This is a genomic window from Streptomyces sp. NPDC093071 (assembly GCF_044754545.1).
In the GTDB taxonomy this organism is placed as follows: Bacteria; Actinomycetota; Actinomycetes; order Streptomycetales; family Streptomycetaceae; genus Streptomyces.
In genome coordinates this window covers 339829-564007 of sequence record NZ_JBIVPH010000004.1, presented here as the reverse complement: position 1 = coordinate 564007, position 224179 = coordinate 339829, and the positions used below count along the sequence as shown (strand labels likewise).

The window sequence follows — 224179 nt, the reverse complement described above, 5'->3', positions numbered from 1 at the left end:
CGCCCTGCGCCTCTTCGACGTACCGGAAGGGGTGCGGCTCGACACGGGGTACGCCTCCGGGGACGCGATCGGCGTCCACTACGACCCGATGATCGCCAAGCTGACCGTCCACGCCGCCACCCGCGCAGAGGCCGTCCGCAAGCTCGCCCGCGCCCTGGAACGGGCCCGGATCCACGGCCCGGTCACCAACCGGGGCCTGCTGGTCGCGTCCCTGCGCCACCCCGAGTACACGGCCGTGGAGGCCCTCGACACCGGCTTCTACGACCGGAACCTGCCCGCCCTCACCATCGCCCCCGGCGGCGGGGACCTCGCGGCCGTCGCCGCCGCCCTCGCCGCCGCCTCCGCCCGCCGGGGCCGCTTCGGCGGCGGCTGGCGGAACCTGCGCTCGCAGGACGAGACGCGGACGTACGGGGACCCCTACGGGAACCACCAGGAGGACCACGAGGTCCGCTACCGGCCGACGCGGGACGGCGGTTACGAGGTCACCGCGCCGGAAGGGGTACGGGTCGTGGCGGCGGCCCCGGACCGGGTGAGCCTCGAAACGGCCGGGGTCGTACGCCATTTCGACGTGACGGCCTACGAGGACGGCACGGTCCACGTGGGAGGCCACCGCCTCGCCGCCCGCCCCCGCTTCACCGACCCCCGCGAGCAGACCGCGCCCGGCTCCCTGCTCGCCCCCATGCCCGGCACCGTCGTCCGGGTCGCGGACGGCCTCGCCGTCGGCGACCGGGTCGCCGCCGGGCAGCCGCTCCTCTGGCTGGAGGCCATGAAGATGGAGCACCGCGTCACCGCTCCGGCCTCCGGCACGCTCACCGCGCTCCACGCCGCCCCCGGCCGCCAGGTCGAGGTCGGCGCCCTGCTCGCCGTCGTACACGCACAGGCATCCGTACCGACCGATGCACAGGAGGACCCGTCCGCATGAGCACCATGATCGAGACCGAAGAACTCACCGCGCTCCGCGCCGCCGTCTCCGCGCTCGGCCATCGCCACGGCCCCGGCTTCGACCGGGCCGAGCTGTGGGCCGAGGCCGGGAAGCTCGGCTACCTGGGCGTGAACCTGCCCGAGGAGTACGGCGGCGGGGGCGGCGGCATGGCCGAGCTGTCGATCGTCCTGGAGGAGGCGGGCGCGGCCGGCGCGCCGCTCCTGATGATGGTGGTGTCGCCCGCGATCTGCGGCACGGTCATCGCCCGCTTCGGCACGGAGGAGCAGAAGCGGGCGTGGCTGCCGGGGCTCGCGGACGGGACGAGGACGATGGCGTTCGGGATCACCGAGCCCGACGCCGGGTCGAACTCGCACCGCATCACGACCACGGCGACCCGCACGGAGGACGGCTGGGTCCTCAACGGCCGGAAGGTCTTCGTCTCGGGCGTGGACATCGCGGACGCGACCCTGATCGTGGGCCGCACGTCGGACGCCCGCACGGGCAGCCTGAAGCCCTGTCTCTTCATCGTGCCGCGCGACGCGCCGGGCTTCGGGCGCCGGCACATCGAGATGGAACTCGACGCGGACGAGAAGCAGTTCGAGCTGACGCTCGACGACGTGCGGCTGCCCGAGGACGCGCTCGTGGGCGACGAGGACGCGGGCCTGCTCCAGCTCTTCGCGGGGCTCAACCCGGAGCGGATCATGACGGCGGCGTTCGCGATCGGCATGGGCCGGTACGCGCTCGCGCAGGCGGTGACGTACGCGAAGGAGCGCCAGGTCTGGAAGGCCCCGATCGGCGCCCACCAGGCCGTCGCGCACCCCCTGGCCCAGGCGCACATCGAACTGGAGCTGGCCCGCCTGATGATGGCGAAGGCGGCGCGGCTCTACGACGCGGGCGACGACCTCGGCGCGGGCGAGGCCGCGAACATGGCCAAGTACGCGGCGGCCGAGGCCTGCGTGAAGGCCGTCGACCAGGCCGTCCACACCCTCGGCGGCAACGGCCTCACCAAGGAGTTCGGCCTCGCCCGCCTGATCACGGCGGCCCGGGTGGCCCGGATCGCCCCCGTCAGCCGCGAGATGATCCTCAATTACGTGTCCCACCAGACGCTGGGGCTGCCGAAGTCGTACTGACGGCCCCGCCGTCCGCCCGCCGGACCTCCCCGGCGACGAGGACGAACAGGGCCACAGCGGCGAGCGCCGTACCCGGGATCGCCGTCATGCCGCGCTGATCGTCCTCCCGCACCGCCTCGTACTCCCGCCGGTCGACCTCCACGGTGCCGCGCCGGCCGTACGCCGTCTCGAAGACGACGTACCGGCCGTCGCGGACCTCGGCGTTCTGCCGGTCCCCCGAGGCGGCGGCGTCCACCGCGCACAGCACGACGCCGGCCCCGATCAGGGCGACGAGCGCGAGCCGCACCCGGCCGGGCAGGCAGCGGAAGGCGGCCCACTGGAGGTCGCGGTCGAAACCGCCGAAGAAGAGGCCCCGGAAGAGGGCCCAGCCCAGGAGCGGGAAGAGGGTGACACCGGCGAGGACCGCCAGGAACCTCGGGGAAGGCAGCGGAAGGACTCCCGGCACCAGGGTCAGCCCGGCCACCAGGAGCATCAGCGCGCTCGTCCCACTCGCGAGGACGGCGTGCACCTTGAAGCTCGTTCGCATGTCCCCACCCTCCCGTCCCGGCCGGTCCGCGCGCACTGCCCGCTCCCGGCAGTCTCGGCGGCCCTTCCCGTCCGGGACGGGACCGGGACGGAGCCCGAGCCCACGCAGGAAGCCGTCGAAGAGGACGTCTACTACCGCAACTGCACGGCCGTCCGCGCGGCCGGAGCCGCACCCGTCCACCGGGGCGAACCCGGCTACGCCCGCCACCTGGACCGCGACGGCGACGGCGTGGGCTGCGAGAACTGACGCCGGACACCCCCTGGACGAGGCGTCGCCGGGAGAACGTGGCCGCCTCCCCGCCACCCGCGGTCAAGCGTGGACGTGAAGCCCGAAACCCGTACGGCCCGCGGTTTCCCTTCCCTCCTTCAGGCGCAGGGAAGGGATCTCGTAGTCGCCGAAGTTCTGCCGCCGGAACGGAATCGGTTCGGTCGACTCCAGGGTGAGCAGGCGCTGCTTCCAGGCCTCGGCGACGGCCGGGTACTCCTCGGCGGTCAGCCGGTCGGCGCCGTACAGCACGAACGGCGGCAGCACGTCGAGGCCCGGGTAGTAGAGGACGCCGTGCTGGATCGGGAACAGCAGGTCGTCGATGGGGCCGTTGATCCCGCGGGCGGCGTAGTGCGACCGGGGGCCGCCCACGGTCACCGACAGCAGGGCCCGTTTGCCCGCGAGGGTGCCTTCGCCGAAGCGCTCGCCGTACTTGGTGTCGCTGTGCTCGCCGACGCCGTACGCGAAGTGGTAGGTGAAGACCCGGTCCACCCAGCCCTTGAGGATCGCGGGCATCGTGTACCACCACAGCGGGAACTGGAAGACGACCGTGTCGGCCCACAGCAGCTTCTCCTGCTCGGCGCGGACGTCCTCGGTGAGCGTCCCGGCGTCGAAGGCCCGGCCCGAGTCCGCGGCGACCTTCAGCGGACTCGACGCCTGGGAACCGTAGTCCGCGCCGTCCACGACGGCCTTCCAGCCCATCGCGTACAGATCACTCACCCGCACCTCGTGTCCGGCCTCCTCCAGGGTGGACACCGCGAGGTCCTTCAGCGAGCCGTTGAGCGACTTCGGCTCCGGGTGGGCGTGGACGATCAGCGTCTTCATCGGCGTTCTCCTTCGGATCGGATGCCTTCGATCCTGGACGCCGGGGCGTCCGGTGTTCAGGGGCGCCCCGACCACCGGACCGGTCTTCCTGGTACTGGCGGGACCCCCCTCGCCGCCGGGCGCCGCGCCCATACTGAGGGGCATGGACGATCTCGCAGGTTTCCTGAAGACCAGGCGCTCCCGGGTCGACCCGGCGGCCGTCGGCATCCCCGTCGACAACCGCCGCAGGGTCGAAGGACTGCGTCGCGAAGAGGTCGCGCACCTGTCCGGCGTCAGCGTCGACTACTACGTACGTCTGGAGCAGGGCCGCGCCACCCAGCCCTCCGAGCAGGTCCTCGACGCCCTCGCCCGGGTCCTCGGCCTCGACGAGGTCGAGCGCGGACACCTCCACCGGCTCACACGGCAGCCCCGCCCCCGGGCGAAGGCACCCGGTGGGCGCGTGCGGCCGGAGCTGTTGCGCGTCCTGGACCTGGTCCCCCACGCAGCCGCGCTGATCGTGAACCACCGGCTGGACGTGCTCGCCGCGAACCGCCTCGCCGGACTCCTCTACGGCCGGCCGATACCGGGCCTGAACACCGCTCGGCACATCTTCCTCGAAGAAGCCGAACGCGGCCTGTACGCGGACTGGGAGACGTGCACCCTCGACGTGGTCGGGCACCTGCGCCTGGCCGCGGGCAAACACCCCGAGGACCCCGGCCTGGCCTCGCTCATCGGCGAGCTGGCCATGGGCAGCGAACGCTTTCGCCGGCTGTGGGCCCGCGCGGACGTCCGCGCCCGCACCCACGGACGCAAGGCGTACCGGCACCCGCTGGTCGGACCGATCGAACTGCACCAGGAGAACTTCGCGCTGCCCGACGAATCCGGCATGGAACTCCTCGTGCTGTCCGCGCCCGCCGACAGCCCCGCCGAGGACGGCCTGCGTCTCCTCGCGAGCCTGGGCGCGGACGGCGGCGCCGAGCGTCCGACCATGAACGCCCGGCTCCCCGAGTGACCCACCACGACCGCACGGACCCGCGGGAGCCCACCGTCCCGAGGGGGTTCACCTGAGGCCGGACCGGCGGAGAGGGGGCACGGGCCGGAGCGCATCCGGGCGGCGTGTCCTCCGGCGGGGTGCGGGTCAGTGCGGAATCGCCCGGATGATCTCCAGGGCTCCGTCCCTGATCAGGGTGGCGGCCACGGAGGTGCCCAAGGCCTGGGGGTGACGACCCCATGCGTGGGCGTCCACGACGTCCTTGCCGTCCGGCGAGAAGACCCGTGCCCGCAGGCCGATCCGGCCGTCCGGCTCGGTCCGGGCGAACGCGGCGACGGGGGAGTTGCAGTGCCCCTGGAGGCGGTGCGGTCCGCCGCCCCGATGCGCTCCAGACCGCACACGGCGAGGAGGGACGCGTCGTACTCGCCCGAATCCGGCTTGGCGAGACGGGTGTTGGTGTTCCCCCGGGTCGGCCTGGTCGCCAGACGGGGGTGCGTACGGGCGAGCTGGGCGATCCGCCGCACCGACGACGTGCCGACGACGTGCCGACGACGGAGCCCGGGGGAAGCCGGTCGAGCGTGCGCCCGCCCGGCTCCACCAGGGCGTCGTGGAGGCTGTCGCGCCGCAGGTGCGCCGCGAACACCGTCCCCCGGGCGACGGGCGCGTCCTTCACGCAATGCACCGCCAGGCCGACGGCCCCGCCCACGGGTGAACGCCCCCTTGCCGCCGAGCTGCGACAGGGCGCCGGACCACCGGTCGCCGGACGGGGTGAAGCCGACGACCTTGGTCCGCATGTCTGGACAGAGGGAAGCCAACTCGGCTCCAAATAGGGCTACTTGGGCCAGTGCATCGGTGAGGAACGGCTGCCGACGCGAAGGGCTTCCAGCGGCATGGGGGAACCGTGGCGTCACGCGAGGTAGGGAGGATCACCGAGACGCGCCGCGACGACGAGCCCGGAGGCCCAGTCCATCAGGGTCCAGCGCATCCGGTCGTGCCGGTGCAGCTCGCGGACGAACCGGTCGACGCGGCTCTGATGGTCGTCGGGCCAGGTCGGCTGCGGCTTGAGGTCGTCCCCGTGCTCCGGTGCGGGGCCGTACCCGTTTCCCCGCGGACCCCGCACAGGCACCCCACCAAAATCATGCAGGCGTGCTTGATTGTTCTACGGGGTACTGACAAGGTCTCCCCAAGTCGCCGCCCCACCCGCGATCCTGGCGCTCACCTTCCACCTCTCCAGGGGGTCATCCATGGTGTTCCACAGCGCGTACGAGGACGTCCCGGCCGTTTCCCTCCCCATCCACGACGCGGTCCTCGGCCGCGCCGCCGAGTACGGCGACACCCCGGCCCTCGTCGACGGCTCCGGCGCGGAGGGTGCGCTCACCCTCACGTACGCCCAGGTCGACGCCTTCCACCGGCTCGTCGCCGCCGGGCTCGCCGAAGCCGGGGTCCGCAAGGGGGACGTGCTCGCCCTGCACAGCCCCAACACCGTGCTCTTCCCCGTGGCCTTCTACGCCGCCACCCGCGCCGGCGCCGCCGTCACCACCGTCCATCCGCTCGCCACCCCCGAGGAGTTCGCCAAGCAGCTCCGCGACTCCTCCGCCCGCTGGATCGTCACCGTCTCGCCCCTGCTCCCCGCCGCCCGCGCCGCCGCCGAACTCGCGGGCGGGATCGAGGAGATCTTCCTCTGCGACCAGCCCCCGGCGGGAGAGACCGTCCGCTCGCTCCAGGCCTTCCTCGGCTCCACCGGACCCGTCCCCGAGATCGCGGTCGACCCCGACGAGGACGTCGCCGCCCTCCCGTATTCGTCCGGCACGACCGGGGTACCCAAGGGGGTGATGCTCACGCACACCTCGATCGCGACCAACCTCGCCCAGCTGGAGCCGTTCATCCCGATGGGACCGGGCGACCGGATCCTCGCCGTCCTGCCCTTCTTCCACATCTACGGCCTCACCGCCCTCATGAACGCCCCCCTCCGCCAGGGCGCCACCGTCGTCGTCCAGCCCCGCTTCGAGCTCGACGCCTTCCTGCGCGCCGTCCAGGAGCACCGCATCAACGGCCTGTACGTGGCCCCGCCGATCGTCCTCGCCCTCGCCAAGCACCCGGCCGTCGCCGACTACGACCTGTCCTCCCTGGAGTACATCGTCAGCGCCGCCGCCCCGCTCGACGCCGCCCTCGCCGAGGCCTGCTCGAAGCGGCTCGGGCTCCCGCCGGTCCGGCAGGCGTACGGCATGACCGAACTGTCCCCCGGCACCCACGTCGTCCCGCTCGACGCCGAGACGCCCCCGCCCGGCACCGTCGGCCGGCTCCTGCCCTCCACCGAGATGCGGATCCTCTCCCTCGACGACCCCGCGAAGGACGCCGCGCCCGGCGAGGAGGGCGAGATCGCCATCCGGGGACCCCAGGTCATGAAGGGCTACCTCGGCCGCCCCGACGCCACCGCCGCCATGATCGACGCCGAAGGATGGGTCCACACCGGGGACGTCGGGCGCGTCGACGAGGACGGCTGGCTCTTCGTCGTCGACCGCGTCAAGGAACTCATCAAGTACAAGGGCTTCCAGGTCGCCCCCGCCGAACTGGAGGCGCTGCTCCTCACCCACGAGGGCATCGCCGACGCCGCCGTCATCGGCGTCACCGACGCCGAGGGCACCGAGATCCCCAAGGCCTTCGTCGTCCGCCAGCCCTCCGCGCCCGGCCTCACCGCCGAGGAGGTCGTCGCGCACGTCGCCGCGCGCGTCTCCCCGTACAAGAAGGTCCGCGACGTGGAGTTCGTCGAGACCGTCCCCCGGGCCGCATCCGGGAAGATCCTCCGAAGGGAACTGAGGGAACGCGCATGACCACACTCGTCACCACGTCCGAGGAACGGGGCGTCACCACCCTCACGCTGAACTCCCCCGCCACCCGCAACGCCCTCTCCGCCGCCCTCGTCACCGAGCTCGCCGACGCGCTCGCCGCGTGCGGCAAGGACCCGGGCGTACGGGCCGTGGTCCTCGACCACGCCGGCACCACCTTCAGCGCGGGCGCCGACCTGAAGGCGCCCCCGAGCCCGTACGACTTCGTGGCCCTGCTCCGGCAGATCGTCGAGCTGCCGAAGCCCGTCGTCGCCCGGGTCACCGGGCACGCGCGCGCGGGCGGCCTCGGCCTGCTCGGCGCGTGCGACCTCGTGGTGGCGGGGGAGGGGGCGGACTTCGCCCTCACGGAGGTACGGATCGGGGTCGCGCCCGCGGTCATCTCGCTGACCCTCCTCCCGAGGCTGGAACCGCGCGCGGCGACCCGCTACTACCTGACGGGCGAGCGCTTCGGGGTCCCGGAGGCCCTCGCCATGGGCCTGGTCACGGCCGGGGACGACGCGCTTCCCGGCATCCTCGACGCCCTGCGCGCCGCCTCGCCGCAGGGCCTGCGGGAATCGAAACGGCTGGTCACCGCTAAAGTCCTGGAGACCTTCGAACGCGACGCGGAGGACCTGGTGCAGAGGTCGGCCACGCTCTTCGCCTCCGCCGAGGCGCGCGAAGGGATGACGGCCTTCCTCGAACGACGGGACCCCGCATGGCGGCTGTGACCGCACCCAAGCAGGACCGGAGCCGCGCCACCCGGCAGCGGCTCCTGGAGGCCGCCGTGTCCTGCCTGGCCGAACACGGCTGGGCGGGCTCGACGGTCTCCGCGGTGGCGGAACGGGCCGGCGTCTCCCGGGGCGCCGCCCAGCACCACTTCCCCACCCGCGAGGACCTCTTCACGGCCGCCGTCGAGTACGTCGCGGAGGAGCGCTCCCAGGCGCTGCGGGCGCTGCCCTCCGACGACCGGGAGGCGGCCGTCGCGGCCCTCGTCGACCTCTACACCGGCCCCCTCTTCCGGGCCGCCCTCCACCTCTGGGTCGCCGCCACCGGCGAGGACCAGCTCCGCGCCCGCGTCACCGAACTGGAGGCCCGCGTCGGCCGCGAGTCCCACCGCATCGCCGTCGAGGTCCTCGGCGCCGACGAGACCCGCCCCGGCGTCCGCGAAACCGTCCAGGGCCTCCTCGACATGGCCCGAGGCCTCGGCCTCGCCACCCTCCTCACCGACGACCGCACCCGCCGCGAACGGGTGGTGTCCCAGTGGGCACGGCTGGTGAACGAGGCGCTGAAGTGACGACGGCCCCGAACCACGACCGCCGGAGCGGCCGGACCCGGCCGGGAGCCCGCAGCGGCGGTAGCGGTACGGCCGGGATCCCCGAGCCCGCGAACAGCGGTACGGCCCGGAGTACCGGAGCAGCAGTACGCCCCTGAGTGCCGCGCCCGAAGCACCGGCACGCCCACCGCAGCCCGCACACCCCCACCCCGCCCGCGCAGCGCCACGCCCCCGATCAGGAACGACGTCCCGTTCCGTGACCCGCGCCACACCCCTCCCGGGCGCCCCGCAGTACTCTGTTCCCATGCCTCCGCTCGTACGCCGTCGCCACGTGGACTTCGTCCGCGTCACGAGCATGAGCTGTCGACGCTCCGTCTGACCCTCGCGGCCTTCCGGGCCACCGGCCTCCCGCGCCGCAGGGCTCCCCGAGCCCCCGGCGCCCCAGGCCACCAGGCCCTTCCGGCCACCCGGCCCCGGGTCCTCCGGACCCGCACGGCCTTTCCGACCTTCCGGGGTACCACTCCACCCACCCCTCCTGGTCCCGTCACAGAGCCCCAGCAGACCGGCACCCGCGGCGCCCGCCCCACCCCCGGCGGCCGTCCCGGGCACCCGTAGACCCCGCGGACACCTCATGACCAGCAGCTCGTACTCCTCGCAGCTCCCCATCGTGGACCTCTCGGCCGCCGACCGCGGCCCGCAGGCCCGGAGGCTGCTCCACGCCCAGCTCCACTCGGCCGCCCACGACGTGGGGTTCTTCCAGCTCGTCGGGCACGGGGTGACCGAGGCCGAGACCGAGGCCCTCACCTCCGCCATGCGCGCCTTCTTCGCGCTGCCCGAGGCCGACCGGCTCGCCCTCGACAACGTGAACTCGCCGCACTTCCGCGGCTACACCCGCATCGGCGACGAACGGACGCAGGGCGCTCGCGACTGGCGCGACCAGCTGGACATCGGCGCCGAGCGCCCCGCGCACGCCCCCGCGCCCTGGGAAGCCCCGTACTGGTGGCTCGAAGGCCCCAACCAGTGGCCCGAGGCCCTGCCCGAGCTGCGCACCGCCGCCCTGCACTGGATCGACCGGCTCAGCGGCGTCGCCGAGCGCCTGCTGCACGAGCTGCTCGCCTCCATCGGCGCGCCCGAGGACTTCTACGACGACATCTTCGGCCCGCACGCCCACCCGCAGCTCAAGCTGGTGCGCTACCCGGGCAGCAGCGGCGAGGGCGACGACCAGGGCGTGGGCGCCCACAAGGACTACGGGCTCCTCACCCTGCTGCTCCAGGACCAGGTCGGCGGGCTCCAGGTCCAGCGCGAGGACGGGAACTTCCACGACGTGCCGCCGCTGCCCGGCGCGTTCGTCGTCAACCTGGGCGAGCTGCTCGAAGTGGCGACCAACGGCTACCTGATCGCCACCAACCACCGGGTGGTCTCCCCGCCCGGCGCGACGGAACGTTTCTCCGTCCCGTTCTTCTACAACCCGCGACTCGACGCCCGGATCGCCCCGCTGGACTTCCCGCACGCCTCCGCGGCCCCCGGCATCACCACCGACCCGTCGAACCCGCTGTTCGCCGAGTACGGCCGCAACGCCCTGAAGGGGAAGCTCCGCGCCCACCCGTCGGTGGCGGCCCGCCACCACGCGGAGCTCCTGCTGCACCCGGAGGGTCAGCCGGCGATGTCGGCGTAACCCTCGATGTCGCGCGGGTCCCGCCGGCCGGGGCCCGTGTAGCGGGCCGAGGGGCGGACCAGGCGGCCGGTGCGCTTCTGCTCCAGGATGTGCGCCGACCAGCCGGCCGTGCGCGCACAGGAGAACATCGAGGTGAACATGTGCGCCGGGACCTCGGCGAAGTCCAGGACGATGGCCGCCCAGAACTCCACGTTCGTCGCCAGGACGCGGTCGGGGCGCCGGTTGTGCAGCTCCTCCAGGGCGGCCTTCTCCAGGGCCTCCGCGACCTCGAAGCGCGGCGCGGCCAGCTCCTTCGCGGTGCGGCGGAGCACGCGCGCGCGGGGGTCCTCGGCGCGGTAGACGCGGTGGCCGAAGCCCATCAGCCGCTCGCCCTTGTCGAGGGCCTGCTTCACGTACGCGGTGGCGTCGCCGGTCCGCTCGATCTCCTCGATCATGCCGAGGACGCGGGAGGGCGCGCCGCCGTGCAGCGGGCCGGACATGGCGCCGACGGCGCCGGAGAGCGCGGCGGCCACGTCGGCGCCGGTGGAGGCGATGACGCGGGCGGTGAACGTGGAGGCGTTCATGCCGTGCTCGGCGGCCGAGGTCCAGTACGCGTCGACGGCCTTCACGTGCTTCGGGTCGGGCTCGCCGCGCCAGCGGATCATGAACCGCTCGACGATGGACTGCGCCTTGTCGATCTCGCTCTGCGGGACCATCGGCAGGCCCTGGCCGCGCGCGGACTGCGCGACGTACGAGAGGGCCATGACGGCGGCGCGGGCGAGGTCGTCGCGGGCCTGCTCGGGCGAGATGTCCAGGAGCGGTTTGAGGCCCCAGACGGGCGCGAGCATCGCGAGCGCGGACTGCACGTCGACCCGGATGTCACCGGAGTGGACCGGGATCGGGAACGGCTCGGCGGCGGGCAGGCCGGGGTTGAAGGCGCCGTCGACGAGGAGGCCCCAGACGTTGCCGAACGAGACGTGGCCGACGAGGTCCTCGATGTCGACGCCGCGGTAGCGGAGGGCGCCGCCCTCCTTGTCGGGTTCGGCGATCTCGGTCTCGAACGCGACGACTCCCTCAAGTCCGGGTACGAAGTCGGACATCAGGCGGCTCCTCTATCGATGATCGATCAACGGGGTTGGTCGATGGCGGGAATCAACAGTCATCCAGCCGAAGAGTCTGTACGGTTCCGATGATGCGGGGAAGCGTGACATCCGGCACACTCCGCCGATCCGGCGGGAGAGGGTTAACCGCCTCCGGTGCCGGGCAGACTGGCCCGCTGCCGCAGAATGGCCCCGTGACCGATTCCGTGAACGATTCAGCGAGCGACGATCCCACGCGCTGTCCGGCGGCCCGCCCGGAGGCCTTTCCGGCGGCCCTTCCGGCGGCCGGCGGGGTCCCGGACCCCGCCGACATGCGCGAGCAGTACCGCACCACGGAGCTGTCCCCGGCCGACCTCGCGCCCGAGCCGGTCGCGCAGTTCACCCGCTGGTTCAAGGAGGCCGCCGCGGACCCGGCGATCCACGAGCCGAACGCGATGGTGGTCTCCACCGCGACCCCCGACGGCCGCCCGTCCTCCCGGACGGTCCTGCTCAAGCACTACGACGGGGCCGGATTCGTCTTCTTCACCAACTACGACTCCCGCAAGGGCCGGGAGCTGGCGGACAATCCGTACGCCTCGCTGCTCTTCCCCTGGCACCCGGCGGCCCGCCAGGTCGTCGTCACGGGCCGCGCCGAGCGCGTCGGGCGCGACGAGACGGTCGCGTACTTCCGCACCCGCCCCCACGGCTCCCGGCTCGGCGCCTGGGCGAGCCCCCAGTCCTCGGTGATCGGCTCCCGCGCGGAACTCCTCGCCCGCTACGACGAACTGGCCGCCCGCTACCCCGAGGACGCCCAGGTCCCGGTCCCCCCGCACTGGGGCGGCATCCGCGTCGTCCCGGACACGGTCGAGTTCTGGCAGGGCCACGAGAACCGCCTCCACGACCGCCTGCGCTACGTCCGCGAGGACGACGGCGACACGTGGCGGGTGGAACGCCTGGCCCCCTGACCGGGAGCGGAAACGCAGACGACCCGTGAGCCTTGGTCCCGCCCGCCCAGGCGCCTGGGTCGAACGGGAGCCGGCCGGACTTACCGGCGGCTCACGGGTCGGGTGACTGCGTTGGTCTTCGGCAGACTGGCCTGCCGAGGTGCACAGAGTGCGACGGCAGGCCTCAGCCCGCAGTCACCTCGCTGGTCCGGTAAGAAATCACTTCCGGATCACCTCCTTTCATGCGTGACTCCTACGGTACGAACTCCGCCCGGGACGCTCAACCGATTTATCCGGCGACTTCCCGGGACCCTCCGGGCGGCCGCCGCTCAGGCGTCCCGGCGGCGCATCGCCCACCACCCCGCGAGGAGCGCCGCCGCCGTCCACAGCGCCGCGATCCCGAGGCCTTCCCAGGGGCCGACCTGCCCGACCGGGTCCTGGTAGAGGATCTGCCGCCCGGCGCGGTCCGGCAGGTACTCGGCGGCGCCCGCCGCCACGTCCCCGAGCACGAACGGCAGCATCAGCAGCGCCGGGGTCAGGATGCTCAGCGTCGCGACCGCGCTGCGCAGCAGGAACGTCAGCCCGAAGGCGAGCAGGGCCATCAGGGCGAGGTAGATCCCGGCGCCGAAGCAGCCCCGCAGCGCCCCCGGCTCCCCGATGCCGATGGCGTACTCGCCCGCGAACGCCTGCCCCGCGAAGAAGGTGGTGAACGAGGTCACCAGGCCCACGACGAGGGCCGCGCCCCCGGTGACCGCCGCCTTGGCCGCGTAGAGCAGCCCCCGGCGCGGCACGGCGGCCAGCGAGTTGCGCAGCGCGCCGTTCAGGTACTCGGACGACACGGCGGTCGCGCCGAAGGAGACCGCGGCGAGCTGCGCGAAGTTGGTCTGGAAGAGGGCGCGGAAGACGGGGTCCCCGGCACCGTCCGGCTCCGGGCCGCCCACGCTGACGTACAGGGCCAGGTTGAGGGCGAGGGCGACGACGAAGACCGCGAGGAGCGATCCCGAACTGGCCCGGACGGAACTGATCTTGATCCACTCGGAGCGGACGACTGCGGTGAACGGCACGGTCAGGCCTCCAGGGACGAGGAGCGGGGACGGGGAGCGGCGGCGGAGTGCTCCGCCTCCTCCGAGGTGAGCGCGAGGTAGGCCTGCTCCAGGGAGGCGCGCTCGTCGGCCAGCTCGAAGACGGGGATGCCCTCGCGGGCCGTGACCGCCCCGATCTCCTCGGCCGAGGCGCCCTCGACCACCCACCGGCCGGTCTCGTCGACGGCCTCCCCGACCGCCCACCCCTTGGCCAGGAGCGTGGCCCGCAGACGTACGGGATCGCCGGTGCGCACCCGTACGCGCGCGTGGCTGTGGGCGTCGATGAACTCCCGCATCGGCACGTCCGCGAGGAGCCGGCCCCGGCCGAGGACGACGAGGTGGTCGGCGAAGAGGGCCGTCTCGTTCATCAGGTGGCTGGAGACGAGGACCGTACGGCCCTCGGCGGCGAGCCCGCGCAGCAGTTCGCGGATCCACACGATGCCTTCGGGGTCGAGCCCGTTCGCCGGCTCGTCGAGCAGGAGCACGGCCGGATCGCCGAGCAGCGCGGCGGCGATGCCGAGCCGCTGGCGCATACCGAGCGAGAAGGTGCGGACCCGGCGGCGGGCGGCGCCCGCGAGACCGGTCTCGGCCAGGACCTCGTCCACGCGCCGGTCCGGGATGCGGTGGGACGCGGCGAGGGCCCGCAGGTGGTTCCGGGCGGTCCGGGAGCCGTGGGCCGCCTGCGCGTCCAGGAGGGCGCCGACGGTGCGGAGCGGTTCGTCCAGCGCCGTGTACGGGCGGCCGCCGACAGTGGCGGTGCCCGAGGTCGGCCGGTCGAGGCCGAGGACGAGCCGCATGGTGGTGGACTTCCCGGCCCCGTTCGGGCCGAGGAAGCCGGTCACGCGGCCCGGTTCGACGGAGAAGGTCAGCCCGTCGACGGCCCGCTTCGGCGGCCTGCCGGCGTACTCCTTCGTGAGGTTCCTGACGTCGATGCTGGTCATGCCCCGATCCTCGGCGCCCGCCGCCCCCGGGCCATCCCCCGCCCGGGGAGGCCGTCTCCCCCGCACGGGGGAGCCGCGGGCGGCGGCCGTCCTGCCAGGATGACGGGATGCCCGGACCCTTCCGCCGGCCGACGCGCACCACTCCGCGCGCCCCTCGCCGCCGCCCGCTCACGAGTGCGGTCACGCACGGCGCCCGCCGGTTCCGGCTGCTCGCGAGCGCGACCACCCACCGCGCCCGCCGCCTCCGCCCACTCGCGAGCGCCGCCGCGCACCGCGCCCGCCGCCTCCGGCCGCTCGCGAGCGCCGCCGCCCGCCGCCTTCGTCCGCTCGCCCGTGCCGTCACGTACACCCGCTGGCTCCACCTCCTCGTGGGTGCGATCGTGCCGCTCGCCGGCGGCCTGATCCACCCCGGCCTCTCGCACCCGTACCCGTCGGACTGGCTGGTGGTGGCGGTGCTCCCGGTGCCGCTGGTCGCGGCCGTCGCCCTCGTGCCGGCGGCCCGCCGCGCCGAGGGCCTCCAGGCGCGCCTGATGCTCTTCCCGGGCAAGCACGCGCGCGCGTGGAGGACGCCGGAGGGCGCGGACGTCTCCGCGTCCCCGTCGGCCTCGTGGACGGACCGGGGCAGGACGGCCCTGTGGCTGGTGTTCCGGATGGAGGCGGGGCTCGCCGTCTGGCTGCTGTCGGTCGGACTGGCCCAGTGCGCGCTGACGCTGGCCGGGGTGCACGTCGAGGAGCCGGTCGTGGCCGGCCTCGCCCTCCCCTTCGGCGACGGCCGGTGGTCGGCGTTCCTTGCCCCGCTCCCGGTGCTCGTGCTCCTGGCGCTGGTCGTCGCGGGCGGCGCACTGTCCGCGCGGGTGGCCCGTACCCTCCTCGGCCCCTCGGTGAAGGAGCGCATGGCCGCCCTGGAGGGCCGCACCGAGCGGCTCCTCGAACGCAACCGGATCGCGCGGGAGCTGCACGACTCGCTCGGCCACGCGCTGACCCTGGCCGTGGTGCAGGCCGGGGCCGCGCGCGCCGCCGCCGACCCGGAGTTCACCGACCGGGCCCTGGAGGCGATCGAGGAGACGGGGCGGGCCGCCCTGGAGGACCTGGAGCGCGTCCTGCTCCTGCTGCGCGAGACGGGCCGCCCGGCGGCCGCGAGCCCCGGCCTCGACGAGGCGGCCCGGCTGCTCGACTCGGCGCGCTCCTCGGGCGCGCGGGTCGAGGCCGAGGTCACCGGGCCGCTGGAGGAGGTGCCGGGCCCGGTCTCCCGCGAGGCGTACCGGATGCTCCAGGAGTGCCTCACCAACGTGCTGCGGCACGCGGGCCCGGTCCCGGTCGCCGCCCGGGTGGCGGTGGAGGGCGCCGTGCTCCGCCTGGAGGTCCGCAACCCGCTGGCCCCGGGGCGGGAGGAGCGCACCGGCTCGGGCAGCGGTCTGCGCGGGATACGCGAGCGGGCCGCGCTCCTGGGCGGTTCGGCCCGGACGGGCCGGGACGGCGACGCGTGGCTGGTCCGCGTGGACCTGCCGCTGCGCTGAACGGCACCGCCCGCGAGTCGCGGGGACCGTCGCCGTCGAGGACCGGGCCGCCCGCACGCCGTCGTACGCGAGTCGCGGGGACCGCCACCGCCGGGAACCGGGCCGCCCGTACGCGCCCGTCCGGCTGATCTACCCTGGCCGAATGCCGATCACCGTCCTCCTCGTCGACGACGAACCGCTGGTCCGGGCCGGTCTGCGCGCCGTCCTCGAAGCGCAGCCCGACATCGAGGTGGTGGGCGAGGCGGCCGACGGGGCCGCCGTCATCCCCCTCGTGCGCCAACGGCGCCCCGACGTCGTCGCGATGGACGTCCGGATGCCGCTGATGGACGGCATCGAGGCGACCCGCGCGGTCTTGCGCACGGTGCGGGAGCCGCCGAAGATCCTGGTCGTCACCACCTTCGAGAACGACGAGTACGTGTACGGGGCGCTGCGCGCGGGCGCCGACGGCTTCCTGCTCAAGCGGGCCCGCCCGGCGGAGATCGTGCACGCGGTGCGCCTCGTGGCGGAGGGCGACTCGCTCCTCTTCCCGGCGGCGGTACGGCAGTTGGCCGCCTCGTACGGGCGGGAGCGGGACGGGTCGGAGGCCCGGGAGGCGCTGGAACGGGCCGGTCTCACCGAGCGCGAGGCGGACGTGCTGCGGCTCGTGGCGCGCGGCCTGTCGAACGCGGAGATCGCCGCGCGCCTGGTGGTGGGCACGGAGACGGTGAAGTCCCACGTCAGCTCCGTACTGGCGAAGCTCGGCGCCCGCGACCGCACCCAGGCGGTCATCGCCGCCTACGAGTCGGGCTTCGTCTCGCCGGGCTGAACCGGGCCCGGAACCGTCCCGGTGGGGCGTGTCCGCCCATCGTTTTCGGCGAAGGTGATGTGCTCTGCGTCACGTTCCAGTTGAATGGTCCACAGCATGGGGGGTGTCGGGTGAGTGCTTTCGCGGAGTCCACGAGTGAGACCGCCGTTCCCGGGGCGGGGGCCGATCTGCTGGCCGCGCTGCTCGACGGGATGGACGCGGCGCTCTGTGCCTTCGACGCCGACGGGACGGTCACGCACTGGAACCGGGAGGCCGAGCGGATCCTCGGCTGGACCGCCGGGGAGGCCGTCGGGCGGCGCGGGTTCGAGGGGTGGGCGGCGCGGAGCGCGGACGCCGAGGAGACCCTGGGGCGCCTGATGGGGGCCATGAAGGGGCCCGGCCGACAGGTCCACGAGTTCGTGCTGCTCCGCAAGGACGGCGGGCGGGTGCTCGTGCGCAGCCAGGCGGCCGGGGTGCGCGGCGCGGACGGCGCGCCCGCCGGGGTGTACTGCGCGTTCAGCGAGGTCCACGTCCAGCTCGACCTGGAGCGGTCGGTCGCCCTCAGCGAGGCCCTGTTCGACGACGCCTCCTGGGGCGTCGTCCTGGTCGACGCCGACCTGCGCCCCGCCATGGTCAACGCCCACGCGGCCCGCGCCTTCGGAGCCGGTCGTACGACCCTGCTCGGGCGCCCGCTCGGCGACGTCGTCGTGCACGGCGTCGAGGAGCTGGAGGCCGCCTTCCAGCACGTCCTGGCGGAGGGCACCCCGCCCGCCCCCGCCGAGGTGTGGGTGACGCTGCGGACGGCCTCGGGGGAGCGGCGCCGGTGCTGGCGCAGCGGCTTCCTGCGCCTGGGGTCCCCGATGACGGAGGCGGCGGTGCCGCTGGGCGTCGCCTGGCTGTTCCAGGACGTGACCGAGGAGCGGCTCGCGCTGCGGGAGGCGGACCGGCTGCGGTTCCGGTGGAGCCAGCTGCACCGGGCGGGCGCGGCGGCGGCCGAGTGCGAGGACCCGGCGGAGGCGGCGGCGGTCCTCCTGGAGTTCGCCCTGGCCGGGTTCGCGGACCACGCCCTGGTGGACCGGGTGGCGGGCGACCGGCGCCTGACGCGGGCCCTGGCCGTCCCGGCCGCCGTCCCCGGCCCGTCCTCCCCGCCCGTGGGCGGAGGCATCCCGCTGCGGTACGGGCCGAGGCATCCGGCGCTCCAGGCCTGGGACCGGGTCGGCGCGGTCCGGGCGAGCGCGGGCCGTACCGCCGAGGTGTGGGCGGAGGCCCACCAGTGGCCCGGTGACGCGGCGCACTCCCTGTGCGCGGTGCTGCGCTCCCGGGGCCGGACGCTGGGCGTCCTCACCTTCCTGCGGGCCGCCTGCCGCCCGGCCTTCGAGCGCGAGGACGTGGTCTTCGCGGAGTCGGTGGCGACGGGGGTGGCGTCGTTCCTGGCGTTGGGGGACGGGCACGGGGACGGGCCCCCGGCGTACTGACCGGGGGCCCGTGTGCGCGGTCTCCGCGCCCGTCACTCCGGGTCGCGCCGGAAGGCGGCCGTCGACCAGCGGTAGCCGAGCGCGGTGAGGGCCAGGGACCAGGCGACGGCGAGCCAGCCGTTGTGGCCGATCTCGGTGCCGAGCAGCAGGCCGCGCAGGGTCTCGATGGCCGGGGTGAAGGGCTGGTACTCCGCGATGGGCCGGAACCAGCCGGGCATCGAGTCCAGCGGCACGAAGGCGCTGGAGATCAGGGGCAGCAGAATCAGGGGCGTGGCGCTGTTGCTGGCGCCCTCGGCGTTGGGGCTGGCCATGCCCATGCCGACCGCGATCCAGGTGAGCGCGAGGGCGAAGAGCGCGATCAGGCCGAGGGCGGCCAGCCATTCCAGGACGGTGGCGTCGGTGGAGCGGAAGCCGATGGCGAGGCCGACGGCGCCGACGAGGAGGACGCTGGCGAGCGACTGCATCACGCTGCCGACCACGTGCCCGACGAGGACGGAGCCGCGGTGGATGGCCATGGTGCGGAAGCGGGCGATGATCCCCTCGTTCTTGTCCATGGCCACGGACACGGCGGCGCCGACGACGGTGGAGCCGATGGTCATGAGCAGGATGCCCGGGACGACGTAGGCGATGTAGGCGTCGCGGCCTCCGCCGCCGGCCAGGCCCGCGCTCATCGCGTCGCCGAAGACGTAGACGAACAGCAGCAGGAGCATCACCGGGGTGAGCAGCAGGTTCAGGGTGAGGGAGGGGTAGCGGCGGACGTGCAGGAGGTTGCGGCGCAGCATCGTGGACGAGTCGCGCACGGCGAGGGCGAAGGTGCTCATCGGACGGTCTCCTCGGTGGGGGAGGGCTGGGCGGGGACTCCGGCGGTGCCGGTGAGGGCGAAGAAGACGTCGTCGAGGTCCGGGGTGTGCACGGTCAGTTCGTCGGCCTCGACGCCGGCCGTGTCCAGTCGGTCCAGGACGGCGCGCAGGGCGCGCTGGCTCCCGTCGCCGGGGACCTGGAGCGTGAGCGCCTCGTCGTCCGGGGCGGCTCCGGGCAGGTGGGCGGCGGCGGAGCGGTAGGCGGCGGGGTCGGAGAAGCGCAGCAGCACGTGGCCTCCGGGTACCAGCCGCTTGAGCTCCTCGGCGGTGCCCTCGGCGGCGATCCTTCCGTCGTGGAGGACGGCGATGCGGTCGGCGAGCTGGTCGGCCTCCTCCAGGTACTGGGTGGTGAGGAAGACGGTGGTGCCGCCGGCGACCAGTTCGCGGACGATCCGCCACATGGTGTGCCGCGAGCGGGGGTCCAGGCCGGTGGTGGGCTCGTCGAGGAAGATGATCCGGGGGTCGCCGACCAGGGTCATGGCGATGTCCAGGCGGCGCTTCATGCCGCCGGAGTAGCCGGCGGCGGGCTTCTTCGCCGCCTCGACCAGGTCGAAGCGCTCCAGGAGTTCGGCGGTCACCCGGCGGCCCTCCCGCTTGGACAGGTGGTGCAGGTCGGCCATCAGGAGCATGTTCTCCTCGCCGGTGATCAGGCCGTCGACGGCGGAGAACTGCCCGGTGACGCCGATCGCGGCCCGTACCGCCTGCGGGGCGGTGGCCAGGTCGTGGCCGCCGACCCGCAGGTCACCGGCGTCGGCGGTGACGAGCGTGGAGAGGATCTTGACGGCGGTGGTCTTGCCGGCGCCGTTCGGGCCGAGCAGGGAGAAGACCGTTCCTTCGGGGACGGCGAGGTCGACGCCGTCGAGCACGACCTTGTCCCCGTAGGACTTGCGCAGCCCGGTCGCCGCGATGGCCAGGTCGGTCATGGTGATGCTCCTTCGGGAGTGGCGCGGGGTGGGGTTCGGAGGTGGCGCGGGGTGGGGACGGGGCCGGGGCAGAGGCGGGGCTCAGAGGCTGCGGGCGGTGATGTCGCCCCGGGTGGTGGTCGCGTGGACGGCGAGCACGGCGGTGCCGTCGTTCTTCAGGTCGTTGACGACGCGGCCGAGGGTGGTGCCGGCGTCCAGGGAGGCGGAGACCCCGGCGGCGGCGCCGACCGAGATGTCGCCGTCCTGGGTGCGGAGGACGACCTCGCCGCGCACGGCCTCGGTGATCCGGACGGCGCCCCGCTGGGTGCTGATCTCGGCGGGGCCGTTCAGCCGGCCGACCTCGACGTCGCCGTCGGTCGCGGTGAGGCGCACGCTCGCGGCCTCGTCGATCTTGATCCGCCGGTACGCGCCGTCGAAGACGACGTCGCCGAGCCGGCCCACGGCCCGGAACTCGGTGGCGGCCGCCGTCGCCTCGACGCGGGAGCCGACGGGCACCCGGACCGTCACCTCGACGGACCCGGAGGGGCCGAAGTTCCCCTTCTTGGCGGGGACTTCGATCCTCAGGACGCCGTCGGCGTACGCGACGCCGGTCTGCTCGGCGGCCTTCACGTCGCGGCCCTTCGAGGCGTTCGCGGGGAGGACCTCGACCACGGTGTCGGCGCGGTCGGCGGCGATGATCTGGACCCGCCCGGCGGGGATGTCGAGGACGGCGGAGATCGGGGCGGGGGTGGCGAAGGTCTGCATGGTGTTCTCCTCGTTTCGCGTTGTTTCCGATGTTGGAAAAGCTACGTTGCGTTCGAGGAGTTGGCAACGAGGAAGTTGCACCGAAAATGTATTCATGCAGCTCAAGTGCATAAAATCGTTGCACTGGAAGTGAATTTAACGCAACGTCAGGCGCTCATTGCGTTGCAATGGATTGAAGGTGAACGCTATGCTGGCATCCCAGGGGTCAGGGATTCATGGACAACGGAGGAGGCCGCGATGCCCGGAGGCAGGCTCACGCAGCAGGACCGTCAGCAGATCGCGCTGGGGCTGGCCGAAGGCCTCGCCTACGCGGAGATCGCCAGGGGCCTGGACCGTCCGACCTCGACGGTCACGCGCGAGGTGATGCGCAACGGCGGCCCCGCCGGATACCGCGCGGACCTCGCGCACCGCGCCACGGAGCAGCGCGCCCACCGGCGCAAGCCCGCCGCCCCGCCCCGGGGCGCCGCCGAGCCGGCCCCCCAGCCGCACGGACGCGACCCCGAGGCCGTGCGCGCGTACGAGGAGCTGTTCACCACCGTCATGATGCGGTCGGGCCTGTCCAAGATGATGGCCCGGGTGATGGTCGCCCTCCTCCTGACCGACACCGGCAGCCTGACGGCGTCCGAGCTCGCCCAGAGCCTCCAGGTCAGCCCGGCGACCGTCTCCAAGTCGATCGCGTTCCTGGAGAGCCAGACCCTCGTCCGCAGGGAGCGCGACGAGCGCCGCCGCGAGCGGTACGTCATCGACGCCGACGTCTGGTACCAGTCGATGGTCGCCAGCACCCGGGCCCTCACCGAGCAGGTCGACATCGCCCGGCAGGGCGTCGGCGTCCTCGGCCCCGGCACTCCGGCCGGCGCCCGCCTGGAGAACGTCGCCCGCTTCCTCGACTTCGTCGCCGAGAGCCTCGCCCGCGCCGCCGAACAGGCCCGCGAGGTCCTGTACACGAAGCCGGATACGACGCCGGACGGCGGCGCCTGAGAAGGAGGTTCGGGGGCCACACCCACTTTTTTGTGGGTACTTGTCGCCGTCCGGCGCCCGGGAGAACCTGGTGGCGGGCCCGGACGGAGAGGGGAGCGACAGGGCCTCAGGAAGCGGTCCGCGCTTCCACGAGCCGGTCGAGACGCCGGTGGCCCCAGTCCGACAAGGGGCCGAGCAGCTCGGACAGTTCGCGTCCGGGCTCCGTCAGCGAGTAGACGGTCTTCGGCGGCAGGACGTCGTGCGCCTCGCGGTGGACGAGGCCGTCCTCCGTCATCTCCCGCAGCGCCTGTGTCAGCACCTTCTCGCTGATCCCGGGGAGTCTGCGGCGCAGTTCGCCGGGCCGGTGCGGGCCGGACTCCAGCAGCCACAGCACCGACGTCTTCCACTTGCCGTCGATCACGGAGATCGCGGCCGTGACCCCGCAGACGTTCGTGTCCTGGGTCCGGCGGCGTGTCATGCGTGCCCCTCTCCTCGCGCGGTCGTCCACGTGTTCACCTCGGTAGTACGTAAGGAAGTACACCCATGCCTTCTTCCCCCGCACAGCACCCCGCCCAGAACCCCGACCCCGCCCCCGCCTCCGCCCCCGCCCGGCCCTCCGTCACGGTCCTCGGGCTCGGGCCGATGGGCCGGGCGCTGGCCGGCGCGTTCCTGGACGCCGGCGTACGGACCACCGTGTGGAACAGGACCCCGGGCCGGGAGGGGGACCTGGCCGAGCGGGGCGCGGTGCTCGCGGCGAGCGCCGGGGAGGCGGTCGCCGCGAGCGGGCTCACGGTGGTCTGCCTGGTCAACTACGACGCCACCGACGCCGTACTGCGGCGGCCGGAGGTCACGGACGCGCTCAAGGGGCGGACGGTGGCGAACCTGAGCGCCGACGTCCCGGAGCGGGCGCGCGACACCGCCCGCTGGGCGGCGGAGCACGGCGTCGCGTACCTCGACGGCGCTGTCATGACCACGACCCCGACCATCGGGACGCCCGAGGGGGTGTTCCTGTACAGCGGCCCCGAGGCGCTCTACCGCGAGCACCGGCCGGTGCTCGACGCGCTGGACGGCGTCCACACGCACCTGGGCGAGGACATCGGCCGGGCGGCCGCGTACGACGTCGCGCTGCTCGACATCTTCTGGACGTCGATGACGGGTTACGTGCACGCCCTCGCGCTCGCCCGCGCGGAGGGGGTCACGGCCCGGGAGCTGGCGCCGTTCGCGCAGGGCATCGGGGCGATCCTGCCGCCGCTGTTCCAGGAGTGGGCCGAGGACGTGGACGCCCGTACGTACTCGGGCGAGGGCAATCCGCTGACCTCGGGCCTGTCGACCATGGAGCACGTGGTGCACGCCGCCGAGGGCCACGGGCTCGACGCGAGCGTCATGCGCGCGGCGGCGGCCCTGACCCGCCGTGCCGTGGACGGGGGTCACGGCACGGACGGCTTCACCCGGGTGACGGAGCTGCTGGACCTGCGCTGACGGGGTCCGGCCCGATGTGCGGAGGCGCCGAACGGCCGAGCCCCTGATGCCGTCCGGCGGCTCCTCGATCAGGCTGGGCGGCAGGGGGCCGCCTCCGGGAGCACCGTCAGGGCTCCCGTCTGATCAGGGAGACCGTGCCATGGCCATGCTCGACAAGGCCTACATCGAGAACCACATGTCGACCGTGCACAACTACCAGTCCTTCGGGCGGAACGTGGTCGAAAGCGGCCTCCGTGAGGCGCTCACGCGGGTCGAAGGGACGCCCAAGGGCAAGGTGGAGCTCGACGCGAAGGTGATTGTCACGCCCGTTGAGATCGACGAGGGCGGTCCCGAGCCGCGCATGTGCATCCGCGTACGGATGATCGTCGGCGGCGTCGAGGTGTGGGTCCACATCTACACGGGCGAGCAGTAGCCCCATCTCCCCGGTCCCCGGCCCCCGACGAACAAGGAGCAGTGCGATGGTCATGCTGGACAAGACGTACATCGAGAGCCACATGGCGGATGTGCAGAACTACGAGTCCTTCGGTCGCAACCTGGCCGAGGCGATCCTTCTGGAGGCGCTGAAGCGGGTTGAGCACTCGCCGCAGGAGGAGGTCGAGTTCATGACGAAGATCAAGATCGAGCCGGCCGAGATCGAAGGCCCCATGCCGAGGCTGTGCATCTGGTTCACCGTGCACCTCGGAGCGGTCCCGGTGTGGGTGCACGTCAGCGCGGAGGCCTAGGGGGCGTCCGGCGGCTCCTGCCGCGCCTCCGTGCCGGTGGAAGCCCCCCCTGCGGAAGCCCTCCCGTCAGCGCCGGTAGAAGATCCGGTCGCCGTACTCCGTCATCACGCGCCCGTTCCACTCGTGCCCGCCGTCCACGTTCCCCGAGCGCAGCAGCGGCGGCTCGATGCCGCGCCGGACGAGTTCCTCGGCGGCGGCGGCCAGGGTGGCCTGCATGAGGGCGCTGGTGACGACGGTGGAGGCGGGCGCGAAGGGGGCCTCGATGCCCTCGTGCGTCAGCTCCGCGTCCCCGACGGCGATCCGGGAGTCGAGGACGACGTCGCAGTGGTCCTTGAGGTACGTCCCCGAGACGTGCCGGGACTTCGTCTCCGTCGCGTACGCCACCGAGGTGACGCCGATGACGGTGAGGCCCAGCGCGCGGGCGTTCATGGCCATCTCGACGGGCAGGGCGTTGCGCCCGGAGAGGGAGATGATGATCAGGACGTCCCCGGCCTTGACGGGCGAGGAGTCGAGGACCGCGCCCGCGAGGCCGTCGACCCGCTCCAGGGCGGAGCCGAGCGTGGCGGGCATGACGTCGACGCCGACGACGCCGGGGACGGCGAGCAGGTTCATGAGGGCCAGGCCGCCGGCCCGGTAGACGACGTCCTGCGCGGCGAGGGAGGAGTGGCCCGCGCCGAACGCGAAGAGCCGGTTGCCGTTCGCGACGGCCTCGGCGATGGCCTCTCCGGCGGCGGCGATCTCGGCGGAGTCCCCGTCGCGCACCTCCTGGAGCAGGCCGATCGCGGCGTCGAAGAACTGTCCGGCCAGCTTGCTCTCGCCCATCGCGGCGGCTCCTTCTCGTCGTGGTCGCCGATCACGGTGCGGTCTGGACCATTGCTCTGTCAATACCGCCTCGGGTACCGCGTCACCCCGGCGAGGTCCGGTTGTCCGTCCGATGCGTCAGAATTGGTGCAGGGCCAGCGCACGACTCATCGAGGGGCACGTATGTCCGGACTGATCGACACAACGGAGATGTATCTCCGCACCATCCTCGAGCTCGAAGAGGAAGGTGTGGTCCCCATGCGTGCCCGAATCGCCGAGCGGCTCGACCAGAGCGGCCCCACGGTGAGCCAGACGGTGGCCCGGATGGAGCGCGACGGCCTGGTGGCCGTGGCGAGCGACCGCCACCTGGAGCTGACCGACGAGGGCCGCCGCCTCGCCACCCGCGTGATGCGCAAGCACCGTCTCGCGGAGTGTCTGCTCGTCGACGTGATCGGCCTGGAGTGGGAGCAGGTGCACGCCGAGGCCTGCCGCTGGGAGCACGTCATGAGCGAGGCCGTGGAGCGGCGGGTCCTGGAGCTGCTGCGGCACCCGACGGAGTCGCCGTACGGGAACCCGATCCCGGGTCTGGAGGAGCTGGGCGAGAAGGCGGAGGCCGAGGCCTTCCTGGACGACTCGATGGTCTCCCTCGCGGACCTGGACGCGAGCGGCGGCAAGACGGTGGTCGTGCGCCGGATCGGCGAGCCGATCCAGACGGACGCCCAGCTGATGTACACCCTGCGGCGCGCGGGCGTGCAGCCCGGCTCCGTGGTCTCCGTCTCGGAGTCCGCGGGCGGCGTCCTGGTGGGCAGCAGCGGCGAGGCCGCCGAGCTGGACGCGGAGGTCGCGGCGCACGTCTTCGTCGCGAAGCGCTGACGCCACACCGCCGACCGGGGCCGCCCCGCCTTTGAAGGCCCGGGGCGGCTCTTTCGCGTACGCGCCCGGGTCCCGCCCCCGGACGGTCCTTCCCGGGGGAGTACGACTCCGAGGGTGACCCTTTCGCGCCCGCGCGGGCGCCACGGCTCAAGGCCCGACCCACCCACGTGCGCGGAGACCGCACGACTCCGGGACGGCCCGTCCCCGCGCGTACGCGGCTCCGGGGGCCGTCCCCGCGTACGGACGCCGCCCTTCCCGGGTACGGGGCGTACGGGCGTACGGAAAGGCCCGGGCGTGCGACTCGCGTCGGCGCCCCGGTTTACGGCGGAATGGCCACGCCCGCCCCTTCGGCGTGCCACGCTGGTGGGAGTGGGGCGCGGAGGGGGTGGGGCCATGAGGGCGGCGGACGACGTCACCGGAAACAGAGGACCCCGGCGCCCTGGGGCGCCGGGGCCTGTCCTCCCCGGTTCTGACCTGGAGCCCCGAGCTCTCAAGGTCATTCCCTTCGGACCGTTTTTCCCCGAGCGGTCCGCCTCCCGCTCAAGATCTCCCCTCGGCCGCGGGCGTCAATCCTTGAGGGCTGTCACTCGAACGAGGGGTGTTGAGTGGCAGGAGAGCATTTTCGAATGCGAGTTCGATACTCTGGCGAGGTTCGACGGAAAAGAGGGGGTGCCGGAGACATGGCGCGACGACTCGACGTCACCGGGGCCGACGGCGTCCGGCTGACGGCCTGGGACTACACGCCCGGGCCCACGGGCGACGGCACCACGGGCCGGGACGCCCCCGGCCGGAGCGTCACCGCTCAAGCGCCCGGAGGCGGCGGCACCACCGCCCTCCCCGGCATCGTCCCGCAGCCCGGCCCCGCCCAGGGCGCCGTCCCGCGCCCGGCCGGCCGCCCCGCGCCGGAGGCCCGCCGGGCCCCCGCCCCCGGCGTGTTACTCCTCCACGGACTGATGGGCCACGCCGGTCACTGGGCCCGCGCCGCGAGCCGGCTCACCGGCGGGCACAGGCTCGTCGCCCTCGACCAGCGGGGCCACGGCGGCAGCGAGAAACCCGCCGCCGGACCGTTCACGCGCGAGGCGTACGTCGCGGACGCGGCCGCCGTCGTCGAGCAGCTCGGCCTCGGCCCCGTCACCCTCGTCGGCCACTCCATGGGCGCCCTGACGGCCTGGCAGCTCGCCGCCGAGCGCCCGGACCTCGTCCGCGCCCTCGTCATCTGCGACATGCGCGCCTCCGCCCTCGGCGCGGCCTCGCAGCGGGCCTGGCAGGACTGGTTCCGGGGCTGGCCGGCGCCGTTCCCGTCCCTGGAGGCCGTCCACCGCTGGTTCGGCGACGAGGACCCCTGGGTGGAGACCCCGAATCCGGCCAGGGGCGCCTTCTTCGCCGAGGTGATGGCCGAGCACGCGGACGGCTGGCGCCCGGTGTTCGACCCGGAGCAGATGCTGACCTCCCGCGAGACCTGGGTCCACGACGCCCACTGGGACTCGCTCGCCCAGGTCCGCTGCCCGACCCTCGTCGTCCGGGGCCTGGACGGCGAACTGGGCCGCGCGGAGGCCCAGGAGATGGTCCGGGTCCTCCCCCACGGGGAGTACGCGGAGATCCCCGACGCCGGGCACCTCCTCCACTACGAGCACCCGGACGCCTGGCGCGAGGCCGTGGAGCCCTTCCTGAACGGCGTCCTCACCCCGTAGACCCGGCTCCGGCCGGAGGAAGGGCTCAGTACGCGCGGGCCAGTCGCTCCCGCGCCTTCGCCACCGCGTCCCCGAACCACGCGTCCTCCTCGTCGGCCGCCAGCCGGGCGACCGACTCGGGGGAGAGGTCGCGCCCGAAGGCGTAGGGGAACAGGCAGTCCTCGAAGCAGGAGTTCACCAGCGGGTCGTAGCCCTCCTCCTCGCAGTGGTCGAGGAAGCCCTCCGAGATCCACCAGGTCTCCCCGTCGCACCAGAAGACGCTGCTGGCCAGGTGGAGGGTCGCGCCGCTCTCCTCGTCGACGACGGTCGAGCGCGCCTCGCCGTCGTCGCGCACGAGGGCGACGAGGTCCTCGGGCACGTCCCGGTAGAACGCCTCCATGGTGGCGTAGTCGTTCCAGGCGGGGGTGGTGTCCGCGATCCCCTCGTAGGTGAGCAGCAGGGCCCGCCGGTCGGGGGTGAAGTACCAGACCGCCCACTGGCCGATGCCCTGGTCGAACGCGTAGCGCCGCGCCCCGCGCACCTCCCGGACGCAGCCGGGCCCGAGCGTCTCGCTGACGGCCGCCACGCGCCGCCGCACCTCACCGATCGGAGTGCCGCGCAGGGCCTCCCAGATGTCGTCCGCCACGGCGCAAGCCTACGAGGGCCGGTCCGTCCGGCTCACCAGGTGGGGCGGACCGGTCCCGGCGGGGTGAACCGGGCTAGGTCGGCGACGAGTTCACCGAAGCGCTCCTCGCCGAGGGCCTCCCGCCAGGGTGCGACGGCCTCCCGGGCCGCCCGGTCGGCGGCCCGCGTGGCGGCGAGCCCGGTCCCGGTCAGCGCCAGGAGCCTGGCGCGGGCGTCGCGGGGGTGCGGGCGCCGCTCCACGTACCCCTTGCGGACCAGCTCCTCGACGAGCTGGGCGGCGGCCTGCTTGGTCACCCCCAGGTGCACGGCCAGGTCGGCCGTGGTGGCGTCCCCCCGCGAGATCCGGGCGAAGGCGAAGCCGTGCGCGGGCCGCAGGTCCTCGAACCCCTCCCGGGCCACGCGGGTGTGGATCTCCTGCACCAGGTGGCCGGAGAGGGCCAGCACGAGCGAGGAGAAGGCCAGGGCGTCGTCCATGCCCTTGACTATAACTCGACAAGTTGCTTGTCTTAATAGGCAAGTAACTTGTCTACTGGAGTCCGCCATGCCCTTCATCCCCGCCGAAGACGCCGTCACCCACGAGATCCACGGCGTCCGCTTCGTCTCCTACGTCCGTACGGACACGGGCGCCCGCGACCTGGCCGCCTGGCGCGGCGAGGTCCCCGCCGGAACGACCGGCCCGGCCCATGTGATCAGCCACGAGGAGGCGTTCTACGTCCTGTCCGGCCGCCTGCGCCTCACCATCGACGGCGAAACCGCCGAACTCACCGCCGGCGACGCGGCCCTGGCCCCACCCGGCTCCGAACTGTCCGTCACCAACCCGACCGACCGCCCCGCCCACATGTGGGTCACCACCCGCCTGGGTCTCACCGCCGAACTCCCCGACGGCACGACCTTGACCCCGCCCTGGGCCCACTAGGGCGCGCCCCGTCGCCGACGCCGTCGTCACCCTCTCCGACGGCCTGGCCCTGGACCCGGCGCCCCGCGCTTGACCTCAAGTTTGGTCGAGCTTCTACGTTCACGGTCATCGGCAACCACTGACGCGAGGAGGTGGCCCCATGGCCACGCCCACCATCCCCGAGAACTACCGCACCGCCGTCGTCGCCCACATCATGCTCGACGCCGCCGCCGACGCGATCGACTTCTATAAGCGGGCGTTCGGCGCGGAGGAGCTGTTCCGCATCGACGGCGAGGACGGCGGCGTCCTGCACGCCGAGATCTCCGTCCAGGGCTCCACGCTCATGCTGGGCGACGCCGACGGCGGGCTCTTCGGCGCGCCGAAGGCCCTCGGCGGCACCACGGTGGCCCTGCACGTCTTCGTCCACGACGTGGACGCGCTCACCCGGCGGGCCGTCGAGGCCGGCGCGGAACTCGTCCGGCCCCCGGCCGACCAGTTCCACGGCGACCGCACGTCGATCGTGAAGGACCCCTTCGGCCACGTGTGGGTCCTCCTCACCCACCTGGAGGACCTGTCCCTGGACGAGCTCACCCGCCGGGTTCGGGAGCACGGCGCCGAGCGGTGAACCGCCCGGCATGACGGAGGGCCCCGCCCCGGAAGGAGCGGGGCCTTCCGTGCGCCGTCACACGCCCGAGACGAACGCGGTCCAGGCGGCCGGGGAGACCGTGAAGGAGGGGATGCCGGTGTCCTTGGAGTCGCGCACGTGCACGGTGTGCACGCAGGTGGCGACCTCGACGCAGTCGCCGCCTTGGCCGCTGCTGTAGGAGGACTTGACCTAGGTAGCGGCGACCTCGACGCAGTTGCCGCCCTGCTCGCTGCTGTAGGAGGACTTGATCCAGTGGAGGTCGGTGCTCATAGCTCTCGTGCCACCTGTTCGATGAGTTTGTAGGACTCTCCCGGGCTCAGGGCCTGCGCGCGCAGGGTTCCGAATCGCGCGAACGCATCGCCCAGCTCGGGCTGTTCAGTCAGAAAGTACCGGCCGCTCAGCCCTTCCACGTAGACCAGCTGACTTTTTCGCTCGGCCGTCTCCAGCAGGATGAACGGGCCGCTGAGCCTGGCGTGGGTCTCGCAGTCCTCCGGCATGACCTGGATTTCGACGTTGCGCAGTTGGCTGACCTCCAGGATGTGCAGGAGGTTCCTCTTGAGACACGGGCGTCCCCCGATGGGGCGTTTGAGCGCGCTCTTCTCCAGGACGAACCTGATCAGAGGGAGCGGCCTGCGGTGGAACACCTCGTGTCTGTTCATCCGTGCCGCGACCATGGCGTCCACCTCCTCGTCCTCCCAGGGAGGACTGGCGCACCCGAAGACCGCTCGCGCGTACTCCGGGGTCTGCAGCAGCCCGGGAACGAGCTGGTTCTCGTACGCCTGGATGCTGGCGGCCTTCGCCTCCTCCGCCAGGTAGTCCTCGAACCATGCGGCCATCGCACTGATCGTCACCTCCTCCGCGACGGCCAGGAGTGCACCCTGTGCACCCAGTAACCCGTCCGCGATCTCGACGAAGTCCCCTCTCGCCCGCCGCTCTCCGCGCTCGATCATGGCCACCTGGGACTTGGAGTAACCGGTCTTCAGCCCCAACGCCTCCTGCGGGATGGCCGCCCGCTCGCGGTAGAAGCGCAGGAGCGTGCCGAAGGCCTTCGCGGCCCCTGCGGTCTTCTTCTTCTCTTTGTTCACACCGGACCTCCCGAGTGCACAGTCCTGCACAACCCGACTGTGTCGCTGGTCACAGGAGACCACGGCCGGGAAGCTGGCCGCATGAATCTGCGCAAGCCGCTTGACAGCGCGCCCACTTGGGTCCCCGCGACCGGACACGCCCTCCGCCACGCGGGCGTGCACTTCGACGCCGTACGGATCGGCGGGTTCCTCGGGGAGGACGTGGCGTACCGCCTCATGGCGTTCACGGACTTCCAGGCGGGCCCGATCGTCCGGGAGGCGACGGGGGAGCGGAACCTGTACTTCCTGCTGCCGCCCCGCGCCGCCGCCGCGTACGCGTGGCCGGCGCCGACGCGGGCGCTGAGCGGCAACGGCAGGAGCGAGGCGTACGTGGGGGTCCCGGCGCTGCGCGGGACGACGTGGCCGCTGGATTGGAGGTCACGTCCGACGATCGAAGATCCGTTCGTGGAGCCGGAGTTGTTGCATCAGTTCGTTAAATCTGCTGTACGGTAAGCACATCGTCACGCTCTGTGAAAAGAGCGGCCCCCGAGGGTGCGCCAACACTCCCCGGGGGCCTTCACCTCTGGCCTCTTGAAGGAAACCACCAGAAATGTTTCGTCATGTTATCGCTCCTGTCCGTTCCTACACCAAGGCTGCGAACGAAGTCGTACGCCATCGGGGTCTGAACAGCGACGCCAAGCTCCTCCTCCTCTACGTGCAGGGCCTCCCCGAGTCCGAGGCCGACAAGCCGCTCGGGGAGCACGCGGACGAACTGGGCCTGCGGCCCCGGGAGTACCAGCGGGCGAAGAAGGCGCTGACGGCGGGCGGATTCCTGTACGAGTGGAAGGTGCAGAGGCGGGACGGTCGTTGGAGCACCCACCAGGTCCTCTCCAACGTCACCCTCACGCGTGAGGAGGCGTCGGCGGTCCGGAACGGCGCGCCGGTGCGGAAGGCGAAGGACGCGGAGGAGCCGGGTGGTGCGAAGCCGACGGCCGGTTCCGCGAGGCCCCGGGCAGTCGGTTCTCACCTTCCGGTAGAAGAAGACTGTGGGAAGACCTCTTCCCACCCACCCACCGAAGAGCCCGCCGCCGAAGAGCCCGCCGTCGAAGAGCCCGTCGCCGAAGGGACCGTCGCCGCTCCCGAAGTGGAGACGGCCGAGCGCCTGCTGCTCTCCCTCCGGCACCAGAGCCGGGACCTGCTGCTCGGCGTCCGGGAGGCCCGGGGCCTCGCCGAGATGGCGGCGGAGTGGCTGCGGCGCGGGGTGTCGGTCGGGGAGCTGCGGCACGCCCTGACGTCCCATCTGCCCGGTGACGGCGTCCGTTCGGCGGTCGGGTTCCTCCGGCACCGCCTGACGGAGAAACTCCCGCAGCGGCCGCCGGAGGCCGGGGACTCCCCGGTCGCGGGCGGGATCGTGATCTGCGAGGGGCCGGGCCGGGAGCACACCTTCCGGCAGGTGGGCGACGAGACCCGCTGCGGCTCCTGCCGCCGGGAACGGGCCCGTACGCGGACCCAACCGGTCGGCGGGCCCGTGTCCTGGCGGGACCACTTCGACAAGGTCGCCCAGGGGCTCATCGCCTGAGCCGTACCGGCGGTGCGGAAAAATTTCGAAGAAAGTCGTCGCCGGATGTAGAAGGCTCGTGTCCGGCTCCGACTGAGGGGTGACAGCGCGCCGACGGGGCGCGCGGGACCGAGGGGACACCCGGGATGAAGTACGTCGCGATGATCTACGGCAACCAGGCCAAGTGGGACTCCTTCCCGGCCGAGGCGTGGCCGGAGGCGATCGCCAGGCAGGAGGCGTTCAACAGGAAGTACCGCGAGAGCGGTGAACTCCTCGGCGCCTACGGCCTGGCCGACGCGGCCAACGCCCAGCTCGTGCGCCGCGAGGACGGCGTTCCGGCGGTCACCGACGGGCCGTACCTGGAGGCCAAGGAGTACATCGCCAGCTTCTACATGCTCGACTGCGACAGCCTGGAGCGTGCGCAGGCGATCGCCGCGGACATGCCGTTCGCGGACGTGGAGCCGGTGGAGCTGTGGCCCGTGCTGCACGAGTCCGCGGCGGACGCGTGACCTCCGTGCGCCACGCCGCCGAGGACCTGCTGCGCGAGCTGGCGCCGCAGGTCCTCGGCGCGCTCGTGCGCCGCTACGGCGTCTTCGACACGTGCGAGGACGCGGTGCAGGAGGCCCTGCTGGCCGCCGCCCTGCAGTGGCCGGAGAACGGTGTCCCGGACAATCCCCGGAGCTGGCTGGTCACCGTCGCCTCCCGCAAGTTGGTCGACCAGGTCCGCGCCGACAGCGCCCGGCGCCGACGCGAGGACGCCCTCGCGTCGGCCACTCCGCAGGCCGCGCTGCTCGGGCACGCGGCCGACGCCGTGCCCGACGCGGACCGGGACGACTCGCTGGCCCTGCTCTTCCTGTGCTGCCACCCCGCGCTGTCCCCGGCCGGCCGGATCGCGCTGACCCTGCGCGCGGTCGGCGGCCTGACCACCGCGCAGATCGCCGCGGCCTTCCTGGTGCCCGAGGCGACCATGGCCCAGCGCGTCAGCCGCGCCAAGCAGACGGTCAAGGCGTCCGGGACCTCCCTGGCCGTGCCGGAGGGGGCCGACCTCGCGGAACGGTCGGCCGAGGTGCGGCACGTGCTCTACCTGGTCTTCAACGAGGGGTACACCTCCACGGGAGGCGCCGACCTGACCGCGCCGGAGCTGTCCACCGAGGCGGTCCGGCTCACCCGGATGCTGCACCGTCTGACGCCCGACGACACCGAGACCGCCGGCCTCCTCGCGCTGATGCTGCTGACCGAGGCGCGCCGCCCCGCCCGCACCACCCCGACCGGGGAGCCGGTGCCACTGGCCGAACAGGACCGCGGCCGCTGGGACCGGCGACTCGTCGCCGAAGGGGTCGACCTGATCAGCCGGACGCTGCCGCGCGGCCGGGTCGGCCCGTACCAGCTGCAGGCCGCCGTCGCGGCCGTGCACGACGAGGCCGGGGACGCCGGCGCCACCGACTGGCCCCAGATCCTCGCCCTGTACGACCTCCTGGAGCGGTTCGGGCCGAACCCGGTGGTCACCCTCAACCGCGCGGTCGCCGTCGCCATGGTCCACGGCCCGGCGGCCGGACTCGACCTGCTCGCCGCGCTGGAGGGCGACAAGCGCATGGCCCGCCACCACCGCCTGCACGCCACCCGCGCCCACCTCCTGGAACTCCTCGGCGAACACGGGGCCGCGGCGGCCTCCTACCGCGAGGCCGCCCGCCGCACCACCAGCGCCCCCGAGCGCCGCCACCTCACCGCCCGCGCCCACCGCCTGGAGGCCCCGGCATGACGGAAGACCACCGCGAACCGGCCCTGACCGTGGGGGCCGAGGACGCCGAGCTCGGCACGTACCTGGGCGAGCGGCTCGACGCGTACAACCTCGAAGCCACCGGCACCACCCCCGACGACCTGGGCGAACTGTCCGTGAAGGTGGTGGACGCGGAAGGCGCGCTCGTGGGCGGGCTCACGGCCTCGACCTGGGGCGGGCTGCTCTCCGTGGACATGCTGTGGGTACGGGAGGACAGCCGCCACGACGGCTGGGGCAGCAGGCTCCTGCGCGCCGCCGAGACCGAGGCCCGCAGGCGCGGCTGCGACCGCGCCTGCGTCTCCTCGTACACCTTCCAGGCCCCGGCCTTCTACGAGCGGCACGGCTACGTGGAGAAGGGCCGCGTGCCCGGGGTCCCGGGCGGCGCGGAGGACGTGTACCTGTACAAGACGCTGTGACGGACCGGAGGCCGCCGGACCCCCTCCGGATTCCCGTACAACCATTCGGCCTTTCGCGAGTCTCCTCCGGGGAAAGGGGAACACATGCGCAAGACGATGAAGCGAGGACTGGCCTCCCTGCTGGGCCTCGCGACCCTGGGCGCCGTCGCCGTCACCACGGCCGCACCCGCCCAGGCCGCCGTGGGCGACTGTCCCAAGGGCTACTTCTGTGCCTGGACGCAGGAGGACGCCAGGGGCACGATGTTCAAGACGAAGACGAACATGCCCGCGCCGGGTCCGGCGGGCAGCAAGTTCCTCTCGCACATCAACCGCACGTCCCTGTACGCCTGCCTCTACGGGTCCCGGGACTACAAGGCGTACGACGGCTACTCGATCGAATCCCCCTCGAGCAACGGCTCCTGGACCACGTGGTCGCCCACCACCATCGCGTCGATCAAGTTCAGCCGGACCGAGCGGGAGTGCTCCCAGCCCTCCTACCCCTCGTGGTACGCGCAGACGGCCCCCAGGGCGGCCGGCTTCGGCGACCTGAACGGCGACCGCAGGGCCGACGTCCTCTCGCGGGACCTGGTAGGGCGGCTCTGGTTCCTGCCCGGCGACGGCTCGGGCCGGATGGTGGGTTCCGGCGGCTGGAACGCCATGGACGCCTTCGTGCGCCACGGGGACTTCAGCCGCGACGGCAGGGAGGACCTCGTCGTCCGCGAGCGCTCGACCGGCAGGCTGTGGCTGTACCCCGGCACGGGGACGGGCGCGCTCGGTGCGCGCAAACTGATCGGTTCCGGGGGCTGGAACGCGATGAACTCCCTCGTCGGAGTCGGCGACCTCACCCGCGACGGCCGTGCCGACCTGCTGGCCGTCGAGAAGTCCACCGGCAAGCTCTGGCTCTACCCCGGTACCGCCTCCGGCGGCCTCGGTGCGCGCAAGCTGATCGGCTCCGGTGGCTGGAACGCGATGAACGCCCTCGTCGGTCCCGGCGACACGAACGGCGACGGCCGCGTCGACCTGATCGCCCGGGAGAAGTCCACGGGCAGGCTCTGGTCCTACCCGGGCGCCGCCTCCGGCGGCCTCGGCGCGCGCAAGCTGATCGGCTCCGGCGGCTGGAACGCCATGGACACCTTCCTCGCGGTCGGTGACACCACCGGCGACGGCCGTCCCGACCTCTCGACCGTCACCAACGAGCGGTACGCCATCGACGGTTACCAGGGGCACCTGGGCTGGCTCGTCCGCTACCGGGGGCTCGGCACCGGCGCCTTCGCGGCCGGCGAGCGGACCGACGGCGAGTGGTGGGGCCTCAACGGCGCCTTCTGAGCCGCGGACCGAGAACGGGCCGCCCGGTGCGTACGGACGCACCGGGCGGCCCGCCCGTTCCACGGGGACCCGTCACCCCTTGCTGACCGCCGCCAGGATCTCCGGCAGCCGGTCCGCCGTGCGCGGGGCCGCCACCCTGAGGCCCGCCCACACGAGGAGCGCGCCGTAGAGGGCGCCCGCGGGGAGGAGGAGCCAGAGGAGGGAGTGGTGGTCGGTGACGTGGAGGTAGACCGCCGCGCCGATCAGCGGGGCGCACAGGACCGCCGCCGCCACCATGCCGCCGAAGATCGAGATCCAGGCCAGGCCCGCCTGCCCCGGGACCACGTTCTTGTAGCCGCTGTCCTGCGGGATCGAGTACGGGTAGGCGGCCGAGGCCACCGCGCCCGTCGCCAGCATCGCGCCGAGCAGGCCGAACGCCAGGCCGAGCCCCTCCGCGAGGCGCCCCCAGTCGCCCAGGACGGCGGCCGTCAGGACCGTCACCAGGACCGTGAACGGCAGGGTCACGGCGAGCAGCGCGAGCATCCGCGCCCGGAGCTCCGCGTACGCGTCGGCCGGCGTCGAGATGGTCTGCGCGACCATCCAGAACGCCGAGGTGTCCTGCCCGAACTGGTTGTACATCAGCATCCCGAGCATCCCCGAGGCGAAGCACGCCCAGTAGATCGAGCCCGCGCCCTGGAGCGCGTTGAACACCGGCACGATCAGGCCGAGGGCCAGCGAGGTCACCCACGCCGCCTTCGTCTTCGGGTCCCGCCACACGTACCGCAGGCTGCGCTCCATGACCGCGCCCGTCCGGCCGCCCGGCAGCACCCGGCCGAGGAGGCCCGTGCCGCCGTCCCTCCCCCGGGCGCCCGCCTCCGGGGACGCGCCGATCGTGGAGCCGTCCGGCTCGACCATCAGCCGCACCAGGCTCCGCCGCCACCAGTACAGGAGCCCGGCGAGCCCCGCCGCCGTGATCAGCAGCCGTACCGCCGCCACCGCGTGGTCGCCACCGCTCGCCGCGTCCACCGCGGCGATCGCGGCGGCGGGCGGCAGCCAGCCGAGGACGGACGCCGCCGGCTCGATCGCGCCCAGCCCGCCGGGCTCGCTGAGCCGTTGCGCCGCGAAGTTCACGACCTGGATGCCGACCGCGATGACCAGACCGCTCAGGAGCGCCAGGTCCCGTCCCTTGCGGGAGGTGAGGAGACGGATGTTGGCCGCGGCCACGGCCCGCGACAGCGCCACGCACGTGACCGTCGTCAGCGGTACGGCGAGCACGGCGACGACCGTCCCGGCGGCGCCGTGCGCCACGGACAGCGCCGCGCCGAACGCCAGGAACAGCGTCAGTACGGGGCCGATGCCCACGAGCGAGGCCACCAGCAGCGCCCGGACCAGCGGGCGGGGGAGCAGCGGCAGCATCACCAGCCGCGACGGGTCGAGGGTCTCGTCGCCGCCCGGCATGAACAGCGGCATCACCGCCCACGACAGCGCGACCATCCCGGTGAGGAGGACCGCGACCGTACCGGCGTCGGCATTGCCCCGCAGGAGGACGAAGGACAGCACCGTCCCGGCCGCGAAGAGGGCGCCGAAGACGGCGGAGACGACGTACGCGGCGGTCCGCCCGCCCGACTGCCGCAGGCCGTTGCGCAGCAGCGACAGCTTGAGCCGTACGAACACGGAGGTGAGGGAGGGGGCGTCGGTGGTGGCGGTGCTCATCACTGCGCCTCGCCCGTGGAGCCCGTACCCGCGCCCGTGCCCGCGTTCGTACCCGTACCCGTACCGCCCAGCCAGTCCAGCGAGTGCCCCGCCGCCCCGCCCTCGTTCGCGCCCACCAGTTCCAGGAACGCCGCCTGGAGCGAGGGCGCGTCGCCGCGGACCTCGGCCAGCGGGCCCTGGGCCCGGATCCGGCCCGCCGCCATGACGGCGACCCAGTCGCAGAGCGACTCGACCAGCTCCATGACGTGGCTGGAGAAGACGACGGTCGCGCCGGACGCGGTGTACCGCTCCAGGACGCCCCGGATGGTCTGCGCGGAGACCGGGTCGACGCCCTCGAACGGCTCGTCGAGGAAGAGGACCTCGGGGTTGTGCAGCAGCGCCGCCGCCAGACCGATCTTCTTCCGCATCCCGGTCGAGTAGTCCACGACCAGCTTGTGCTGCGCGCCCGTCAGGCCGAGGACGTCGAGGAGCTGCGCGGCGCGCTTGTCGACCTCGGCGCCCGACAGGCCCCGCAGCCGGCCGGTGTACGCGAGGAGTTCGCGGCCCGAGAGGCGCTCGAAGAGCCGCAGGCCCTCGGGCAGGACGCCGATCCGGGCCTTGACCCGGGCGACCGACTCGGGGTCGGCCCACACGTCGTTCCCGGCGACCAGGATCCGCCCCTGGTCCGGCCGCAGCAGCCCGGTGATCATGGAGAGCGTGGTGGTCTTGCCCGCTCCGTTCGGCCCCACGAGCCCGATGAACCTGCCCGCGGGGAGGACCAGGTCGATCCCGTGCACCGCGATCTGCTGCCCGAAGCGCTTCCACAGCCCCTCGACCCGCACGGCGGGCACGGCCCCGCCCTCCGGCACGCCCTCCGCCTTCTCGAACGCTCCCCCGAATGCCTGGTCGGGCATGATCCGTCAACCCCTAGGTCGTCCCCGTGATTACCCTCATCACCCTAAGCGCCTGTTCCGAGGGGGGACATGACCGTACGCCGGACGGCCCGCCGCCCGGGGGATCCACGGGGCGAGCGGGCCGTCAGGCGGGCGAAGGTCAGGAGGCGCAGAGGTCAGGAGGCCCGGATGTCAGGGGGCCCGGGTGTCAGGGAACCCTGAGGGTCAGGAGGCCCTGGACGTGCGCGCGTCCGCCGCCTCCCGCCCGCACGCGTACGCGAGGGCGCTGATCAGTTCCTCCGCGTCGGGGAGCCAGCGGTTCGCCGGGGTGGGGCGGCGGGCCCACTGCACGGCGCCCCGGCCGCCGATCCGGGTCGGCGGGGCCGCCACGTAGTACCCCTCGCCGCGCGTGACGAGGTCGAGGGAGGACGGGATCCAGCCCAGCTTGCGGACCAGGTCCGTGACCTTGGCGGCGGCGCCCGGCAGGACGAAGAAGTACATCCGGCGGTCCGGGGAGCAGGTCACCGGGCCGAGCGTCAGCTCCATCCGCTCCATGCGGGCGAGCGCGAGGAAGCCGGCCGACTCGGAGACCTCGATCGCGTCGAAGGTGCGGCCGGTCGGCAGCAGGATCGAGGACCTCGGCTGCTTCGACCACATCCGGCGGGCGCCGACCCCGCTGCCGGTCGCCTGCGTCGACCAGTCGGGCCGGGACGCGTGGGCGCCCGGCAGCGCGCAGTCGTCCGCGCCGCAGGAGCAGCGCTCCCGGCCCTCGGCGGCTTCCAGCCAGGTCCCGGGAAACACGTCCCAGTGCCGCTCTTCCGCGTACCGCACGGCGCTGTCCAGCAGCTGCTCGTTCCGCTGCTCGGGGACCCGCGCGGCCTCCGTGACTCCGATGGTCTCTTCCACGGTGAGCACAACTCCCGGCGTCACCCGGGGTTACGGGCGGGGCGGAGAAGGGGGGTGACGCAACGATTCCGCACGCGGGGCGCACCGGTGCACGGGCGGGGGCGCGCGGAGGGCCGGGGCGCGGGGGCGGGTACGCACAGGTGGGGGCGCCGGCGGGGCTCGCGGCCGACGTGTCCGGTTTCGCGTGTTCGCATCGGCATTGACCGGATATTCGCCGGGCAGTGATCCCTTCCCAGTGATCACCCGCACGGCTTCAGGGGGTACTTCATGGCAGCCAGGCCACTCGTTCCGCGTCAGGTCAACGAACGGCTCCAGGCGCTCATCCAGGAGGCGGCCTGTTCCAACGCCGGCCTCGCCCGCAGGGTCAACACGGTCGGCGCGGAGCGCGGCCTCGACCTGCGCTACGACAAGACGTCCGTGGCGCGCTGGCTGCGCGGGCAGCAGCCGCGCGGCCGGGCGCCCGGGATCATCGCGGAGGCGCTGAGCCGCAAGCTGGGCCGCACGGTCACGATCGACGAGGTCGGCATGGCCAACGGCCGGAACCTCGCGGCCGGGGTCGGCCTCCAGTTCGCGCCGACCGTCCCCGGGGCGATCGAGCAGGTCTGCGAGCTGTGGCGCAGCGACGTGGGCCGCCGGGAGTTCCTGTCGGGCTCCACGGTGGCGGCCTCCGCCCTCGTCGAGCCCAGCCGGGACTGGCTGATCACGGTGCCGGACGCGCACGTGGCCCGGATGGCGGGGGCCCGCGTCGGGGTCGCGGACGTGGCGGCCGTACGGGAGATGACGGCCGCGCTCGTCGACCTCGACCGGCGGTTCGGCAGCGGGCACGTGCGCCCGGTGGTGGTGCACTACCTGGACAGCGTGGTGGCGGGGATGCTGTCCGGGTCGTACCGGGAGGCGGTCGGCAGACAGCTCTTCGCGGCGGCCGCCCGGCTGACCGAGCTCGCCGGGTACATGGCGGTGGACACCGGCGAACCGGGCCTGGCCCAGCGGTACTACATCCAGGCGCTGCGGCTCGCGCAGGCGGCCGGGGACCGGGGCTACGGCGGCTACGTCCTCGCCGCCTCGATGAGCCACCTGGCCGCGCAGCTCGGAAACCCCCGGGAGATCGCCCAGTTGGCGCGGGCGGCGCAGGAGGGCACGCGCGGGAAGGTGCCGCCGAGGGCGGAGTCGATGTTCCTCGCGGCCGAGGCGCGCGGGCACGCCCTGATGGGCGACGTCCGCGCCTTCGAGGAGGCGGCGGGCGGCGCCGTGCGGGCCCTGGAGGGGGCGGACCCGGAGGCGGGCGACGAGCCCGTGTGGATCACCCACTTCGACCACGCGTACCTCGCGGACGAACTGGCCCACTGCTACCGGGACCTGGGCCGCGCGGAGGCGGCGGCGCGGGCGGCGGAGGAGTCGCTCACCGGACACCCGGAGACGCGCGCGCGGCGCCGGGCGATCGGCCTGGCCCTGCTCGCGGCGGCCCGGATCCAGCAGCGGGAGGTCGAGCAGGCCTGCCGCACGGGGACGGAGGCGCTCGAACTCCTGGGCACCCTGCGGTCGTCGCGCGGCATGGAGTACCTGGAGGACCTGAGGGACCGCCTGGAGCCGTTCTCGGGGGAGCCCGCGGTACGGGAGTTCGCGGTGCGGATGGAGTTGTACGCGGCCTGAAGCGGCCGGTGGGAGACCGGTGGGGACCGGTGGCGGTCCGGGTTCCGTGAACCAGTTCTGTAACCGGCCTCACACGTGTGTGCGGAGCCCCGGGCCCACCCGGTAGCGTGAACCGACGATTCCGTAGGTCCATCAGTAGGAGTCCCGGTGACGCAGAACGGACAGGGTCCGGAGCCGCAGTACCCGGCGGTGCCCCCCGCGCACGACGGTGCCCACGGGGGAGCGCGGTCGTGGGACGGCGGCTGGGCCCCCGCCGGCGGTCAGCCGGGCGGACAGCCGCTGCCGCCCGCGCAGCCGCTGCCCCCGGAGGCGGCACCGGGCGCCGCCGACATGCAGTCCACGCAGTACCTGGCGCCGATACCCCCGCAGCCCGGGTACGGCTACCCGGGCCCGGGGCCCGCCGCCGACATGCAGGCCACGCAGCACATCGCCCCGGTGCCGGGCGCGATGCCGCCCGTCCAGGCGCAGCGGCCGGGCTACGGATACCCGCCGCCGGCCCAGGCCCAGCAGCCGGGCTACGGCTACCCGCCGCCCCAGGCGCAGTCCCCGCAGCCGGGGTACGGCTACCCGCACCCGGCCGCCCCCGCCTCCGACCTGCAGGCCACGCAGCACATCGCGCCGGTGCCGCCGCAGCAGGGCGGCGGGGACTCGACCCAGTTCCTGGGCACGGGACCGCTGCCGCACCAGGGCCAGGGACAGGGCCGGGGGCAGGCCGGGGCCTCCGACGCCACCCAGTACATCGCCCCCGTGCCCCCGGCCGCGCCCGGCGAGCGCCAGCCGCCCGCCGAGTTCGACAGCCTCTTCCGTACGGAGGCTCCCCGCGCGCCCCAGCAGCCGCAGCAGCCTCAGGGCTACCGGCCGCCGCCCCCGGCCCCCGCCCCGTACCAGCAGCACCAGCAGCACCAGCCGCCGCAGCCTCCCCAGGGGTACGGCCACCAGGACGCCTACTACGACGACGACGAGCCCGCACCGCGCCGCAAGTCGCCGGTCGCCCTGATCGCCGCCGTCGTCGTCGGCTGCGCGGTCGTCGGCCTCGGCGCCGGAGCCCTGCTCAGCGGTGGCGACGACGAGAAGGAGCCGGAGAAGAGCGGCTCGACCGTGGCGGCGACCTCCTCCGCGCCCCCCGCCGAGCAGCCGGCGGAGAAGCCCGCCGACCCGGCGGAGCCGCAGGCGCAGGAGCTGAGCAAGCTCCTCGCGACCAGCAGCGACAGCCGGGACACCGTGATCAGCTCGGTCGAGTCCATCAAGCAGTGCAAGAACCTGGACAAGGCGGCCTCCGACCTGCGGGGCGCCGCCGAGCAGCGCCGGGGCCTGATCACCAGGCTCCAGTCGCTGTCGGTCGACAAGGTCCCGAACGACGACCGGCTGACCGCCGCGCTCACCGAGGCCTGGAAGGCCTCCGCGTCCGCCGACGACCACTACGCCGCCTGGGCCGACCAGGTGAAGGCGAAGAACGGCTGCAAGGACGGCAAGGCCCGCTCGACGAACCACCTGGCCGCGGCCAACAAGGAGAGCGGAACCGCCACCAAGGCCAAGAAGAGGGCGGCCGGGCTGTGGAACCCGACCGCCGAGAAGTACGGACTGGAGAAGCGCGCCTACACCCAGCTCTGAGCCTTCCACCCGGCTCCGAGGCCTCCACCCGGCCCGAGGCCTCCACCCGGCTCCGAGCCCTCCTCCACCCGGCTCCGAGGCCTCCACCCCGGCCCCGAGCCCTCAGGAGACGCTCAGGAGCGTCTTGCCGACGTCGACGAAGCCCGGCTTCTGCGCCACGAGGCGGCCCTGCCGGACCACCTGGAACGTCACTTGGTGGTTGACGATCCGGGGGAAGCCGGAGGCGCCGAGCAGGTCGGTGTACTTCCAGCGCAGGCCGGGGGTGAGGCCCCCGGTGTCGATCCGCTCGCCCCGGTCGAGGGCGTGGGCGATCTGCGTGGCCGTGATCCGGTCCCGGTCCAGGGCCTCCACGACCTCCTTGAGGACCGTGTAGGCGATCCAGGTGGTCTGGACGCCCGTGTCGGCCGGGTCGACCCGGTTGTCGGCGAACGCGTACTCCTGGATGACCTCGCGCATCGGCGCCCAGCTCTTGTCGCCCGCCTCCGGGTACCAGCCGGTGACGAACGCCCCCTCGAAGGGGCTGCGGGCGCCGCCGGTGCGGTCGATCACCGGCTGGTCGACGCTGCCGAGGACCGAGGAGATGCGGACGCCGCCGCCCTCGCCGTCCCCGCTCCGGCCGTTCCGCCCCCGCTCCTCCGGCAGGCGCCGGAAGGAGTCGAAGAAGGTCTGGGTGCGCTCGCCGAGCACGGCGGTCACGCAGCCCTCCCCGCCCTTCGCCCCGGACCGGGCCCGGTCGGCCTGCCGGGTGTACTCGGCGGCGTCCTCGGCGGCCGGGATGTCGACGGCGCCGCCGTGCTCCGCCCCGCGCAGGCCGGAGTCGAGGAGGGCGGGCAGCCGGTCCCCGCCGACGGTGTCGGGCCGGACGAGCGCGACCTTCTCGCAGACGCCGGCGAGCTGCATCCCGTGCCCGGCGACGAGCGAGGCCTGTCCGCCGTTGACGGGGTACGAGAGCGGGCTGGTGAACTCGTCCTCCGTGACGCCGTAGCCGCCGATGTACGGGATGCCGGCCGCTTCGAGGGAGTTCATGAAGACGCGCCCGTGCTGGCTGTACGAGCCGACGACGGCGACCGCCTTCTCGTCGATCGCCCGGCGGGCGCAGTCGGCGGCGCCCTCGGAGGTGTTGCGCTCGTTGCAGGTGAGGACGCGCAGTTCGTGCCCGTCGATGCCGCCCCGGGAGTTGACCCAGCGGGCGAAGGCCTGCGCCATGGCGGGCATCCCGGGCATGTTGGTCGCCCTGGTCCGGTCGGGTGCCCAGGTCATCACGGTGAGGGGTTCCCTGGAGCCCCCCGTGGCCCCGGGGATCGCACCGCATCCGGTGAGCAGCGACGCCCCGGCCGCCGTGGCCGTGACGTACGCGAGGAGTGAGGTCAGTCGCCTGCCGGTCATGGACACGCACATTTCCTCCCCGGGGGTAACGCGGGAGTGAGCGCGGGTCGACGGTGGGTGACGGGAGGGTGAATTGCGGGGGCCGGCCGGGGGCGGGTCCGCCCGCCCGCGAGGGGAACGTACGATCGAAACGTGTCCAGTCCCGCCATCGACCCCGCCACCGGCCCCGGCCCGGCCCCCGCCCCCGGTTCGCCCGCCGGCCGGACCCCCGGCCCGGCCGCCGATCCGTTCACCGGTCCGGTCTCCGCTTCCGGGAACCCTTCCCGTCGCGGCCGTCGCTCCTCCACCATGGGCGACATGCCGCTCAACGACATGCCGTGGTGGCGCTGGCGCAGCAACGTGCGCTCGGCGCTGCACATGCTCTCCGACCCCGCGTTCCACGAGACGACCTGGCTGGCCGGCCGGGAGGGGTACGGCGACGTCACCGACGCCGTCTACCGCCTGGTCGAGGACACCTGGCTCGACAGCTGGTCCGCCGAGAAGTACGTCGGCGCGATCTTCCGGGACTCCGGCGAGGCCGCCCTCGTCGACGTCGCCGTCCTGCGGGTGCTGCGCATCCTGCACCAGGTCGGACCCGACGCGCCCGTCTCCGCCTACCTGGAGCACCAGGGCTGGCCGGAGGCCGTACGGGCCGCCCGCGAGGCCCACGTGCGGCTCGCGCTCGCCGACGGCGAGGACCCCGACGCGCCCCCGCGCTCCCTCGACCTGCTCCGTATCATGACGCGGTCCTGAACCGGTCCGCCTGACGGACGGTGCGTCTCGCCCCCGGCCGGGTGTGGCAGGCTGACGGGATGACCGACCAGTACGTCCTCACCCTTTCGTGCCCCGACAAGCAGGGCATCGTGCACGCCGTGTCGAGCTACCTCTTCATCACGGGATGCAACATCGAGGACAGCCAGCAGTTCGGGGACCGGGACACCGGGCTCTTCTTCATGCGGGTCCACTTCTCGGCCGAGGCGCCCGTGCACGTGGAGAAGCTGCGGGCGAGCTTCGCGGCGGTCGGCGACGCCTTCGGCATGGAGTGGCGGATCGACCGGGCCGACCAGCGGATGCGGGTCGTGCTCATGGTCTCGAAGTTCGGTCACTGCCTGAACGACCTGCTGTTCCGCTCCAGCATCGGGGCGCTCCCGGTGGAGATCGTGGCCGTGGTCTCCAACCACACGGACTTCCAGGAGCTCGTCGGCTCGTACGGGCTGCCGTTCCGGCACATCCCCGTCACCAAGGACACCAAGGCCGAGGCCGAGGGCAAGCTGCTCGACCTCGTCCGCGAGGAGGACGTCGAGCTGGTCGTCCTCGCCCGCTACATGCAGGTCCTCTCCGACGACCTCTGCAAGCAGCTCTCCGGCCGGATCATCAACATCCACCACTCCTTCCTCCCGAGCTTCAAGGGCGCCAAGCCCTACCACCAGGCGCACGCCCGGGGCGTGAAGCTGATCGGCGCGACCGCCCACTACGTGACGGCGGACCTCGACGAGGGCCCGATCATCGAGCAGGAGGTCGAGCGCGTCGGCCACGAGGTGACCCCGGACCAGCTCGTCGCGATCGGCCGCGACGTCGAGTGCCAGGCCCTCGCCCGCGCGGTCAAGTGGCACGCCGAGCACCGCATCCTGCTCAACGGCAGCCGTACGGTCGTCTTCGCGTAACCGCCCTACAGGCGGCTGAGCGACGCCGCCGCGGCCAGGACGTCCCGGATCGCCTCGCGGTCCCCGTCCTGGCCCGCCGCCGCTTCCTCCGGCGAGACGCGGCCCGCCACCAGCTGGCAGAACTCGACGCCCTCCATCGCGACCTGCGCCACCGCCCGGTCCGGGTCCCCGACCGCGGCCGGGGAGTCCAGGGCGATGTACCAGTGGCCGCCGCCCGCGCCCTCGACCTCCAGGTGCAGCGAGCGGCCCGGCGCGCCCGCCGCGACGAGCTCCCGGGCGGGCGAGGCGAGACCGGTGCGGCGCCGGCCGGCCAGGGCCGCCGGGAGCAGCCGCGTCGCCAGGTCGATCATCTCGTGCAGATGCGCCCCGCAGGGCGGTTCGTACGGGTACGCCACCGCGTGCGCGATGTCGTCCGCGTGCAGCCAGCACTCGAAGGCCCGCTCCAGGAGCGAGTCCCGCAGCGGCAGCGCGAAGTCCTTGTAGGTGACGGTGAGGTCGGCCACCCCGCGCCCGGCGAAGGAGACCGTGCGGATCAGGGTGTGGCTCTGGTCCCGCCAGGGCTCCCGCAGCGCCCGGCCCGGCGGCCGCTCCAGGGCCGACCAGAACGCCTCGGTCCGCTCGGACGGCGACAGCTCGGGCGTCCCGGCGCCCAGCGGGTCGTCGAGCCCGAGGGCGCCCGCCACCAGGCCGTCCACGGCGAAGAGATGGCCGATGACCCCGGCGACGGTGGCCTTGCGGCGGACCGGCCGGTCCTTCTCGTACCACTTGAGCCGCACCGGCGCGTGCCACTCGGACTCGCCGATGTCCCGGAGCAGCGCGTCGAGCCGGGCGGTCTCCGCGTCGTACGGCGTGACCCAGTCGGGGACCGGGATGCGGGCGGGGCGGCGGCCCAGACAGTTCTCCAGGACCCGCGAGCGCAGCAGCGGATCGAGGTCCAGGTCGCGGTCCCGGTGGAGCAGGGCGACGGCGTCGCGCAGCCGCAGCGCCTCGTCGGCGCACGGGCCGCACTCGGTGAGGTGCGCCTCGACGGCCGCGGTCTCCCCGGCCGAACACGCGGAGAGCGCCCAGGCCCCGAGCAGGGACTTGAGCACTCCGTGGGTGAGGACGGGCACGTCCGGCTCCGCCACCGGTTCCGCCTCCTCCCCGTCCGGTTCCGGCCTTTCCGTCAGATCCGCGTGGTCGTCCGCCGACCGGCGGGGCCCGGGTATCCGGGGGGCGCGCGCGACGCCGTCCGCGCCGTCCTCCGCCGGGGTCACAGGGCCCGTCCGTAGCCGGGCGGCGAGGTCCCTCCGAGCGGGCGGGTGTGCGCCGTGGAGAGCAGCTGGAGGCCGAGCCGGAGGCGCCGGCGCGCCTCGTCCTCGGTGACCCCGAGGTCGGCGGCGGTCTGCCGGTAGTCCCGCCGCTGGAAGTAGGCGAGTTCGAGCGCGGCCCGCAGCGGCGCGGGCATCGACGTCACGATGTAGTCGGCGCGGGCCGCGATCGAGGCCCGGCGGACCTTCTGCTCCAGCTCCTCGGCGGAGCCGACGCCCGTCTCCGCGTACGCCGTGACCTCGGCCTGCCGCAGCCGGTGCACGGCCTGCCGCTGGGTGAGCCGGGCCACCCACGCGCGCATGTTCCCCTGCCGGGGGTCGTACGCGTCGGGGTTCTCCCAGATGTAGCCGAAGACCTCGCGGGTGATCTGGTCGGCCGCCGCGTCGTCGTCGAGGACCCGGTGGGCCAGGCTGTGCACCAGCGAGGCGAACCGGTCGTAGAGCTCCCCGAGCGCGGCGGCCTCGCCGCGCGCCAGCCGCTGCTGCATCCTGCGGTCCCAGCGCGGTGGTGTGTCCTTCGCCATCCGACCCTCCCCGCGTGCCGACCCTCCGCTTGCCCTCCAACGTAGTGCGCCGTGCCGAGAGCGCACCCCCGTTTGCCGCAAGTGCGCCCTTGACGCGCCTCCGGATGGTAAGGAAAGCGTCATCCCCGTCTCCGGTGGTTTCACCGGCCGGCGGTGGGGAATGCGGCGTTCCGTGGCGACGATCGAGGTCGACGAGGACGAGCACGGCCCCTGGACGGTGTTCCGCGTCCAGGGGGAACTGGACCTGGTCACCTCCCCCCGGATACGCCGCCGCGTCCACGCGGCGGTCGCGGGCGGCCGCCACGACCTGGTGATGGACCTGTCCGGCGTGCGGTTCTGCGACTCCAGCGGCGTCGGCGTCCTCGTCGCGTCCCGCCGGCTGCTCCGCTCCTGCGGCGGCCGGCTCCGCCTGATCCTCCCGGACGCCGGGGACGGCCACGTGGCCAAGGTGCTCGCCGCGCTCGGCGTCCGGCGCCTCTTCGAGGTGTACGAGGACGTGGACGGCGCGCTCGCCGGCCCCGCGCGCTGAGCCCGTCGCGCGTCACGGAACGTCGAGACCGGGTCGTGTCCTTCCGAGGGGCCGTCACGGCCCGGAGTCGGCCTCCGGCTCCGGTACGCTCCGTGGGATGCGAGTGCACGTTGACCCGGATCGTCCCGGTGTCGCCCCTGCGGTGACTCCGTGCCCCGGAATGCGCCCCGCTCGCGCCCCCGCAGGGCGCCCCGCGCGCTCCTGTTCGACTCCCCGCGGCGCGCGTCGCACAGTATGGACCACGCGTACTCCTTCGCGCTGGAATATGCCCGAAGCGCTTGTTGCGGTGACTGTACGTCAACCATGCTGTCTCGCAAGGGAATCACGTTCCGTAAGGGCGTCGATGGCTGTGAGGCGCGAGGCGATGTGTCCGCCGGTTCGGATGGTGTGAACGGTGCAGGTGCTTCAGGTTCAGTTGGAGGTCGGGCCGGACCCGGCGGAGGTGGGGCGGGCCCGGAGGTGGGCGCGGTCGCGGCTCGCCGGTTCGGGCATAGGGGCGGACGAGCCGCTGGCGGAGACGCTGGTGCTGATCATCTCCGAGCTCGTGACCAACGCCGTGGTGCACACGGGCTGCCCGGCCGTGCTGCGGATGCTGTTCGCGGCGGAGGGCGGGGTGCGGGTCGAGGTGGCCGACATCAGCGACTGCCCGCCGAGGCCCCGGCGCGCGGAGGGCGACGACACCAACGGGCGCGGCCTGGAGCTGGTGGACGGCCTCGCGGACCGGTGGGGCTGGCAGCCCGAGGGCGTCGGCAAGAGCATCTGGTGCGAGGTGGACCGGGCCCCGGTCGTGCCCGCGCCGGTGGTGGCGCCGGGGACCCCGGTGTCGCCCGGCCGGGTGCCCTGTTGACGGTTCGTGCCGTTTTGCCCACCCTGGGGTGAGCGATTCGCGGCGAGGGGAGCCGAGGGCCGCGCGCCCGGGACCCGTGGGTCCCGGGGTGCCGCGGGGCCCTCGGCATGTGCGGGTCGCGGCCGGGTGGCGGCGGGTCCGTGCCGTGCTCGGGGCGCGCGCGAGCGCGCCGCCGCCCGGACGTCGGGCCCTGCGGAGGCCGGGCGTTCAGCCCCGTGCCGTGAGCCGCGCGGCTTGCGCGACCTCTGTTTCCTGCGTGCCTCGCGCGTCCTGCGCGCCCGTGACGCGGAACGTGCGCCGGTACGAGGTGGGGGTCACCCCGATCGCGCTCATCAGGTGCGTCCGCATCGACTGGGCCGTGCCGAAGCCGGCGTCCCGCGCGACCCGGTCGACGGGGAGGTCGGTGGACTCCAGGAGGTGCCGGGCGCGTTCGACGCGCTGCCGGACGAGCCACTGACCGGGGCTGACGCCGACCTCGTCGCGGAACCGGCGGGTGAACGTCCGCACGCTCATCGCCTCCTTCTCCGCCAGGTCCCGCAGCTGGAGCGGCTCGTGGAGGTGGGCGAGCGCCCAGGCGCGGGCCGCGGTCGTAGTGTGCGTCCCGTCCTGCGGCAGCGGCCGCGCGACGTACTGGGCCTGGCCGCCGTCCCGGTGCGGCGGCACGACCGTCCTGCGGGCCACCTCGTTGGCGACGGCCGTCCCGTGGTCGCGGCGCACCAGGTGCAGGCACAGGTCGATCCCGGCGGCCACGCCCGCCGAGGTCAGGACGTCGCCGTCGTCGACGAAGAGGACGTCCGCGTCGACCCGCACCTTCGGGAAGAGCCGCTGGAAGTGCTCGGCGGAGGACCAGTGGGTGGTGGCCGGGCGCCCGTCGAGGAAGCCCGCGGCGGCGAGCACGTACCCGCCGGTGCAGATGGAGACCATCCGGGTGCCGGGCCGGATGTGCGCCAGGGCGGCGGCGAGGTCGGCGGGCAGCCTGCCCTCCTCGTAGACCGGGCCGAGCTCGTACGAGGCGGGGACCACGACCGTGTCGGCGGTGGCGAGGGCCTCCGGGCCGTGCTCGACCTGGACGGCGAAGTCGGCGTCGGTGCGGACCGGGCCCGCGGCCGTCGCGCAGGTGACGAGCTCGTACAGGCGCCGCCCCGCGGAGTCCCGGGCGAGGCCGAAGATGCGGTGCGGGATGCCCAGTTCGAAGGGGAGGAGACCGGGCAGGGCGAGGACGGCGACGCGGTGCGGCGACGACACGGGTGGTGCTCCCTCCGAAGCGGCGGTGAAAATCGGTGGTGGTCCAGACCAGTTTCCGGTAGCTGTTCTGGACCGTGACGGACAACGCGTACAAGACCCAAGCCCTCGAACGGATTCCCGTCCCGGACCGGCCGCCCGCCCTCTGGAACCGTAACTTCCGGCTCTTCTTCGTCGCCCGGGGGGCCGCCGTCTTCGGCGAGGGCATGGTCCCCGTCGCCTACGCCGCCGGGCTCCTCGGCGCGGGCCACCCCGGCTCGGCCGTCGGCTACGCGCTCGGGAGCTGGACCGCCGCCTTCGCGCTCTTCGTGCTCTTCGGCGGCGTCCTGGCCGACCGGTTCACCGCCCGGCGCATGATGATCCTCGCGGACCTGCTGCGGCTGCCCGGCGCCGCCGTCCTCGCCGTCACCTTCGCGCTCGGCAGTCCACCCCTGTGGGTGGTGTACGTCCTCTCCGTCACCGGCGGCGTCGGCGCCGCCCTCTTCCAGCCGGGCGTCGCCTCCACGATCCCGCGCATCGCCCCCGACGTGCAGCGCGCCAACGCCGTCCTGCGGGTCGTCGAGGCCCTGACGACCATGGCGGGACCGGCCGCCGCCGGTCTCCTCGTCGCCGTCTGGAACGCGGGCGCGGCCTTCGCCGTCAACGGCGCCACCTTCGCGGTCAGCGCCCTCTGCCTCGCCCTGATGCGGCTCGCCCCGCTGCCCTCCGACACGATGGAGCGCGACTCCCTGCGCGCCGAACTGGTCGGCGGCTGGCGCGAGTTCCGCTCCCGCAGCTGGCTCTGGGGGGTCATCTCCATCTGGACGGTGTACGGCCTGACGGTCGCCGGGCCCATGGTGCCGCTCACCGCGAGCCTGGTCACCGGGGACCACGGACCGGCCGCGTACGGCGTGCTCATGGCCGTCAACGGGGCGGGGAGCGCGGCCGGCGGGCTGCTCGCCCTCCGGCTGCGCCCCGGCCGCCCCCTCGCGTGGGGCGCGGTCGCCCTGCTCGGCCTTCCCGTGAACCTTGCGCTCCTCGGCCTGGGCGCGCCCGTGGAGCTGCTCGGCGCGGGCCAGTTCATCGGCGGGGCGGCCTTCGCGTACTGGCTGGTGATGTGGTCCACCGCCGTCCAGACGCACGTGCCGCAGGAGGCGCTGAACCGGATGCACGCGTACGACGTGGCCGGATCGCTCCTCATGATGGGCGTCGGCCGCACCCTGTCGGGCCCGGTCGCGGCGGCGGTCGGCACCGAACACGTCCTGCTCGCGGGCGCGGGCATCGCCGTCCTCGTGGTGGCCGCGCTCCTCGCCGTGCGCCCGATCAGGACGCTGCCGAGGGCGTGAGGCGGGCGGGGGCGGCGGCCGCGAGGAGCGCGGCGAACAGGAGGGACGCGACCGCCTGGTAGCCGGTCCAGAGCTCGCCCCCGGCGGTGCCGCCCCGCGCCGCCACCAGGACGCCGACGAGGGTCGCGAGCGCCCAGCCGGCGTCGTAACCGACCATCAGGCGGACGTAGGCGCGGGCCGGGCGCACGCGCGCGTAGGCGAGTTCGGCCCCGCCGCAGGCGAGGACCGCCGCGCCGGAGACGACGAGCAGCCAGAGCGGTGCGCCGAGCGAGCGGGAGAGCGGGGCGGCCCCGAGGGCGAGGGCGGCGCCGAGCAGCACCTTGAAGCCGCCGTCGGCGACGATGCCGACGGCGGTGGCTCCGGTGGCCGGGGCGTGGCGGTCCATGGGGTTCCTCCTCGTGCGGACATCCTCTTTCGCGTAACTCGATTACTGTAATAATGAAGTTATGCGAATGACGAGGGCCGAGACGAAGGAACGCAACCGGCGGGCCCTGCTGGACGCGGCCTTCCACGTGGTCTCCCGGGACGGGCACCGGGCCGCGCTGGCCGAGATCACCGAGCGGGCCGGGCTGACCACCGGCGCCGTCTACTCGCTCTTCGGCAGCAAGAACGGCCTGGTCGTCGCGGTGCTGACCGACCGTCTGGAGCCGCACTACGAGGAGATCGCACAGGCGGTGCCCGCCGGAGCGGACCTGCTCGGAGCGGTCGACGCGCTCGCCCGCCACCAGCGGCGCGACTGCGACGGCCCCGGCGCCCGCGCCGCCGTCGCGCTCCAGATCACCCTCCTCGACATGGCCCTGCGCGACCCGGAGCTGGGCGAGCGGTTCGCCGCGTCCGTCCGGGCGGGGGAGGAGCGCCTGGTCGCGCTGCTCGCCGGGCGGTCCCACCGGGGCGGCACGGTCGGACCGGAGCGGGCCCGGCGCCTCGCCGTCGCGCTCCGGGCCCTGTTCGTCGGCCTCGGCCAGGGCGTCGCCCTCGGCCTCGCGGCGGACGCGGACGAGGAGCACTGGGCGGAGGCGGCGCGGGCGCTGGCGGACGGCACGCACGACTGAGCCCCCCTTTCGGCCGGGGGTGGCCCGATCCGTTGGAAAGCTGTCATCCGGGCCAATGGCAGGGGGACGGGGGCGACCGGGATGCTCGGTGGCATGGCTCAGACAACCGAGACCCCCGCCCGTACGCCCGGGAACGGACCGGTCCGCACGCCCCGCGTCCACCGCGCCTGGTTCGTCGCGGCGGTCACCTTCGTCACGATCATCGGGTCGGCGGCCTTCGCCTCCCTGCCCGGCCTCCTGATCGAGCCGCTCCACGCCGAACTGCACTGGTCGCGCGGCACGATCGGCTTCGCGGTCTCGGTGAACCTCGCGCTCTACGGCCTGACCGCCCCCTTCGCCGCCGCGCTCATGGACCGCTTCGGCATCCGCCGGGTCGTCGCCGTCGCCCTCTCCGTCATCGCGCTCGGCTCGCTCCTCACCGTGTGGATGACCGCCGCCTGGCAGCTCGTCCTCTACTGGGGGATCCTCGTCGGCCTCGGCAGCGGCTCGATGGCCCTCGCCTTCGCCGCGACCGTCACCAACCGCTGGTTCGTCGCCCGCCGGGGCCTGGTGACCGGCCTCCTCACCGCCGCCGGGGCCTCGGGCCAGCTCGTCTTCCTGCCGCTGCTGTCCTGGCTGGTCGAGCGGCACGGCTGGCGGCCCGCCTCCGTGACCGTGGCCCTCGCCGCGCTCGCCGTCGTCCCGTTCGTCTGGCTGCTGCTCCGCGACCACCCGGCGGACGTCCGGCTCGCCCCGTACGGCGGGGAGTACGTGGAGAAGCCCGCCCCGGTCACGGGCGCCGCCCGCCGGGCCGTCACCGTCCTGCTCAAGGCGGCCCGCACCGGCCCCTTCTGGCTGCTCGCCGGCTCCTTCGCGATCTGCGGCGCCTCCACCAACGGCCTGATCCGCACCCACTTCGTGCCCGCCGCCCACGACCACGGGATGCCGATCACGGCGGCGGCCGGACTCCTCGCCGTCATCGGCGTCTTCGACGTCGTCGGGACGGTCGCCTCCGGCTGGTTCACCGACCGCTTCTCCGCCCGCCGCCTCCTCGCGGTCTACTACGCGCTGCGCGGGATCTCGCTCTGCTTCCTGCCGATCCTGCTCGCGCCGTCCGTGCACCCGCCGATGCTGTTCTTCATCGTCTTCTACGGCCTGGACTGGGTGGCCACCGTCCCGCCCACGATGGCCCTGTGCCGCGAGCACTTCGGCGCGGACTCCGCGATCGTCTTCGGCTGGGTCCTCGCCTCCCACCAGGTCGGCGCGGCCGTCGTCGCCTTCGCGGGCGGCCTGGCCCGCGACCTCTTCGGCACCTACGACGTCGTCTGGTACGCCTCGGGCGCGCTGTGCGCGGCGGCGGCCCTGATGGCCCTGGTCATCCGCGGGCCCCGGCCGGAGGCGGTGCTTCCGGCGGGAGCATGATGTCCCCGGGGCCTACGTGCCCGACGTCGTACGAGCTCCCGCCCCCGCCCGAGCCCTCTTCGCCTTCGCCTTCTCCGCCTCCGTCCGCGCGGCCCGGCGCGCGATCGCCCGCGCGATCTTCTCCGCGTCGAGGGCCAGCTCCCGGAACATGCCGCTGATCGGGTTCGTGAAGCCCGTGAAGTACAGGCCCGGAGCCTCGCGGGGGCAGCGGGCCCCGTGGACCACCGGGCGGCCCCGCTCGTCGAGGACGCCCAGGTCGCCCACGAGGGGCTCCAGGGCACGGCGGTAGCCGGTCGCGGCGATGACCGCGTCCGGGGTGATCCGGGTGCCGTCCGCGAGGAGCACCTCGCCGCCCGCGAAGCCCTCGACGGCCGCGACGACCTCGACCTTCCCGGCCCGCACGGCCGCGACCAGGCCCACGTCCTGCACCGGGATCGCGCCCTGCCGCTGGCGGGTGGCGAGACCGGTGTCCGGCCGGGGCAGCCCGTGCGCCGTGAGGTCGGGCGCGGCGAGGCGGGCCATGACCGCGCCCAGCCGGTCGACCACGGGCACCGGCAGCCGCCGCACCAGGATGCCGGTGCGCTGGGCCGGCCATCCGGCCGTCGTGCGCCGCACGATGTGCGGGACCGTCCGCACCGCGAGCCGCACCCGCTTCGCGCCGCCGTCGGCGAGGTCGGCCGCGATCTCGGCGCCGGTGTTCCCGGCGCCGACGACCAGGACGTCCTTCCCGGCGTACGGCTCCGGGTTGCGGTACGCGCGCGCGTGGCTCAGCTCGCCCTCGTACGCGTCCAGGCCCGGCCAGTCGGGCAGGCTCGGGGTGTGGTTGAAGCCGGTGGCCACGACGACCGCGCTGCCGACGAGCCGCCGCCCGCCGGTCGCGTGCAGGACCCACTCCTCGCCGGAGCGCTCGACGCCGAAGACCTCGACGCCCGTGACGACCTCCAGCTCGTGCTTCTCCGCGTACTTCTCCAGGTAGCGGACCACGTCGGCGCGGGCGACCCAGCGGCCGAACGAGCGGGGCATCTTCAGGCCCGGGAGCGCGGAGAGCCGCCGGGTGGTGTGCAGCCGCAGCCGGTCGTAGTGGGCGCGCCAGGAGGCGCCGACGGCGTCGGACTTCTCCAGGACGACCGCCCGGACGCCCCGCCCGCGCAGGGCGGCGGCGACCGCGAGCCCGCCGGGGCCGCCGCCTATGACGTAGACGGGGTGGGCGGGGTGAACGGGCGGTTCATGGGGGGTGGTGACCATGAATGCTGAGCGTAATGACGTGTACACGTAGTGGGTCTCGACCGGGCGGGGTTTCGGTTGCGAATCGGTATACACGGGTGCCCTGCGGGGCTCACAGGGCCCCGATGTTCCGCCAGACCTGGCCGCTCTGGTTCGCCCCGCAGCCGTAGGTCATCGCGAACGCCCCCGTCGTCAGGCACTTCCCGTCGCTCATGTTCTTGAGGAGCCGCCCGGAGGAGGTCGAGGAGAAGACCTTCCAGGACTGGGCGGAGGAGCCGTTGCAGGCGGCGGTGGTGACGCTGGTGTTGCCCGCCGGCTGGAGGCAGCGGTTGCTCGTCCGGTTGACCAGCTGGAAGGTGCCGTTCGCCCCGGCTCGGTAGGTCCAGGAGTACCAGTAGGGGGTGCCGTTGGGGTTCTTGGAGCCGCAGGCGACGGACGTGACGAGGTTGCCGAAGCCCGGATTGTGCTCCGCCAGGCAGTTGCCGCTCGTCCCGTTCTCCAGGGAGTACGTCCCCGAGGGCGCCGAACCGCCGGTCGACGGGGGAGGGGCGGGCTTCTGGGTCGTCGGCCGGGGGGCCGGGCGGGTCGTCTTCGTGCCGCCGGAGCCGGAGCCGGAGCCGGACCCGGAGGGAGAGGTGGGATCCGCCCCGCCACCACCGGAGCCGGACCCACCGGACCCGGACCCACCCGGCAGCGCACCCCCACCCCCGCCCCCACTCCCGCCCCCGCCCCCGCCGGCCGGCGGAACGGCGGACCCCGGCGGCGGTGGCTGCTGCGGGGAGGACGGCGCCCCGGCCGGGGGCGCGGACGCGGACTTCGAGGACGAGGGCCCGGGAGACGCAGACCCCGAGGCCGACGGGGACGCGGACGACGGCCCGCCCGCCGAGGGCACGGCCGCCGGCTGCGAGGCCACGGCGGTCGGGGAGGCGGAGTCCTGCGGGGCCGCGCCGAGGCGCCCGACCTCGTACGGCCCGAGGGCGACGGTCAGGGTGGTGCCGGTGGCCACGACGACGGGCACGGCGAGCATGACGAACCGGTTCCGCCGCCGCTGCGGCTTCCCGGCCCCCTCGGCGGCGGTCACGGCGAGCACGTCCGGCGAGGCCGTCGCGGGCTCCTTCCCGGCCTGCGGGGTGAGGGAGGCCGTCGGCACGTCCCGGGCGGGCTCGGCCGCCTCCAGCTCCGCGAGCTGCCCGGCCGTGGGCGCCCCGGCCGCGAAGGCCGCCCGCTCCCCGATCCGCGCGGCGACGGCCTCCGGCCAGACGGCCCCCGCCGCCCGCTCCTCGGTGAGTTCCACCAGCTCGGCGGCGGTCGGCCGGTCCGCCGGATCCTTGGAGAGACACTTCTTTACGAGCTCCGCGAGCGAGGGATCGGCCTCGGCGAGGCCCCCGAAGCCGGGCTCGCCGTGCACGACCCGGTACAGCAGGTCGGGGCCGGAACCGTCACCGAACGGCGGCCGCCCGTTCGCCGCGTACAGCAGGAGGCTGCCGAGCGCGAAGACGTCGGCGGCGCCGGTCAGGACCTTCTCCGCGACGGCCTGTTCGGGGGCCATGTAGGCGGGGGTGCCGATGACCATGCCGGTCCGGGTCAGCCGGCTCTGGTCGGCGGCGCGGGCGACGCCGAAGTCGATGAGGGAGAGCCCGTCCCCGGTCAGCATCACGTTGGACGGCTTGAGGTCCCGGTGCACCATGTCGGCGCCGTGCACGACCCGGAGCCCGGCCGCCGCGTCCCGCAGGAGCCGCCAGAGGGCCCCGCCGGACAGCGGGCCGCCGTTGAGCCGGATCGCCTCGTTGAGGGTGATGCCGGGGATGAACTCGGTCGCGAACCACGGCGGCTTCGCCGTGCGGTCGCTCGCGAGCAGCTTGGTGTTGGCGCCGCCGGGCAGCCGGGCCAGGTTGTCCAGCTCGTGCCCGAAGTGGCTCAGGAAGTCGGCGTCCTCCGCGAGGATCGGCAGCACGCGCTTCACGGCGGCGAACTTCCCCGGCACGGCCCCGAGATAGACCCGCCCCATGCCGCCGGACCCGAGCACCCCGAGCAGCCTGAACGCCCCGATGCTCCGGGGATCCTCCGCGTCCAGCGGCATGGCCCCGCTGCCGGTCAGACTGTCCGCACTGGAATTGTTGTTCGGTTCCCCCTGCATGGGCGACACCCTAGCCGAGCGCCCCGCCACCCGGCCTTCCACCAACTGCTCGCCTCTGAAAGGCCGTTGAAGAAACGATGCAAGACCGGTGAAGACCCTGGTGGGAGCCGTGCGGAACCGGCGCGCGTGCGCCCGGCCGGTGCGGGAAAAGGTGTCGGCGACCGCCCGTCATGAGACGGACCCCGCTCCGAGCGCCGCCAGGATGTGCGGGGCCGCCTCCGCCAGGGTCGGGAAGTGGCGGTGGGCGTCCGGGTGCGGGGCCGGGACGTTGACCGTCCAGACCGTCATCCCGGCGTCGAGCCCCGCCCGCACCCCCGAGGGCGCGTCCTCGATCACCAGGCAGTCCGCCGGGTCCGCGCCCAGCTTCTCGGCGGCGGTGAGGTACGGCACGGGCGACGGCTTCCCCTCCGCCACCGAGGCCGCGTCGACGATCAGCCCCGGCAGCGGGAGCCCGGTCCGCCCGAACCGGCCCCGCACCCGGTGCTCGTAGTTCGACGTCACCAGCGCCCACCGGTCCGCCGGAAGCGCGGTCAGCAGCCCGGCGGCGCCGTCGAAGGCCGTGTACGTGCCCGTATGGACGTCCTCGTCCTCCAGCGCGTGCAGGAGGGCGAGGCACGCGTCCGGGTCCTCGGCCGGTACGACCGCCGCGAACGTCTCCACGGGCCGCGTCCGCAGCGCGACGGCGTACACCTCGTCCCCGTCCAGCCCGTACCGCCCGGCCCACTCGTGCCAGACGCGGCGCTGGTTGGCGACGGCGTCCATGAGGGTGCCGTCGACGTCGAAGAGGACGACCTTCTTCCCGGTCATACGGCCGACGCGAAGGCCGCCCAGGCGGCGGGGGCCACGGCGAGCTGGGGGCCGTGCGGGACCTTGGAGTCGCGGACGTGGACGGTGGTGGGGTGAGCGGCCACCTCGACGCACTCGCCGCCTTCACCACTGCTGTAGCTGGACTTGCGCCAGTCGTACGCGAGCTCGACGCAGTTGCCGCCCTCGCCGCTGCTGTAGCTGCTCTTGAACCAGGCCAGATGTGCGGTGCTCATAGCTCTCCCAGCAATTTTTCGATGAACTCCAGGGACTCCCGGGGGGTGAGCGCCTGTGCGCGCATGATCCCATACCGCTCGGTGTACATCCGGACCTCTTCGGGGTCGGTGATGATGCGGGCGTGCTGGTAGCTCTCGATGTACGCCACCTCCCGCCGCCCCTTCAGCGTCAGCAGGGTGAACTCACCTCCCAGGGCCGGGTGTTCCTCGCGGTCGGTCGGCATGATCTGAAGGTGCACGTTCCGGAATTTGAAGACCTCGATGAGGTGCTTGAGCTGCTCCCGGAAGGCGTCCCGGCCTCCCAGGGGGCGGCGGAGCACGTCCTCCTCGATGACGAAGCTCATCGTCGGAGCGGGCTGCTTCTCGAAGATGACCTGGCGGGCGAGCCGGTCGGCCAGCCGCTTCTCGATGGTCGCCTCGTCGTAGAGCGGGCGGCGGTGCCGGAAGACCGCGTCCGCGTATCCGGGCACCTGGAGGATGCCCGGCATGACCTGGGGCGCGTAATAGTGCAACGCGACCGCCCTCGCCTCCTCGTGCGCGAAGTCCCGGAACCAGTCCGGGTGTCGTACCCGCGCCCGCGCCAGCGCCTCCCGTACGTCGTCCGCCGCCGCCGCGAGCACCCCGCCCGCGTTGACCAGCGGATCCACCCGTACCAGGAAGTCCGGCTGCGGAGTCCGTACGCCCCGTTCCATCGAGGAGATCAGGTCCTCGCTGCAATGGGCCAGGCCGGACAGCTCCGCCTGGCTCAGCCCGGCGTTGTGGCGCAGGACTTTCAGGATCTTCCCCAGCGCTAGGAAAAGGTGCGCCGTACCGTCCACTTCGGAGGGCCGTTCCGGCCGCTCCTCCTCGTTCCCCGACATCCGTACCGCCTTCTTGGCGTGCCCGTACCGTTACGCAGCGTCGTCGCGTCGCTGCTGGTCAGCGTAGGGGCGACGGACCACGCTCGGGGCATGAAGTCAGAAACCACCACCCCCACCGGTGAGTTCGTGCTCCGTCTCTCCGCCACGCGCCGGGGCGCGCGCCTGGCGCGTCTGCTGGGCGCGCAGCAGCTCCGGGAATGGGAGGTCACCGGGGCCGGGGCCGAGGCCGCCGAGCTGGTCCTCGCCGAGCTGGCCAGCAACGCGGCCCTGCACGGGCGCGTGTCCGGGAGGGATTTCGAGGTGCGGATGGAGCGGGGGGACGGCCACGTGCGGATCGAGCTGTCCGACGCGCGCGGCGAGCGGCGGCCGTTACCGTCCGCGACGCCCGACGAGGGCGGCTACGGGCTGGTGCTCGTCGCCGCCCTCGCCACGGCGTGGGGCGTGAAGGAGCGGGAGGTCGGCAAGACGGTCTGGGCGACCGTCCCGCTGACTCCCCGCTGACCCTCTCCCGAGGTTTCGTCAGAAGAGGTGGGGACCCCCGGTCATCAGGGCGGCGTTGGCGATCGTGGCGCGCCCCTCGAACGGGGCGCGCCAGTCGCCGGTTCCCTTGTAGAGGTAGGCCTGGCCCTGGGCGTCGTACGCCACCGCGTCGGCGCGGCCGTCCGCGTCGGCGTCGCCGAGGCCGACGACGGCCGTGTACGCGTTCCAGCCGCCGCCGATCTTCGTGCGGGCGGCGAAGGTGCCGTCGCCCTTGCCGAGGTAGAGCCAGAGGACGCCGTCCTTGTCGCGGGCGACGAGGTCTCCGGCGGCCGCTCCCGCGATGTTGCCGACGGCCGTGATCTGGTTGTAGATCCCCCAGCCGAAGCCGATCTTCGTACGGGCCGCGAACGGCGCCGAGGTGTTGCCCGTGCCCTTGTACAGCCACAGGTCACCGGCCTTGTCGGTGGCGACGAGGTCTGGGCGGCCGTCGCCGTTCAGGTCGCTGCCGCCCGCGAGCCGGTCGTAGACCTGCCAGCCGCCGCCGACCCTGACGCGGGGCGCGAGGGCGCGGCCGGCGCCCTGGTGCAGCCAGAGCACGCCGCTCCGGTCGCGGGCGACGAGGTCGGCGTGCGGGGAGCCGCCGAGGTTCCCGGGCGCCAGGACCCGGTCGTAGTCGCTCCCGTCGTAGGAGAGGCGGGTCGTGTCCAGGGTGACCGGCGCCCTGCCCCGCAGGACCTGGTTGCCGTCGTAGACGCGTACGCCCTCGTCGTCCCCGACGAGCAGGTCGGGGGTGCCGTTGTCGTTGAAGTCGTGCGCGGTGGGCGTGCGGGCGACCTCGAAGGTGCCGGACCGGGTCACGGCGGGGCCGATGCCGTTGAGCGGGCGGGCGGTGAACTCCCAGGCGTACCGGCCGTTGTAGGCGGTGACGTCGTTGGGGAAGATCCCGTTCCAGTCCAGTCCGTGGCCGTTGCCCGCGAGGGACGACAGGCTGGGCCGCAGCACCTTCCCGGAGGCGGTGTGGGTCAGCTTGAGGGACGCGTCCGCCCGGCGGCTGAGGGTCCAGCTCATCCGGAACGGTCCCGTGGCGGGGTCGAAGACGGCCTTCTCGGGGACGTCCTGGGCCACGAGCGTCAGCGCGGTCGGCTCGCCGGTGGAGGCGACGAGCGCGGCGGCCGGGGTGCCGTCGGGGCCGGGGGCGATCCGGTAGAGGCCCTCGCCCCCGTCGAGGGTGCCGCCGCGCAGCACCGGGGCGCCGCCGGGCCCGGTGACCCCTTCGGCCACGTGGTCCAGGAGCTTCACCGTCCCGCCGGTCGTCAGCGAGCGGGCGGTCAGCGGGTGGAGGGCGTGCGGGACGGTGGTCCCGGCGCCGCCCGGGAGCGCGTACGTCACCCAGTCGCCGACGAGGCCGATCAGGAGGCGGTCCGCGTGGGGGAGCGGGAAGCGCTCGGTCGCGCCGGTGTCCCGGCGGGTGACGGCCAGGACCGTCGTGCCGGCGGTGGGGTGCTCGACCACGGCGAGGTGCGCCGGCGACAGGGCGGTGTCGGAGAGCGGCCCGGTCCCGGAGGCCCCGTACCGCTCGACGACCACGCCGGAGGCGACGTCCACGACGGCCGCGCGCTCCTGCCGGGCGCCGCCCTCGGCGCTCCCGTACAGGACGACGAAGGCCGTGGGGGAGTCCACGTCCACGCGCGTGACGTCGGCGTCCTCGGGCAGACCGGTGACCTCGCGCTCGACGGGGCCGTCCGGCCCCGCCCCGACGAGCCGGACCCCGGTGCCGCCGGCCGCGTTCGCCGCCGTCATGACGAGGGTGGTCCCGGCGATCCCCCGGAGGGAACGGCCGGGCAGGGCGGCGGTGTCGAACCGCAGGGGAGCGGCGCCGGTGGCCAGGTCGTACAGCTCGACGACATCCCCCTCGCGCTTCGCGACGAGGTCCGTCCCCATGACGCCCGCGTACGGCTTCCCGGCCAGCTCGGTCGTCACGCCGTCCGCGTACCGCGTCCAGCGGTAGGGCCCCCTCTCCGCGCCCGTGTTCCCGGCGCTGAGGAATCCGGTGGGGCCGCTTCCCATGACGATCGAGTCCCGGGGGAACGGGACGGTGGTCTGTGACTGCGTCTGCGCCTGCGTCTGTGCCGTCGGGGGAGCGGGTGTGGGGGCGGCCGACGCGGCCGGGGCCGTCAGGGCGCCGCCGGTGACGGCGAGGACGGCGACGACGGCCGCGGTGAGGCGGCGCCGGGACGCACGGGTGGGGAACAAGGTGGTCGTGCCTTCCTGAGGGGAGAGAAAGGGTGAGGAGACGGATCCGTCAGAACAGCTGGGTGTACCACCCGGAGACGGGCAGCAGCATGGAGGCCCGGGCGCGCGGGGCGAAGGGGGCCCTCCAGCCGCCGGTGCCCCGGTAGAGGGCGAGGCGGCTGTCGACGTGGCCCGTGCGTCCGTTGGCGATGAGGTCGGGGCGGCCGTCCCGGTCGGTGTCGCCGATGGCGACGATCTCGTTGTAGGCGTTCCAGCCGGCGCCGATCCTCGCGCGGGGCGCGAAGGTGCCGTCGCCCTTGCCGAGGTAGAGCCAGAGGACGCCGTTCCTGTCGCGGGCGACGAGGTCACCGGCGGCGGCACCGCCGAGGTTCCCGGTGGCGACGAGCTTGTCGTAGATGCCCCAGCCGTAACCGGTCTTCCTGCGGGGCGCGAAGGGCGCGGCGACGTTCCCCGTGCCCTTGTAGAACCAGAGGCCGCCGGCCTTGTCCGCGGCGACCAGGTCGGGACGGCCGTCGCCGTCGAGGTCGCTGCCGCCGGTGACCTCGGCGTAGACCTGCCAGCCGCCGCCGACCCTGACGCGCTGCGCGAAGGGGGAGGCGGCGGTGCCCGTGCCCGGGTAGACCCAGAGCGTGCCGGTCTTGTCCCGGGCGACCAGGTCGGAGAACCGCTCGCCGCCGACGTCGCCGGGGGCGACGATCCGGTCGTAGGCGTCCCAGCCGGGCCCGGCGTTCGTTCCGACCGGCGCGCCCGTGTGGCCGAACTCGAGCGCCTTGCGGCCGTCGAACACGTACAGGAAGCCCTCCGCCCGGACCAGGAAGTCGGGGGAGCCGCTGTCCGAGAAGCCGTGCGGCGCCCGCCCGCTGTCGACCTCGAACGTGCCCGTCCGCTCTGTCGACGGGCCGGTGGTGCCGCGGGGCGCCGCGGTCAGCCGCCAGGTGTACCCGCCGTTGTACGCGGCCGTGAAATCGTCGAAGACACCGATCCACCGCATGACGGCACGCCCGTCGTCCGGGGTGTGGACGGTGTCCGTCTTCCGCTTCCCGGAGGCGGTGTGGGTCAGCTCGATCTCCACCGACGCGGGGGCGTCGAAGCGCCACACCAGTTCCACGGCGGCGTCCTTCCCCCCGAAGCCCACGGTGCCGGGGATCGACTGCTCCACGAGCCGGGGCCCGGCGGGGTCGGCGCTCACGACGGCCGGGGCGGGGCCGGAGGGGGCGGCCGACGCGGCCGGGGCCGCCGGACCGCCGCCGGTGACGGCGAGGAGGGCGACGACGACAGCGGCGAGACGGCGCCGGGGCGTACGAACGTGGCTCAAAGGGTTCCCTTCTCGGGGAGCTCCGGGAACTCCGGAAGCTTCGGTGCGGCGGTGCCGCGCCGTCGTGGGTGAGACCCGTGGGAAGTGCGCATGGTTGTACGGGTGTTGCCCGCCCCGCCACCTGTCCCTCCTCCCCGCCCCGCCCCCGTCCCTCCGCCCTCCCGGCGGGCGGGACGGCATCATCCCTTCTCAGGACACGTGGGTGACGTCCGCCCCCGTGGTGCCGGTGACCAGGACGTCGGTGGGGACGCGCGTCTGGAAGGGGGTCTTCCAACTGCCGGTGCCCCGGTAGACGTACGAGGTGTTGTCCGGACCGAAGGCGTACAGGTCGGCGCGGCCGTCCATGGTGGCGTCACCGATTCCGACGAGGTGGGTGTACTGGTTCCAGCCGGCGCCGATCCTGGTGCGGGCGGCGTAGGTGCCGTCGCCCTTGCCGAGGTAGAGCCAGAGGACGCCGTCCTTGTCGCGGGCGACGAGGTCTCCGGCGGCGGCGCCCGCGATGTTCCCGACGGCGGTGAGCTGGTTGTAGATCCCCCAGCCGAAGCCGATCTTCTTGCGGGGCGCGAAGGGAGCGGCGGTGCTTCCCGTGCCCTTGTAGAGGTACAGGTCGCCCGCCTTGTCGACGGCGACCAGGTCGGCGCGGCCGTCGCCGGTCAGGTCGCTGCCGCCCGCGAGCCGGTCGTAGACCTGCCAGCCGCCGCCGATCCTCACCCGGGCGCCGAGCGTGTTCCGCTCCTCTCCCGTGCCGGGGTGCAGCCACAGCACGCCGCCGGAGTCGACGCCGATCACGTCGGGCGCGGTCGTCCCGGCGACGTCACCGACGGACTCGATCTGCCGGTACCCCTGCCAGCCGGCGCCGACGTACTCGGGGCTGTCCGGCGGCACGACCCTGCTCTTCCACGCGTCGTAGACGGTGTCGACGCGGCGCAGGTTCCCCGACCTGTCGCGGAAGAGGAGGTCGGGCGAGCCGTTGTCGTTGAAGTCGTGGAGCTTGGGCGTGCGGACGGCCTCGAAGTCCCCGGTGACGCGCAGATCCGGCCCGATGCCGTTGTGCGGCTTCGCGGTCAGCTCCCAGGTGTAGTCGCCGTTGTACGCGGCCCTGCCCGGCTCGCCCTCCGCGTACGCGAAGTTCCCGCGCCAGAGGAAGTCGAAGCGGCTGGAGCCCTGGTCCTCGAACGTGTAGCGGTACCGCTGCCGGCTCTGCTTGTGGATCAGCTCCACGGTGTACGCGAAGTGGCCGTGCGACAGCTCCCAGCCCAGGCGGGCCCGGTTGTTCATGAGGTCGAGGTCGACGACGGACCCGACGCCCGTCCCCGTGAACGTCAGCGCGGTCGACTCGCCGGTGGAGGCGACGAGCTCGGCGGCCGGGACGCCGTCCGGGCCGGGGGCCACCCGGTAGACGCCCTCGCCCTTCCCGACCGTCCCGCCCCGGACCAGGAGGGTGCCGTCCGGACCGTTCACCACGCTCGACGCGCGGTCGAGCAGCGTGACCGTACGCCCGTCGGCGAGCGAGCGGACGGTGAGCGGCAGCAGCGCGTCGCCGGCCGTGCCCCCGCCGGTGGCGGTGGCCCTGCCGTAGGCCACCCAGTCCCCGAACAGGCCGAGCAGCCTGCCGTGTCCGCCCACGGAGGTCGTGACGTCCCTGCCGGTGGCCCGGTCGGTCACGACGAGGTCCGGGCCCTGCCAGCGGACGAGCCGCTCGGCGGAGGCGGCGACGGGCTGGTCGCCGGTCAGGGGCGCGTCGGCGCGGGTCACCGCGCCCGACGCCAGGTCGATCACGACCAGGGCGGTCCTGTCCCAGGAGGATCCGACCGGGTTGTGGGTGACGAGGGCGGTGCCGGGCGTGCCCTTCGCCTCGACCACCCTGCCGAGGTCGGCGGGAACGCCGGTGACCTTCACGTCGGAGAGCCCGGCGCCGTTCTTCGAGACCAGGTGGAGTTCCTTCGGGCCGTTCACGGGCCCCGCCTCGACGAGGAGCGTGGAGCCGTACGCGCCCACGAACCTGTGGCCGGGTCCCAGCGTGCGCAGGTCGATGACGACCGGGGCCGTACCGGCGGGCGCGGACATGTCGTGCAGCCGGATCACCTGGTAGTCGTACGTGTCGGCCGTGGGCACGATGTCGGAGACGAGGGCGTTGGGCAGCGCGGGCCCCGCCGCGTACGCCTCGGAGAGCAGGGTCGAGGTGCCGTCCGGCCGGTACCAGCGGTACTCGTAGCCGTACATGCCCTCGGAGTCGTAGTGCTCGGTCGAGCCGAGGAAACCGCTCGGGCCCGAACCGATGACCTCGGTCTTCACGGGCACACGGGAGGCGGCCGGGGCCCGGGACCCCTCCGGTCCCCGTGCAGGGGCCGCCGCCGGTGCCGCCGTGGCGGTGGCGGTGAGGGCGACGGCGAGGGCCGTGGTGATCGCGGCGACGAGCGCGCGCCGGACAGGGGCAGCGGACATGTTCTTCCCTCCGGAAGACGGAGCGGCACGCGTGCGCGTGCGTGCCGCCCTCTCAGACGTCCGAACCCGGGAAGGGGTTGTACGCGCGGGGCCGCCGCCCCTCACCGCCCCCGTTCCACCACCCCCCGCACGTACGCCGCCTGTCCCGCGTGCTGGAGGTCGTCCGCGATCACCGAGACCAGGCGGACGCCGAGGGTGACCGGGGGGTCCCAGGCGGTGTCGACGACCCGGTCCAGGTCCGCGTCCGTCACCGCCCCGACCAGCTCCGCCGTCCGGTCGTGCACGGCGTCGTGGTAGCCGAGGAGGAGGTCCGCCGGGGCCCGGACCCGGCCCGACCGGGCGCTGGTCTGGCCGTACCCGGTCGCCTCCTCCGGGAAGGGGAGGCCGAAGCGGTCCGCCCAGCCCCCGGCGGTCCACAGCTGCTCCGTGCCGAAGGCGTCCGCCAGGTGGTCGTCCTGGATGCGGGTGAGGTGCCAGACGAGCCAGGCGATCGAGTTCGCCTCCGGATCGATCCGGGCGGCCAGCTCGTCCTCCGAGAGGCCCTCCACGGCCCCGTGGACGGCCTCGCGCACCCGGCCGAACGAGTCGACCAGCAGACCGGCGCCGTTCATGCGGAATCCTTCCCACGAGGGGCCGGGATCAGGAACGCCCCGCCCGCCACCGCTCCACCATCGCCTCCACGTCGAACGGCCGCAGGTTCAGCGGCGGCCCGGCCGGCGGCCGCAGCAGGGCCTCGGCGATCTTCGTGTTGACCTCGCCGAGGGTCCGCCGCACCCGGCTCTCCGAGACGGCCTCCGCCACCGCCGCCTCCGCGTCCTCGGCCTCCTTGCGCAGGGCCAGCGAGGGCGGCAGCACGGACGCGCCCTCGCGGTGCATCTTGCCCTTGATCCACCACAGCTCGTCGTACGGCGCCGAGTCGTCGGGGAGCGGCTTCCCGAAGCCCGGCAGGCTCCGGAACTCACCCCGCTCCGCGGCCTCGCGGATCTGCTTGTCCACGAACGACTCGAAACTCACACCGGGAGGCTTGCGTTCGGTCATGTGTCCAGACTACGTAACCGGCCCGCTCCGGGTGTGGTGTTCGCGGTCTACTGCGTCGCGCGGTCTTCCGGCACGCTGTGGTCCGTTCAACGCGCGTCGACCCCTGTCCCACCGATCCCCACCCCCCGTACCGGAGGACACATGCGTGCACGGATCACCCCCCTCGGCACCCTCCTCGCGCTCGTCGCGGGCCTGCTCACCGCGCTCGTCACCACGACCCCCGCCCAGGCCGCGCCGCTCTTCAAGGCCCCCTTCGCCTGCGGCCAGAAGTGGACCTACAGCCACCACTCGGCCGAGGTCCGCCAGGCCCTCGACTTCGTCCGCTCCGACGGCGGCGGCACCGCCGGGGCCCCGGTCCTCGCCTCGGCGTCCGGCACCGCCTACCGCTACTCCCAGCCGTCCGGCGCCGGGAACTACGTCGTGATCGAGCACGGCGGCGGCTGGAAGACGTACTACTTCCACCTCAACGCCTACTCGGTCGCCCACGGCGCCGCCGTCTCCCAGGGCCAGCAGATCGGCACCACCGGCTCCACCGGCAACAGCTCCGGCGCCCACATCCACTACGAGCAGCTCTACAACGGCGTCGGCCAGCCCATCACGATCAACGGCGCCTCTCTCGCGCCCTACCCCGGCTCCTACGGCTCCAGGCACCTGACCAGCGACAACGGCTGCTCCGGCGGGGGCGGCAAGTACTGGGTCGACACCTTCGCCCACGCCACCGGCTACGCCCAGGCCAACACGGGCGACGCCCAGGGCGTGCTGAACGCCGGCACGAACTACGTCTACTGCAAGGTCTGGGGCCAGGAGATCCGCGACGCCTCCGGCAACTACAACCACTGGTGGCTGCGGACCGACCTCGACACCGTGTACGCGGGGAAGAGCGGGCGGAACGCCCATGTCTCCGCCTACTACCTGTCCCGCTGGGGCAACGACGAGGCCCGTGACAACAACGGGACCGTGATCCCCACCTGCTGAAAGGCAGGAGCCCCGCTCGTGCCGCGAGGCACGGAGCGGGGCTCCTTGGGTACTGCTCTAGTGGTAGGCGATCGCCGACCCGGGCACCTTAGGCCGGGGAGACGTTCTCCGCCTGCGGGCCCTTCGGGCCCTGCGTGACGTCGAAGGTCACGACCTGGTTCTCCTCGAGCGAACGGAAGCCGTTCGCGTTGATCGCGGAGTAGTGGACGAAGACATCCGGGCCGCCGCCGTCCTGGGCGATGAAGCCGAAGCCCTTTTCAGCGTTGAACCACTTGACGGTTCCGGTAGCCATAAGCCCTCCTTGGGCCAAAGGGTTGCCCTGCTCCAGAACCTGCAAACAAGTCTGAAAACTACAAAAGCCTGCGGGTCACATGCTCCGCAGGCTCTGTACTGCAAGGGAAACCAAACTGCAACTTGCGTTGAGCGTAGCACGCAGAACGCTCGTGAGGGTAGAGGGAAAGATCACGTCACCCGAGTGTTTGAACGTCCCTCCCGCGCTGACGCGCGTGCCCCGGCGATGCCCGCTCCGTGAGACGGGTCTAGCCTCACGATGTGGACAAAGCAACCGACGAGCACCGCAGCCGGCCCCGCGTCGGACACATCCAGTTCCTGAACTGCCTCCCCCTCTACTGGGGCCTGGCGCGCACCGGGACGCTCCTGGACCTGGAGCTCACCAAGGACACCCCGGAGAAGCTCAGCGAGCGGCTCGTCCGGGGCGACCTGGACATCGGCCCCGTCACCCTCGTCGAGTACCTCCGCAACGCGGACGACCTGGTCGCCCTCCCGGACATCGCCGTCGGCTGCGACGGACCCGTGATGTCCTGCGTGATCGTGTCCCAGCGGCCCCTGGAGGAGCTCGACGGCGCCCGCGTGGCGCTCGGCTCCACCTCCCGCACCTCCGTCCGCCTCGCCCAGCTGCTCCTGGCCGAGCGGTACGGCGTGTCGCCCGACTACTACACCTGCCCGCCGGACCTCGGCCTGATGATGCAGGAGGCCGAGGCGGCCGTCCTCATCGGCGACGCCGCGCTCCGGGCCTCGCTGCACGACGCGCCCCGGCTCGGCCTCCAGGTCCACGACCTGGGGCTGATGTGGAAGGAGTGGACGGGCCTCCCGTTCGTCTTCGCCGTGTGGGCGGCCCGCAAGGACTACCTGGCGCGCGAGCCGGAGACCGTCCACGAGGTCCACCAGGCCTTCCTCGCCTCCCGCGACCTCTCCCTGGAAGAGGTCACCAAGGTCGCCGAGCAGGCGGCCCGCTGGGAGGCCTTCGACGCCGAACTCCTGGAGCGGTACTTCCGCACCCTCGACTTCCGCTTCGGACCCGAACAGCTCGCGGGCGCCCGCGAGTTCGCCCGCCGCACCGGCCCCACGACCGGTTTTCCCGCGGACGTCGCGGTCGAACTCCTGGCACCCCCGCGCGGCTGACCGCACGGTCCCGGAACGGGCGCCCGGAAATTCACACGAACGTAATTCCGGGGCGTCCCCGGGCCCATTCCGGAGACGCCCGCGAACGGCCGGACGGAATGTGGACGCCCGAAAGGGGAGGACGGTTTCCCGCGCGTTCACCGACCGGGACGCCGGAGAACCGCGCCGGGATCCCCGATGCCGGAAATTCACCGGAATAGGGCGGCGACCGCGCGGCCGCTCCCCGACGGAGGCGGCCGGGGCCCCTGGCGTACGCTGGTTCGGTCTGTCAGTACCCCTCCGAAAGGGACGAACCCGGTGACCGAGAAGGCCGAACTGCAGTCCGTTCTGGACCGCGCCGCCGCGGGCGGCCGGATCACCCCCGAGGAGGCGCTCGACCTCTACCGCTCGGCGCCCCTGCACGCGCTGGGCGCCGCCGCCGACGCCGTGCGCCGCCGCCGGTACGCGGGGACCGAGCACATCGCGACGTACATCATCGAGCGGAACATCAACTACACGAACGTCTGCGTGACGGCGTGCCGGTTCTGCGCCTTCTACGCCGCCCCGAAGGACACCAAGAAGGGCTGGACCCGGGACCTCGACGACATCCTGCGCCGCTGCGCGGAGACCGTGGAGCTCGGCGGCACCCAGATCATGTTCCAGGGCGGCCACCACCCGGACTACGGCGTCGAGTACTACGAGAAGCACTTCGCCGCGATCAAGGCCGCGTTCCCGCAGCTGGTCATCCACTCCCTGGGCGCCTCCGAGATCGAGCACATGGCCCGCATCTCCGGCGTCTCCGTCGAGGAGGCCATCGGCCGCATCCACGCCGCCGGCCTCGACTCCTTCGCCGGCGCGGGCGCCGAGCTGCTGCCCGAGCGCCCCCGCAAGGCCATCGCGCCCCTGAAGGAGTCCGGCGAGCGCTGGCTGGAGATCATGGAGATCGCCCACGGCCTCGGCGTGGAGTCCACCTCCACCATGCTCATGGGCACCGGCGAGACCAACGCCGAGCGCATCGAGCACCTGCGCATGATCCGCGACACGCAGGACCGGTCGGGCGGCTTCCGGGCCTTCATCCCGTACACGTACCAGCCCGAGAACAACCACCTCAAGGGCCGCACGCAGGCCACGCTCTTCGAGTACCTGCGCATGATCGCCATCGCCCGGCTGTTCCTCGACAACGTCGCGCACATCCAGGGCTCCTGGCTGACCACCGGCAAGGAGGTCGGCCAGCTCTCCCTGCACTACGGCGCCGACGACCTCGGCTCGATCATGCTGGAGGAGAACGTCGTCTCCTCCGCCGGTGCCAAGCACCGCTCCAACCGCCTGGAGATCATCGACCTGATCCGCAAGGCGGGCCGGGTCCCGGCGCAGCGCGCCACCACGTACGAGCACCTGGTCGTCCACGACGACCCGGCGAACGACCCCGTCGACGAGCGCGTCGCCTCGCACATCTCGTCCGTCGCGATCGAGGGCGGCACGGCCCACCCGGAGCTGAAGCTCCTCGACGCGAACTGAGGGGGACGGTGCTGACGATCCACGTCGCCGAGGCGACGCCCGAGAGCGCCGTCCTGGTCGACGGAGCCCTCGTCGCCGCGGTCGGGCCGTACGAGGACCTGGTCGCCGTCCGCCCCGGGGCGCGGGTGCGGCGCTGGCCCGGCATCCTCACCCCGGGCCTGCTCAACCCGTACGGGCCCGAGCTGCTCGAAGGCATGTACCACCCGGACCCCCGGGAGGCCGAGGGGTTCGGCACCGAGCCGATCACCGGGGAGCGGGCGCAGCGGATCTTCCGGGCCGACCCCGCGCGGCGCGGCGCCTCCGCGCGCCGGGGCGTGCAGCGGCTCCTGGCCCACGGGACGGTCGCGGTCGCGGGCGAGCTGCGCGGCCGGGCGGCCGCGGACGCCGTGCGCCGGGCCGGGCTCGCCGTCGGCCGCCGCCCGGAGCGGCTCCCCGGGCCCCCGTCGTTCTCGCCGGTCCCGCTGGTGCTGCTGCCCGCGCCGGTCCCGGGCGGCCCGGCCCGCTTCGCCGTCTTCGACGTCCCCGACCGGGCGGCCCTGGTCCGCCTCGGCGCGTCGACCTGCGTCGCCACCGTGCTCGGCGGGCGGCTGGTCCACCGGGCCCGCTGAGCGCCCGGCGCGCCCGGCGCCGTCGAGCGCGCCCTGCCGACCGGGGCGGGAGGGGCCCTGAGACAATGGGACCGCCCGCCCGTCGCCGATTCTGCGAGGCCGAACGCCCGTGACCCGCGCCACCCTGGACAAGCAGCCGCACGAAGTCGCGTCGATGTTCGACGACGTGGCGGCCAACTACGACCTCACCAACGACGTGCTCTCGCTGGGCCAGGACCGCCGCTGGCGCAAGGAGGTCGCGAAGGCGGTCGACGCCCGCCCGGCGCAGAAGATCCTCGACCTGGCCGCCGGCACGGCCACCTCCTCGCAGCCCTTCGCGCGGGCGGGCGCGTACGTCGTCCCGTGCGACTTCTCCCTCGGGATGCTGCGGGTCGGCAAGAAGAACCACCCGTGGATGCCGTTCACGGCGGGCGACGGGACGGCACTTCCCTTCCGCGACGACGTGTTCGACGCCGTCACGATCTCCTTCGGGCTGCGGAACATCCAGGACACCGAGCAGGCGCTGCGCGAGCTGTACCGGGTGACGAAGCCCGGCGGCCGGGTCGTCATCTGCGAGTTCTCGCACCCGACCTGGAAGCCGTTCCGCACGGTGTACGAGGAGTACCTGATGCGCGCGCTGCCGCCGGTGGCCCGCGCGGTCTCCTCCAACCCCGACGCGTACGTGTACCTGGCCGAGTCCATCCAGTCCTGGCCGGACCAGCCGACCCTGGCGGGCCTGCTCCGGAAGGCCGGCTGGTCGAAGGTCGCCTGGCGGAACCTGTCGGGCGGCATCGTGGCCCTGCACCGGGGCTTCAAGCCGTAACCCCCGCCGCCCTTCCACCCCGCGCCTAGACTTCCCCCCATCCTTCCCTCGACCCCTTAGGGAGACCCGCCGTGACCGAGCAGCCCCTCTCCGAGCACAGCGCAGATGTGATCGTCGTCGGAGCGGGCCCGGCCGGCTCGACCACCGCCTACTACCTGGCGAAGGCGGGCCTGGACGTCCTCCTCCTGGAGAAGACCGCGTTCCCGCGCGAGAAGGTCTGCGGCGACGGCCTCACCCCCCGCGCCACCAAGCAGCTCGTCGCCATGGGCATCGACATCTCCGAAGAGGCCGGCTGGCTGCGGAACAAGGGCCTGCGGATCATCGGCGGCGGCGTCCGCCTGGAGCTGGACTGGCCGGAGCTGGCCTCGTACCCGGACTACGGACTCGTCCGCAAGCGCGACGACTTCGACGAGCAGCTGGCCCGGCAGGCGCAGAAGGCCGGCGCCCGCCTGTACGAGCGCTGCAACGTGGGCGCCCCGATCCTCGACGACCGCACGGGCCGGATCACCGGCGTCCACGCCAAGCTGGGGGAGGAGAAGCGCGAGGTCACCTTCCACGCCCCGCTGGTCGTCGCCGCCGACGGCAACTCCAGCCGGATCTCCCTCGCGATGGGCCTGCACCGGCGCGACGACCGGCCGATGGGCGTCGCGGTCCGCACGTACTTCACCACCCCCCGGCACGAGGACGACTACCTGGAGTCCTGGCTGGAGCTGTGGGACCGGCGCGGCCCGCAGGACCGGCTGCTGCCGGGCTACGGCTGGATCTTCGGCATGGGCGACGGCACCTCGAACGTCGGCCTCGGCATCCTCGACTCCTCCTCCGCGTTCAAGGAGCTGGACTGGCGCGAGGTGCTCAAGGCCTGGTGCGCCTCGATGCCGGAGGACTGGGGCTTCGTCCCGGAGAACATGACGACCACCATCCGGGGTGCCGCCCTGCCGATGGCCTTCAACCGCCAGCCGCACTACACCAAGGGCCTGCTGCTGGTCGGCGACGCGGGCGGCCTGGTCAACCCGTTCAACGGCGAGGGCATCGCGTACGCCATGGAGTCCGGCCAGATCGCGGCCGACGTCATCGTCCAGGCGCACGCCCGCGCGACCCCGGCCCAGCGCGAACTGGCCCTGCGGAACTACCCGCAGGTCCTCAAGGACACCTACGGCGGCTACTACACGCTCGGCCGCGCCTTCGTGAAGCTCATCGGCAACCCGAAGGTCATGAAGATCGCGACCCAGCGCGGTCTGACCCACCCGCTCCTGATGAAGTTCACCCTGAAGATGCTGGCGAACCTCACCGACCCGACGGGCGGCGACGCGATGGACCGCATCATCAACGGCCTGTCGAAGGTGGCCCCGAAGGCCTGACCGGCGACCGGCACCCGCGCACGGCGAAGGGCCGTCACTCCCCCGAGGAGTGACGGCCCTTCGCGCGTGTGAGCGTCCGCGCGGGAGTGCTCAGAGGATGCGCACGGCGCCCGACGGCGGGTCCCAGTCCAGGGAGCGCTCGACGACGCCGGTGGAGGAGTTCTGCGCGCCGACGTACTTGCCGCCGCCGACATAGATGGCGACGTGGTACGAGCCGCTGCGGCTGCCCCAGTACAGGATGTCGCCCGGCTGGAGGTCGCCCAGGGAGACGGAGCTGCCCATGCTCGACTGCTGGTACGAGATGCGGGGCAGGTCGATGCCGGCCGCGCGGTAGGCGGCCTGGACGAGGCCGGAGCAGTCCCACGAGTTGGGGCCGGTGCCGCCGCTGACGTAGGCGTCGCCGACCTGGGCGCGGGCGAAGGCCACGATCGAGGCGGCGGAGCCGGTGGGGGCCTGCGTCCGGCTGCCGCTGTCCGAGGCGGAGGAGCCGCTGTCGGAGGACGACGAGGAAGAGGACGAGGACGAGCCGCCGTCGTTCGACGAGGAGTTCGTGGCGAGCTGGGTGCGCGTGCTGGTGCGGGAGGCGCGCTCGGCGGCCTCCTCGGCCTCCTCGCGCTCCTTCTCGGCCTTCAGGCGGGCCTTCTCGGCGCGCTCGGCCGCAGCCTTGCGGTCTGCCTCGGCCTTGGCCTTCTTGGCGTCCTGGGAGGCCTTCTTGAGGGCGGCCTGCTCCAGGGTCTGGAGGCTCTGGTCGAGGGCCTCCTGCTGGGACGCCTCGGCGGAGGCGGCGACCGCGCTCGCGAGGTTCGACCCGGCGGCGAGCGAGCCCAGGGTGGGCATTTCGATGGTCTCGGTCACCGGCTCGGCATTCGCCGGCCCGGCAGCACCGGCCACCGCGATGGTGCCGAGGACGCCACCGGCAACTCCGGCCCGGAGCGCGAGCTTCGAAGCGCTGCGGCGGGGCTTCCGGTGGCTGGGTATGTGAGCGGTGTGGGACATGGGAACAACCGCTATCAGGGCTTGACGGTTCCGTTCAAGAAACGTGGGTTGCGCCACAGTTACGTTCGGAACCTGTGAATCCGCTTCCATGGCACCTTTATTGACGCCGTAACGGGCAAATCGGGCATGGGTCATCCGGGCCTTGATCACTGGTTTTCATTGAAACGCCCGAATTGCCCGACGCTTACCACCTCTTGACACCCTTGGCCAAGCCCTCTTCTTTCCGCCCCTTCGCCATGTGACGCAGCTCACAGGGGAGTTCGTGAAAACGCGCACGTGTCCACCTCCGTACGCGCGACCCCCCGACCGGGCGACGGGCGGGTCCTTTATCACCCTCCTCGCATCCACCGCCAATTTGCCTGTAGGTGCCAACACTTGATAGTGCGACACCCCCTCCGAGCAGCGATTTCCGGTACGGATGTCACATCTGGTGATCACCTGGGCGCTTCGCGCAACAAGATCACCGCTCATCCGACTTCATGATCCTTCGTCAGGTGGTGGAGATCACAAACTACGTGCTGCACCCCGTGTCGCAGATCACAGAGGGGCAGGCATAAGATGCGGGGCAGCCGGGCTTGTGAACTGCCTCACATGGGGGCGATCTTTCACGGCGCGGCGGTGCGGTCCAACGGTCAAGGACGACTGGAAGGAGCGAGGAGCGTGAATGCGTACGCGCCCGTCCTCGTGCTCGGTGCCCTGGGTGCGGGGTTTGCGATCTTCTCCGTGGTCATGGCCACGCTCATCGGGCCAAAGCGGTACAACAGGGCGAAACTCGAGGCGTACGAGTGCGGCATCGAGCCGACACCCACGCCCGCCGGAGGCGGCCGCTTCCCGATCAAGTACTACCTGACGGCGATGCTCTTCATCGTCTTCGACATCGAGATCGTCTTCCTCTACCCCTGGGCCGTCACCTTCGACGCCCTGGGGCTTTTCGGGCTCGTGGAGATGCTGCTCTTCGTGCTCACCGTCTTCGTCGCCTACGCCTACGTGTGGCGGCGCGGCGGCCTGGAATGGGACTGAGGGGCTGAGAGGCACACTCATGGGACTCGAAGAGAAACTCCCGAGCGGCTTTCTGCTGACGACGGTCGAACAGGCCGCGGGCTGGGTGCGCAAGGCGTCCGTCTTCCCCGCGACCTTCGGCCTCGCCTGCTGCGCCATCGAGATGATGACCACCGGAGCCGGCCGGTACGACCTGGCCCGCTTCGGCATGGAGGTCTTCCGCGGCTCGCCGCGCCAGGCCGACCTGATGATCGTGGCCGGCCGGGTCAGCCAGAAGATGGCGCCCGTCCTGCGGCAGGTCTACGACCAGATGCCCAACCCCAAGTGGGTCATCTCCATGGGCGTCTGCGCCTCCTCGGGCGGCATGTTCAACAACTACGCGATCGTCCAGGGCGTCGACCACATCGTCCCGGTCGACATCTACCTGCCCGGCTGCCCGCCGCGCCCGGAGATGCTGATCGACGCGATCCTCAAGCTCCACCAGAAGATCCAGACCTCCAAGCTCGGCGTGAACGCCGAGGAGGCGGCGCGCGAGGCGGAGGAGGCGGCGCTCAAGGCACTGCCGACCATCGAATTGAAGGGCCTGCTCCGGTGAGTGACGAGACACCCAACCCCGAGAAGGAGCTGAGCGCGCAGAACCTGCCGGGCCAGCGCGGGGACCACGGGGAGGAGGTCCGCGTCCAGCGCGGCATGTTCGGCGCCCAGAGCGGCGCCGACACCTCCGGCTACGGCGGCCTCGTCCGCTCGGTCCGGCTCCCCGGCCCGGCCGCCCGCCCCTACGGCGGCTGGTTCGACGAGGTCGCCGACGAACTGGAGGGCGCCCTGGAGGAGCAGGGCCTCCTCCCCTCGAACGCCATCGAGAAGACGGTCGTCGACCGCGACGAGCTCACCTTCCACATCGAGCGCGAGCACCTCGTCCGCGTGGCCCGCACCCTGCGCGACGACCCGGCGCTCCGCTTCGAGCTCTGTACCGGCGTCTCCGGCGTCCACTACCCGCACGACAAGGGTCGCGAGCTGCACGCCGTCTACCACCTGCGCTCGCTGACCCACGGCCGGATGATCCGCCTGGAGGTCTCGGCCCCGGACACCGACCGCAGGATCCCCTCCCTCGTCGCCGTCTACCCGACGAACGACTGGCACGAGCGCGAGACGTACGACTTCTTCGGCATCGTCTTCGACGGCCACCCCGCCCTCACCCGGATCATGATGCCGGACGACTGGCAGGGCCACCCGCAGCGCAAGGACTACCCCCTCGGCGGCATCGCCGTCGAGTACAAGGGCGCCCAGATCCCGGCTCCGGACCAGCGGAGGTCGTACTCGTGACCACTCCCCACGCGTCTCCCCGCGAGACGACCGAAGGCTCCGTCTACACGGTGACCGGCGGCGACTGGGACGAGGTCGTCCGGTCCGCCGCCAAGGCCGACGACGAGCGGATCGTCGTCAACATGGGCCCCCAGCACCCGTCCACCCACGGAGTGCTCCGCCTCATCCTGGAGATCGACGGCGAGACCGTCACCGAGGCCCGCTGCGGCATCGGCTACCTCCACACCGGCATCGAGAAGAACCTCGAATACCGGACCTGGACGCAGGGCACCACCTTCGTCACGCGCATGGACTACCTCACCTCGTTCTACAACGAGACGGCGTACTGCCTCGGCGTGGAGAAGCTCCTCGGCATCACCGACCAGATCCCGGACCGCGCCAGCGTCGTCCGCGTCCTGCTCATGGAGCTCAACCGGCTCTCCTCGCACCTGGTCTGCATCGCCACCGGCGGCATGGAGCTCGGCGCCACCACGATCATGATCTACGGCTTCCGGGACCGCGAGATGATCCTGGACCTGTACGAGCTGATCACCGGCCTGCGCATGAACCACGCGTACATCCGCCCCGGCGGCCTCGCCCAGGACCTCCCGCCCGGCGCCGTCGACGCCGTCCGCGAGTTCGTGAAGACCATGAAGAAGAACCTGCCGGAGTACGACAAGCTCGCCACCGGCAACCCCATCTTCAAGGCCCGGATGCAGGACGTCGGCTACCTCGACCTCACCGGCTGCATGGCGCTCGGCGCCACCGGACCGATCCTGCGCTCGGCGGGCCTCCCGCACGACCTGCGCAAGACCGACCCGTACTGCGGCTACGAGAACTACGACTTCGAGGTCCCCACCGCCGACACCTGCGACTCCTACGGGCGGTTCCTGATCCGCCTGGAGGAGATGCGCCAGTCCCTGCGGATCGTCGAGCAGTGCCTCGACCGCCTGGAGCCCGGCGAGGTGATGGTCGCCGACAAGAAGATCGCCTGGCCCGCGCAGCTCGCCCTCGGCACCGACGGCCTCGGCAACTCCCTCGAACACATCAAGAAGATCATGGGCACCTCCATGGAGGCCCTGATCCACCACTTCAAGCTGGTCACCGAGGGCTTCCGGGTCCCGCCCGGCCAGGCCTACGCGGCCGTCGAGTCCCCCAAGGGCGAGCTCGGCGCGCACGTCGTCTCCGACGGCGGCACCCGCCCCTACCGGGTCCACTTCCGCGACCCGTCCTTCACCAATCTCCAGGCCATGGCGGCGATGTGCGAGGGCGGCCAGGTCGCCGACGTCATCGTCGCCGTCGCCTCCATCGACCCCGTGATGGGAGGCGTCGACCGATGACCGAGCAGATCAGCCTGGGTATGCCCCAGCTCCCCGCCCCCGGCTACCCGGCGGACGTCCGCGCCCGCCTGGAGGAGGACGCGCGGGCCATCGTCGCCCGCTACCCGGACTCCCGCTCCGCGCTCCTGCCGATGCTGCACCTCGTGCAGTCGGAGGAGGGCCACGTCACCCGCACCGGCATGGCGTTCTGCGCCGACGTCCTCGGGCTCACCACCGCCGAGGTCACCGCCGTCGCCACCTTCTACACCATGTACCGGCGCAAGCCCTCCGGCGACTACCAGGTCGGCGTCTGCACCAACACCCTCTGCGCGGTCATGGGCGGCGACGCCATCTTCGACGAGCTCAAGGAACACCTCGGCGTCGGGAACAACGAGACCACCGAGGACGGCAAGGTCACCCTCGAACACATCGAGTGCAACGCGGCCTGCGACTTCGCCCCCGTCGTGATGGTCAACTGGGAGTTCTTCGACAACCAGACCCCCGAGTCCGCCAAGAAGATGGTGGACGACCTGCGGGCCGGCCGGACCGTCGAACCCACCCGCGGCGCCCCGCTCTGCACCTTCAAGGAGACCGCCCGCATCCTCGCCGGCTTCCCCGACGAGCGCCCCGGCGCCGTCGAGGCCACCGGCGGCGCGGGCCCCGCCTCCCTCGTCGGCCTGCGCCTGGCCAAGGGCGAGCAGCCGCACCACCGCATCGTCCACCCGCGCGGCGAGTCCCCCGGCCAGAACCCCCCGGGCCGGAGCTCCTCCGGGCAGGTCGAGGACGCCGGACGGGACGAGACCTCCGGACAGGAGGGGAAGTGATGACCTTGGCAGCCGAGATCAACAACAGCAGCCCCGAGAAGCTCCTCGCCCCCGTCCTCTCGGCCTTCTGGGACCAGCCCGACTCCTGGACCCTGGAGACCTACGAGCGCCACGAGGGCTACCGGGGCCTCCGCAAGGCCCTCGCGATGAGCCCCGACGACCTCATCGCGTACGTCAAGGAGTCCGGCCTCCGCGGCCGCGGCGGCGCCGGCTTCCCCACCGGCATGAAGTGGCAGTTCATCCCGCAGGGCGACGGCAAGCCGCACTACCTCGTCGTCAACGCCGACGAGTCCGAGCCCGGCACCTGCAAGGACATCCCGCTCCTCTTCGCCAACCCGCACTCGCTCATCGAGGGCATCGTGATCGCCTGTTACGCGATCCGCTCCAGCCACGCCTTCATCTACCTGCGCGGCGAGGTCGTCCCCGTCCTGCGCCGCCTCCACGAGGCCGTCCGCGAGGCCTACGCCGCCGGCTACCTCGGCCGGAACGTCCTCGGCAGCGGACTGGACCTCGAACTCACCGTGCACGCCGGTGCCGGCGCGTACATCTGCGGCGAGGAGACCGCGCTCCTCGACTCGCTCGAAGGCCGCCGCGGCCAGCCCCGGCTGCGGCCCCCCTTCCCCGCCGTCGCCGGTCTGTACGCCTGCCCCACCGTGGTGAACAACGTCGAGTCCATCGCGTCCGTTCCCGCGATCCTCAACAAGGGCAAGGACTGGTTCACCTCCATGGGCAGCGAGAAGTCCCCGGGCTTCACGCTGTACTCGCTCTCCGGGCACGTCGCCACGCCCGGCCAGTACGAGGCCCCGCTCGGCATCACCCTGCGCCAGCTCCTCGACATGAGCGGCGGGATGCGCCCCGGCCACCGCCTCAAGTTCTGGACCCCCGGCGGCTCCTCCACCCCGATGTTCACCGACGAGCACCTCGACGTGCCCCTCGACTACGAGGGCGTCGGCGCCGCCGGCTCCATGCTCGGCACCAAGGCGCTCCAGTGCTTCGACGAGACCACCTGCGTGGTCCGGGCCGTCACCCGCTGGACCGAGTTCTACGCCCACGAGTCCTGCGGCAAGTGCACCCCCTGCCGCGAGGGCACGTACTGGCTCGTCCAGCTCCTGCGCGACATCGAGGCCGGCAAGGGGCAGCCGTCCGACCTCGACAAGCTCAACGACATCGCCGACAACATCAACGGCAAGTCGTTCTGCGCCCTCGGCGACGGCGCCGCCTCGCCGATCTTCTCCTCCCTGAAGTACTTCCGCGAGGAGTACGAGCAGCACATCACGGGCAAGGGCTGCCCCTTCGACCCGGCCAAGTCGACCGCCTGGGCGGACAACCACAAGGAGGTGACCGCATGACCGTCACCGAGTCGGGTCCGGCGGGCGGCGGCGGCCCGGCCGTGCCGCCGGAGGACCTCGTCACGCTGACCATCGACGGCATCGAGGTCTCCGTCCCCAAGGGGACCCTGGTCATCCGCGCCGCCGAACAGCTCGGCATCGAGATCCCGCGCTTCTGCGACCACCCGCTCCTCGACCCCGCCGGCGCCTGCCGCCAGTGCATCGTCGAGGTCGAGGGCCAGCGCAAGCCCATGGCCTCCTGCACCATCACGTGCACCGACGGCATGGTGGTGAAGTCGCAGCTCACCAGCCCCGTCGCCGAGAAGGCCCAGCACGGCGTGATGGAGCTGCTGCTCGTCAACCACCCGCTGGACTGCCCCGTCTGCGACAAGGGCGGCGAGTGCCCCCTGCAGAACCAGGCCATGTCCCACGGACAGGCCGAGTCCCGCTTCGAAGGCGTCAAGCGCACCTACGAGAAGCCGATCCCGATCTCCACGCAGGTCCTCCTCGACCGCGAGCGCTGCGTGCTCTGCGCCCGCTGCACCCGCTTCTCCAACCAGGTCGCGGGCGACCCGATGATCGAGCTGATCGAGCGCGGCGCGCTCCAGCAGGTCGGCACCGGCGAGGGCGACCCCTTCGAGTCGTACTTCTCCGGCAACACCATCCAGATCTGCCCGGTCGGCGCCCTCACCTCCGCCGCCTACCGCTTCCGCTCCCGCCCCTTCGACCTGGTCTCCTCGCCGTCGGTGTGCGAGCAGTGCTCCGGCGGCTGCGCCACCCGCACCGACCACCGGCGCGGCAAGGTCATGCGGCGGCTCGCCGCCGAGGACCCGGAGGTCAACGAGGAGTGGATCTGCGACAAGGGCCGCTTCGGCTTCCGGTACGCGCAAGCGCGCGACCGGCTCACCACCCCGCTGGTGCGGAACGCCGCGACCGGTGAGCTGGAGCCCGCCTCCTGGCCCGAGGCCCTGGAGGCCGCCGCCCGCGGCCTCGTCCGCGGCCGCACCGGCGTCCTGGCCGGAGGCAGGCTGACCGTCGAGGACTCCTACGCGTACGCCAAGTTCGCCCGGGTCGCCCTCGACACCAACGACGTCGACTTCCGGGCCCGGGTCCACTCCGGCGAGGAGGCCGACTTCCTGGCCTCCGCCGTCGCCGGACGCGGCCGCGACCTGGACGGGTCGGGCGTCACGTACACCTCGCTCGAAGCCGCCCCGGCCGTGCTCCTCGTCGGCCTGGAGTCCGAGGAGGAGGCCCCCGGCGTCTTCCTGCGGCTGCGCAAGGCCTGGCGCAAGCACGGCCAGCGGACCTACGCCGTCGCCGCGTTCGCCACCCGGGGCCTGGAGAAGGCCGGCGGCACCCTGCTGCCCGCCGCCCCCGGCACCGAGACCGAGTGGCTCGACGCCCTCACCTCCCGGGTCGGCCTCACCGGCGACGGGCTCGCCGCCGCCGAGGCCCTCCGCCAGGAGGGCGCCGTCCTCGCCGTCGGCGAGCGCCTCGCGGGCGTGCCCGGCGCGCTCACCGCCGCCCTGCGCGCCGCCACCGCCACCGGCGCCCGGCTCGTCTGGATCCCGCGCCGCTCCGGCGAACGCGGCGCCGTCGAGGCGGGCGCCCTCCCGGGGCTCCTGCCCGGCGGCCGGCCCGCGACCCACCCCCGCGCGCGTGAGGAGGTCGCCGCCGCCTGGGGCGTCCGCGAACTCCCCGCCCGCTACGGCCGCGACACCGGCCAGATCGTCGAGGCCGCCGCCACCGGCGAACTCGCCGCCCTGCTCGTCGGCGGCGTCGAGGTCGCCGACCTGCCGGACCCGGCACGCGCGCGCGAGGCGCTCGACGCGGCCTTCGTGGTCTCCCTGGAGCTGCGGCCCGGCGAGGTCACCGACCGCGCCGACGTCGTCCTGCCGGTCGCGGCCGTCGCCGAGAAGTCCGGCACCTTCCTCAACTGGGAGGGCAGGGCCCGGATGTTCGAGGCCGCGCTCAAGCCGGAGCAGATGACCCGGCCGCTCGCCCCGACCGACACCCGCGTCCTGCACATGCTGGCCGACGCCCTCGACGTCCACCTGGCCCTGCCCGACCTCGTGTCCGTACGGCGGGAGCTGGACCGGCTCGGCGGCTGGACCCACGAGCGGGCCACCGAGCCCACCGAGCCCGGCCGGCCCGCCCCCCGCACCGGCGACGGCGAGGCCGTCCTCGCCGGGCACCGGCTGCTGCTCGACCTCGGACGCCTCCAGGAGGGCGACACGGCCCTCGCCGGCACCCGGCACGCGGCCGTCGCCCGGCTCTCCGCCGCCACCGCCGCCGACACCGGCGTCAAGGACGGCGACGTCCTGGAGGTCACCGGGCCGGCCGGCTCTGTCGCCCTCCCGCTCCTGGTCACCGAGATGCCCGACCGCGTCGTCTGGCTCCCGCTGAACTCGACCGGGCGCGGCGTCCTCTCCGACACCGGCGCCCGCCCGGGCGACCTGGTCCGCATCGGCCCGGTGGCCCCGCGCCCCGCCGACGTCACGGAGGTGCAGGCATGAGCGTGCCGCTCGCCGCTGAAGACCTGTCCATGTTCGGCACGGACCCCTGGTGGCTCGTCGCGGTCAAGGCCGTCTTCTGCTTCGCCTTCCTGATGGTGACGGTGCTCTTCTCCATCGTGTGGGAGCGCAAGGTCGTCGCCTGGATGCAGCTGCGCGTCGGCCCCAACCGGCACGGCCCCTGGGGCCTCCTCCAGTCCCTCGCGGACGGCGTCAAGCTGATGCTCAAGGAGGACGTGATCGTCAAGAAGGCCGACAAGGTCGTCTACGTCCTCGCCCCGATCGTCGCCGCGATCCCCGCCTTCATGGCGATCGCCGTGATCCCCTTCGGCCCGGCGGGCAACGAGGTCTCGATCTTCGGCCACCGCACCACGATGCAGCTCACCGACCTGCCGATCGCGATGCTGTACGTCCTCGCGGTCGCCTCCGTCGGCATCTACGGCATCGTCCTCGCCGGCTGGTCCTCCGGCTCCACGTACCCGCTCCTGGGCGGCCTGCGCTCCTGCGCGCAGATGATCTCCTACGAGATCGCCATGGGCGCGGCCTTCGCCTCCGTCTTCCTCTACTCCGGGTCGATGTCGACGTCGGCGATCGTCGAGGCGCAGGCGGACCGCTGGTTCGTGATCCTGCTGCCGGTCTCGTTCATCATCTACGTGATCACGATGGTCGGCGAGACCAACCGGGCCCCCTTCGACATGCCGGAGTCCGAGGGCGACCTCGTCGGCGGCTTCAACACCGAGTACTCGTCCATCAAGTTCGCGCTGTTCATGCTCGCCGAGTACGTGAACATGGTGACGGTCTCGGCCGTGACGGTGACCCTCTTCCTGGGCGGCTGGCGGGCCCCGTACCCGGTCTCCACCTTCTGGGAGGGCGCGAACCACGGCTGGTGGCCGATGCTCTGGTTCGTGATCAAGGTGCAGCTGCTGCTGTTCTTCTTCATCTGGCTGCGCGGCACCCTGCCCCGCGTCCGCTACGACCAGCTGATGAAGCTCGGCTGGAAGGTCCTCATCCCGGTCTCCGTGGTCTGGCTGATGCTGGTCGCCACCGTCCGGGCGCTGCGCAACGAGAACATCGCGTTCACCAACATCGTCCTGTACGTGGCCGGGGCCGTGCTCGCCCTGCTCCTGCTCTCCTTCGTGGTCGACCTCTTCCGCGACCGGAGGGCGAAGGCGGCGGCGCCCGCGCCCGAGGAGGACCGGGACTTCGACCCGATGGCCGGAGGCTTCCCCGTACCGCCCAAGCCCGGACAGTCCCTGCCGCCCGTGCCCCGGCGCAGGTCCCGGCACGACCGGGACCTCGTTGTCAGTGGCGCCCCCGATACTGCTACTGCGAGTGATGGAAAGGAGACGGACGGTGTCTGACTTCCAGAATCCGGTGGCCGGCTTCGGCGTGACCTTCAAGGCCATGTTCAAGAAGCGGCTGACCGAGCAGTACCCGGAGCAGCAGAAGACGACGGCGCCCCGCTTCCACGGCCGGCACCAGCTCAACCGTCACCCCGACGGCCTGGAGAAGTGCGTCGGCTGCGAGCTGTGCGCCTGGGCCTGTCCGGCCGACGCCATCTACGTGGAGGGCGCGGACAACACGGACGAGGAGCGCTACTCGCCCGGCGAGCGCTACGGCCGCGTCTACCAGATCAACTACGCCCGCTGCATCCTGTGCGGGCTGTGCATCGAGGCCTGCCCCACGCGCGCGCTGACGATGACCAACGAGTTCGAGCTGGCCGACTCCTCCCGCGCGAACCTGATCTACACCAAGGAGCAGCTCCTCGCGGGCCTGGAGGAGGAGATGGTCGACACCCCGCACGCGATCTTCCCGGGCATGACCGAGCAGGACTACTACCGGGGCCTCGTCACCGCGGCGGCCCCCGGCACGGTCCGTCAGGCAGCCGTGTCCAAGGGGGAGAAGGACGACGCCGAGGACGGCGCCGACGAGGAGGTGGACGCGTGAGCGCGCACCTCGCGGCGTACGCGACCTCCACCGGCGAGGCCGTCCAGTTCTGGGTGCTCGGCACCGTCGCCGTCGTCGGCGCGCTGTGCACGATCCTGATGCGCAGGGCCGTCCACTCGGCGCTCTGCCTCGCCGGAACCATGATCGTCCTGGCGGTCTTCTACCTGGCCAACGGCGCGTACTTCCTCGGCGTCGTCCAGATCGTCGTCTACACCGGCGCGATCATGATGCTCTTCCTCTTCGTGGTCATGCTGGTCGGCGTCACGGCCGCGGACTCCCTGAAGGAGACCCTCAAGGGCCAGCGCTGGTGGGCCGCCGCCTGCGGCCTCGGCTTCGGCGTCCTGCTCTGCGCCGGCATCGGGAACGCCTCGATCACCGAGTTCGCCGGCCTCGGCGCCGCCAACGCCGCGCGCGGCGGAAACGTCGAGGGCCTCGCCGCCCTCATCTTCACCAAGTACGTCTTCGCCTTCGAGATCACCGGCGCGCTCCTCATCACCGCCTCCGTCGGCGCGATGGTCCTCACCCACCGCGAGCGCACCGAACGCGCCCGCACCCAGCGCGAGCTCGCCGAGCAGCGCGTCCGGGAGGGGAAGCACGTGCCGCCGCTGCCCGCGCCCGGCGTCTACGCCCGGCACAACGCCGTGGACGTCGCGGGCCTGCTGCCCGACGGCACCCCGGCGGAGCTCACCGTCATGGGGACCCTGCGCAAGCGGGGCCAGATCCGGGACGTGTCCACCGAGGCCATGGCCGACCTCAAGGCCCTGGAGCAGCGCTCTGAGGAGAGGCTCGGCCGGGACCGGGACGCGCGCGACCGCGCCGCGTTCGGCCGGGGCCGGGACGAAGAGGAGGCCAACCGGTGAATCCCGTCAACTACCTGTACCTGTCCGCCCTGCTGTTCACCATCGGCGCGGCCGGGGTGCTGATCCGGCGCAACGCGATCGTGGTCTTCATGTGCGTGGAGCTGATGCTCAACGCCTGCAACCTCGCGTTCGTCACCTTCTCCCGGATGCACGGCAACCTCGACGGGCAGATCGTCGCCTTCTTCACGATGGTCGTCGCCGCCGCGGAGGTCGTCGTCGGGCTCGCGATCATCGTGTCCGTCTTCCGTGCCCGCCACTCGGCCTCGGTCGACGACGCAAGCCTGATGAAGCTGTGAGGGGCTGACCGTGGAAAATCTCATCGCTCTGCTCGTCGGGGCGCCCCTGCTCGGCGCGACCGTGCTGCTCTGCGGCGGCCGCCGGCTCGACCGGGTCGGCCACTGGATCGGCACGCTCCTCGCGGCCGTCTCCTTCGCGATCGGCCTGGCGCTCTTCGCCGACATGCTCGGCAAGGGGGCCGAGGAGCGGGCCCTGCACCAGCGGCTCTTCACCTGGATCCCCGTCGAGGGCTTCCAGGCGGACATCGCCTTCCAGCTCGACCAGCTCTCCATGACGTTCGTCCTGCTGATCAGCGGGGTCGGCACCCTCATCCACGTGTACTCCATCGGATACATGGAGCACGACGAGCGGCGCCGCCGGTTCTTCGGCTATCTGAACCTGTTCGTCGCGGCGATGCTGCTGCTGGTCCTCGCCGACAACTACCTGCTCCTGTACTTCGGCTGGGAGGGCGTCGGCCTCGCCTCGTACCTCCTCATCGGGTTCTGGCAGCACAAGCCCAGCGCGGCCACCGCCGCGAAGAAGGCGTTCCTGGTCAACCGGGTCGGTGACATCGGCCTCTCGATCGCCATCATGATCATGTTCACCACCTTCGGGACCTTCGCCTTCGGGCCGGTCCTGGAGGCGACCGGGCAGACCTCGCAGGGGACGCTGACCGCGATCGGCCTGATGCTGCTCCTCGCGGCCTGCGGCAAGTCGGCCCAGGTGCCGCTGCAGTCCTGGCTCGGGGACGCGATGGAGGGCCCGACCCCGGTCTCGGCCCTCATCCACGCGGCCACGATGGTGACCGCCGGTGTCTATCTGATCGTCCGCTCCGCCGACATCTTCAACGCGGCCCCGGACGCGCAGCTCGTCGTCACGATCGTCGGCGCGGTCACGCTCCTCTTCGGTGCGATCGTCGGTTGCGCCAAGGACGACATCAAGAAGGCGCTGGCCGGTTCGACGATGTCGCAGATCGGCTACATGATCCTGGCGGCGGGCCTCGGCCCGATCGGCTACGTCTTCGCGATCATGCACCTGGTGACGCACGGCTTCTTCAAGGCCGGGCTCTTCCTCGGCGCCGGTTCGGTCATGCACGGCATGAACGACGAGGTCGACATGAGGAAGTACGGCGGCCTGCGGAAGTACATGCCGGTCACCTTCGTCACCTTCGGCCTCGGCTACCTGGCGATCATCGGCTTCCCCGGTCTGTCCGGCTTCTTCTCCAAGGACAAGATCATCGAGGCGGCCTTCGCGAAGGGCGGCGCGGAGGGCTGGATCCTCGGCGCGGTCACCCTGCTCGGCGCGGCCATCACCGCGTACTACATGACCCGCGTGATGCTGATGACCTTCTTCGGCGAGAAGCGCTGGCAGCCCGACGAGAACGGCAACCCGCCGCACCCGCACGAGTCGCCGAAGTCCATGGTGATCCCGATGGTGCTGCTGGCCGTCGGATCGGTCGCCGGGGGCGCGGTCTTCGAGTTCGCCGGGTTCGTCGAGTGGCTGGAGCCGGTCACCGGCTACGAGCACGGCCACCCGCCGATCGGCGCCGCGGCCGTCACCGCCTGCACCGTCGCCGTCATGGTGATCGGCGTCGGCCTGGCCTACCTCCAGTACGGGCGCCGGCCCGTCCCGGTGGTCGCCCCGCGCGGCTCGCTGCTCACCCGGGCGGCCCGCCGCGACCTGCTCCAGGACGACTTCAACCACGCCGTCTTCGTCACGGGCGGCACGCACCTCACCCGCTCGCTCGTCTACGTCGACCACTCCCTGGTGGACGGCGTGGTCAACGGCACCGCGGCGAGCGTCGGCGGGCTCTCCGGCCGGCTGCGCAAGCTCCAGAACGGCTACGCCCGCTCGTACGCGGTCTCCATGTTCGGAGGTACGGCGGTGCTGATCGCCGCGACCCTGCTGATGAGGGCGGTGTAACTCCCATGTCTTTCCCGCTCCTTACGGTGACGGCAGCGGTGCCGGCGGTCGGTGCGATCCTGACCGCCGCCGTGCCCGCCGCCCGCCGCACCGCCGCCAAGTGGCTGGCGCTGCTCGTCTCGCTCGCCACGCTCGTCCTCGCCGGGATCGTCTTCGTACGCTTCGAGCCCGGCGGCGAGCGGTACCAGCTAACCGAGTCGTACGCCTGGATCAAGGACTTCGGGGTCCGGTACGAGCTGGGCGTGGACGGCATCGGGGTGGCGCTGATCGCGCTCACCGCGCTGCTGATCCCGTTCGTCATCCTGGCCGGCTGGCACGACGCCGACCCGCTGGAGACCTCGTCGAAGCGGTGGCGGCCGACGCAGGGCTTCTTCGCCCTGATCCTCATGGTCGAGGCGATGGTGATCCTCTCCTTCGAGGCCACCGACGTCTTCCTCTTCTACATCCTCTTCGAAGCCATGCTCATCCCGATGTACTTCCTCATCGGCGGCTTCGGCGACCGGGCCCACGCGGGCTCCGACGAGAACGCGGCGGCCCAGCGCTCCTACGCGGCCGTCAAGTTCCTCCTCTACAACCTGGTCGGCGGCCTCATCATGCTGGCCGCCGTCATCGGCCTGTACGTGGTCGCGGGGAACTTCTCGCTCACCGAGATCGCCGGGGCCCGGGCCAACGGCTCCCTGGAGATCGCGACCAGCACCGAGCGCTGGCTGTTCCTCGGCTTCTTCTTCGCCTTCGCGGTGAAGGCACCGCTGTGGCCGCTGCACACCTGGCTGCCGAACGCGATGGGGGAGGCGACCGCCCCGGTCGCCGTCCTCATCACCGCCGTCGTCGACAAGGTCGGCACCTTCGCGATGCTCCGCTTCTGCCTCGGGCTCTTCCCCGAGGCCTCGAAGTGGGCCACGCCCGCGATCGTCGTCCTCGCCCTGATCAGCATCGTCTACGGGGCGCTCGTCGCCGTCGGCCAGCGGGACATCAAGCGGCTGGTCGCCTACGCGTCCATCTCGCACTTCGGCTTCATCATCCTGGGCATCTTCGCGATGACCAGCCAGGGCCAGTCCGGCGCCACGCTCTACATGGTGAACCACGGCATCTCGACGGCCGCCCTGATGCTGGTCGCCGGGTTCCTGATCTCCCGGCGCGGCTCGCGGCTCATCGCCGACTACGGCGGTGTGCAGAAGGTCGCCCCGGTGCTCGCCGGCACCTTCCTGATCGGCGGCCTCGCGACCCTGTCGCTGCCCGGACTCGCGCCGTTCGTCAGCGAGTTCCTGGTCCTGGTCGGCACCTACGCCCGCTACCCGGTGGCCGGCGTCATCGCCACCACCGGCATCGTCCTCGCCGCGCTCTACACCCTCGTCCTCTACCAGCGGACGATGACCGGGCCGGTGAAGGAGGAGGTCCGGAAGCTGCCGGACCTGCGGCCGCGCGAGCTGGCCGTGGTCGTCCCGCTGATCGCCGTCCTGATCTTCCTCGGGGTCTTCCCGAAGCCGCTGACGGACGTCGTCAACCCGGCGGTGCGGCACACCATGTCCGACGTCCAGCAGAAGGACCCCCAGCCAGAAGTGGAGGCGGCCAAGTGAGTGCTCCCGCTGTCGCATCCTCCGTCCACAGCCTGTGGGCGACCGCCGCCGTCGAGCCGCTGGAGAAGATCCCGGCGCCCCACATCGAGTACACGCAGCTCGCGCCCGTGCTCATCGTGGTCGGCGCCGCCGTCCTCAGCGTCCTCGTCGAGGCCTTCGTGCCCCGCAAGGGCCGCTACACCGCCCAGGTCTTCCTGAGCGTCCTCGCGCTCGCCGCCTCCTTCGCCGCCGTCGTCGGCCTGGCGGCCGGCGGCTACGGCTCCACCAAGGCCCACATCGCGGCCATGGGCGCCATCGCGGTCGACGGACCCGCCCTCTTCCTCCAGGGCACGATCCTGCTCGCCTCGATCGTGGCGGTCTTCACCTTCGCCGAGCGCAGGCTCGACCCGGCCGACCACGGCCACCGGGTCGACTCCTTCGCCGCCGAGGCCGCCGCCGTGCCCGGCAGCGACCACGAGAAGGCGGCGGTCAAGGCCGGGTTCACCACCACCGAGGTGTTCCCCTTCGCCCTCTTCGCCGTCGCGGGCATGTTGGTCTTCCCCGCGGCCAACGACCTCCTGACGCTCTTCATCGCCCTGGAGGTCTTCTCCCTTCCGCTGTACCTGCTGTGCGCCGTCGCCCGCCGCAAGCGGCTGATGTCGCAGGAGGCGGCCGTCAAGTACTTCCTGCTCGGCGCCTTCTCCTCGGCCTTCCTGCTCTTCGGGATCGCCCTGCTCTACGGCTACTCGGGCTCCGTCTCGTACGCCACGATCGCCGACGTCGTCGACGGGACGGTCACCTCGGTGAACCCGGCGCTCGCCGACACCATGGGGAACGACGCGCTGCTCCTCATCGGCTTCGCCATGGTCCTCATGGGGCTCCTCTTCAAGGTCGGCGCCGTGCCGTTCCACATGTGGACCCCGGACGTCTACCAGGGCGCCCCGACCCCGGTCACCGGCTTCATGGCCGCCGCGACCAAGGTCGCCGCCTTCGGCGCGCTGCTCCGCCTGCTCTACGTGGTGCTCCCGGGCCTCACCTGGGACTGGCGGCCGGTCATGTGGGGCGTCGCGATCCTCACCATGCTGGGCGGCGCGATCGTCGCCATCACCCAGACCGACATCAAGCGGCTCCTGGCGTACTCGTCCATCGCGCACGCCGGCTTCCTGCTCGCGGGCGTCATCGCCGCCACCCCCGACGGCATCTCCTCCGTCCTCTTCTACCTGGGCGCCTACTCCTTCGTGACGATCGGCGCCTTCGCCGTCGTCACCCTGGTCCGCGACGCGGGCGGCGAGGCCACCCACCTCTCCAAGTGGGCCGGTCTGGGCCGCCGTTCGCCGCTGGTCGCGGCGGTCTTCGCGGTCTTCCTGCTCGCCTTCGCCGGCATCCCGCTGACCTCCGGCTTCTCCGGGAAGTTCGCGGTCTTCAAGGCGGCGGCCGAGGGCGGCGCGGGCGCCCTGGTGGTGGTCGGCGTGCTCTCCTCGGCGATCGCGGCCTTCTTCTACATCCGGGTCATCGTGCTCATGTTCTTCAGCGAGCCCCGGGCGGACGGCCCCACGGTCGCCGTCCCCTCGGCCTTCACCACGATCGCCATCACGGCGGGCGTGGCGGTCACCCTGGTCCTCGGCCTCGCGCCGCAGTACTTCCTGGACCTGGCGAACCAGGCGAGCGTGTTCGTGCGGTAGCCCCGTACGGACGCGCGCGAAGGGCCCGGCTCCCCAGGAGCCGGGCCCTTCGGCGCACTTCACCCCCGCCGGACGCCGTGTCATCGTGGAAGCCGCACCCAATGGTCTGTACCAGTCCTGGAGGGATGGTCCCATGCGCGGCACCACGGTCTTACCCGGAGCGCCCTGCGCCGCCCCGAGGGACGGCGACCCGCCCGTGCACCGGCTCGAACTGCGCCTGCCCGACCAGGTGCCCTTCGCCGCCGGGGGGTTCGACGCGATGGGGCCGATGTCGCGGGCCGCGTACCCGCACCGGCACACCTTCTACGAGATCGTGCACGTCACGGAGGGCAGCGGCGTCCACGTGCTCGACCTGGAGCGGTACGAGGTGCGGCCGCCGCAGCTCGGGGTGATCCTGCCCGGCCAGGTGCACCACTGGGAGGGCGTGCGCGGGCTCGAGGGGTCGCTCGTCCTCTTCACGCCCGAGTTCCTGGTCGGCGGTCCCGACGACGAGGAGCTGCTGCGGCGGCTCGGGGAGCGGCCCTGGGTCGACCTCGACGCCGCCGCCCACGAGCGCACGAGCCGGCTCCTCGGCGACCTGGCCGAGGAGTACCGGCACGGGGCCGACGGATTCGCCGGGGTGCTGCGGTCCCTGCTGCACGTCCTCCTCGTGCGGGCCGCCCGGCTGCCCGGCGGGGGAGGGGGCGCACCGCCGCCGCCCGGCCTGGCCGACGACTTCCTGCGGCTCGCCCGCACCGCCGGGACCGCCGGGCTCTCCGTGCGGGAGTGCGCCGAGCGGATCGGGGTGACCCCCGGGCACCTCACCGAGGTCGTGCGGGCGGCCACCGGCCGCACCCCCGCCGCGCTGCTCCGCCAGGAGCGGGTGCGGGAGGCGCAGCGGCTGCTCGTCGCCACCGGACTGCCCGTGCGGCAGGTGGCCGCCCGGGTCGGGTTCGAGGACGCCGCCTACTTCTGCCGGTTCTTCCGCAGGGAGGTCGGCCGCAGCCCGGGGCGCTTCCGAAAAGACCACGACCGCCGCGTTCCGTCCATCGAACCCGGTGCCGCCGGCCCCTAGGTTCGTGCCGATCCCAGCCCCCCACCCGAGGAGCCAGGCACATGGACCACGAGACCAGCACCGGGCACGTCAGCCGCAAGACCGTCCTGCGGGCCGCGCTCGCGGCCGGCATGGCGGCGCCCGCCGTGCTCATGGGCGTCCCCGCGCTCGCCCGGACCCTGACGGAGAGCGGGCAGGCACCCGCGCTCACCCCCACGTGCGACGACGGCGACGACCCCACCCCGGCGCAGATGGAGGGGCCGTACTTCAAGCCCAACTCCCCGCTGCGCAGCAGCCTGCTGGAGGGGAACACCCCCGGCGTCCGGCTCACCGTCAGCGGCTACGTCTTCGGGCTCGCCTGCCGGCCGATATCCGGGGTCCTGCTCGACTTCTGGCAGGCCGACACCAACGGCGCCTACGACAACACCGGATTCCGCTTCCGCGGCCACCAGTTCACCGGCGCCGACGGCTCCTTCAAGCTCACCACGATCGTGCCCGGCCTCTACCCGGGCCGCACCCGCCACATCCACGTCAAGGCGCAGGCCCCCGGCCGCCCGGTCCTCACCACGCAGCTGTACTTCCCGAACGAGCCCCGCAACAACACCGACAGCCTCTTCGACCCCCGGCTGCTGATGACCGTGCGGGACGCGGGCGGGGCGCGCGAGGCCGCCTTCGACTTCGTCCTCAACGTGCCCCAGAACCCCGGCCCGACGCCGACGCCCACCCCGACCACCCAGCCGCCGGGGGGCAGCTGGGCGGTCGGCACCGCCTACAAGGCGGGCGACGTCGTCACCTACGGCGGGACGGGGTACGCGTGCCTCCAGGCGCACACCGCCCAGCCGGGCTGGCAGCCGCCGAACGTCCCCGCCCTCTGGCGGGCCGTCTGACGGGCCGTCCGGCGGGCTGTCCGGCGGTCAGGCGGCGGGCACGATCCGGCCCCGGACCTCGCCCAGGCCGACCCGGGTGCCGTCCGGGCCCGGCGCCCACGCGGTGAGGACGACCTCATCGCCGTCCTCCAGGAACGTCCGCTTGCCGCCGGACAGTTCGAGCGCGTCCCGCCCGTTCCAGGTCAGCTCCAGGAGCGAACCGCGCTGGTTCACCTCCGGCCCGGAGACCGTCCCGGAGCCGTACAGGTCGCCCGTGCGCAGGGACGCGCCGTTCACCGTCATGTGGGCGAGCTGCTGGGCCGCCGTCCAGTACATCGAGGAGAACGGCGGCTCGGCCACCACCTCGCCGTTGATCTCGACGGTGATCCGCACGTCGAAGCCGCCCGGCTCCTCCTCGTCCGCGTCGTCCAGGTACGGCAGGAGAGGGAAGTCCCGCGCGGGCGGGGCGGTGCGGGCCGCGTCCAGGGCCTCCAGGGGCGTCACCCACGCCGACACCGACGTCTGGAACGACTTGCCGAGGAACGGGCCGAGCGGCACGTACTCCCAGGCCTGCACGTCCCGCGCCGACCAGTCGTTGAGCAGCGTCAGACCGAAGACGTGCTCGCGGAAGCCGGAGAGCGGGACCGGCCGGCCCAGCTCCGAGGGGGTGCCGACCAGGAAGCCGACCTCCGCCTCGATGTCCAGCTTCACCGACGGCCCGAAGACCGGGGCCGGGTCGGCGGGCGCCTTGCGCTGCCCGGAGGGGCGCACGACGTCGGTGCCGGAGACCACGACCGTGCCCGCGCGCCCGTGGTAACCGATCGGCAGGTGCTTCCAGTTGGGGGTCAGCGCGTCGCCGTCGGGGCGGAAGATCCGGCCCACGTTGGTCGCGTGGTGCTCGCTCGCGTAGAAGTCGACGTAGTCCGCGACCTCGTACGGCAGGTGCAGCGTCACCGCGTCCAGCGGGTGCAGGAGCGGCTCGACGTCCGCCCGGTGCGCCGGGACCGTCACCCAGGCGGTGAGCGCCCGGCGGACGTCGCGCCAGGCGGTCCGCCCGGCCGCGAGCAGCGGGTTCAGGCTCGGCTGCGCGAGGAGCGACGCGTAGGGGGAGCCGAGCGCGTGCGCCGCGGCCCCCGCGTCCAGCACGTACCCGCCGATCCGGACGCCGAGCCGGCGCCGGTCGGGCTCCTCGGCGGTGGAGAAGACGCCGTACGGGAGGTTGTGCGGGCCGAAGGGGTCGCCCTCGGCCAGGTCGAGCGGGCTGTGCTCGGACATCGGTACCTGCCTCGCTTTCCACGGGTGTGGGGGACACGTTACGGGTCGGGCCGCCGGGCGCTGATGACATGGATCACACGGAAAGTGCGGCCTCCGTGGGCAACTGTCCGCGTTCGTTCCCTTTGGGTGCCCGCGGCTCTCCCCCACCGGATCCGAGCTGCGGGAACGGGCCTCCCGCCGGGGCTTTCCCGGCCCTACGATCACGGTGGTATCGCGCCGCGTGAAGCAGCCCGCAGGTGCGCGCCCGCCTTTCCTTCATCTTTCCCTGACCAGGAAAAAGGTCCCGCACTGTGAAGATCCGTCGCATTCTCGCGACCGCCGTGGCCGCCGCCGTGACCACCCCGGTCGTCCTCCTCTCCGCCGCGCCGGCGTTCGCCGACACCAAGCCGTCGCCCTCGGCGACGCAGAAGCCCGCCCAGAACGAGGACGACGAGCCGCCGACGCTCGACGAGCTCAAGGCCGCGGTCGCGCTGGCGCAGAAGGAGTACGACGACGCCGTCGTCGCCCTCGCCGGGGCCAAGGCCGCCGTCGACGCCCTGGAGAAGGCCGACCACCTCCTCAGGGCCGCCGTCACCGCGGCCCAGAAGAAGGCCGAGGAGGCCGCCGCCGCCAAGACCGCCGCCGACACGGCGCTCACCGAGGCGGAGCAGACGCAGAAGGACCTTCCCGTCGACGCCACCCCCGAGCAGAAGCAGGCCGCCGCCGACGCCGTCGAGGCCGCGAAGGGGAAGGCCGAGGAGGCCGCCGCCGCCAAGACCACCGCCGACACGGCGCTGAGCGCGGCCTCGAAGGACCTGGCCGACGCCTCGGTCGCCGCCTCGCAGGCCCTCCACCGCGCCGAGGTGGCGAAGGAGGAGGCCTCCCAGAACCTCGACGACGCCAAGGAGGACCTGGCGTCCTACGAGGACATGGAGGGGGCCTGCGAGTCGGACGACGCCGTACGGATCGACCTGAGCGGCCCGGAGACCATCACCGCCGGCCAGCCCGCCGTCTTCTCGATGCGCGTCACCAACACCTCGGACCGGGCCCTGGACCTCGTCGACGTCTACGCCAACGCCTCGCGGATCATCCTCCCCGGCGAGGACATCGACGAGGACACGGACTTCACGAAGTGGTCCATCCCCGTCGAGTGGTCCTCGGCCGACGTCCTCGAATGGACCCCGGTCTCCGACGAGTTCGAGTCCATCGAGGTCGGCAGGCTCGCCAAGGGCGCCCACTACGACGTGAAGCTGCGCCTCACGGCCGCCGCCGACTCCCCGGCCGGCCGGGGCATGGCCTTCGCCTACGCCGAGTACGAGAACAACGACGGCACCTGCGGCATGGCCCTGGACGGCGCGCACGCCGGCTTCGACATCCTCGCCAAGGGCGACAAGCCGAAGCCGACCCCGACCCCGTCGCCGTCGACCTCGACGCCCGCCCCGGCGCCCTCCACCGGGAACACCAACACCACCCAGCAGGGCGGCTCGTCCTCCACCCCGGTGAACAACGGCACCCTCGCCGCCACCGGCGCCAACGACGTCCTGCCGCAGCTCGGCCTGGCCGCCGCCGGGGCCGTCGCCCTCGGCGCCGGCGCGGTGTTCGTCGCCCGCCGCCGCAAGGCCGGCACGCAGGCGTAACGAAGCCGGACCGGATCCCCCGTACGCGCGCTCAGCCCGCCGTGCGGGGGATCCGCTTCTCCCAGGTGCGCCGGAAGACGACCTCGTCCCCCTCCCTGCACACCACCTCGTTCCAGGTGTGGAAGGCCTCCGCGTCGCAGGTGATCTCCGAGCGGGTGTCCACGCCGACGTCCCAGCCCCGGTCGGGCCGCCGCAGCCGGATCGTCCAGTCCGAGCGGGTGCGGGCGGTCAGCGGGCCGCTCTCCTCGATCGTGTAGGTCTCCAGGGCGTCCTCGGTGAACTCCAGACCGTCCGGGTACACGCGCGTGCCGCCGTACTTCGGATCGACCTCCAGGCGCCACTCGCCCTTGGCCACGTCCCGGACCACCACCCGCTCCGGGCGCCGCTCCTCCTGGGCCTCCGGATAGACCACGCCCAGCGGCTCGGCCTGCTCCGGCTCCCCCCACACGACCGTGTCCTCGGTGCGGCGGCGGACCGGCAGGGTGAGGGAGGAGCCCGCCGGGTCGAGGGTGAAGCCCGCCGCGTCGGGCTGGGGCCAGATCCACGGCCAGTACGTGGAGGAGACCGCGAGCCGCACCCGGTGGCCGGGCGCGAAGGCGTGGCCGATGCCGTTCAGTTCGAAGGTGAAGGCCTCCGTCTCCCCGATCAGGGCCGGTTCGGCCCGGTCGCGGCCGTGGCGGGCGGAGAAGTTCAGGGCGCCCCGGGTGACGAGGGTGGAGGAGCCGTCCGGGGCGATGTCGCAGAGCCGGGCGATCACCTGCCCGGTGGGGGCGGCCGCGCGCAGCGACAGGCTCACGGACGGGCGGCCCAGGATCTCGACGGGGCCGCCGTCCTCGGGCACGGGGAAGTCGAAGCAGGCCGAGTGGGCGTCCTCCTCGCGCTGGTCGGGCGGCAGGTCCGCGTCGTTGCCGAAGGGGAAGAAGCGGCCCGCGTCGATCCCGGTCTGCTGGGGCGAGTCGACGACCACCGGGGAGCCCTGGAAGCCGTACGTGACGGGGGTGACGTTCGGGGACGGCCAGGCGGGTTCGGTGACCCAGCGGCCGGGCAGCTCCTCGTAGACGGTGGCCGGCGGGTGCGAGTCGCTGATCCAGGACCGCAGCAGCGGCTCGTCCATGACGCCGTTCGCGGCCCCCTTGAGGTGGTGGTCCCACCAGCGCAGGGTCTCCTGGAGGAAGCCGATCGCGGGCCCGGGCGGCAGCCCCCGGTCCGGGTACTGGTGCGACCAGGGCCCGACGATCCCGCGCACCCGGTCCGCCGGAAGGTGCCGGACGAGCCGCAGGACGGTGTCGCGGTACGGGTCGTGCCAGCCGCCCACGGCGAGGACGGCGGCCCCGATCGCGCCGTAGTCCTCGCAGACGCTGCCGTGCTTCCAGTACGCGTCCCTCGTCTGGTGGGAGAGCCAGGTGTCGACGAGGGGCTCCACGGCCTCCAGGCGGCGCAGCCACATCGACCGCCACTCCTCGCCCGCGTACTCCGGGTCCGGCGGCCGGGAGGCGAAGGCGAGCATGGTCGCGGCCCAGGCGTGCATGTCGACGCCGAGGACCGAGCCGCCCATGTAGTGCACGTCGTTGTCGTAGCGGTCGTCGGTGGAGCAGACGGTGACGACCGCCTTCAGGGGCTCGGGCGCGAGGGCGGCGATCTGGAGCGAGTTGAAGCCGCCCCAGGAGATCCCGAACATGCCGACCTTGCCGGTGCACCAGGGCTGTTCGGCGAGCCAGTTCACCACGGCCACGCCGTCGGCCAGCTCGGTCGCGTCGTACTCGTCGCCCGGCAGCCCCCCGCTGTTGCCGTGGCCGCGCACGTCCACCCGTACGGAGGCGTAGCCGTGGCCCGCGTACCAGGGGTGGCGCTGGTGGTCGCGGGGCGCGGTCCAGTCGCTCAGGCGGTACGGCAGGTACTCCAGGAGCGCCGGCACGGGCTCCTCGGTGACCGGCCGCCACACGCGCGCGTAGAGCAGGGTGCCGTCCGCCATCGGGACGCGGACGTCCTCGCGGCGGGTCTCGTACGGGAAGTCGGTGCGGATCTTCGGCATCGGGTCACCTCAGTGGACGGGGTGCATGGTGCGGCGCAGCCAGGGCGCCAGGGCGATCACGACGAGGCCGGCGGCGACGGCCACCGCGCCGTTCACGCCGAAGTACACGGGCTTGGAGACGTCGTCGTAGAGCTTCACGGTCTGGGCTTGGATGCCGTTGGCGAGCGCCAGGGAGAGGAACCAGAGCGACATCGTCTGGCTGGAGAAGGCCTTCGGGGCGAGCTTGCTGGTGGCGGACATCCCGGAGGTCTCCAGGAGCACGTCGCCGAGGCCGAGCAGCAGGTACGAGCCGACGATCCACCACGCGGCCATCCGGTAGGAGTCGTCGGCGTGCCCGGAGGTCGGCAGGACCATCAGGAGGAAGGACAGGCCGCCGAGGACCACCCCGAACGCGATCTTGTTGGAGGCGTGCGGCTGGCGGTGGCCCATCCGGGACCAGACGGCGGCGACCACGGGCGCCAGGGCCACCTCGAAGGCGCCGAGGGCGGAGGCGTACCAGCTCGCCGGGAAGTCGAAGCCGAGGATCGTGGTGCGGGCGTTGGTGGAGGCGAGCAGCATCATCGTCGAGTACGCCTGGAAGAGGATGAAGTTGAACACCACCGACGCCAGGAACAGCACGACGTACGGCCTGAGGCGGCCGCGCTCCTCGGGCGTGACCCGGGAGCTGGTGAACATCACCCAGAAGTAGACGACCGGCGCGACCACCGAGACCAGGGTCAGCACGTCCACGAACCGGCCCATGGTCAGCCATCCGGCCAGGGCCAGGACCGTGGCGGCGGCCGCCGTGAGGACCGCGCCCGCGACCATGAGCCGGACCGCCCGGCGCAGGGCGTCCGGGGCGAGCGCGAACTCGGCGGCGTGCTTGCGCCCGGCCAGGTGACGGCGGCCCGCCACGTACTGGACCAGGCCGAAGGTCATGCCGATCGCGGCGGCCGAGAAGCCCCAGTGGTAGCCCTGGTGGTCGGCGAGCCAGCCGGTGATCAGCGGGCCGGCGAAGGCGCCGATGTTGATCGCCATGTAGTAGAGCGCGAAGCCGGCGTCGCGGCGGTCGTCGTCCGTGCGGTAGAGCTTGCCGACCATGGTCGCCACGTTCGGCTTGAGCAGGCCGGTCCCGGCGCTGATCAGGCCGAGCCCCACCCAGGTCATGGCGGCCGTGGGGACCGCCATGGCGTAGTGCCCGCAGGCGATCAGGATCCCGCCCCAGAGGACCGCGCGGTACGAGCCGAGGACGCGGTCCGCGAGCCAGCCGCCGGCCACCGAGACCAGGTAGACCAGGGTGCCGTAGGCGGCGGAGACCGAGGCGGCGGTGCCGGGGGACATGCCGAGTCCGCCGTCGGAGACGGCCGCGGCGAAGTAGAGGACGAGGATCGCCTGCATCCCGAGGAACGAGAACCGCTCCCAGACCTCCAGGCCCGAGAGGGTCAGCAGGCCCTTCGGATGCCCGAGGAAGGCGCGGTCGTCCTCGGGCGGGGGCCGCCCGTCGCCCGGATCGGTGTCGATGTTCGTTCGGGACAAAACGCCTACTCCTGTGGGTATCGGCTGATCCCGAACATACCGGGGGTGACGGGAAGGCGCCCACGGTGATCGAAAGGTGACCGGATACGCTGGCTTGAGTGAATCCAGCGACACATCGACAATCCGTGTGACCGTCCCGTGTGATCGCTGCCGACCGTGTAGCGACAGCAGGCGTCAGCAGACAGGAGACCCCCTCGTGACCGTCGTCGGGCCGTTCGGCCTCAGCGTGCGGGACCAGGCTCTTGAGGCCGATGTCCAGACCGGTCTGGCGGCCGTGGAGGCGGGCCTCCTGGACGCCACCAAGAGCGACGTCCCCTTCATCACGGAGGCCGCGCAGCACCTCGTCCTGGCCGGCGGGAAGCGCTTCCGCCCGCTGCTCGTGATGCTCGCCGCCCGGTTCGGCGACCCCTACGCGCCCGGCATCGTGCCCGCCGCCGTGGTCGTCGAGCTGACCCACCTGGCCACGCTCTACCACGACGACGTCATGGACGAGGCCGACGTCCGGCGCGGCGTCCCCAGCGCCAACACCCGCTGGGGCAACTCGATCGCCGTCCTCACCGGCGACTTCCTCTTCGCCCGCGCCTCCCACACGCTCGCGGACCTCGGCCCGGAGGCCGTCCGCATCCAGTCCGAGGCGTTCGAGCGGCTGGTGACCGGCCAGATCCTGGAGACCGCGGGGCCCACCGACGGCCGCGACCCCGTCGACCACTACCTCGACGTCCTCGGCGGCAAGACCGGCTCCCTCGTCGCCGTCGCCTGCCGCTTCGGCGCGATGATGTCCGGCGCGGACGAGGACGTCGTCGGCACCCTCACCCAGTACGGCGAGCGGCTCGGCGTCGCCTTCCAGCTCGCCGACGACGTCCTCGACATCGCCTCCGACTCCCACGAGTCCGGCAAGACCCCCGGCACCGACCTGCGCGAGGGCATCCCGACCCTGCCCGTCCTGCACCTGCGGGCCGCGGCCGCCGCGCACGGGCGCCCCGAGGACGTCGAGCTCGTCGCCCTCGTCGACGGCGACCTCACCGACGACGCCCGGCACGCCGAGGTCCTGCACCGGCTGCGCGCCCACCCGGCCCTGGAGCAGGCCCGCCGGGACACCGTCCGCTACGCGGAGGAGGCCCGCGCGATGCTGGCCCCGCTCCCCGACGGCTACGCCAAGTCGGCCCTCGCGGAGCTGTGCGACGCGGTGGTGCACCGGGCGGGCTAGGTTCCTCCCGGCGGATCAGGACCTCCGGGGCCCGCGTTATGGTCGTGTCGATCATGTGCATGACCGGGAGGGGAAACGATGAGGGCGAAGTACTGGATCGTCGCGGCGACAGCGGCTCTGGCGGTGGGCGGCGTGGTCTCGACCGGTGACGGCGGCCCGGAGACGGTCGAGGGCACGGGCGCCACGCCCTCCGCGACGGTTTCGGGCGCCCCGTCCGCGCCGCACGCCGAGCCCGCTCCGACCGCCCCCGTCGCCACGCGCAGCCTGCACAGCTCGTAGCCGTGCAGCCGCGTCGCCGGCCCGCCCCCTGGGGCGCCCCTGTCAGGACCCGCCCTCCGGCCGCGCGCCCGAGCCCGCCTCCAGGTCGTGGGCGAGGGCGTGGAGCCAGACCTCCACGTCCGTGAGCGGGGCCAGCAGGGGGACGGGGACCCGGGCCGCCACCTCCGGCGGCAGGGGCGCGGGGCGGGCCCGTACGCCGTCCGGGGGGAACCCCGCCGCCCGTATGGTCGCCGTCGCCACCTCCTCGGCCGCCTCCCGCGCCCAGCGCCGGGCGCCCGGCGGAAGCCCCGGCATCCCGTCCGTACGGGGCAGCCAGTAGGCGCCGACCAGCGTGCGCGACCCGTGGTCGAGCACCGCGAGCCAGTCGTGGGCGGCCCCGGAGGCGTCCGCGGCGGGCTCCGTCCGGTACTGCGCGTAGGCCGCCTCGGCGATCCGGAGCCGGTGCAGGGCGAGCCGTACGCCGAGGGAGGGGCCGTCCGGGGGCGCGCCGCCCCCGTCCGTCACCGCCGCCGACGCGGCCCGCACCAGCGGCGCGGCGGCCCGCAGCAGGCCGGACATGGCGTACCGGATCTCGGCGCGGGCCCCCGCCGGCCAGGCGAGCAGGCCGCACAGCAGACCGATCGCGCTGCCCGTGAGCACGTCGACCAGCCGGGCCTCCGCGAGCCGCCAGGTCACCGGCGCGATCTGGGCGAAGGCCGTGGCCACGACCAGCGTGAAGAGCCCCTGGCCCCGGGCGGGCCCGCCGAGCGGGCCCAGCGTGAAGGCCACCAGCATCATCGGCACGAGCAGCGCCGCGTACACCCCGGACGCGCCCCCGGCCCCCACGATCAGCAGCCCGGCCGCGCACGCCCCCGCCAGCGTCCCGGCGGCCGCCGCCCGCACGGCGGACCAGGTGGCGCCCGCCGTGGTGCGCCCCAGGGTCAGGACGGCGAGCAGCACCCAGAAGCCGTGCGTCAGGTCGAGCGAACCGGCCACCAGCCGGGCGAGCGCCAGACCGAGCGCGGTGCGCAGGGCGTTCTGGAAGACGACGGAACGCCGGGTCAGATTGCCCCGGATCCGGACGGCCACCAGCCGGGCCGTCCCCTCCGCCGCGTACCAGAACTGCTCGCGGGGCAGCCCGTGGAGCCGCTCCCGGCCGCCGAGCGCGAGGGAGGCGGCCGTGCGGACGGTCACCGCCGACACCGCCGCCGTCAGGACCGTCGACCGCCGGACCAGGACGGCGCGCGGGACCGGCTCCCGCCCGTCGGAGGCCCCGCCGCGCGCCTTCAGGAAGTCCGCGACCATCTCTTCGAGGAGCTGCGGCCCGGCGAGGACCCGGCCCCTGCCCCGGCCCCGTTCCCGGCGCCCCCGCCGCAGCGCCGCCGCCGTCTCCGTACAGCTCGCCGCGATCCCCCGCAGCAGATCCGCCGAGACCGTGTCCCCGGGCGCCGGGACGTGCGCGGTCAGCAGGGCCAGCTGGTCGAGGAGGCGGCGGGTCGCGGCCCCCGCCTGGGCCAGGGCCCGGTCGGTCCGGCCCGCGCCCGTCGGCCGGGCCCCGGCGGGCAGCCGCGACAGGCGCAGCTCCCGCCCGGCCGCCCCGAGCCGCCCCGCCTCCTCCGGGTCCGGCCCCTCCCCGCGTACGACCCCGGAGGCGGCCCGGGCCGCCGCGTCCAGTGCGTCCGCGATCCGCTCGCGGTACGAGGGCTCCGGCGCGTCCGGGAAGAGGAACGCCTCGGCCAGGGCGAGGAGCGCCCCGCCGACGGCGAGCCCGGCCAACCGCTGCGGCAGCGTCCCCGGTTCGTACGGCGGGAAGCAGGCCAGGATGTAGAAGAGCTGGAGCCCGGGGGCGGCGCCCGCGATCCGGGGCCCGCAGACCGCCCCGAAGGCGAGGGCGAACCCGACCGTCAGCATCCCCGCGACGGCCGGCCAGGTCCCCACCGCGAGGACGGTCCCGAGGACGACGAGCACGGCAGCGGCCGGCACCGCCCGCAGCACGGTCGCGGCGCGCTCCCGGCCCGCTCCGGGCAGGGGGGAGAGGATGCCGAACGCGATGGGGGTGAACAGGGCGTAGACCCCGGCCACCGGCCGGTCCAGGAGGTACAGCGCCGGATAGAACCCGGCGGCCGTCGCGGCCGTGACGTGCGCGGCGTGGCGCCCGGTGCGCGCCACCGCGGAGAGCCCCTCGGCCATGACGGCTCCTCTCGACCCGCCTCCCTCCAGTCTCGCCCGGGACCGCGCGTCCCGCCTTCGCGGAACCGGGCGTTCCCCCCGTACGGATCCGGGCGTTCCCGTCCTGCGGATCCGGGCGCTTCCCCCGTACGGATCCGTACGGGTCTCGGGGTCGGGTCATCCCGGAGGGGTACGCGAGGTTGATCCCGGGGGCTGACGCATCTCGCCCCGGGGTTTGGTCAGATGGAGTACATCGACCACGTGAGGCCGTTCCGGGCCTCTCCAGGGCGCACGGAGGTAGCGGAGACCATGGCAGCGAACGAAGTCCCCAGCGAGACCCCCAGCGAGGTCCGCGGCGAGGCTCGTGGCGAGACCCGTCGCAGGGCGAGCCGGTACGTCGTCCCCGTCGCGGTGGCCGGCGTGGCCGCGGCGACCATCGGTCTGGTCCCGGCGCTCGCGGCGGCCGGCGACCCTGACCTGCCGGAGATCACGGCCCAGCAGCTCATCGAGAAGATCGCGGGCTCGGAGACCCAGACCCTCTCCGGCACCTTCAAGGTCTCCACCGACCTGGGCCTGCCGGCCCTCGGCGGCCTGGCGTCCGGCCTCGGGGGCCTGGGCGGCGACGGCGCCTCCTCCACGGCGGACCCCGCGCAGAAGCTCACCGAACTCGCCTCGGGCACCCACACGCTGCGCCTGGCGGCGGACGGCCCCGAGCGCCAGAAGCTCACCCTGCTGGACGGCTCCGACGAGTACAGCCTGATCCACAACGGCGACGACGTCTGGGCCTACGACAGCAAGTCGAACGAGGTCTTCCACGAGAAGGGCGCGTCCGAAGGCCCGGAGGCCGAGCGGAAGGAGCTGCCCGCGACGCCCAAGGAGCTCGCGGACGAGGTCCTGAAGGCGGCGGGCGACACCACGTCGATCACGGTCGACGGCACGGCGAAGGTGGCGGGCCGGGACGCGTACCAGCTGGTGATCAAGCCGAAGCAGGCCGGTTCGACGGTCGCGTCGGTGAAGATCGCGGTGGACGCGGCGAACGGCACCCCGCTGAAGTTCACCCTCTCCTCGGTCGAGGGCGGCAAGCCGGTCGTGGACGCGGGCTTCACGAAGGTGGACTTCGCCCGTCCGGACGCGTCGGTCTTCGCCTTCGAGGCGCCGAAGGGCGCGAAGGTGACGGAGGGCGCGAAGGGTGCGGAGGGGGCGGCGAAGCCGGAGAAGCTCCCCGAGAACTTCGAGAAGGAGTTCGGAAAGGACTTCGAGAAGGGCTTCGGGAAGGGCTTCGAGGACTTCGGCAAGGGCCTGAACGTCATCGGCGAGGGCTGGACGACCATCGCCAGGCTCGACACCGGCGCCCCGGCGCCCAAGACGGAGGAGGCGCCGAAGGAGTTCCAGGGCCTCCTGGACTCCTTCGGCGACGAGGTCACCGGGAAGTTCGGCTCGGGCACCCTCTTCAAGACGAAGCTGGTGAACGCGCTCCTCACCGACGACGGCAAGGTCTACGTCGGCGCGGTGACGAAGGACGCGCTGGTGGACGCGGCGAACGCCGACAAGTAGCAAAGGCCGAACGGGTTGGGACCCCGGGCGGGTCGGGGGCGATGGTCACCGACCCGCCCGGGCGTTTCACGGGTGCGCCGGCCTTACGGGAAGGTCAGCTTGAAGGCGTTGATGTAGCCGACGTCGGCGGGGCCCTTGTCCTGGACGCGGAGCTTCCAGGCGCCGTTGGCGACCTCGGAGGAGGCGTTGACGGTGTAGGTCTGGACGATGTTGTCGGCGCTGCCGCCGGTGCGGTTGTGGAGGTTGTAGACCGAGCCGTCGGGGGCGACGAGGTCGACGATCAGGTCGCCCTTGTAGGTGTGGACGATGTCCACGCCGACGGAGAGGTTGCTGGGGGCGTTGCCGGTGACGCCGGTGACGTTGACCGTCGAGGTGACCGCGGCGCCGTTGTCCGGGATCGACACGTCGGCGGTGTTCTCGAAGACCTTGCCGGTCGGCGGGTTGGTGGAACCGGCGGAGAGCGTCCAGATCGCGTGCGCGACGGCGTCGCTGTTGCGGTCCAGGGCGGTGTCGTTGATGTTCGACGTGGTGTCGCAGGAGGAGTGGTAGCAGCGGTCGAACGCCGTCGCCGTACCGCCCCACTTGGTGACCTGCGCGCTGGTCTTCACGCGGCTCGCGCCGGTGAAGAGACCGCCGACCGGGACGCCCGCGCTCTTGAACGGGGCGTGGTCGGAGCGGCCGTCGCCCTCGGTCTCGATCTCGGTCGGGACGCCGAGGCCGGCGAAGTAGCTCTTGAAGGTCTGCTCGATCGTCGGGTCGTCGTCGTAGACGAAGTAGCCCGGGTTCGGCGAGCCGATCATGTCGAAGTTCAGGTAGCCCTTGATCTTCGAACGCTCGGTCGTCGGAAGGTTGTTGACGTAGTACTTCGAGCCGACGAGACCCAGCTCCTCGGCGCCCCACCAGGCGAACCGCAGGTGCTTGGAGGGCTGGTAGCCCGCGCGGGAGACGGCGAGGGCGGTCTCCAGGATCGCGGCGGACCCGGAGCCGTTGTCGTTGATGCCGGGGCCCGAGGACACCGAGTCGAGGTGCGAGCCGGCCATCAGGACCTGGTTGGGGTCACCGCCCGGCCAGTCGGCTATCAGGTTGTAGCCGGTGGCGCCGCTGGAGGTGAACGTCTGGAGGCTGGTGGTGTATCCGGCGGCGTCCAGCTTCGCCTTCACGAAGTCGATGGACGCCTTGTAGCCGGTACGGCCGTGGGCCCGGTTGCCGCCGTTGGCGGTGGCGATGGACTGGAGGTCCGTCAAGTGCTGCTTGACGGCGGTGAGCGAGATGTCGGGCGCGGCGGCGACACCGGCGGCCTCGGCGGGCCGGGCGGTGGCGCTGGTCCCGGTGAGGCCACCGAGCGCGAGCGCCGCGAGGGCGGCGACCGCGGTGACGCGTCTGGGCACGGAGATGTTCATGTGGGGGCTCCGGATTCCGAACGGGGATGGGACGGAACGTGCGAGACGCCTCGGGCTCGGGGGGCCGCGAGGCGTTGGAGCTGTACGGGTGCGCGTGCGGTGTTCAGTTGTCCGCCGCACGCGCGTTCTGGTGCACGTGCGTTCTGTTGTGCGTGCTGAATGTTCAGTGACGGGATGTGTTCACGTCAAGAGCGGAAACCGGTCAGGGGTGTTCGCTCAGCGGACGAGGGGTGACGGCGGCCCGTGACCCCGACTCCCTTGCGGGTAGGGCCACTTCGGTCGAAGGTGGCGTCCGAATCCCGCCAGCGGCGGGGACGCCTACGGCGCGACGCTGGAGCCATGCGCACTGCTGAGACTTCTCCCGCACCCGGGGCTTCCCCTGCCCCTGAAGCCGCCGGGGCCACCCCGGCCACCGGCACCCCCCGTGCCCCCTACGTCCCCCTGCCCATCCCGCCCGACACGCTGGCCCGGCTGCGGGTCGTCGACGATGCCGGGCGGTCCTGTGTGCCGTATGCGGCGACCGAGGGCGGGGAGCCGCTTCGTTGTTGTCTGCGTTCCGCCGCCCCCGGGGAGCGGATCGCGCTCGTCTCGTACGCGCCGCTGCGGCGCTGGGCGGCGGAGACGGGGGCGGAGCCGGGTGCGTACGACGAGCAGGGGCCCGTCTTCGTGCACGCCGGGGAGTGCGGCGGGCCCGCGCGTTCGGAGGAGTACCCCTTCGCGCGGCCCGGGGCGCTGCGGGCCCTCCGCCGGTACGACGCGGAGGGCCGGATCGCCGGCGGCCGGCTCCTGGAGCTTCCGGAGGATCCGGCGGAGGGCTTCGAAAGGGCCCTGGCGGAGGCCTTCGAGGACCCCGCCGTGGCCCTGGTGCACGTCCGGGCCGTCGAGTACGGCTGCTTCCACTTCGAGGTCCGCCGCCCCTGAACCCGGCCGCGCTACTGCACGCAGAACTCGTTCTGTTCGGGGTCCGCCATGACCACCCACGACCCCGACGGCTCGTCCACCTCGCGCAGGACCGTCGCGCCGAGGTCGGTCAGCCGGGCGACCTCCTTGTCCCGGGCGCCCTCCTCGGCGTGGACGTCGAGGTGGATGCGGTTCTTGACGGTCTTCGCCTCCGGGACGCGCTGGAAGAGGATCCGGTGGCCCAGGCCCGCGTCGGTGTCCTCGTCGTACGGCTCGTCCGGGTGCCGCACGGCGGCGAGGTCGTGCCAGCCGAGCCGCTCGTCCTCCGTGCCCTCGTGCACGGTGGCCGTCGCCGCGTCGGGCACGGCCCCCATCCCGAGGAGCCGCCGCACGAGCGCGCTGTGGTCCTCCTCCCGGTAGTGCAGGGCGGCGGCCCAGAAGGCGGCCTGCGCGTGGGGGTCGGCGGCGTCGACGACGAGCTTCCAGTGAAGGGGTTTCATGGAACCGGTTGTAACCGCTCCGTCGCTCCGCATGCCACCGGAACGACCCTTCTGCACTAGATCGGGCGGTTCTCAGCCGACCCTTACGCGGTCCAGGAGCCCCTCCTGCTCCGGATACGGCTCCTCCCGGGGGAGCAGCGCCCGGGCACCGTCCACGTCGCCGGACCGGACCAGGGCGTGGACGCGGTGGGCGAGCGGGGTCACGTCGGTGATCGACACCGTCCACTCGTCGGCGTACCGGCGGGACGCCTCGCCCGCCAGGCCGAGCTGGAGCGAGCGGTACGGGAGGGGGTCGAGGCGCGGGTCGCGCTCCGGGTCCCACTGGACCCGGGCCGGGGACCGCGTCAGCTCGCGCTTCCACGCGTCCCGGTCGGGGTGGAACCCGGACACGTAGTGGGAGAGGCAGGCGTTCCGCAGGGCCCATTCGAAGCCCTCGCGGGTGATCTCCACGGCGAGGACGGTCTCCTGGCCCTCCTTGGTGCCCCAGCCCGAGCGGTACATCATCCACAGGAACGACGGCTTGATCCACGTCATCCGCTCCCGCTTCCAGACGGCCGGAAACCGGCCCTCCCGGGCCGCCGGCAGCCCGATCCCGGGCCGGTACGCCTGGTAGACGGTGACCGTGCGGTCCGTGTGGAGCGCGCGGATGCGGTACTTCGGTTCTTCCATGGGCTCCAGGGTGGGGGAAGTCCCGCCGCGCCACTACCGGTTATCTCCGGGCGCCCCGGCGGCCGGAAGCGCCCGCAGGCGCCCCACACGCATCGGCGGCCCGGCGCCCCGCGCCCCTCAGCGGCCCGGCACCCCCGCACCCCTCAGCGGCCCAGCGCCCCGCACACCTCGGCGGTCAGCGCGTCCGCCGCGTCCAGGGCCGTCGCCAGCGCGGCCGGATCCGTGCCGAGGGCGGCGAGGAGGGCCTGCGCGCGGGCGGCGAAGTCCGGCGGGGCGGAGGGCAGTTCGCCCGCCTCCCGCACCGCGCCCTTCTCGTTCAGGACCCAGCCGCCCTCCCGCGCGTGCAGGGCCTGCGCGAGGAGGCCGACCGCGCGGAAGAGGCAGCCCGCCACGTAGAAGGCGTCCCCGCGGACCGCCCCCTTCCGGGCGCAGGCCAGGATGAACGGCGCCTCCCAGCGCGCGTTCTCGACGAGCGCCTTCCGCAGCGCGTCCGGGTAGACCCGGGCCTCCTCCTGGACCTCCCGGAGCTCGCCGGTCGGGTCGGCCAGGACGCGGCCGAGCGCCAACTCGCCGACGTAGGAGGGGGAGTAGACGCCCAGGGGGTGGCCGGGCTGGGTGCCGATCTCGAAGCGGCCCTCCGCGCACTCCTCCCTGACGCGGCGCACCCGGTCCAGATCGCGGTAGATCCAGTCCATCCGGTGCCCGTCGACGCCCAGCCAGGCGCCGCCGTCCACCCACGGTCCCTGGGGCCTGTCCGGTGGATCATGGCCGGGGCCGCGGCGTCTGGCACGGCACCTCGCCGCGTTGCCGAAACGCCCCGATAGCTCCGCTATCGAGCCGCTCCGGCGCCTTGCGATGCACCGCACCAGACGCCGCGTCCTACCCGACCCTGATCCACCGGACAGGCCCAGCCGCCCGGCTCGGTCACCTCCACCGGGCCGCCGGTCAACTCGGCCGCCAGCAGGCGCAGGGCGGCGGTGTCCAGCGACGGCCGGTAGTAGAGGCCGAGGTCGTAGTCGGAGTCCGGGGAGTGCGTCCCCCGGGCCCGGCTGCCGCCCAGGCACACGCCGACGACCCCCTCGACCTCGGACAGGCGGTGCGCGATCTCCAGCAGTCGTTCCATCCGGCCCAGTCTGCGGAAGCCGACCACCGTCCGCCATCCGATTACCGGGGCGCCCCCGCCGTCGCGGCGCCCTCCGGCAGGGCCTCCTTCGCGTCGTACTCCTGCCGCGCCGCCGCGATCTCGTTCTGGTGCTGCTCGGTCCAGGTCACCAGGGAGCGGATCGTGGTGTGCAACGTGCCGCCCAGGGGCGTCAGTTCGTACTCGACGCGGGGCGGGACCACCGGGTGGACCGTGCGCTTCACCAGGCCGTCGCGCTCCAGCTGGCGCAGGGTGACGGTCAACATGCGCTGGCTGACGCCGTCGATCTCGCGCTTCAGCTCCGTGAAGCGCAGCACGCGGCGGTCGAGGAGGGCGATGACGAGCAGGGACCACTTGTCCGCGACCCGGTCGAGGATCTGCCGGACCTCGCAGTCCTCGCGGGTGTCCCACTGGAAGGGGTCGGTGTCCCCCTCGGGCCCGTAGGTTCCCTCGCAGTGACTCGGTGACTTCGAAGTGCCTTCTTCCATGGCACCCGATGCTCCCGCAGGATGCAGGTGGTTACAAGAGGGAACCGGCCCTCCCGAACGTAACCGGTCACCCCAACCCACCCCGCCCTGGAGACAGTTGTGTCCTTCCGCGCCTGGAGCCTGCTCCTCGTCCTCTGCGGGACGATCTTCCTCGAAGGCATCGACGTCGCCATGCTCGCCGTCGCCGTGCCCACCATCCGCGCCGACCTCGGCCTCACCACCGGCACCGCCGCCTGGGTGATGTCCGCCTACGTCCTCGGCTACGCCGGCTTCACCCTCCTCGGCGGCAGAGCCGCCGACCTGCTCGGGCGGCGCCGGATGTTCCTGGGCTGGCTCACCGTCTTCCTGCTCTTCTCCGGCCTCGGCGGCCTCGCCGACCAGGGCTGGACACTGATCCTGGCCCGCTTCGTGACCGGCGTCGCCGCCGCCTTCATGACCCCGGCCGCCCTGTCCATCATCACCACCTCGTACGAGGAGGGGCCGCGGCGCAACCAGGCCCTGCTCGTCTTCGCGGGCACCGCCGCCGGCGGCTTCTCGCTCGGCCTGGTCATCGGCGGGCTGCTCACCCAGCTCGGCTGGCGGTGGGTCTTCTTCGCCCCCGTCCTGCTGGCCGCCGCGGTCCTCGCCGCCGCCTTCCGGCTGATCCCGAAGGAGCCGCGCCCGGCCCGCGCGCAGGGCGGCTTCGACCTCGCCGGGGCGCTCGCCGCCGCCGGTGCGATGCTCCTCCTCGCGTACGGCGTCGTCGGCCTGGAGCACGGCCTCGACGGCTGGACGCTCACGGCCGCCGCGCTCGCCGCCGGACTCGTCCTCGCCGGGGTCTTCGTCACCGTCGAACGCCGGGCCGCCGTGCCCCTCGTCCGCCTCGGCATCCTCCGCGAGGCCTCGGTCCTCCGCGCCGACCTGGGCGCCCTGCTCTTCGTCGGCTCCTTCTTCGGCTTCCAGTTCGTCGCCACCCTCTACCTCCAGGAGCTGCGCGGCTGGTCGTCCCTGGAGACCGCGCTCGCCCTGGTCGTCATGGGCTGCGACGCGATCCTCGCCCCGACCCTCACCCCGCGCCTGGTGGCCCGCTTCGGCAACGCCCGGGTGATCCTCGGCGGCTTCGTCCTCGCCGTCGTCTCGTACGCGCTGTTCCTGCCGGTCGGCCCGGACCGGTCGTACGCCGCGATGTTCCCGACCCTGCTGCTCACCGGCCTCGCCTTCGCCCTCGCCTACGGGCCGCTCACCATCGCGGGCACGGAGGGGATCGCGGAGGAGGAGCAGGGGCTCGCGAGCGGGCTGCTCACGACCGCCACCCAGTTCGGCTCGGCCGTCGGCATCTCGGCGGTGACGGCGGTGTACGGGCTCTCCGGCGGCGGCCTCGACGGCTTCCGGGCGGCGCTCCTCGTCCCGCTGGTGATGGTCGGCGTCGGGACGGTGATCACCGCCACGGGGGTGCGGCGATCCCGTACCCCCGGGGCCGCCCCGGCACCGAAGGCCCCGGCCGACGCCGCGGTCTGAACGGCCCGGAACGCGCCCCGGCCCCCGGAGGAGGACTCCGGGGGCCGGGGCGTGCGGCCGTCGTCGGCGGCCGGTGTCCGTCGGCGGCCGACGTCCGTCAGTGTCCGGTGTCCGTCAGCGGCCGGTCGTGGGTGCGGCCTCGACCGGTCCGGCGTCCCCGGCCGGGCCCGTGGTCCCGGCCGTGGGCGCCGCCTCGGCCGCTCCCGCCGCCGTCGCCGCCGCGATCGCCGCCCGGCTGCGCCGGTTCGTGCGCAGCGCGTCCCAGGTGAGGATCGTCAGGGCCAGCCAGACGAGGGAGAAGCCGGCCCACCGCTCCGGCGGCATCGCCTCGTGGAAGTAGAGGACGCCGAGGAGGAACTGGAAGGTCGGCGCGAGGTACTGGAGGAGGCCGAGCGTCGACAGCGGGACGCGGATCGCCGCCGCGCCGAAGCAGACCAGCGGGACCGCCGTGACCAGGCCGGTGGCGGCGAGCAGCGCGGTGTGGCCGGCGCCGTGCGCGCCGAACGCCAGGGTCCCCTGCCCGCCGAGCCAGACCAGGTACGCGAGGGCGGGCAGGAACTGGACGGCGGTCTCGGCGGCCAGCGACTCCAGGCCCCCGATGTTGACCTTCTTCTTCACCAGGCCGTAGAGCGCGAAGGAGAAGGCGAGGACGAGCGAGATCCACGGCGGCTGCCCGTACCCGATCGCGAGGACGAGCACGGCCGCGAAGCCGATGCCGACCGCCGCCCACTGCGCCGGACGCAGCCGCTCCTGGAGGACGAGGACGCCGAGGGCGATGGTGACGAGCGGGTTGATGAAGTAGCCGAGGGAGGCCTCGACGACGTGGCCCGTGTTCACGGACCAGATGTAGAGGCCCCAGTTCACGGTGATGACGGTGGCGGCGAGGGTGATCAGGCCGAGCTTGCGCGGGCTGCGCGCCAGCTCCCGGATCCAGCCCCAGCGGCGCAGGACGAGCAGGGCGAGCCCCACGAAGGCCAGGGACCACACCATCCGGTGGGCGAGGATCTCGATCGCCCCTGCGGGCTTGAGGAGCGGCCAGAAGAGGGGGACCAGGCCCCACATGCCGTAGGCGCCGATCCCGTAGAGCAGGCCTGCTCGTCCCTCGTTCTCCGTCTTCACCGGACCTCCCGCCCTGTGCCGCGCCGTCCTGTCGGCCGCTCGGACGACGGTAGCGCCGCACGGGGCGGGTTGTCATGCCCGTACCGCTATACGGTCATGACGGCCGGGTGGTCACCGGGAGGCGTCCAGGGCCTCCTGGATCGAGACGCCGACCGGGGTGGTCGGGCGGCCGATCAGCCGGGTCAGGTCGCCGGTCCGCAGGGCGAGCGCGCCGTGCTCGGCGGCCCGGTCGACGTCGACCAGGATCTCGGCGAAGGGGCGGGGGAGCCCGGCGCCGGTGAGGATCTCCAGGTGGGCCTCGGCGGAGACGGGGGTGTACGTCACCTCGCGGCCGGACCGGGCGGCGACCTCGGCCGCGTACTCGGCGAAGGACCAGGCGGTGTCGCCGCTCAGCTCGTAGACCTCGTTCAGGTGCTCCCCGGCCGGGCCGGTCAGGACGGCGGCCGCGGCGGCGGCGTAGTCGGCGCGGGAGGCGGAGGCGATCCGGCCCTCGCCCGCGTTGGAGACGACGGCGCCGTGGGCGAGGACGGGGGCGAGATTGGCGGTGTAGTTCTCGCTGTACCAGCCGTTGCGGAGGAAGGTGTACGGCAGGCCGGAGGCGAGGATCAGGCGCTCGGTCTCCTTGTGCTCGGCGGCCAGCTCGAAGTCGGCGTCCTCGCCGCCGAGGACACCGGTGTACGCGAGCCGGGCCACGCCCGCCGCCTTCGCCGCGTCGATCACGGCGGCGTGCTGGGCGACGCGGCGCCCGACCTCGCTGCCGGAGATCAGGAGCACCCGGTCGCCGGCCTCGAAGGCGTCCGCGAGGGTCTCGGGGCGGTCGTAGTCGGCGATCCGCAGCTCGACGCCGCGCTCGGCCAGGTCCGCCGCCTTCTCCTTGTCCCGGACGACGGCCACGACCCGCTCGGTCGTGGCCCGCTCGCCGAGGAGGGCGTCGACGACGAGGCGGCCGAGCTGTCCGGTGGCTCCGGTGACGACGATGCTCATGGGGGTTCCTTCTGCGTGGGGTGCGGTGAACGGTGTACTCACCGTAGGACCGGCACTAACTTTTCGGAAGTGCCAACTTTGAAGTAAGGTACTGGCATGGAGGTAAGTGAAGAGGTGAACGCGATGGCCCCGCTGCCCGACGTGTTCGAGCCGATGTGCCCCTCGCGGGCGGTCCTGGAGCACGTCACCAGCCGCTGGGGCGTGCTCGTCCTCGCGTCGCTCCTGGAGCGGCCCTACCGCTTCAGCGAGCTGCGCCGCCGCATCGGGAACGTCAGCGAGAAGATGCTCGCCCAGACCCTGCGGACCCTGGAGCGCGACGGCTTCGTCCACCGCGACGCCAAGCCCGTCATCCCGCCCCGCGTCGACTACGCCCTCACCCCGCTCGGCACCGAGGCCGCCCGCCAGGTCTGGGAGCTCGCCCACTGGAGCGAGCGGCAGGTGACCGCCGTCCAGGAGGCCCGCGAGCGGTACGACGAGGCGCGTCGCGAGAGTGCCACCGCTTTGTCCCAATGAGGCTTCAGCCACGGTGTGTCGCCCCGTCAGGTCGTACGATCTGATCGCCGTTCGGGCAATCCGTGTAGGGACCGTGGGGGAACTGTGGCGTACGGAGACCGAAGACTGCTGCGCGCCTGCTGCGCCGTGCTGGTGGGCGGGCTGATCGCGACCGGGTGCGCCGACGGCGACGACGCGAAACCCGCGGGCGAGGCGCGTACGAGCGGGGCGTCGGCCCCCGGCGGTACGGCCCCGGCCCCCACGCCCACCCCCACCCCGACCGCGCTCGACTTCACCCCCGACCCGAAGCGGGCGCCGAAGAACGCCGCCGACGCCAGGCGGCTCGCGCTCGCCGTCGTCGCGGGGCCCGACGCCTGGGGCCCGGAGTACGTGAAGCGCGCCCCGCACCTCAGCGACCCCGACTACTGGCCCGTGCTCGGGGACGGCTGCTCCTGGGAGACCGGCACCCGGCCCGCCACCGTCCTGCACAGCGTCACCGCCTACAGCGAGGTCCCCGCCACCGACGGCCGGGGGACCCTCCGGGTCGCCGCCACCGTCACCGTCCACCGCACCGAGGACGACGCCGACTGGGAGATGGCCGGGACCCTGGAGGAGGCCCTCCGCTGCCCGGACCAGCGCCTGCGCGACGGCGAACGCATCGAGGGGCTCATCTCCCTCGGCAACCCCTTCGGCCTCGGCGGCAACTACACCGCCGCGGACTCGCTCGGCGAGCGCGGCGCCTACTTCAACGACGCGTTCCCCGGGAAGCAGTTCTACGGCTGGTACCAGTCGAGGATCGGCCAGGTCACCGTCGCCACCGTCGTCAAGGGCGCCCCCGGCTACAGCGAACAGACGACCCCCACCACGGTCGGCACCGTCACCGCCCAGGTCCAGGCCCTCGTCACCATGCTCGAACGCGTCAAGGACGAGCTGGAGGTCCGGTCATGAGCCCTTCGAACGGACGGGGTGGTTGGGGGCCGGGGGACGGCCGTGGTCCGGAGGACGGCCGGGAGCCGAGGAGCGGTGGAGTGCCGGGGGACGGCCGGGGGCCGGAGCCGGGCCGGGAGACGCGGGACGGTCGGGCGCCGGAGAGCGGTCGTGGTCCGGAGGACGCTCGGGGGCCTGGGGATGACCAGCGGCCGGGGAACGGCCGGGGGCCGGAGGACGGCCAGGTGCCGGAGCCGGGCCGGGAGACGCGGGACGGTCGGGTGTCGGAGAGTGGTCGTGGTCCGGAGGATGGGAGCGCCAGGGTGTCGGAGGCCGGTCGGGAGCCCGAGAGCGGTCGTGGTCCGGAGGACGCTCAGGGGACTGGGGGCGGCCGTGGCCCGGAAGACGCTCGGGGGTCTGAGGATGCCCAACGGCCGAGGAACGGCCGGGGGCCGGAGGACGGCCGGGCGGCGGAGTCGGGCCGGGAGTCGCGGGACGGCTCCGGGACCGAGGCCGGTCACGAGCCGGAGGCCGGGGCCCGGCCTCCGCGCGACCCCCGGGTCGGCCCCCTGCCGAGCCCCCCTGCCGGCGCTGGACGCCGACCCCGGGGAGGGGCGCGGCCCGACACGGGCCCTCGGGCCCAGGACGGGAGCCGGCCCGACGCCGGTGACCAGGCCCGGGGTGGGTCCCGGCCCGACGCCGGGCAGCCGAACCCGCCCGGCGCCGAGCACCCGGGGAACCAGCCCCCGCAACCGGAGCAGCCCCCGGCCGGGGCCCCGCGCCCGCCCCAACACCCCTTGTCCGCGCCCTCGTTCCCGCTTCAGCCCCCGGCAGGGAACCCCGCAGGGAACCAGTCCGCGCCCCAGCAGCCCCCGGCAGGGAACCCGCCCCCGTTCCCGCCTCAACCCCCGGCAGGGAACCCCGCAGCGAACCCGGCCGGGAACCCCGCAGGGAACCCATCCCACCCCCACCCCGGTGACCCGCAACCCCTCCTCCCCTCCGACCCCTCCTCCCTCGCCGGCTACCGGCTGCTCGGGCGGCTCGGGGCCGGGGGGATGGGGGTCGTCTATCTGGGGCGTACCGCCAGCGGTGAGCTCGCCGCCGTGAAGGTCACCCATGCCGACCAGGCGGACCAGCCCGACTTCCGGGCCCGGTTCAGGCGGGAGGTCGAGGCCGCGCGCCGGGTCTCCAGCCCCTGGGCCGTCCCGGTCACCGGCGCCGACCCGGACGCCCCCGAACCCTGGATGGCCACCGCCTTCGTCGCCGGGCCCTCCCTCGGCGAGGCCGTCGCCGCGCACGGCGCGCTGCCCGAGCGGAGCGTCCGGCTCCTCGGCTGGGCCGTCGCCCGCGCGCTCGCCGCCGTGCACGCGGCCGGGCTCGTCCACCGGGACGTCAAACCGGGCAACGTCCTCCTCGCCGTCGACGGCCCCCGGCTCATCGACTTCGGCATCGCCCGCGCCACCGGCGAGACCGCCCTCACCGCCACCGACATGGTCGTCGGCACCCCCGGCTTCCTCGCCCCCGAGCAGGCCGAGGCCCGCGCCGACGCCATCGGCCCCGCCACCGACGTCTTCGCCCTCGGCTGCCTCCTCGCGTACGCGGCGACCGGCCGCCCGCCCTTCGGCACCGGCGCCCCGGACGCCCTCCTCTACCGGACCGTCCACGACGAACCCGACCTCACCGGCGTGCCCGGAGGACTGCTCGACCTCGTCCGGGCCTGCCTCGCCAAGGACCCCGCCGCCCGCCCGTCCGCCGCGGAGATCGGCGTACGGCTCGTCGAGGACGACCCCGGCGACACCGCCGCATGGCTACCCGCCCCCGTCGTCCGGACCATCGCCGAACGCTCCGCCCGGATGCTCGCCCTGCCCGAGATCGACGCGACCACGGCCGGCACCGGCCCGGCGGAGCCGCCGAAGCCCAGCAGACGCGGCTTCCTGCTCCTCGCCTCCGGCGCCGCCGCCCTCGCCGTCGGCGGCGGCTCCGTCGCCGCCTGGTCGGCCCTCAGGAACGACGACGGGAGGGGCGACGGCAAGAACCCCCCGCCCCGCACCTCCTGGAAGATCGGCGTCCTCGCCGACCTCTCCGGCCCCGCCGAGGAGATCGGACGCGCCCAGGAACGCGGCGCCCGCCTCGCCGTCGAGCAGTTCAACGCCCGCCGGGACAAGCCGTTCACCCTCGAACTCGCGGTCTCCGACGACCGGGGCGACCGCACAGCCGCCCTGGAGGCCGCCCGCAGGCTCACCACCGACCCCGGCGTCCTCGCCGTCCTCGGACCCACCTCCGACGACACCGGACAGGCCGCGCTCCCCGCCTTCGAGGAGGCCGGCCTCCCCCTGCTCACCACCTCCGCCGGATTCAACCTCTTCACCCTGCGGGACGCGCAGAGCCCGCCCAACGTCACGGTCCTGCGGGCCATCCCCAACCACCCCATGGGCGGCGCGCACCTCGCCTTCGCCGTCACCCTCCTGCCCACCATCAAGAAGCCCGGCGTCCTCCAGGAGCGCACGGACGACCAGTACAGCTGGCTCCTCGTGCGCGGCGTCCAGTTCGGCTTCGGACAGGCCAAGATCACCCCGCACTACCGGGTCGTCCCCGCCCGCGCGCGGGACTACCGCCGGATCCTCGGCGAGATGATCGACGCCGGCATGGACGCCTACGTCCACTGCGGGGTCCGCGCGACCGCCGTCCTCGCCGCCCGCGCCCTCGCCGACCTCGGCTTCACCGGCCCCCGCTTCGGCGGCCAGCACGCCTTCGGCCCGGCCTTCCTCAAGGAGGCCGGGACCGCCTCCGAGAACTGGTTCTTCGGCGCCCCCGTCCTCGACCCCGCCACCCGCAAGGAGGCCGCCGGGTTCACCGCCGCGCACCGCAAGCGCTACGGCGCCCCGCCCGCGTACTACACGGGCGAGTCGTACGACGTCGTGAACATGGTCCTGGAGCAGCTGACCAAGAACGCGAAGGCCGGCGGGGCCCCGGCCCGCAAGGGCCTCTGGGCGCAGCTCCGGGCGAAGAAGTACACCGGCGTCATGGGCGGTTACTCCTTCGACCAGTACGGCGACCTCACCGGCGTCGGCACGTTCGTGTACGGCGTGCAGGACGGCGCGTACAAGGCGATCGGCACCGCGCCCGCCGTCCCCGCCAACAAGCCGAAGGCCTGACCGCCCGTGCAGCCGCTCCGCAGGGCCGACCCCTCCTCGATCGCCGGCCACCGGCTCCTCGGCCGCCTCGGCGCCGGCGGCATGGGCGTGGTCTACCTCGCCCGCACCCCCGGCGGGACGCTCGCCGCGCTCAAACTCATCCGCGCCGAGCACGCCGCCGACCCCGGCTTCCGGGAGCGGTTCCGCCGCGAGACCCGGATCGCCGGACGGATCACCGGCCGCTGGGTCGTCCGCGTCCTCGGCGCCGACCCGGAGGCCCGGGAACCCTGGCTGGCCACCGAGTTCGTCCCCGGACCCTCGCTCGCCGAGGCCGTCGGACTGCACGGCGCCCTGCCCGAGCCGACCGTACGGGCCCTGGGTGCCCGGCTCGCCGCCGCCCTCGCCGACGTGCACGCGGCCGGGCTCGTCCACCGGGACGTCAAACCGGGCAACGTCCTCCTCGCCCTCGACGGCCCCCGCCTCATCGACTTCGGCATCGCCCGCTCCGCCGGGGCCACCGCCCTGACCGCCACGGACGCGATGATCGGCACCCCCGGCTTCCTCGCCCCCGAACAGGCCCGCGTCGGCGCCGCGGACGAGGTCGGCCCGGCCGCCGACGTCTTCTCGCTCGGCTGCGTCCTCGCGTACGCCCTGACCGGCGAACGCCCCTTCGGCACGGGCGCGGTGGCCGCCGTCGTCTACCGCACCGTCTACGAGGAACCGGACCTCCGCGAGGTCCCGGACGCGATCCTGCCCCTGGTCGCGGCCTGCCTGGCCAAGGACCCGGCGGCCCGCCCCACGGCCGCGCGGGTGCGGGCCGCCCTCGGGGAGGCCGAGGGTCCGGCGGGGGACTGGCTGCCGCCCGGCCTGCCCGCGCTCATCGCCCGGCGTTCCTCACGCGTCCTCGACCTGCCGGTCCCCGAACCGACCCTGCTCGCGTCCCCCGAAGCCCTCGAGGGGGTCTCGCGCCGCCGCGTCCTGATCGCCGGATCGGCGGCGGCCGTCGTCGGAGCGGGCGGCCTGACCGCGTGGCTCCTCGGCCGGGGCCCCGCCGGGAAGGGCACGGGCGAGGGCGCCGCCCTCCCCGCGTACACGCTCGGCGTCCTCACCGACCTGAGCGGCCCCACCAAGGCGGCCGGGCGGGCGCAGGAACGCGGCGCCCGGCTGGCCGTGGAGACCTTCAACGCCCGCCGGGACCGGCCCTTCGACGTGACCCTGCGGGTCGTGGACGACGGCGGACGGGGGCCGCGCGCCACGACCGCGGCCCGCACCCTGCTCCAGGACGAGAAGCTCGTCGGCGTCGTCGGCCCGACGACCGTCGCGAGCGTCCTCGCCGCCGCCGCCGAACTCGTCGACCGCTCCGTCCCCCTGGTGAGCGTCCTCGCCGCCGTCCCGACCGGGAACACGGTGGAGGGCCAGACCACCAAGCGCACCTACTTCGAGCCCCGGCCCTCCCCGGACTCGATGATCGTGCCGTTCGCCCGCTACCTCTCCGAGCGGGAGGTCGTCCGGACCGCCCTCGTGGAGGACCGCGACGGCGGCCGGTCCACCTGGTTCGCGGTCAAGAGCGTGAAGGCCACCCCGCCCTCGCAGGCCCGGGGCGGAGTGGCGACCTCCCACCCCGTCGAGGCGGACAGCGAGGACTTCGCCTCCGCCGTCCGGGCCGCCCTCGCGACGGACCCGCAGGCCGTGATGTACGTGGGGACCTCGCCGCGCCGGGCCGCCCTCTGCGCCCGGGCCCTCCGCGACCAGGGGTTCCAGGGGCCCCGGGGCAGCGTCGAGGAGCCCTTCCGGCAGGAGTTCCTCGACCTCGCGGGCCCGGCGGCCGAGGGCTGGTACTTCGGCACGAGCCACGTCGACCCGGACGGCCTCCCGGGCGCGAAGGACTTCACCGCCGCGTACCGGAAGCGCTGGGGAGTGCCCGCCGCCACCCCCGTCGAGCCGTACGCCACGGAGGCGTACGACGCCGTCAACTGGACGCTCCAGGCGCTGGGCACGACGGTCGGGAACCACTCCGAGTCGGTGGCGTCCGGGGTGTCGAACAGCCTGCGGCAGACCCCGTACCGGGGCCTCGCCAAGACGTACTCGTCGGCGGGCCGGGAGAGCAGCGTCGCCAGCCTCGTCGGGCTCTTCCTCTGGCAGGTGCGGGACGGGAAGCCGCACTTCCTGGGGGAGTTCGCGGACGCGGCGGTGAAGGAGGCGAAGCGGACGAAGGAGTCGTGACGGCGGGGGCGGGTCCCTTCGGATCCGCCCCCGCCGTCACGTCGTCGTCCGTCAGCCGGCGACGGTCCAGGTGTCGTTGCCGGTGAGGAGCTGGGCGAGGTCGCCCTTGCCGTGCTGTTCGACGGCGGTGTCGAGCTGTTCGGCCATGAGGGTGTCGTAGACGGGCCGGTCGACGGAGCGGAAGACGCCGATGGGGGTGCGGTGGAGGGTGTCGGAGTCGGCGAGGCGGGAGAGGGCGAAGGCGGTGGTGGGGGTGGTGGCGCGGGCGTCGTGGATGAGGATGTCGCCCTCGTTTTCGGGGGTGACCTCGACGACGTCGAGGTCACCGGTGGCCGGGTTGCGCACGACGCCCTTGGCGAGGTCGGTGCCGAAGCGGATCGGCTGCCCGTGTTCGAGGCGGATGACGGCTTCCTGGGCCTGGTCCTTGTCCTTGAGGGCTTCGAAGGCACCGTCGTTGAAGATGTTGCAGTTCTGGTAGATCTCGACCAGGGCGGTGCCGTTGTGGTCGGCGGCCTGGCGCAGGACCTCGGTGAGGTGTTTGCGGTCGGAGTCGACGGTGCGGGCCACGAAGGAGGCCTCGGCGCCCAGCGCGAGGGAGACCGGGTTGAACGGGGCGTCCAGGGAGCCCATCGGGGTGGACTTGGTGATCTTGCCGGTCTCGCTGGTGGGGGAGTACTGGCCCTTGGTGAGGCCGTAGATGCGGTTGTTGAAGAGCAGGATGGTCAGGTTGACGTTGCGGCGCAGGGCGTGGATGAGGTGGTTGCCGCCGATGGACAGGGCGTCGCCGTCGCCGGTGACGACCCAGACCGACAGGTCGCGGCGCGAGGTGGCCAGGCCGGTGGCGATGGCGGGGGCGCGGCCGTGGATGGAGTGCATCCCGTAGGTGTTCATGTAGTACGGGAAGCGGGAGGAGCAGCCGATGCCGGAGACGAAGACGATGTTCTCCTTGGCCAGGCCGAGTTCGGGCATGAAGCCCTGGACGGCGGCCAGGACGGCGTAGTCGCCGCAGCCGGGGCACCAGCGCACTTCCTGGTCGGACTTGAAGTCCTTCATGCTCTGGGCGGCCTCGGCCCTGGGCACCAGGCTCAGCAGTGGCTCAGGCATCGATGGCCTCCTTGAGGACGGCGGCGAGCTGTTCGGCCTTGAACGGCATCCCGTTGACCTGGGTGTGACTGCGCGCGTCCACCAGGTACTTCGCCCGCAGCAGGGTGGCGAGCTGCCCGAGGTTCATCTCCGGCACCACGACCGTCTCGTAGCTCTTCAGGACGTCGCCGAGGTTCTTCGGGAAGGGGTTGAGGTGGCGCAGATGGGCCTGGGCGATGTGGCCGCCCTCGCGGCGGATGCGGCGCACGGCGGCGGTGACGGGCCCGTAGGTGGAACCCCAGCCGAGGACCAGGGTGCGGGCGCCGTCCGGATCATCGACGTCCAGGTCGGGGACCTGGATGCCGTCGATCTTGGCCTGGCGGACGCGGACCATGAAGTCGTGGTTGGCCGGGTCGTAGGAGATGTTCCCGGTGCCGTCCTGCTTCTCGATCCCGCCGATCCGGTGCTCCAGCCCCGCCGTCCCCGGCACCGCCCACGGCCGGGCCAGGGTCTCGGGATCACGCTTGTAGGGCCAGAACGCCTGCGTGCCGTCGGCCAGTTCATGGTTCGGGCCGGTGGCGAACGCGGTCCGCAGATCCGGCAGCTCACCGATGTCCGGCACCCGCCACGGCTCGGATCCGTTCGCCAGATAGCCGTCGGAGAGCAGGAAGACCGGGGTGCGGTAGACCAGCGCGATCCGGGCGGCTTCCAGGGCCGCGTCGAAGCAGTCGCCCGGGGTCCGGGGCGCGATCACCGGCACCGGCGCCTCGCCGTTGCGCCCGTACATCGCCTGCAGCAGGTCGGCCTGCTCGGTCTTGGTCGGCAGCCCGGTCGAGGGACCACCGCGCTGGATGTCCACGATCAGCAGCGGCAGCTCCAGCGAGACCGCCAGACCGATCGTCTCGCTCTTGAGCGCCACCCCCGGCCCGGACGTGGTGGTGACCGCCAGCGAGCCGCCGAACGCGGCGCCGAGCGCGGCGCCGATCCCGGCGATCTCGTCCTCCGCCTGGAAGGTCCGCACGCCGAAGTTCTTGTGCTTCGACAGCTCGTGCAGGATGTCCGAGGCCGGCGTGATCGGATACGAGCCCAGATACAGCGGCAGGTCGGCCTGCCGGGACGCCGCGATCAGCCCGTAGGACAGCGCCAGGTTCCCCGAGATGTTGCGGTACGTGCCGGTGGGGAAGGCGGTGGTGGCGGGGGCGACCTCGTAGGAGACCGCGAAGTCCTCGGTGGTCTCGCCGAAGTTCCAGCCGGCCCGGAACGCGGCCACGTTCGCCTCCGCGATCTGCGGCTTCTTCGCGAACTTCGCCCGCAGGAACGCTTCCGTGCCCTCGGTCGGCCGGTGGTACATCCAGGACAGCAGGCCCAGCGCGAACATGTTCTTCGACCGCTCCGCCTCCTTGCGGGACAGCCCGAAGTCCTTCAGCGCCTCGATCGTCAGCGTCGTCAGCGGCACCGGATGTACCCGGTAGCCCTCCAGCGAACCGTCCTCCAGCGGCGAGACCGCGTAGCCGACCTTCGCCATCGCCCGCTTCGCGAACTCGTCGGTGTTGACGATGATCTCCCCGCCGGGCGGCACGTCCCCCAGATTGGCCTTCAGCGCGGCCGGGTTCATCGCCACCAGCACGTTCGGCGCGTCCCCCGGGGTGAGGATGTCGTGGTCCGCGAAGTGCAGCTGGAACGAGGAGACACCGGGCAGGGTCCCGGCGGGAGCGCGGATCTCGGCCGGGAAGTTCGGCAGCGTGGAGAGGTCGTTCCCGAACGACGCCGTCTCCGAGGTGAACCGGTCACCCGTCAACTGCATCCCGTCACCGGAGTCACCCGCGAAACGGATGATCACCCGATCGAGCCGGCGCACTTCCTTCACGGTGCCGTCCTGGGGCGTGGCCGGGGCGCCTCTCTGCTCCCCTAGCAGGGCCTCGCCGGCCTCGCTGCTGACCTGGCTGGTCACTGAACTGGACCTCCCTCGTGGCAAGGGGACTCTCCGCCGGAGGCGGGGAGGAGCTCGGGGCGCGGTCGGCCGATCACCGTCCGTCCCGTGGCCCACCCTACGACGGCGGGGTCGAGTCTCCCTGGACTTCTTGCATCATGGACCGCTTTTTGAGATCCGTTCTGTCAGGGTTCGTCCTGCCGTGTCGCCGCCCGAAGTGTTCCGGAAGGTCTGGTTCCGGTCATTCTGTGGTCGTGGGCCTCTCAGGGCCCCCGCCCGAGGGCCTCACGACCTCAGGTAGGTCAGCACGGCGAGTACCCGCCGGTGGTCGCCGTCACTCGGCGAGAGCCCCAGCTTCAGGAAGATGTTGCTGATGTGCTTCTCCACCGCGCCGTCGCTCACGACCAGCGCCTTCGCGATCGCCGAGTTCGTCCGCCCCTCCGCCATCAGGCCCAGGACCTCCCGCTCGCGCGGGGTCAGGTTCGCCAGGACGTCCTGCTGACGGCTCCGGCCGAGCAGCTGCTGCACGACCTCCGGGTCCAGTGCCGTGCCGCCCCCGGCGACCCGGACGACCGCGTCCACGAACTCGCGGACCTCCGCGACCCGGTCCTTCAGGAGGTAGCCGACGCCCCGGCTGGAGCCGGCCAGGAGCTCGGTGGCGTACTGCTCCTCCACGTACTGCGAGAGGACGAGGACCCCGAGCCCCGGATGGTCCTTGCGCAGCCGCACCGCCGCCCGCACCCCCTCGTCGGTGTGCGTCGGCGGCATCCGCACGTCCGCCACCACCACGTCCGGCAGCGCCCCCCCGGCCGCCAGCTTCCCCACCGTCTCCACCAGCGCCTCGCCGTCACCGACCCCGGCGACGACCTCGTGCCCCAGGTCGGTCAGGAGCCGGGTCAGCCCTTCCCTGAGCAGTACCGAATCCTCGGCGATGACCACCCGCACCCGTCCCGCCACGTCCCGCTCTCCCACGCCCCACAGCCCCCATGATCCGGTCGTCCGGTCTTCCGTCGAGGCCCAGCATCGCACCCGGAGGACCTCGGAAGACCCCTGAGGAAGCCGGAAGGCCTAGGGGGTGTCTTGTCGATCATGCCGGGCTCGCGACGCCCGGCACCGCACCTCGCCGCGTTGCCGAAACACCCTCATAGCTCCGCTATGAGCGCGCTCCGGCGCCTTGCGAGGCACGGCACCGGACGCCGCTCCCTGATCCGGCCTGATCGACAAGACACCCCCTAGGCTCGCCAGGGCAGTTCGACCGTCACCGTCGTCGGGCCGCCCGCCGGGGAGTCCACGGCCAGGACCCCGTCCACCGCCCCGACCCGGTCGGAGAGCGCCGCCAGGCTCCGCCCGGCCGCCGCCTCCGCGCCGCCGACGCCGTCGTCCCCGACCTGGAGCATCAGCCGGTCGCCCGCGCGCCACACGTCCACCCGGGCGCGCCGCGCCCGCGCGTGCTCGGTGACGTTCCGCAGCAGCTCCGACACCGTGAAGTACGCGATGCCCTCGATCGCCGCGACCGGCCGCGCCGGCAGGTCCACGTCCACCGACACCGGGACCGCGCAGCGCGAGGCCACCGCCGACAGGGCCGCGTCCAGGCCCCGGTCGGTGAGGACGGCCGGGTGGATGCCCCGGGCCAGGTCCCGCAGCTCCTGGAGCGCGAGCTTCACCTCGCCGTGCGCCTCCTCCACCAGGACCGCCGCCGCCTTCGGGTCCTCCGCCAGCCTCTCCTTCGCCAGGCCCAGGTCCATGGCGAGCGCCGAGAGCCGGGCCTGCGCGCCGTCGTGCAGCGCCCGCTCGATGCGCCGCAGGTCGGCGGCGGCGGTGTCCACGAGCACGCCCCGGTCCGACTCCAGCTCCGTCACCCGCGAGGCCGGCCGGGACGGGCCGAGCAGCCCGGCCACCAGGAACCGGTCGACGGCGACGAACCCGCGCAGCAGCCACGGCCCGACCAGCACGAACAGCAGGCCGACCGCGCAGGTCACCGCGATCTCGAAGGGCGAGTCCAGATAGAGGCCGTGCGTCCCGTCGCCGTACAGCTGGATCCCGTCCTGCCCGACGTACGCGGGGAACGTCCACTGCCACAGCGGATACGTGAAGAGGCTCCAGCCCCACGCCCAGAACGCCACCGTCACCGAGAAGGAGAACACCGCCCACGGCATGTGCACGAACGCGTACAGCAGGTGCCGCCAGGACGCCCCGCTCCTCAGCACGGCCCCCATCCACGAGAACGGCCCGCCGGTCCGGCCGCGCACCGGCTCCGGCGCCGCCACGTCGAGGCCGAGCAGCGCCCGGGCCCGGGCCCGCTCCACCGCCCCGAAGCCCCGGCACAGGGCGAGCGCCCCGGCCAGGACCGGCACCCCGAGGAAGGTGATGAGCAGCCCGGCGCCGGTCGAGACGAGGGAGACGGAGAGCGCGAACCAGCAGATGCTCAGGGGGAGCCCGATCAGCACGTACCCGAGGGCGCGCCAGGTGCGGCCCTCGAACGGCGCGCGGATCGCGGCGGGGAGTCGGTCGGAGGGCATGGCGGACGTCCTTCTCTGCTGGGGGAGCCGGGGGGTGCGTGTTCCAGGATTCCGTTCCGGCGGACGCCGGACCATGAGGGAGGTCGGCGTCTGCGGGCGGGGGTTTTCCCCACCCCAAGGGCCCCTTCGGAAGGACCGGGTGGTGTCCGGGCGGTGACCCGGGGGCTGCCGGGTTCCCGCGGAGTGGGCGCCTGGTGGCCGTGGGGTGGTCGTTCCGTGACTGCGGGGCGGTGAGCGGGCGATGGCCGGGATCCGGCGGGTGGCGGCTGGACGCGCGATGGACGTGCGGTGGGCGACGGCCTCACGACAGCCGCGCCTTGGGACCGCTGGACGCTTTACGACCGCCGACCGCCGACCGCCGACCGCCGACCGCCGACCGTCGACCGTCGACCGTCGACCACCTCGCGACCGCCGGACGCCTCGCGGTTGCCGCCCGCCTCACGCCCGCGGTGCGACCGCCGCCCGCCTCACGACCGCCACCCGCCTCGCGACTACCGCCCGCCGCGCGTTCACCGCCCCGCCGGCCGGTCCCGCCACGGCAGTTCCGCCGTCACCGTCGTCGGGCCGCCCGCAGGGGAGTCCAGGACGAGGACGCCGTCGACCGCGCCGAGGCGTTCCGCGAGCCCGGCGAGCCCCGTACCGCCGTCGAGGCGCGCCCCGCCGGTGCCGTCGTCGCGGACCTGGAGCATCAGCCGGTCGGCCGCCCGCCACACCTCCACGGAGGCGGACCGGGCGCGGGAGTGCTTGGAGACGTTCTGGAGCAGCTCCGACACCGTGAAGTACGCGATGCCCTCGATCGCCTCCGCCGGCCGCCCGGCCAGGTCGACGTCGACCCGCACCGGCACCGTGCAGCGCGCGGAGACGGAGGACAGGGCGGCGCCGAGCCCCCGGTCGGTGAGGACGGCCGGGTGGATGCCCCGGGCCAGGTCCCGCAGCTCCTGGAGCGCGAGCTTCACCTCGCCGTGCGCCTCGTCGACCATCGCGGCGGCGGCCTCCGGGTCGTCCAAGAGCTTCTCCTTCGCCAGGCCGAGCCCCATCGCGAGGGCGACGAGCCGGGCCTGCGCGCCGTCGTGCAGGTCGCGCTCGATGCGCCGCAGGTCGGCGGCGGCGGTGTCCACGACCACGCCCCGGTCCGTCTCCAGCTCGGCGATCCGCCGCTCCAGCTCGTCGGAGGGCGAGAGCAGCCCCCGGACCATGCCCCGGTCGGCACCGGCGAGGAGCCGCGCCAGGAAGGGCAGCACGGGCCAGAGGACGAGGAGCGAGACCAGGGAGACCGTGAACGTCAGGATTCCCCAGGGCAGCCGGATCAGCCCGTACAGCTGGGTCCGCCAGGCCACCGGGTCCTTCAGCGCCGACCACAGCCAGCCGAAGAAGCCCCCGCGCCGGGGCAGCGGGGACGGCTCGCCGACCTCGACGCCGAGCAGGCCCCGGGCCCTCGCCCGCTCCGACCGGCCGATCAGCCGGGCGCCGCCGAGGCCGAGGGCGAGCAGCGGAAGGCCGATCACGGTGACCGAGAGCCCCACGCCGAGCACGACGCTCACCACCGCGTAGACGAAACCGGCCAGCGCCGTGAACAGGTTGGAGAGGAGGAAGGCGAGCTCCTTCCAGGTCTCCTTGCCGTAGGCGGTACGGGGACGCGCCGGGGCACCGGAGGGGGCGGCGGCGGAGTCGTGATCGGCACTCATGGGCCCCAGGGTGCCCGGCGCGGATCGCGCGCCGCCATGGGGGAGGTGGGTGAACGGGAGGGGGGTTAACCCCACCGGAACCGGCCACCGCGACTGCTTACGGTCTCTTTAACAGGGCCTAGACTCGCGTGCGTACAGAACAGAAGTGACCCATGGGGCACCTGGACCGAGGGGCGGACGTGCGGGAACCGACCGTTGTCGCGGCCGACGCGGCGGACTACTTCCAGACGTACTCCGTCGTCGGCCTGCTCGCCGTCGTCGGCGTGCTCTTCGTCGCCGTGGCGTTCGGCGCCGGCCGGCTGCTCCGGCCCGTCGTGCCGACGCCCGAGAAGCTCCTCACGTACGAGTGCGGCGTCGACCCCGTGGGGGAGGGCTGGGCGCACACCCAGGTCCGCTACTACGTGTACGCCTTCCTCTACGTGATCTTCGCCGTCGACTCGATCTTCCTCTTCCCCTGGGCGACGGTCTTCGCCGCGCCCGGCTACGGCGCCACGACCCTGGTCGAGATGTTCGTCTTCCTCGGCTTCCTGGCCGTGGGGCTGCTCTACGCGTACAAGAAGGGCGTCCTGACGTGGACGTAACACCCGGAGTCCCCGGAACCGCCGCCGAGCCCGTGGCCCTGCCCGCGCCGAAGCTGGGGACGCTCGCCCGCCTGGCCCCGGAGCCGATGAAGGTGGTCCTGAACTGGGGCCGCCGCTACAGCCTGTGGGTCTTCAACTTCGGCCTCGCCTGCTGCGCGATCGAGTTCATCGCCGCGTCGATGGCCCGGCACGACTTCATCCGCCTCGGCGTGATCCCCTTCGCGCCCGGCCCGCGCCAGGCCGATCTGATGATCGTCTCGGGCACGGTGACGGACAAGATGGCGCCGGCCGTGAAGCGCCTGTACGAGCAGATGCCCGAACCGAAGTACGTCATCTCCTTCGGCGCCTGCTCCAACTGCGGCGGCCCGTACTGGGACTCGTACTCCGTGACGAAGGGCGTCGACCAGATCATCCCGGTCGACGTGTACGTGCCGGGGTGCCCGCCCCGGCCCGAGGCGCTGCTCCAGGGCATCCTCAAGCTCCAGGAGAAGATCGCGCGGGAGAGCCTGGCCGAGCGCTACGGACGGTCGGCCTCGGTGTCCGAACTGACGAGCCCGCTGACGCCCCCGCCGGGAGGCACGGCATGAGCGCGTACGACGGCCTTCCCGACGCGGTGACGGAGGTCTTCGGCGAGGAGGCGACGGCGGAGCGGGCGTACGACCTGCTGACGGTCGACGTCCCGCCGTCCTCCTGGATCGCGGCCCTGACCACGGCCCGCGACGAGCTGGGCTGCACCTACTTCGACTGGCTGAGCGCGGTCGACGAGCCGGGCACCGGCTTCCGGGTCTGCGCGCACGTGGTGTCCCTCGCGGAGGGCGGCCCGCGCCGCCTCCTCGTCCGTACGACGGTCCCGCACGCGGCCCCCGTCCTCCCCACGGCGGTGGGCGTGTACGCGGGCGCGGGCTGGCACGAGCGCGAGACCCACGAGATGTTCGGCGTGGACTTCACCGGCCACCCGCACCTGGTCCCGCTCCTCCTCCCCGAGAACTTCGAGGGCCACCCGCTGCGCAAGGACTTCGTCCTCGCGGCCCGGGTCGCCAAGGCGTGGCCGGGCGCGAAGGAACCGGGCGAGTCCCACGACGGCGGCCCCAAGCGCCGCCAGATGCTCCCCCCGGGCGTCCCGGACCCCAATGAATGGGGCCCCCTCAAGGGCCAACTCCCCCCGGCCCCCACCCGAGCCGAACGCCCACCCCGCCGCCCCCGCCCGACACCGGACACCCCGACATCCCAGGACACGCCCCCTCGCCGTACCCGCTCGGCGTCGGAGGGCTCGACGAGCCAGGACGCGCCGGCGGCGCCTCGCCGTACGCGCTCGGCGTCGGAGGGCTCGGCGAGCCAGGACGCGCCGGCGGCGCCTCGCCGTACGCGCTCGGCTTCGGACGGCTCGGCCAGCCAGGACGTACCGGCGTCGCCCCGCCGTTCCCGCTCGGCTGCGGACGGCTCCGCGAGCCAGGCGGCGGGGGAGCCGGGCGCTCCGGTACGCCGTACGCGCTCCGCGTCGGACGGCTCCGCGAGCCAGGCGCCCCCGGAGGCGGGCGACACGACGGCGGGCACCCCGCCCGAGACGGCCCGCCCGCCGCGCCGCTCCCGCTCCGCGTCGGACGGCTCGGTGAGCCAGTCGACGGCACCGGGCACGGAGACGCCGGACGCGACGACACCGGACACGTCGGCACCCGGTGCGGAGGCGCCGGGCACGTCGGGGCGCCCGCCACGCCGTTCCCGCTCGGCCGCCGACGGTTCGGCGAGCCAGGCGGCGGGGGAGCCGGGCGCCCCGGTACGCCGTACGCGCTCCGCGTCGGACGGCTCCGCGAGCCAGACGCCCCCGGAGCCGACGGCCCCCCGGCGCACCCGCAGCTCGGACGCCCCCTGGCACCACGCCCGCCCGGCCTTCGACGAGGAACCGACGGCTCCGGCGAAGCCGGACACCGGGACGCCCCCGGCCGAGCCCGTCACCCCGGCGAAGCCGGACACCGCCGCCGAGCCGTCCGCTCCGGCCGAGCCCGGCACGGATGCCGAGTCCAACGGGCCGGCCGACGTACAAGGTTCCGCCCCGCGCCCCGCGCACCCCGCCACCGAGCCGGGGACCGGGGCCGAAGGTCCCGAGAAGAACCCCGACGCCGACGGACCCGGCAAGGCCCGGCCCACGGACACGGACACAGGCACAGGCACGGACACCGACCCAGGCCCCACCACCACCCACCCCGCCGGAGGCGATCCCGCGTGAACGACGTACTCGACGTCGCCCTCCGGCTCCTCGTCGTCTTCGCCGTCTTCCTCGTGCTGCCCCTCGTCGTCGGCCAGACCGAGCACAAGGTCATGGCCCACATGCAGGGCCGCCTCGGCCCCATGTACGCCGGCGGCTTCCACGGCTGGGCCCAGCTCGTCGCCGACGGCGTGAAGTTCGCGCAGAAGGAGGACGTGGTCCCGAAGGACGCCGACCGGCGGGTCTTCCAGCTCGCGCCGGCCGTCGCCCTCCTCCCGTACCTCCTCGTCCTCGTCGCGATCCCGGTCGGCCCGGGCGAGGGGGCCGTCGGCCAGGTCGTCGACGCGGGGATCTTCTTCGTGCTCGCCGTCATGGGCGTCGGCGTCCTCGGCAGCCTCATGGCCGGCTGGGCCTCCGCGAACAAGTTCTCGCTGCTCGGCGGCCTGCGGACGGCCGCCCAGCTCCTCGCGTACGAGCTCCCGATGCTCCTCGCCGCCGCCTCCGTCGCGATGGCCGCCGGCACCGTCTCCCTCCCCGGCATCCTGGACGCCTTCGAGTGGTGGTGGGTGCCCTGGCAGATCGTCGGCGCGCTCGTCTTCTTCGTGGCCGGCCTCGCCGAGCTCCAGCGGCCGCCGTTCGACATGCCGGTCGCCGACTCGGAGATCATCTTCGGCGCGTACACCGAGTACACCGGCCTCCGCTTCGCGCTCTTCCTGCTCGCCGAGTACGCGGGCATCGTCGTCCTCTGCGGCCTCACCACCGTCCTCTTCCTCGGCGGCTGGCACGGCCCCCTCGGCGCCGACGGCCTCGGCTGGGTCTGGACCCTCCTGAAGACCGCCGTCCTCGCCTTCGTCGTCATCTGGCTGCGGGTCAGCTACCCGCGCCTGCGCGAGGACCAGCTCCAGCGCCTCGCCTGGACGACCCTCGTCCCGCTCGCCCTCGCGCAGATCGCGCTCACCGGCATCGTGAAGGTGGCGATCCAGTAATGGCACCGATTCCGGGTTCCGGCCTCGCCAAGGGCCTCGCCGTCACCCTCCGCACCATGACGAAGCGCTCGCACACCGCGCAGTACCCCGACGTCCAGCCCGAACTCCCGCCCCGCACCCGCGGGGTCATCGGCCTGTTCGAGGAGAACTGCACGGTCTGTATGCTCTGCGCCCGCGAGTGCCCCGACTGGTGCATCTACATCGACTCCCACAAGGAGACGGTGGCGCCCGCCGCCCCCGGCGGCCGCGAGCGCAGCCGGAACGTCCTCGACCGCTTCGCCATCGACTTCGCGCTCTGCATGTACTGCGGCATCTGCATCGAGGTCTGCCCCTTCGACGCGCTGTTCTGGTCGCCCGAGTTCGAGTACGCGGAGACCGACATCCACGAGCTGACGCACGAGCGCGACAAGCTCCGCGAGTGGATGTGGACGGTCCCGGAACCGCCCGCGCTCGACCCGCGCGCGGAGGAACCGAAGGAGATCGCCGCCGCCCGCAAGGCGGCGGAGAAGGCGGCGGCCGCGGCGGCCGCCGAGGGGGAACAGCGGTGATCCTGACAGCGGTACACACAGCACAGCAGCAGGCCGAGCAAGGCCACGGCTTCCTCTCGCCCACCGGCGTCGAGATCGCCTTCCTCCTCGTCGGCCTCGTCACCCTCGGCGCCGCCGTCGTCACCGTCACCACCCGCCAGCTGGTGCACGCCGCCCTCTGGCTGGTCGTGGCCCTCGGCGGCCTCGCCGTCGAGTACCTGCTCCTGACCGCCGAGTTCATCGCCTGGGTCCAGGTGCTGATCTACGTCGGCTCCGTCGTCGTCCTCCTCCTCTTCGGCCTCATGCTCACCAAGGCCCCCATCGGCCGCTCCCCGGACACCGACTCGGGCAACCGCCCGGTCGCCCTCGCCGTGGCCCTGGCCGCCGCGGCCGCGCTCGTCTGGGTGGTCGTCGACGCGTTCCGCACGACCTGGATCGACCTCGACGGCGCCGTCCAGGGCTCCACCGAGGTGACCGGCGCGATCCTCTTCCGGCACTGGGTGCTGCCCTTCGAGGCGCTGTCCGTGCTCCTCCTGGCCGCCCTGGTCGGCGCCATCGTGCTCTCCCGGAAGAAGAAGGAGGGGGAACGCTGATGCACCTCGCCTACCCGGCCGTCCTCGCCGCCCTCCTCTTCTGCACCGGCCTCTACGGCGTGCTCGCCCGCCGCAACGCGATCCTCGTCCTGATGTCCGTCGAGCTGATGCTCAACGCCGTCAACCTCAACCTCGTCGCCTTCGACGTCTGGCTCCGCGACGCCCTCCACGCCGGCCAGGCCCTCACCCTCTTCACCATCGCCGTCGCCGCCGCGGAGATCGGCATCGGCCTCGCGATCGTCCTGATGGTCCACCGCAACCGCGGCACCTCGGACATCGACCGCCTCCGCGACACGGCGGAGAACCCGCACGAGGACCCGGACACGGACCCCGACCCCGATCCGGACACGGCCCCGCCCTCCGGCCCGCACGACGAGAAGGCCGAGGCCGCCGCGTGACCACGACCACCCTCGCCGTCCTCGTCCCCCTCCTCCCCTTCCTCGGCGCCGCCGCCGGACTCCTCCTCGGCCGCACCGCCCCCGGCTTCGTCCGCCCCCTCGCCGTACTCCCGACCCTCGCCGCCGCCGTCCTGGCCGTGCTCGTGGCGGTCCGGCAGGGCGGCGGGAAGGCGATCGACGACGCCACCCAGCTCACCCCCACCGGCTCGGTCCCGATCGACCTGGCCCTGCACGTCGACGGCTTCGCCGCCCTCGTCGCCGTCCTCGTCGGCGTGGTCGCGACCTGCGTGCAGATCTACTCGACCGGCTACCTCCGCGAGGACCCCCGCTACCCCTCGTACGCCGCGCTCGTCTCCCTCTTCACCGCCGCGATGCTCCTCGTCGTCTACTCCGGCGACCTGATGGTGCTCCTGGTCGGCTGGGAGGTCATGGGCATCTGCTCGTACTTCCTCGTCGGCCACTACTGGGAGACCCCCGAGGCCCGGTCCGCCTCCCTCAAGGCCTTCCTCGTCACCAAGCTCGGCGACGTCCCCTTCCTCCTCGGGCTCTTCGCGCTCGCCGCCGACGCCGGCACCTTCCGGATCACCGGGGTCCTCGGCGCCGTCGCGACCGGCGGCCTCGACCACCCCACCGTGATCGCGCTGCTGCTGCTCGCCGGCGTCGCGGGCAAGTCCGCCCAGTTCCCGCTGCACACCTGGCTCCCGGACGCCATGGCCGGCCCGACCCCCGTCTCCGCGCTCATCCACGCGGCGACGATGGTCGCCGCCGGCATCTACTTCACCGCCCGGCTGCTTCCGGTCTTCGCCGCCTCCGCCGCCGCGATGACCGTCCTCGCCGTGCTGGCCGCGATCACCATGGTCGGCTCGGCGCTCGCCGCGCTCGCCCAGGACGACATCAAACGGGTCCTCGCCTACTCGACGATCGGCCAGCTCGGCTACATGGCCGGGGCCCTCGCCGTCGGCGACCGGGGCGCCGCCGTCTTCCACCTCCTCTCGCACGCCGCCTTCAAGGCGCTGCTCTTCCTCGCCGCCGGCGCGGTCATCCACGCCGCCGGCACGAACTCGCTCACCGCCATGTCCCGCACCGGCGGCCTCGCGAAGCGGATCCCGGACGCGTACTGGACGATGACCGTCGCCCTCCTCGCGCTCGCCGCGATCCCGCCCTTCGCCGGCTTCTTCTCCAAGGAGGCCGTCCTGGTGGCCGCCGAGCACACCGCGCTCGGGGACCGGACCGTCGCCCCCGCCGGAGCCGGCTGGACCGTCCTCGTCGCCGGCCTCCTGACCGCCCTCCTCACCGCCGCCTACGCCCTCCGCCTCTGGCTGCGCACCTTCCGAGGCCGGGGCCCGGAGGCCCCGGACCACGGCCGCCAGCCGATCGCGATGACGAGCGTCCTGTGGGTCCTGGCCGTCCCCTCCCTCGGCTTCGGCCTGACCGTCCGGTACCTCCCCGACTGGTTCGACGGGCACGACCTCGCCCCGACCCTCACCACCGCCGTCCTCGGCACCGGCCTCGCCGTCGCCGGAGCCGCCGTCACCTACGCGGTCTGGCGCACCCTCGCGGCCCGGGCCCCCGCCGTCCCCACCCCGCACGTCGCCCACCCGGACGCCGACGCGGGCCTGGTCGAGGCCGAGGCGCTGCACCTGCCGCACCCCGCCGAGGACCCGGCCGACCCCGGCCGCGTCCTCCTCGGGCCGCTGCACCGCCCCGCCGCCGACGGCTTCCACCTGGACGCCGTCTACCGGGCCGCCTTCGTCCGCCCCGTCCTCGCCGCCGCCTCCCTGGCCCGCTTCCTGGACCGCGAGGTCGTCGACACGTACGTCCGGGGCGCCGCGGGCTCGGCCAAGGGCCTGGGCTGGCTCGTCCGCCGCGCCCAGACCGGCAACCTGCAGACCTATCTGAGCGCCCTGCTCGCCGGCTCCGTCGTCCTGGCGATCGCCGCAGTCGCCCTCGCCAACGCCGTCGCCGGAGCGTGAGCCGTGATCGATATCAGCGAATCCGTGATGCAGTTCCTCCTCGCATTGATCGTCGCCGGACCGCTCCTCGGCGCCGTCGCCGCCCTCCTCCCGGCCCCGCCCGGGCTGAAGGGGAAGTCGCCCGACCAGGCCGTCCTGCGCCACGGCGTCACCGTCACCGGCGTGATCCTGCTCGCCGCGATCGTCCTCGCGCTCGGCTTCGACCACGACCACCCGTCGCGGATGCAGGCCACGACGGACATCAGCTGGATCAGGGCACTGGACGTGCGGATCCACCTCGGTGTCGACGGCATCTCCCTCCCCCTCCTGGTCCTGACCGCGCTCCTGTGCTTCCTCTGCGCGCTCCACAGCTACTTCAAGACGCCGAGCGGGCCGTCCCCCAAGGCCTTCGTCGCCCTGCTCCTCGTCCTGGAGTCCGGCACCCTCGCGACCTTCGCCGTTCTCGACCTCGTCCTGTTCTTCCTGGCCTTCGAGACGGTGCTCGTCCCGATGTACTTCCTCATCGCCCGCTGGGGCGGCGAGGGCAGGCGCGCCGCCGCCTGGAAGTTCGTCCTCTACACGCTGCTCGGCTCCGTCGTCATGCTGCTCGGCCTGCTCCTCATCGGCGTGAAGGCGGGCACGTTCGACATGGTGGCACTCGCCACCGACAACGGCCGGGGACTGACCACGTCCGTGCAGGTCATCGCCGTTCTCGCGATCGGGATCGGGCTCGCCGTGAAGACCCCGATGTGGCCGCTGCACAGCTGGCTGCCGGACGCCCACACCGCCGCCCCCACCGTCGGCTCCGTCCTCCTCGCCGGCGTCCTGCTCAAGATGGGCACGTACGGATTCGTCCGGATCGTCCTGCCGATCGCGCCCGACGGCATGAGAACCTTCGCCCCGTACCTCGCCGCCTTCGCCGTCGCCGGGATCGTCTACGGCTCGCTCGTCTGCCTCGCCCTCGCGCGCCCCGGCGCCAAGGGCGACCTCAAGCGCCTCATCGCGTACTCCTCCGTCGGCCACATGGGCTTCGTGCTCCTCGGCATCGCCACCATGACCCCCACCGGGGTCAACGGCGCCCTCTTCGCCAACGTCGCCCACGGCCTCGTCACCGGACTGCTCTTCTTCCTGGTCGGCGCGGTCAAGGACCGGTACGGCACCGCCGACCTCGACACCCTCGCCGGCGCCACCGGAGCCGCCCTCTACGGCCGCGCCCCCCGTCTCGGCGCCCTCCTGGCCTTCGCCGCCGTCGCCTCCCTCGGCCTGCCCGGCCTCGCCGGGTTCTGGGGCGAGATGCTGGCCCTCTTCGGCGCCTTCGACCCGGCCGAGGGCCTCAGCCGCCCCGCCTTCCTCGCCTTCACGGCGATCGGCGCCTTCGGCACCCTGCTCACCGCCGCGTACCTCCTGATCGTCGTCCGCCGCGTCTGCATGGGCGGCCCCCGGCCCGCCGGGGAGACCCCGATCCCCGACGTCCAGGGGTACGAGTTCGCCGCCTGGACCCCGCTCGTCGCCCTCACCGTCCTCGCCGGACTCTGGCCCGCCGTCCTCCTCGGCCTCACCGACCCGGCCGTCCAGAAGCTCCTCGCCGGAGGCACCCAGTGACGTCGCAGCTCGTCCAGTCCGTCGACTGGCTCACGATCGCGCCCCCCGTCCTCACGGCCGCGGTCGCCCTCGCCGTCCTCGTCGCCGACCTCTTCCTCCCCCCGGAGCGCAAGCAGGTCCTGGGCTGGACCGCGATCGGCGGCCTCACCGCCGCCCTCGCCCTCCTCGTGCCCCTGCGGGCCGGCGACCGCTCCACCTTCTGCCTCACCCCCGACACCCGGGTCACGGCGTGCAGCTACACCGCCGACCACTTCACCCTGGTCGTCCAGCTCCTCGTCCTCGGCGGGGCGCTCCTCACCGCGCTGCTCTCCCTGGACGCGACCCGCGAGAAGACCCCGGCCGGCGGAAGGCCGTCGCCCCGCGGGCACCTCCCGGCCGGCGAGTACTGGTTCCTGCTGCTCTCCTCGGCCGCCGGAGCCGCCCTGCTGCCCGCCTCCCGGGACCTCGCGACCCTCGTCGTCGCCCTGGAGGTGGCCTCCCTGCCCGCCTTCGCGCTCGTCGGCCTCAAGCGCGGCGACCGCAGGTCCGGCGAGGCCGCCCTCAAGTTCTTCCTGTCCTCCGTCACCGCGACCGCCGTCACCCTGCTCGGCGCGAGCTTCGTGTACGCGGCGACCGGCACCCTCCACCTCACGGAGATCGCCCAGCGCCTCGACGACGTCCCCGGGCAGCTCCAGACCCTCGCCGAGGCCGGCGTCGCCCTCACCCTCGTCGGCTTCGCCTTCAAGACGGCCGCCGTGCCCTTCCACTTCTGGGTCCCCGACACCTACGTCGGCGCCCCGCTGCCCGTCGCCGCCTACCTCTCCGTGGTCGGCAAGGCCGTCGGCTTCACCGGCCTGATCCTGGTGACCGTCGTCGCCTTCCCCTCGTACGCGGACGTGTGGGGTCCGGCGCTCGCCGTCCTCGCCGCGCTCACCATGACCGCCGGGAACGTCGCCGCCCTGCGCCAGCTCTCCACGCGCGTGTGGAGCGCGGTCCGGCTGCTCGCCTGGTCCTCCGTCGCCCAGGCCGGCTACCTCCTGGTGCCGATCGCGGCCGCCGCGTACTCCGGGAACGACCAGGTCGGCGCCACCGTCGCGTACGCCCTGATGTACGCCGTCGTGAACCTCGGCGCCTTCGCGGTCGTCGCGCTCGTCGCGCGCGTGCGCCCCCGGAACCGGATCGAGGACTACCGGGGCCTGTACGCGGCGAGCCCCGCCGCCGCCCTCGCGCTCGCCTTCTTCCTCCTGAATCTGGCCGGTTTGCCCCCGGGTATCATCGGCCTCTTCGCCAAGGTGACCGTCTTCTCGGCGGCCGTCGACGCGGGCCTGGGCTGGCTGGCCGTGGTCATGGCGCTCAACGTCGTGATCGCGCTGTACTACTACCTCCACTGGACGGCCCTGCTCTTCCGCACCCCGCAAGAGGCCCCGGGAGAGGCCCCGGAGGAAGCGCCGGGAGAGACCCCGGCAGGAGCCCCGGAAGGGGCCCGGGAGGGCAGCGTCGCCCTCCACCGGTCCTCCGCGCCGATCACCCTGGCGATCGCGCTGACCGCCGCCGCCGGAGCCGTCCTGTCGGGCTATCCGCAGTTCGCCCTCCGCTTCGCGACGACGACGCTCTTCTGACCCCCACCCGAGCAGAACCTAGGAGCAGGGCCCCGTGCTGAACGGATTCAAGGACTTCATACTTCGCGGGAACGTCATCTCGATGGCCATCGGCCTGGCCGTCGGAACGGCGTTCACCTCCGTCGTCACGGGCTTCAGCAAGGCCTTCATCACCCCGCTCATCGGCCTCGCCACCGGCTCCGTGGGCAACTTCAACGACGCGACGTTCAGCGTCGGCAAGACCGTCTTCCCCTACGGCCTGGCCATCTCCGCGTCCATCGCCTTCGTCATCACGGCGGCGGTCCTCTACTTCCTGATCGTCGTCCCCATGACGAAGATCCAGCACAAGTTCGCCAAGGAGGAGGCGGCCGACCCCAAGTCGGAGAAGCGCGACTGCCCCCACTGCTACAGCGAGATCCCGACCATCGCCTCCCGCTGCGCCCACTGCACCAGCGAGGTCGAGCCCGTCGCCACCTTCCCGGAGAAGGTCGAGGTCCCGGCTCCCCGCTGATCACCCGAACGGCCCACAGGCCGCCCCGGTGCGGCCGGGGGAACCCGAGCCTCCCGCCTGGCGTTGACCAGTACGGGAGGGTCCACTGAAGGAGTGGACCTCATGAAGAAAAGGGTTCCCCTGCCGCACCACCTGGAGGGCGTACCGTGCACCGCCGGCACAACGGGCTGAGGACCGCCGTCCTCCTCGGAGGGCTCTCGGCCCTCATCATCGTCATCGGCAGCTTCTTCGGGCGTACGGGACTGATCGTCGCGCTCGTCGTGGCGCTCGGCACCAACGCGTACGCGTACTGGAACAGCGACAAGCTGGCGCTGCGGGCCATGCGCGCCCGCCCGGTCAGCGAGTTCGAGGCGCCCGCGCTCTACCGGATGGTGCGCGAGCTCTCCACGCAGGCGCGCCAGCCCATGCCCCGGCTCTACATCTCGCCGACCCAGGCGCCCAACGCCTTCGCGACCGGACGCAACCCGCGCAACGCCGCCGTCTGCTGCACCGAGGGCATCCTCGCCCTGCTCGACGAGCGCGAGCTGCGCGGGGTCATCGGCCACGAGCTCAGCCACGTCTACAACCGGGACATCCTCATCTCCTCGGTCGCCGGAGCGCTCGCCTCCGTGATCATGTTCCTGGTCAACTTCGCCTGGCTGATCCCCGTCGGCCGCTCCAACGACGACGACGGCCCCGGCCTCCTCGGCTATCTCCTGATCCTGATCCTCGGCCCGATCGCCGCCTCGATCATCCAGCTGGCCATCTCCCGCTCCCGGGAGTACGAGGCCGACGCCTCCGGCGCCCAGCTCACCGGAGACCCGCTCGCCCTGGCGGGCGCCCTGCGGAAGCTGGAGGCCGGCACCAAGCAGCTGCCGCTGCCGCCCGAGCCCCGGATCGAGACCGCGAGCCACATGATGATCGCGAACCCGTTCCGGCCCGGCCAGGGCCTCTCCAAGATGTTCTCCACCCACCCGCCGATGGCCGAACGCATCGCCCGGCTCGAACAGATGGCAGGTCGACGCCCGTGAAGACGATCCTGAACGTCATTTGGCTGATCCTGTGCGGATTCTGGATGTTCCTGGGCTACATGCTCGCGGGACTCCTGCTCTGCGTCACGATCATCGGCATCCCCTTCGGGCTCGCCGCCTTCCGCATCGGGATCTACGCCCTGTGGCCCTTCGGCAAGACGGTCGTCGACCGCCGCGACGCGGGCGCGCCCTCCTGCGTGGGCAACGTCCTGTGGCTGATCCTGGCCGGCTGGTGGCTGGCCCTCGGCCACATCACCACCGGCATCGCCCTCTGCCTCACGATCATCGGCATCCCGCTGGGCATCGCGAACTTCAAGCTGATCCCGGTCTCGCTGCTGCCCCTGGGCAAGGAGATCGTCTCCACGGACCGGGCCGCGGGCGTCCACGTCCCGCAGGGCTACTAGGGGATCCCGGTCTCCCGCAGGGTGATGTTGAGCCGCCCTCGCAGCCCGAGGGCGGGCTCGGCGGTCCCGGGGAACACCCGGGGCACCCCGTGGTGCGCCCACCGCGAGGGCCCGCCGAAGATGAACAGGTCCCCGGAGGCCAGCTCGACGTCCCGGTACGGCCGCCCCCGGCCCTCCGCGTTCCCGAAGCGGAACACGCACCGGTCCCCGAGGCTCAGCGACACCACCGGCGCGCCCGAACGCTCCTCCCGGTCCTGGTGCATCCCCATCCGCGCCTCGGACGCGTAGAAGTTCACGAGCGCGGTGTCGGGCGCGAAGCCGCCATGCTCCCCGTACGCCTCGGCGACGGCCTCCCGCCCAAGCGAAACCAGCCACCCGGGCAGTTCGAGGCCGACGGAGTCGAGATACCGATACGGCACCCACTGCCGCCCCAGACACAGCGACCGCACCGACATGACGCCCCCGCCCGGCAGCACGGTCCGCCGGTACGGGAAGGGCCCGCGCCCCCACTCCCGGCAGGCGTCCACCAGCTCCCGCTGCCGCGAGAAGGGGAGCCACGCGGGCACGTGCACGGCTCCGGGAGCCACGAGAACCCGCTCCCGGGGAAAGAGCCCCTCGCTCACGCCAGGGCCCCCTCCAGGCCCAGCAGGCGCTCCTTGCGCTCGACCCCGGCGGCGTACCCGCGCAGGGCCCCGTCGGCCCCGATCACCCGGTGGCAGGGCCGCACCACGAGCAGCGGATTGCGCCCGATCGCGGTCCCCACGGCCCGCACCCCGGCCCCGGCCGCCCCGACCCGCCGGGCGATCTCCCCGTACGAGACGGTGGTGCCGTACGGCACGTCTTCGAGCACGCGCCAGACCCGCCGCTGGAACTCGGTCCCCACCCGGTCGTCACAGACCACCTCGAACCGCTCCCGCTCCCCGGCGAAGTACTCCCGCAACTGCCCGGCGACCTCCTCGAAGGCCCCCGGCGCACACGTCCACCCGTCCCCGACCGCGACGCCCCCCTTCTGCCCCGGCAGGGACAGCGAGCCCAACGCGACACGACCCCCCGGCACGAGCCGCCCGACGAGCAGCATCTCCCCCAGGGGGCCGTCGACGTACGCGTACACGGTCATGACTGCTTCCTCTCCCGCACGGTCCTTCCACGCCCCAGTGTGCGGGGCCGCCGACGAAGGGGCTGGCGGGATTCGGACACGACCTTCGGCGGCCGGCTAGCGGTAGTTCACGAACTGGATCGCGAAGTCGAAGTCCTTGCCCTTGAGGAGCGCCTGCACGGCCTGGAGGTCGTCCCGGCTCTTCGAGCTGACCCGCAGCTCGTCGCCCTGGACCTGGGCCTTGACGCCCTTGGGGCCCTCGTCGCGGATGGTCTTCGCGACCTTCTTGGCGTTCTCCTGGGAGATGCCCTCGGTGACCGAGGCGAAGAGCTTGTACTCCTTGCCGGAGAGCTGCGGCTCGCCCTCGACGTCCAGCGACTTGAGCGAGATCCCGCGCTTGATCAGCTTGGACTGGAAGATGTCGAGGATCGCGTTGACCCGCTCCTCGCCGTTCGCCTGCATGAGGATCTTCTCGCCCGACCAGGAGATCGAGGCGTTGGTTCCCTTGAAGTCGTAGCGCTGCGAGATCTCCTTGACGGCCTGGTTGAGGGCGTTGTCGACCTCCTGCCGCTCGACCTTGGAGACGATGTCGAAACTGGAGTCGGCCATGACTCGTGGCTCCTTGCTCGGATGCTGTGGGATACAGACCGAAGCCTAGGGGGTGAGCCACGGCCCGAACCGCTGATCAATCCGGTGGCGGAGCACCCCGGGGGATCAGGTATTGTTTACGTCGTTGCCAGGGAACACCGCCGAAAAGCGGCTCCACGGCAGCGATCTCATGGCGATGTGCCCGAGCGGCCAATGGGAGCGGACTGTAAATCCGTCGGCTTAGCCTACCCAGGTTCGAATCCTGGCGTCGCCACACGAGAAGAAGCCCCCGATGCTTGCATCGGGGGCTTCCTTCGTTGTGCAGCTTGCGCGAGCGGCCGGGTCAGTTTCCGGCCACCGACTTCACCGCCACCGACACCGGCGTCGAGCCCGAGGTCAGTTCCAGGGTGAGGCCGGCCGTGGCCGGGGTTTCCAGGAGTTCCGCGAGGACCGCCGCCACGTCGTCGCGGGGGACCGGGCCGCGGCCCGTGCGGGCCTCCAGGCGGACCAGGCCCGTGCCCGCGTCGTCGGTGAGGGTGCCGGGGCGCAGGATCGTCCAGTCCAGGGCCGTACGGGAGCGGATCTCGTCGTCCGCCGAGCCCTTGGCCCGCAGGTACGTGTCGAAGATCTCCTCGCCCGGGTGGGACGCGTCCGCGCCCATCGAGGAGACGACGACGTACCGCCGCACCCCCGCCCGTTCCGCCGCGTCCGCGAAGAGCACCGCGGCCCCCCGGTCCACCGTGTCCTTGCGGTCCGCGCCGCTGCCCGGGCCCGCGCCCGCGGCGAAGACGACCGCGTCGGCGCCCCGCAGGGCGTCGGCGACCATGTGGGACGACGCCGTCTCCAGGTCCAGGACGACGGGCTCGGCACCCGCCTCCCGCAGGTCCGCCGCCTGTTCCGGCCGGCGGATGATCCCCGCCACCTCGTGTCCGCCCGCCGACAGCAGCCTCTCCAGGCGCAGGGCGATCTGTCCGTGTCCTCCAGCGATGACGATGCGCATACTCACGACCGTACGACGGGACCGGCCTGAGGGCTTCCCGGTTCGGGCGGCCGCCTCGTCCGCGCCTGCCGCGGCAGGTCCGGCGCCGCCTCCGAGTCGCAGTACTCCCGCACCGCGCTCGTCCGCGCCACCACCCGCCCCCGGTGCACCACGATCCTGCTGTACGCCAGGGACAGCGCGCCCGCGAGCCGCTCGCCCCGCACCGCCAGGAGCTCCGCCGGGAAGCCCGCCTCCACCCGTACCTCCGGAAGGCCGAGGGCCGCCCGCGCCTCCGTGCTCACCGCCCCGTACGCCTCCTCCGGCGAGAGCCCGCCCTGCGAGGCCAGCAGGTACGCCGCCTCCAGCGGGTCCCCGCGCCCCACCGGGTTCGCCGCGTCCCGCAGCGCCCCGCTCCCGGCCGCCACCCGCACCCCAGTCGACCGCAGCAGCCGCACCGGCGCCGTCCCCCCGGGCTCCCGGCCCCGCGACCCCGCGTCCGCGCACCCGCCCTGCGGCAGGCACACCACCGTCACGCCGGCCGCCGCCAGCCGGTCCGCCGCCCGCCCCGCCACCTCCGAGGGCAGCCGGGCGAGGCCCGCGCACGGCCCGATCGTCACCGCCGTCCCCAGCTCCCCGGCCCGCGCCGCCAGGCGGGCCAGCCACGCCGGGTCGTCCCCCTCGGTGTGCAGGTCCACCGGCACCCCGTGCTCCGCCGCGACCTCCAGGACCGCCGCCAAGTGCCCGTCCGGGTCGGGATCCAGGTCCGGGCGGCCGCCGACCGCCCCCGCGCCCGCGCGCACCGCGTCCCGCAGCAGCGCCCGCCCGTCCGCGCCCGCCGCCCCCGTGAGCAGCCGGGGCACGGCGACCGGCGTCAGCTCGCCCAGGCCGTGCAGCGAACGCCGGGCCCTGAGCACCGCCTCCAGCGGCCCGAGCCCGCGGTCGCCGCCGATCCGCACGTGCGCGCGCAGCGCGGTCGCGCCGTGCCCGAGCTGGAGCAGCGCGGCCTCCGTGGCCCGGCGCCGCACCTCCTCCCCGTCGTACGGGACGGGGCCGGGGAGGTCGGCGGTGAGCGCGGTGTCGGCGTGGGCGTGCGGCTCGGCCGGCGCGGGCAGCAGCAGATGGCCGGTGAGGTCCACCCGGGCGCCCGCGGTCACCGGCTCCAGGCTGCCCGCCGTGCCGACCGCCTCGATCCGGTCGCCCACCAGCCGCACGTCCACGGTCCGCCCGTCGGCGAGACGCGCGTGCGCGAGCAGGAGCGAGGTCGGGCCGGCGCCGGGCGCGGCCCCGTCCCCGGGCGGCCGGGGCTGCTTGCTGTCGGCTGACATCCGGCTCCTCAGGCCTCCTCGGGATCGGGATCACCCGGCGTGGGCCCGAGCCTAGGGGCGCCCGCGATGACCTGCGGGGAGAGGCGCGGCGGGCGTACCGATGAGGGCACGTGTGGCGTACGTGACGCCTGGTGGGAGGGGGCGGAACGGCTCCGGGAAACGGATTTGGGAGATGGGCCGGGGACCGTGTAATGTCTTCCTCGCTCGCCCCAATAGCTCAGTCGGTAGAGCGTCTCCATGGTAAGGAGAAGGTCTACGGTTCGATTCCGTATTGGGGCTCTGGTGAGAAGGACCCGCCTTCGGGCGGGATCCGGATCATCAAAGCGGTGTAGCTCAGTCGGTAGAGCAAGCGGCTCATAATCGCTGTGTCACCGGTTCAAGTCCGGTCACCGCTACACACGGTAGCCGATTGCGGGGTCGGTCCTTCGATCGGCTACCCTTTTATGCGTTCATCCGTCCAACCGTCCGTCCAAGGAGCACTCACGTGGCTGCCACCGACGTCCGCCCGAAGATCACGCTGGCCTGCGTGGAGTGCAAGGAGCGGAACTACATCACCAAGAAGAACCGGCGTAACAACCCGGACCGTCTTGAGATGAAGAAGCACTGCCCTCGCTGCAACTCGCACACCGCGCACCGCGAGACGCGTTAATCAGGCTCGTACACGAGGCCGTCCCCACTTCGGGGGCGGCCTCGTGTCGTTTGTCGGCAACAAATCCAGGAGGTATCGAGTCCATGGCGCTCGACCAGTCCTTCGTGGGCCGGACCTATCCGCCCACCCCGCCCTACGAGGTCGGCCGCGAGAAGATCCGCGAATTCGCCGAGGCGATCGGGGACGCCAACCCCGCGTACACCGACGCGGAGGCGGCCAAGGCGCTCGGCCACCCCGACGTGATCGCCCCGCCGACCTTCGTGTTCGCCATCACCTTCAAGGCGGCCGGACAGGTCGTCGAGGACCCGCAGCTGGGCCTCGACTACAGCCGGGTCGTCCACGGCGACCAGAAGTTCGTCTACGCCCGTCCCGTACGCGCCGGAGACCGGCTCTCCGTCACCTCCACCATCGAGGCGATCAAGTCGCTGGCGGGCAACGACATCCTGGACATCCGCGGCGAGGTCCACGACGAGACCGGCGAGCACGTCGTCACCGCCTGGACCAAGCTCGTCTCCCGAGCGCCCGAGGAGGCCTGACCATGACCGCGAAGATCGCCTACGACGAGGTCGAGGTCGGCACCGAACTGCCCGCGCAGACCTTCCCCGTGACCCGCGCCACCCTCGTCCGGTACGCCGGCGCCTCCGGGGACTTCAACCCCATCCACTGGAACGAGAAGTTCGCGGTCGGGGTCGGCCTGCCCGACGTCATCGCCCACGGCATGTTCACCATGGCCGAGGCGATCCGCGTCGTCACCGACTGGGCCGGCGACCCCGCCGCCGTCGTCGAGTACGGCGTCCGCTTCACCAAGCCGGTCATCGTTCCCAACGACGACACCGGCGCCCTGATCGAGGTCGCCGCCAAGGTCGCCGCCAAGCTGGACGACGGCCTGGTACGGGTGGACCTCACCGCGACCAGCGCGGGCCAGAAGGTCCTGGGGATGAGCCGGGCCGTGGTGCGGCTCGCCTGACCGACGTCGGACTACGGCTTGCTTTTTCGCCCGCGAAAAAGCAAGCCGTAACCTTGGGCCCGTGCAGCTCCTCAACGACGCCCCCCTCGCCCCCCTCACCACCTTCCGTCTCGGCGGACCCGCCTCCCGGCTCGTCACCGCCACCACCGACGACGAGGTGATCGCCGCCGTCCGCGAGGCCGACGACGCCGGGACGCCGCTGCTGATCATCGGCGGCGGGTCCAACCTGGTCATCGGGGACAAGGGCTTCGACGGCACCGCGCTGCGGATCGCCACCACCGGCTTCTCCCTCGACGGGACCCGCCTGGAGCTGGCCGCCGGAGAGGTCTGGACGGACGCCGTCGCGCGGACCGTCGAGGCCGGGCTCGCCGGGGTCGAGTGCCTCGCCGGGATCCCCGGCTCGGCCGGGGCCACCCCGATCCAGAACGTCGGCGCGTACGGGCAGGACGTCTCCGCCACCGTCACCGAGGTCGTCGCGTACGACCGGACCACGCGCGAGACGGTCACGCTGACCAACGCCGAGTGCGCCTTCTCGTACCGGCACAGCCGCTTCAAGGAGCACCCCGAGCGGTACGTCGTGCTGCGGGTCCGCTTCGAGCTGGAAGACGCCGACGGGCTCTCCGCGCCCATCAAGTACGCCGAGACCGCCCGCGCCCTCGGCGTCGCGGCCGGCGACCGCGTCCCGCTCGCCGCCGCCCGCGAGACCGTCCTGAAGCTGCGCGCCGGGAAGGGCATGGTCCTGGACCCGGAGGACCACGACACCTGGTCGGCCGGCTCCTTCTTCACCAACCCGATCCTCACGGCGGAGCAGTACGGGGCCTTCCTCGCGCGCGTGGCCGAGCGCCTCGGCCCGGACGTCGTCCCGCCCGCCTTCCCCGCCGGGGACGACGGCGACGACGTGAAGACCTCGGCGGCCTGGCTGATCGACCGGGCCGGCTTCACCAAGGGGTACGGCTCCGGGCCCGCCCGGATCTCCACCAAGCACACGCTCGCCCTCACCAACCGGGGCGCGGCGACCACCGAGGACCTGCTCGCCCTCGCCCGCGAGGTCGTCGCCGGGGTGCGCGAGGCCTTCGGGATCACCCTCGTCAACGAGCCCGTCACCGTCGGCGTCGAGATCTAGCACCGCCGGTACGGCTAGTACGCGACGCCCACGCCCTGCTTCAGCGTCGACGGGTCGTCGATCATCGCCAGCATCGCGTGCGCCACGTCCGCGCGGGCCAGGAAGCGGCCCCGGGGCGGGGTGCCGGCGACGGCCGTGCGGTACCGGCCGGTGCCCGGCCCGTCCGTCAGCCGGGGCGGGCGCACGGCGGTCCAGTCGGCGTCGCTCGCGGCCAGGTCCGCCTCCATGGCCCGCAGATCGGCGTACACGTCCTTCAGGACAGCGCTCACGACCGCGCGGGCCGCCCGGTCCACGAGGGCCTGACCCTCCGGGACCGGCCCCAGCGGGGCCGCGCTGACCACCAGGAGGCGGCGCACCTTCTCGGCCTCCATCGCCGCGAGCACCGAGCGGGTCAGCCGGGCCGCCACGCCCGCGTCCGCCCGGCTCCTGGCCCCGAGGCCCGAGAGCACCGCGTCCCGGCCGCCGACCGCCGCGCGCAGCGCCTCGGGATCGGACAGGTCCTCGGCCCGCCGGACCACGAGCCGGGTGCCGCTCACCGCGAGCCGCGCCGGGTTCCGTACGACCGCCGTCACCTCGTGGCCCGCGGCCAGCGCCTGGCGGACGATCTCCCGGCCGGTGCCGCCGGTCGCGCCGAAGACGGTGAGCCTCATCATCCCGTGCCTCCCCCGGGGCAGGACCCGCGCAGAGCCCGCTCAGTGCCCGTTCAGGACCCGATCCAGTCGTCGATGCCCGCGAGCAGCTTCTCGCGTACCCCCTCCGGCGCGGCGGAACCCCGCACCGACTGCCGGGCCAGCTCCGCCAGTTCGACGTCCGTGAAGCCGTGGTGCCGGCGGGCGATCTCGTACTGCGCCGCGAGCCGGGAGCCGAAGAGCAGCGGGTCGTCCGCGCCGAGCGCCATCGGCACCCCCGCGTCGAAGAGGGTCCGCAGCGGTACGTCCTCGTGCCTCTCGTACACCCCGAGGGCCACGTTCGACGCCGGGCAGACCTCGCAGGTCACCCCGCGCTCGGCGAGCCTGCGCAGCAGCCTCGGGTCCTCCGCCGCCCGCACCCCGTGGCCGACCCGCGCCGCCCGCAGGTCGTCCAGGCAGTCCCGCACCGACGCCGGGCCCGTCAGTTCGCCGCCGTGCGGGGCCGCCAGGAGGCCGCCGTCCCGGGCGATCGCGAACGCCCGGTCGAAGTCGCGGGCCATGCCGCGCCGCTCGTCGTTGGAGAGCCCGAAGCCCACCACGCCCCGGTCCGCGAACCGCACCGCGAGCCGGGCCAGGGTGCGCGCCTCCAGGGGGTGCTTCATCCGGTTCGCCGCCACCAGGACCCGCATCCCGAGCCCGGTGTCCCGGGACGCCGACTCGACCGCGTCCAGGATGATCTCCAGGGCCGGGATGAGCCCGCCGAGGTGCGGGGCGTACGAGGTGGGGTCGACCTGGATCTCCAGCCAGCCCGAGCCGTCCCTGACGTCCTCCTCGGCCGCCTCGCGGACGAGCCGCCGGATGTCCTCCGGCGCGCGCAGGCAGGAACGGGCGATGTCGTAGAGCCGCTGGAAGCGGAACCAGCCGCGCTCGTCGGTCGCCCGCAGCTTGGGAGGCGTACCGCTGCTCAGCGCTTCCGGGAGGTGTACGCCGTACTTGTCGGCCAGCTCGATCAGCGTCGTGGGCCGCATCGAACCGGTGAAGTGCAGGTGCAGATGGGCCTTGGGCAACAGGGTGAGGTCGCGGTCGTTGTGCTCCATCGACCGATCCTGCCGCACCCGAATGGGGGAGGACAGCCCCTTTCCCCGATCGGGGGCCTCCCGAACGCAGAAACGGGCCCCGGTTCCGGGGAACCGGGGCCCGCGTGCCGCTGCGATCAGTCCGTCGCCTCGGCCAGGAGCTTCTGGATCCGGGACACGCCCTCCACCAGGTCCTCGTCGCCCAGCGCGTACGACAGGCGCAGGTAGCCCGGGGTGCCGAAGGCCTCGCCCGGGACGACCGCGACCTCGACCTCGTCCAGGATCAGGGCGGCCAGCTCGACGGAGGTCGCCGGACGCTGCCCGCGGATCTCCTTGCCGAGCAGCCCCTTCACCGACGGGTACACGTAGAACGCGCCCTCCGGGGTCGGGCAGACGACGCCGTCGATCTCGTTCAGCATCCGCACGATCGTCTGGCGGCGCCGGTCGAAGGCGGTGCGCATCTCCGCGACCGCGTCCAGGTTCCCGGAGACGGCGGCGAGCGCGGCGACCTGCGCGACGTTGCTCACGTTGGACGTGGCGTGCGACTGGAGGTTCGTGGCGGCCTTCACGACGTCCTTCGGGCCGACGATCCACCCGACGCGCCAGCCCGTCATCGCGTACGTCTTCGCCACGCCGTTGACCACGACGCACTTGTCGCGCAGCTCGGGCACGAGGGCCGGCAGCGAGGTGAACTTCGCGTCGCCGTAGACCAGGTGCTCGTAGATCTCGTCCGTCAGGACCCACAGGCCGTGCTCGACGGCCCAGCGGCCGATCGCCTCGGCGTCGGCCTCGCTGTAGACGGCGCCGGTCGGGTTCGAGGGGGAGACGAAGAGGACGACCTTGGTCTTCTCCGTGCGGGCCGCCTCCAGCTGCTCCACCGAGACCCGGTAGCCGGTCGTCTCGTCGGCCACGACCTCCACCGGCACGCCGCCCGCGAGGCGGATCGACTCGGGGTACGTCGTCCAGTACGGCGCCGGGACGATGACCTCGTCGCCCGGGTCGAGGATCGCGGCGAAGGCCTCGTAGATCGCCTGCTTGCCGCCGTTGGTCACCAGGATCTGGGACGGGTCGACCTCGTAGCCGGAGTCGCGCAGCGTCTTGGCGGCGATGGCGGACTTCAGCTCGGGCAGGCCGCCGGCCGGGGTGTAGCGGTGGTACTTCGGGTTCTTGCAGGCCTCCACGGCCGCCTCGACGATGTAGTCGGGGGTCGGGAAGTCGGGCTCGCCCGCGCCGAAACCGATCACCGGGCGACCGGCGGCCTTGAGGGCCTTGGCCTTGGCGTCGACGGCGAGGGTGGCGGACTCGGAGATCGCACCGATCCGGGCGGAGACCCGACGCTCGGTGGGAGGGGTAGCAGCGCTCATGCGGCCCATCGTCCCAGACCGCGTTCCGGCCGGGCACACAGGTTTCACGGACCGGACAGGAACGGTCATTCCCGGTCGTACGCGCGCCCGTCGGCAGGTCTGCGGCAGGTCGGGGCGGTTTCTGTTCGACGTAGGGGCCCAAGACCACGTATGCTCACTCCTCGTTGGTCCGCACCGCCCGCGTCTCACGATGCGGTAGGTTGGGGCACCGACACAAAGGGTCGTAGCTCAATTGGTAGAGCACCGGTCTCCAAAACCGGCGGTTGGGGGTTCAAGTCCCTCCGGCCCTGCTACACACACCGCCAGGTGTTGTGCGCATGTACGTACTTCATTGCACCGCCGTGCGGCTCCACCCGGGCGCGGCACGGCCGACCCGGAATCAGGTGAGACATCGTGACGGACGCCGTAGGCTCCATCGACACGCCTGATGCCGACGACGAGACCGCAGAGTCGAAGAGGAAGTCCCGCAAGGGCGGGAAGCGCGGGAAGAAGGGTCCTCTGGGCCGCCTCGCGCTCTTCTACCGCCAGATCATCGCGGAGCTCCGCAAGGTCGTCTGGCCCACGCGCAGCCAGCTGTCGACGTACACCACTGTGGTGATCATCTTCGTCGTCATCATGATCGGCCTTGTCACCGTGATTGACTATGGCTTCCAGGAAGCAGTCAAGTACGTCTTCGGCTGACTTTTTGTTCCACCCCATCTGTATCGCAGGAAGAAGCAGCCACCGTGTCTGACGCGAACCTGAACGACGCCTTCGAGTCCGAGCCCGTCGAGGACGAGCTGGACATCGTCGAGGCCGCCGACGAGGACCAGGCCGACGCTGCTGAGGACGCTGCGGACGAGGCCGCCGCCGAGGAGACCGTCGAGGACGAGGTCGCCGCGGACGACGAGGCCGACGAGGACGAGAGCGCCGTCGAGGACGCGGACGAGGCCGCCGAGACCGAGGAAGAGGCCGAGGAGGCCGCTCCGGTCGACCCGGTCGCCGCGCTCCGCGAGGAGCTGCGCACCCTCCCCGGCGAGTGGTACGTCATCCACACCTACGCGGGCTACGAGAAGCGCGTGAAGGCCAACCTGGAGCAGCGCGCCGTCTCGCTCAACGTCGAGGACTTCATCTACCAGGCCGAGGTCCCCGAGGAAGAGATCGTCCAGATCAAGGGCGGCGAGCGGAAGAACGTCAAGCAGAACAAGCTCCCCGGCTACGTGCTCGTCCGCATGGACCTCACGAACGAGTCCTGGGGCGTCGTCCGCAACACCCCCGGCGTCACCGGCTTCGTGGGCAACGCCTACGACCCGTACCCGCTGACCCTGGACGAGATCGTCAAGATGCTCGCCCCGGAGGCCGAGGAGAAGGCCGCCCGCGAGGCCGCCGAGGCCGAGGGCAAGCCGGCTCCGGCCCGCAAGCTGGAGGTCCAGGTCCTGGACTTCGAGGTCGGCGACTCGGTCACCGTCACCGACGGCCCCTTCGCCACCCTCCAGGCCACGATCAACGAGATCAACGCCGACTCGAAGAAGGTCAAGGGCCTCGTCGAGATCTTCGGCCGCGAGACTCCGGTCGAGCTCAGCTTCGACCAGATCCAGAAGAACTGATCACACGGTCTTCCGAGCAGGTCAGAGCGGCTGTGACAGCCGCTCTGACCTGCTCGGTTTTTAGCCGCACCTCTATACCCGTTATCGTTGTGCGGTATGCCTGCATCCGGATGTCCGGATGGCGGGCCGAACACTCTCACTAGGACCCGGAGAGAGCAATGCCTCCCAAGAAGAAGAAGGTCACGGGGCTTATCAAGCTCCAGATCAACGCCGGTGCGGCCAACCCGGCCCCGCCGGTCGGCCCCGCACTGGGTCAGCACGGCGTCAACATCATGGAGTTCTGCAAGGCCTACAACGCCGCGACCGAGTCGCAGCGTGGCATGGTCGTGCCGGTGGAGATCACGGTCTACGAGGACCGTTCCTTCACCTTCATCACCAAGACTCCGCCGGCCGCCAAGCTGATCCTCAAGGCCGCGGGTGTGGACAAGGGCTCCGGCGAGCCGCACAAGACCAAGGTCGCCAAGCTCACCGCCGCCCAGGTCCGCGAGATCGCCACGGTCAAGCTCCCCGACCTGAACGCCAACGACCTGGACGCCGCGTCCAAGATCATCGCTGGCACCGCCCGTTCCATGGGCATCACGGTCGAGGGCTGATCAGCCCCCTCGTGACCCAGTGGTAGGGCCGGCGCGGCCCGCACCACGACTCCATACCTGAAACAACAGGAGAAGAAGTGAAGCGCAGCAAGGCTCTCCGCGGCGCGGACGCCAAGGTCGACCGCGAGCGGAACTACGCTCCCCTCGAGGCCGTCCGTCTCGCCAAGGACACCGCCACCACGAAGTTCGACGGCACCGTCGAGGTCGCCTTCCGCCTGGGTGTCGACCCGCGCAAGGCCGACCAGATGGTCCGTGGCACCGTGAACCTCCCGCACGGCACCGGCAAGACCGCCCGGGTCCTGGTCTTCGCGACCGGTGAGCGTGCCGAGGCCGCGATCGCCGCGGGCGCCGACATCGTCGGCTCCGACGAGCTCATCGACGAGATCTCCAAGGGCAACCGCCTGAACGAGTTCGACGCCGTGGTGGCCACCCCGGACCTCATGGGCAAGGTCGGCCGCCTCGGCCGCGTCCTCGGCCCGCGTGGTCTCATGCCGAACCCGAAGGTCGGCACCGTCACCCCCGACGTGGCGAAGGCCGTCAACGAGATCAAGGGCGGCAAGATCGAGTTCCGCGTCGACAAGCACTCGAACCTGCACTTCATCATCGGCAAGGTCTCCTTCGACGAGACGAAGCTGGTCGAGAACTACGCCGCGGCCCTGGAGGAGATCCTCCGTCTGAAGCCGTCCGCCGCCAAGGGCCGCTACATCAAGAAGGCGACCCTGACGACGACGATGGGCCCCGGCATCCCGCTGGACTCCAACCGCACCCGCAACCTCCTCGTCGAGGAGGACCCGGCCGCGGTCTGAGCCCCAACGGCTCGCTGAAGTGGTCAGCCGGCCCCGCACCTCTCCGGAGGCGCGGGGCCGGCTTCTCGCCGTTCCCGGCCCTCCCCACCCCTCCTGGCCCTTCCGGCCCTCCCGGTCCTTCCGGCCCTCCCGGCCCTCCCGGCCCTTCCGGCCCTCCCGGTCCTCCCGGTCCTTCCGGCCCCCCCGGAGGGCCGATCAGGGCCGATTTGCTCCCGGGCGACCCGGTCGCGTACTCTTCCGGAGAAGCCAAAGACCGCTGGTCGTCTCTGCGCCCATCAGGGTGCGGTGGCCGAAGGATTCGCTGAGAGATGCGAACGACCCGCGCAGGTGACTGTGGAAGAGTTCCCGATTCCCCGCGGATCGGTCGAGCTGAGCCCCGTGCGCCTGCGCCCGGGGCGTTTTGTTTTGTCAGCCCCTTCTGAGCGGTCCTCATCACCCGGAAGGAGGCCGACGCTCTATGGCAAGGCCCGACAAGGCTGCCGCGGTAGCCGAGCTTGAGGACCAGTTCCGCAGCTCGAACGCCGCCGTGCTGACCGAGTACCGGGGTCTCACCGTGGCGCAGCTCAAGACGCTGCGTCGTTCGCTCGGTGAGAACGCCCAGTACGCCGTGGTGAAGAACACGCTGACCAAGATTGCGGCCAACCAGGCCGGGATCACCGCGCTGGACGAGCACTTCGCTGGTCCGACCGCGGTCGCCTTCATCACCGGTGACCCGGTGGAGTCGGCGAAGAGCCTGCGTGACTTCGCCAAGGAGAACCCGAATCTCATCATCAAGGGCGGTGTCCTTGACGGCAAGGCGCTGTCCGCCGATGAGATCAAGAAGCTCGCGGACCTCGAGTCCCGCGAGGTTCTGCTCAGCAAGCTGGCCGGCGCGTTCAAGGGCAAGCAGTCCCAGGCTGCCTCGCTCTTCCAGGCGCTGCCGTCGAAGTTCGTCCGCACCGCGGAGGCGCTTCGCGTCAAGCTCGCCGAGCAGGGCGGTGCCGAGTAATTCGGCTCGCGCATTGATCCGCGTCACTCTCGTGCGCGGATCGCAGCGGGCCGACAGTACGCCCGCCTCTCTATACATCCGGCACCTGCCGAATTAGTGGAAGGATCGCCCATCATGGCGAAGCTCACCCAGGACGAACTCCTCGCCCAGTTCGAGGAGCTCACCCTCATCGAGCTCTCCGAGTTCGTGAAGGCCTTCGAGGAGAAGTTCGACGTCACCGCCGCCGCGGCCGTCGCCGTCGCCGGCCCGGGCGCCCCGGCCGCCGCTGCCGAGGCCGAGGCCGAGCAGGACGAGTTCGACGTCATCCTCGAGGGTGCCGGCGACAAGAAGATCCAGGTCATCAAGGTCGTGCGCGAGCTCACCTCCCTGGGCCTCAAGGAGGCCAAGGACCTGGTCGACGGCACCCCGAAGCCGGTCCTCGAGAAGGTCGCGAAGGACGTCGCCGAGAAGGCCGCCGAGTCCCTCAAGGCCGCCGGCGCCTCCGTCACGGTCAAGTAAGGCCGTTTCGAGTCGCTGCAGCTGACTCCTGCTCCCGTGTAACGCGGGAGCACCGAAGGGCGATCATCCACATGGGTGGTCGCCTTTCGGCGTTCCCGGACACGGGCGTGGCGGGCGTCCCGGGGGCCGTCGGAAGCGGAGTATGGTGATCTTCGCCGTGCGTCCCGCGGAGCGGGGCCCCTTGACGAACCGCACGCAGCGCGCAATTCTCAGGACGCGTCGTCACAACGATCCGTATCCGAGGCATGGATCGACGACGGAACGGGCAGTATCGAGGTGCGCCGCACGGCGCGAAGTAGCGCGGAGTTGAGAGCAACGAGGGTCGCGAAGAACTCGCCCTGGACATCAGTGAGCCAAGTGGCTACACTGACCCTTTGCGCTGCCTGTTAGCTGCCCCCTGCCCGTCACCAGGGGCATACCTTCGCATCCGCTTCATCGGCCGACCCCTTCTGACCTGGCCTTTCGGTCATTTCAGGAAACGTCTGCCCTGGAGCTCTGCTGGGGACCGGTACGCGCGTAGTGAGTCCGAGCCCTCGGAAGGACCCCCTCTTGGCCGCCTCGCGCAACGCCTCGACCAATACGAACAACGGCGCAAGCACCGCCCCGCTGCGCATCTCCTTTGCAAAGATCAAGGAGCCCCTCGAGGTTCCGAACCTCCTCGCGCTGCAGACCGAGAGCTTTGACTGGCTGCTCGGCAACGCCGCCTGGAAGGCTCGCGTCGAGGCTGCCCTTGAGTCGGGACAGGACGTCCCCACGAAGTCCGGTCTGGAGGAGATCTTCGAGGAGATCTCCCCGATCGAGGACTTCTCCGGGTCGATGTCGCTGACCTTCCGCGACCACCGCTTCGAGCCGCCGAAGAACTCGATCGACGAGTGCAAGGACCGTGACTTCACGTACGGCGCCCCGCTCTTCGTCACCGCCGAGTTCACCAACAACGAGACCGGCGAGATCAAGTCCCAGACGGTCTTCATGGGCGACTTCCCGCTCATGACCAACAAGGGCACCTTCGTCATCAACGGCACCGAGCGTGTCGTGGTGTCGCAGCTGGTCCGTTCGCCGGGCGTCTACTTCGACTCCTCGATCGACAAGACGTCCGACAAGGACATCTTCTCCGCCAAGATCATCCCGTCCCGGGGTGCCTGGCTGGAGATGGAGATCGACAAGCGCGACCTGGTCGGTGTCCGCATCGACCGCAAGCGCAAGCAGTCCGTCACCGTCCTCCTGAAGGCCCTCGGCTGGACCACCGAGCAGATCCTCCAGGAGTTCGGCGAGTACGAGTCCATGCGCGCCACCCTGGAGAAGGACCACACCCAGGGCCAGGACGACGCGCTGCTCGACATCTACCGCAAGCTCCGTCCGGGCGAGCCGCCGACCCGTGAGGCCGCTCAGACGCTGCTCGAGAACCTCTACTTCAACCCGAAGCGCTACGACCTCGCGAAGGTCGGCCGCTACAAGGTGAACAAGAAGCTCGGCGCGGACGAGCCGCTGGACGCCGGCGTGCTCACCACCGACGACGTCATCGCCACGATCAAGTACCTCGTGAAGCTCCACGCGGGCGAGACCGAGACGATCGGCGAGAACGGCAACGAGATCGTCGTCGAGACCGACGACATCGACCACTTCGGCAACCGTCGTCTGCGCAACGTCGGCGAGCTCATCCAGAACCAGGTCCGCACGGGTCTGGCCCGGATGGAGCGCGTCGTCCGCGAGCGGATGACCACCCAGGACGTCGAGGCGATCACGCCGCAGACCCTGATCAACATCCGGCCGGTCGTCGCCTCCATCAAGGAGTTCTTCGGCACCAGCCAGCTGTCGCAGTTCATGGACCAGAACAACCCGCTGTCGGGCCTGACGCACAAGCGTCGTCTCTCGGCCCTCGGCCCGGGTGGTCTGTCCCGTGAGCGGGCCGGCTTCGAGGTCCGAGACGTGCACCCGTCCCACTACGGACGCATGTGCCCGATCGAGACCCCCGAAGGCCCGAACATCGGTCTGATCGGTTCGCTCGCCTCGTACGGCCGCGTCAACGCGTTCGGCTTCATCGAGACGCCGTACCGCAAGGTCGTCGATGGCCAGGTCACCGACGAGGTCGACTACGTCACCGCCGACGAGGAGGACCGCTTCGTCATCGCGCAGGCCAACGCCGCGCTCGACGACGAGCTGCGCTTCTCCGAGAACCGCGTCCTGGTCCGCAAGCGCGGCGGCGAGGTCGACTACGTCGAGCCGTCGGACGTGGACTACATGGACGTCTCGCCGCGCCAGATGGTGTCGGTCGCGACCGCCATGATCCCCTTCCTGGAGCACGACGACGCCAACCGTGCCCTCATGGGCGCGAACATGATGCGGCAGGCCGTGCCGCTCATCAAGTCCGAGGCCCCGCTCGTCGGCACCGGCATGGAGTACCGCTGCGCCACCGACGCCGGCGACGTGCTCAAGGCCGAGAAGGACGGCGTCGTCCAGGAGCTGTCGGCCGACTACATCACGGTCGCCAACGACGACGGCACGTACATCACGTACCGCCTGCACAAGTTCTCCCGCTCGAACCAGGGCACCTCGGTGAACCAGAAGGTCGTCGTGGACGAGGGCGACCGCGTCATCGAGGGCCAGGTCCTCGCCGACGGCCCCGCCACCGAAGACGGCGAGATGGCGCTCGGCAAGAACCTGCTCGTGGCGTTCATGCCGTGGGAGGGCCACAACTACGAGGACGCGATCATCCTGTCGCAGCGCCTCGTGCAGGACGACGTCCTCTCCTCGATCCACATCGAGGAGCACGAGGTCGACGCCCGTGACACCAAGCTGGGCCCCGAGGAGATCACCCGGGACATCCCGAACGTCTCCGAGGAGGTCCTCGCCGACCTCGACGAGCGCGGCATCATCCGCATCGGTGCCGAGGTCGTCGCCGGCGACATCCTGGTCGGCAAGGTCACGCCCAAGGGCGAGACCGAGCTGACCCCGGAGGAGCGCCTGCTCCGCGCGATCTTCGGCGAGAAGGCGCGCGAGGTCCGCGACACCTCCCTGAAGGTGCCCCACGGCGAGATCGGCAAGATCATCGGCGTGCGCGTCTTCGACCGCGAGGAGGGCGACGAGCTTCCCCCGGGCGTGAACCAGCTGGTCCGCGTCTACGTCGCCCAGAAGCGCAAGATCACCGACGGTGACAAGCTCGCCGGCCGTCACGGCAACAAGGGCGTCATCTCGAAGATCCTGCCGATCGAGGACATGCCGTTCCTGGAGGACGGCACCCCGGTCGACATCATCCTCAACCCCCTCGGCGTCCCGTCCCGAATGAACCCGGGACAGGTCCTGGAGATCCACCTCGGCTGGCTCGCCAGCCGCGGCTGGGACGTCTCCGGCCTCGCGGACGAGTGGGCGCAGCGCCTCCAGGCGATCGGCGCCGACCAGGTCGCCCCCGGCACCAACGTCGCGACCCCGGTCTTCGACGGTGCGCGCGAGGACGAGCTCGCGGGTCTGCTCAACCACACCATCCCGAACCGCGACGGCGAGCGCATGGTGCTCCCGACCGGCAAGGCGAGGCTGTTCGACGGCCGCTCCGGCGAGCCGTTCCCGGACCCGATCTCCGTCGGGTACATGTACATCCTCAAGCTCCACCACCTGGTCGACGACAAGCTCCACGCCCGTTCGACCGGCCCGTACTCGATGATCACCCAGCAGCCGCTGGGTGGTAAGGCCCAGTTCGGTGGCCAGCGCTTCGGTGAGATGGAGGTGTGGGCGCTGGAGGCGTACGGCGCCGCGTACGCCCTCCAGGAGCTGCTGACGATCAAGTCCGACGACGTGACCGGCCGCGTGAAGGTCTACGAGGCCATCGTCAAGGGCGAGAACATCCCTGAGCCCGGCATCCCCGAGTCCTTCAAGGTGCTCATCAAGGAGATGCAGTCCCTGTGCCTCAACGTGGAGGTGCTGTCCTCGGACGGCATGTCCATCGAGATGCGCGACACCGACGAGGACGTCTTCCGCGCAGCGGAGGAGCTCGGCATCGACCTGTCCCGGCGCGAGCCGAGCAGCGTCGAAGAGGTCTGACGGGAGTCCGGCCGGGGGGACCCGTCAAGGTCCTCCCGCCGGCCCCAGGACCCCCGTATCAGACCCACAGCCTTACAACCCTGAGAGGGATTGACGCATAGTGCTCGACGTCAACTTCTTCGACGAGCTCCGGATCGGTCTGGCCACCGCTGACGACATCCGTCAGTGGAGCCACGGCGAGGTCAAGAAGCCGGAGACCATCAACTACCGCACGCTCAAGCCCGAGAAGGACGGACTCTTCTGCGAGAAGATCTTCGGTCCGACCCGGGACTGGGAGTGCTACTGCGGCAAGTACAAGCGTGTCCGCTTCAAGGGCATCATCTGTGAACGGTGTGGCGTCGAGGTCACCCGCGCCAAGGTGCGCCGCGAGCGGATGGGCCACATCGAGCTCGCCGCTCCCGTCACCCACATCTGGTACTTCAAGGGCGTCCCGTCGCGCCTCGGATACCTGCTCGACCTCGCCCCGAAGGACCTGGAGAAGGTCATCTACTTCGCGGCGTACATGATCACGTACGTCGACGACGAGCGCCGTACGCGTGACCTGCCCTCCCTGGAGGCGCACGTCTCCGTCGAGCGCCAGCAGATCGAGAACCGTCGCGACTCCGACCTGGAGGCCCGCGCCAAGAAGCTCGAGAACGACCTGGGCGAGCTGGAGGCCGAGGGCGCCAAGGCCGACGTGCGCCGCAAGGTGCGCGAGGGTGCCGAGCGCGAGATGAAGCAGCTGCGCGACCGCGCGCAGCGCGAGATCGACCGTCTGGACGAGGTCTGGTCGCGCTTCAAGAACCTCAAGGTCCAGGACCTGGAGGGCGACGAGCTCCTCTACCGCGAGCTGCGTGACCGCTTCGGCACGTACTTCGACGGCTCGATGGGCGCCGCGGCGCTGCAGAAGCGCCTGGAGTCCTTCGACCTGGAGGAGGAGGCCGAGCGCCTCCGCGAGATCATCCGCACCGGCAAGGGCCAGAAGAAGACCCGTGCGCTCAAGCGCCTCAAGGTCGTCTCGGCGTTCCTGCAGACCGCGAACAGCCCCAAGGGCATGGTTCTCGACTGCGTGCCGGTCATCCCGCCGGACCTGCGTCCGATGGTGCAGCTGGACGGTGGCCGCTTCGCGACCTCCGACCTGAACGACCTGTACCGCCGCGTGATCAACCGCAACAACCGCCTGAAGCGGCTTCTCGACCTCGGCGCGCCCGAGATCATCGTGAACAACGAGAAGCGGATGCTCCAGGAGGCGGTCGACGCCCTCTTCGACAACGGCCGTCGCGGTCGCCCGGTGACGGGCCCCGGCAACCGTCCGCTGAAGTCCCTCAGCGACATGCTGAAGGGCAAGCAGGGTCGTTTCCGTCAGAACCTGCTCGGCAAGCGAGTCGACTACTCGGCCCGTTCCGTCATCGTCGTCGGCCCGCAGCTCAAGCTGCACCAGTGCGGTCTGCCGAAGGCCATGGCGCTGGAGCTCTTCAAGCCGTTCGTGATGAAGCGCCTGGTCGACCTGAACCACGCGCAGAACATCAAGAGCGCCAAGCGGATGGTCGAGCGCGGCCGCACGGTCGTGTACGACGTCCTCGAAGAGGTCATCGCCGAGCACCCGGTCCTGCTGAACCGTGCGCCCACGCTGCACCGCCTCGGCATCCAGGCCTTCGAGCCGCAGCTGGTCGAGGGCAAGGCCATCCAGATCCACCCGCTCGTCTGCACCGCGTTCAACGCGGACTTCGACGGTGACCAGATGGCCGTCCACCTGCCGCTCTCCGCGGAGGCGCAGGCCGAGGCCCGCATCCTGATGCTGTCCTCGAACAACATCCTCAAGCCGGCCGACGGCCGTCCGGTCACGATGCCGACCCAGGACATGGTCCTCGGTCTGTTCTTCCTGACCACCGACGGCGAGCTCCGTGACACCAAGGGCGAGGGCCGCGCGTTCGGCTCCACGGCCGAGGCGATCATGGCGTTCGACGCCGGCGAGCTCGCGCTGCAGTCGCCGATCGACATCCGCTTCCCGGTGGGCACCATCCCGCCGCGCGGCTGGACCCCGCCGGCGCGCGAGGAGGGCGAGCCCGAGTGGCAGCAGGGGGACTCGTTCCGCCTGCGCACCACCCTGGGTCGCGCGCTCTTCAACGAGCTGCTGCCCGAGGACTACCCGTTCGTCGACTACTCGGTGGGCAAGAAGCAGCTCTCCGAGATCGTCAACGACCTGGCCGAGCGCTACCCCAAGGTCATCGTGGCGGCGACGCTCGACAACCTGAAGGCGTCCGGCTTCTTCTGGGCGACCCGCTCCGGCGTCACCGTGGCCATCTCCGACGTCGTCGTCCCCGAGGCGAAGAAGGAGATCGTCGCCGGGTACGAGGCGCAGGACGAGAAGGTCCAGAAGCAGTACGAGCGCGGTCTGATCACCAAGGAAGAGCGCACGCAGGAGCTCATCGCGATCTGGACCAAGGCGACCAACGAGGTCGCCGAGGCGATGAACGCGAACTTCCCCAAGACCAACCCCATCTTCATGATGGTCGACTCGGGCGCCCGAGGAAACATGATGCAGATGCGGCAGATCGCGGGTATGCGCGGTCTGGTGTCGAACGCGAAGAACGAGACCATCCCGCGTCCCATCAAGGCGTCCTTCCGCGAGGGCCTCTCCGTCCTCGAGTACTTCATCTCGACGCACGGTGCCCGTAAGGGTCTCGCCGACACCGCCCTGCGTACCGCCGACTCGGGTTACCTGACCCGTCGTCTGGTGGACGTCTCGCAGGACGTCATCATCCGCGAGGAGGACTGCGGCACCGAGCGCGGTCTGAAGCTGCGGATCGCGGCGAAGGACGAGACGGGTGTCCTGCGCAAGACCGAGGACGTCGAGACCTCCGTGTACGCGCGGATGCTCGCCGAGGACGTCGTCGTGGACGGCAAGGTCATCGCGCCGGCCAACGTCGACCTGGGCGACGTGCTCATCGACGCCCTGGTCAACGCGGGCGTCGAGGAGGTCAAGACCCGTTCGGTCCTGACCTGCGAGTCCGCCGTCGGCACCTGTGCGTTCTGCTACGGCCGTTCGCTCGCCACCGGCAAGCTCGTCGACATCGGCGAGGCGGTCGGCATCATCGCCGCCCAGTCCATCGGTGAGCCCGGTACCCAGCTGACGATGCGTACCTTCCACACCGGTGGTGTGGCCGGTGACGACATCACCCAGGGTCTGCCCCGTGTCGTCGAGCTCTTCGAGGCCCGGCAGCCGAAGGGTGTCGCCCCGATCTCGGAGGCGGCCGGCCGCGTCCGCATCGAGGAGACCGAGAAGACCAAGAAGATCGTCGTCACCCCGGACGACGGCACCGACGAGACGGCGTTCCCGATCTCGAAGCGTGCCCGTCTGCTCGTGGGCGAGGGCGACCACGTCGAGGTGGGCCAGAAGCTCACCGTGGGTGCCACCAACCCGCACGACGTGCTCCGGATCCTCGGTCAGCGCGCGGTCCAGGTCCACCTGGTCGGCGAAGTCCAGAAGGTCTACAACTCGCAGGGCGTGTCGATCCACGACAAGCACATCGAGATCATCATCCGGCAGATGCTGCGCCGCGTGACGATCATCGAGTCCGGCGACGCGGAGCTGCTTCCGGGCGAGCTGGTCGAGCGGTCGAAGTTCGAGACCGAGAACCGTCGTGTGGTCACCGAGGGCGGTCACCCCGCCTCCGGCCGTCCGCAGCTGATGGGCATCACCAAGGCCTCGCTGGCGACGGAGTCCTGGCTGTCGGCCGCCTCCTTCCAGGAGACGACCCGAGTGCTGACGGACGCGGCGATCAACGCCAAGTCCGACAGCCTCATCGGCCTCAAGGAGAACGTCATCATCGGTAAGCTCATCCCGGCCGGTACGGGTCTGTCCCGCTACCGCAACATCCGGGTCGAGCCGACCGAAGAGGCCAAGGCCGCGATGTACTCGGCCGTCGGCTACGACGACATCGACTACTCGCCGTTCGGCTCGGGCTCCGGCCAGGCCGTTCCGCTGGAGGACTACGACTACGGTCCGTACAACCAGTAAGCGAGTCGCTTGATACCGAAGGGCGGCCGCCCCGTTTCGTACGGGGTGGCCGCCCTTCGGCGTGTTCCGGTCCCTTCGGTAGGTTGGCGGCCCCGCCCGACCGAGGAGCCGCCCCGTGACCGCCCGTCCCCGCCCCCGCCTGCTGTACGTCACGGACCTCGCCTATCCGGCCCGGGGGAGGCGCTACGGCGACGAGGACGTGGCGCTCACCGCCCGGCTGCGGGAGGACTTCGACCTGGCGCTCTGCCATCCGCTCGACGCCGCCGCCCTCATGGACGCCTTCGACGCCGTCGTCGTCCGCAACAGCGGCCCGGTGCTCGGCTACCCGAAGGAGTACGAGGCCTTCCGCGAGCGGGCCCGCGCCCTCGGCACCCGCGTCTACAACCCCCTGCACGGCCGCGGCGACATGGCCGGCAAGCGGTACCTGCTCGACCTCACCGTCGCCGGGTACCCCGTCATCCCCACCGTCGACCGGCCCGAGGACCTGGACCGCCTGCCCGGAGCCGCGTCGTACGCGGTCAAGCCCCGGACCGGCGCCGACTCCATGGGGCTGCGCTTCCTGCCGTACGAGGAGCTCGCCGGCCTCGCGTACGGCGAGGTCCTCGTCCAGCCGCGCGTCGACTTCCGGTACGAGGTCTCCTTCTACTTCGTCGACGACCTCTTCCAGTACGCCCTGTACGCCCCCGACCCCGAGCGCCGCTGGGTCCTGGAGCCGTACGAGCCGACCGCCGACGACCTCGCCTTCGCGCGCCGCTTCGTCGACTGGAACACCCTCGACCACGGCGTCCAGCGCGTCGACGCCTGCCGCGCCCCCGACGGCGGGTTGCTCCTCGTCGAGCTGGAGGACCTCAACCCGTACCTCTCGCTCGACCGGGTGCCGGAGGAGACCCGGGAGGGGTTCGCCGCGGCCCTCGTCGGCTCCCTGCACCGCTACCTGGCGGCGTGAGGGCCGCCGGGCCCGATCCCGATCATGTGCCCGTGAGCATTTGTTTTGACCGGAGTCCGTGCGATAGGTACGCTCAGACCTTGTGCCTGGGGTGTGCCTGGGCTCGCGTGCGTGTCTTCCACCGCAAGGCGAGTCATATATCGGCCACCGCGATCCGTGCCGTTCCTTCCGCTTCCGGCGGAGGTCCGCGGGATTCGACACACCCGACCGCGTGGGTCGGTGAATGTTCCAGGTTAGTTGTACCGACGGCACACAGAAACCGGAGAAGTAGTGCCTACGATCCAGCAGCTGGTCCGCAAGGGCCGGCAGGACAAGGTCGAGAAGAACAAGACGCCCGCACTCGAGGGTTCCCCTCAGCGCCGCGGCGTCTGCACGCGTGTGTTCACGACCACCCCGAAGAAGCCGAACTCGGCCCTCCGTAAGGTCGCGCGTGTGCGTCTGACCTCGGGCATCGAGGTCACGGCCTACATCCCGGGTGAGGGTCACAACCTGCAGGAGCACTCGATCGTGCTCGTGCGCGGTGGCCGTGTGAAGGACCTGCCGGGTGTTCGCTACAAGATCATCCGCGGTTCCCTCGACACGCAGGGCGTCAAGAACCGTAAGCAGGCTCGCAGCCGCTACGGCGCCAAGAAGGAGAAGTAAGAATGCCTCGTAAGGGCCCCGCCCCGAAGCGCCCGGTCATCATCGACCCGGTCTACAGCTCTCCTCTTGTCACCTCGCTGATCAACAAGATCCTGCTGGACGGCAAGCGTTCCACCGCCGAGCGCATCGTGTACGGCGCCATGGAGGGTCTTCGCGAGAAGACCGGCCAGGACCCGGTCATCACGCTGAAGCGCGCGCTGGAGAACGTCAAGCCGGCCCTCGAGGTCAAGTCCCGCCGTGTCGGTGGCGCCACCTACCAGGTGCCGATCGAGGTCAAGCCGGGCCGCGCGTCCACGCTCGCCCTCCGCTGGCTCGTCGGTTACTCCCGCGCCCGTCGCGAGAAGACCATGACCGAGCGCCTCATGAACGAGCTCCTCGACGCCTCGAACGGCCTCGGTGCTGCCGTCAAGAAGCGTGAGGACACGCACAAGATGGCCGAGTCCAACAAGGCCTTCGCGCACTACCGCTGGTAGTCGCAACCCACATCGAGACCGAGAGAAGACTGAGCCGATATGGCTACCACTTCGCTTGACCTTGCCAAGGTGCGCAACATCGGCATCATGGCGCACATCGACGCGGGCAAGACGACCACCACCGAGCGGATCCTGTTCTACACCGGTGTCTCGTACAAGATCGGTGAAGTCCACGACGGCGCTGCCACGATGGACTGGATGGAGCAGGAGCAGGAGCGCGGCATCACGATCACGTCCGCCGCGACGACCTGCCACTGGCCGCTCGAGAATGTCGATCACACGATCAACATCATCGACACGCCGGGCCACGTCGACTTCACCGTCGAGGTGGAGCGTTCGCTGCGCGTGCTCGACGGTGCTGTCACCGTGTTCGACGGCGTGGCCGGCGTCGAGCCCCAGTCCGAGACCGTCTGGCGCCAGGCGGACCGCTACGGCGTTCCGCGCATCTGCTTCGTCAACAAGCTCGACCGCACCGGTGCCGACTTCCTGCGCTGCGTCGACATGATCGTGGGCCGCCTCGGCGCCACCCCGATCGTCATGCAGCTGCCGATCGGTGCCGAGGCCGACTTCGAGGGCGTCGTCGACCTGGTCCGCATGAAGGCGCTCGTCTGGTCCGCCGAGGCCAGCAAGGGCGAGATGTACGACGTCGTCGACATCCCGGCCAACCTCACCGAGCTCGCCGAGGAGTACCGCGGCAAGCTGGTCGAGACCGTCGCGGAGAACGACGAGGAGCTCATGGAGCTCTTCCTCGAGGGCGTCGAGCCCACCGAGGAGCAGCTGTACGCGGCTGTCCGTCGCATCACCATCGCTTCCGGCAAGGGCGGCGAGACCACGGTCACCCCCGTGTTCTGTGGCACCGCGTTCAAGAACAAGGGCGTCCAGCCCCTGCTCGACGCGGTCGTCCGCTACCTGCCCTCGCCCCTGGACGTCGAGGCCATCGAGGGCCAGGACGTCAAGGACCCCGAGGTCGTCGTCCGGCGCAAGCCGTCCGACGACGAGCCGCTGTCGGCCCTCGCGTTCAAGATCGCGAGCGACCCGCACCTCGGCAAGCTCACCTTCGTCCGGATCTACTCCGGTCGCCTGGAGGCCGGCACCGCGGTGCTGAACTCCGTCAAGGGCAAGAAGGAGCGCATCGGCAAGATCTACCGCATGCACGCGAACAAGCGTGAGGAGATCGACTCGGTGGGCGCCGGCGACATCGTCGCCGTCATGGGCCTCAAGCAGACCACCACCGGTGAGACGCTGTGCGACGACAAGAACCCGGTCATCCTGGAGTCCATGGACTTCCCGGCGCCGGTCATCCAGGTCGCCATCGAGCCCAAGTCCAAGGGTGACCAGGAGAAGCTGGGTGTCGCCATCCAGCGTCTCGCGGAGGAGGACCCCTCCTTCCAGGTCCACTCGGACGAGGAGACCGGCCAGACCATCATCGGTGGCATGGGCGAGCTCCACCTCGACATCCTCGTCGACCGCATGCGTCGCGAGTTCAAGGTCGAGGCGAACGTCGGCAAGCCGCAGGTCGCGTACCGCGAGACGATCCGCAAGACCGTCGAGCGCGTGGACTACACCCACAAGAAGCAGACCGGTGGTACCGGTCAGTTCGCCAAGGTGCAGATCGCGATCGAGCCCATCGAGGGCGGCGACGCCTCGTACGAGTTCGTGAACAAGGTCACCGGTGGCCGCATCCCGAAGGAGTACATCCCTTCGGTCGACGCGGGTGCGCAGGAGGCCATGCAGTTCGGCATCCTGGCCGGCTACGAGATGACCGGCGTCCGCGTCATCCTTCTCGACGGTGGCTACCACGAGGTCGACTCCTCCGAGCTCGCGTTCAAGATCGCCGGTTCGCAGGCCTTCAAGGAGGCCGCGCGGAAGGCTTCGCCGGTCATCCTCGAGCCCATGATGTCCGTCGAGGTCACCACGCCCGAGGACTACATGGGCGAGGTCATCGGTGACATCAACTCCCGCCGTGGCCAGATCCAGGCCATGGAGGAGCGCAGCGGCGCCCGCGTCGTGAAGGGCCTCGTGCCGCTTTCGGAGATGTTCGGCTACGTCGGAGACCTCCGCAGCAAGACCTCGGGTCGCGCAAGCTACTCGATGCAGTTCGACTCCTACGCCGAGGTTCCGCGGAACGTCGCCGAGGAGATCATCGCGAAGGCCAAGGGCGAGTAACTCTTCCGAGTCCACGCTTTAGGCTTGACACCAGTCACCGGGGCCCGGCCCCCCGCAACCCGAGGAATCGGGCCCCGGTTTACTGGCATCCCAGCAAAGATCACCTGGCGCCGATGAAGCAAGGCGTTCAGAACCACTCCAGGAGGACCCCAGTGGCGAAGGCGAAGTTCGAGCGGACTAAGCCGCACGTCAACATCGGCACCATCGGTCACATCGACCACGGTAAGACGACCCTCACGGCCGCCATTACCAAGGTGCTGCACGACGCGTACCCGGACCTGAACGAGGCCTCGGCCTTCGACCAGATCGACAAGGCTCCCGAGGAGCGCCAGCGCGGTATCACCATCTCGATCGCGCACGTCGAGTACCAGACCGAGTCGCGTCACTACGCCCACGTCGACTGCCCCGGTCACGCGGACTACATCAAGAACATGATCACGGGTGCGGCGCAGATGGACGGCGCCATCCTCGTGGTCGCCGCCACCGACGGCCCGATGCCGCAGACCAAGGAGCACGTGCTCCTGGCCCGCCAGGTCGGCGTTCCGTACATCGTCGTCGCCCTGAACAAGGCCGACATGGTGGACGACGAGGAGATCCTGGAGCTCGTCGAGCTCGAGGTGCGTGAGCTCCTCTCCGAGTACGAGTTCCCGGGCGACGACCTTCCGGTCGTCCGCGTCTCGGCGCTCAAGGCGCTCGAGGGCGACAAGGAGTGGGGCGAGAAGCTCCTCGGCCTCATGCACGCGGTGGACGAGTCCATCCCGCAGCCCGAGCGTGACGTCGACAAGCCGTTCCTGATGCCGATCGAGGACGTCTTCACGATCACCGGTCGTGGCACCGTCGTCACCGGTCGTATCGAGCGCGGCATCCTCAAGGTCAACGAGACCGTCGACATCATCGGCATCAAGACCGAGAAGACCACCACCACGGTCACCGGCATCGAGATGTTCCGCAAGCTGCTCGACGAGGGCCAGGCCGGTGAGAACGTCGGTCTGCTCCTCCGTGGCATCAAGCGCGAGGACGTCGAGCGCGGCCAGGTCATCATCAAGCCGGGTTCGGTCACGCCGCACACCGACTTCGAGGCCCAGGCCTACATCCTGTCGAAGGACGAGGGTGGCCGTCACACCCCGTTCTTCAACAACTACCGCCCGCAGTTCTACTTCCGTACCACGGACGTGACCGGCGTCGTGACCCTCCCCGAGGGCACCGAGATGGTCATGCCGGGCGACAACACCGCCATGACCGTTGAGCTGATCCAGCCCATCGCCATGGAGGAGGGCCTCAAGTTCGCCATCCGTGAGGGTGGCCGGACCGTCGGCGCCGGCCAGGTCACCAAGATCACCAAGTGATCTCGACCTGACCCGGTGGCTCGCAGGAGCCGCTGAGCAGTAGGGGGAGGGCCCCGCACCGCACGGTGCGGGGCCCTCTCGCGTTTCCCCTACGGGCGCCAGCTCCAGGGGTGGCCGTCCGCGCCCAGCCCGACCACGGTCGCGCCCCGCGCCCCCAGGTGCAGCGCGGCCGGGGCCGCCGAGCCGCCCTCCGCCGTACGGACCCGGGTCCGGCCCCCGGCCCGCACCACCGCCCGGCCGCGCGGGTCCGTGCCGAGCAGGACCGTGCCGAGCGCCGCCGAGCGCGCGGCGGACACCTCCCCGTACCCGTCGAGACCGGCGTCGCCGGCCGGGCCGAGCAGCCGGGCGTCCGCCGGGGGCCGGTGGAACAGCACGCCGTCCGCGCTCGCCAGGGCGGACCCGGAGAGCGGCAGCCGCTCCGTCCGCTCCCGCCCGTCCACCCAGTGCCGTACGGACTCCCGGCCCGCCGCGTACACGTGGACGCGGCCCTCGGTGTCCACCGAGACGGCCGGGCCGTCCTGGACCTCGGCGTCCCCGGGGAGCGTGTGCCAGGGGCCCCAGGAGCCGTCCGCGGCCCGGATCCGGGTCGCGAGGCGCTTGTCCGCGTTCCGCACGAAGAGGTGGACCCGGCCGTCGGGGGCCGCGACCGCCGCCGGGGAGCCGATCCGGCGCCCCCGGTCGTCCCCCCGCTCCGGGTTCCCCAGGCCCCGCCAGGCGAGGAACGGGCCGCCGGGGGAGCGCTGTTCGAGCAGGACGACCTCGCGCCGGTTGGCGCCGCCGTGCCCGTCGAGCGCGGCGAACCGCACCCCGAGGAGCAGCACCCGCCCGTCGGGCAGGACGGCGGAGCCGAGCGCGGGGGCGAGCGGGCCGCCGCCGAGGTCCTCCGGCTCGCCCCAGGGGCCGCCGGGCGCCGACTCGCGCCAGCGGACCGCGCGCAGGCCCAGCACCCCGTAGGCGGCGAGCCGGCCGTCCGGTTCCTCGGCGAGGGCCGGGCGGGCGCCGGGCCAGCGGTGGTGGGTGGAGCGGACCCAGCCCTTGCGGTTGGTCAGCGGGCGGTCGCCGCCGACGCCGTAGTCGCCGCAGCCCGAGGGGTTCCCGCACTGCCAGGAGGGGTCGCCGCCGTACGGGACGAGCCGGGCGGCCTTCTCCTTCAGGACCTCCGGGGGGAGGTTCTTGGGCCAGTGCCGGTTGTAGTAGCCGCGGAAGGCCGCCGTGGTGAACGCCGGTATCGGCTCGCCGTCCCGGACCGCGTCCGAGACCCGGCGGCACAGCGCGGCCCAGGTGAAGCAGGCGACCGCCGTGTGGTCCCCGTGGTCCGAGTGGCCGGGCTGCTCGGAGTCCCGCCGCCGGGTGGCCTCGTCGCTGTGCTGGACGTCCGGGTCGGGGTCCAGGGTGTGCACCACCGTGGGCCGGTAGCGGGCGAGCAGCCCGGCGAGGACGCCGACCAGGCCGTCGTAGTCGTAGGTGTCCGCCCGGGTGACGGGGGAGCCGGCCGACAGATGGGTGCGCAGCTCCAGGGCGCGGTCCTCCCAGAGCGCGGGCAGGGCCGTGTACCGGCGGGGGGTGTGCATCGGCAGGTTGAGGAAGACCAGCTCGACCCGGCGCCCGCCGTGCGCCAGCGTGTCGACCTCGGCCCGCCGGCCGCCGGGGAGCGCCAGGGTCCCGCGCTTCCAGGGCGTGAACACCGGCAGACCGAGCGCCACCGCGTACGACTGGCGCAGGCCCTGGTGGCGGGCGGCGGAGTAGGCCGCCCGGTCCGGGGGCGTCTCGGGCATCCCCGCGATCCGGTTCCGCCCGGTGTGCTCGCCGGCCGTCACGTACACCGAGACGAGCGGGACGCCCGCGTCGAGCAGCCGCTGCGAGTCCGGGTTCATGAAGTACAGGTCGTCGTCCGGGTGCGCGGCGACCTGGAGGAGGAGCGCCCGGCGGGTCCGGGCCGAGGCGATCGGCTTCCCCGGCGCGGGGTCGGCGGTCGGCGCGCTCCGGCGCGGTTCCGGTACGGAGCACCCGGCGGCGGCCGCGGTGGCGGCGAGGGCGGCGGTGAGCACCGTCCGGCGGCGGGGTCGGGTGTGCGGCACTGCGGGGCCCTTCGCTCGGCGGTCTCCTGGAAGACGAAAATCTGTGCGAAGGGGTTGTGCGCGTACGAGGAGGTCGTGCGGGGGCGTACGCGGCGGGGCCCGCGGCCGTCTCGGATGGCGGACCCCGGCAGCCGCTTACTGGTGCTTGCATTCACATGGATGTAACAGTGGGCGCGGCGGCGGGGACGACGGAGTCCCGGAGCGGCCGTCCTTCCCTCCCCGCGCGCGGCAACGGCGCCGAGCGCTCCCACCCGGTTCTCCGCCGGCGTCCAGCCGTGCCAGAAGGGGGTTCCACGTGCCGAACCGACCCGACCCGCAGACCGCCCGCTCCACCCTCGACGCCCTCCGCGCCGAGATCGAGCGGCGCAATCCGGCGCAGCCCGAGTTCCACCAGGCCGTCCACGAGGTGCTCGACAGCCTCGCCCCGGTGCTCGCGGCCCGGCCCGAGTTCGCCGAACCGGGGCTCCTGGAGCGGCTCGTCGAGCCCGAGCGGCAGATCGTCTTCCGGGTGTCGTGGCAGGACGACCGGGGCCGGACGCACGTCAACCGGGGCTTCCGCGTCGAGTTCAACAGCGCGCTCGGCCCGTACAAGGGCGGTCTGCGCTTCCACCCCTCCGTCGACCTGGGCATCGTCAAGTTCCTCGGCTTCGAGCAGATCTTCAAGAACGCCCTGACCGGGCTCGGCATCGGCGGCGGCAAGGGCGGCAGCGACTTCGACCCGCGCGGCCGCAGCGACGCCGAAGTCATGCGGTTCTGCCAGGCGTTCATGACCGAGCTGTACCGGCACCTCGGCGAGCACACCGACGTGCCGGCCGGTGACATCGGCGTCGGCGGCCGGGAGATCGGCTACCTCTTCGGCCAGTACCGGCGGATCACCAACCGCTGGGAGGCCGGCGTCCTCACCGGCAAGGGCACCGGCTGGGGCGGCTCCGCGATCCGCCCGGAGGCCACCGGCTACGGCAGCGTGCTCTTCGCGGCGGCGATGCTCCGCGAGCGCGGCGAGGACCTGGAGGGCCAGACGGCCGTCGTCTCCGGCTCCGGCAACGTGGCGCTGTATACGATCGAGAAGCTCCTCGCCCTCGGCGCCAACCCGCTCACCTGCTCCGACTCCAGCGGCTACGTGTACGACGACAAGGGCATCGACCTCGACCTGCTGAAGCGGATCAAGGAGGTCGAGCGCGGCCGGGTCGCCGACTACGCCGAGCGCCGGGGCGCCTCCGCGCGCTTCGTGCCCGGCGGCCGGGTCTGGGAGGTCCCCGCCGACGTCGCCCTGCCGTCCGCGACGCAGAACGAGCTCGACGAGGACGACGCGGCGACCCTGGTCCGCAACGGCGTCAAGGCCGTCGCCGAGGGCGCCAACATGCCCACCACGGCGGAGGCGGTCCACCTGTTCCAGCGGGCCGGCGTCGCCTTCGGTCCGGGCAAGGCCGCCAACGCGGGCGGCGTCGCCGTCAGCGCCCTGGAGATGGCCCAGAACCACTCCCGCACGTCCTGGAGCGCGCGGAAGGTGGAGGCGGAGCTCGCCGGGATCATGACCTCGATCCACACCGCCTGCCACGAGACGGCCGAGCGGTACGGGGCGCCCGGCGACTACGTCACCGGGGCCAACATCGCGGGCTTCGAGCGGGTCGCGGAGGCGATGCTGGCGCAGGGCGTCATCTGAGCCGTACGGCCGGGGAGCGGGGGCGCACGGCTTCGGCGCGTGCGCCCGCGCATGGACCTACGTGACGTGGGGTACAGTCTTCGATCCCGATTGGCGGCCGGATGGCCCCGTATGGCAGACTGTCGGGGTTGCTCGGTTGAGTGCCGATGCTGCGCGCCTCCCGTCGGGAGGACCGGAAGCGAGTCCCACAGTACTCGTCGCTCCTCGTCAGGAGCGGACGTACGGGAATCTTCTGGGAAGCGTCAGCGGGGTACCGGCCAGGCGCTCGGTGGGTGTTCCGCCCCCGGCTCGCGGTTCTTCGGCGCCGTGCCCCCTTGGTTGGGAAGTCCTCAGGGACTTCTGCGTAGAGGGAGCGCGACACGCCCGACCGCGTGGGTCGGAGGTGGAGTCGTGAGAACCCCCGGGTCCAGAGCGTTACGAGACAAAGGACTACTAGTAGCCATGGCGGGACAGAAGATCCGCATCCGGCTCAAGGCCTACGACCACGAGGTCATCGACTCCTCGGCGAAGAAGATCGTCGAGACGGTGACCCGCACTGGTGCGTCGGTCGCGGGCCCGGTGCCGCTGCCCACTGAGAAGAACGTGTACTGCGTCATCAAGTCGCCGCACAAGTACAAGGACTCGCGCGAGCACTTCGAGATGCGCACGCACAAGCGCCTCATCGACATCCTCGACCCCACGCCGAAGACGGTTGACTCGCTCATGCGCCTCGACCTGCCGGCGGGCGTCGACATCGAGATCAAGCTCTGAGGTGACGCGCGAGATGGCTAAGAACATCAAGGGCATCCTGGGCGAGAAGCTCGGCATGACGCAGGTCTGGGACGAGAACAACCGGGTCGTCCCGGTCACCGTCGTCAAGGCCGGTCCGAATGTCGTGACCCAGGTCCGCACGAACGACAACGACGGCTACGAGTCGGTCCAGATCGCCTTCGGCGAGATCGACCCGCGCAAGGTGAACAAGCCCCTCAAGGGTCACTTCGCCAAGGCCGACGTCACCCCGCGCCGCCACCTGGTGGAGCTCCGCACCGCTGACGCCTCCGAGTACACGCTCGGCCAGGAGATCACCGCCGAGGTCTTCGAGGCCGGCGTGAAGGTCGACGTCACCGCGAAGAGCAAGGGCAAGGGCTTCGCCGGTGTCATGAAGCGCCACAACTTCCGTGGTGGCAAGGCCTCGCACGGTGCCCACCGCGTGCACCGCAAGCCCGGTTCCATCGGTGGCTGCGCCACCCCGGGCCGTGTCTTCAAGGGCATGAAGATGGCTGGTCGCATGGGCAACGAGCGTGTGACCACCCAGAACCTGACCGTCCACGCCGTTGACGCCGAGAAGGGTCTGCTGCTCATCAAGGGCGCCGTCCCCGGCCCCAACGGTGGCCTCGTCCTGGTCCGCACCGCGGCCAAGGGGGTTTGAGGAACCGATGAGCACCATTGACATCCTTTCGCCGGCAGGCGACAAGGCCGGGACCGTCGAGCTCCCCGCGGAGATCTTCGGCGCCAAGGTCAGCGTTCCGCTGATCCACCAGGTCGTCGTCGCGCAGCTGGCCGCGGCCCGTCAGGGCACGCACAAGACCAAGACCCGTGGTGAAGTCCGCGGTGGTGGCAAGAAGCCTTACCGCCAGAAGGGCACCGGCCGCGCCCGTCAGGGTTCGACCCGCGCCCCGCAGTTCGCCGGTGGTGGCGTCGTGCACGGTCCCGTGCCGCGTGACTACTCGCAGCGGACCCCGAAGAAGATGAAGGCCGCCGCCCTCCGCGGTGCCCTCTCGGACCGGGCGAACCACTCCCGCATCCACGTCGTCACCGGCGTGGTCGAGGGCGAGGTCTCCACCAAGGCCGCCAAGACGCTGTTCGGCAAGATCTCGGAGCGCAAGAACCTGCTCCTGGTCGCCGAGCGCTCCGACGAGGCCGCGTGGCTGTCCGCTCGTAACCTGCCCCAGGTGCACATCCTGGAGCCGGGCCAGCTCAACACGTACGACGTGATCGTCTCCGACGACGTGGTCTTCACCAAGGCCGCCCTCGAGTCCTTCGTGTCTGGCCCCCAGACCGCTGAGACCGAAGGGAGCGACGCCTGATGAGCGAGGCCGTCGTCACCAGCAAGACCTTCTCGGACCCGCGTGACATCCTCGTCAAGCCGGTCGTCTCGGAGAAGAGCTACGCCCTGCTCGACGAGAACAAGTACACGTTCATCGTCGCGCCCGGCTCCAACAAGACCCAGATCAAGCAGGCCGTCGAGGCGGTCTTCTCGGTCAAGGTCACCGGGGTCAACACGATCAACCGCCAGGGCAAGCGCAAGCGCACCCGCACCGGTTTCGGCAAGCGCGCCAACACCAAGCGCGCCATCGTGACCCTTGCTGAGGGCAACCGAATCGACATCTTCGGCGGCCCGACCGCCTGACGGCGGTCGAGTCGTCCGATATCGGACGAGGACTGAGAAATGGGTATCCGCAAGTACAAGCCGACTACGCCGGGCCGTCGTGGCTCCTCCGTAGCCGACTTCGTCGAGATCACGCGGTCCACGCCGGAGAAGTCGCTGGTCCGCCCCCTGCACAGCAAGGGCGGCCGTAACAACACCGGTCGTGTGACCGTCCGTCACCAGGGCGGTGGCCACAAGCGCGCCTACCGCGTGATCGACTTCCGTCGTCACGACAAGGACGGCGTGCCGGCCAAGGTCGCTCACATCGAGTACGACCCCAACCGCACCGCGCGCATCGCGCTGCTCCACTACGTGGACGGCGAGAAGCGCTACATCATCGCCCCCAAGGGTCTGACGCAGGGTGACCGCGTCGAGAACGGCCCCGGCGCGGACATCAAGCCCGGCAACAACCTGGCGCTCCGCAACATCCCGGTCGGTACCACGATCCACGCGATCGAGCTCCGTCCCGGTGGCGGCGCCAAGTTCGCGCGCTCGGCCGGTGCCTCCGTGCAGCTGCTGGCGAAGGAGGGCACGATGGCCCACCTCCGCATGCCCTCCGGCGAGATCCGTCTGGTCGACGCCCGCTGCCGCGCCACCATCGGCGAGGTCGGCAACGCCGAGCAGTCGAACATCAACTGGGGCAAGGCCGGCCGTAAGCGCTGGCTGGGTGTTCGCCCGACCGTCCGCGGTGTGGCGATGAACCCGGTCGACCACCCGCACGGTGGTGGTGAGGGCAAGACCTCCGGTGGTCGCCACCCGGTCTCCCCGTGGGGTCAGAAGGAGGGTCGTACTCGTTCGCCGAAGAAGGCTTCGAACAAGTACATCGTCCGCCGCCGCAAGACGAACAAGAAGCGCTAGGAGCGGGTTTAGATGCCGCGCAGTCTCAAGAAGGGACCCTTCGTCGACGGCCACCTCGTCAAGAAGGTGGACGCCCAGAACGAAGCCGGTACCAAGAACGTCATCAAGACCTGGTCCCGTCGCTCGATGATCATCCCGGCCATGCTCGGCCACACGATCGCGGTGCACAACGGCAAGACCCACATTCCGGTGTTTGTCACCGAGTCGATGGTCGGCCACAAGCTCGGCGAGTTCTCGCCGACGCGCACCTTCCGGGGTCACGTGAAGGACGACCGGAAGTCGAAGCGCCGCTAGTAGCGGGGTGGAATGACCATGACAGACACTGGAAGGACAACCATGGAAGCCAGGGCCCAGGCGCGGTACATCCGCGTCACGCCCATGAAGGCCCGCCGCGTGGTGGACCTTATCCGTGGCATGGACGCCACGGAGGCTCAGGCGGTCCTGCGTTTCGCCCCGCAGGCCGCGAGCGTGCCGGTTGGCAAGGTGCTGGACAGCGCCATCGCCAACGCCGCGCACAACTACGACCACACTGACGCCTCTTCGCTGGTCATCAGCGAGGCGTACGTGGATGAGGGCCCGACCCTGAAGCGGTTCCGTCCGCGTGCCCAGGGCCGTGCCTACCGGATCCGTAAGCGGACCAGCCACATCACCGTGGTCGTCAGCAGCAAGGAAGGAACCCGGTAATGGGCCAGAAGGTTAACCCGCATGGGTTCCGGCTCGGCATCACCACGGACTTCAAGTCCCGCTGGTACGCCGACAAGCTGTACAAGGACTACGTCAAGGAAGACGTCGCCATCCGCCGGATGATGACGTCCGGCATGGAGCGCGCCGGCATCTCGAAGGTGGAGATCGAGCGCACCCGTGACCGTGTGCGTGTGGACATCCACACCGCGCGTCCCGGCATCGTCATCGGCCGCCGCGGCGCCGAGGCCGACCGCATCCGCGGCGACCTCGAGAAGCTCACGGGCAAGCAGGTCCAGCTGAACATCCTCGAGGTCAAGAACCCCGAGATGGACGCCCAGCTGGTCGCCCAGGCCGTCGCCGAGCAGCTCTCCTCCCGCGTCTCCTTCCGTCGTGCCATGCGCAAGAGCATGCAGGGCACGATGAAGGCCGGCGCCAAGGGCATCAAGATCCAGTGCGGCGGTCGTCTCGGCGGCGCCGAGATGTCCCGCTCGGAGTTCTACCGCGAGGGCCGCGTGCCCCTGCACACGCTCCGCGCGAACGTCGACTACGGCTTCTTCGAGGCCAAGACGACCTTCGGCCGCATCGGCGTGAAGGTCTGGATCTACAAGGGCGACGTCAAGAACATCGCCGAGGTCCGCGCCGAGAACGCCGCGGCGCGTGCGGGCAACCGCCCGGCCCGTGGCGCCGGCGCCGGCGACCGCCCGGCCGGCCGTGGTGGCCGTGGTGGCGAGCGTGGCGGCCGCGGCCGCAAGCCGCAGCAGCAGTCCGCGCCGGCTGCGGAGGCCCCCAAGGCCGACGCTCCCGCCGCCGCTGCCGCTCCGGCTGAGAGCACCGGAACGGAGGCCTGACCGACATGCTGATCCCCCGTAGGGTCAAGCACCGCAAGCAGCACCACCCCAAGCGCTCGGGCATGAGCAAGGGTGGTACGCAGGTCGCGTTCGGCGAGTACGGCATCCAGGCCCTCACGCCGGCGTACGTGACCAACCGCCAGATCGAGGCGGCCCGTATCGCGATGACCCGCCACATCAAGCGTGGCGGCAAGGTCTGGATCAACATCTACCCGGACCGCCCGCTGACGAAGAAGCCCGCCGAGACCCGCATGGGTTCCGGTAAGGGTTCTCCGGAGTGGTGGATCGCGAACGTCAAGCCGGGTCGGGTGATGTTCGAACTGTCCTACCCGAACGAGAAGATCGCGCGCGAGGCCCTGACCCGTGCGGCCCACAAGCTGCCGATGAAGTGCAAGATCGTGAAGCGCGAAGCAGGTGAGCTGTGATGTCGGCCGGTACCAAGGCGTCCGAGCTGCGCGAGCTGGGCAACGAGGAGCTTCTCAACAAGCTCCGCGAGGCCAAGGAAGAGCTGTTCAACCTCCGCTTCCAGGCGGCGACGGGTCAGCTCGAGAACCACGGTCGGCTCAAGTCCGTCCGTAAGGACATCGCCCGGATCTACACCCTGATGCGTGAGCGCGAGCTGGGCATCGAGACGGTGGAGAACGCCTGATGAGCGAGAGCAACGTGACTGAAAAGACCGAGCGCAACGCTCGTAAGGTCCGCGAGGGCCTCGTCGTCAGCGACAAGATGGACAAGACCGTCGTCGTCGCTGTCGAGGACCGCGTCAAGCACGCGCTGTACGGCAAGGTCATCCGCCGTACGAACAAGCTCAAGGCTCACGACGAGCAGAACGCTGCCGGCATCGGCGACCGCGTCCTCCTGATGGAGACCCGGAAGCTGTCGTCGACGAAGCACTGGCGCGTCGTCGAGATCCTCGAGAAGGCCAAGTAATCACCTGAAGGGTTTCCTTCAGGTTCAGTTCCGCCAGGCTCGGCCGGGGCTTCCTCGTGAAGCCCCGGCCGGGAACCGGCAGACAATCAGGAGATAGACGTGATCCAGCAGGAGTCGCGACTGCGTGTCGCCGACAACACTGGTGCCAAGGAGATCCTTTGCATCCGTGTTCTCGGTGGCTCGGGTCGCCGCTACGCGGGCATCGGTGACGTCATCGTCGCCACCGTCAAGGACGCGATCCCCGGTGGCAACGTGAAGAAGGGTGACGTCGTCAAGGCGGTCATCGTTCGCACCGTCAAGGAGCGCCGCCGCCAGGACGGCTCGTACATCCGCTTCGACGAGAACGCCGCCGTCATTCTCAAGAACGACGGCGACCCTCGTGGCACCCGTATCTTCGGCCCGGTCGGCCGTGAGCTGCGCGAGAAGAAGTTCATGAAGATCATCTCGCTCGCGCCGGAGGTGCTGTAAGCATGAAGATCAAGAAGGGCGACCTGGTCCAGGTCATCACCGGTAAGGACAAGGGCAAGCAGGGCAAGGTCGTCACGGCCTTCCCCCGCGAGAACCGCGTCCTCGTCGAGGGTGTCAACCGGGTCAAGAAGCACACCAAGGCCGGCCCCTCGCAGGCCGGCGGCATCGTGACGACCGAGGCCCCGATCCACGTGAGCAACGTTCAGCTCGTCGTGGAGAAGGACGGCAAGAAGGTCGTCACGCGTGTCGGTTACCGCTTCGACGACGAGGGCAACAAGATCCGCGTTGCCAAGCGGACGGGTGAGGACATCTGATGGCTACCACCACTCCGCGTCTCAAGACGAAGTACCGCGAGGAGATCGCGGGCAAGCTGCGTGAGGAGTTCTCCTACGAGAACGTCATGCAGATCCCCGGCCTCGTGAAGATCGTGGTCAACATGGGTGTCGGCGACGCCGCCCGCGACTCGAAGCTGATCGACGGCGCGATCCGCGACCTCACGACGATCACCGGTCAGAAGCCGGCCGTCACGAAGGCCCGCAAGTCCATCGCGCAGTTCAAGCTCCGCGAGGGCCAGCCGATCGGCGCCCACGTCACGCTCCGTGGCGACCGCATGTGGGAGTTCCTGGACCGCACCCTGTCGCTCGCGCTCCCGCGCATCCGCGACTTCCGCGGCCTGTCCCCCAAGCAGTTCGACGGCCGTGGCAACTACACCTTCGGTCTCACGGAGCAGGTCATGTTCCACGAGATCGACCAGGACAAGATCGACCGTGTCCGGGGTATGGACATCACCGTGGTGACCACGGCGACCAACGACGACGAGGGCCGTGCCCTTCTGCGTCACCTCGGCTTCCCGTTCAAGGAGGCGTAAGCGAGATGGCGAAGAAGGCTCTCATCGCGAAGGCTGCCCGCAAGCCCAAGTTCGGCGTGCGCGGCTACACGCGCTGCCAGCGCTGTGGTCGTCCCCACTCCGTGTACCGCAAGTTCGGCCTGTGCCGCGTGTGCCTCCGTGAGATGGCTCACCGTGGCGAGCTGCCGGGCGTGACCAAGAGCTCCTGGTAATCCCCTTCCGTCCCTAGGACGTTGAGGATTCCCGGAGTCTCTCGGTAAGCATTGGGTCGGCGGAGGCCCACCCCCACATGCCGTAGGCTGGTGGGGTTGGGCGTCCGCCGCCCGTACGACTTACTACGCCGTAGGTCCCCGCGCCGCACCCGTCCCGCCCCTGTGTGGGGAGAGGGATGGCGCACTGGAAACCCCGGCGAGAGAGGCCGAAGGCCAATTCATGACCATGACTGATCCGATCGCGGACATGCTGACTCGTCTGCGTAACGCGAACTCGGCATACCACGACACCGTGACGATGCCGCACAGCAAGATCAAGTCTCACATCGCGGAAATCCTCCAGCAGGAGGGCTTCATCACGGGCTGGAAGGTCGAGGACGCCGAGGTCGGCAAGAACCTCGTCCTCGAGCTCAAGTTCGGTCCGAACCGTGAGCGCTCCATCGCGGGCATCAAGCGGATCTCGAAGCCCGGCCTCCGGGTTTACGCGAAGTCCACCAACCTGCCGAAGGTCCTCGGCGGCCTGGGCGTGGCGATCATCTCCACGTCCCACGGTCTCCTGACCGGCCAGCAGGCAGGCAAGAAGGGCGTAGGTGGGGAAGTCCTCGCCTACGTCTGGTAGTCGGGAACGGAGGAATAGCTAATGTCGCGTATTGGCAAGCTGCCTATCCAGGTTCCCGCCGGCGTGGACGTCACCATCGAGGGCCGCACGGTCACGGTGAAGGGTTCCAAGGGCACCCTGAGCCACACCGTCGCCGCGCCGATCGAGATCGTTAAGGGCGAGGATGGCGTGCTCAACGTCAACCGTCCGAACGACGAGCGTCAGAACAAGGCCCTCCACGGCCTGTCCCGCACGCTGGTGGCCAACATGATCACCGGTGTGACCCAGGGTTACGTCAAGGCGCTCGAGATCAGCGGTGTCGGTTACCGCGTCGCCGCGAAGGGCTCCAACCTGGAGTTCCAGCTCGGTTACAGCCACCCGATCCTGGTCGAGGCGCCCGAGGGCATCTCGTTCAAGGTCGAGTCGCCGACCAAGTTCTCGGTCGAGGGCATCGACAAGCAGAAGGTCGGCGAGGTCGCCGCCAACATCCGCAAGCTGCGCAAGCCCGACCCGTACAAGGCCAAGGGCGTCAAGTACGCGGGCGAGGTCATCCGCCGCAAGGTCGGAAAGGCTGGTAAGTAAAGCCATGGCATACGGTGTGAAGATCGCCAAGGGCGACGCCTACAAGGGCGCCGCCAAGAAGCGCCGCCACATCCGCATCCGCAAGAACGTGTCGGGTACGGCGGAGCGTCCGCGCCTCGTCGTGACGCGTTCGAACCGCGGCATCACCGCTCAGGTCATCGACGACCTCAAGGGTCACACCCTTGCGTCGGCGTCGACCCTGGACGCGTCGATCCGCGGTGGCGAGGGCGACAAGTCCGCGAAGGCCAAGCAGGTCGGTTCCCTGGTCGCCGAGCGCGCCAAGGCCGCCGGCGTCGAGGCTGTCGTGTTCGACCGTGGTGGCAACAGGTACGCCGGGCGCATTGCCGCTCTGGCTGACGCCGCCCGCGAAGCCGGGCTGAAGTTCTGAGCCCCGGTTCCGGGACCAACGGACGTAACAGAGAGAGGTAATCCAAATGGCTGGACCCCAGCGCCGCGGAAGCGGTGCCGGTGGCGGCGAGCGGCGGGACCGGAAGGGCCGCGACGGTGGCGCTGCCGCCGAGAAGACCGCGTACGTTGAGCGCGTCGTCGCGATCAACCGCGTCGCCAAGGTTGTCAAGGGTGGTCGTCGCTTCAGCTTCACCGCGCTGGTCGTGGTGGGCGACGGTGACGGCACCGTAGGTGTCGGTTACGGCAAGGCCAAGGAAGTTCCCGCGGCCATCGCCAAGGGCGTCGAGGAAGCCAAGAAGAACTTCTTCAAGGTTCCCCGCATCCAGGGCACCATCCCTCACCCGATCCAGGGCGAGAAGGCCGCGGGCGTCGTCCTGCTCAAGCCGGCTTCCCCCGGTACCGGTGTGATCGCCGGTGGCCCGGTGCGCGCCGTCCTCGAGTGCGCCGGCGTTCACGACATCCTGTCGAAGTCGCTCGGCTCCGACAACGCGATCAACATCGTGCACGCGACCGTGGAGGCCCTCAAGGGCCTGCAGCGTCCCGAGGAGATCGCGGCCCGCCGCGGTCTGCCCCTCGAGGACGTCGCTCCCGCGGCTCTGCTCCGTGCGCGTGCCGGGGCGGGTGCGTAATGGCTCGCCTCAAGGTCACGCAGACGAAGTCGTACATCGGCAGCAAGCAGAACCACCGCGACACCCTGCGTTCGCTCGGCCTCAAGAAGGTCAACGACGTGGTTGTCAAGGAGGACCGCCCCGAGTTCCGCGGCATGGTGCACACCGTCCGCCACCTCGTGACGGTCGAGGAGGTTGACTGACATGGCGGAGAACAACCCGCTGAAGGCCCACAACCTCCGTCCCGCCCCCGGCGCCAAGACCGCGAAGACCCGTGTCGGTCGTGGTGAGGCGTCGAAGGGTAAGACGGCCGGTCGTGGTACGAAGGGCACGAAGGCCCGCTACCAGGTTCCGGAGCGCTTCGAGGGCGGGCAGATGCCCCTCCACATGCGCCTCCCGAAGCTGAAGGGCTTCAAGAACCCCTTCCGCACCGAGTACCAGGTCGTGAACCTGGACAAGCTGGCCGCGCTCTACCCGCAGGGTGGCGAGGTCACGGTGGCCGACCTGGTCGCCAAGGGTGCCGTGCGCAAGAACCAGCTCGTCAAGGTCCTGGGCCAGGGCGAGGTCTCCGTGGCGCTGCAGGTGACGGTCGACGCCGTCTCCGGCTCCGCCAAGGAGAAGATCGCCGCCGCCGGCGGCACCGTCACCGAGCTCGTCTGAGACGACCGCTCGATGGCTTGAACATCCGACCGGGGATGCCTCTCAAAAGGGGCATCCCCGGTTGGTCGTTCCTAGGGGGGCATGGTCGCCGGTAAGGTGGCGTGCACTGTCTAGGCTCCGTGCGGTATGCCCGCACGGAATTGATGACCGATACCTATTCGTCGAACCTCAAGACCGTCACCCTTGACGCATAGCGCGGGGGTCGCAGGAGGCACCGTGCTCACCGCGTTCGCCCGGGCGTTCAAGACGCCCGACCTGCGCAAGAAGCTGCTCTTCACGCTCGGCATCATCGTGCTGTACCGGCTCGGGGCGCACGTCCCCGTGCCCGGTGTCAGCTACGAGGCCGTCCAGCAGTGTGTCAAGCAGGCCAGCGAGGGCAACAACAGCCTGTTCGGCCTGGTCAACATGTTCAGTGGCGGGGCGCTGCTGCAGATCACCATCTTCGCGCTCGGCATCATGCCGTACATCACGGCGAGCATCATCCTGCAGCTGCTGACCGTCGTGATCCCGCGCCTGGAAGCCCTCAAGAAGGAGGGACAGTCCGGTACCGCCAAGATCACGCAGTACACCCGGTACCTGACGATCGCCCTCGCCATCCTCCAGGGCACCGGCCTCGTCGCCACCGCCAAGAGCGGCGCGCTCTTCAGCGGCTGCATCGTCGCCGACCAGGTCGTCCCCGACCAGTCGATCTTCACCATCGCCGTCATGGTCCTCACCATGACCGCCGGTACGGCCCTCGTCATGTGGCTCGGTGAGCTGATCACCGACCGCGGCATCGGCAACGGCATGTCGATCCTGATGTTCATCTCGATCGCCGCCGGCTTCCCGGGCGCCCTGTGGGCCATCAAGGAGAGCGGCAAGCTCGCCCAGGGCTGGATCGAGTTCGGCGTCGTCATCCTGATCGGCTTCGTGATGGTGGCCCTCGTGGTCTTCGTCGAGCAGGCCCAGCGGCGCATCCCGGTCCAGTACGCGAAGCGCATGATCGGCCGGCGCTCCTACGGCGGTACGTCCACGTACATCCCGCTGAAGGTGAACCAGGCGGGTGTGATTCCCGTCATCTTCGCGTCGTCGCTGCTCTACATCCCGGCCCTCGTCGCGCAGTTCTCGAGCTCCACCTCCGGCTGGAAGACCTGGATCGAAGCCCACTTCGTCAAGGGTGACCACCCGTACTACATCGCCGCCTACTTCCTCCTGATCGTGTTCTTCGCCTTCTTCTACGTGGCGATCTCGTTCAACCCCGAGGAAGTCGCCGACAACATGAAGAAGTATGGTGGCTTCATCCCGGGTATCCGGGCCGGTCGACCTACTGCCGAGTACCTGAGCTACGTGCTCAACAGGATCACTTGGCCGGGCTCGCTGTACTTGGGTCTGATCGCTCTCGTGCCGACGATGGCGTTGGCAGGCTTCGGTGGCGCCAATGCCAACTTCCCCTTCGGCGGGACGAGCATCCTCATCATCGTGGGTGTGGGGCTGGAGACCGTGAAGCAGATCGAGAGCCAGCTCCAGCAGCGCAATTACGAAGGGTTCCTCCGCTGATGCGAATCGTCCTCGTCGGACCGCCCGGTGCGGGCAAGGGCACGCAGGCCGCGTTCCTTGCCAAGAACCTGGACATCCCGCACATCTCCACGGGTGATCTGTTCCGTGCCAACATCTCTCAGGGCACGGAGCTGGGCCTCAAGGCCAAGGCGTTCATGGACGCCGGCGACCTGGTGCCCGACGAGGTGACCATCGGGATGGCCAAGGACCGCATGGAGCAGCCGGACGCCGTGAACGGCTTCCTGCTCGACGGGTTCCCCCGGAACGTCGCTCAGGCGGAGGCGCTGGACGCCGTCCTGAAGGCGGAGGGCATGGAACTCGACGCGGTCCTGGACCTGGAGGTCCCCGAGGACGAGGTCGTCAAGCGGATCGCGGGTCGCCGCATCTGCCGCAAGGACAGTGCGCACGTCTTCCACGTGACGTACAACGCGCCGAAGGTCGAGGGCGTCTGCGACGTCTGCGGCGGCGAGCTCTACCAGCGCGACGACGACTCCGAGGAGACGGTCCGCCGTCGCCTGGAGGTCTACCACACGCAGACCGAGCCGATCATCGACTACTACCGGGCGCAGAACCTGGTCGTGACGATCTCGGCGCTCGGCAAGGTGGACGAGGTCACCGCCAAGGCGATGGCCGCGCTCAAGAAGTAACCCCGGTTCGTTCGACACGGCCGCGGTGCCCCTCGGGGGCGCCGCGGCCGTATCGTTGTTCCGTCCCCCTTTTACCCAGTGGAAAGGCCCCGGCCACGATGGTGCAGATCAAGACCCCCGAGCAGATCGCGAAGATGCGCGAGGCGGGGCTGGTCGTCGCCGCCATCCACGCGGCGACCCGCGAGGCGGCCGTGCCGGGCGCCACGACCCGGGACCTGGACGAGGTCGCGCGGAAGGTCATCGCCGACCACGGGGCGAAGTCGAACTTCCTGGGGTACGGCGGGTTCCCCGCGACGATCTGCACCTCGGTGAACGAGGTCGTCGTCCACGGCATCCCCGACGACAAGACCGTCCTCAAGGACGGCGACGTCATCTCGATCGACTGCGGCGCGATCGTGGACGGCTGGCACGGCGACGCGGCCTACACGGCCTTCGTGGGCACGGGCCACGCCCCGGAGCTGATCGAGCTCTCGCGGGTGACGGAGGAGTCGATGTGGGCCGGCATCGCGGCCATGAAGACCGGCAACCGCCTGGTCGACGTCTCCCGGGCGATCGAGACCTACATCAAGCGGCAGCCGCGGCCGGCGGTCGGCGACCACAGCCTCGGCCGGTACGGGATCATCGAGGACTACGGCGGCCACGGCATCGGCACCGAGATGCACATGGACCCGCACCTCCTGAACTACGTCTCCCGCAAGCGCGGCAAGGGCCCGAAGCTGGTCCCGGGCTTCTGCCTGGCCATCGAGCCCATGGTCTCCCTCGGCACCCCCCGCACGGAGGTCCTGGAGGACGACTGGACCGTCATCACCACCGACGGCACCTGGTCCTCCCACTGGGAGCACAGCGTGGCCGTGACGGAGGAGGGCCCCCTGGTCCTGACGGCGGTCGACGGGGGCAAGGCGAAGCTGGCGGAGCTGGGAATCACGGCGGCTCCGGATCCGTTGGCGTGAGTACGCATTTTCTACGGTGCGGTGCCTTGCGTAAGGATCATTTCGGGTGGGCAGACTTCCCGATTCGTCTTTTCCTGGGGCCTGACGTAGACTGATGCGTCGGCTCTCGTGTACCCGTGTGTCCGCACGCGGCGGCGAAAGTCGATCAAGGTAGCCGATTCGAAAGGCGAAGCGTGGCCAAGAAGCAAGGTGCCATCGAGATCGAGGGCACCGTGATCGAGTCCCTCCCGAACGCCATGTTCAAGGTGGAGCTCCAGAACGGTCACAAGGTCCTCGCGCACATCTCCGGCAAGATGCGGATGCACTACATCCGGATCCTCCCGGACGACCGGGTCGTCGTGGAGCTCTCTCCGTACGACCTGACGCGTGGCCGGATCGTCTACCGCTACAAGTAGATCTTGCCCGCACCCCGCCTCCGCGCGCGGGTGGTGGCACTGACCCGGAGAACCTCACATCCCATGAAGGTCAAGCCGAGCGTCAAGAAGATCTGCGACAAGTGCAAGGTGATCCGCCGTCACGGCCGGGTCATGGTCATCTGCGACAACCTGCGCCACAAGCAGCGCCAGGGCTGACGCACGCCGACCGACCTGCATTTCGCAGTTCTTCGCGCGACGCATAGCAACACGTACATACGCAGAGCCCGTCCGACCGTGTCCCACGGTTGACGGCACCTCCGGCGGGGGCCGGGGACCCGACCTGTACCTCATACGGCAGCCGGGAACGGTTCTGCAGCAGACCCCCGAGAACACAGGAGCCATTGAATGGCACGCGTTTCCGGTGTTGACATCCCGCGCGAAAAGCGTGTGGTGGTCGCACTCACCTACGTCTTCGGCATCGGGCGCACCCGGTCCGAGGAGATTCTCGCCGCGACCGGCGTGAACCCGTCCACCCGTGTCCGCGACCTCGCCGAGGAAGACCTCGTCAAGATCCGCGAGTACGTGGACGCCAACCTCCGTACCGAGGGTGACCTCCGCCGTGAGATCGCCGCCGACATCCGCCGCAAGGTCGAGATCGGCTGCTACCAGGGCCTCCGCCACCGTCGTGGCCTGCCCGTCCGCGGTCAGCGCACCAGCACGAACGCCCGTACCCGCAAGGGCCCGCGTCGCGCCATCGCCGGCAAGAAGAAGCCGGGCAAGAAGTAGTCCTCAGCGGACGCTTGACCAAGCGGTCTTCGCTGTAGGACCGACCACCTCCCGTAGGAGTTATAGATGCCCCCCAAGGGTCGTCAGGGCGCTGCCAAGAAGGTGCGCCGCAAGGAAAAGAAGAACGTCGCTCACGGCCACGCGCACATCAAGAGCACGTTCAACAACACGATCGTCTCGATCACGGACCCCTCGGGCAACGTGATCTCCTGGGCCTCCGCCGGCCACGTCGGCTTCAAGGGCTCGCGCAAGTCCACCCCCTTCGCCGCGCAGATGGCCGCCGAGTCGGCCGCCCGCCGCGCGCAGGAGCACGGGATGCGCAAGGTCGACGTCTTCGTCAAGGGTCCCGGCTCCGGCCGTGAGACCGCGATCCGCTCCCTCCAGGCCACCGGCCTCGAGGTCGGCTCGATCCAGGACGTCACCCCCACGCCGCACAACGGCTGCCGTCCCCCCAAGCGCCGCCGCGTCTGACGCACGGACTGCTTGATTCAGGACTTCGGGCGGTACGGCTCCTCGGGGCCGTGCCGCCCGTACCCTTGCAGTACAAGTCGGACGTCAAATAGTGGGCGTCCACGACTGAAGGACACAACATGCTTATCGCTCAGCGTCCGTCGCTGACCGAAGAGGTCGTCGACGAGTTCCGCTCCCGGTTCGTGATCGAGCCGCTGGAGCCGGGCTTCGGCTACACCCTCGGCAACTCCCTCCGCCGTACCCTCCTCTCCTCGATCCCGGGTGCCGCCGTCACCAGCATCCGCATCGACGGCGTCCTGCACGAGTTCACCACCGTGCCCGGCGTCAAGGAGGACGTCACCGACCTCATCCTGAACATCAAGCAGCTGGTCGTCTCCTCGGAGCACGACGAGCCGGTCGTGATGTACCTGCGCAAGCAGGGCCCGGGTCTGGTCACCGCCGCCGACATCGCGCCCCCGGCCGGTGTCGAGGTGCACAACCCCGACCTCGTCCTGGCGACCCTGAACGCCAAGGGCAAGCTGGAGATGGAGCTGACCGTCGAGCGCGGTCGCGGCTACGTCTCCGCCGTGCAGAACAAGCAGGTCGGCCAGGAGATCGGCCGCATCCCGGTCGACTCCATCTACTCGCCGGTGCTCAAGGTCACGTACAAGGTCGAGGCGACCCGTGTCGAGCAGCGCACCGACTTCGACAAGCTGATCGTCGACGTCGAGACCAAGCAGGCCATGCGGCCGCGCGACGCCATGGCGTCCGCTGGCAAGACGCTGGTCGAGCTGTTCGGTCTGGCGCGCGAGCTCAACATCGACGCCGAGGGCATCGACATGGGCCCGTCCCCGACGGACGCCGCCCTGGCCGCCGACCTGGCGCTGCCGATCGAGGAGCTGGAGCTCACCGTCCGCTCCTACAACTGCCTCAAGCGCGAGGGCATCCACTCCGTGGGCGAGCTCGTGGCGCGCTCCGAGGCGGACCTGCTCGACATCCGCAACTTCGGTGCGAAGTCGATCGACGAGGTCAAGGCGAAGCTGGCCGGTATGGGCCTGGCGCTGAAGGACTCGCCGCCCGGGTTCGACCCGACCGCCGCGGCGGACGCCTTCGGCGCCGATGACGACGCGGATGCCGGGTTCGTCGAGACCGAGCAGTACTGAGAACTCGGGCCTCACGGTCCGTACCCGGCTGCGGGTGAGCTGTGCTTGATCGCGCTCACACGGCGGAGCCGTACATCAGCTCCGCCCCGCGCCCCTTCCGGGCGCCTCCACGAGGCCTTCCGGATCTCCGACGGGTGACCGCCCGCTCGGACACTGACATCGGTACCTCATACGGCCGGTGCAGATCACAAGGAGAAACACCATGCCGCGTCCCGCGAAGGGTGCCCGCCTCGGCGGTTCCGCCGCGCACGAGAAGCTGCTCCTCGCCAACCTGGCGAAGTCGCTCTTCGAGCACGGCCGCATCACCACGACCGAGGCCAAGGCCCGCCGCCTGCGTCCGGTCGCCGAGCGCCTGATCACCAAGGCGAAGAAGGGCGACATCCACAACCGTCGCCTGGTGCTGCAGACGATCACCGACAAGGGCGTCGTCCACACCCTCTTCACCGAGATCGCCCCGCGTTACACGGAGCGTCCGGGTGGCTACACCCGCATCACCAAGATCGGCAACCGTCGTGGCGACAACGCCCCGATGGCCGTGATCGAGCTGGTCGAGGGCGAGATCGCCAAGAAGGCGACCGTCGCCGAGGCCGAGGCCGCCACCAAGCGCGCCGTCAAGGAGGCCGACGAGGCCCCCAAGGCCGAGGAGACCAAGGCCGACGAGGCTCCGGCGGAGCCCGTCGAGGACTCGACCAAGTAAGAAACGTGAAGGACGCGTAAGCGTTTTTCCGGCTGTTTCGTGTGCGGGCCCGTACCCCCTGGGGTGCGGGCCCGTTCCCGTGTGTTTGAGAGGATCTCCGCGTGAGCGACGACGTGCAGGACGGTTTCGTACGGGTCCGGATGGACCTTTCGTACGACGGCAAGGACTTCTCCGGCTGGGCCAAGCAGGCCCACGGGCAGCGGACCGTCCAGGGGGACATCGAGGACGCCCTGCGGACCGTGACCCGGTCCAAGGAGACGTACGAGCTGACCGTCGCCGGGCGGACCGACGCCGGCGTGCACGCGCGCGGGCAGGTCGCCCACGTCGACCTGCCCGTGGAGCTGTGGGAGGAGCACCGCGACAAGCTGCTGCGGCGGCTCGCCGGCCGCCTCGCGCACGACGTGCGGATCTGGTCCCTGACCGAGGCCCCCGGCGGCTTCAACGCCCGCTTCTCCGCGATCTGGCGCCGCTACGCCTACCGCGTCACCGACAACCCCGGCGGGGTCGACCCGCTGCTGCGCGGGCACGTGCTCTGGCACGACTGGACCCTCGACATGGACGCCATGAACGAGGCCGCCGCCGCGCTCGTCGGCGAACACGACTTCGCCGCGTACTGCAAGAGGCGCGAGGGCGCCACCACCATCCGCACCCTCCAGGAGCTGCGCTGGGAGCGGCGGTCCGACGGCGTCCTCGAAGCGACCGTCAAGGCGGACGCCTTCTGCCACAACATGGTCCGCTCGCTCGTCGGCGCGCTGCTCTTCGTCGGCGACGGGCACCGGCCGGTGGACTGGCCGGGCAAGGTGCTCGCGGCCGGGGTCCGGGACTCGGCCGTGCACGTCGTGCGCCCGCACGGCCTCACCCTCGAAGAGGTCGGCTACCCGGCCGACGAGCTGCTCGCCGCCCGGAACCGGGAGGCGCGCAACAAGCGGTCACTGCCCGGGAGCGCCGGCTGCTGCTGAGGCCTGGGACTTGCCGCGGGCGTAGATCTGGTTGAAGGCGAAGGTGGCCAGGTCGTCGCTCGACCGGAAGACGCCCTGGTCGGCCTTGGTGACCTTCTTGCCGTTGGTGAAGCCGGCCTGGGTGAAGTACGCGTAGCGGCCGATCGCGTTCGACCGGCGCAGGCAGACCGTGGCGCGGCAGAAGTCGCCCACGCCCGCGCCGGCCAGGGGTGCGATGCCGCCGGTCGCCTGGTCCTTGGCCTTGAGGGCCGCGGCCTCGGAGGGGAAGACGGCGACGCCGACGGTGACCGCCACGCCGTCCCGCACGTAGGTGGCGCGGAGGACCTTCTGGCAGCCGTTCCCCTTCAGGACGGAGCCGAGGCCGCCCTGGGTGACGGCCGCGCAGTTCGTCGTGGCGGAGGTCGCGCCCTTCTTGTACGGACGGCCGCTCATGGTCAGCTTCTTGCCCGGGAAGAGGCCCTCGGCGGTGAGCGGGGCCTTGTCCTTCTTCGGGTCCGAGATGTAGTCCTTCGGGTTCGGCGGGGGCGGCGGCGCCACCGAGGAGAAGGTCGGCTCGGGGGTGGGGGCCTCGGTGGGGGAGGCCGAGGCGGTGGGGGTCCCGCCGCCGTTCTTCGCGGTGTCGTCCTTCTTGCCGGTGACCACCACGGCGGTGGCGACGACCGCGCCGACGACCAGGGCGGCCAGGACCCCGCCGCCGACCGCCAGGAGGCGCTTGCGGCGGGCGCGGGAGGCCGAGGCGTCGGCCAGGGCGCTCCAGTCGGGGGTGGGACCGCCGCCGCCCTGCGGGGCGGGGAAGGGGCCGGGGGCCGGGGCGGTGCCGCCCTGGGGGCCGGGGTATCCGTAGCCGCCCGCCCCCTGCCCGTATCCCTGTCCCTGACCCTGCTGCCCGTACGCCTGGCCCTGGCCCTGTTGCCCGTCACCGCCGGGCCGCTGTCCGTACGCACCCCGGCCCTGCTCGCCGTACCCCTGCTGCCCCTGTCGCTGCGGATCCTGCGGCCACTGCGGTCCCCCAAAGCTCATGCCGCGCATCCTAAACCGGTTGGGCCGGGCCGACGCGGGCGGCGACAATGCACCTCATGGGACACGTCGAGGCCGCACATCTTGAGTACTACCTTCCCGACGGGAGGGTCCTGCTCGGGGACGCCTCCTTCCGGGTGGGGGAGGGGGCCGTCGTCGCCCTCGTCGGGGCCAACGGCGCCGGCAAGACCACGCTCCTCCGGATGATCGCCGGAGAGCTCCAGCCGCACGGCGGCTCCGTCACCGTCAGCGGCGGCCTCGGCGTGATGCCGCAGTTCGTCGGCTCCGTACGGGACGGGTCGACCGTCCGCGACCTGCTCGTCTCGGTCGCGCAGCCGCGCATCCGGGAGGCCGCGAAGGCGGTGGACGAGGCCGAGCACCTGATCATGACCGTCGACGACGAGGCCGCGCAGATGAGGTACGCGCAGGCGCTCTCCGACTGGGCCGAGGTGCAGGGGTACGAGGCGGAGACCCTCTGGGACATCTGCACCACGGCCGCGCTCGGCGTCCCGTACGAGAAGGCGCAGTTCCGGGAGGCCCGGACGCTCTCCGGCGGCGAGCAGAAGCGGCTGGTGCTCGAAGCGCTGCTGCGCGGCCCCGACGAGGTGCTGCTCCTGGACGAGCCGGACAACTACCTCGACGTGCCCGGCAAGCGGTGGCTGGAGGAGCGGCTGCGGGAGACCCGCAAGACCGTGCTCTTCATCTCCCACGACCGGGAGCTGCTCTCCCGGGCCGCGCAGAAGATCGTCGCGGTCGAGCCCGGTCCGGCCGGTTCGGACGTGTGGGTGCACGGCGGCGGCTTCGACACCTTCCACGACGCGCGGCGCGAGCGGTTCGCCCGCTTCGAGGAGCTGAAGCGGCGCTGGGAGGAGAAGCACGCCCAGCTGAAGAAGCTCGTGGTGAACCTGCGGCAGGCGGCCGCGGTCAGCCACGAGATGGCCTCGCGGTACGCGGCGGCGCAGACCCGGCTGCGGAAGTTCGAGGAGGCCGGGCCGCCGCCGGAGCCGCCGCGCGAGCAGGACATCCGGATGCGGCTGCGCGGCGGACGGACCGGGGTGCGGGCCGTGACCTGCGAGAACCTTGAGCTGACCGGTCTGATGAAGCCGTTCTCCCTGGAGGTCTTCTACGGGGAGCGGGTGGCCGTCCTCGGCTCGAACGGCTCCGGCAAGTCGCACTTCCTGCGGCTGCTCGCCGGGGACGGGTCGGTCGCGCACACGGGGACGTGGAAGCTGGGCGCCCGGGTCGTGCCCGGTCACTTCGCGCAGACCCACGCCCATCCGGAGCTGGCCGGGCGCCCGCTGGTCGACATCCTGTGGTCGGAGCACTCCAAGGACCGGGGCGGGGCGATGTCCGTGCTGCGCCGGTACGAGCTGGAGCGCCAGGGCGACCAGCCCTTCGACAAGCTCTCGGGCGGCCAGCAGGCCCGCTTCCAGATCCTGCTGCTCGAACTGGCGGGGACGACGGCGCTGCTCCTCGACGAGCCGACGGACAACCTGGACCTGGAGTCGGCCGAGGCGCTCCAGGACGGTCTGGAGTCGTACGAGGGGACGGTGATGGCCGTCACGCACGACCGCTGGTTCGCGAAGAGCTTCGACCGGTTCCTGGTCTTCGGCTCCGACGGGGTCGTACGGGAGACGAGCGAGCCGGTGTGGGACGAGCGACGGGTCGACCGGGCGCGGTAGGGGACGCGGACGTGGCAGGGGACCGGGCGCGGTAGAGGCGGTGCGGCGGGCCCCGCGCGTTTTGACCCGTCCGGGGTGGCGCGGGTACTGTTGCGGTTTGTTATGCGTAGTGGCTTCGCCGGTCTCCGGCGAGAGGCCCTTGCGCAGGTTCCCTGGAGCAGTTACCAGTGGCTCGCATACGGGCGTCGTTCCCGGCAGTGCAGGCCCCAGCTGCATGATCGCTTCAGGTGTGTCTGGACTCCATCCACTGAAGAAGCGAAGGCTACGAAGTGCGTACGTACAGCCCCAAGCCCGGCGATGTCACTCGCCAGTGGCACATCATCGACGCGCAGGACGTTGTCCTGGGCCGTCTCGCGACCACGGCCGCGAACCTCCTGCGAGGCAAGCACAAGCCGGTGTACGCGCCCCACATGGACATGGGCGACTTCGTCATCATCATCAACGCCGACAAGGTCCACCTGTCCGGCAACAAGAAGACCCAGAAGCTGGCGTACCGCCACTCCGGCTTCCCGGGCGGTCTGCGCTCCGTCCGCTACGACGAGCTGCTGGACAAGAACCCCGAGAAGGCCGTCGAGAAGGCCATCAAGGGCATGATCCCCAAGAACACCCTGGGCCGTCAGATGCTCTCGAAGCTGAAGGTCTACGCGGGCGAGAACCACCCGCACGCTGCTCAGCAGCCGGTCCCGTTCGAGATCACCCAGGTCGCGCAGTAGTTCCGGCCACACCCCCTAAGAACGAAAGAAATCTGAGGAGCATCGTGGCCGAGACCACCCCCGAGACCCCCGTCGACGAGTTCGAGGGCGTCGAGGAGTACACCACCGAGACCGAGCTCGTCGAGGGTGAGTACACCTCCGAGTCGCTCGCGTCCCGCTTCGGCGACCCGCAGCCGGCCGCCGGCCTGGGCCGTCGCAAGAACGCCATCGCCCGCGTCCGGATCGTTCCGGGCACCGGCAAGTGGAAGATCAACGGTCGCACCCTTGAGGACTACTTCCCCAACAAGGTGCACCAGCAGGAAGTCAACGAGCCCTTCAAGGTGCTCGAGCTCGACAACCGCTACGACGTCATCGCCCGCATCGCGGGTGGCGGTGTCTCCGGTCAGGCCGGCGCCCTGCGCCTCGGCGTGGCCCGTGCGCTGAACGAGGCGGACGTCGAGAACAACCGCCCGGCGCTGAAGAAGGCCGGCTTCCTCTCCCGCGACGACCGTGCGGTCGAGCGCAAGAAGGCCGGTCTCAAGAAGGCCCGCAAGGCCCCGCAGTACAGCAAGCGTTAATCGCCTGCTCGGTCTGCATTCCGTACGCCCCGGCGGCACTGCCCGTGCCGTCGGGGCGTACGTTTTTTCATACGCTCTTTCATAAGCTCGGGCACGCATTCTCGGAGGACAGCTGTGGGACGACTCTTCGGCACGGACGGCGTACGCGGCGTCGCCAACGCGGATCTGACGGCGGAGCTGGCGCTCGGCCTGTCCGTGGCGGCGGCGCACGTGCTCGCCGAGGCGGGCACCTTCGAGGGGCATCGGCCGACCGCCGTGGTCGGGCGCGACCCGCGCGCGTCCGGAGAGTTCCTGGAGGCGGCCGTCGTGGCCGGCCTCGCCAGCGCCGGCGTCGACGTGCTGCGCGTCGGCGTCCTGCCGACCCCGGCCGTGGCCCACCTCACCGGCGTCCTCGGCGCCGACCTCGGCGTGATGCTCTCCGCGAGCCACAACGCCATGCCCGACAACGGCATCAAGTTCTTCGCGCGCGGCGGCCACAAGCTGGCCGACGAACTGGAGGACAAGATCGAAGCCGTGTACGAGGAGCACCGCACCGGCGCGCCCTGGGACCGTCCGACCGGGGCCGGCGTCGGCCGCGTCCGCGACTACGACGAGGGCTTCGACACGTACGTCGCCCACCTCATCGCGGTCCTCCCCAACCGGCTCGACGGTCTGAAGGTCGTCCTGGACGAGGCCCACGGCGCCGCCTCCCGCGTCTCGCCCGAGGCCTTCGCCCGGGCCGGCGCCGAGGTGATCACCATCGGCGCCCAGCCGGACGGCCTCAACATCAACGACGGCTGCGGCTCCACCCACCTCGACCTGCTCCGGGCCGCCGTGGTCGAGCACGGCGCCGACCTGGGCGTCGCCCACGACGGCGACGCCGACCGCTGCCTCGCCGTGGACGCGGCGGGCAACGAGGTCGACGGCGACCAGATCCTCGCCGTGCTCGCCCTCGCCATGCGCGAGGCCGGGACCCTGCGCGGCGACACGGTCGTCGCGACCGTCATGTCCAACCTGGGCTTCAAGCTCGCCATGGAGCGCGAGGGCCTGAACCTCGTCCAGACGGCGGTCGGCGACCGCTACGTCCTGGAGTCCATGAAGGAGCACGGCTACGCGCTCGGCGGCGAGCAGTCGGGCCACGTCATCGTGCTCGACCACGCCACCACCGGCGACGGCACCCTCACCGGCCTCATGCTGGCCGCCCGGGTCGCCGCCACCGGCAAGTCCCTCGCGGACCTCGCCGGGGTGATGGAGCGGCTGCCGCAGATCCTCATCAACGTCAAGGACGTCGACAAGTCGCGCGTCACCACCTCCGGCGAGCTGGCCGCCGCCGTCACCGAGGCCGAGCGCGAGCTCGGCTCCACCGGCCGGGTGCTGCTCCGCTCCTCGGGCACCGAGCCGCTGGTCCGCGTCATGGTCGAGGCCGCCGACATCGAGCAGGCCCGGTCGGTCGCGCAGCGCCTCGCGGACGTCGTGAAGTCCGCTCTGGGCTAGCCTTCCTGAGGCACCGTCATGCGGGAACGGCCCCGCCGCACCGGACTCCGGTACGGCGGGGCCTTCTCCGTCAGCGGCCCTTGCGCGACGGGCGGCGCCAGCGGCCGCGCTGGGTGTCCCACAGGGCCCGCTGCGCGTACAGCGTCGCCGTCCCGGCGAGGGCGATGCCGAAGAGGTTGAGCGCCAGCTGCTCGACCGAGCCCCACATCTGGCCCAGGTCGCCGTAGGCGAGCGCCACCGCCGCGTTCGCGCCCGCCGGGACCGTCGTCACCGAGATCGCCACGCCCACCAGGGCCCCCGATTTGGCGGAGGTCAGGGAGAGGGTGCCGGCCGCGCCCGCGAGCAGCGCCACGACGAAGGAGAACGGGTCGGGCTGCCAGACGAAGCGGGTGTTGGGGCGGTCCGCCTCCAGCTGGGCCCGGCTGAACAGGTCGAGCGCGTCCATCGCCAGGCTGAACAGCGTGGTGGCCGCGATGGCCACCGCGAAGCCCACGAACAGCGCGAGCAGCGAGCGCGCGGCCAGCCTCGGGGCGCGCCGCACCACCGCCGTGCAGATCCCGGCGAGCGGGCCGAACTCCGGGCCGACCGCCATCGCGCCCACGATCAGGATCGCGTTGTCCAGGACGACGCCGCATGCCGCGATCATGGTGGCCAGGACCATGAACGCGCAGTACGTGACCGAGAGCGTCGACTCCTCGTGCGTCGCCTCCGTGAGCTCCTCCCAGAGCACCGCGTCGGCGGCCTCGCCGGGCGCCTCCCGCTCGGCGGCGTCGGCCCGCTCGGACAGCGACAGGTCGATGTTCTGGACGGCGATCGAACCGTCCTCGACGAGGCCGAGGCCGCGCAGCTCGCGCAGGAGTTCGTCGCCCGCCTCGCGGGCCACGTCGCACGTCACCAGGTCCCCGGCCGGGTCACGGGCCGCGCCCGGCAGGACCACCAGGTGGGCGGTCCCGACGGTCGACTCGATCAGGTCGGTCGCGGCCCGGGTGCGGTCGGACGGGACGATCATCCGCAGATGCAGCATGGGCAGAGCCTACGGAGGCGGAGCCCGGCGCGGTCAGAGCTTGCGCAGGCTCAGCTTCTGCACCTTGTGGTCGGGGCCCTTGCGGACCACGAGGGTCGCCCGGCCGCGCGTGGGCGCCACGTTCTCCAGGAGGTTCACCTTGTTGACGGTCCGCCACATGGTGCGGGCGTAGTCGAAGGCCTCCTCCTCGGAGACCTGGGTGTAGCGGCGGAAGTACGAGGAGGGGTCCTGGAACGCGGTGTCGCGCAGCTTGCGGAAGCGGTTCAGGTACCAGCGCTCGATGTCCTCCGCGCGCGCGTCCACGTACACCGAGAAGTCGAAGTAGTCGGCGAGGCCGACGCGGGTCCGGCCGTCCTTGCCGGGCAGGGCGGGCTGGAGGACGTTCAGGCCCTCCACGATCAGGACGTCCGGGCGGCGCACGACGAGCCGCTCGCCGGGCACCCGGTCGTAGATCAGGTGCGAGTAGACCGGGGCGGTGACCTCGTCCTTGCCGGCCTTGACGTCCGCGACGAACCGGGTCAGGGCCCGGCGGTCGTACGACTCGGGGAAGCCCTTGCGGGACATCAGGCCGCGCGCCTTCAGCTCCTCCATCGGGTAGAGGAAGGCGTCCGTGGTGACCAGCTCCACGCGCGGGTGCTCCGGCCAGCGGGCGAGGAGGGCCTGGAGGAGCCGGGAGACCGTGGACTTGCCGACGGCGACCGAGCCGGCGACCCCTATGACGAAGGGGGTGCCGCGCTGCTCGGCGCTCTCGCCGAGGAAGGTGTTCAGGGCGCCGCGCAGGCCGCTGGTGGCCTGCACGTACAGGTTGAGCAGCCGGGACAGCGGCAGGTAGACGTCCCGCACCTCGTCGAGGTCGATGACGTCCCCGAGGCCGCGGAGCCGCTCGACCTCCTCGGCGGTGAGGGGCAGCGGCGTCTTGTCGCGCAGGGCGCTCCACTCGGCGCGGGTGAGGTCGACGTACGGGGTCGCCTCGGACGGACGGCGGTGTCCGTTTCCGTGGCGGGGGCCCTGGTGCCCGTCCCCGTGGGCGCTTCGTGGCGGCGAAGTGATCACACCGCCATTGTCGGGGGTCGGGGCCCGCCGTGGGTGGTGGGGTCGGTCACGCGGCAAAAGGGCTGGTCGTGCCCGCGGCCTTGGGCGATCATGTCCTCTGCCGCGTGCAACCCGGTCTCACGCGGGGGGAGCCGCCGTCCGGCGGCACGAAGAGAAGCAGAGAGCCACCACGCATGGGTACGTCCATCCGCACCGTCGCCGTCGCCACGACCGCCGTCTCCCTCGCCCTGCTCGCCACGGCCTGCAGCGGCGGGGACGGCGGCAAGGACGCGGGCAAGGGGTCCGCCGCGCCGAGCGCCTCCGCCACCGGCGCGGCTCCCGCCGCGAAGGCGCTGTCCGCCGCCGAGCTGGAGAAGCTGATCGTCGAGCAGGCCGACCTGCCCGGCCACCAGGTGCAGAAGGCCAAGGCCGGCGACATGGTGAAGCCGGAGACCGTCGCCACCGACAAGGCCGCCTGCAAGCCGCTCGCCGACGCCATGGCGTTCGTCGCGACCGGCAGCCCGGCCGCGTCCGTGCAGCGCAAGGCCGTCGAGGTGCCCAAGAAGACGGGCTCCCCGGAGGACGCCCTGGGGGCGCTCGCCGCGCCGGTGACGAGCGTGACGCTCGGCTCGTACGAGGGGCAGGGCGCGCAGGAGGCCTTCGCCTCGCTGAAGGCGGCCGGGACCGACTGCGCGGGCGGCTTCGCGATCACCGGCGAGGGCCAGGAGGCGAAGGTCACCAAGGTGGCGCCGGAGACGCTGTCCGCGGGCGAGGAGGCGCTGGCCTGGACGGTGACCGCGGACGTGGACGGCTCCCCGTTCGTCACCAAGCTGGTCGTCTTCCGCCAGGGCGGCACGCTGGCCTCGTTCTCCTCGTTCAGCCTCGCGGGCGCGGTCAAGGAGCTCCCGAAGGCCGTGGTCGAGGCCCAGGCGAAGAAGCTGGGCTGACGCCTTCCGTCCCTCCGGGGGGAGCCCGTGTCGGCTCCGTCCGGTGGGCCCGGTTCCGCCGTAGTCTTCCGACATGTGCGGAATCGTGGGATACGTCGGCGGTCAGTCGGCGCTTGATGTGGTGGTCGCGGGCCTCAAGCGGCTCGAATACCGGGGCTACGACTCGGCCGGTGTCGCGGTGCTCTCCGACGGGGGCCTCGCCGCGGCCAAGCGGGCGGGCAAGCTCGTCAACCTGGAGAAGGAGCTGGCCGAACGGCCGCTGCCCGGCGGCTCCGTGGGGGTCGGGCACACCCGCTGGGCCACCCACGGCGGCCCGACCGACACCAACGCGCACCCGCACCTGGACAACGCGGGGCGGGTCGCCGTCGTCCACAACGGCATCATCGAGAACTTCGCCGCCCTGCGCGGGGAGCTGGCGGAGCGCGGCCACGACCTGGCGTCCGAGACGGACACCGAGGTCGTCGCCCATCTGCTCGCCGAGGAGTTCTCCTCCACCGGGGACCTGGCCGAGTCCATGCGGCTGGTGTGCCGGCGGCTCGACGGGGCGTTCACCCTGGTCGCCGTGCACGCCGACCAGCCGGGCGTGGTGGTCGGCGCCCGCCGCAACTCCCCGCTCGTCGTCGGCGTCGGCGAGGGCGAGAACTTCCTCGCCTCCGACGTCTCCGCTTTCATCGCCCACACCCGCTCCGCGATCGAGCTGGGCCAGGACCAGGTGGTCGAGCTGACCCGGGAGGGCGTCGCCGTCACCGACTTCGACGGGGTGCCCGCCGACGTGCGGTCCTACCACGTCGACTGGGACGCCTCCGCCGCCGAGAAGGGCGGCTACGACCACTTCATGCTCAAGGAGATCGCCGAGCAGCCCAAGGCTGTCGCCGACACCCTCCTCGGCCGGATCGACGCCTCCGGGCGGCTCACCCTGGACGAGGTGCGCATCCCCGACACGGTGCTCCGCGAGGCCGACAAGATCGTGGTCGTGGCGTGCGGCACCGCCTTCCACGCCGGGCTCATCGCCAAGTACGCCATCGAGCACTGGACCCGGATCCCCTGCGAGGTCGAGCTCGCCAGCGAGTTCCGCTACCGGGACCCGATCCTGGGCCCGCGCACCCTGGTGATCGCGATCTCCCAGTCCGGCGAGACCATGGACACCCTGATGGCGCTGCGGCACGCGCGCGAGCAGGGCGCGAAGGTCCTCGCCGTCTGCAACACCAACGGCTCCACCATTCCGCGCGAGTCCGACGCGGTGCTCTACACGCACGCCGGGCCCGAGATCGCCGTCGCCTCCACCAAGGCCTTCCTGACCCAGCTCGTCGCCTGCTACCTGCTCGCGCTCTACCTCGGGCAGGTGCGGGGCACGAAGTGGGGCGACGAGATCCTCGCCGTCGTGCGCGAACTCGCCCGCATCGGCGACGAGGTCGAGCGCGTCCTGGAGACGATGGAGCCGGTGCGGGCCCTGGCCCGCTCCCTCGCCCACAAGGACACCGTCCTCTTCCTGGGCCGGCACGTCGGCCACCCGGTGGCCCTGGAGGGCGCCCTGAAGCTCAAGGAGCTGGCGTACATGCACGCCGAGGGCTTCGCGGCGGGCGAGCTCAAGCACGGGCCGATCGCGCTCATCGAGGAGGACCTGCCGGTCGTGGTCGTGGTGCCCTCGCCCAAGGGCCGGTCCGTCCTCCACGACAAGATCGTCTCCAACATCCAGGAGATCAGGGCGCGCGGCGCCCGTACGATCGTGATCGCGGAGGAGGGCGACGAGGCGGTCGTCCCGTACGCCGACCACCTCGTCCGGATCCCCGCCACGCCTACGCTGCTCCAGCCGCTGGTCTCCACGGTGCCGCTCCAGGTCTTCGCCTGCGAGCTCGCCACCGCGCGGGGCAACGAGGTCGACCAGCCGCGCAACCTGGCCAAGTCCGTGACCGTGGAGTGAGTGGGCTCGTGGAGTGAGCGGGCTCGGGGAGTGAGTGGGAAATGATCATCGGGGTGGGGATCGACGTGGCGGAGATCGACCGGTTCGCCGCGTCGATCGAGCGGACGCCGGGGCTGCTGGACCGGCTCTTCGTCGAGGAGGAGCTGCTGCTGCCGAGCGGCGAGCGGCGCGGGATCGCCTCGCTCGCCGTGCGGTTCGCGGCGAAGGAGGCCCTCGCGAAGGCGCTCGGCGCGCCGGCCGGGCTGCACTGGACGGACGCCGAGGTGTACGTCGAGGAGACCGGGCAGCCGCGCCTGCGGGTCCGGGGGACGGTGGAGGCGCGGGCGGTGGAGCTGGGCGTGAAGCACTGGCACGTGTCGCTGAGCCACGACGCGGGGGTGGCGTCGGCGGTGGTGATCGCGGAGGGGTGAGCGGTACGCCCCGGGGCCCGGCCGTTCGGAAACGGCCGGGCCCCGGGACGTGTGGCGCGCGCGGCTGCCAGGGCCGGCGACAGGTTGTGTGTACCGCGCGCGTGCGGAGTGGTGGGACGCCATCCGACCTACTTAGGTAAGCCTAAGCTAAGTTGAACGGCGGGCGGTGTCAACCCTCCTCCGGGCGGACCCCCGCCGCCTGCGGCAGACTGCTGGCCATGCGTACCGCTTACCGCGTGGAGACCGTCCGGGCCGCCGAGGCCGCCCTCATGGCCCGTCTTCCGGAGGGCGCCCTCATGGGCAGGGCCGCCGCCGGACTCGCCGCCGCCTGCTGCTCGCTGCTCGGGAAGGGGCGGGTGTACGGGGCCCGGGTCGTCGTCCTCGCCGGGACCGGCGACAACGGCGGCGACGCGCTGTACGCCGGGGCCCGGCTCGCCCGGCGCGGCGCGGGCACGACCGCCGTACTGCTCGGCGCGAAGGCCCACGAGGGCGGGCTCGCGGCCTTCCTGGCGGCGGGCGGGCGGATCGCGGACGACCCCTTCGAGCCGCTCGCCGGGGCCGACCTCGTCCTCGACGGGATCACCGGCATCGGCGGACGCGGGGGGCTGCGGCCCGACGCCGTCCCCGTCGCCCGGGCCGCGCGCGGCTCCGACGCCGTCGTGGTCGCCGTCGACCTGCCGAGCGGCGTCGACGCCGACACCGGGGAGGTCGCCGGGGAGGCGCTGCGGGCCGACGTGACGGTCACCTTCGGGACGTACAAGCCGGGGCTGCTCGTCGACCCGGCGCACGCGTACGCGGGCGCGCTGCGGCTCGTGGAGATCGGGCTCGACGCGACCCTGCCGGGGGTGCCGGACCTCGAAGCGCTCCAGCACGAGGACGTGGCGCGGCTGCTGCCGGTGCCGGGCGCCGAGAGCGACAAGTACCGGCGCGGGGTCGTCGGCGTCGTCGCCGGCTCCGCCCGCTACCCCGGCGCCGCCGTCCTCGCCGTGACCGGGGCGCTGCAGGGCGGGGCGGGGGCCGTGCGGTACGTCGGGGCCGGCGGGGAGGCGGTGCTCGCCGCGCACCCCGAGACCCTGGTGCACACCGGGCCGCCGCAGAAGGCCGGGCGGGTCCAGGCCTGGGTCGTCGGGCCGGGCCTCGGGGAGGAGCCCGGGGCGCGGGAGGCGGTCGCGGACGTCCTCGCCTCCGACGTGCCCGTCCTGGTCGACGCGGACGGGCTGCGGGGCCTCGACCCGGCGGTCGTACGGGGCCGGAGCGCGCCCACCCTCCTCACCCCGCACGCGGGCGAGGCGGCGGCGCTGCTCTCCGCCACGCGGGAGGAGGTCGAGGCGGGGCGGCTCGCGGCGGTCCGCGAACTGTCGGACCGCTTCGGCGCGACGGTCCTCCTCAAGGGCTCCACGACGCTCGTGCACGACGGCACCGGTCCCGTACGGGTGAACCCGACCGGGACCTCCTGGCTCGCCACCGCCGGGAGCGGCGACGTCCTCTCCGGCCTGGCGGGCTCCCTCCTCGCGGCGGGCCTCCCACCCGTCGACGCGGCCTCCTGCGCCGCCTACCTCCACGGCCTCGCGGCCCGCCGAGCCTCGTCGGGCACGGCCCCGGTGACGGCGACGGAGGTGGCGGGATCCCTGCGGGGTGCTTGGAGCGACGTGATGACGCCGTCGTAGGGCTCGGAGCCGGGACTCCCGCGACCCACCCGCTTCGGCGACTCGCCCGGGTTCATGACGGAACACCCCCTTTCGTTCACCGTGTTGGCGGGCGGGTCGGAGCAGGCCGGGAGCAGGGGGCGCTCGTGAGGGTGACCGGGGCTACAGCCCGGGAAAGCGGTGTCGGGGGGTGCACCTGAGAGACTGGGCGCGATGACTGAGACACCGCCGCCCCGCAGAGCCCGCGCCGAGATCGACCTCGGGGCGTTGCGTGCGAACGTCCGCACGCTGCGCGCCCGCGTCGCCCCCCACGTCCGGATCATGGCCGTGGTGAAGGCCGACGCGTACGGACACGGTGCCGTGCGCTGTGCCCGGGCCGCCCTGGAGGCGGGGGCGGACTGGCTCGGGACGGCCACCCCGCACGAGGCGCTCGCGCTGCGGGCCGCCGGGATCACGGACGTTCCCGTCATGTGCTGGCTCTGGACCCCCGGCGACCCCTGGGAGCAGGGCATCGAGGCCGGGCTCGACATGTCCGTCAGCGGGATGTGGGCCCTGCGGGAGGTCGTCGCGGCCGCCCGCGCCACCGGGAAGGGCGCCCGCGTGCAGCTCAAGGCCGACACCGGCCTCGGCCGCAACGGCTGCCAGCCCGCCGACTGGCCCGAGCTCGTCGGGGAGGCGCTGAAGGCCGAGGCCGAGGGGCTGCTCAAGGTCACCGGCCTCTGGTCGCACCTCGCCTGCGCCGACGAGCCCCACCACCCCTCCATCGCCGCCCAGCTCGACGTCTTCCGCTCGATGCTCGACTACGCGGAGAAGGCCGGCGTCGACCCCGAGGTCCGGCACATCGCCAACTCGCCGGCCACCCTCACCCTCCCCGAGTCCCACTTCGACCTCGTCCGGCCCGGCATCGCCGTCTACGGCATCTCGCCCAGCCCCGAGCTCGGCACCTCCGCCGAACTCGGCCTGCGGCCCGTCATGTCGCTCAAGGCCGGCGTCGCGCTCGTCAAGCAGGTCCCCGCCGGACACGGCGTCAGCTACGGCCACCACTACGTCACCGACGGCGAGACCACCCTCGGCCTCGTCCCGGTCGGATACGCCGACGGCGTCCCCCGGCACGCCTCCGGACGCGGCCCCGTCCTCGTCGGGGACACCGTCCGCACGATCGCCGGCCGCGTCGCCATGGACCAGTTCGTGCTCGACCTCGGCGGGGAGACCCCCGAGCCCGGCACCGAGGCCGTGCTCTTCGGCCCCGGCGACCGGGGCGAACCCACCGCCGAGGACTGGGCGGTGGCCGCCGACACCATCGCGTACGAGATCGTCACCCGGATCGGCGCGCGCGTCCCGCGCGTCTACCTGGGCGAATGAGGAGGAGCGCCCGTGGGGGAGTCCAGTAGCGGCACCTGGCGCCGCGCCGGTTTCGCCGGTGCCGCGATAGGCGTCCTGGCGGCCGGAGCCGCCGCCGGAGTCGCCGTCGAGCGGCTCACGGTGGGCCGTTCCGTACGCCAGAAGGCCCGGCTCGCCCTGGACGCCACCGGCCCCTACGGGGGACTCCGGGGCACCCCCGGCCGCGCCCTCGCCGACGACGGGACCGTGCTCTACTACGAGGTCGACGAGGTCGACGAGGGCAGCGGCGACGACGGCGCCTCCGCCCGGCTCCGGCGGCTCTTCGGGCGCCGCCGCCCCGCCCCCGTCACCGTCGTCTTCAGCCACGGCTACTGCCTCAACCAGGACTCCTGGCACTTCCAGCGGGCCGCCCTGCGCGGTCTCGTGCGGACCGTCCACTGGGACCAGCGCAGCCACGGGCGCTCGGGCCGGGGCGTCGCCCAGGCCGGTCCCGACGCCGTCCCCGTCTCCATCGAACAGCTCGGCCGCGACCTCAAGGCCGTCGTCGACGTCGCCGCCCCCGAGGGCCCCCTCGTCCTCGTCGGGCACTCCATGGGCGGCATGACGGTGATGGCGTTCGCCGAGCAGTACCCGGAGCTGACGCGCGACCGGGTCGTCGGCGTCGCCTTCGTCGGCACCTCCGCCGGAAAGCTGAACGAGGTCACGTACGGCCTCCCCGTCATGGGCGTCAACGCCGTCCGGCGGATCCTGCCGGGCGTCCTGCGGACCCTCGGCGCCCAGGCGGAGCTGGTCGAGCGCGGCCGCCGGGCGACGGCCGACCTCTTCGCCGGGCTCGTCAAGAAGTACTCGTTCGCCTCGAAGGACGTGGACCCGGCGGTCGCCCGCTTCGCCGAGCGGATGATCGAGTCCACCCCCATCGACGTGGTCGCCGCCTTCTACCCGGCCTTCGCGGAGCATGACAAGTCCGCCTCCCTGCCCGCCCTCCGCGACCTGCCGGTGCTCGCGCTCGCCGGGGACCGCGACCTCGTCACCCCCGGCTCCCACACCGAGGCCATCGCCGCCCTCCTCCCCGACGCCGAGCTGGTGATCGTCCCGGACGGCGGCCACCTGGTGATGCTGGAGCACCCGGAGGCCGTCACCGACCGCCTCGCCGACCTGCTCGTACGGGCCGGGGCCGTGCCGGAGGCGACGACGGCGAGGACGGACCCCGGCAAAAGCTAGATTGGCGGTATGGAAGCAGCGCACTCCTCCGTACCCCCCGTGCCCGGCGACGCCACGCCCGTCTCCGAGGCCACCCTCTCCGTCGACTCCCCGGAGCGGATGCGGGAGCTGGGCCGCCGGCTCGCCAAGGTGCTCCGCCCCGGCGACCTCGTCATGCTCACCGGCGAGCTCGGCGCCGGGAAGACCACGCTCACCCGCGGCCTCGGCGAGGGGCTCGGGGTGCGCGGCGCCGTCACCTCCCCGACCTTCGTCATCGCCCGCGTCCACCCGTCCCTGGTCGGCGGCCCGGCCCTGGTCCACGTCGACGCGTACCGCCTAGGCGGCGGGCTCGACGAGATGGAGGACCTCGACCTGGACGTCTCGCTGCCCGAGTCCGTGGTGGTCGTGGAGTGGGGCGACGGCAAGGTCGAGGAGCTGACCGACGACCGGCTGCACCTGCTGATCCACCGCGTCACCGGCGACACCGACGACGACCGGCGCACGGTCGTGCTGCGCGGCGTCGGGGCGCGCTGGGCGGGGGAGGAGCTGGGCGCGCTCTGATCCCTCCCGTCCCGCCTCCCACGTATGTTCCGACAACGTGTCGGCAAAATGTTGCGTGGGCCGTGCGCGCCGTGGTCCCATGGACGCACGAGCTGGTTAGGTGTACCTAACCTACGGGAGGCAGGCATGGCGACGCCGGAGCGCGCGGAACCCGGTCGGGAGCACGTCACGATGAGCGAACTGCTGGCGTCCTGCGTGGCCGCCCGCACCCTCTCGACCCCGCCGAGACCGCGCCCCGAGGACGCCGCCGACGACGACGCCGCCGACGTGTACGGGGAGTACGGCGCCTACGGGCGGGTGGAGGGGGACGAGGCCGCCTAGCGGTCCGTCCGTACGGTCACGCGGCCGCACGCACCGTTCGTGCCGGCGCCGCTCAGGCGACGACGACGATCTTCGTGCCGATCACCGCGAACGTCCACAGCGCGTTCCCGTCGGCCCGCTTCATGCGGACGCCGCCGGTCTTCTTCGCCGGGTCCGGCTCCGGCATCGAGCCGTCCACCGCCGCGCTGAAGCCGATCGCCACGTCCTGGGTCGTCGCGAACCGCACCACGTGCTCGATCTGCACCCCGTCCGAGCCGCGCACCGAGCCCGACCGCGAGGTCACCGCGTAGGCGCCCGGCGGCGGGGACACCGTGCTCGGCATCACCGTGAACGTACGGGTGACCTTGCCGTTCCCGTTCACCAGCCACACCCGGCGGTCGGAGAGGCCGTACACGACCCGCTCCCCGGTGCCCGAGGCCGCCGGGACGGCGAGCGGGTCGCGGTCGGGCTGCTTCGGGCCGCCGCTCGGGGAGGTCGAGGGGGTCGCCGTGCTCGGGGCCTTCGGCTTGGCCGAGAGGTCCTCGGGGACGTTCGCGGAGGCCTGGTAGGCGAGGAAACAGACCGCGGCGACCGCCGCCGCCGTGAGCCCGGCCACGAATCCCGAGCTGCTCCGTGCCACCGTGCCCACCTCTCGTACGAATGTGTCGAAGGGTGACGGTAGCAGCCGCCGCCCCGGGGGTCGGGGCAGCGTGCCCGGGAGCCGTAGGCTGTTCGCGTGCTGTTGCTCGCCATGGATACCGCCACCCCCGCCGTCACCGTCGCCCTCCACGACGGCGAGGCCGTCGTCGCCTCGTCGAGCCGGGTCGACGCCCGCCGCCACGGGGAGCTGCTGCTGCCCGCCGTCGACCGGGTCCTCCAGGAGGCCGGCCTGACGCTCGACGCGGTCACCGGCCTGGTCGTCGGCGTCGGCCCCGGCCCGTACACCGGCCTGCGCGTCGGGCTCGTCACGGCCGCCGCCTTCTCGTCCGCGCTCGGCGTGCCCGTGCACGGCCTGTGCACCCTCGACGGCCTCGCGTACGCCTCCGGGATCGACGGCCCCTTCGCCGTCGCCACGGACGCGCGCCGCAAGGAGGTCTACTGGGCGCGCTACGACGACTTCCGCACCCGCGCGACCGACGCGGCCGTCGACCGGCCCGCCGACATCGCCGAAGCCCTCGCCGGGCTCCCGGTCGTCGGCGCGGGCGCCCTCCTCTACCCCGAGGCCTTCCCCGACGCCCGCGACCCCGAGCACCAGTCGGCCGCCGCGCTCGCCGCCCTCGCGGCGGAGAAGCTCGCGGCCGGGGACGCGGGGGCGGGGGAGGCCGGGGGCTTCCTCGACCCGCTGCCGATGTACCTGCGCCGCCCCGACGCCCAGGTGCCGAAGAACTACAAGGTGGTCACGCCCCAGTGACCGGCGGCGTCGAACTGCGCGAGATGCGCTGGTGGGACATCGAACCGGTGCTCACCCTCGAGGACGAGCTGTTCCCCGAGGACGCCTGGTCGGCGGGGATGTTCTGGTCCGAGCTCGCGCACTCCCGGGGGCCGGGCGCCACCCGCCGGTACGTCGTCGCGGAGGACCCCGGCGGCCGGCTCGTCGGCTACGCCGGGCTCGCCGCCGCCGGAGGCCTCGGCGACGTGCAGACCATCGCCGTCTCCCGCGACCAGTGGGGCACCGGGCTCGGCGCCCGGCTCCTCACCGACCTGCTCCAGCACGCCACCGCCTTCGAGTGCGACGAGGTCCTGCTCGAAGTGCGCGTGGACAACACCCGGGCCCAGAAGCTCTACGAGCGCTTCGGCTTCGAGCCCATCGGTTTCCGGCGCGGCTACTACCAGCCGGGAAACGTCGACGCGCTCGTGATGCGACTGACCGTTCAAGGAACTGGGACTGAGATCTGATGGCTGACGAACCCCTCGTACTCGGCATCGAGACCTCCTGCGACGAGACCGGCGTCGGCATCGTCCACGGGACCACCCTCCTCGCCGACGCCATCGCCTCCAGCGTCGACACCCACGCCCGCTTCGGCGGCGTCGTGCCCGAGATCGCCTCCCGCGCGCACCTGGAGGCGATGGTCCCGACGATCGAGCGCGCCCTGAAGACCGCCGGGGTCTCCGCGAAGGACCTCGACGGCATCGCCGTCACCGCCGGGCCCGGCCTCGCGGGCGCGCTGCTCGTCGGCGTCTCGGCGGCCAAGGCGTACGCCTACGCCCTCGGCAAGCCGCTCTACGGCGTCAACCACCTGGCCTCGCACATCTGCGTCGACCAGCTGGAGCACGGCAGGCTGCCCGAGCCGACGATGGCCCTGCTCGTCTCCGGCGGGCACTCCTCGCTGCTGCTCTCCACCGACATCACCTCCGACGTGCGGCCGATGGGCGCCACCATCGACGACGCGGCCGGCGAGGCCTTCGACAAGATCGCCCGCGTGCTCGACCTCGGCTTCCCCGGCGGACCGGTCATCGACCGGCTCGCCCGGGAGGGCGACCCGGAGGCGATCCACTTCCCGCGCGGTCTGAGCAGCGCCAAGGACCCGGCGTACGACTTCTCCTTCTCCGGCCTCAAGACGGCTGTGGCCCGCTGGATCGAGGCGAAGAAGGCGGCCGGCGAGGAGGTGCCGGTGCGGGACGTGGCCGCGTCCTTCCAGGAGGCGGTCGTGGACGTGCTCACCCGCAAGGCCGTCCGGGCCTGCAAGGACGAGGGCGTCGACCACCTGATGATCGGCGGCGGCGTGGCCGCGAACTCGCGGCTGCGGGCCCTCGCCCAGGAGCGCTGCGAGCGCGCCGGGATCCGGCTGCGGGTGCCCCGGCCGGGCCTGTGCACGGACAACGGCGCGATGGTCGCGGCCCTCGGCTCCGAGATGGTCGCCCGGGGCCGGGCCGCCTCCGACCTGGAGCTGTCGGCGGACTCCTCGCTGCCGGTGACGGACCCGCACGTGCCGGGCGCCCACGCGCACGGCCACTCCCACGATCACGACCACGTGCACGAGGTCAGCAAGGAGAACCTGTACTCGTGAGGCTCACCCTCATGTGGGAGGCGCGGGCCGCGCAGGGGCGGGGCCCCGAGCTCCTGGAGTGGGCCCGGGAGCGGTCCCGGGTCCTCGCGTACGAGCCCGTGCGCCGGGAGGTCTTCCGCGCGCCCCAGGACCGGGTCCTCGTCCTCACCTGGTGGGAGGCGGAGGCGTTCGACGCGGAGCTGCCGGAGCTGCCGGAGCCGGACGCGGAGCTGATCACCCGGCCGGTCCACCGCTGGCGGTTCGAGGCGGTCGAGTAGCCGTACGGACGGATGTCCGATCGGTCACACGTGCGACCGTCGGGCAACCATTCGGGCCGTCCGGGCATCTCCCGGCGCGTGAAGAAGACGATCGTGCTCTGGGCGGCGCTGACCGCCGCGGCCCTGCTGGTGACCGGCTGCACGGCGGAGCGCCCCGCCGCCCCCGTGACCACCCCGGCCCCGCCGACGTCGTCCGCGCCGGCCCCGTCCCGGTCCGCCGCGGAGACCGGGGCCCCGGGCGCCCCGGCGGCCGCCGCGTACCGGAAGTGGGGTCTGAAGCCCTTCGCGGCCCCGCCCGCGCCGCCGGCGGTGAAGCCGGTGGTCCGGGGGCCCGGGGAGCCGGTGCCGGTGATCAGCGAGATCCCCACCGAGGAGAAGATCGTCTTCCTCACGATCGACGACGGGGCGGAGAAGGACCCCGAGTTCGTCACGATGATGAAGGAGCTCAAGGTGCCCTTCACCATGTTCCTGACCGACTCCGCCATCCGCGCCGACTACGCCTACTTCTCCCCGCTGGTCGCCCAGGGCCACGGCGTCGCCAACCACACGCTCACCCACCCCAACCTGCGCACCCTCTCCCCGGACGCCCAGCGCCGCGAGATCTGCGGCCAGCAGGAGAGGCTGAAGGAGCGGTACGGCACGGCCCCGCGCCTCTTCCGCCCGCCGTACGGCAACTGGAACGAGGCCACCCGCACGGCGGCCGGCACCTGCGGGGTGGACGCGATCGTGCTGTGGCGCGAGTCCATGCAGATCCAGAACATGCAGTACCAGCGCGGCGACCGGAAGCTCCACCCCGGCGACATCGTCCTCGCCCACTTCCGCGGCCCGTCCGAACTCAAGGGCCGCACGATGACCGAGATGACGGCCACCATGCTCCGCCGCATCCAGGAGCAGGGCTTCACGGTGGCGCGCCTGGAGGACTACGTCTGAGGGCCCCGTACGGGTCCCCGGGAAACTCCTCCGCGCGCGGTGTCGATGCGGGCGGTCCCCGTTCGTCGTAGGAGTGAGAGGCGGGGGACGGCCCCCGCCACCGCGCTCGTGAGGAGACACCATGCCCCGCTTCATGACGTTCGTCCGCGTCGAGGAGGACACCATCGACATGGCGGACGCCGACCCCGGCTTCGAGGAGCGGATGGGAGCGCTCTTCGAGGAGATCACCAAGGCCGGCGTCATGCTGGACACGGCAGGCCTCAGGCCGACCGCCGAGGCCACCCGCATCACCTGGTCGGAGGGGAGGCTCTCCCTCACCGACGGCCCCTTCACCGAGACCAAGGAGGTCGTCGGCGGCTACGCCCTGATGCAGTGCAAGGACCGGGCCGAGGCGCTGGAGTGGGCCAAGCGCTTCCTGGCGGCCCACCCGCCGCACTGGACGGTGGGCCTGGAGGTCCGCGAGGTCGAGGAGCAGCCGGGAGCCTGAACCCCGGAGGCTGTCGGTGCCGTGTGCTGTCATGGGGACGTGACGGCACACGGCGCGGCTTCGGTGGGAGACGTCCTCGACACCGTCTTCCGGATGGAGTCGCCGCGCGTCGTCGCGACCGCCGCGCGGATCGTCCGCGACCTGGGCATCGCCGAGGAGATCGCCCAGGACGCCCTGGTCGCCGCCCTGGAGGAGTGGCCGCGCACGGGCGTCCCGGAGCGGCCGGGCGCCTGGCTGACGGCCACCGCCAAGCACCGCGCCGTCGACCTCGTGCGGCGGCGCGAGACCTACGCCCGCAAGCTCGCCGAGGTGGGCCGGGCGCTCCCGGGGGAGTCGTACGACCCCGAGCCGTCGGGGCCCGGCGACATCGACGACGACGTGCTGCGGCTGGTCTTCACCACCTGCCACCCCGTCCTCTCCGCCGGGGCGCGGGTGGCGCTGACGCTGCGGCTCGTCGGCGGCCTGCGGACGGACGAGGTCGCCCGCGCCCTGCTGCTGCCGGAGGCGACCGTCGCGGCCCGGATCACCCGCGCCAAGCGGACGCTCGCGAGGACGGGCGTGGAGTTCGAGGTGCCGTACGGCGAGGAGCGGGCCGCCCGGCTCGGCTCCGTTCTGGAGGTCGTCTACCTGATCTTCAACGAGGGGTACGCGGCGACCTCGGGCGACGACCTGCTGAGGCCCGCACTGTGCGAGGACGGGCTCCGGCTCGCCCGCGTCCTCGCCGCCCTCGTCCCCGGGGAGGGCGAGGCGCAGGGCCTGGCCGCCCTGCTCGAACTCCAGGCCTCCCGGACGGCCGCCAGGACCGGACCCGACGGCCGGCCGGTCCTGCTCGCCGACCAGGACCGGCGGCGCTGGGACCGGCTGCTGATCCGGCGCGGCTTCGCGGCCCTGGAGCGGGCCGGGGACGCGCGGGCGTACGGGCCGTACGCCCTCCAGGCCGCGATCGCCGCCTGTCACGCGCGGGCCGCGTCGTACGGGGAGACCGACTGGGCGCTCATCGCCGGGCTCTACGGGCGGCTCGGCACCCTCGCGCCCTCCCCGGTGGTCGAGCTGAACCGCGCGGTGGCCGTGTCCAGGGCCGAGGGCCCGGCGGCGGCCCTCCCGCTGGTCGACGCCCTCGCCGCCGACCCGTCCCTGGCGCGCTACCACCTGCTGCCCAGCGTCCGGGGAGACCTGCTGGCCCGGCTGGGACGGACGGCGGAGGCCCGCGCCGAGTTCGCGCGCGCGGCGGCCCTCACCCGCAACGAGAGCGAACGGGCGCTGCTGCTGGGGCGGGCGCGGGAGACGGGGACCACGGAGGGACCGCCGGCCCCTTAGGGGGCCCGGGGCCGCAGGCCTCAGCGCCCCCCGTCCGCCCGGACGGGCCGTCCGATCAGCATCGTCGGGGCGCCCGCGACCCGGGTGAGCAGGACCGTCGCCGCGTTCGGGCCCTTCGGCTTCACCTTGCGGCGGATCTCCTCCGGCTCGACCGCCGAGCCCCGCTTCTTCACGGTCAGGGTGCCGACCTCCCGCTCCCGCAGCAGCGCCTTCAACTTCTTGAGGTTGAAGGGGAGTTCGTCGGTGATCTCGTACGCGGCGGCGTACGGGGCGGGGACCAGGGCGTCCGAGGTCACGTACGCGATCGTCTCGTCGATCAGGCCGCCGTCCAGCTCCTCGGCCACCTCGGCCACCAGGTGCGCGCGGATCACCGCGCCGTCCGGTTCGTACAGATAGCGGCCGACCGGCCGGACCGCCGGGTCGGGCAGGCCGCGTCCGGTGACGGTCGTGCCGGAGGGCAGCAGGGTGGCCCGGCGCGCGCCCGGCTCCGTGCCGAACCACAGCACCGCCTCCTTCACGTCCCCGCCGTCCGAGATCCACTCGGCCTCGGCCTCCGCCGGGACGGCCTCGTGCGGGATGCCCGGCGCCACCTTCAGGGCCGCGCGGGGGGCCTTCCGGGCCGCCTCGACCGCCCAGGACAGCGGCGGGGAGTACGCCTCGGGGTCGAAGATCCTGCCCCGGCCGCCGCGCCGCGCGGGGTCGACGAAGACCGCGTCGTACGGGCTGGTGTCGATCTCCGTCACGTCCGCGCACCGGACCTCGATCAGGTCGGACAGGCCGAGCGACTCGGCGTTGGCGCGGACCGCCTCGGCGGTCAGCGGGTCGCGGTCGACGGCGAGGACGGAGATCCCGGCGCGGGCGAGGGCGATCGCGTCGCCGCCGATCCCGGAGCACAGGTCCGCCACGCTCCCGACGCCCAGCGCCTTCATCCGGGCCGCCCGGTGGGCGCCGACCGGGGCCCGCGTCGACTGCTCGACGCCGTGGGGCGTGAAGTACATCCGGTACGCGTCCTCCGCGCCGAACTTCGCCACCGCCCGCTGCCGCAGCCGCGCCTGGCCGAGCGCCGCCGTGACCAGCTCGGCGGGATGGTCGCGGCGCAGCCGGGAGGCGACCGCCAGCTCCCGGGCGGGGTCGTAGTCGCGCAGGGCGGCGAGGAGCGTCTGCCCCTCGGGGGCGAGCAGGGCGGCGAAGGAGGCGAGGTCGGTCACCCGTCCCATTCTGGCCCCTGTTCCGGCGCCGGGGAGCCTGTGGGCCGGCCGGGGGACGGTGGGCCGGGTACGGCGGTGTCGCGGCCCGCGGGGGCCGTCGCGCTGACAGGATGCGGCGCCATGCAGCTCGTACGACAAAAGGAACAAAAGATGAGAAAAGGCGTGCACCGCTCCCGTCGGACGCTCGGAGCGGCGCTCGTCGTCGCCGCCCTCGCCTCCGCCGCCACGGCCTGCTCCGGCGCCGGGCCGGACCGCACCGCACCGCCTTCCCCCGCCTCCGGCCGGCAGGCCCCGAAGCAGGGCGCCGCCGCCGCGCCCGAGTCGCAGGCGCAGAAGGCCGAGAAGGCCCGTCTCCAGAAGGCCGCCCGCGCGCTCGCCGCCAAGAAGTGGGGCCTGGCCAAGCCCCCGCTCGAAGCGCCCGCCCCGCCCGCCGTGAAGCCGAAGATCACCACCCGCAAGGGCTTCGAGACGAAGAGCGCGGGGATGCCGCCCGTCTTCACCACCGTGCCGACCAAGGAGAAGATCGTCTTCCTGACGATCGACGACGGCTCGGAGAAGGACCCCGAGCTGCTGCGGATGATGGACGAGCTGAAGATCCCGTACAGCGCCTTCCTCAGCGACTACGTCGTCAGCGACGACTACGCCTACTTCGCCCGGATGCAGAAGTCGCAGAAGGGCGGGGTCGCCCTCAACAACCACACCCTCAACCACCGTTACCTGCCCGGACTCTCGTACGCCCGGCAGGAGCGCGAGATCTGCGGGATGCAGGAGGTCATCGAGAAGAGGTTCGGCAAGCGGCCCACGCTCTTCCGCCCGCCGTACGGCAACTACAACGACGACACCCTGCGGGCGGCCAAGTCCTGCGGGATCGAGGCCGTCCCGCTGTGGGCCGCCGAGGCCTTCCCCGACCGCATGGAGTGGCGCGAGTGGGACCGGGACCTGCACCCCGGCGACATCGTCCTCACCCACTTCCGGGGCAAGGAGGACTGGAAGGGCAGCATGGCCGACATGGTCCGCCGCGTGATGAACGTGATCACGGCCAAGGGGTACGCGGTCGCGAAGCTCGAGGACTACGTGTGAGGACCGGGAGGCGCGGGCGGCGCCGGGCCGCCGCCCTGGCCGTGACCGGAGCGCTGCTCGCCCTCCCGGCCCTCACCTCCTGCGCCTCCCCGGCCGGCCCGGTCGACTCGATCGAACGGCTCGGCCGGAGGGCGGCGGAGGAGATGGGGCCGCCCCGGCCCCCGGCACGTCCGGCGGAACGGGCGGGGGTGGAACGGGCGGAGGCCGGACGGGCGGTGGTGGAGCGGGCGGCGGTCGAACGGGCAGAGGCCGTACGGGCCGGGGTCCCGGAAGGGGAGCGCTGCGCGGCGCCCGGGGAGGGGTCCCGCGCCGGACGCGGGCCCGCCCCGGAACCCCGTACAACCGCGCACCCGATCACGCCACGGAGCGATGAATTGGCACTCCGCTTGACCGAGTGCTAATCGCGGTCATAGTCTCGGCTCTGGCACTCCCCACCGGAGAGTGCCAACACAGCGACGGGCAGGTCCGGCACCCGCGACGACGGATCCACCTGGTTCGCCACCTCAGACAGTCAACCCCGTGATCTCCGAAGGGGGAGGTCGGATCGTGACGACCACCAGCTCCAAGGTTGCCATCAAGCCGCTCGAGGACCGCATCGTGGTCCAGCCGCTCGACGCCGAGCAGACCACCGCCTCTGGCCTGGTCATCCCGGACACCGCCAAGGAGAAGCCCCAGGAGGGCGTCGTCCTGGCCGTGGGCCCGGGCCGCTTCGAGAACGGCGAGCGCCTGCCGCTCGACGTCAAGACCGGCGATGTCGTGCTCTACAGCAAGTACGGCGGCACCGAGGTGAAGTACAACGGCGAGGAGTACCTCGTCCTCTCGGCCCGCGACGTGCTCGCGATCGTCGAGAAGTAAGTCACCCCAGGCCAGAAGGCTTTGAGCTGCGCCCCGAGGCCCCTTCCCGGGCGCCCCGGGGCGCCGTTCGTTCCACCAGCAGATTCCGAGAGGGCTGAACCGCTCCCATGGCGAAGATCCTGAAGTTCGACGAGGACGCCCGTCGCGCCCTTGAGCGCGGCGTCAACAAGCTTGCCGACACGGTGAAGGTGACGATCGGCCCCAAGGGCCGCAACGTCGTCATCGACAAGAAGTTCGGCGCCCCCACCATCACCAACGACGGCGTCACGATCGCCCGCGAGGTCGAGATCGAGGACCCGTACGAGAACCTCGGCGCCCAGCTGGTGAAGGAGGTGGCGACCAAGACCAACGACATCGCGGGTGACGGCACCACCACCGCCACCGTGCTCGCCCAGGCCCTGGTCCGCGAGGGTCTGCGCAACGTCGCCGCCGGCGCCTCCCCGGCCGCCCTGAAGAAGGGCATCGACGCTGCCGTCAAGGCCGTGTCCGAGGAGCTCCTCGCCACCGCGCGCCCGATCGAGGACAAGTCCGACATCGCCGCCGTCGCCGCGCTCTCCGCGCAGGACCAGCAGGTCGGCGAGCTCATCGCCGAGGCGATGGACAAGGTCGGCAAGGACGGCGTCATCACCGTCGAGGAGTCCAACACCTTCGGCCTGGAGCTCGACTTCACCGAGGGCATGGCCTTCGACAAGGGCTACCTGTCCCCGTACATGGTGACCGACCAGGAGCGCATGGAGGCCGTCCTCGACGACCCCTACATCCTGATCAACCAGGGCAAGATCTCCTCGATCCAGGACCTGCTCCCGATCCTGGAGAAGGTCATCCAGGCCGGTGGCGGCAAGCCGCTCCTGATCATCGCCGAGGACGTCGAGGGCGAGGCCCTGTCGACCCTGGTCGTGAACAAGATCCGCGGCACCTTCAACGCCGTGGCCGTCAAGGCCCCCGGCTTCGGCGACCGCCGCAAGGCCATGCTCGGCGACATCGCCACCCTCACGGGTGCCACCGTCATCGCCGAGGAGGTCGGCCTCAAGCTCGACCAGGCCGGTCTGGACGTGCTCGGCACCGCCCGCCGCGTCACCATCACCAAGGACGACACCACCATCGTCGACGGTGGCGGCGACTCGTCCGAGGTGCAGGGCCGCGTCAACCAGATCAAGGCCGAGATCGAGGCCACGGACTCCGACTGGGACCGCGAGAAGCTCCAGGAGCGCCTCGCGAAGCTGGCCGGCGGCGTGTGCGTGATCAAGGTCGGCGCCGCCACCGAGGTGGAGCTGAAGGAGAAGAAGCACCGTCTGGAGGACGCCATCTCCGCGACCCGCGCCGCGGTCGAGGAGGGCATCGTCTCCGGTGGTGGCTCCGCGCTCGTCCACGCCGTCAAGGTCCTGGAGGGCAACCTCGACAAGACCGGCGACGAGGCCACGGGTGTCGCGGTCGTCCGCCGCGCCGCCGTCGAGCCGCTGCGCTGGATCGCCGAGAACGCCGGCCTGGAGGGCTACGTCATCACCTCCAAGGTGGCGGAGCTCGACAAGGGCCAGGGCTTCAACGCCGCGACCGGCGAGTACGGCGACCTGGTCAAGGCCGGCGTCATCGACCCGGTGAAGGTGACGCGCTCCGCCCTGGAGAACGCCGCCTCGATCGCCTCCCTCCTCCTCACCACCGAGACCCTCGTGGTGGAGAAGAAGGAAGAGGAGCCGGCGGACCACGGCCACGGCCACGGTCACGGCCACTCCCACTGAGGCCCGTAGCTGAACGCTGAGGCCCGGTGCCCCCGTCGCGGGGGCACCGGGCCTCAGCGCGTCCCTACTCCTCCACCGCTCCGAGCCGCTCCATGAGCCCGAGCATGTCGTACTGCCACCAGTCCTCGACGACCTTGCCGTCCTCCCGGAAGCGCTGGATCAGCGTGCCGGTGATCCGGACGTCGATGCCGGTGGGCTGGAGGCCCATGAAGTCGCCGGTGTGGGTGGCGTCGCAGGTCCAGCGGGTACAGACGCGGTCGCCCTCGGCGATCTGGTCCTCGACGGCGAAGGCGAAGTCGAACCCCTGCCGCCACATCCCGATGCCGCGGCGGATCGCGTCCATGCCGAGGGAGTCCTGCACGTCGGAGGGGTCGTGGCTGTGGCACCCCTCGGCGATCACCTCGTCCAGCGGCGGAAGCTCCCCCGGCGTGCCGATCAGCTCCAGGAACCGGCGCGCGGCTGCTTTGTACATCTGCTCGTCCCGCACGACGTCCAGGTCCGTGAAGGTCGGCATCCCGTCACAGAGCGCGACCATCTCCTGGAAGAGCCGGTCGGTCTCGGGAAGGTGCGAGTTCCGCATCGCCTCGTCGTACGAGGGGAACTCGACGATCTCCACGAAGTGGGACCCGTCGGACCGGTCCTTCCCGAGAAGGCTGTGGGTGGCCGTCCGCTTCCCCCTGGTCTGCTCGGCCCACCGGTCCATGAGCCGGTTCATCTCGTCGAAGCGGCTCGTCCTGCAGTCGATGATCTGCACGAAGGTCATGACGCCTCCCGGGGCGGCAGGGACGTTTCCATTTTAGGTTCGGGGGGCGCGGGGCGCCCTGGCAGCATGGGGGCGTGGAGCGGGGGATCCCGTGCGGACCGTGCCCTTCTTCGTCACGGCCCGGCTCGGCGCGCAGAACGACGTGGTCGCGTACGCGGGCGTGGTCCTGGAGCGGCTCGCGGAACTGGCCGGCGAGGGCCTCCCGGCCCTGCCGACGGCCGCCCTCCTCCTGTACGGCGTCCGCGCGCTGGAGGTCTGAGCGCGGGCCCGGCGGCTACGCCGACCGCGTCAGGTCCGACGCCCGTACCTCCTCCGCGAACGCCTCGCCCCGTACGTACCGCTCCACCTCCCCCACCGCCTGCTCCGCCATCCGGTGCAGTTCGTTGCCGAGGGAGCCCGCCACGTGGGGGGTGAGGAGGACGTTCGGGAGGGTGTACAGGGGGGAGTCCGGGGGCGGGAGTTCCGGGTCGGTGACGTCGAGGATCGCGTCGAGGCGGCCCGACAGGAGGTGGGGGAGGAGGGCGGGTTCGTCCACCAGGGAGCCGCGGGACGTGTTGATCAGGGTCGTCCCGTCCGGCATCGCCGCCAGCTGCGCCGCGCCGATCATGCGGTATGTGGACGGGAGTTGGGGCGCGTGGACGGAGACGACCGTGCTGCGGGCGCAGAGTTCGTCCAGGGACACCGACTCCACGCCCGGGACCTCGGTGTACGGGTCGTACAGGAGGATCTCGACGTCGAAGGGGCGCAGGAGGTCGATGACCCTGCGGCCGATGCGGGAGGCGCCGACGACGCCGACCGTGCGGCGGTGGTTGCCCCAGTCGGCGGACTCCTCCAGCCAGGCGTGGCCGGTGCGCAGTTCGGCGTACCGCCGGGCCGAGCGCAGGACCCGCTTCCCGGCGAAGAGGATCGCGGCGAGCGTGTACTCGGCGACCGGCAGCGCGTTGGCGGCGGCGGCCGACGTGACCCGCAGGCCCCGCTCCCAGCAGGCGTCGGTGACGTGGTGCTTGACCGAGCCGGCCGCGTGGACGACGGCCCGCAGCCGGGGCGCCCGGTCCAGGACCCCGGCGGTGAGCGGGGTCGCGCCCCAGCAGGTGAGGAGGAGTTCGGCCTCGGCGAGGGCGGCGGCCGTCCGTGCGTCGGGGGCCGTCAGGTCGTGGGCGACCAGGTGCGGGTCGGTGCGGGTCAGGGCCGCGAGCCGGGCGCGGTGGGCCTCGGTGAACAGGCGTTCGTCGACGCCCGGGCCCATCGCGAGGAGGAGGGCGGGGCGGTCGTCGGGGTGGTTGTCAGTGGTGGGGTGCATCGTGGGAGCAGGCCTTCCTCACTTGACGCTGCCGGCGGTGAGGCCGGCCTTCCAGTGGCGCTGGAGGGAGACGAAGGCGATGACGAGGGGGACGACGGCGAGCAGGGAGCCGGTGACGACGAGGGGGTAGAAGTCGGGTTCGGCGTGGGCGTTGCTGTTCCACGCGTACAGGCCGAGGCTCAGCGGGTACAGCTTCTGGTCGGACAGCATCACCAGGGGGAGGAAGAAGTTGTTCCAGACGGCGGTGAACTGGAAGAGGAAGACGGTCACGAAGCCGGGCATGACCATGGGCAGACCGATGGACCAGAAGACGCGCAGCTCGCCGGCGCCGTCGATGCGGGCGGCCTCCAGGGCTTCGTCGGGGACGTAGCCGGCGCAGAAGACCCGGGAGAGGTAGACGCCGAAGGGGTTGACGAGGACGGGGATCAGGACGGCCCAGTAGGTGTTGACGATCCCGATCTCGCTGGCGAGCAGGTACATCGGCAGGGCGAGCGCGGTGGTGGGGACGAGCACGCCCAGCAGGACGAGGCCGAAGAGCTTCTCCTTGCCCCGGAAGTCGTAGACATGGAAGGCGTATCCGGCGGCGACGCTGACGAGCGAGCAGGCGAGGGCGCCGAGCCCGGCGTAGAGGAGGCTGTTCAGGTACCAGTGGAAGTAGACGCCGTCGTTGTACGCGGCGAGCCGGGAGAGGTTGCCGCCGAGGTCGAAGCCCTCGAAGGAGAAGGCGTTTCCGGCGAGGAGGCCGCCGGCGTCCTTGGTGGCGGCGGTCAGCAGCCAGACGAGCGGGAAGAGCATGTAGACGGTGGCGAGGACGAGGGCGCCGTTGACGGCCGTCCGCGACAGCCATCTGGTGGCGGGGCGGGTCCCTCCCGTGCGGACGGCGCTCACGCGGTGCGCTCCTTCCGTGCGGTCCGGCGGCCGGTCAGGCGCGTCACCGCGAAGGAGAGCAGCGCGGCCGTCAGGGCGAGGAGGACGGAGGCCGCCGCGGCGAGCCCGTAGTCGTTGCGGTCGAAGGCCGCGGTGTAGGCGTACATGTTCGGCGTCCAGGTGGAGGTGACGGCGGAGCCGGTGCCCTTGCTGAGGATGAGCGGCTCGGTGAAGAGCTGGAGGGAGCCGATGACGGTGAAGAGGCCGACCATCGCGAGCGAGGCCCTGAGCAGCGGGACCTTGACGGAGAAGGCGATGCGCCAGGCTCCCGCCCCGTCGACGGTGGCCGCTTCCAGGACGGAGCGGTCGATGGCCTGGAGGGCCGCGTAGAAGATCACCATGTTGTAGCCGAGCCACTCCCACAGGGCGATGTTCACGACGGAGGGCAGGGCGCCTTCGGGGGAGAAGAAGTCGAAGCCGATCCCGCCCGCCTCCATGGCCTTCACGACCGGGCTGAGCTGGGGCGTGTAGAGGTAGACCCAGAGCAGGGCGGCGATGATGCCGGGGACGGCGTGCGGCAGGAAGAGCGCGAGCTGGAAGAAGCGGCGGGCGCGGGCGAGCGCCGAGTCGAGCAGGAGGGCGAGGCCGAGGGCCCCGGCGAGCAGCAGCGGGATGTAGAGCAGGCAGTAGCCGAGCAGGACGCCGAAGCCCTCGCGGAAGGCCCGGTCACCCAGGGCCGCCGTGTAGTTGTCGAGGCCGGTGAAGACGGTCTCGGTGCCGCCGAAGCCCAGTCCGGACTGCTTCTCGGTGAAGAGGCTGAGCCAGACCGCGTAGCCGATCGGCACCACCATCACCGCGGTGAACAGCAGGAAGAAGGGCGTCAGCAGGATCGTGGCGGCGCGGGTGCGGGCCTTCATCCGGTCAGCCCTCGACCTTCAGGCCGCGCTTGGTGAGTTCGGCGACGGTGGCGTCGTGGCCGGCCTCGACGGCGTCGGCGATGCCGGGGCCGCCCGGGGCGATCTTGCCGAAGTGGTCCTTGATGGTGGTGTTGGTGGTGCCGGTGGTGGGGCCCCAGGCCCAGTGGGGGTTGATGGAGGCGCCGGCGGTCTCGAAGAGGGCGTAGATGTCCTGGCCGCCGTAGTAGGAGGCGTCGAAGGCCTTCTTGGCGGCCGGGCGCAGGGCCGCGGCGGCGGGGAAGGCGGAGGAGGTGCCGGAGGCGATGCGGGCCTCGACGCCCTCCTCGGTGGTGGACATCCACTCGGCGAAGGCGACGGCCGCGGCCTTCCGCTCGCTGTCCTTGGTCACGGCGAAGGAGGTGCCGCCGAGCATCCCGGCGGCGGGCTTGCCGTCCCAGCTGGGGATCGGGGCGACGGCCCACTTGCCGCTCTGCTCGGGCAGGGTGCCCTTGAGGACGCCCGCGCCCCAGGAGGCGCCGAGGTAGCCGAGGGTGGTGCCGTTCTTGAGGGAGCCGACCCACTCGGGGGAGAACGAGGCGTTCTTGTGGACGAGTCCGGCGTCGAGGAGCTTCTGCCAGTAGGCGGTGACCTTGGTGGTGGCCGGGTCGGTGGTGTTCACCTTCCAGGTGTCGTCCTCGGCCTTGAACCACTGGGCGCCGGCCTGCCAGGCCATGGCCTCGAAGGTGGTCGGGTCGTCGGGGAAGAAGGTGGCGATGCGGGCCTTGGCGTCGGCCTTCCTCACCTGTGCGGCGGCCTTCTCGAACTCGGCCCAGGTGGTGGGGACTTCCACCTTGTACTTCTCGAAGAGGTCCTTGCGGTAGAAGAAGGCCTGCGGGGCGGCGTCGAAGGGGACGGCCCAGGACTTGCCGCCGAGGGTGGTGAGTTCGACGGTCTGCGGGAGCAGCTTCGCGCGGTCGGCCTCGGTGAACTCGCCGCCGATGTCCTGGAGGGCGCCGGAGCTGACGAACTCGGGGAGCGAGGCGTACTCGATGGAGACGAGGTCGGGGGCGTTGCCCGCCTTCACGGCGTTGGAGATCTTGGCGTAGCCGCCGGCGGTGCCGGAGGGGATCTCCTCGAACTTCACCTTGACGTCGGTGTGGGAGGCGTTGAAGGCGTCCACGACGTCCTTGGTGCCCTTGGCCCAGCCCCAGAAGGTGATGGTCACGGGCCCGTTCGGCTTGTTCGCGGTGTCGTCACCGCCGCCGCCGCAGGCCGTGAGGACGGCGAGGGCGGCGGCGGTGCCGGCTATGACGCGGGTCGTTCTGCTCCGGAAGGGGGTCACGGCACGGCTCCTGGGGGCGGGGCGGCTGGGAGGTTGTGGCCGTGATCCTGTGACCGTTCATGACCGAAGTCAAGAGCGAAAGATTGATTGATCGAAAAAAGAACAGATCGATCAGGGTGGTCCCTTACGGGTGGGAGGCCGGGGCCGGAGTTCCGCACGAGGACCGCACCCGCAGCCACGGCAGCAGGCTCAGATGGCGCCGCGCCGCCGTCTCCGCCTCCCCGGCGTCCTCGGTGAGCCGCTCCACGAGCAGCTCCGTCGCGTGCCGCCCCACCTGCCGCTTGGGCGGGGCGACCGCCGTCAGCGGGGTGTCGGCGAGTGCCGCGACCTCGTCGTCGTACGCGATCAGGGCCAGGTCCCGCGGCACCCCGACGCCCAGCTCGGCGAGGCGCCGGGCGATCTCGATGGCGTCCACGTCGTTGTGGACCAGGGCCGCGCTCGCCAGGCCCGACGCGACGGCCTCGTGCAGCGCCCGCACCGCCCGCTCGAACCCCTCCGGGTCCGCCTCCGCCGGTACGGAGTCGATGACCGGCAGCGGCTCCGCCAGGCCCAGGGTGCGCAGCGCCTCGGCGTATCCGGCGCGCACCGCGAGCGCGGTCGGGGAGTCCCGGCGGGCCACCAGCAGCGGCGTCGCGTGGCCCAGGGAGAGCAGGTGGCGCAGGGCGAGCAGGACGCCGTGGGCGTGGTCGGAGGCGACCCGGTCCAGGCCGTCGAGCGGGCTGCCGGGCTCGGCGCGCCGCTCCAGGAGCACGGCCGGCACGGGCAGTTCGGCGAGCCAGTCCCCGTACGCGGGCCGGTCCTCGGGGCCCCGCCAGCCGGGCGCGACCAGGACGCCCTCGGCGCCCGCCGCGAGCAGCCCCTCGACGCGGGCGCGGTCCTCCTCCGGGCGGTAGTCCGAGACGCGCAGCACGAGCCGGGCGCCGGCGCGGGCCGCCGCCTCGTGCGCGCCCCGGATGACCTCGGCGAAGTAGTACGTGGCGGAGGGCACGAGCAGGCCGAGGACCAGGCCCTCGCCGGGGCGCCCGGCCCCCGGGGCGCCCTGCCGCTCGGGCCAGGACACCTGGCCGTGCACCCGGTCGAGCAGCCCCCGGCCGGCCAGGAGCTCGACGTCCCGGCGGGCGGTGACGGGGGAGACCCCGAGCCGCTCGGCCAGCTCGGAGACGCGGGCGGTGCCGCGCTCGCGCACCAGGGCCAGCAGTCGGTCGTGTCGTTCGGCAGCACTCTCGCGCACGGCGCAGATCCCCTCGCGGTGGTGGTGGTCGTCGGAGCTTAGACCAGAATGATCGAACGGAGGGAGTTTCGATCATTCGCTCCTCATGTCTTGACGTTCGATCGGAGCGTGCCCAGGATTCCCGGCGACGCCGACACCACCCCGGGGCCTCAGGAGCCACCGGAACCCTCCAGGGAGCCGCCATGTCCACGCCGCTTGAGAATCCGGGGCGCTCCATGCGACCGGATGGGCCGGGGCTCTTCGCGCCGCCGGAGGGGGCGGGGGCCTCCATGGCGCCGGAGGGGTCGGGACTTTCCGCGCGACCCGAGAAGCCGGGACTCTCCGCGTCGCCGGAGCACCCAGGGCCTTCCGCGCTTCCCGAGAGTCGTGGGCCCTCCACGCCGCCGGAGAAGCCGGAGCCCTCCACACCCCCCAAGAACCGTCGACCCCCCACGCCCCCGCCGCACCCGCGCCTCCCCGCACCCCCAGAGAACCGCGCGCTCAGCCCCTACACCGGCTGGACCCGGGACCACTGGGAGAGTGCCGCCGACCGGCTCCTGTTCGGGGTGCGGCCCTTCGCCTCGCCCCGGGGCGGGCTCGTCCGTCTTCCCGGGTTCCGGCCCAGCTGGTCGGGGCCCCGTTCCGACGCCCTGGAGGGCTGGGCCCGCACCTTCCTGCTCGTCGCCCTCCGCGTCGCGGGCGCGGGCGGCGAGGACCCCCACGGCCACCTCGACCGGTACGCCGGGGGCCTCGCCGCCGGGACCGAGGCGCCGGGCCGGGACGACGCCGAGTCCTGGCCCCTGATGGCGGACACCCGCCAGGCGGTGGTCGAGGCCGCCTCGGTCGCCCTCGGCCTCCGCCTCACCCGCCCCTGGCTCTGGGACCGCCTGGACGACCGCGTCCGCGCACGGGTCGCGGACTGGCTGCTGCCCGCCCTCGGCCCGTCCCCCGTCGACAACAACTGGTGGCTCTTCGGCCTCACCGTCGCCGGATTCCTCCGGGACGCCGGGATCGAGACCGACCGCGCCGCCGCCACGATCGACCGCTCCCTCGCCCGCGTCGAGGACTGGTACCTCGGCGACGGCTGGTACAGCGACGGCGACAACCGCGCCTTCGACCACTACAACGCCTGGGCCCTGCACTTCTACCCCGTGCTCCACGCCCACCTGTCCGGCGACCGCACCCTCCTCGACCGCTACGGACCCCGGCTGCGCGCCCATCTCGACGACCACGTCCACCTCTTCGACGCGAACGGCGCCCCCGTCCCGTACGGGCGCTCCCTGATCTACCGCTTCGCCGCGGCCGCCGCCCCCTGGCTCGGCGCCCTCACCGGCCACACCCCGCTCGCCCCCGGCGCCACCCGCCGCCTCGCCTCCGGGGCCCTGCGGTACTTCCTCGACCGGGGCGCCGCCGACGGGCGCGGACTCCTCACCCCCGGCTGGCACGGCCCGTACCCGCCGCTCGTCCAGGAGTACTCGGGTCCGGGCTCCCCCTACTGGGCGTCCAAGGGCTTCCTCGGCCTCCTCCTGCCCCCGGACCACCCGGTCTGGACCGACCCCGAGGAACCCCTGCCCGCCGAACGCGCCGACACCGTCCGGGCCTTCGCCCCCGCCGGGCTACTCGTCCAGACCACCGCCGCCGACGGGCTCGTACGCCTCCACAACCACGGCAGCAACCACGTGCACAGCCGCGCGGGCGGCGAGGACGACCCCGGCTACGCCCGCCAGGCCTACTCGACCCGTACGGGACCCACCACCGGATCCGCCCCGGCCGACAACCACTTCGCGCTGCTCGACGCCGAAGGCCGGTCCACCACCCGGGGCCCCGCGACCCCCGCCGGCACCGGCCCCGGCTGGGCCGCCTCCCTGCACGTCCCGCGCCCCGGCGTCCGGGTCCTCTCCGCGACCCTCGCCCACGGCGCCGCCGAACTCCGCGCCCACCTCGTCCTCGGCGCCCCGGAGGGGACACCCGTACGGCAGACCGGCTGGGCCACCACGCCCGGCGGGCCGCACGCCCGGCTCCACCCGGTCCACGGCCACCCGCCGAGGGTCCCGGCGGCCGTACTGCCCGCGGGGGAGACCCTTCAGGGGCCGGGCGCCCGCGTCCTCGCCCTGTACGGCACCACGCGCGGCCCGGCCGCCCTCTTCGCGTCCCTCGCCTCGCTCACCGCCGCACCCGGCCCCGCACCCGACCTCGCGCGCGTGCGGGTCGACGGCCACGTCCTCCACGTGACCTGGCGGGACGGCACCACCGCGCGCCTGGACCTCGACGCCCTGCTGTGAACGGGGGCCGGGAGGGGCCTACTTCGGACCGTACTTGCGCCCCGCCTTGGAGGAGACCCCGCCGAGCAGACCGCGCGGCGCCAGCTTCACCACGCCCATCAGGGCCTTGTAGCGCGGATCGGGGATCGACAGCGTCTTCCCCCGGTCCAGGTCCGACAGGGCCGCCGTCACCAGCTTGTCCGCGTCGAGCCACATCCAGCCCGGGATGTTGTCCGTGCCCATCCCGGCCCGCTCGTGGAACTCGGTCCGCACGAAGCCGGGGCAGAGCGCCATCAGCCGCACCCCGGTGCCCGCCAGGTCCCGCGCCGCGCCCTGGGTGAACTGCACGACCCACGCCTTCGACGCGCCGTACGTGCCCCGGGGCACGAAGGCCGCCACCGAGGCGACGTTCACCACCCCGCCCCGGCGCCGCCCCTTCATCGAGGCGGCGGCCGCCGAGGTCAGCCGCAGCACGGCCTCGCAGTGCACCGTGAGC

At 72.2% G+C, this 224179-nt stretch carries 223 protein-coding genes, 4 tRNA genes and 6 pseudogenes (2 of these 233 running past the window's edge); 159 read left to right on the top strand and 74 right to left on the bottom strand.

Going from position 1 to position 224179, the window contains the following annotated elements; all coding sequences use genetic code 11:
* Together ACIQD7_RS19565 and ACIQD7_RS19560 are read left to right on the top strand one after the other, a co-directional pair.
* Window positions 1-922, top strand: the 3' portion of a protein-coding gene (locus ACIQD7_RS19565) for an acetyl/propionyl/methylcrotonyl-CoA carboxylase subunit alpha (RefSeq protein ID WP_402442970.1). The gene continues 1004 nt to the left of window position 1, outside the view; only the last 922 of its 1926 coding nucleotides appear in the window; the start codon falls outside the window, past its left edge; its stop codon occupies window positions 920-922.
* Entirely contained in the window at window positions 919-2052 is a 1134-nt protein-coding gene (locus tag ACIQD7_RS19560) for an acyl-CoA dehydrogenase family protein (protein WP_402442968.1), read from the top strand. The genes ACIQD7_RS19565 and ACIQD7_RS19560 overlap by 4 nt, the downstream gene beginning before the upstream one ends.
* On the opposite strand, the gene ACIQD7_RS19555 is transcribed toward ACIQD7_RS19560, so the two are convergent.
* Window positions 2006-2578, bottom strand: a complete 573-nt coding sequence (locus ACIQD7_RS19555; RefSeq protein ID WP_402442967.1) for a hypothetical protein — start codon at window positions 2576-2578, stop codon at window positions 2006-2008. The genes ACIQD7_RS19560 and ACIQD7_RS19555 overlap by 47 nt on opposite strands.
* Window positions 2579-2701: 123 nt before the next feature.
* Here ACIQD7_RS19555 and ACIQD7_RS19550 point away from each other — a divergent pair.
* Window positions 2702-2824 (top strand): annotated as a pseudogene (locus tag ACIQD7_RS19550) (excalibur calcium-binding domain-containing protein); the annotation flags it as partial.
* A 63-nt stretch (window positions 2825-2887) separates the two neighbouring features.
* Here ACIQD7_RS19550 and ACIQD7_RS19545 read toward each other — a convergent pair.
* Entirely contained in the window at window positions 2888-3667 is a 780-nt protein-coding gene (locus ACIQD7_RS19545; protein ID WP_402442965.1) for an NAD(P)H-dependent oxidoreductase, read from the bottom strand.
* A 142-nt stretch (window positions 3668-3809) separates the two neighbouring features.
* On the opposite strand from ACIQD7_RS19545, the gene ACIQD7_RS19540 reads away from it, so the two are divergent.
* A complete protein-coding gene (locus ACIQD7_RS19540) occupies window positions 3810-4658 on the top strand; it encodes a helix-turn-helix transcriptional regulator (protein ID WP_402442964.1) in 849 nt (282 codons plus the stop codon).
* A gap of 126 nt (window positions 4659-4784) precedes the next feature.
* Here the strand turns inward: ACIQD7_RS19540 and ACIQD7_RS19535 are convergent.
* Window positions 4785-5529, bottom strand: a pseudogene (locus ACIQD7_RS19535) (hydroxymethylbilane synthase).
* 15 nt (window positions 5530-5544) lie between these two features.
* Window positions 5545-5763 carry a hypothetical protein gene (locus tag ACIQD7_RS19530; protein ID WP_402442962.1) on the bottom strand — a complete coding sequence of 73 codons (219 nt, stop codon included), beginning with the start codon at window positions 5761-5763 and terminating at the stop codon, window positions 5545-5547.
* A 118-nt stretch (window positions 5764-5881) separates the two neighbouring features.
* Between ACIQD7_RS19530 and ACIQD7_RS19525 the strand changes: the two genes are divergently transcribed.
* The 4 genes from ACIQD7_RS19525 (at window position 5882) to ACIQD7_RS19510 (ending at window position 10410) form a co-directional block, all read left to right on the top strand.
* Window positions 5882-7468 carry an AMP-binding protein gene (locus ACIQD7_RS19525; protein WP_402442960.1) on the top strand — a complete coding sequence of 529 codons (1587 nt, stop codon included), beginning with the start codon at window positions 5882-5884 and terminating at the stop codon, window positions 7466-7468.
* Window positions 7465-8190, top strand: coding sequence for an enoyl-CoA hydratase family protein (locus tag ACIQD7_RS19520; RefSeq protein WP_402442958.1), 726 nt, complete (start codon window positions 7465-7467; stop codon window positions 8188-8190). Before ACIQD7_RS19525 ends, ACIQD7_RS19520 begins: the two co-directional genes overlap by 4 nt.
* Window positions 8178-8756 carry a TetR/AcrR family transcriptional regulator gene (locus tag ACIQD7_RS19515; protein ID WP_383401624.1) on the top strand — a complete coding sequence of 193 codons (579 nt, stop codon included), beginning with the start codon at window positions 8178-8180 and terminating at the stop codon, window positions 8754-8756. Before ACIQD7_RS19520 ends, ACIQD7_RS19515 begins: the two co-directional genes overlap by 13 nt.
* 610 nt (window positions 8757-9366) lie before the next feature.
* Window positions 9367-10410 (top strand): isopenicillin N synthase family dioxygenase, encoded by a 1044-nt coding sequence (locus ACIQD7_RS19510; protein ID WP_402442956.1) that lies wholly within the window; start codon window positions 9367-9369, stop codon window positions 10408-10410.
* Here ACIQD7_RS19510 and ACIQD7_RS19505 read toward each other — a convergent pair.
* Complete coding sequence (locus tag ACIQD7_RS19505) at window positions 10389-11489, bottom strand: citrate synthase 2 (protein ID WP_030208616.1); 1101 nt, start codon at window positions 11487-11489, stop codon at window positions 10389-10391. The two genes, ACIQD7_RS19510 and ACIQD7_RS19505, sit on opposite strands and share 22 nt — an antisense overlap.
* Window positions 11490-11683: 194 nt before the next feature.
* Between ACIQD7_RS19505 and pdxH the strand changes: the two genes are divergently transcribed.
* Entirely contained in the window at window positions 11684-12433 is a 750-nt protein-coding gene (gene pdxH / locus ACIQD7_RS19500; protein ID WP_402442954.1) for a pyridoxamine 5'-phosphate oxidase, read from the top strand.
* Window positions 12434-12741: 308 nt separating this feature from the next.
* Here pdxH and ACIQD7_RS19495 read toward each other — a convergent pair whose 3' ends face one another.
* The gene (locus ACIQD7_RS19495; protein ID WP_402443296.1) at window positions 12742-13482 is read right to left on the bottom strand and encodes an ABC transporter permease; all 741 of its coding nucleotides are present in this window, start codon (window positions 13480-13482) and stop codon (window positions 12742-12744) included.
* Window positions 13479-14435: an ATP-binding cassette domain-containing protein gene (locus tag ACIQD7_RS19490; RefSeq protein ID WP_402442952.1), complete on the bottom strand. Its 957-nt coding sequence runs from the start codon at window positions 14433-14435 to the stop codon at window positions 13479-13481. Before ACIQD7_RS19490 ends, ACIQD7_RS19495 begins: the two co-directional genes overlap by 4 nt.
* Before the next feature lie 107 nt (window positions 14436-14542).
* Here ACIQD7_RS19490 and ACIQD7_RS19485 point away from each other — a divergent pair, with 107 nt between their 5' ends.
* From ACIQD7_RS19485 to ACIQD7_RS19475, 3 genes are all read left to right on the top strand, one after another.
* Window positions 14543-15952, top strand: coding sequence for a sensor histidine kinase (locus tag ACIQD7_RS19485; RefSeq protein WP_402442950.1), 1410 nt, complete (start codon window positions 14543-14545; stop codon window positions 15950-15952).
* Between the two features lie 142 nt (window positions 15953-16094).
* Entirely contained in the window at window positions 16095-16757 is a 663-nt protein-coding gene (locus ACIQD7_RS19480) for a response regulator (RefSeq protein ID WP_399614603.1), read from the top strand.
* A gap of 110 nt (window positions 16758-16867) precedes the next feature.
* Entirely contained in the window at window positions 16868-18211 is a 1344-nt protein-coding gene (locus ACIQD7_RS19475; RefSeq protein ID WP_389664300.1) for a PAS domain-containing protein, read from the top strand.
* 32 nt (window positions 18212-18243) lie between these two features.
* On the opposite strand, the gene ACIQD7_RS19470 is transcribed toward ACIQD7_RS19475, so the two are convergent.
* The 3 genes from ACIQD7_RS19470 to ACIQD7_RS19460 form a co-directional block, all read right to left on the bottom strand.
* Complete coding sequence (locus ACIQD7_RS19470) at window positions 18244-19032, bottom strand: ABC transporter permease (RefSeq protein WP_402442947.1); 789 nt, start codon at window positions 19030-19032, stop codon at window positions 18244-18246.
* A complete protein-coding gene (locus ACIQD7_RS19465) occupies window positions 19029-19994 on the bottom strand; it encodes an ATP-binding cassette domain-containing protein (protein WP_402442946.1) in 966 nt (321 codons plus the stop codon). The genes ACIQD7_RS19470 and ACIQD7_RS19465 overlap by 4 nt, the downstream gene beginning before the upstream one ends.
* A gap of 81 nt (window positions 19995-20075) precedes the next feature.
* On the bottom strand, window positions 20076-20738 hold the full coding sequence (locus ACIQD7_RS19460; protein WP_402442944.1) for a DUF4097 family beta strand repeat-containing protein: 663 nt from the start codon (window positions 20736-20738) through the stop codon (window positions 20076-20078).
* Window positions 20739-20975: 237 nt separating this feature from the next.
* Here ACIQD7_RS19460 and ACIQD7_RS19455 point away from each other — a divergent pair, with 237 nt between their 5' ends.
* Window positions 20976-21716 (top strand): helix-turn-helix domain-containing protein, encoded by a 741-nt coding sequence (locus tag ACIQD7_RS19455; RefSeq protein ID WP_402442942.1) that lies wholly within the window; start codon window positions 20976-20978, stop codon window positions 21714-21716.
* Between the two features lie 106 nt (window positions 21717-21822).
* Here the strand turns inward: ACIQD7_RS19455 and ACIQD7_RS19450 are convergent, their stop codons facing one another.
* Window positions 21823-22173 carry a winged helix-turn-helix transcriptional regulator gene (locus tag ACIQD7_RS19450; RefSeq protein ID WP_402442941.1) on the bottom strand — a complete coding sequence of 117 codons (351 nt, stop codon included), beginning with the start codon at window positions 22171-22173 and terminating at the stop codon, window positions 21823-21825.
* Window positions 22174-22238: 65 nt separating this feature from the next.
* On the opposite strand from ACIQD7_RS19450, the gene ACIQD7_RS19445 reads away from it, so the two are divergent.
* The 3 genes from ACIQD7_RS19445 (at window position 22239) to ACIQD7_RS19435 (ending at window position 23896) form a co-directional block, all read left to right on the top strand.
* Window positions 22239-23174 (top strand): NAD(P)-dependent oxidoreductase, encoded by a 936-nt coding sequence (locus tag ACIQD7_RS19445; protein ID WP_402442939.1) that lies wholly within the window; start codon window positions 22239-22241, stop codon window positions 23172-23174.
* Window positions 23175-23313: 139 nt separating this feature from the next.
* Window positions 23314-23586, top strand: coding sequence for a hypothetical protein (locus tag ACIQD7_RS19440; RefSeq protein ID WP_402442938.1), 273 nt, complete (start codon window positions 23314-23316; stop codon window positions 23584-23586).
* Window positions 23587-23632: 46 nt separating this feature from the next.
* On the top strand, window positions 23633-23896 hold the full coding sequence (locus tag ACIQD7_RS19435; RefSeq protein WP_402442936.1) for a hypothetical protein: 264 nt from the start codon (window positions 23633-23635) through the stop codon (window positions 23894-23896).
* A gap of 66 nt (window positions 23897-23962) precedes the next feature.
* On the opposite strand, the gene ACIQD7_RS19430 is transcribed toward ACIQD7_RS19435, so the two are convergent.
* Window positions 23963-24718, bottom strand: a complete 756-nt coding sequence (locus ACIQD7_RS19430; RefSeq protein WP_121828281.1) for an SIS domain-containing protein — start codon at window positions 24716-24718, stop codon at window positions 23963-23965.
* Window positions 24719-24880: 162 nt separating this feature from the next.
* Here ACIQD7_RS19430 and ACIQD7_RS19425 point away from each other — a divergent pair, with 162 nt between their 5' ends.
* Window positions 24881-25570 (top strand): metal-dependent transcriptional regulator, encoded by a 690-nt coding sequence (locus ACIQD7_RS19425; RefSeq protein ID WP_121828282.1) that lies wholly within the window; start codon window positions 24881-24883, stop codon window positions 25568-25570.
* A gap of 680 nt (window positions 25571-26250) precedes the next feature.
* Complete coding sequence (locus tag ACIQD7_RS19420) at window positions 26251-27261, top strand: alpha/beta fold hydrolase (protein ID WP_402442934.1); 1011 nt, start codon at window positions 26251-26253, stop codon at window positions 27259-27261.
* A gap of 25 nt (window positions 27262-27286) precedes the next feature.
* On the opposite strand, the gene ACIQD7_RS19415 is transcribed toward ACIQD7_RS19420, so the two are convergent.
* Both ACIQD7_RS19415 and ACIQD7_RS19410 read right to left on the bottom strand, forming a co-directional pair.
* A complete protein-coding gene (locus tag ACIQD7_RS19415; protein WP_402442932.1) occupies window positions 27287-27886 on the bottom strand; it encodes a hypothetical protein in 600 nt (199 codons plus the stop codon).
* A 32-nt stretch (window positions 27887-27918) separates the two neighbouring features.
* Entirely contained in the window at window positions 27919-28359 is a 441-nt protein-coding gene (locus ACIQD7_RS19410) for a MarR family winged helix-turn-helix transcriptional regulator (RefSeq protein ID WP_383401662.1), read from the bottom strand.
* A gap of 67 nt (window positions 28360-28426) precedes the next feature.
* On the opposite strand from ACIQD7_RS19410, the gene ACIQD7_RS19405 reads away from it, so the two are divergent.
* Complete coding sequence (locus tag ACIQD7_RS19405; RefSeq protein WP_402442930.1) at window positions 28427-28801, top strand: cupin domain-containing protein; 375 nt, start codon at window positions 28427-28429, stop codon at window positions 28799-28801.
* Between the two features lie 139 nt (window positions 28802-28940).
* Window positions 28941-29405, top strand: coding sequence for a VOC family protein (locus ACIQD7_RS19400; protein ID WP_402442928.1), 465 nt, complete (start codon window positions 28941-28943; stop codon window positions 29403-29405).
* A 57-nt stretch (window positions 29406-29462) separates the two neighbouring features.
* Here the strand turns inward: ACIQD7_RS19400 and ACIQD7_RS19395 are convergent.
* A pseudogene (locus tag ACIQD7_RS19395) lies at window positions 29463-29696 on the bottom strand (DUF397 domain-containing protein).
* A complete protein-coding gene (locus tag ACIQD7_RS19390; protein ID WP_402442926.1) occupies window positions 29693-30511 on the bottom strand; it encodes a helix-turn-helix domain-containing protein in 819 nt (272 codons plus the stop codon). The pseudogene ACIQD7_RS19395 and the gene ACIQD7_RS19390 overlap by 4 nt, the downstream one beginning before the upstream one ends.
* An 81-nt stretch (window positions 30512-30592) precedes the next feature.
* Here ACIQD7_RS19390 and ACIQD7_RS19385 point away from each other — a divergent pair, with 81 nt between their 5' ends.
* The 6 genes from ACIQD7_RS19385 to ACIQD7_RS19360 all read left to right on the top strand — a co-directional run bounded on the left by ACIQD7_RS19385 (window position 30593) and on the right by ACIQD7_RS19360 (window position 35546).
* A complete protein-coding gene (locus tag ACIQD7_RS19385) occupies window positions 30593-31003 on the top strand; it encodes a hypothetical protein (RefSeq protein ID WP_402442924.1) in 411 nt (136 codons plus the stop codon).
* Window positions 31004-31100: 97 nt separating this feature from the next.
* On the top strand, window positions 31101-32069 hold the full coding sequence (locus ACIQD7_RS19380; RefSeq protein WP_402442922.1) for a hypothetical protein: 969 nt from the start codon (window positions 31101-31103) through the stop codon (window positions 32067-32069).
* A 125-nt stretch (window positions 32070-32194) separates the two neighbouring features.
* Window positions 32195-32557: a YciI family protein gene (locus ACIQD7_RS19375; RefSeq protein ID WP_402442920.1), complete on the top strand. Its 363-nt coding sequence runs from the start codon at window positions 32195-32197 to the stop codon at window positions 32555-32557.
* A gap of 5 nt (window positions 32558-32562) precedes the next feature.
* On the top strand, window positions 32563-33807 hold the full coding sequence (locus ACIQD7_RS19370) for an RNA polymerase sigma factor (protein ID WP_402443294.1): 1245 nt from the start codon (window positions 32563-32565) through the stop codon (window positions 33805-33807).
* Window positions 33804-34241, top strand: a complete 438-nt coding sequence (locus tag ACIQD7_RS19365) for a GNAT family N-acetyltransferase (protein WP_402442918.1) — start codon at window positions 33804-33806, stop codon at window positions 34239-34241. The genes ACIQD7_RS19370 and ACIQD7_RS19365 overlap by 4 nt, the downstream gene beginning before the upstream one ends.
* A gap of 84 nt (window positions 34242-34325) precedes the next feature.
* Complete coding sequence (locus ACIQD7_RS19360; RefSeq protein WP_402442916.1) at window positions 34326-35546, top strand: FG-GAP-like repeat-containing protein; 1221 nt, start codon at window positions 34326-34328, stop codon at window positions 35544-35546.
* Window positions 35547-35618: 72 nt separating this feature from the next.
* On the opposite strand, the gene ACIQD7_RS19355 is transcribed toward ACIQD7_RS19360, so the two are convergent.
* The 3 genes from ACIQD7_RS19355 to ACIQD7_RS19345 all read right to left on the bottom strand — a co-directional run bounded on the left by ACIQD7_RS19355 (window position 35619) and on the right by ACIQD7_RS19345 (window position 39025).
* Window positions 35619-37238 carry a transporter gene (locus ACIQD7_RS19355; RefSeq protein WP_402442914.1) on the bottom strand — a complete coding sequence of 540 codons (1620 nt, stop codon included), beginning with the start codon at window positions 37236-37238 and terminating at the stop codon, window positions 35619-35621.
* Window positions 37238-38131, bottom strand: a complete 894-nt coding sequence (locus ACIQD7_RS19350; protein ID WP_402442913.1) for an ABC transporter ATP-binding protein — start codon at window positions 38129-38131, stop codon at window positions 37238-37240. Before ACIQD7_RS19350 ends, ACIQD7_RS19355 begins: the two co-directional genes overlap by 1 nt.
* Before the next feature lie 204 nt (window positions 38132-38335).
* The gene (locus ACIQD7_RS19345) at window positions 38336-39025 is read right to left on the bottom strand and encodes a bifunctional DNA primase/polymerase (protein ID WP_121828293.1); all 690 of its coding nucleotides are present in this window, start codon (window positions 39023-39025) and stop codon (window positions 38336-38338) included.
* A gap of 258 nt (window positions 39026-39283) precedes the next feature.
* Between ACIQD7_RS19345 and ACIQD7_RS19340 the strand changes: the two genes are divergently transcribed.
* Both ACIQD7_RS19340 and ACIQD7_RS19335 read left to right on the top strand, forming a co-directional pair.
* The gene (locus tag ACIQD7_RS19340) at window positions 39284-40666 is read left to right on the top strand and encodes a transcriptional regulator (RefSeq protein ID WP_402442911.1); all 1383 of its coding nucleotides are present in this window, start codon (window positions 39284-39286) and stop codon (window positions 40664-40666) included.
* A 147-nt stretch (window positions 40667-40813) separates the two neighbouring features.
* Window positions 40814-42277 (top strand): hypothetical protein, encoded by a 1464-nt coding sequence (locus ACIQD7_RS19335; RefSeq protein ID WP_402442909.1) that lies wholly within the window; start codon window positions 40814-40816, stop codon window positions 42275-42277.
* A 102-nt stretch (window positions 42278-42379) separates the two neighbouring features.
* On the opposite strand, the gene ACIQD7_RS19330 is transcribed toward ACIQD7_RS19335, so the two are convergent.
* On the bottom strand, window positions 42380-43663 hold the full coding sequence (locus ACIQD7_RS19330; protein ID WP_402442907.1) for an ABC transporter substrate-binding protein: 1284 nt from the start codon (window positions 43661-43663) through the stop codon (window positions 42380-42382).
* Window positions 43664-43951: 288 nt separating this feature from the next.
* On the opposite strand from ACIQD7_RS19330, the gene ACIQD7_RS19325 reads away from it, so the two are divergent.
* Window positions 43952-44395: a hypothetical protein gene (locus tag ACIQD7_RS19325; protein WP_161371524.1), complete on the top strand. Its 444-nt coding sequence runs from the start codon at window positions 43952-43954 to the stop codon at window positions 44393-44395.
* Window positions 44396-44454: 59 nt separating this feature from the next.
* A complete protein-coding gene (gene purU, locus ACIQD7_RS19320; protein WP_121831034.1) occupies window positions 44455-45306 on the top strand; it encodes a formyltetrahydrofolate deformylase in 852 nt (283 codons plus the stop codon).
* A 5-nt stretch (window positions 45307-45311) separates the two neighbouring features.
* Here purU and ACIQD7_RS19315 read toward each other — a convergent pair whose 3' ends face one another.
* Together ACIQD7_RS19315 and ACIQD7_RS19310 are read right to left on the bottom strand one after the other, a co-directional pair.
* Complete coding sequence (locus ACIQD7_RS19315) at window positions 45312-46562, bottom strand: maleylpyruvate isomerase N-terminal domain-containing protein (RefSeq protein WP_402442904.1); 1251 nt, start codon at window positions 46560-46562, stop codon at window positions 45312-45314.
* Complete coding sequence (locus tag ACIQD7_RS19310; RefSeq protein ID WP_121831032.1) at window positions 46559-47140, bottom strand: sigma-70 family RNA polymerase sigma factor; 582 nt, start codon at window positions 47138-47140, stop codon at window positions 46559-46561. The genes ACIQD7_RS19315 and ACIQD7_RS19310 overlap by 4 nt, the downstream gene beginning before the upstream one ends.
* Window positions 47141-47300: 160 nt before the next feature.
* On the opposite strand from ACIQD7_RS19310, the gene ACIQD7_RS19305 reads away from it, so the two are divergent.
* Both ACIQD7_RS19305 and ACIQD7_RS19300 read left to right on the top strand, forming a co-directional pair.
* The gene (locus ACIQD7_RS19305; protein ID WP_121831031.1) at window positions 47301-47669 is read left to right on the top strand and encodes an STAS domain-containing protein; all 369 of its coding nucleotides are present in this window, start codon (window positions 47301-47303) and stop codon (window positions 47667-47669) included.
* 394 nt (window positions 47670-48063) lie between these two features.
* On the top strand, window positions 48064-48516 hold the full coding sequence (locus ACIQD7_RS19300; protein ID WP_402442902.1) for an ATP-binding protein: 453 nt from the start codon (window positions 48064-48066) through the stop codon (window positions 48514-48516).
* 207 nt (window positions 48517-48723) lie between these two features.
* Here the strand turns inward: ACIQD7_RS19300 and ACIQD7_RS19295 are convergent, their stop codons facing one another.
* A complete protein-coding gene (locus ACIQD7_RS19295) occupies window positions 48724-49761 on the bottom strand; it encodes a GlxA family transcriptional regulator (protein ID WP_402442901.1) in 1038 nt (345 codons plus the stop codon).
* Between the two features lie 74 nt (window positions 49762-49835).
* On the opposite strand from ACIQD7_RS19295, the gene ACIQD7_RS19290 reads away from it, so the two are divergent.
* Window positions 49836-51083 (top strand): MFS transporter, encoded by a 1248-nt coding sequence (locus tag ACIQD7_RS19290; protein WP_373682764.1) that lies wholly within the window; start codon window positions 49836-49838, stop codon window positions 51081-51083.
* Here ACIQD7_RS19290 and ACIQD7_RS19285 read toward each other — a convergent pair.
* Window positions 51061-51468: a hypothetical protein gene (locus ACIQD7_RS19285; protein ID WP_402442898.1), complete on the bottom strand. Its 408-nt coding sequence runs from the start codon at window positions 51466-51468 to the stop codon at window positions 51061-51063. The genes ACIQD7_RS19290 and ACIQD7_RS19285 overlap by 23 nt on opposite strands.
* Before the next feature lie 67 nt (window positions 51469-51535).
* Here ACIQD7_RS19285 and ACIQD7_RS19280 point away from each other — a divergent pair, with 67 nt between their 5' ends.
* Both ACIQD7_RS19280 and ACIQD7_RS19275 read left to right on the top strand, forming a co-directional pair.
* Window positions 51536-52135 (top strand): TetR/AcrR family transcriptional regulator, encoded by a 600-nt coding sequence (locus ACIQD7_RS19280; protein WP_402443292.1) that lies wholly within the window; start codon window positions 51536-51538, stop codon window positions 52133-52135.
* A gap of 93 nt (window positions 52136-52228) precedes the next feature.
* Window positions 52229-53536: an MFS transporter gene (locus tag ACIQD7_RS19275; protein ID WP_121831024.1), complete on the top strand. Its 1308-nt coding sequence runs from the start codon at window positions 52229-52231 to the stop codon at window positions 53534-53536.
* Between the two features lie 12 nt (window positions 53537-53548).
* Here the strand turns inward: ACIQD7_RS19275 and ACIQD7_RS19270 are convergent, their stop codons facing one another.
* The 5 genes from ACIQD7_RS19270 to ACIQD7_RS19250 all read right to left on the bottom strand — a co-directional run bounded on the left by ACIQD7_RS19270 (window position 53549) and on the right by ACIQD7_RS19250 (window position 58797).
* Window positions 53549-54781, bottom strand: coding sequence for a flavin-containing monooxygenase (locus ACIQD7_RS19270; RefSeq protein WP_402442896.1), 1233 nt, complete (start codon window positions 54779-54781; stop codon window positions 53549-53551).
* A gap of 91 nt (window positions 54782-54872) precedes the next feature.
* Window positions 54873-56897 carry a protein kinase gene (locus ACIQD7_RS19265; protein ID WP_402442894.1) on the bottom strand — a complete coding sequence of 675 codons (2025 nt, stop codon included), beginning with the start codon at window positions 56895-56897 and terminating at the stop codon, window positions 54873-54875.
* Between the two features lie 168 nt (window positions 56898-57065).
* On the bottom strand, window positions 57066-57704 hold the full coding sequence (locus ACIQD7_RS19260; protein WP_402442892.1) for an HAD family hydrolase: 639 nt from the start codon (window positions 57702-57704) through the stop codon (window positions 57066-57068).
* Window positions 57701-57937: a DUF397 domain-containing protein gene (locus ACIQD7_RS19255; RefSeq protein WP_402442890.1), complete on the bottom strand. Its 237-nt coding sequence runs from the start codon at window positions 57935-57937 to the stop codon at window positions 57701-57703. Before ACIQD7_RS19255 ends, ACIQD7_RS19260 begins: the two co-directional genes overlap by 4 nt.
* The gene (locus tag ACIQD7_RS19250) at window positions 57934-58797 is read right to left on the bottom strand and encodes a helix-turn-helix domain-containing protein (RefSeq protein ID WP_402442888.1); all 864 of its coding nucleotides are present in this window, start codon (window positions 58795-58797) and stop codon (window positions 57934-57936) included. The genes ACIQD7_RS19255 and ACIQD7_RS19250 overlap by 4 nt, the downstream gene beginning before the upstream one ends.
* 90 nt (window positions 58798-58887) lie before the next feature.
* On the opposite strand from ACIQD7_RS19250, the gene ACIQD7_RS19245 reads away from it, so the two are divergent.
* Window positions 58888-59298: an ATP-binding protein gene (locus ACIQD7_RS19245; RefSeq protein ID WP_121831016.1), complete on the top strand. Its 411-nt coding sequence runs from the start codon at window positions 58888-58890 to the stop codon at window positions 59296-59298.
* Between the two features lie 18 nt (window positions 59299-59316).
* On the opposite strand, the gene ACIQD7_RS19240 is transcribed toward ACIQD7_RS19245, so the two are convergent.
* From ACIQD7_RS19240 to ACIQD7_RS19220, 5 genes are all read right to left on the bottom strand, one after another.
* Window positions 59317-61530, bottom strand: a complete 2214-nt coding sequence (locus ACIQD7_RS19240; RefSeq protein ID WP_402442886.1) for an FG-GAP-like repeat-containing protein — start codon at window positions 61528-61530, stop codon at window positions 59317-59319.
* Between the two features lie 49 nt (window positions 61531-61579).
* On the bottom strand, window positions 61580-62845 hold the full coding sequence (locus ACIQD7_RS19235) for an FG-GAP repeat domain-containing protein (protein ID WP_402442885.1): 1266 nt from the start codon (window positions 62843-62845) through the stop codon (window positions 61580-61582).
* A 189-nt stretch (window positions 62846-63034) separates the two neighbouring features.
* Complete coding sequence (locus ACIQD7_RS19230) at window positions 63035-65290, bottom strand: VCBS repeat-containing protein (RefSeq protein ID WP_402442883.1); 2256 nt, start codon at window positions 65288-65290, stop codon at window positions 63035-63037.
* Window positions 65291-65391: 101 nt separating this feature from the next.
* Window positions 65392-65901: a DUF664 domain-containing protein gene (locus ACIQD7_RS19225; RefSeq protein WP_402442881.1), complete on the bottom strand. Its 510-nt coding sequence runs from the start codon at window positions 65899-65901 to the stop codon at window positions 65392-65394.
* Window positions 65902-65929: 28 nt separating this feature from the next.
* Window positions 65930-66328, bottom strand: coding sequence for a DUF1992 domain-containing protein (locus ACIQD7_RS19220; protein ID WP_402442879.1), 399 nt, complete (start codon window positions 66326-66328; stop codon window positions 65930-65932).
* Between the two features lie 141 nt (window positions 66329-66469).
* Between ACIQD7_RS19220 and ACIQD7_RS19215 the strand changes: the two genes are divergently transcribed.
* Complete coding sequence (locus tag ACIQD7_RS19215) at window positions 66470-67303, top strand: M23 family metallopeptidase (protein ID WP_402442878.1); 834 nt, start codon at window positions 66470-66472, stop codon at window positions 67301-67303.
* 88 nt (window positions 67304-67391) lie between these two features.
* Here the strand turns inward: ACIQD7_RS19215 and ACIQD7_RS19210 are convergent, their stop codons facing one another.
* Window positions 67392-67595: a cold-shock protein gene (locus ACIQD7_RS19210; protein ID WP_041130679.1), complete on the bottom strand. Its 204-nt coding sequence runs from the start codon at window positions 67593-67595 to the stop codon at window positions 67392-67394.
* A gap of 260 nt (window positions 67596-67855) precedes the next feature.
* Between ACIQD7_RS19210 and ACIQD7_RS19205 the strand changes: the two genes are divergently transcribed.
* The 5 genes from ACIQD7_RS19205 to ACIQD7_RS19185 all read left to right on the top strand — a co-directional run bounded on the left by ACIQD7_RS19205 (window position 67856) and on the right by ACIQD7_RS19185 (window position 72990).
* Window positions 67856-68725, top strand: coding sequence for a menaquinone biosynthetic enzyme MqnA/MqnD family protein (locus ACIQD7_RS19205; protein ID WP_121831009.1), 870 nt, complete (start codon window positions 67856-67858; stop codon window positions 68723-68725).
* A 297-nt stretch (window positions 68726-69022) separates the two neighbouring features.
* Window positions 69023-70222, top strand: coding sequence for a cyclic dehypoxanthinyl futalosine synthase (mqnC, locus tag ACIQD7_RS19200; protein WP_121831008.1), 1200 nt, complete (start codon window positions 69023-69025; stop codon window positions 70220-70222).
* Window positions 70223-70230: 8 nt separating this feature from the next.
* Window positions 70231-70830: a hypothetical protein gene (locus ACIQD7_RS19195; protein ID WP_383401755.1), complete on the top strand. Its 600-nt coding sequence runs from the start codon at window positions 70231-70233 to the stop codon at window positions 70828-70830.
* A 109-nt stretch (window positions 70831-70939) separates the two neighbouring features.
* Window positions 70940-71632, top strand: coding sequence for a demethylmenaquinone methyltransferase (locus ACIQD7_RS19190; RefSeq protein WP_121833337.1), 693 nt, complete (start codon window positions 70940-70942; stop codon window positions 71630-71632).
* Between the two features lie 71 nt (window positions 71633-71703).
* Window positions 71704-72990 (top strand): geranylgeranyl reductase family protein, encoded by a 1287-nt coding sequence (locus ACIQD7_RS19185; RefSeq protein ID WP_121833338.1) that lies wholly within the window; start codon window positions 71704-71706, stop codon window positions 72988-72990.
* A 90-nt stretch (window positions 72991-73080) separates the two neighbouring features.
* Here the strand turns inward: ACIQD7_RS19185 and ACIQD7_RS19180 are convergent, their stop codons facing one another.
* A complete protein-coding gene (locus tag ACIQD7_RS19180; protein ID WP_402442874.1) occupies window positions 73081-73986 on the bottom strand; it encodes a C40 family peptidase in 906 nt (301 codons plus the stop codon).
* A 660-nt stretch (window positions 73987-74646) separates the two neighbouring features.
* Between ACIQD7_RS19180 and ACIQD7_RS19175 the strand changes: the two genes are divergently transcribed.
* The 16 genes from ACIQD7_RS19175 (at window position 74647) to ACIQD7_RS19100 (ending at window position 92435) form a co-directional block, all read left to right on the top strand.
* Complete coding sequence (locus ACIQD7_RS19175) at window positions 74647-75006, top strand: NADH-quinone oxidoreductase subunit A (RefSeq protein WP_019888619.1); 360 nt, start codon at window positions 74647-74649, stop codon at window positions 75004-75006.
* 19 nt (window positions 75007-75025) lie between these two features.
* Window positions 75026-75580, top strand: a complete 555-nt coding sequence (locus ACIQD7_RS19170; RefSeq protein ID WP_030208804.1) for an NADH-quinone oxidoreductase subunit B family protein — start codon at window positions 75026-75028, stop codon at window positions 75578-75580.
* Window positions 75577-76308 (top strand): NADH-quinone oxidoreductase subunit C, encoded by a 732-nt coding sequence (locus tag ACIQD7_RS19165; protein ID WP_161373819.1) that lies wholly within the window; start codon window positions 75577-75579, stop codon window positions 76306-76308. The genes ACIQD7_RS19170 and ACIQD7_RS19165 overlap by 4 nt, the downstream gene beginning before the upstream one ends.
* A complete protein-coding gene (locus ACIQD7_RS19160) occupies window positions 76305-77627 on the top strand; it encodes an NADH-quinone oxidoreductase subunit D (protein ID WP_121833341.1) in 1323 nt (440 codons plus the stop codon). The genes ACIQD7_RS19165 and ACIQD7_RS19160 overlap by 4 nt, the downstream gene beginning before the upstream one ends.
* 20 nt (window positions 77628-77647) lie before the next feature.
* A complete protein-coding gene (gene nuoE / locus ACIQD7_RS19155) occupies window positions 77648-78430 on the top strand; it encodes an NADH-quinone oxidoreductase subunit NuoE (protein ID WP_402443290.1) in 783 nt (260 codons plus the stop codon).
* Window positions 78427-79779, top strand: a complete 1353-nt coding sequence (gene nuoF / locus ACIQD7_RS19150) for an NADH-quinone oxidoreductase subunit NuoF (RefSeq protein ID WP_205613948.1) — start codon at window positions 78427-78429, stop codon at window positions 79777-79779. The genes nuoE and nuoF overlap by 4 nt, the downstream gene beginning before the upstream one ends.
* Window positions 79776-82274 (top strand): NADH-quinone oxidoreductase subunit G, encoded by a 2499-nt coding sequence (locus ACIQD7_RS19145; protein ID WP_402442872.1) that lies wholly within the window; start codon window positions 79776-79778, stop codon window positions 82272-82274. Before nuoF ends, ACIQD7_RS19145 begins: the two co-directional genes overlap by 4 nt.
* A complete protein-coding gene (gene nuoH, locus ACIQD7_RS19140; protein ID WP_402442870.1) occupies window positions 82271-83632 on the top strand; it encodes an NADH-quinone oxidoreductase subunit NuoH in 1362 nt (453 codons plus the stop codon). The genes ACIQD7_RS19145 and nuoH overlap by 4 nt, the downstream gene beginning before the upstream one ends.
* Window positions 83607-84218, top strand: a complete 612-nt coding sequence (nuoI, locus tag ACIQD7_RS19135) for an NADH-quinone oxidoreductase subunit NuoI (protein WP_402442868.1) — start codon at window positions 83607-83609, stop codon at window positions 84216-84218. The genes nuoH and nuoI overlap by 26 nt, the downstream gene beginning before the upstream one ends.
* Window positions 84215-85078 carry an NADH-quinone oxidoreductase subunit J gene (locus tag ACIQD7_RS19130; RefSeq protein WP_402442866.1) on the top strand — a complete coding sequence of 288 codons (864 nt, stop codon included), beginning with the start codon at window positions 84215-84217 and terminating at the stop codon, window positions 85076-85078. The genes nuoI and ACIQD7_RS19130 overlap by 4 nt, the downstream gene beginning before the upstream one ends.
* Window positions 85075-85374 (top strand): NADH-quinone oxidoreductase subunit NuoK, encoded by a 300-nt coding sequence (gene nuoK / locus ACIQD7_RS19125; RefSeq protein WP_030208826.1) that lies wholly within the window; start codon window positions 85075-85077, stop codon window positions 85372-85374. The genes ACIQD7_RS19130 and nuoK (ACIQD7_RS19125) overlap by 4 nt, the downstream gene beginning before the upstream one ends.
* Window positions 85375-85384: 10 nt before the next feature.
* Window positions 85385-87277: an NADH-quinone oxidoreductase subunit L gene (gene nuoL, locus ACIQD7_RS19120; protein ID WP_402442864.1), complete on the top strand. Its 1893-nt coding sequence runs from the start codon at window positions 85385-85387 to the stop codon at window positions 87275-87277.
* Window positions 87278-87282: 5 nt separating this feature from the next.
* The gene (locus ACIQD7_RS19115; RefSeq protein ID WP_402442862.1) at window positions 87283-88854 is read left to right on the top strand and encodes an NADH-quinone oxidoreductase subunit M; all 1572 of its coding nucleotides are present in this window, start codon (window positions 87283-87285) and stop codon (window positions 88852-88854) included.
* Window positions 88851-90515 carry an NADH-quinone oxidoreductase subunit NuoN gene (gene nuoN / locus ACIQD7_RS19110; protein WP_402442861.1) on the top strand — a complete coding sequence of 555 codons (1665 nt, stop codon included), beginning with the start codon at window positions 88851-88853 and terminating at the stop codon, window positions 90513-90515. Before ACIQD7_RS19115 ends, nuoN begins: the two co-directional genes overlap by 4 nt.
* 133 nt (window positions 90516-90648) lie before the next feature.
* A complete protein-coding gene (locus ACIQD7_RS19105; RefSeq protein ID WP_402442859.1) occupies window positions 90649-91569 on the top strand; it encodes a helix-turn-helix domain-containing protein in 921 nt (306 codons plus the stop codon).
* Window positions 91570-91610: 41 nt separating this feature from the next.
* Entirely contained in the window at window positions 91611-92435 is an 825-nt protein-coding gene (locus ACIQD7_RS19100; protein WP_402442857.1) for a carbohydrate-binding protein, read from the top strand.
* Window positions 92436-92462: 27 nt separating this feature from the next.
* Here the strand turns inward: ACIQD7_RS19100 and fahA are convergent, their stop codons facing one another.
* Window positions 92463-93689, bottom strand: coding sequence for a fumarylacetoacetase (fahA, locus tag ACIQD7_RS19095; protein ID WP_402442855.1), 1227 nt, complete (start codon window positions 93687-93689; stop codon window positions 92463-92465).
* Window positions 93690-93979: 290 nt separating this feature from the next.
* Between fahA and ACIQD7_RS19090 the strand changes: the two genes are divergently transcribed.
* Window positions 93980-95305: a peptidase gene (locus tag ACIQD7_RS19090; protein ID WP_402442854.1), complete on the top strand. Its 1326-nt coding sequence runs from the start codon at window positions 93980-93982 to the stop codon at window positions 95303-95305.
* A gap of 31 nt (window positions 95306-95336) precedes the next feature.
* Here the strand turns inward: ACIQD7_RS19090 and ACIQD7_RS19085 are convergent, their stop codons facing one another.
* Window positions 95337-97337 (bottom strand): CocE/NonD family hydrolase, encoded by a 2001-nt coding sequence (locus tag ACIQD7_RS19085; RefSeq protein ID WP_402442852.1) that lies wholly within the window; start codon window positions 97335-97337, stop codon window positions 95337-95339.
* A gap of 9 nt (window positions 97338-97346) precedes the next feature.
* Window positions 97347-98852: a peptide MFS transporter gene (locus ACIQD7_RS19080; RefSeq protein WP_402442850.1), complete on the bottom strand. Its 1506-nt coding sequence runs from the start codon at window positions 98850-98852 to the stop codon at window positions 97347-97349.
* Between the two features lie 196 nt (window positions 98853-99048).
* On the opposite strand from ACIQD7_RS19080, the gene ACIQD7_RS19075 reads away from it, so the two are divergent.
* Together ACIQD7_RS19075 and ACIQD7_RS19070 are read left to right on the top strand one after the other, a co-directional pair.
* Window positions 99049-100059 carry a polyprenyl synthetase family protein gene (locus tag ACIQD7_RS19075; RefSeq protein ID WP_121832287.1) on the top strand — a complete coding sequence of 337 codons (1011 nt, stop codon included), beginning with the start codon at window positions 99049-99051 and terminating at the stop codon, window positions 100057-100059.
* 78 nt (window positions 100060-100137) lie between these two features.
* Window positions 100138-100338, top strand: a complete 201-nt coding sequence (locus tag ACIQD7_RS19070) for a hypothetical protein (RefSeq protein WP_402442848.1) — start codon at window positions 100138-100140, stop codon at window positions 100336-100338.
* A gap of 42 nt (window positions 100339-100380) precedes the next feature.
* Here the strand turns inward: ACIQD7_RS19070 and ACIQD7_RS19065 are convergent, their stop codons facing one another.
* The gene (locus tag ACIQD7_RS19065; RefSeq protein WP_402442846.1) at window positions 100381-102507 is read right to left on the bottom strand and encodes an FUSC family protein; all 2127 of its coding nucleotides are present in this window, start codon (window positions 102505-102507) and stop codon (window positions 100381-100383) included.
* A gap of 288 nt (window positions 102508-102795) precedes the next feature.
* On the opposite strand from ACIQD7_RS19065, the gene ACIQD7_RS19060 reads away from it, so the two are divergent.
* The gene (locus ACIQD7_RS19060) at window positions 102796-104040 is read left to right on the top strand and encodes an outer membrane lipoprotein carrier protein LolA (protein ID WP_402442844.1); all 1245 of its coding nucleotides are present in this window, start codon (window positions 102796-102798) and stop codon (window positions 104038-104040) included.
* An 83-nt stretch (window positions 104041-104123) separates the two neighbouring features.
* Here the strand turns inward: ACIQD7_RS19060 and ACIQD7_RS19055 are convergent, their stop codons facing one another.
* The gene (locus tag ACIQD7_RS19055; RefSeq protein ID WP_391052015.1) at window positions 104124-105440 is read right to left on the bottom strand and encodes a M28 family peptidase; all 1317 of its coding nucleotides are present in this window, start codon (window positions 105438-105440) and stop codon (window positions 104124-104126) included.
* Between the two features lie 339 nt (window positions 105441-105779).
* Here ACIQD7_RS19055 and ACIQD7_RS19050 point away from each other — a divergent pair, with 339 nt between their 5' ends.
* A complete protein-coding gene (locus tag ACIQD7_RS19050; protein ID WP_402442842.1) occupies window positions 105780-106361 on the top strand; it encodes a DUF1203 domain-containing protein in 582 nt (193 codons plus the stop codon).
* Window positions 106362-106372: 11 nt separating this feature from the next.
* Here ACIQD7_RS19050 and ACIQD7_RS19045 read toward each other — a convergent pair whose 3' ends face one another.
* The 5 genes and pseudogenes from ACIQD7_RS19045 to ACIQD7_RS19025 form a co-directional block, all read right to left on the bottom strand.
* Window positions 106373-106840, bottom strand: a complete 468-nt coding sequence (locus ACIQD7_RS19045) for a VOC family protein (protein ID WP_121833988.1) — start codon at window positions 106838-106840, stop codon at window positions 106373-106375.
* Window positions 106841-106912: 72 nt separating this feature from the next.
* Window positions 106913-107509 (bottom strand): DUF4291 domain-containing protein, encoded by a 597-nt coding sequence (locus ACIQD7_RS19040; RefSeq protein ID WP_121833987.1) that lies wholly within the window; start codon window positions 107507-107509, stop codon window positions 106913-106915.
* 143 nt (window positions 107510-107652) lie between these two features.
* A complete protein-coding gene (locus ACIQD7_RS19035; protein ID WP_402442839.1) occupies window positions 107653-108243 on the bottom strand; it encodes a DNA polymerase subunit beta in 591 nt (196 codons plus the stop codon).
* 173 nt (window positions 108244-108416) lie between these two features.
* Window positions 108417-108632, bottom strand: a pseudogene (locus ACIQD7_RS19030) (nucleotidyltransferase domain-containing protein); the annotation flags it as partial.
* 41 nt (window positions 108633-108673) lie between these two features.
* Complete coding sequence (locus ACIQD7_RS19025; RefSeq protein ID WP_121833781.1) at window positions 108674-109138, bottom strand: helix-turn-helix domain-containing protein; 465 nt, start codon at window positions 109136-109138, stop codon at window positions 108674-108676.
* Between the two features lie 99 nt (window positions 109139-109237).
* Between ACIQD7_RS19025 and ACIQD7_RS19020 the strand changes: the two genes are divergently transcribed.
* A complete protein-coding gene (locus ACIQD7_RS19020; RefSeq protein ID WP_402442837.1) occupies window positions 109238-110635 on the top strand; it encodes an MFS transporter in 1398 nt (465 codons plus the stop codon).
* Between the two features lie 114 nt (window positions 110636-110749).
* Here ACIQD7_RS19020 and rarD read toward each other — a convergent pair whose 3' ends face one another.
* Both rarD and ACIQD7_RS19010 read right to left on the bottom strand, forming a co-directional pair.
* The gene (gene rarD, locus ACIQD7_RS19015) at window positions 110750-111754 is read right to left on the bottom strand and encodes an EamA family transporter RarD (protein ID WP_402442836.1); all 1005 of its coding nucleotides are present in this window, start codon (window positions 111752-111754) and stop codon (window positions 110750-110752) included.
* Window positions 111755-111865: 111 nt separating this feature from the next.
* On the bottom strand, window positions 111866-112738 hold the full coding sequence (locus ACIQD7_RS19010; protein WP_402442834.1) for an SDR family oxidoreductase: 873 nt from the start codon (window positions 112736-112738) through the stop codon (window positions 111866-111868).
* A gap of 96 nt (window positions 112739-112834) precedes the next feature.
* Between ACIQD7_RS19010 and ACIQD7_RS19005 the strand changes: the two genes are divergently transcribed.
* The 4 genes from ACIQD7_RS19005 (at window position 112835) to ACIQD7_RS18990 (ending at window position 119514) form a co-directional block, all read left to right on the top strand.
* Entirely contained in the window at window positions 112835-113251 is a 417-nt protein-coding gene (locus ACIQD7_RS19005; protein WP_240450239.1) for a helix-turn-helix domain-containing protein, read from the top strand.
* Window positions 113252-113335: 84 nt separating this feature from the next.
* Window positions 113336-114178: a hypothetical protein gene (locus tag ACIQD7_RS19000; RefSeq protein WP_402442832.1), complete on the top strand. Its 843-nt coding sequence runs from the start codon at window positions 113336-113338 to the stop codon at window positions 114176-114178.
* Window positions 114179-115185: 1007 nt separating this feature from the next.
* Window positions 115186-117312 (top strand): bifunctional serine/threonine-protein kinase/ABC transporter substrate-binding protein, encoded by a 2127-nt coding sequence (locus ACIQD7_RS18995; RefSeq protein ID WP_402443289.1) that lies wholly within the window; start codon window positions 115186-115188, stop codon window positions 117310-117312.
* A 6-nt stretch (window positions 117313-117318) separates the two neighbouring features.
* Complete coding sequence (locus ACIQD7_RS18990; RefSeq protein ID WP_402442830.1) at window positions 117319-119514, top strand: bifunctional serine/threonine-protein kinase/ABC transporter substrate-binding protein; 2196 nt, start codon at window positions 117319-117321, stop codon at window positions 119512-119514.
* 51 nt (window positions 119515-119565) lie between these two features.
* On the opposite strand, the gene ACIQD7_RS18985 is transcribed toward ACIQD7_RS18990, so the two are convergent.
* The 5 genes from ACIQD7_RS18985 to ACIQD7_RS18965 form a co-directional block, all read right to left on the bottom strand.
* Complete coding sequence (locus tag ACIQD7_RS18985) at window positions 119566-120618, bottom strand: 2-oxoacid:ferredoxin oxidoreductase subunit beta (RefSeq protein ID WP_402442828.1); 1053 nt, start codon at window positions 120616-120618, stop codon at window positions 119566-119568.
* A complete protein-coding gene (locus ACIQD7_RS18980; RefSeq protein ID WP_402442826.1) occupies window positions 120611-122548 on the bottom strand; it encodes a 2-oxoacid:acceptor oxidoreductase subunit alpha in 1938 nt (645 codons plus the stop codon). The genes ACIQD7_RS18985 and ACIQD7_RS18980 overlap by 8 nt, the downstream gene beginning before the upstream one ends.
* A gap of 264 nt (window positions 122549-122812) precedes the next feature.
* A complete protein-coding gene (locus tag ACIQD7_RS18975) occupies window positions 122813-123472 on the bottom strand; it encodes a LuxR C-terminal-related transcriptional regulator (protein ID WP_402443288.1) in 660 nt (219 codons plus the stop codon).
* Between the two features lie 287 nt (window positions 123473-123759).
* The gene (locus ACIQD7_RS18970) at window positions 123760-125046 is read right to left on the bottom strand and encodes a sensor histidine kinase (RefSeq protein WP_402442824.1); all 1287 of its coding nucleotides are present in this window, start codon (window positions 125044-125046) and stop codon (window positions 123760-123762) included.
* 509 nt (window positions 125047-125555) lie between these two features.
* Complete coding sequence (locus tag ACIQD7_RS18965; protein WP_121830134.1) at window positions 125556-126731, bottom strand: sensor histidine kinase; 1176 nt, start codon at window positions 126729-126731, stop codon at window positions 125556-125558.
* Between the two features lie 152 nt (window positions 126732-126883).
* Here ACIQD7_RS18965 and ACIQD7_RS18960 point away from each other — a divergent pair, with 152 nt between their 5' ends.
* The 13 genes from ACIQD7_RS18960 to ACIQD7_RS18900 all read left to right on the top strand — a co-directional run bounded on the left by ACIQD7_RS18960 (window position 126884) and on the right by ACIQD7_RS18900 (window position 139075).
* Window positions 126884-127312, top strand: coding sequence for an NADH-quinone oxidoreductase subunit A (locus tag ACIQD7_RS18960; protein ID WP_199836967.1), 429 nt, complete (start codon window positions 126884-126886; stop codon window positions 127310-127312).
* Window positions 127303-127899, top strand: coding sequence for an NADH-quinone oxidoreductase subunit B (locus ACIQD7_RS18955; RefSeq protein WP_121830135.1), 597 nt, complete (start codon window positions 127303-127305; stop codon window positions 127897-127899). The genes ACIQD7_RS18960 and ACIQD7_RS18955 overlap by 10 nt, the downstream gene beginning before the upstream one ends.
* The gene (locus tag ACIQD7_RS18950; RefSeq protein WP_402442822.1) at window positions 127896-129536 is read left to right on the top strand and encodes an NADH-quinone oxidoreductase subunit C; all 1641 of its coding nucleotides are present in this window, start codon (window positions 127896-127898) and stop codon (window positions 129534-129536) included. Before ACIQD7_RS18955 ends, ACIQD7_RS18950 begins: the two co-directional genes overlap by 4 nt.
* On the top strand, window positions 129533-130501 hold the full coding sequence (locus tag ACIQD7_RS18945; protein ID WP_121830137.1) for a complex I subunit 1 family protein: 969 nt from the start codon (window positions 129533-129535) through the stop codon (window positions 130499-130501). Before ACIQD7_RS18950 ends, ACIQD7_RS18945 begins: the two co-directional genes overlap by 4 nt.
* Window positions 130501-131049: a NuoI/complex I 23 kDa subunit family protein gene (locus ACIQD7_RS18940; protein WP_402442819.1), complete on the top strand. Its 549-nt coding sequence runs from the start codon at window positions 130501-130503 to the stop codon at window positions 131047-131049. Before ACIQD7_RS18945 ends, ACIQD7_RS18940 begins: the two co-directional genes overlap by 1 nt.
* Window positions 131046-131621, top strand: a complete 576-nt coding sequence (locus tag ACIQD7_RS18935; RefSeq protein WP_402442817.1) for an NADH-quinone oxidoreductase subunit J — start codon at window positions 131046-131048, stop codon at window positions 131619-131621. Before ACIQD7_RS18940 ends, ACIQD7_RS18935 begins: the two co-directional genes overlap by 4 nt.
* A complete protein-coding gene (gene nuoK / locus ACIQD7_RS18930; protein WP_402442815.1) occupies window positions 131621-132019 on the top strand; it encodes an NADH-quinone oxidoreductase subunit NuoK in 399 nt (132 codons plus the stop codon). Before ACIQD7_RS18935 ends, nuoK (ACIQD7_RS18930) begins: the two co-directional genes overlap by 1 nt.
* Window positions 132016-133992: an NADH-quinone oxidoreductase subunit L gene (locus tag ACIQD7_RS18925; RefSeq protein WP_402442813.1), complete on the top strand. Its 1977-nt coding sequence runs from the start codon at window positions 132016-132018 to the stop codon at window positions 133990-133992. The genes nuoK (ACIQD7_RS18930) and ACIQD7_RS18925 overlap by 4 nt, the downstream gene beginning before the upstream one ends.
* Window positions 133993-134019: 27 nt before the next feature.
* The gene (locus ACIQD7_RS18920) at window positions 134020-135573 is read left to right on the top strand and encodes a NuoM family protein (RefSeq protein WP_402443286.1); all 1554 of its coding nucleotides are present in this window, start codon (window positions 134020-134022) and stop codon (window positions 135571-135573) included.
* Window positions 135570-137171, top strand: coding sequence for an NADH-quinone oxidoreductase subunit N (locus ACIQD7_RS18915; protein ID WP_402442812.1), 1602 nt, complete (start codon window positions 135570-135572; stop codon window positions 137169-137171). The genes ACIQD7_RS18920 and ACIQD7_RS18915 overlap by 4 nt, the downstream gene beginning before the upstream one ends.
* A gap of 34 nt (window positions 137172-137205) precedes the next feature.
* Complete coding sequence (gene mscL / locus ACIQD7_RS18910) at window positions 137206-137661, top strand: large conductance mechanosensitive channel protein MscL (protein ID WP_161374645.1); 456 nt, start codon at window positions 137206-137208, stop codon at window positions 137659-137661.
* Between the two features lie 146 nt (window positions 137662-137807).
* On the top strand, window positions 137808-138671 hold the full coding sequence (gene htpX, locus ACIQD7_RS18905; RefSeq protein WP_121830144.1) for a zinc metalloprotease HtpX: 864 nt from the start codon (window positions 137808-137810) through the stop codon (window positions 138669-138671).
* Window positions 138668-139075, top strand: coding sequence for a YccF domain-containing protein (locus tag ACIQD7_RS18900; RefSeq protein WP_121830145.1), 408 nt, complete (start codon window positions 138668-138670; stop codon window positions 139073-139075). Before htpX ends, ACIQD7_RS18900 begins: the two co-directional genes overlap by 4 nt.
* Here ACIQD7_RS18900 and ACIQD7_RS18895 read toward each other — a convergent pair.
* The 3 genes from ACIQD7_RS18895 to ACIQD7_RS18885 form a co-directional block, all read right to left on the bottom strand.
* Complete coding sequence (locus ACIQD7_RS18895) at window positions 139072-139698, bottom strand: alpha-ketoglutarate-dependent dioxygenase AlkB family protein (protein ID WP_402442807.1); 627 nt, start codon at window positions 139696-139698, stop codon at window positions 139072-139074. The two genes, ACIQD7_RS18900 and ACIQD7_RS18895, sit on opposite strands and share 4 nt — an antisense overlap.
* The gene (locus ACIQD7_RS18890) at window positions 139695-140192 is read right to left on the bottom strand and encodes a methylated-DNA--[protein]-cysteine S-methyltransferase (RefSeq protein WP_402442806.1); all 498 of its coding nucleotides are present in this window, start codon (window positions 140190-140192) and stop codon (window positions 139695-139697) included. The genes ACIQD7_RS18895 and ACIQD7_RS18890 overlap by 4 nt, the downstream gene beginning before the upstream one ends.
* Window positions 140193-140288: 96 nt before the next feature.
* Window positions 140289-140780 (bottom strand): YajQ family cyclic di-GMP-binding protein, encoded by a 492-nt coding sequence (locus ACIQD7_RS18885; RefSeq protein WP_121830148.1) that lies wholly within the window; start codon window positions 140778-140780, stop codon window positions 140289-140291.
* Between the two features lie 171 nt (window positions 140781-140951).
* On the opposite strand from ACIQD7_RS18885, the gene ACIQD7_RS18880 reads away from it, so the two are divergent.
* Window positions 140952-141033: transfer RNA gene (locus ACIQD7_RS18880), tRNA-Tyr, on the top strand.
* A gap of 69 nt (window positions 141034-141102) precedes the next feature.
* On the opposite strand, the gene ACIQD7_RS18875 is transcribed toward ACIQD7_RS18880, so the two are convergent.
* Window positions 141103-141759 carry an SDR family oxidoreductase gene (locus tag ACIQD7_RS18875; protein WP_402442804.1) on the bottom strand — a complete coding sequence of 219 codons (657 nt, stop codon included), beginning with the start codon at window positions 141757-141759 and terminating at the stop codon, window positions 141103-141105.
* A gap of 2 nt (window positions 141760-141761) precedes the next feature.
* Window positions 141762-143063, bottom strand: coding sequence for an amidohydrolase family protein (locus ACIQD7_RS18870; RefSeq protein WP_402442802.1), 1302 nt, complete (start codon window positions 143061-143063; stop codon window positions 141762-141764).
* Window positions 143064-143269: 206 nt separating this feature from the next.
* On the opposite strand from ACIQD7_RS18870, the gene ACIQD7_RS18865 reads away from it, so the two are divergent.
* From ACIQD7_RS18865 to ACIQD7_RS18840, 6 genes and pseudogenes are all read left to right on the top strand, one after another.
* Window positions 143270-143342, top strand: a tRNA-Thr gene (locus ACIQD7_RS18865).
* 43 nt (window positions 143343-143385) lie between these two features.
* Window positions 143386-143458: transfer RNA gene (locus tag ACIQD7_RS18860), tRNA-Met, on the top strand.
* 89 nt (window positions 143459-143547) lie between these two features.
* Entirely contained in the window at window positions 143548-143712 is a 165-nt protein-coding gene (rpmG, locus tag ACIQD7_RS18855) for a 50S ribosomal protein L33 (protein WP_003956487.1), read from the top strand.
* An 83-nt stretch (window positions 143713-143795) separates the two neighbouring features.
* A complete protein-coding gene (locus ACIQD7_RS18850; protein ID WP_062752807.1) occupies window positions 143796-144248 on the top strand; it encodes a MaoC family dehydratase N-terminal domain-containing protein in 453 nt (150 codons plus the stop codon).
* A 2-nt stretch (window positions 144249-144250) separates the two neighbouring features.
* Window positions 144251-144679 (top strand): MaoC family dehydratase, encoded by a 429-nt coding sequence (locus ACIQD7_RS18845; RefSeq protein WP_402442800.1) that lies wholly within the window; start codon window positions 144251-144253, stop codon window positions 144677-144679.
* 46 nt (window positions 144680-144725) lie between these two features.
* Window positions 144726-145802, top strand: a pseudogene (locus ACIQD7_RS18840) (UDP-N-acetylmuramate dehydrogenase); the annotation flags it as partial.
* A 14-nt stretch (window positions 145803-145816) separates the two neighbouring features.
* On the opposite strand, the gene ACIQD7_RS18835 reads toward ACIQD7_RS18840, so the two are convergent.
* The 3 genes from ACIQD7_RS18835 to ACIQD7_RS18825 all read right to left on the bottom strand — a co-directional run bounded on the left by ACIQD7_RS18835 (window position 145817) and on the right by ACIQD7_RS18825 (window position 148871).
* Window positions 145817-146452, bottom strand: coding sequence for an NAD(P)-dependent oxidoreductase (locus ACIQD7_RS18835; protein WP_402443284.1), 636 nt, complete (start codon window positions 146450-146452; stop codon window positions 145817-145819).
* A gap of 53 nt (window positions 146453-146505) precedes the next feature.
* Window positions 146506-147528, bottom strand: coding sequence for an adenosine deaminase (locus ACIQD7_RS18830; RefSeq protein ID WP_402442798.1), 1023 nt, complete (start codon window positions 147526-147528; stop codon window positions 146506-146508).
* Window positions 147529-147644: 116 nt separating this feature from the next.
* Window positions 147645-148871 (bottom strand): pyridoxal phosphate-dependent aminotransferase, encoded by a 1227-nt coding sequence (locus ACIQD7_RS18825; RefSeq protein WP_053646258.1) that lies wholly within the window; start codon window positions 148869-148871, stop codon window positions 147645-147647.
* A gap of 217 nt (window positions 148872-149088) precedes the next feature.
* Here ACIQD7_RS18825 and ACIQD7_RS18820 point away from each other — a divergent pair.
* From ACIQD7_RS18820 to tuf, 14 genes are all read left to right on the top strand, one after another.
* Window positions 149089-149161: transfer RNA gene (locus ACIQD7_RS18820), tRNA-Trp, on the top strand.
* A gap of 103 nt (window positions 149162-149264) precedes the next feature.
* On the top strand, window positions 149265-149552 hold the full coding sequence (gene secE / locus ACIQD7_RS18815; RefSeq protein ID WP_121831426.1) for a preprotein translocase subunit SecE: 288 nt from the start codon (window positions 149265-149267) through the stop codon (window positions 149550-149552).
* A gap of 44 nt (window positions 149553-149596) precedes the next feature.
* Window positions 149597-150457, top strand: coding sequence for a transcription termination/antitermination protein NusG (gene nusG / locus ACIQD7_RS18810; protein WP_402442796.1), 861 nt, complete (start codon window positions 149597-149599; stop codon window positions 150455-150457).
* A 158-nt stretch (window positions 150458-150615) separates the two neighbouring features.
* Window positions 150616-151050 (top strand): 50S ribosomal protein L11, encoded by a 435-nt coding sequence (gene rplK, locus ACIQD7_RS18805; RefSeq protein ID WP_030318720.1) that lies wholly within the window; start codon window positions 150616-150618, stop codon window positions 151048-151050.
* Between the two features lie 77 nt (window positions 151051-151127).
* A complete protein-coding gene (gene rplA, locus ACIQD7_RS18800; protein ID WP_121831424.1) occupies window positions 151128-151856 on the top strand; it encodes a 50S ribosomal protein L1 in 729 nt (242 codons plus the stop codon).
* A 457-nt stretch (window positions 151857-152313) separates the two neighbouring features.
* Complete coding sequence (gene rplJ, locus ACIQD7_RS18795; protein WP_053646191.1) at window positions 152314-152844, top strand: 50S ribosomal protein L10; 531 nt, start codon at window positions 152314-152316, stop codon at window positions 152842-152844.
* A 114-nt stretch (window positions 152845-152958) separates the two neighbouring features.
* A complete protein-coding gene (gene rplL / locus ACIQD7_RS18790) occupies window positions 152959-153342 on the top strand; it encodes a 50S ribosomal protein L7/L12 (RefSeq protein ID WP_121831423.1) in 384 nt (127 codons plus the stop codon).
* Window positions 153343-153891: 549 nt separating this feature from the next.
* Window positions 153892-157374: a DNA-directed RNA polymerase subunit beta gene (gene rpoB, locus ACIQD7_RS18785; RefSeq protein ID WP_121831422.1), complete on the top strand. Its 3483-nt coding sequence runs from the start codon at window positions 153892-153894 to the stop codon at window positions 157372-157374.
* Between the two features lie 100 nt (window positions 157375-157474).
* Window positions 157475-161374 (top strand): DNA-directed RNA polymerase subunit beta', encoded by a 3900-nt coding sequence (locus tag ACIQD7_RS18780; protein ID WP_391052074.1) that lies wholly within the window; start codon window positions 157475-157477, stop codon window positions 161372-161374.
* 115 nt (window positions 161375-161489) lie between these two features.
* Window positions 161490-162320, top strand: coding sequence for a hypothetical protein (locus tag ACIQD7_RS18775; protein ID WP_402442792.1), 831 nt, complete (start codon window positions 161490-161492; stop codon window positions 162318-162320).
* A 270-nt stretch (window positions 162321-162590) separates the two neighbouring features.
* Window positions 162591-162962 carry a 30S ribosomal protein S12 gene (gene rpsL, locus ACIQD7_RS18770; RefSeq protein ID WP_003948652.1) on the top strand — a complete coding sequence of 124 codons (372 nt, stop codon included), beginning with the start codon at window positions 162591-162593 and terminating at the stop codon, window positions 162960-162962.
* A 2-nt stretch (window positions 162963-162964) separates the two neighbouring features.
* Window positions 162965-163435, top strand: a complete 471-nt coding sequence (gene rpsG / locus ACIQD7_RS18765) for a 30S ribosomal protein S7 (RefSeq protein ID WP_015035567.1) — start codon at window positions 162965-162967, stop codon at window positions 163433-163435.
* Between the two features lie 39 nt (window positions 163436-163474).
* The gene (gene fusA / locus ACIQD7_RS18760) at window positions 163475-165601 is read left to right on the top strand and encodes an elongation factor G (protein ID WP_053646178.1); all 2127 of its coding nucleotides are present in this window, start codon (window positions 163475-163477) and stop codon (window positions 165599-165601) included.
* A gap of 152 nt (window positions 165602-165753) precedes the next feature.
* The gene (gene tuf / locus ACIQD7_RS18755; RefSeq protein WP_121833786.1) at window positions 165754-166947 is read left to right on the top strand and encodes an elongation factor Tu; all 1194 of its coding nucleotides are present in this window, start codon (window positions 165754-165756) and stop codon (window positions 166945-166947) included.
* Window positions 166948-167036: 89 nt separating this feature from the next.
* On the opposite strand, the gene ACIQD7_RS18750 is transcribed toward tuf, so the two are convergent.
* Entirely contained in the window at window positions 167037-169025 is a 1989-nt protein-coding gene (locus ACIQD7_RS18750; protein WP_402442790.1) for a PIG-L family deacetylase, read from the bottom strand.
* Window positions 169026-169320: 295 nt separating this feature from the next.
* Between ACIQD7_RS18750 and gdhA the strand changes: the two genes are divergently transcribed.
* From gdhA to truA, 32 genes are all read left to right on the top strand, one after another.
* Window positions 169321-170688, top strand: coding sequence for an NADP-specific glutamate dehydrogenase (gene gdhA / locus ACIQD7_RS18745; protein WP_121833686.1), 1368 nt, complete (start codon window positions 169321-169323; stop codon window positions 170686-170688).
* A 441-nt stretch (window positions 170689-171129) separates the two neighbouring features.
* A complete protein-coding gene (gene rpsJ, locus ACIQD7_RS18740; protein ID WP_003948644.1) occupies window positions 171130-171438 on the top strand; it encodes a 30S ribosomal protein S10 in 309 nt (102 codons plus the stop codon).
* Between the two features lie 13 nt (window positions 171439-171451).
* Window positions 171452-172096 carry a 50S ribosomal protein L3 gene (rplC, locus tag ACIQD7_RS18735; protein WP_053646256.1) on the top strand — a complete coding sequence of 215 codons (645 nt, stop codon included), beginning with the start codon at window positions 171452-171454 and terminating at the stop codon, window positions 172094-172096.
* A 7-nt stretch (window positions 172097-172103) separates the two neighbouring features.
* Window positions 172104-172754 (top strand): 50S ribosomal protein L4, encoded by a 651-nt coding sequence (gene rplD, locus ACIQD7_RS18730; RefSeq protein ID WP_121833685.1) that lies wholly within the window; start codon window positions 172104-172106, stop codon window positions 172752-172754.
* Window positions 172754-173077, top strand: coding sequence for a 50S ribosomal protein L23 (gene rplW, locus ACIQD7_RS18725; protein ID WP_030208983.1), 324 nt, complete (start codon window positions 172754-172756; stop codon window positions 173075-173077). Before rplD ends, rplW begins: the two co-directional genes overlap by 1 nt.
* 39 nt (window positions 173078-173116) lie before the next feature.
* Entirely contained in the window at window positions 173117-173953 is an 837-nt protein-coding gene (rplB, locus tag ACIQD7_RS18720; RefSeq protein ID WP_030208986.1) for a 50S ribosomal protein L2, read from the top strand.
* Window positions 173954-173965: 12 nt separating this feature from the next.
* Window positions 173966-174247, top strand: coding sequence for a 30S ribosomal protein S19 (gene rpsS / locus ACIQD7_RS18715; protein WP_015035577.1), 282 nt, complete (start codon window positions 173966-173968; stop codon window positions 174245-174247).
* Between the two features lie 42 nt (window positions 174248-174289).
* The gene (gene rplV / locus ACIQD7_RS18710) at window positions 174290-174637 is read left to right on the top strand and encodes a 50S ribosomal protein L22 (RefSeq protein ID WP_004571827.1); all 348 of its coding nucleotides are present in this window, start codon (window positions 174290-174292) and stop codon (window positions 174635-174637) included.
* Window positions 174637-175485 (top strand): 30S ribosomal protein S3, encoded by an 849-nt coding sequence (gene rpsC, locus ACIQD7_RS18705; protein ID WP_017239578.1) that lies wholly within the window; start codon window positions 174637-174639, stop codon window positions 175483-175485. Before rplV ends, rpsC begins: the two co-directional genes overlap by 1 nt.
* A gap of 5 nt (window positions 175486-175490) precedes the next feature.
* Window positions 175491-175910, top strand: coding sequence for a 50S ribosomal protein L16 (gene rplP / locus ACIQD7_RS18700; RefSeq protein WP_015035580.1), 420 nt, complete (start codon window positions 175491-175493; stop codon window positions 175908-175910).
* Window positions 175910-176134 carry a 50S ribosomal protein L29 gene (gene rpmC / locus ACIQD7_RS18695; RefSeq protein WP_017239580.1) on the top strand — a complete coding sequence of 75 codons (225 nt, stop codon included), beginning with the start codon at window positions 175910-175912 and terminating at the stop codon, window positions 176132-176134. The genes rplP and rpmC overlap by 1 nt, the downstream gene beginning before the upstream one ends.
* On the top strand, window positions 176134-176415 hold the full coding sequence (gene rpsQ / locus ACIQD7_RS18690; RefSeq protein ID WP_024755411.1) for a 30S ribosomal protein S17: 282 nt from the start codon (window positions 176134-176136) through the stop codon (window positions 176413-176415). Before rpmC ends, rpsQ begins: the two co-directional genes overlap by 1 nt.
* 99 nt (window positions 176416-176514) lie before the next feature.
* On the top strand, window positions 176515-176883 hold the full coding sequence (rplN, locus tag ACIQD7_RS18685; protein WP_003956455.1) for a 50S ribosomal protein L14: 369 nt from the start codon (window positions 176515-176517) through the stop codon (window positions 176881-176883).
* 2 nt (window positions 176884-176885) lie between these two features.
* A complete protein-coding gene (rplX, locus tag ACIQD7_RS18680; protein ID WP_030208998.1) occupies window positions 176886-177197 on the top strand; it encodes a 50S ribosomal protein L24 in 312 nt (103 codons plus the stop codon).
* Window positions 177194-177751 carry a 50S ribosomal protein L5 gene (rplE, locus tag ACIQD7_RS18675; protein WP_104860432.1) on the top strand — a complete coding sequence of 186 codons (558 nt, stop codon included), beginning with the start codon at window positions 177194-177196 and terminating at the stop codon, window positions 177749-177751. Before rplX ends, rplE begins: the two co-directional genes overlap by 4 nt.
* A 5-nt stretch (window positions 177752-177756) precedes the next feature.
* Window positions 177757-177942 carry a type Z 30S ribosomal protein S14 gene (locus ACIQD7_RS18670; RefSeq protein ID WP_003948630.1) on the top strand — a complete coding sequence of 62 codons (186 nt, stop codon included), beginning with the start codon at window positions 177757-177759 and terminating at the stop codon, window positions 177940-177942.
* 220 nt (window positions 177943-178162) lie between these two features.
* On the top strand, window positions 178163-178561 hold the full coding sequence (gene rpsH / locus ACIQD7_RS18665; RefSeq protein WP_030209003.1) for a 30S ribosomal protein S8: 399 nt from the start codon (window positions 178163-178165) through the stop codon (window positions 178559-178561).
* 21 nt (window positions 178562-178582) lie between these two features.
* On the top strand, window positions 178583-179122 hold the full coding sequence (gene rplF / locus ACIQD7_RS18660) for a 50S ribosomal protein L6 (RefSeq protein WP_121830637.1): 540 nt from the start codon (window positions 178583-178585) through the stop codon (window positions 179120-179122).
* Window positions 179123-179126: 4 nt separating this feature from the next.
* The gene (gene rplR / locus ACIQD7_RS18655) at window positions 179127-179510 is read left to right on the top strand and encodes a 50S ribosomal protein L18 (RefSeq protein ID WP_030209008.1); all 384 of its coding nucleotides are present in this window, start codon (window positions 179127-179129) and stop codon (window positions 179508-179510) included.
* Window positions 179511-179556: 46 nt separating this feature from the next.
* Window positions 179557-180159 carry a 30S ribosomal protein S5 gene (rpsE, locus tag ACIQD7_RS18650; RefSeq protein WP_015035588.1) on the top strand — a complete coding sequence of 201 codons (603 nt, stop codon included), beginning with the start codon at window positions 179557-179559 and terminating at the stop codon, window positions 180157-180159.
* On the top strand, window positions 180159-180341 hold the full coding sequence (gene rpmD / locus ACIQD7_RS18645) for a 50S ribosomal protein L30 (protein ID WP_015035589.1): 183 nt from the start codon (window positions 180159-180161) through the stop codon (window positions 180339-180341). The genes rpsE and rpmD overlap by 1 nt, the downstream gene beginning before the upstream one ends.
* Before the next feature lies 1 nt (window position 180342).
* A complete protein-coding gene (gene rplO / locus ACIQD7_RS18640; RefSeq protein ID WP_030209011.1) occupies window positions 180343-180798 on the top strand; it encodes a 50S ribosomal protein L15 in 456 nt (151 codons plus the stop codon).
* 216 nt (window positions 180799-181014) lie between these two features.
* On the top strand, window positions 181015-182334 hold the full coding sequence (gene secY, locus ACIQD7_RS18635) for a preprotein translocase subunit SecY (protein ID WP_121830636.1): 1320 nt from the start codon (window positions 181015-181017) through the stop codon (window positions 182332-182334).
* Window positions 182334-182981 carry an adenylate kinase gene (locus ACIQD7_RS18630; protein ID WP_121830635.1) on the top strand — a complete coding sequence of 216 codons (648 nt, stop codon included), beginning with the start codon at window positions 182334-182336 and terminating at the stop codon, window positions 182979-182981. The genes secY and ACIQD7_RS18630 overlap by 1 nt, the downstream gene beginning before the upstream one ends.
* Before the next feature lie 98 nt (window positions 182982-183079).
* Window positions 183080-183931: a type I methionyl aminopeptidase gene (map, locus tag ACIQD7_RS18625; protein ID WP_402442784.1), complete on the top strand. Its 852-nt coding sequence runs from the start codon at window positions 183080-183082 to the stop codon at window positions 183929-183931.
* Between the two features lie 173 nt (window positions 183932-184104).
* Window positions 184105-184326, top strand: a complete 222-nt coding sequence (gene infA / locus ACIQD7_RS18620; protein WP_003956442.1) for a translation initiation factor IF-1 — start codon at window positions 184105-184107, stop codon at window positions 184324-184326.
* A 63-nt stretch (window positions 184327-184389) separates the two neighbouring features.
* Complete coding sequence (gene rpmJ / locus ACIQD7_RS18615) at window positions 184390-184503, top strand: 50S ribosomal protein L36 (protein ID WP_003956441.1); 114 nt, start codon at window positions 184390-184392, stop codon at window positions 184501-184503.
* Between the two features lie 189 nt (window positions 184504-184692).
* A complete protein-coding gene (gene rpsM / locus ACIQD7_RS18610) occupies window positions 184693-185073 on the top strand; it encodes a 30S ribosomal protein S13 (RefSeq protein ID WP_030209021.1) in 381 nt (126 codons plus the stop codon).
* Between the two features lie 66 nt (window positions 185074-185139).
* Window positions 185140-185544 carry a 30S ribosomal protein S11 gene (gene rpsK / locus ACIQD7_RS18605; protein WP_003956432.1) on the top strand — a complete coding sequence of 135 codons (405 nt, stop codon included), beginning with the start codon at window positions 185140-185142 and terminating at the stop codon, window positions 185542-185544.
* 119 nt (window positions 185545-185663) lie between these two features.
* The gene (locus ACIQD7_RS18600; RefSeq protein ID WP_004946635.1) at window positions 185664-186686 is read left to right on the top strand and encodes a DNA-directed RNA polymerase subunit alpha; all 1023 of its coding nucleotides are present in this window, start codon (window positions 185664-185666) and stop codon (window positions 186684-186686) included.
* A 202-nt stretch (window positions 186687-186888) separates the two neighbouring features.
* Window positions 186889-187383, top strand: coding sequence for a 50S ribosomal protein L17 (rplQ, locus tag ACIQD7_RS18595; RefSeq protein ID WP_402442782.1), 495 nt, complete (start codon window positions 186889-186891; stop codon window positions 187381-187383).
* 101 nt (window positions 187384-187484) lie between these two features.
* Entirely contained in the window at window positions 187485-188342 is an 858-nt protein-coding gene (gene truA, locus ACIQD7_RS18590) for a tRNA pseudouridine(38-40) synthase TruA (RefSeq protein WP_402442781.1), read from the top strand.
* On the opposite strand, the gene ACIQD7_RS18585 is transcribed toward truA, so the two are convergent.
* Complete coding sequence (locus ACIQD7_RS18585; RefSeq protein ID WP_402442779.1) at window positions 188313-189362, bottom strand: hypothetical protein; 1050 nt, start codon at window positions 189360-189362, stop codon at window positions 188313-188315. The two genes, truA and ACIQD7_RS18585, sit on opposite strands and share 30 nt — an antisense overlap.
* Window positions 189363-189409: 47 nt before the next feature.
* Between ACIQD7_RS18585 and ACIQD7_RS18580 the strand changes: the two genes are divergently transcribed.
* The 4 genes from ACIQD7_RS18580 to glmM all read left to right on the top strand — a co-directional run bounded on the left by ACIQD7_RS18580 (window position 189410) and on the right by glmM (window position 193784).
* The gene (locus tag ACIQD7_RS18580; RefSeq protein ID WP_121830630.1) at window positions 189410-191041 is read left to right on the top strand and encodes an ABC-F family ATP-binding cassette domain-containing protein; all 1632 of its coding nucleotides are present in this window, start codon (window positions 189410-189412) and stop codon (window positions 191039-191041) included.
* A gap of 269 nt (window positions 191042-191310) precedes the next feature.
* A complete protein-coding gene (rplM, locus tag ACIQD7_RS18575; protein ID WP_015035600.1) occupies window positions 191311-191754 on the top strand; it encodes a 50S ribosomal protein L13 in 444 nt (147 codons plus the stop codon).
* A gap of 44 nt (window positions 191755-191798) precedes the next feature.
* Entirely contained in the window at window positions 191799-192311 is a 513-nt protein-coding gene (gene rpsI / locus ACIQD7_RS18570; protein ID WP_015035601.1) for a 30S ribosomal protein S9, read from the top strand.
* Window positions 192312-192425: 114 nt separating this feature from the next.
* Window positions 192426-193784: a phosphoglucosamine mutase gene (gene glmM, locus ACIQD7_RS18565; RefSeq protein ID WP_161374080.1), complete on the top strand. Its 1359-nt coding sequence runs from the start codon at window positions 192426-192428 to the stop codon at window positions 193782-193784.
* 70 nt (window positions 193785-193854) lie between these two features.
* On the opposite strand, the gene ACIQD7_RS18560 is transcribed toward glmM, so the two are convergent.
* A complete protein-coding gene (locus ACIQD7_RS18560; RefSeq protein WP_402442778.1) occupies window positions 193855-194808 on the bottom strand; it encodes a DUF389 domain-containing protein in 954 nt (317 codons plus the stop codon).
* A 33-nt stretch (window positions 194809-194841) separates the two neighbouring features.
* Complete coding sequence (gene coaA, locus ACIQD7_RS18555; protein ID WP_402442777.1) at window positions 194842-195861, bottom strand: type I pantothenate kinase; 1020 nt, start codon at window positions 195859-195861, stop codon at window positions 194842-194844.
* Window positions 195862-196034: 173 nt separating this feature from the next.
* On the opposite strand from coaA, the gene ACIQD7_RS18550 reads away from it, so the two are divergent.
* From ACIQD7_RS18550 to ACIQD7_RS18515, 8 genes are all read left to right on the top strand, one after another.
* The gene (locus ACIQD7_RS18550; RefSeq protein ID WP_402442776.1) at window positions 196035-196787 is read left to right on the top strand and encodes a hypothetical protein; all 753 of its coding nucleotides are present in this window, start codon (window positions 196035-196037) and stop codon (window positions 196785-196787) included.
* 73 nt (window positions 196788-196860) lie between these two features.
* Window positions 196861-198708, top strand: a complete 1848-nt coding sequence (glmS, locus tag ACIQD7_RS18545) for a glutamine--fructose-6-phosphate transaminase (isomerizing) (RefSeq protein WP_402442775.1) — start codon at window positions 196861-196863, stop codon at window positions 198706-198708.
* A 41-nt stretch (window positions 198709-198749) separates the two neighbouring features.
* The gene (locus tag ACIQD7_RS18540) at window positions 198750-199118 is read left to right on the top strand and encodes a holo-ACP synthase (protein ID WP_121830625.1); all 369 of its coding nucleotides are present in this window, start codon (window positions 198750-198752) and stop codon (window positions 199116-199118) included.
* A gap of 218 nt (window positions 199119-199336) precedes the next feature.
* A complete protein-coding gene (locus tag ACIQD7_RS18535; RefSeq protein ID WP_402442774.1) occupies window positions 199337-200785 on the top strand; it encodes an NAD(P)H-hydrate dehydratase in 1449 nt (482 codons plus the stop codon).
* Between the two features lie 192 nt (window positions 200786-200977).
* Window positions 200978-202126: an alanine racemase gene (gene alr, locus ACIQD7_RS18530; RefSeq protein ID WP_402442772.1), complete on the top strand. Its 1149-nt coding sequence runs from the start codon at window positions 200978-200980 to the stop codon at window positions 202124-202126.
* Between the two features lie 12 nt (window positions 202127-202138).
* Window positions 202139-203326: an alpha/beta fold hydrolase gene (locus ACIQD7_RS18525; protein ID WP_402442770.1), complete on the top strand. Its 1188-nt coding sequence runs from the start codon at window positions 202139-202141 to the stop codon at window positions 203324-203326.
* A 9-nt stretch (window positions 203327-203335) separates the two neighbouring features.
* Window positions 203336-203866, top strand: a complete 531-nt coding sequence (tsaE, locus tag ACIQD7_RS18520; RefSeq protein WP_202528836.1) for a tRNA (adenosine(37)-N6)-threonylcarbamoyltransferase complex ATPase subunit type 1 TsaE — start codon at window positions 203336-203338, stop codon at window positions 203864-203866.
* A gap of 171 nt (window positions 203867-204037) precedes the next feature.
* Window positions 204038-204187, top strand: coding sequence for a hypothetical protein (locus tag ACIQD7_RS18515; protein ID WP_402442768.1), 150 nt, complete (start codon window positions 204038-204040; stop codon window positions 204185-204187).
* Between the two features lie 52 nt (window positions 204188-204239).
* On the opposite strand, the gene ACIQD7_RS18510 is transcribed toward ACIQD7_RS18515, so the two are convergent.
* Window positions 204240-204806, bottom strand: a complete 567-nt coding sequence (locus ACIQD7_RS18510; protein WP_402442766.1) for a hypothetical protein — start codon at window positions 204804-204806, stop codon at window positions 204240-204242.
* A 96-nt stretch (window positions 204807-204902) separates the two neighbouring features.
* Here ACIQD7_RS18510 and tsaB point away from each other — a divergent pair, with 96 nt between their 5' ends.
* The 7 genes from tsaB to ACIQD7_RS18475 all read left to right on the top strand — a co-directional run bounded on the left by tsaB (window position 204903) and on the right by ACIQD7_RS18475 (window position 210165).
* Entirely contained in the window at window positions 204903-205577 is a 675-nt protein-coding gene (tsaB, locus tag ACIQD7_RS18505) for a tRNA (adenosine(37)-N6)-threonylcarbamoyltransferase complex dimerization subunit type 1 TsaB (protein ID WP_161374780.1), read from the top strand.
* Window positions 205578-205600: 23 nt separating this feature from the next.
* Window positions 205601-206062 carry a ribosomal protein S18-alanine N-acetyltransferase gene (gene rimI / locus ACIQD7_RS18500; RefSeq protein ID WP_402443282.1) on the top strand — a complete coding sequence of 154 codons (462 nt, stop codon included), beginning with the start codon at window positions 205601-205603 and terminating at the stop codon, window positions 206060-206062.
* A complete protein-coding gene (gene tsaD / locus ACIQD7_RS18495) occupies window positions 206059-207174 on the top strand; it encodes a tRNA (adenosine(37)-N6)-threonylcarbamoyltransferase complex transferase subunit TsaD (RefSeq protein ID WP_121830617.1) in 1116 nt (371 codons plus the stop codon). Before rimI ends, tsaD begins: the two co-directional genes overlap by 4 nt.
* 11 nt (window positions 207175-207185) lie before the next feature.
* Entirely contained in the window at window positions 207186-207431 is a 246-nt protein-coding gene (locus ACIQD7_RS18490) for a hypothetical protein (protein ID WP_199837074.1), read from the top strand.
* Window positions 207432-207509: 78 nt separating this feature from the next.
* Window positions 207510-208361: a polysaccharide deacetylase family protein gene (locus ACIQD7_RS18485; protein WP_402442764.1), complete on the top strand. Its 852-nt coding sequence runs from the start codon at window positions 207510-207512 to the stop codon at window positions 208359-208361.
* Window positions 208362-208482: 121 nt separating this feature from the next.
* Entirely contained in the window at window positions 208483-208848 is a 366-nt protein-coding gene (locus tag ACIQD7_RS18480) for a YciI family protein (RefSeq protein ID WP_390754969.1), read from the top strand.
* A gap of 93 nt (window positions 208849-208941) precedes the next feature.
* Window positions 208942-210165, top strand: coding sequence for an RNA polymerase sigma factor (locus ACIQD7_RS18475; protein ID WP_402443280.1), 1224 nt, complete (start codon window positions 208942-208944; stop codon window positions 210163-210165).
* A gap of 20 nt (window positions 210166-210185) precedes the next feature.
* On the opposite strand, the gene ACIQD7_RS18470 is transcribed toward ACIQD7_RS18475, so the two are convergent.
* Window positions 210186-211382, bottom strand: a complete 1197-nt coding sequence (locus ACIQD7_RS18470) for a THUMP-like domain-containing protein (protein ID WP_121831455.1) — start codon at window positions 211380-211382, stop codon at window positions 210186-210188.
* A 141-nt stretch (window positions 211383-211523) separates the two neighbouring features.
* On the opposite strand from ACIQD7_RS18470, the gene ACIQD7_RS18465 reads away from it, so the two are divergent.
* From ACIQD7_RS18465 to groL, 4 genes are all read left to right on the top strand, one after another.
* Window positions 211524-212453: a polysaccharide deacetylase family protein gene (locus tag ACIQD7_RS18465; RefSeq protein ID WP_402442762.1), complete on the top strand. Its 930-nt coding sequence runs from the start codon at window positions 211524-211526 to the stop codon at window positions 212451-212453.
* Entirely contained in the window at window positions 212450-212854 is a 405-nt protein-coding gene (locus tag ACIQD7_RS18460) for a hypothetical protein (RefSeq protein ID WP_402442760.1), read from the top strand. The genes ACIQD7_RS18465 and ACIQD7_RS18460 overlap by 4 nt, the downstream gene beginning before the upstream one ends.
* A gap of 145 nt (window positions 212855-212999) precedes the next feature.
* Window positions 213000-213308 (top strand): co-chaperone GroES, encoded by a 309-nt coding sequence (gene groES, locus ACIQD7_RS18455; protein ID WP_015035628.1) that lies wholly within the window; start codon window positions 213000-213002, stop codon window positions 213306-213308.
* A 107-nt stretch (window positions 213309-213415) separates the two neighbouring features.
* Window positions 213416-215044: a chaperonin GroEL gene (groL, locus tag ACIQD7_RS18450; protein WP_121831458.1), complete on the top strand. Its 1629-nt coding sequence runs from the start codon at window positions 213416-213418 to the stop codon at window positions 215042-215044.
* Between the two features lie 64 nt (window positions 215045-215108).
* Here the strand turns inward: groL and ACIQD7_RS18445 are convergent, their stop codons facing one another.
* Complete coding sequence (locus ACIQD7_RS18445) at window positions 215109-215807, bottom strand: ester cyclase (RefSeq protein WP_161374777.1); 699 nt, start codon at window positions 215805-215807, stop codon at window positions 215109-215111.
* A gap of 91 nt (window positions 215808-215898) precedes the next feature.
* On the opposite strand from ACIQD7_RS18445, the gene ACIQD7_RS18440 reads away from it, so the two are divergent.
* The gene (locus ACIQD7_RS18440) at window positions 215899-216066 is read left to right on the top strand and encodes a hypothetical protein (protein WP_402442756.1); all 168 of its coding nucleotides are present in this window, start codon (window positions 215899-215901) and stop codon (window positions 216064-216066) included.
* A gap of 15 nt (window positions 216067-216081) precedes the next feature.
* On the opposite strand, the gene ACIQD7_RS18435 is transcribed toward ACIQD7_RS18440, so the two are convergent.
* From ACIQD7_RS18435 to ACIQD7_RS18415, 5 genes are all read right to left on the bottom strand, one after another.
* Entirely contained in the window at window positions 216082-217107 is a 1026-nt protein-coding gene (locus ACIQD7_RS18435; RefSeq protein WP_402442755.1) for a hydroxyacid dehydrogenase, read from the bottom strand.
* An 18-nt stretch (window positions 217108-217125) separates the two neighbouring features.
* The gene (locus tag ACIQD7_RS18430; RefSeq protein WP_402442753.1) at window positions 217126-217995 is read right to left on the bottom strand and encodes a carbohydrate ABC transporter permease; all 870 of its coding nucleotides are present in this window, start codon (window positions 217993-217995) and stop codon (window positions 217126-217128) included.
* On the bottom strand, window positions 217992-218891 hold the full coding sequence (locus ACIQD7_RS18425; protein WP_121831462.1) for a carbohydrate ABC transporter permease: 900 nt from the start codon (window positions 218889-218891) through the stop codon (window positions 217992-217994). Before ACIQD7_RS18425 ends, ACIQD7_RS18430 begins: the two co-directional genes overlap by 4 nt.
* Window positions 218892-218895: 4 nt before the next feature.
* Window positions 218896-220212, bottom strand: coding sequence for a sugar ABC transporter substrate-binding protein (locus ACIQD7_RS18420; RefSeq protein WP_161374774.1), 1317 nt, complete (start codon window positions 220210-220212; stop codon window positions 218896-218898).
* A gap of 124 nt (window positions 220213-220336) precedes the next feature.
* Window positions 220337-221443 (bottom strand): substrate-binding domain-containing protein, encoded by a 1107-nt coding sequence (locus ACIQD7_RS18415; protein WP_121831464.1) that lies wholly within the window; start codon window positions 221441-221443, stop codon window positions 220337-220339.
* A gap of 452 nt (window positions 221444-221895) precedes the next feature.
* Between ACIQD7_RS18415 and ACIQD7_RS18410 the strand changes: the two are divergent.
* Window positions 221896-223704: pseudogene (locus tag ACIQD7_RS18410) on the top strand (DUF2264 domain-containing protein); the annotation flags it as partial.
* A gap of 18 nt (window positions 223705-223722) precedes the next feature.
* Here ACIQD7_RS18410 and ACIQD7_RS18405 read toward each other — a convergent pair.
* On the bottom strand, window positions 223723-224179 hold the 3' portion of the coding sequence (locus ACIQD7_RS18405) for an SDR family NAD(P)-dependent oxidoreductase (RefSeq protein ID WP_402442750.1). Its footprint extends 317 nt past the window's final position; 457 of the gene's 774 nt are visible here — the last part of the coding sequence; its start codon lies beyond the right edge, outside the window; it ends in the stop codon at window positions 223723-223725.

Coding starts and splice junctions, on each gene's coding strand:
- ACIQD7_RS19560 (WP_402442968.1), top strand. CDS start 919: ATGAGCACCATGATCGAGACCGAAGAACTCACCGCGCTCCGCGCCGCC.
- ACIQD7_RS19555 (WP_402442967.1), bottom strand. CDS start 2,578: ATGCGAACGAGCTTCAAGGTGCACGCCGTCCTCGCGAGTGGGACGAGC.
- ACIQD7_RS19545 (WP_402442965.1), bottom strand. CDS start 3,667: ATGAAGACGCTGATCGTCCACGCCCACCCGGAGCCGAAGTCGCTCAAC.
- ACIQD7_RS19540 (WP_402442964.1), top strand. CDS start 3,810: ATGGACGATCTCGCAGGTTTCCTGAAGACCAGGCGCTCCCGGGTCGAC.
- ACIQD7_RS19525 (WP_402442960.1), top strand. CDS start 5,882: ATGGTGTTCCACAGCGCGTACGAGGACGTCCCGGCCGTTTCCCTCCCC.
- ACIQD7_RS19520 (WP_402442958.1), top strand. CDS start 7,465: ATGACCACACTCGTCACCACGTCCGAGGAACGGGGCGTCACCACCCTC.
- ACIQD7_RS19515 (WP_383401624.1), top strand. CDS start 8,178: ATGGCGGCTGTGACCGCACCCAAGCAGGACCGGAGCCGCGCCACCCGG.
- ACIQD7_RS19510 (WP_402442956.1), top strand. CDS start 9,367: ATGACCAGCAGCTCGTACTCCTCGCAGCTCCCCATCGTGGACCTCTCG.
- ACIQD7_RS19505 (WP_030208616.1), bottom strand. CDS start 11,489: ATGTCCGACTTCGTACCCGGACTTGAGGGAGTCGTCGCGTTCGAGACC.
- ACIQD7_RS19490 (WP_402442952.1), bottom strand. CDS start 14,435: ATGACCAGCATCGACGTCAGGAACCTCACGAAGGAGTACGCCGGCAGG.
- ACIQD7_RS19485 (WP_402442950.1), top strand. CDS start 14,543: ATGCCCGGACCCTTCCGCCGGCCGACGCGCACCACTCCGCGCGCCCCT.
- ACIQD7_RS19480 (WP_399614603.1), top strand. CDS start 16,095: ATGCCGATCACCGTCCTCCTCGTCGACGACGAACCGCTGGTCCGGGCC.
- ACIQD7_RS19470 (WP_402442947.1), bottom strand. CDS start 19,032: ATGAGCACCTTCGCCCTCGCCGTGCGCGACTCGTCCACGATGCTGCGC.
- ACIQD7_RS19465 (WP_402442946.1), bottom strand. CDS start 19,994: ATGACCGACCTGGCCATCGCGGCGACCGGGCTGCGCAAGTCCTACGGG.
- ACIQD7_RS19460 (WP_402442944.1), bottom strand. CDS start 20,738: ATGCAGACCTTCGCCACCCCCGCCCCGATCTCCGCCGTCCTCGACATC.
- ACIQD7_RS19455 (WP_402442942.1), top strand. CDS start 20,976: ATGCCCGGAGGCAGGCTCACGCAGCAGGACCGTCAGCAGATCGCGCTG.
- ACIQD7_RS19450 (WP_402442941.1), bottom strand. CDS start 22,173: ATGACACGCCGCCGGACCCAGGACACGAACGTCTGCGGGGTCACGGCC.
- ACIQD7_RS19445 (WP_402442939.1), top strand. CDS start 22,239: ATGCCTTCTTCCCCCGCACAGCACCCCGCCCAGAACCCCGACCCCGCC.
- ACIQD7_RS19440 (WP_402442938.1), top strand. CDS start 23,314: ATGGCCATGCTCGACAAGGCCTACATCGAGAACCACATGTCGACCGTG.
- ACIQD7_RS19435 (WP_402442936.1), top strand. CDS start 23,633: ATGGTCATGCTGGACAAGACGTACATCGAGAGCCACATGGCGGATGTG.
- ACIQD7_RS19430 (WP_121828281.1), bottom strand. CDS start 24,718: ATGGGCGAGAGCAAGCTGGCCGGACAGTTCTTCGACGCCGCGATCGGC.
- ACIQD7_RS19425 (WP_121828282.1), top strand. CDS start 24,881: ATGTCCGGACTGATCGACACAACGGAGATGTATCTCCGCACCATCCTC.
- ACIQD7_RS19420 (WP_402442934.1), top strand. CDS start 26,251: ATGGCGCGACGACTCGACGTCACCGGGGCCGACGGCGTCCGGCTGACG.
- ACIQD7_RS19410 (WP_383401662.1), bottom strand. CDS start 28,359: ATGGACGACGCCCTGGCCTTCTCCTCGCTCGTGCTGGCCCTCTCCGGC.
- ACIQD7_RS19405 (WP_402442930.1), top strand. CDS start 28,427: ATGCCCTTCATCCCCGCCGAAGACGCCGTCACCCACGAGATCCACGGC.
- ACIQD7_RS19400 (WP_402442928.1), top strand. CDS start 28,941: ATGGCCACGCCCACCATCCCCGAGAACTACCGCACCGCCGTCGTCGCC.
- ACIQD7_RS19385 (WP_402442924.1), top strand. CDS start 30,593: ATGAATCTGCGCAAGCCGCTTGACAGCGCGCCCACTTGGGTCCCCGCG.
- ACIQD7_RS19380 (WP_402442922.1), top strand. CDS start 31,101: ATGTTTCGTCATGTTATCGCTCCTGTCCGTTCCTACACCAAGGCTGCG.
- ACIQD7_RS19375 (WP_402442920.1), top strand. CDS start 32,195: ATGAAGTACGTCGCGATGATCTACGGCAACCAGGCCAAGTGGGACTCC.
- ACIQD7_RS19365 (WP_402442918.1), top strand. CDS start 33,804: ATGACGGAAGACCACCGCGAACCGGCCCTGACCGTGGGGGCCGAGGAC.
- ACIQD7_RS19360 (WP_402442916.1), top strand. CDS start 34,326: ATGCGCAAGACGATGAAGCGAGGACTGGCCTCCCTGCTGGGCCTCGCG.
- ACIQD7_RS19355 (WP_402442914.1), bottom strand. CDS start 37,238: ATGAGCACCGCCACCACCGACGCCCCCTCCCTCACCTCCGTGTTCGTA.
- ACIQD7_RS19350 (WP_402442913.1), bottom strand. CDS start 38,131: ATGCCCGACCAGGCATTCGGGGGAGCGTTCGAGAAGGCGGAGGGCGTG.
- ACIQD7_RS19340 (WP_402442911.1), top strand. CDS start 39,284: ATGGCAGCCAGGCCACTCGTTCCGCGTCAGGTCAACGAACGGCTCCAG.
- ACIQD7_RS19330 (WP_402442907.1), bottom strand. CDS start 43,663: ATGACCGGCAGGCGACTGACCTCACTCCTCGCGTACGTCACGGCCACG.
- ACIQD7_RS19325 (WP_161371524.1), top strand. CDS start 43,952: ATGGGCGACATGCCGCTCAACGACATGCCGTGGTGGCGCTGGCGCAGC.
- purU (WP_121831034.1), top strand. CDS start 44,455: ATGACCGACCAGTACGTCCTCACCCTTTCGTGCCCCGACAAGCAGGGC.
- ACIQD7_RS19310 (WP_121831032.1), bottom strand. CDS start 47,140: ATGGCGAAGGACACACCACCGCGCTGGGACCGCAGGATGCAGCAGCGG.
- ACIQD7_RS19305 (WP_121831031.1), top strand. CDS start 47,301: ATGCGGCGTTCCGTGGCGACGATCGAGGTCGACGAGGACGAGCACGGC.
- ACIQD7_RS19285 (WP_402442898.1), bottom strand. CDS start 51,468: ATGGACCGCCACGCCCCGGCCACCGGAGCCACCGCCGTCGGCATCGTC.
- ACIQD7_RS19280 (WP_402443292.1), top strand. CDS start 51,536: ATGACGAGGGCCGAGACGAAGGAACGCAACCGGCGGGCCCTGCTGGAC.
- ACIQD7_RS19275 (WP_121831024.1), top strand. CDS start 52,229: ATGGCTCAGACAACCGAGACCCCCGCCCGTACGCCCGGGAACGGACCG.
- ACIQD7_RS19270 (WP_402442896.1), bottom strand. CDS start 54,781: ATGGTCACCACCCCCCATGAACCGCCCGTTCACCCCGCCCACCCCGTC.
- ACIQD7_RS19265 (WP_402442894.1), bottom strand. CDS start 56,897: ATGCAGGGGGAACCGAACAACAATTCCAGTGCGGACAGTCTGACCGGC.
- ACIQD7_RS19260 (WP_402442892.1), bottom strand. CDS start 57,704: ATGACCGGGAAGAAGGTCGTCCTCTTCGACGTCGACGGCACCCTCATG.
- ACIQD7_RS19255 (WP_402442890.1), bottom strand. CDS start 57,937: ATGAGCACCGCACATCTGGCCTGGTTCAAGAGCAGCTACAGCAGCGGC.
- ACIQD7_RS19250 (WP_402442888.1), bottom strand. CDS start 58,797: ATGTCGGGGAACGAGGAGGAGCGGCCGGAACGGCCCTCCGAAGTGGAC.
- ACIQD7_RS19245 (WP_121831016.1), top strand. CDS start 58,888: ATGAAGTCAGAAACCACCACCCCCACCGGTGAGTTCGTGCTCCGTCTC.
- ACIQD7_RS19230 (WP_402442883.1), bottom strand. CDS start 65,290: ATGTCCGCTGCCCCTGTCCGGCGCGCGCTCGTCGCCGCGATCACCACG.
- ACIQD7_RS19225 (WP_402442881.1), bottom strand. CDS start 65,901: ATGAACGGCGCCGGTCTGCTGGTCGACTCGTTCGGCCGGGTGCGCGAG.
- ACIQD7_RS19220 (WP_402442879.1), bottom strand. CDS start 66,328: ATGACCGAACGCAAGCCTCCCGGTGTGAGTTTCGAGTCGTTCGTGGAC.
- ACIQD7_RS19215 (WP_402442878.1), top strand. CDS start 66,470: ATGCGTGCACGGATCACCCCCCTCGGCACCCTCCTCGCGCTCGTCGCG.
- ACIQD7_RS19210 (WP_041130679.1), bottom strand. CDS start 67,595: ATGGCTACCGGAACCGTCAAGTGGTTCAACGCTGAAAAGGGCTTCGGC.
- ACIQD7_RS19180 (WP_402442874.1), bottom strand. CDS start 73,986: ATGTCCCACACCGCTCACATACCCAGCCACCGGAAGCCCCGCCGCAGC.
- ACIQD7_RS19170 (WP_030208804.1), top strand. CDS start 75,026: ATGGGACTCGAAGAGAAACTCCCGAGCGGCTTTCTGCTGACGACGGTC.
- nuoE (WP_402443290.1), top strand. CDS start 77,648: ATGCCCCAGCTCCCCGCCCCCGGCTACCCGGCGGACGTCCGCGCCCGC.
- ACIQD7_RS19145 (WP_402442872.1), top strand. CDS start 79,776: ATGACCGTCACCGAGTCGGGTCCGGCGGGCGGCGGCGGCCCGGCCGTG.
- nuoH (WP_402442870.1), top strand. CDS start 82,271: ATGAGCGTGCCGCTCGCCGCTGAAGACCTGTCCATGTTCGGCACGGAC.
- nuoI (WP_402442868.1), top strand. CDS start 83,607: ATGGAAAGGAGACGGACGGTGTCTGACTTCCAGAATCCGGTGGCCGGC.
- ACIQD7_RS19115 (WP_402442862.1), top strand. CDS start 87,283: ATGTCTTTCCCGCTCCTTACGGTGACGGCAGCGGTGCCGGCGGTCGGT.
- ACIQD7_RS19105 (WP_402442859.1), top strand. CDS start 90,649: ATGCGCGGCACCACGGTCTTACCCGGAGCGCCCTGCGCCGCCCCGAGG.
- ACIQD7_RS19100 (WP_402442857.1), top strand. CDS start 91,611: ATGGACCACGAGACCAGCACCGGGCACGTCAGCCGCAAGACCGTCCTG.
- fahA (WP_402442855.1), bottom strand. CDS start 93,689: ATGTCCGAGCACAGCCCGCTCGACCTGGCCGAGGGCGACCCCTTCGGC.
- ACIQD7_RS19085 (WP_402442852.1), bottom strand. CDS start 97,337: ATGCCGAAGATCCGCACCGACTTCCCGTACGAGACCCGCCGCGAGGAC.
- ACIQD7_RS19070 (WP_402442848.1), top strand. CDS start 100,138: ATGAGGGCGAAGTACTGGATCGTCGCGGCGACAGCGGCTCTGGCGGTG.
- ACIQD7_RS19065 (WP_402442846.1), bottom strand. CDS start 102,507: ATGGCCGAGGGGCTCTCCGCGGTGGCGCGCACCGGGCGCCACGCCGCG.
- ACIQD7_RS19060 (WP_402442844.1), top strand. CDS start 102,796: ATGGCAGCGAACGAAGTCCCCAGCGAGACCCCCAGCGAGGTCCGCGGC.
- ACIQD7_RS19055 (WP_391052015.1), bottom strand. CDS start 105,440: ATGAACATCTCCGTGCCCAGACGCGTCACCGCGGTCGCCGCCCTCGCG.
- ACIQD7_RS19050 (WP_402442842.1), top strand. CDS start 105,780: ATGCGCACTGCTGAGACTTCTCCCGCACCCGGGGCTTCCCCTGCCCCT.
- ACIQD7_RS19045 (WP_121833988.1), bottom strand. CDS start 106,840: ATGAAACCCCTTCACTGGAAGCTCGTCGTCGACGCCGCCGACCCCCAC.
- ACIQD7_RS19040 (WP_121833987.1), bottom strand. CDS start 107,509: ATGGAAGAACCGAAGTACCGCATCCGCGCGCTCCACACGGACCGCACG.
- ACIQD7_RS19025 (WP_121833781.1), bottom strand. CDS start 109,138: ATGGAAGAAGGCACTTCGAAGTCACCGAGTCACTGCGAGGGAACCTAC.
- ACIQD7_RS19010 (WP_402442834.1), bottom strand. CDS start 112,738: ATGAGCATCGTCGTCACCGGAGCCACCGGACAGCTCGGCCGCCTCGTC.
- ACIQD7_RS19005 (WP_240450239.1), top strand. CDS start 112,835: ATGGAGGTAAGTGAAGAGGTGAACGCGATGGCCCCGCTGCCCGACGTG.
- ACIQD7_RS18985 (WP_402442828.1), bottom strand. CDS start 120,618: ATGCCTGAGCCACTGCTGAGCCTGGTGCCCAGGGCCGAGGCCGCCCAG.
- ACIQD7_RS18970 (WP_402442824.1), bottom strand. CDS start 125,046: ATGCCCTCCGACCGACTCCCCGCCGCGATCCGCGCGCCGTTCGAGGGC.
- ACIQD7_RS18965 (WP_121830134.1), bottom strand. CDS start 126,731: ATGAGTGCCGATCACGACTCCGCCGCCGCCCCCTCCGGTGCCCCGGCG.
- ACIQD7_RS18960 (WP_199836967.1), top strand. CDS start 126,884: ATGGGGCACCTGGACCGAGGGGCGGACGTGCGGGAACCGACCGTTGTC.
- ACIQD7_RS18950 (WP_402442822.1), top strand. CDS start 127,896: ATGAGCGCGTACGACGGCCTTCCCGACGCGGTGACGGAGGTCTTCGGC.
- ACIQD7_RS18940 (WP_402442819.1), top strand. CDS start 130,501: ATGGCACCGATTCCGGGTTCCGGCCTCGCCAAGGGCCTCGCCGTCACC.
- nuoK (WP_402442815.1), top strand. CDS start 131,621: ATGCACCTCGCCTACCCGGCCGTCCTCGCCGCCCTCCTCTTCTGCACC.
- ACIQD7_RS18920 (WP_402443286.1), top strand. CDS start 134,020: ATGCAGTTCCTCCTCGCATTGATCGTCGCCGGACCGCTCCTCGGCGCC.
- ACIQD7_RS18890 (WP_402442806.1), bottom strand. CDS start 140,192: ATGACCGTGTACGCGTACGTCGACGGCCCCCTGGGGGAGATGCTGCTC.
- ACIQD7_RS18885 (WP_121830148.1), bottom strand. CDS start 140,780: ATGGCCGACTCCAGTTTCGACATCGTCTCCAAGGTCGAGCGGCAGGAG.
- ACIQD7_RS18875 (WP_402442804.1), bottom strand. CDS start 141,759: ATGCGCATCGTCATCGCTGGAGGACACGGACAGATCGCCCTGCGCCTG.
- ACIQD7_RS18870 (WP_402442802.1), bottom strand. CDS start 143,063: ATGTCAGCCGACAGCAAGCAGCCCCGGCCGCCCGGGGACGGGGCCGCG.
- ACIQD7_RS18850 (WP_062752807.1), top strand. CDS start 143,796: ATGGCGCTCGACCAGTCCTTCGTGGGCCGGACCTATCCGCCCACCCCG.
- ACIQD7_RS18845 (WP_402442800.1), top strand. CDS start 144,251: ATGACCGCGAAGATCGCCTACGACGAGGTCGAGGTCGGCACCGAACTG.
- ACIQD7_RS18835 (WP_402443284.1), bottom strand. CDS start 146,452: ATGAGGCTCACCGTCTTCGGCGCGACCGGCGGCACCGGCCGGGAGATC.
- ACIQD7_RS18830 (WP_402442798.1), bottom strand. CDS start 147,528: ATGGAGCACAACGACCGCGACCTCACCCTGTTGCCCAAGGCCCATCTG.
- ACIQD7_RS18825 (WP_053646258.1), bottom strand. CDS start 148,871: ATGAGCGCTGCTACCCCTCCCACCGAGCGTCGGGTCTCCGCCCGGATC.
- rplK (WP_030318720.1), top strand. CDS start 150,616: ATGCCTCCCAAGAAGAAGAAGGTCACGGGGCTTATCAAGCTCCAGATC.
- rplJ (WP_053646191.1), top strand. CDS start 152,314: ATGGCAAGGCCCGACAAGGCTGCCGCGGTAGCCGAGCTTGAGGACCAG.
- rplL (WP_121831423.1), top strand. CDS start 152,959: ATGGCGAAGCTCACCCAGGACGAACTCCTCGCCCAGTTCGAGGAGCTC.
- rpsG (WP_015035567.1), top strand. CDS start 162,965: ATGCCTCGTAAGGGCCCCGCCCCGAAGCGCCCGGTCATCATCGACCCG.
- fusA (WP_053646178.1), top strand. CDS start 163,475: ATGGCTACCACTTCGCTTGACCTTGCCAAGGTGCGCAACATCGGCATC.
- rpsJ (WP_003948644.1), top strand. CDS start 171,130: ATGGCGGGACAGAAGATCCGCATCCGGCTCAAGGCCTACGACCACGAG.
- rplC (WP_053646256.1), top strand. CDS start 171,452: ATGGCTAAGAACATCAAGGGCATCCTGGGCGAGAAGCTCGGCATGACG.
- rplD (WP_121833685.1), top strand. CDS start 172,104: ATGAGCACCATTGACATCCTTTCGCCGGCAGGCGACAAGGCCGGGACC.
- rplW (WP_030208983.1), top strand. CDS start 172,754: ATGAGCGAGGCCGTCGTCACCAGCAAGACCTTCTCGGACCCGCGTGAC.
- rplB (WP_030208986.1), top strand. CDS start 173,117: ATGGGTATCCGCAAGTACAAGCCGACTACGCCGGGCCGTCGTGGCTCC.
- rpsS (WP_015035577.1), top strand. CDS start 173,966: ATGCCGCGCAGTCTCAAGAAGGGACCCTTCGTCGACGGCCACCTCGTC.
- rplV (WP_004571827.1), top strand. CDS start 174,290: ATGGAAGCCAGGGCCCAGGCGCGGTACATCCGCGTCACGCCCATGAAG.
- rpsC (WP_017239578.1), top strand. CDS start 174,637: ATGGGCCAGAAGGTTAACCCGCATGGGTTCCGGCTCGGCATCACCACG.
- rplP (WP_015035580.1), top strand. CDS start 175,491: ATGCTGATCCCCCGTAGGGTCAAGCACCGCAAGCAGCACCACCCCAAG.
- rpmC (WP_017239580.1), top strand. CDS start 175,910: ATGTCGGCCGGTACCAAGGCGTCCGAGCTGCGCGAGCTGGGCAACGAG.
- rpsQ (WP_024755411.1), top strand. CDS start 176,134: ATGAGCGAGAGCAACGTGACTGAAAAGACCGAGCGCAACGCTCGTAAG.
- rplX (WP_030208998.1), top strand. CDS start 176,886: ATGAAGATCAAGAAGGGCGACCTGGTCCAGGTCATCACCGGTAAGGAC.
- ACIQD7_RS18670 (WP_003948630.1), top strand. CDS start 177,757: ATGGCGAAGAAGGCTCTCATCGCGAAGGCTGCCCGCAAGCCCAAGTTC.
- rpsH (WP_030209003.1), top strand. CDS start 178,163: ATGACCATGACTGATCCGATCGCGGACATGCTGACTCGTCTGCGTAAC.
- rplF (WP_121830637.1), top strand. CDS start 178,583: ATGTCGCGTATTGGCAAGCTGCCTATCCAGGTTCCCGCCGGCGTGGAC.
- rplR (WP_030209008.1), top strand. CDS start 179,127: ATGGCATACGGTGTGAAGATCGCCAAGGGCGACGCCTACAAGGGCGCC.
- rpsE (WP_015035588.1), top strand. CDS start 179,557: ATGGCTGGACCCCAGCGCCGCGGAAGCGGTGCCGGTGGCGGCGAGCGG.
- rpmD (WP_015035589.1), top strand. CDS start 180,159: ATGGCTCGCCTCAAGGTCACGCAGACGAAGTCGTACATCGGCAGCAAG.
- rplO (WP_030209011.1), top strand. CDS start 180,343: ATGGCGGAGAACAACCCGCTGAAGGCCCACAACCTCCGTCCCGCCCCC.
- ACIQD7_RS18630 (WP_121830635.1), top strand. CDS start 182,334: ATGCGAATCGTCCTCGTCGGACCGCCCGGTGCGGGCAAGGGCACGCAG.
- map (WP_402442784.1), top strand. CDS start 183,080: ATGGTGCAGATCAAGACCCCCGAGCAGATCGCGAAGATGCGCGAGGCG.
- rpmJ (WP_003956441.1), top strand. CDS start 184,390: ATGAAGGTCAAGCCGAGCGTCAAGAAGATCTGCGACAAGTGCAAGGTG.
- rpsM (WP_030209021.1), top strand. CDS start 184,693: ATGGCACGCGTTTCCGGTGTTGACATCCCGCGCGAAAAGCGTGTGGTG.
- rpsK (WP_003956432.1), top strand. CDS start 185,140: ATGCCCCCCAAGGGTCGTCAGGGCGCTGCCAAGAAGGTGCGCCGCAAG.
- ACIQD7_RS18600 (WP_004946635.1), top strand. CDS start 185,664: ATGCTTATCGCTCAGCGTCCGTCGCTGACCGAAGAGGTCGTCGACGAG.
- rplQ (WP_402442782.1), top strand. CDS start 186,889: ATGCCGCGTCCCGCGAAGGGTGCCCGCCTCGGCGGTTCCGCCGCGCAC.
- ACIQD7_RS18585 (WP_402442779.1), bottom strand. CDS start 189,362: ATGAGCTTTGGGGGACCGCAGTGGCCGCAGGATCCGCAGCGACAGGGG.
- ACIQD7_RS18580 (WP_121830630.1), top strand. CDS start 189,410: ATGCACCTCATGGGACACGTCGAGGCCGCACATCTTGAGTACTACCTT.
- ACIQD7_RS18560 (WP_402442778.1), bottom strand. CDS start 194,808: ATGCTGCATCTGCGGATGATCGTCCCGTCCGACCGCACCCGGGCCGCG.
- ACIQD7_RS18550 (WP_402442776.1), top strand. CDS start 196,035: ATGGGTACGTCCATCCGCACCGTCGCCGTCGCCACGACCGCCGTCTCC.
- glmS (WP_402442775.1), top strand. CDS start 196,861: ATGTGCGGAATCGTGGGATACGTCGGCGGTCAGTCGGCGCTTGATGTG.
- ACIQD7_RS18540 (WP_121830625.1), top strand. CDS start 198,750: ATGATCATCGGGGTGGGGATCGACGTGGCGGAGATCGACCGGTTCGCC.
- ACIQD7_RS18535 (WP_402442774.1), top strand. CDS start 199,337: ATGCGTACCGCTTACCGCGTGGAGACCGTCCGGGCCGCCGAGGCCGCC.
- alr (WP_402442772.1), top strand. CDS start 200,978: ATGACTGAGACACCGCCGCCCCGCAGAGCCCGCGCCGAGATCGACCTC.
- tsaE (WP_202528836.1), top strand. CDS start 203,336: ATGGAAGCAGCGCACTCCTCCGTACCCCCCGTGCCCGGCGACGCCACG.
- ACIQD7_RS18515 (WP_402442768.1), top strand. CDS start 204,038: ATGAGCGAACTGCTGGCGTCCTGCGTGGCCGCCCGCACCCTCTCGACC.
- rimI (WP_402443282.1), top strand. CDS start 205,601: ATGCGCTGGTGGGACATCGAACCGGTGCTCACCCTCGAGGACGAGCTG.
- ACIQD7_RS18490 (WP_199837074.1), top strand. CDS start 207,186: ATGTGGGAGGCGCGGGCCGCGCAGGGGCGGGGCCCCGAGCTCCTGGAG.
- ACIQD7_RS18480 (WP_390754969.1), top strand. CDS start 208,483: ATGCCCCGCTTCATGACGTTCGTCCGCGTCGAGGAGGACACCATCGAC.
- ACIQD7_RS18475 (WP_402443280.1), top strand. CDS start 208,942: ATGGAGTCGCCGCGCGTCGTCGCGACCGCCGCGCGGATCGTCCGCGAC.
- ACIQD7_RS18470 (WP_121831455.1), bottom strand. CDS start 211,382: ATGGGACGGGTGACCGACCTCGCCTCCTTCGCCGCCCTGCTCGCCCCC.
- ACIQD7_RS18465 (WP_402442762.1), top strand. CDS start 211,524: ATGAGAAAAGGCGTGCACCGCTCCCGTCGGACGCTCGGAGCGGCGCTC.
- groL (WP_121831458.1), top strand. CDS start 213,416: ATGGCGAAGATCCTGAAGTTCGACGAGGACGCCCGTCGCGCCCTTGAG.
- ACIQD7_RS18445 (WP_161374777.1), bottom strand. CDS start 215,807: ATGACCTTCGTGCAGATCATCGACTGCAGGACGAGCCGCTTCGACGAG.
- ACIQD7_RS18435 (WP_402442755.1), bottom strand. CDS start 217,107: ATGCACCCCACCACTGACAACCACCCCGACGACCGCCCCGCCCTCCTC.
- ACIQD7_RS18425 (WP_121831462.1), bottom strand. CDS start 218,891: ATGAAGGCCCGCACCCGCGCCGCCACGATCCTGCTGACGCCCTTCTTC.